Genomic DNA, 171,198 nt, shown 5'->3' on the forward strand with positions numbered 1-171,198 from the left:
CGACAAATCTCTACAAAATAAACAGAACAACATATCAGACAAAAGCCCCCAATGCTTAAAGCATGGGGGCTTTTTGCGTTTTGGAATTAGGCTGTCCTGAATGAACGTGCTGAAAACACAGCGAGCAAAGCTCCAAACCGCCAGAACCGAAGCACTCCCTTATCCCTGAATATACGCCTACCAGTTGGCCTCAGTGAAACCAAAGCAACGACTTCAAGGAATTGAAACGGATTGCCTACAAATGCTGTGATGAGACAAGCACTACCCTCCGTGTATCCCAAAGAGAAGGGGAGTGCCGCGAGAGGGGCGGCTTTGACCTCAATAGCGAATAAGTAGTGGCGCTCGCAGCTGTTGCTATAGATAGTGTTTTTGGACTGGATCGCAGTCGGAAGTGCGTTGCGTTCTTATGTGCGTTTGTTAGCGTTATTTGTACTGAGATTGTGCTGCTAAGTCGGTGAAGTGGTGAAATTGAGCATACCTTGACCTAAGGGACTTTGCACTGGTTGCGAAGAAAGTATGCATAGGAGTCACACAGGCTTTAATTGCTGTAAGGGGTGAGAGAAAAGATATCCCCTCGTGTCCCAATGAGCCTCAAAGATCTCTTTGAAATGAACAGGGGGATAGAGGGGGAGTAACTTGCTTTACTGAAACAACAGCGGTGCTGGGGGTTCATCTGGGGTGGATTTGTCGGCGGCGGTGTTGGTTAGGACCAGGACGGATACGGTGGTGCCGACGCGGAGGAGGATGTCTTTGGGGATGTCTGCGATTTTGACGCGGACCGGGATGCGTTGGGCGAGGCGTATCCACTCGAAGGTCGGGTTGATGTTAGGGAGCAGATCGGAGCCTGTGCTGCCATCGGATTGAGAAATGCCCCAGCCGATGCTTTCGACCTCTCCGTGAACCACCTGATCAGGATAGGCCATCAGGGTCATGATGACTTTATCGCCGATGTTGATCCTGCTGATTTTTGTTTCTGGAAAGTAGGCGTCGATCCAGAAGCTGGTAATATCTACGAGGGCAAGGGCTGGCTCATTTTCAACGGTTTGACTGCCCAGGCGTAGGTTAAGGTTGGTGACGTAGCCGGATACAGGTGCAGATACACGAGAGAAGCCAAGGTCTAACTCAGCCATGCGTAACGCTGCTTTTGCAGAGCGGAGTTGTGCGTTTTCATCGCCTGTTGCGCCAAGTGTTGCAATGACCTTGGCAAGGGAGGCTTGAGCTTCTACAAGAGCTGCTTCTGCTTGAGCGAGACCCGACTGAGCTTTTTCGGTGTCTGAGAGGGCGACGATATAGCTCTTTTCAATCTGATCATATGTGCGCTGCGTGACATAACCGTCTTTGAGCAGCTTGGCGTTCCGGTCCAGATTTCCCTTGATGTTTTTCAGGGTGGCGATGGAGGAGCGAAGTTCTGAACTGGCTTGCTCCACGTTCGAGCGATACTGGGCAACGTTTGCTTCTGAGGCTTCGCGTTCTTTTCCAAGCGCGTTGAGTTGATCGATCGTTTGATCAAGATCCGCTTTCTTCTCAGCAAAGGTTGCTTCAAATGTTCTTGGATCGATGCGGAAAAGCAGTTGCCCTGCTTGGACGCTTTGATTGTCTTTGATTGGAAGGTCTACGATTGGGCCGGAAACGCGGGTTGCGATTTGGATAACGTTCGCTCTGACCTGACCATCGCGTGTCCATGGATTTTGCAAGTAGGCATAATATTTATAAGCGAAGGCGAGAACTGCGACGCCAACGATCGTGCCCGTTATCATTGCTTTATGTATGGGTTTCAATGCTCTCATATCGGAATGACCCAACTTCCAATTACTGCGGTGTAGATGACGGCCAAAGCCAGGAAGACGCCGGGTGGATAGAGGAGGAATCTGGAAAGCCGGTATCTGTTTAACAAACGTGATGTGATCCAGCTGAGAAGCAAACCTAAGAAAGACGCGATCAGAAATGGGGGGAAGTAAACGGCCCCAATGGCCCATTCACCAGGATATCCATTCATTGACGCATACTCCTTTAGAAACGAACTTCTTTCAGATAAGGCCAATCGACTTTTTGAGATTGCTCTTCATAGTCTTCTAATGCCTGATAAACACTGCGAATACCTCCAAGAATGCGATAGATATTTAATCTTTCCCCTAACTCTCCATCATATTTACTCTGTTCTTGCTCTGCCTTTGAGATTTTATCTTCTATTTCCGGGAGTCTTGTTTCGCGTAGTTTTAAAGTCGCTTCTAACGTTTCACATGAGGGCTCTTCCACCAGTTTTGTGAAGTCAGTCATCAGCTGAGTGCTCCAGCCATGAATGTCATGCTTTAGCGTCTCATAAAGTTGGCTGTTTTCAGCAGTTTTGAACTCATCCATCAGGACTGACAGGCGAATGGAAAGTGCCTCAAGAACAACGGTGATCTTGATCAGTTCACTTTTCTCAATGTCTTGAGAGATCTCCGGTATCCAGCCTCGAATGATATGAGGGATGCTTTCGATCTCGTTTATGTAGTGTCGTCTGAGGTAGCGTTGCCAAGCGGAATCCTTTGTTGTGTGTTTGTTTTTCTGATCTGACAAAAGATAGCTTGCACCTTTAAAGAAGCGGCGTAGCAGGTTGAGATATTGAACCTCTGGGCGCAGGTTAAATGTGAATGTAGACACACACGCAAAAATTGCCACGACTATGATGAAAACGAGTAATTGATCGACTGCATAATTGAAGCTGTATGTCTGGGTGTTGCTTATGCCTGTTGTCATTACGAAATTCGCCAAGCCAAACATTCTTCCCAAAGTTGCCTCAGGTGAATGAAAGAAATAGGAGATGGAAAATACTGATATGAAAATGACAGCCCCAAGAGACCAGAAACTATGCAAATGCGGCATTATCAAAAGGTAGATGCAGGCTGCGAATATGTTTGATGAAACGCCAATCTTCAACAACCTGAGAGGCCTGATATACGGGTCGGTTGATAGGGAGATGCTATACACGCCTACTAAGATCAAAAGTACGGGGCCAGTTGGAAGATTTGGGGAATAGATATAGGCGATATAAGCGATCCAAAGACACAGGAAGGCGCGAAAAGCCCCCTTCAAAGCGCCGATATTTATGATGTGCTTTTTAGGCGTAGGCGCGACTTTAAAGGTGGTGTCAGTACGTTGGCGCAAGCCAAATATGACGGCGTTTATCTCATATAGCTGATATGTAATATGTTCGATGTTTGTGAGTTGATTGACGTAAAGTGACAGGGCTGCTTTTTCGAGTTGCTTGAGACCTGCAGTATTGGTTTTATTGATATGAAGTTCGCGTTGTGGGCTGGTGTAGTCCGAATGCTCTCCCAAAGACATCTTGGTGATAGCCGTTAAGCGCTGCTCTACTTCATTGATGTATTGGGTGCGCCAAGGCAGGTGTTTTTCAAGCTCAATTGTTTGAACGTCACCTATGTTTTGCCGGCACGCTTCTATTGCCCGTTCGTAATCAACCCACAGTTTCGCGGCATCTTTCCATAAATCGTGAACTTCCCAGATTTCATAGTTTTCGAGTTGGGCAATATTGGAAAGCTCCTCGAATCTGGCCTGTAATGATGAGAAGTCGCCTTGTTGCTTCAGGTACTGTTGGGGAGCGCGTGAGAACCCGTTGTCCAATGTTTCTTGAAAAATCCCAAGGGCAGCGTGGCTCAGGTGGCTGGCTGTGCTGTAAAGCGCTTTCGCTGATGTCTTAGGCCAAAGGACAGCTGAGACCACACTGTAGGTGATCACGCCTAAAGCAGTCTCCTCAATCCGCAGCATTGCGGTATAGAAGGCAGGCTCATTGCTTGTTGATGAATCCACAACCACAATAATTGTTACGAAAGCTGCCACGTTCCAAAAATAGGCGTTTCGTGTTGTGCTCTTCATATAGGTGCAAACTAAAACAAAGCTGGATAAGACAACCATAAACATCCAGCGTTGTTGCGGATAAAGGGAGAGGATCAGGAGTGCTGCGACCGCCGCAATGAGTGTCCCGGCAATGCGCTGCGCGCCTTTGTTGAAGGATTGTCCTGATGTTTCCAGCGAGATAAATGCAACGGCCAGACCAGCCCAATACGGGCGGTCCCAATCCATGTAGAGCGCAATGGCGTAAGCGATCACCATTGCTAACCCAACCTTAATTGAATCCTTTGCTCTGTCGCTGAGAAACATATCCTCACTCGCTGACGTTTCCAGTCATGCCTGAAAAGCACTTCAGCCAAGATAGGTTGAAGACGTGTGAGATAGGTTTTAGTTTTTCTTTCAATTCGTTGCGTTGTTTTATCAAGACACGGACGGTGACTTGAACCTGATTTCGAAGATGTTTGCTTTTGGTGATTACGTTTCTTGTCAGAGCAGGTTTGGAAGATGGAGGTCTGTGATGGCTCTTATTGATCATAATGCGCAGGAACTGGAAGAGTGGCGGGGTGGGGTGGTGACGCGGATGAGGGTCTCTGCTGTGAATGGTGCGCATCAGCTTTGTATTTTTGATCAGTGGTGTGAGCCCGGAAGTGGGGCTCCGTTGCACCTGCATGCGGTGGAGGAGCTTTTGGAGGTGATTGACGGAACTGCGGAGATCACTTGCGGGGATGAGCGGTATGTTGCGACAAGTAATCAGAGTGTCCTGATCCCTGCCGGGCGTTTGCATGGGTTTTGTAATGTGGGTGAGGGAGCGCTGCATGTGCGGGCGACACTGGCTGCGCCAATCTTTGAGGCCAGTTATGAGAACAGCACGGAGGTATCTCGCCGTTGGGTGCCGGATGGATCGTTGTGATGGGGTTTTAGAGGCCGGTTCCGCTTTCTGGAGGCAAGTTCAATAGATTTAGCCGTATTCTTCCGTTAGTTTTCGCTGAGACCTTACATGGGCTGTAGGACGCTGGGAGGCTGTCGTCGGTTTGGCTTGTGAGGGAAAGCAAAAGAATACCTGAAAAGCGGGGGAACAGGATGTTTGCCAAAGAACACATTACCTATGAGCCAGTGGATTTGCCGGATCGTCTGGACCTGAGCGATGAGCAGATGCTTGAAGCTGTGAAAGGCTTTTATGACAAGATGAAGCGTCGCCATACGGTTCGGGATTTTTCTAATCGTCCTGTTGCCCGAGAGGTTATTGAAGAGTGCATTCGCACGGCTGGTACGGCTCCTTCTGGTGCGAACCATCAGCCCTGGCATTTTGTGGCGATCTCACAGCCTGAGTTTAAGAAGCGTATCCGGGATGGTGCGGAAGAAGAAGAGCGCCGGTTTTATGACGGCGGTGCGGGCGACGAGTGGATCAAAGCGCTTGAGCCGATTGGAACTAACGATGACAAGCCTCACCTGGAAGATGCGCCATGGCTGATTGTTGTGTTTGCACAGCGTTGGGGGCAGTTTGAAGACGGGACGCGCTACAAAAACTACTACGTGCCTGAAAGCACTGGCATTGCTTGTGGTTTTCTGCTGACGGCGCTGCACCATGCAGGACTGGTCTCGCTGACCCATACGCCGAACCCGATGAAGTTTTTGAATGGTATGCTGGATCGCCCTGACTCTGAAAAACCAATCATGATCATTGCAGTTGGTCACCCGGCTGAAGATGCCAAAGTGCCTGCCGTGGCAAAGCTGAAGAAGCCTTTGTCTGAAATCCTGACGGTGGCGGATTAGAGCTTTAAGTGCTTAAGCCGCAAGGAGTTCATCACCACGCAGAAGGAAGAGAGGCTCATGGCCAGCGCTGCGATCATGGGTGAAAGCAGCGCTCCGGTGAAGGGGTAGAGAATGCCTGCTGCGATGGGGACACCTGCGGAGTTGTAGACGAATGCCAGAAAGAGGTTTTGGCGTATGTTGCGCAATGACCCGATGGCGAGCTTGCGGGCACGCACAATGCCGGTGAGATCGCCGTTCAGCAGTGTGATGCCTGCGCTTTCGACAGCGACATCTGCGCCTGTTCCCATTGCCAGCCCTACATCGGCTGATGCGAGGGCAGGCGCGTCGTTGACGCCGTCGCCAGCCATGGCGACCATTGCTCCGGATGCGTGGAGTTGATCAACCAGTGTCTTCTTGTCTTCCGGTAGGGCTTCTGCTTTGAACTCATCAATACCGACAGAGTTGGCGACGGCTTTGGCTGTCAGGGCATTGTCTCCTGTTGCCATGACGACTTTGATGCCAGCCTCATGCAGTTGTTTGATGGCCTCCGTTGCGTTTTCCTTGATTGGATCGGAAATGGCGATCAAACCGATGATGCCTTGCTCATTTGACAGATAGATGCTGGTGTTGCCTGAAGCACTCAGGGTTTGGTGCTTTTGCTTCATGTCCTCAGAGACCTTGTCGGTGAGGTTGAAGATGACCGGATTGCCGATGGCGTAGAGTTGGCCCTCGACTTTCGCGCTAACGCCTTTTCCGGTGTGGGCCTCAAAATCCTCAGAGTTGGATAAGGACATCTTTTTGGCTGAGGCGGCATGGACGATTGCTTCTGCCAGCGGGTGCTCGGAGCCTTTTTCGATGGAGGCCGCGATGTGGAGGAGTTGGTCCTCGGTGTAACCCTCAGAGAAAGACTGGATTGAGGTGACGGTCGGTTTGCCTTCTGTGATGGTTCCTGTTTTGTCGACAATGAGCGTATCGACTTTGGACATGAGCTCCAGCGCAGTGGCATCTTTGATGAGCACGCCTGCCTGTGCACCCCGGCCACTGGCAGTCATGATGGACATGGGCGTGGCAAGGCCGAGGGCGCACGGGCAGGCGATGATGAGCACTGATACGGCGACGATGACGGCGTAAGACAGGGATGGTGCCGGGCCGACAACCAACCAGATGAAGAATGAGAGAATGGAGATGCTGACCACGGTGGGGACGAAGTAGGACGAGACTTTATCTGCCATGCCCTGAATGGGCGCGCGTGAGCGTTGGGCAGAGGAGACCATGGTGACGATTTTGGAGAGCATGGTATCCGCGCCGACGTTTGTTGCCTCAATGATCAGCGTTCCGTTTTTGTTGAGTGTTCCACCTGTGACCGTGTCTCCGACGTTTTTCTCAAGGGCGATGGGCTCACCGGTGATCATGCTTTCATCCAGATAGGATTGACCATCGACGACGCGAGAATCGACAGGGACTGCCTCTCCAGGGCGGACACGGAGCTTGTCGCCCGTCATGATGTTCTCGAGGGGGGCATCATATTCTGTGCCGTCTTCCAGCACGCGGCGGGCGGTTTTGGGAGCAAGGTCAAGCAGGGCGCGGATGGCATCACCTGTGCGCTCACGGGCTCGCATTTCCAGCACTTGCCCCATGAAGATCAGAGCAAGGATGACAGCTGAGGCTTCGTAATAGACCGGCGGATGGCCTGTGGCAGCGCGGATGCTTGGGGGGAACAGGCCGGGCAGGAAGGTTGCCACCAGAGAATAAAGGTAGGCGGCGCCAACGCCCAGGGTGATGAGTGTCCACATGTTGAGGTTCCATGTGGTGATAGACTTGAGGCCGCGTTTGAAGAGCGGGATGCCTGCCCACAGGACAACGGGTGTTGCGAGGACAAACTCTACGTAGATGGCTGTGGGTTCGCCGATCCATTCGCGGAATGGGAGGCCGATGAAGGGGCCCATGGTGATGGCGAGCAAGGGAATTGAGAGAATTGCACTGAGCCAGAAGCGTCTGGTGAAATCAACCAGTTCGTGGCTGGGTTCGTCATCGCTGGTGACTGTCATGGGCTCCAGTGCCATGCCGCAGATAGGGCATTCGCCGGGGCCTTTTTTGATTATCTCCGGGTGCATGGGGCAGGTGTAATCGACATCCTGTGCCTGAGTATCCTGCTGCTTTTTGCTGTTGCCAGAGGCGTAGAAGTAGGGATCAGCGTCGAATTTATTGAAGCATTTATCGGAGCAAAAGTGGTAGGTCTTTCCGGCAAAATCAGCTGAGCGGGTGTCGTCAGTGATTGTCACCGGCATGCCGCAGACTGGATCCTGCTCCGTGGGGGAGGTGGTATTGGGTTGTGGTGTGTTTGATGCCTCGTCCATTGGTCAAAAGGCTCCCTGATCCAGCGCGCACGCGTTTCACCAGCGCAGATCATATGCCTTTGCAGTGCCTTAAAGGATTAAAGCCCCGTGGGACTTAGCAGTATCACTAGGCTGAGCTTAATGGAAATGAGGGCATTTGGGTCAAGTTGCCAAGAGCGATTGTCTGGTGGCCATGGAGAGCGATCTGGCTCTCATTTGTTATGTGTCGCTTTGCGTTTGAGCCAGCTTCAGATGCGGCTCCATGATCATGGCGAACTTGCGGATGATCTTTTCGATGTAATCCGGGTTGCTGTGGAACTCCTGCTGGAAAATCATGCCGCGGATGAAAGAGCGCCAGATGAGGAGGGTCAGGGTTACGTCTTCAACGGCCTCTTTATCTAAACCCGGTGGCAGGAAGAACTGATTGAGCTGCTCATTCCAATCTTCCAGTTTGGGTGAGATGCGCAGGGACAAGGCCTTGTCCGTGCGGGTTGCCATGATGATTTCAGAGAAGGCGCGCCCCTCTGGTGTGTCGATGATGTTTTTCCAATAGGTTACGAGTGCGTCGGCGAGTGTTCCGTTACCAGAATGCGTTACCTGCGCGAAGGGGAAAGAGTTTGGGCTTTCCTGTTGGTAGTGGCGCAGAATTCTTGAGAGCAGGAAGTCGACCGTTCCAATCACCAGATCTTCCTTGGAGGGGAAGTGGTGCATCAGGGCACCGCGACTGACATCAACGCCTTCCAGCACGCGATTGATCGAGGTTTCTGCATAGCCGAGCCGGTCGAGGCAATCGATGGTCGACTTAATGAGGGCTTTGCGTGTGTTTTCACCGCGCTGCTTCTTCTTGTCCAACTTGCTTACCATGATCAACCTTAGCCTTAGGAAGGGGTTTTCTCTGAAACACTTGACGTATTGGGAACTAGTATATACCGTACGTTTGGTATGTAAAAGAGGTTTCCGTTAAAATGACCATGAAAACCACGGAAAATCAAGGCTCTAGTAAACGTAAGCAGCCAATTCGCATTGGGGGGGCTTGCGGCTTTTGGGGTGACTCTAGTGCGTCAACCGGGCAGTTGTTGCGCGCTGGAGGGCTCGATTACATTGTTTACGACTATCTGGCAGAGATCACTCTTTCCATCATGGCAAGGGCGCGTCAGAAGTCTCCTGATCTTGGATATGCGACGGATTTTGTTGAGCAGGTGCTTGGCTTGAACCTGAAGGCTATTGCCGCGTCCAAGACGAAAATTCTCAGCAATGCTGGTGGTGTTAATCCTGAGAGTTGTGCCTCCAAGATCCGTGAATTGATTGCTGCGCAGAAGCTGGATCTGAAGGTTGCGATTGTCACTGGTGATGATCTGTTGGCGGAGGCCGGGACGTATCAGGCTGCCGGTGTGACAGAGATGTTCTCTCATGAGGCCTTCCCGAAGTCAGAGAAGGTTGCCTCCATCAATGCTTACCTTGGCGCGCAGCCTGTTGTTGCGGCTCTGGACGCTGGTGCTGACATTGTAATTACAGGGCGGTGTGCTGACAGTGCGTTGACCCTTGCTGCATGTGCGCATGCTTTTGGCTGGGACTGGGCGGACTATGACCGCCTTTCAGCAGGTAGCCTCGTTGGACATCTGCTGGAGTGCGGGACGCAGGTTACTGGCGGCAACTTTACGGACTGGCGGGATGTGCTGGATGTGAAGAAGATCGGTTATCCGATTGCGACAGTTTATGAAGATGGCAGCTGTGATCTGAGTAAGCCAGATGGCAGTGGCGGGCTTGTGAGCGTTGGCACTGTTGCTGAGCAAATGATCTATGAGATTGGTGATCCGCAAGCTTATTTGCTGCCTGACGTGACCTGTGATTTTTCGCAGGTGACGGTTGAGGCGAAAGCAGCTGATTGTGTGCATGTTTCTGGTGCGAAAGGGCGTTCAGCGCCTGAGAGCCTGAAGGTTTCAGCAACCTGGGCGGATGGGTTCCGTATTGGGTTGATGATCCCATACGTGGGCTTTGATGCTGGTGAGAAGGCGCAGGCGTTTGCGGACCTTGCTCTTGGCCGTGCCGAGACAGTGATGAAAAAGCTTGGTGCGCCCGGCTATCAAGAGGTTTCCGTTGAGATCGTGGGGGCAGGATCTCAGGTTGGCGCAGCTTCTGTGAGCCGGGGCACCTATGAAGAAGTTGTCCTGAAAATTGCAGCGCGGCATGTGGACCAGCGTGCTGCCGGTTTGCTTTTGCGTGAGCTGACCGGATTGGGGCTGTCTGTTGCTCCGGGGATGACAACGTTTAACGGTGGTCGGCCTAAGCCGTCGCCTGTTGTGCGGTTGTTCTCATTCCTTGTTGAGCAGTCGGCGGTATCACCTCAGGTTTCTCTGGAAGGAGCGCCTGTTCCGTTTGAGCCTGTGATTGCGACAGGTGTGGCAGCGGCAGCTGAGAGTGCCGAGGTTCCGCAAGTAGCTGCGTCTGATGATGCGCTGATTGATGTTCCGCTGATCAAGCTGGCTTATGCGCGTAGTGGTGACAAGGGCGATAAAGCGAACATCGGCGTGATTGCGCGGAAAGCAGAGTGGTTGCCGTGGATTGCGGCTGCCCTGAGTGAAGAGGCTGTTGCGCGGACCTTTGCGCATTTCAATCCGGGCAAGGTGGCTCGTTTCTATCTGCCGGGCTGTCATGCGCTGAATTTCCTGATTGATGATGTGCTTGGCGGCGGCGGCATTGCCAGCCTGAGGCTGGATCCGCAAGCAAAGGCATACAGCCAGATCTTGCTGACCCGGAGTGTTCCGGTTCCGCAGTCCATTGCGCAGGAGGTGATGTGATGAGTGATGCTTCAACAACTTCTGCCGTTCTTGTGGCTCAAAAAGATGGTTGGATGACCATCACTTTGAACCAGCCCGAGAAGCGCAATCCGCTGACAGGTGAGGTGATTGCTGAAATCTCCAGGGTTCTGCGGGATGTGCAGGACGACCGCAGCGTGCGTGGCATCACGTTCACTGGTGCTGGCGGTGTGTTCTGTGCTGGCGGAGACCTGAAGTCCTTCCAGCAGATCATGGCTGGTGGTGATGAGGCCGAGGCGATTGCACAAAAGATCAGTCTGGAAGCTGCAGCGTTTTTTGGAATGATCGCCAATCAGCCGCAAGTGACCATTGCTTTGGTGGAGGGGGCCGCCATGGCAGGTGGTCTTGGTATGGCCAGTGCCTGTGACTTTGTGGTCGCAACGCAAGACGCCAAATTTGCATTTACTGAGACGCGGATTGGCTTGCCGCCTGCTCAGATTGCTCAGTACGTGACCAAACGTCTGGGCTACCAGAAAGCCAAGAAAATGCTCGTGTTGGGGAGCAAACTGACCGGTGTCGAGGCCTTTGACATCGGTCTGGTCGATGAAGCTGTTGCAGATCAGGCAGCGCTTGAGACAGCAGAAGCGGATTTAAAAAAGCAAGTTCTGGCTTGTGCTCCAGACGCTGTTGCAGCCACCAAGCGAGTGGTTGAGGAGACGCTTTTCCTTGAACAGGAAGAGTTGCGCCAGAGCGCGGCTGCTCATTTTGCAAGAGCTATCGTTGGGGAAGAGGGACAGGAAGGCGTGAAGTCGTTTTTACAAAAACGCAAACCTTCCTGGGCTCCTTAGATGACCCCTTAAATTCTGGGGTATGCGTTTACCCGATAACAGATGTTCGAATGCGGTGAAGGAAGAAGAAATGCAGGGTATGCTCATATTCGTATGAGCTGACTATAATGCCGAAGTCTATCGCGCAATAACGATAGTGTTGGAACCAGCGGGGAGGCTGAACCAACACATCAGAGGAGGGAACATGGGTACACAGTACGCACTGCCAATTGAAATGCTGCAAAAATGGGCCACAGATAAACCAAACTCGGTTTATCTGCGACAACCCGTGAACCGGCAGTTCATAGAATTCACCTGGAAGGAATGTTACGACACCGTCCGGCGTGTGGCTGCTGCGCTCCAGTCAATGGGTTTCCAACCGGGAGACCGGATTGGTATTCTCTCTAAGAACTGCGCTGAATGGTTTCTGGCTGACTTTGCAATTCAGGCCGCTGGTTATATCTCGACACCAATTTATTACACCGCCTCAGCGGACACGATCAGCTACATCATCAATCATGCAGATATCAAAGCGCTGTTTATGGGCAAGCTGGATGACTTTGCGCCGAGCCAGCAGGGTATTCCTGAGGGCGTGGTCAAAATCGCGCTTCCCTATAACACGATAGATTGTGAGCACAGCTGGACGGAGCTGGTCAAAACGAATGATCCGTTGCCAGAAGACAAGCTGGCCAAGCCAGAGCTGGATGAGCTGTTTTCCATTGTTTACACCTCTGGCTCCACCGGGAACCCGAAGGGGGTGGAAGTCACCTGGCGCAATATTGCCTATGGCGCATGGTCTCCAACCCAGTCTTTGGAACTGGGCCGTGAAGAACGCCTGATCTCCTATCTTCCGCTGGCGCACATCACCGAGCGTGCTCTTATTGAGCATGTGAGCCTTTATGCTGGTGTGGTCGTGAGCTTTGTGGAGTCTTTGGACACCTTTGCGGAGGATTTACGGGCAGCTGAAGTGACCATGTTCATTTCTGTTCCGCGTCTCTGGATGAAATTCCAGTCCAGTATCCTTGCCAAGGTCCCGCAAAAGAAGCTGGACAGGCTTTTGAGCATTCCTATCCTGAGCTGGTATGTGAAGCGGAAAATCCGCGGACAGCTTGGCCTGACCAATGCAAAGCTCATCGGGAGTGGTTCAGCACCAATCTCCAAGGCTGTTCTGGAATGGTACCAGAAGCTAGGCATCAACATTACTGAGGGATGGGGCATGACCGAGACTGCAGGTCTTGCGTCCTCTCACTTCCCATTCCGTGCGGATAAGGTTGGCACGATCGGTACGCCGCTTGCAGGGCTTGAGATCAAGATCACCGATGAAGGTGAGCTTCTCATTCGCGGGGACGCTGTGACCAAGGGATACTACAAGGATCCTGAGCTGACTGCTGAAACCATTGAAGATGGCTGGTTCCATACTGGTGACAAGGTTGAGCAGGATGCAGATGGGTTCTTGCGTATTACGGGCCGTGTGAAGGAAATCTTCAAATCCTCCAAGGGCAAGTACATTGCGCCGGTGCCGATTGAGGCCATGCTGTTTGACAACACGTATGTTGAGCAAGCCTGTGTGATGGGGTCCGATTTGGCGCAGCCTGCGGCGGTGGTGTTCCTCTCCAGCGAGATGACTCATGGTCTGTCGCGCGAAGAGGTGCGTACCAGCCTTGAAGAGACCTATCACAGCATTAACAGTGCCGTTGAAAGCCATTTGAAACTGAGCTCCATCATTGTCGCAAACGACATGTGGACCATTGAGAATGGTTATCTCACCCCGACCATGAAGATCAAAAGAACACGCCTTGAAGATCGCTATCAAGAGGTGGTGCAGGGTATGCCTGATCGCCCGGTGGTTTGGGAAGATGAATGCGGTGCTGCGGCTGGTGCGCCGGCCTGAAAGACTGACAATGGTTTGGGGTGACGCGGTCACCCCAAACCGGGAATTTTGAGGCGAGGGTCTCTGTTTGAATAAGCCGCGTAAGTGGCAGGGAGAATTTGGAATGAGCAATGAACCGTCCCGTTACGCATCAGTCCTGCGAGATGGGTTGTTTGATGGACAAACAATGATTGTGACTGGGGGAGGCAGTGGCATTGGTCGCTGTATCGCCCACGAACTTGCAGCGTTGGGCGCTCATACCGTTCTCCTTGGCCGCAAGCAGGCAAAGCTTGATGCGGTGGCTGATGAAATTTGTGAGGATGGCGGCGAGGTTTCAACTCACTCGCTGGACATTCGTAATGAAGAGGCTGTTGGCGAAACTGTTGCCAAGATTGTCGCGGAGCGTGGTGTGATCCATGGCCTCGTGAACAATGCGGGTGGGCAGTATCCAAGCCCTGCGGCCTCTATCAAGAAGAAGGGCTTTGACGCGGTTGTTGAGACCAACGTCACAGGCGGCTTTTTGATGGCGCGCGAAGTTTACAATCAGGGAATGCGTAAGAGCAAAGGCGGATCCATTGTCAATATCGTTGCGGATATGTGGCGCGGTATGCCGGGTATGGCGCACTCTGGTGTGGCACGGGCCGGTATGCAGAACCTGACCATGACGCTGGCTGTTGAATGGGCCGAGGCAGGTGTGCGGGTGAATGCGGTTGCCCCGGGCTGGATCGCGTCTTCCGGCTTTGACACTTACGACGAAAACTTCATCAAAACCATGTTTGCGCGGATGGCGGACAACAACCTCGCTCGTCGTCTGGGCACGGAAGCTGAGGTTGCCTCTCTGGTGAACTTCCTGCTTTCTCCGGGAGCTGCGTTCATGACTGGACAGTGTATTGGCGTGGATGGCGGGGCACCTCTCTGGACCAACCTGATGCCGGTTGGCGACAATGCAAATATGAAGGAATACCAAGGGTTTCATCGCTATGAGAAGCCTAGGGCCCTTAAAGCTTGGGAGAAAGACAAATGCCCAAGTTAACCTCCTCAGTCGATAGCGGCAGTGCTGCGTTTGCTCAGAACAAGGCCTTCATGGAAGCTCTCATTGAGGAGTTCCGTGGGTATGAGGCAAAGGTTCGGGAGAACTCCGAGAGCAAGCGCGGGAAGTTTGAAAAGCGTGGCCAGTTGTTGCCGCGGGATCGTGTGAGCCTGCTGCTGGATCGTGGATCTCCGTTTATGGAAATCTCCACGCTGGCTGGCCTGAAGATGCATGACGATGACGGCAAGAAGAATGTTGCTGGCGGCGGCTCGATTGCCGGTATCGGTTATGTTGCTGGAAAGCGCTGTCTTGTGGTGGCGACAGACTCTGCGATCAAAGGCGGCTCTATCTCGCCGATGGGCTTGAAGAAGACACTTCGTCTGCAGGAGATCGCAAAGAAACAGAAACTGCCGATTGTTGCGCTGACGGAAAGTGCTGGCGCGAACCTCATGTACCAGTCTGAGCTGTTTGTTGAGGGTGGTCGGGCGTTTGCCAATCAGGCGCGTATGTCTGCGACAGGCATTCCGCAGGTGACGGTGGTGCATGGGTCCTCGACGGCTGGCGGTGCGTATATGCCGGGACTGTCGGACTACACTGTTGTGGTGCGCGGCAAGTCGAAGATCTTTCTGGCCGGACCTCCGCTGCTGAAAGCGGCAACGGGTGAGATTGCGACAGATGAAGAGCTGGGTGGCGCGGAACTGCATTACAACACAGCTGGCACAGCGGAATACATGGCAGAGGATGATGCTCATGGCGTCGAGACTGCGCGTGAGATAGTCGATCATCTGCCTTGGGATACTCCGTTGGAAGCGGAGGGTGGCAAACAGCCGTTTTATGATGCCACGGATCTGCTGGGCATCGTGCCTGAGGATGCCAAGAAACCGTATGATGTGCGCGAGATTATTGCTCGCATCACGGACGGCTCTGACTTCCTTGATTTCAAGAAGGAATTTGGCGGAGCCACGGTTTGTGGTCATGCCCGCATTGACGGGCAGGCTGTTGGTATTCTTGGCAATAACGGCCCGATTGATCCGCAAGGTGCGGTGAAGGCTGCGCAATTTATTCAGCTGTGTTGCCAGAGCAATACGCCGCTGCTGTTCATGATGAATACCACTGGCTATCTGGTGGGCCGGGATGCGGAGACAGGCGGGATCGTCAAGCATGGGTCCAAGATGATCCAGGCGGTTGCCAATGCCACGGTTCCGAAGGTGACCATTGTGGTTGGTGGTGCCTGGGGTGCTGGCAACTACGGCATGTGTGGCCGTGGGTTTGATCCTGATTTCATCTTCTCATGGCCGTCCGCCAAAGTTGGCGTGATGGGGCCGGAGCAGGCAGCGACGGTGATGAAGATTATCACCGAAGAGAAGTTTGCGAAGATGGGACAAGAGATTCCAGATGGCATGACTGACCAGATGGCACAGAAGATCGTTGACCAGATGTCACCAGAGACTACAGCGCTGTTTGCGACGGCGCGGCTTTGGGATGATGGGATCATTGATCCAAGAGACACGCGCCGCGTTGTCTCATTGGCCCTATCTGTTTGTGCAGATGCCAGGAAACGTCAGCTTAATCCAACAGCATTCGGGGTCGCGCGCGGCTAGGCAGAGCAGCGCCATTCGGCTCTTTGAGTTCAGTTCAATATGAGGGTTTCACGATGGAATATACTGAAGAACATCGGAAAATGAAAAGTGCGGTGGTCAAGTTCGTCGAGGCCGAAATCAACCCGCATGTGCCGGAATGGGAAGAGGCAGGAATCTTTCCAGCTCATGAACTCTTCAAGAAAATGGGTGATCTCGGTTTTCTTGGTGTCAACAAGCCAGAAGAGTATGGCGGGATGGGCCTTGATTACTCCTATCAGGCCATGATCATTGAAGCGCTGGGCGCATGTGCCTGTGGTGGTGTGCCCATGGCAATTGGCGTGCAAACCGACATGGCGACCCCGGCGCTCTCCCGCTTTGGATCTGATGAGCTGCGCAAGGAGTTTCTGACCCCTGCGATTGCTGGTGACATGGTGGCTTGTGTTGGCGTTTCTGAAGCCCATGCCGGGTCTGATGTGGCGAACATCAAGAGTAACGCGGTGAAGGATGGTGATGATTACATCATCAACGGCTCCAAAATGTGGATCACCAACTCCACGCAGGCGGACTATATGTGCATGCTGGTGAACACCAGTGAGGGACATAAGCACCAGAACAAATCGCTGATTGTTGTGCCGATGGACAGTGCTGGCATCACCAAATCGGATCGCCTGAACAAGCTGGGTCAGCGCTCTTCTGATACGGCGCAGATCTTCTTTGATGACGTGCGTGTTCCTCAACGCAATCTGATTGGAACTGAGGGTGCTGGTTTCATGTACCAGATGCTGCAGTTCCAGGAGGAACGCCTGTGGTGTGCCTTATCGCTTGTTGATGGCATGGACCGCATCATTCAGCTGACGGAAGATTATTGCCGTGAGCGTTCAGCCTTCAACCAGAGCATTCTGGATTTTCAGGTGGTTCACTTCCGCCTTGGTGAATTGCGCACTGAAGTGGAGCTGTTGCGTGCGCTTTCTGAAAAGTGCGTTGAATCCATGGTGCGTGGTGAGAACGTGACGCGCCTTGCTTCCATGGCAAAGCTGAAGGCTGGCCGTTTGTCTCGTGAGCTTGCGGACTCCTGTCTGCAGTTCTGGGGTGGCATGGGTTACATGTGGGACAGCCCTGTGAGCCAGTTCCTGCGGGATAGTCGCCTGACGTCCATTGGTGGCGGTGCAGATGAAGTGATGCTTTCCATCATCTCCAAGCTGGATGGCACTTTGCCAAACCCAAAGAAGAACCGTGCAATGCAGAAGGAAGCGGCTGAATAAGCTGCTTTCTCATGCCTGACTATCTTGGCACTGTGAAGGGAATTTTCGATGTTTGATAGCGTCCTGGTCGCCAATCGGGGGGAGATTGCTCGCCGAGTGTTCCGCACTGCGCGGCAAAAGGGCTATCGGAGTATTGCTGTTTATTCCGAGGCTGATGCAACGGCTCCTCATGTTGAAGACGCTGATATTGCAACGTGTATTGGCGGGGCAACACCAGCAGACTCCTACCTGAATATTGAAGCTATATTGGAAGCGGCCCGTAAAACCGGCGCACAGGCTGTGCATCCGGGATATGGGTTCCTGGCAGAAAACGCAGAGTTTGCGCGCGCTTGTGCTGACGCTGGATTGTTCTTCATTGGTCCGCCTGCGGAAGCGATTGAGTTGATGGGCTCCAAGCGGCTTTCCAAACTGCGGATGATTGAGGCGGGTGTGCCGTGTGTGCCGGGATATTCTGGTGCGGATCAGTCTACGGAGACATTGGCTGCGGAAGCAGCGCGTATTGGTGTGCCGTTGATGATCAAGGCGTCTGCTGGTGGCGGCGGGCGCGGTTTGCGTTTGGTTGAAGACCTGAGTGGGCTTGAAGACAAGCTGGCGGCTGCGGCTTCAGAAGCTGAGAATGCTTTTGGCAATGGCGAGCTTATTCTTGAGAAGGCGGTGATCAATCCGCGTCATGTCGAGATTCAGGTGTTTGCTGATAATCATGGCAATGTGGTGCATCTGGGTGAGCGGGATTGTTCTGTGCAGCGTCGCCACCAGAAGGTGATTGAGGAAGCGCCGGGGCCGTCGGTTACGCCGGAAATCCGTGCGGCGATGGGGCAGGCTGCTGTTGATGCGGCGCGGGCCATTGGCTATCGCGGGGCAGGAACCGTTGAGTTTTTGCTGGCTGAAGATGGCAGTTTCTACTTTATGGAGATGAACACACGCCTGCAGGTGGAGCATCCGGTGACGGAGGAAATTACCGGGCAGGATCTGGTTGCGTGGCAACTGGATGTTGCTGCTGGAAAGCCTTTGCCGCTGAGTCAGGAGGATGTTTCCTTCAGTGGTCACGCCATGGAACTACGGCTTTATGCAGAGGATGCGGATGCTGGCTTTCTGCCACAGACGGGTACTGTGCTGGCCTGGAATGACAATGAGCTTTCCATTCGGGTTGATAGTGCCATTGAGCAAGGCAGCGAGATCTCATCCTACTACGACCCGATGATTGCCAAGCTGATTGCGCATGGCAGTGACCGGGATGAAGCACGGCGTAAGCTGCTGCGCGGGCTGGATGAATTGGTTTTGCAAGGTCTGGTTCACAATGGCTCCTTCCTGAAGAGTGTGTTGCTGGATGAGGTGTTTGCAGCTGGCAAAGCAACGACGGCGTTCCTCAATGATCGTGAACTTGGCTCTGTTGCAGCTGATGCAACGCGAGAGCTTATGCGGGATCTCGCCGTGTGTTTGTTTGCTCGCAGCAAAGGTCAAAGCCGCTGGACGACAGCGACACCTCTGCCCGTAATGATCAAGCTGGATGGTGAGCAAGTCTCTGCGCGGGAAGACCTGCGGGTTCTAACGAGTGAAGATCGCGGCAGCATTGTTTTTGAGGTGGACGGCGTTCGCCGCACTGCCTTTGTGAGTGAAGCGCCTGAAGGGGAGCTTTGGATCTCGCTGGAAGGGCAGACGCAGTTCTTCGAAGAGCAGAGTTTCAGTTCCAAGAAAGAAGACAATTCGGCTGCTTCCAGCTCAATTATTGCGCCGATGCCGGGTGCTGTTGTTGCTTTGAAGACAGAACAGGGTGCGCAAGTCTCTAAAGGAGATGTGTTGCTGGTTCTGGAAGCGATGAAGATGCAGCACGAGCTGACGGCACCGCGTGATGGTGTTGTTGCTGAACTTGGGACGCAGGAAGGCGCGCAAGTGAACAGTCGTGACGTGCTGGTTCGTCTGGAAGAAGAGACCGCCTGAGATCTTCTGCCAGTGATTTTGTGCCAATGATTTTGTGAATGACCCGCAGGTTTTGCGGAGGAGAATATGATGAGTTTGAGTCTTCCTGACTTCGGATTGAAGCGCAAGTCCACCATGTTCAACGAGGAGCATGAGGCTTTTCGTGATGTGCTTTCCCGTTTCATTGCCAAGGAGATCACTCCTTACGTCGCCCAGTGGGATGAAGCCAACGAGTTTCCTCGTGAGCTTTACAAAAAGGCGGCGGATGTTGGGCTGCTCGGCATCATGTTTCCTGAGGAGTATGGCGGGACGGGTATCGATTATCCGTTGTCTTATCTCTCCGCTGTTGAGCTTGGACGTGCAGGGAGCGGAGGCATCAATGCGGGCTTGATGAGCCACACCATTGGCACGCCTCCAATTGCGCACCTTGGGTCTGATGAGTTGAAGGCACGGGTGATCCCGTCAGTTTTGGCAGGCGAGAAGATTTCGGCGCTTGCGATCACCGAGCCGGGCGGTGGATCAGATGTGCAGAACCTGAAGACGGTTGCCCGCCGTGAGAATGGTCATTACGTCCTGAATGGTGAGAAGACCTTCATCACCTCCGGTATGCGTGCGGACTACTATACGGTTGCTGTGCGGACGGGTGATACGGGCATGGGCGGTATTTCGCTGATGCTGGTTGAAAAGGGTATGGAGGGTTTTACTCAGACGCCGTTGCACAAGATGGGATGGTGGGCCTCTGACACCGCTACGCTGCATTTTGACAATGTGAAGGTGCCTGTCGAAAACCTGATTGGCGGAGAGAATGCCGGGTTCATGGGCATCATGATGAACTTCAACAATGAGCGCCTGTTCCTTGCTTCTGCCTGTTATGGGCACATGCTGGGTGTTTTTGAAGAGGCGCTTGACTGGGCGAAGCAGCGCGAGACGTTCGGCAAGCCGCTCATTTATCGTCAGGTTATTCGGCACAAATTTGTTGATATGGCGATGAAGATGCAGGCAGTTCGGGCTGTGCTGGAAGAGCTGGCGCAGCGGTTGCAGCTGGGAGAAAGCCCGATCACCGAGATCTGCATGGCGAAGAACCTTGCAACAAGCACACTGGAATATGTGGCCAATGAGTGTCTGCAGATCCTTGGTGGTGCAGGTTACATGCGCGGAACCAAGGTTGAGCGCATTTACCGTGAGACCAAGGTGATGACGATTGGTGGCGGTTCTTCAGAGATCATGAAGGATCTGGCCAGTCGGCAAATGGGTATCTAAGTGTTTTGTTTTGAATGAAAAAGCCCCGCTTTTGAGCGGGGCTTTTGTGTTTTATACGGTCTCTTTAGAGACTGACTGTGCCATCTCGTTTGGCGTTGCGCCGGAGATGCCCAGCTCTCCAAGGAGACTGTCGACCAATGGGGCCTGAGAGCGGTATCTCAGAGCTGAGTTGACCAGCTGATCGGAGAGACCGGCAGACCCTTCTGCTGGTGTTCCGTTGGCTGCTGGTGCTGCACCACCCAGACCATCGACCTGAAGGATCTTGATCTCGTCGATGTTTTCCATTGGCTTCACGCTGGCGCTGATGACTTGTGGCAGAGCTTCGATCAAAGCCAGTTTGACCTGCATGTTGATCTGTTCTGGTGACAGGAGGTTGGATGCCTCGTTGAGGATACGCTGACCTTCTGCTTCCACTGCAAGGCGGAGTTTGTCAGCTTCTGCACGGGTCGTGACGGCGTCGGCTTCCGCGTTTGCCGCAATACGGATCTGATCCGCATCACCGCCTGCTTTCAGACGAACAGCTTCTGCATGGTCTTCCGCAGCTTGCTTTTCTGCTTCCGCACCAACTGTGACGGAGATTGCGGAGCGTTCTGCATCCTGAGCTGCCTGAACCAGATCGACCTGTTTCTGACGTTCGGCGACTTCGATCTCACGGGCGGTGATAACCTGTTCTTCAGCTTTGATAGCAACTGCACGGGCTTCGTTTGCAGCTGCATCAGCATTGGAAAGCGCCTTGGATTTTTCTGAAACTGCTATAGAACGATCTTGCTCGATTAGTTCAAGGACCTTCTCTTTTTCGATGCGCGTTTCTTCGAGTGCGCGGTCCTTGAGAATTTCCTGCTCTTTGACCTGGCGCTCGGATGCGATTGCTGACTGGCGGATTTCCAGCTTTGACGTGATATCTGCCTGCTCTGCATCACGGCGACGCTCTGCCTGTTCCGTGGCAATCAATGCTTGCTGCTTGGCTTTGCGAATTTCCAGATCGCGCTGCTGTTCCAGTGAAGCGTATTCTTCCTCACGGGCGATTTCGAGCTTTTGTTGCTCAGCTTCGAGGTTTTTGCGGCGGATCAGGACTTCTGTATCCTGCTCAATGTCGTTGCGCTTTCTGCGACGCTCTTCAATCTCTTGCGTGAGCTTGGTCAGACCTTCTGCATCAAACGCGTTGTTCGGATTGAAGTATTCCATGCGAGTCTGGTCAAGACCGGTCAGGGAGACTGATTCCAGCTCAAGGCCGTTTTTCAGCAGATCTTCGGAGACGGCTGCCTGTACCTTCTGCACAAAGGAGACGCGTTGCTCGTGCAGTTCTTCCATTGCCATTTCAGCAGCCACGGCGCGCAGAGCATCAACGAACTTACCTTCAATGAGGTGCTTCAGGTCTTCCGGACGCATGGTACGAGTGCCGAGGGTTTGTGCGGCATTGGCAATGGATTCGATGGTTGGCTGAGCACGCAGGTAGAACTCGGCCACCACGTCGACGCGCATGCGGTCTCGGGTGATAAGGGCTGCTTCATCGGCTCTGCGCACTTCAAGGCGCAAGGTGTTCATATTCACCTGAATGATGTCATGAAGGACTGGCAAGACGATTGCGCCGCCGTTCATGATGACTTTCTGACCGCCAAAACCAGTCCGTACAAACGCAACTTCTTTTGAAGAGCGGGTGTAGAGGCGGGAGAAGACAATGCCGATTGCGAGAAGGGCAATAAGGACAACGGCTGCCAGGACGAGCATCTCAGTCAGTCCAGTGGCTGACTCCAAGGCGGAGTTCTGATTTTCTGTAAACATATTGGGCCTCAAATTGAGAGATTAATCTGCAAGCGTGTCTGGGCGAGGTGATAAATTTTTGTGTGGGTTCGCAATTGCTGTGAAAAGGGAGCCTTTTAAGCCGACAAGCAAGACTTCGTCTCCCTGCATTAATGTGATGTTTGGCTGGTCTGGAATGACCTGCACGTAATGTCGTGTGCCAAAATTATCCGTAACGCGGGCTTCTGCCTGCAAAGCCATGGTCGCATTGCCAAGTGTCAGGACTGCAACTTCGCCCACCAAATTGTTTCGTGAGCGTGCGTCTGTCTCTTCCTTGGGCATGATGCGGCCAATGGCATGGCCAGTTGTGGCGGTGAACCAGAAGCTGACAATCACTGTCGGGATGAGCGCCATCCAGAAGGGGATTGATGAGCCTATGACAGATGCAGCGGTGTACTGTATCAGCACACCTATGATGCCGAAGCTGGTAAGCAGGATGATCAGCAAGACGATGAACGGGACCTTGCCCACGGCCAGCCATGCCAGGAACCCGTCGACGGGGCCAAGGCCAACCGCGTCTACCGAGACGTCTGCATCCATATCGACATCAGCATCGATATCCAGATCGGGCAATACATCATCGACCAGACCGGAAAGAGATAGCCCGAACACCATGCCGACAACTTCGAGCAGCGCCAGAGCGAGCATGACGAAGATGGCGAGCGTGAAGAGATAGGTCTCGCTTGAAAAAAGTAGTTGTGCCAATTCATCCCCCAATGAACACTATGATTGCCGGTTGCTGTTATTCCAGTTCAGCTTCCAGCGCAGCAAGGCGCTCTTCTACGCGGTGGTCGCGGGTCATCTGATCCAGCTTTGCGAGTTTTGCATCGTCGGCCATACTTCCTGAGTTTGCGATACCCGGTACTCCTGTAGCCGCTTTCATTGCGCGATCAAATGCAGAGTTGGCATTGTCAACGGCTGTATTGAGCTTGTGATCGCTGCTTCCATCTGCGGTTGCGCTTTGTGATGTTGCCGCATTTTTCTGCGCAATGTAAGCGTCCAGTTGGTCTGACATTTCGCGCTTACGACCCTGAAGAGCGAGGATGGAGTTGTTGAGCTCCTGTTCTTCATCACCAGCATCGGCAATTGTTTTTTCCAGGACCGGGATTTGCGCTTCCAGATCCATCTGGCGGGCAACTGCCGCGCGGGCCAGATCCTTCTCGCCAGCGCGTAATGCAATGGCGGTTTTCTCTGAGAGTTCTTCGTGAGACTTGTTGGTTTCGGCGAGCCGCTGGCTTGCTACGTGCTTTTTGACGGCTGCTTTGCCGAGAGCATCGCGGACGTCTTCAACAGCGCCGTCGAGTTCACGAATAGCCTGTTTCATTACTATGTCAGGTGCAGTGCTTTCGACGGCATCAACAATGGAGTTGGCAGTTCCGGAAACCAGACGACCTACGCGAGATAAAAGAGATTCAGACATTGAGTCCTCCAGTATTACTTCGAGTTTAAACGGTTGCGCAAAAGTTCAGTGGAGCTGCGCATATCATCGACAAGCTCTTTGAAGAGTTCTGGGTTTTGCAGGCGTGGATTACGTCTCAATCCGGCCTGAAGCACCAACTCAATGAGCTCAAAAAAATCTTCTGTAACTGCAGCTTCTGCGTCCTTCAGATCGGTTTCGCCAGCTTTGCCAGCCAATTCCCCGAGAAGGAGCGGAAGACGATCAGTCAACAAACGTAGCACGTCAGACTGGCGATCGCTTTGGTCGAGCATATCGCTTGCTGGCTTTACCAGTTTCCGCGCTGCAAATGTGTGCGTGCCATCGCCCAATGATGCGAAGCTGTTTTCCGGTGCGGCAATGAGTGCCCGGATTTTATCACTTGGCGTTTTGGCCTCCGGAAAGTTCAACCGGGCCAAGCGCTCCGATTCCTCTTGCGTTAATCGTACGCTTAACGAAATGGATCTTGATGGCATGTAGCACCTTTGCATTACAAATGTAGTTCTAATGTAATTGCAATTTCTGATTGTTCAAGAGGGTAAGCTAAAGTTTTTTGGATTTGCAGAAAATGACACTGACCAAAATGCGAGTGTTTAGTTGGTTTTTTGGTGAATGAACTCTGAGGTCTCACAGCAGCTGTCTGGATTGGTCTTCTTCAGGAAGGATGATGTTGGATAAGGTGAGAATTCATAATGGCGAACTCGCGTGAGGATAGATGTGATTGCGGCCCGGCAAGTGAACATGGGACAGGCGAGTTTGGTGATGCTGTTTGGGATGAGCCGGAACGCCTGCATGTGCGCAAGAGTTTGATCCCGGAGGGGGATAACACTGCCTTTGAGCGGATCATGGGTGTTTCTGACATCTTCCCCATCAACTACCTCAGCCGTGGGGTCGCGGCTGCACGGTCTATCTGCAAGGTTCAGTTGTATCGGAGTGGACGTATTCCGGCAGGGGCAGGGTCTGGCTTTATGGTTGGGCCGAACCTGCTTCTGACCAATAACCATGTGATCCGGTCGCGCCAGTCCGCAGCGCAGGCCTCGGCTATCTTTCAATATGAAATGGATGAGGATTTTTCGCTTGGACGGTCTGCCGAGTTCTCGATTACGGATGAGATCTTCTTCACCAGTGCGAGTGACAATCTGGATTTTAGTTTTGTCTCAGTCGAAGAGGGGAATAAAGAGGCCAGATCCCTCTCAGACTTCGGTTCTTTGAAATTGCTGCCTCAATCTGGCAAGGCGGTGAAAGGTGAAGCTGTTTCAATCATTCATCACCCCAATGGCGGGCTGAAGAGCCTTTCGCTTCGCAACAGTCAAATCCTGAGCGTCCATGATCACTTCATAACTTACTCAAGTGATACGTTGCCGGGTTCTTCTGGTGCGCCGGTGCTGAATGACCAATGGTTGCCAGTGGCTTTGCATCACCGCAGTATTTCTCATCCATCCAACCGAAACCGTTGGATTGCGAACCGCGGTATCCGGATCAGTGCAATTCTCACCAACCTGAAGCTGCATGCGTCAAAGCGCAACACCGACGCAATGAGGATTACTGAGCGTCTTGGTTTGTAATTGATTAACAATATCAGTTCACTAACCAAAGTGTTATGTTGATATACGTAGTTCAAAGTGACTAATGGGCATAACGTATATATCAATCCTCTTTTTTCAGAATGCTGCTAGATAAGCGTCCATAAATAGAAGAATAAATCTACATGATAGATCGATGCAAAGCTCCGGCGTTATAAGCAAAACAATTTTAGGACTTCTGGGAAGCGTACTCTTTGGTGGCGCGGCTGTTGCACAAGTGTGCCCAACCGCAGACACGATGAAAACCGGAATGGTCCTCATAAACAGCAGTATTCCCGCACGTTTGTTTGTTCGACTTGAAGAGGACGGACAGGTTACAGAGCTGCATTTGAATGAGCGATATGTGGTAGTGCGTGACCAGATACATGTTCATGAGAAGGGCTTGTTCCTTTCCTATGAACGAGGGGCTCACACCAATCGGACTTACGTGCCAGATATACCGTTTGCTGAGTTCTTTCCGCTGGAAGTTGGTAAGGTCTGGACGGCATCCATTGATGTGTTTGAGAACGAAGACCTTGTACGCAGAGACGTGCCCTACACGTTTTCCGTTGGTGAGCCTGACCGCTTGCAGGTTGGCAGTTGCGCCTATGATGTGCTTGATGTGACGCTTGAAACAGTCAGTGCAGAGGGCGAGGATATTGTTACCAAATATGCCTACAGCCCTGAGCTTGGAACCATCCTTAGAGGGGAAGGCAAGCATCTTTGGACATCCGAAAACGATGTGATGCAGTTTGATGAGCTGCGCGTTGTCCGCAACAAGCTGGTGCAATAAGCAAAAGGGGAGACGTGAGCCTCCCCCTGAAGAAGTTTAAGCTAGGACTTCGCGGCTGATCAGTTCCTTCATGATTTCTGAGGTACCGCCGTAGATGCGCTGGACGCGGGCGTCTACGAAGGCGCGGGAAACGCCGTATTCTCTCATGTAACCGTAGCCGCCGTGGAGCTGGAGGCAGTCATCTACAACGCGGCCCTGCATTTCTGTTGTGCCGAGTTTAGCCATGCTGACGGTTGTGTTGTCGAGCTTGCCTTCCAGGAACAGGCGGCAGCATTCGTCAACGAACGCGCGGTGGGTGCGGACGTCGGTTGCCATTTCTGCCATTTTGAAGCGGGTGTTCTGAAGGGTAGCAACCGGGCGACCGAAGGCCTGACGTTCTTTGACGTAATCAGCCGTCATTGCCAGTACGCCTTCGGCACCTGCAACAGCGCCAACAGCGAGGGTAAGTCGTTCGCGTGGGAGCTCATTCATCATGATGTGGAAGCCAGCATCCATTCTGCCGAGGCAAGCGCTGGCCGGGACGCGAAGGTCCTCAAAGAAGAGCTCGGATGTGTCTGAGGAATGCAGGCCGATCTTGTCGAGGTTCTGACCGCGTTTGAAGCCCGGGTTGTCTGCATCAACGAGGAATAGGCTGGTTCCCTTGGAGCCGGAGACATCCAGATTGGTGCGGGCAACAACGATCACAACATCTGCATGCTGGCCGTTGGTGATGAAGATTTTACTGCCGTTGATGATGTAATCGTCGCCGTCTTTGCGTGCGATTGTGCGGATGCCCTGAAGGTCAGAACCTGCTGCAGGTTCAGTCATTGCAATGGCGCCGACGCACTCGCCTGTCACCATCTTTGGCAGGTACATTTGCTTCTGCTCTTCACTGCCGTGATTGAGGATATAAGGGGCAACAATATCGGAATGCACGCTGAGAGAAACGCCCAGACCAGAACAGTTGGCGCGGGTGAATTCTTCAATGATGACCATGGAAAAGAGGAAGTTGGTGCCGAACCCGCTATATGCTTCCGGGGTGTCTACAGAGAGCAGGCCTTGTTCGCCCATCTTGTTCCAGATGTCGCGTGGGAAGATATCTGTCTTCTCCCATTCGTCGTAGTGCGGGAGAATCTCTGCTTCGATGAACCGCTTTACATTATCGCGAAAAAGCTCAAGTTCACCTTTCAGGTCTTCGTCAATCATATCCATTCCTTTGTATTTCAAGCAGAAACGACGCTCTCCCAAATTCATCTCCCAACAGCGATTTAGGGTCGTTTCTTTACGTATACGGCAAGCCTAAGGGAGGCGATCAATCTGCGCAACTGGCGATGAGTATTAGGCGATTGGCATAATTGCTGTTGGTTGTGACTTGACTCTCCAAAATTGACATTTATATATTAGTGAAAACTAAATTAGAAAACATACATTTTGACCATGGTATCGCGCATGCCCTGGTCAGTTTCTCCATCAACCGAACTTTCCTCTGCAGGGGAAAGAACGAGTATAAAACATGACTGAGTTTACCCCATATGCCTCGTTAGCCGGAGGCGTTTTAATCGGCTTGTCTACGGTCATCCTGTTGCTCGCCAATGGGCGGATTGCGGGGATTAGCGGCATTTACAGCCGCTTGTTTGAGTCCGGTTCGCTTGCCAATGGCAAGTCGGCCTGGGTGCATGGTGAGAAGGGCTGGCAACTGTCGTTTGTTGTTGGGATCGTTCTGGCGCCTCTGCTGCTGATGGCAGGGGGATTTGAGATTGAGCAAGTGTTTACAGGAGACTTGACGCTGATCGCGATTGCGGGGGCTCTTGTTGGCTTTGGCTCAGTGTTTGGAAGCGGATGCACGAGTGGGCATGGTGTTTGTGGCTTGTCGCGCCTGTCTGTTCGGTCACTGGCCGCGACGATCACCTTTATGTCGGTCGGCATTGCTGTTGTGTTTATCTTTCGCCACATGGTGGGGGGATAACATGCAACGGATCATCGCTGGTTTTTTAGCTGGCCTGACCTTTGGGGCGGGGCTGGTTGTTGCGGGAATGAGCAATCCTTTGAAGGTGCAAAACTTCCTTGATGTGTTTGGAAATTGGGACCCTAGTCTCGCCTTTGTGATGGGCGGTGCCATTCTGGTAGCGGCTCCGTTCTTCCGTCTGGCGCGCTTTCTACCGCGTCCGTTTATGGCGGATGATTTTCGGATTCCGACGTTTCAGCAGATCGATAAACGGTTGATTTTTGGGTCAGCTACATTTGGTGCGGGATGGGGATTAATCGGTTTGTGTCCGGGGCCTGCACTGGTTTCAGTTTCATTGCTGTCGCCTCAGGCGATTGTGTTTGTTTTATGCATGACGGCGGGGATGCTGTTCGCGAGACTGGTTGCCAGCCTTTCAATGCGAAGAGCACTGAAAGAGGCCTGATACGTCATGCGTTTCTTAGATAAATCATAGATTTAGGAGCGAGAAGGTTATGAGCAGCTATCCAGTGCAGATGGATCAGAAAGTGGAGATCAAGGATTTCTTTGACCCGGTATCGAACACCATCACCTATGTGGTCACAGACCCGGAAACAAAGGCATGTGCAGTCATAGACAGCGTGATGGATATCGACTACCCGGCTGGGCGCATCAGCTTTGAGCATGCCGATGAAATCATTGCGTACATCCGCGAAAATGATCTGAAGCTGGAATGGCTGCTCGAAACCCATGTGCATGCTGAGCACCTGTCTGCTGCACCGTATATTCAGCAGAAGTTGGGCGGCAAGATTGGTATTGGTGAGCAGGTGACAGTTGTTCAGGGTGTGTTTGGTAAAGTGTTCAATGCAGGCACCGAGTTTGCACGCGATGGCAGCCAGTTCGACAAGCTGTTTCAGGACGGGGATACCTACCAGATCGGGAATCTGAAAGCCTTTGCGATGCATACGCCGGGGCATACGCCAGCGTGCATGGTGCATGTGATTGGTGATGCAGCGTTTGTGGGGGACACCCTGTTTATGCCAGACAGTGGTACGGCCCGTGCTGACTTCCCGGGTGGGGATGCGTCCGTGCTGTATGCGTCTATCCATAAGGTGTTGAGTTTGCCTGACGAAATGCGTTTGTTCATGTGCCATGACTATGGTGCGAATGGGCGTGAGATCTTGTTTGAAACAACCGTTGCTGCTGAGAAAGCGGAGAACATTCACGTAGGTAATAGTACTAGTCGTGAAAAGTTCGTCGAAATGCGCAAAGCTCGGGATACAACGCTTGATGTGCCTAACCTGATTGTGCCGAGCATTCAGGTGAATATGAGAGCCGGTCGTTTGCCTGAGGCAGAAAACGAAACCGGTCAAACCTATTTGAAAGTGCCAGTCAATGTTCTCTAATCTACTTCAGAAAATTTCAGGTGGCGGTGGTGGCCAGCTGCGTGCGCGTCAACTCACCGAGGATTACTGGGTTGCCGGGCAGCTCTATCCTGAGGACATGGAGAAGGCACGTGAGCAGGGTTTCCGGTCTATCGTCTGTAACCGTCCGGATGATGAAGCTCCGAACCAGCCGACTTATCTGGAGGTTTCTGGGGCAGCTGAAGAGCAGGGTCTGGAGCACATTTACATTCCGATTGGACCGGGGACAGATTTTGCCGAGGCTGGTCAGGAATTGATTGATTTTCTGGCGGAAGCACCTAGGCCTGTTTTGGCGTATTGCCGGAGTGGGAACCGGTCTACCATGCTGTGGCGCTCTATCAATATGTAAGCGTTGCCAAGCAGTTAGATTTTATGATGCCAGTGAGGGAGACCTTGCTGGCATTTTTTGTTTGTGGGTGGGTTTTAGGTTGCCGAGAGGGGATAAGCTTTAAACGTTGAGGGCGATGACGCCCAGTGCGATGAGCGTGATGATGGTAGCTGTGATGCGCACGCCGAGGTAGTTTCGCGATGTGATTTCCAGGTTCTGCAAATAGAAATCAACAAACAGCATGCCTGAGAACAGGATGATAAGTCCCAGAATGAAGATGATCGGAGCGGTAAACAGGAACAGGCACCAGCCGGACAGTGCGACAAAGTTGCTCCATAACAGCAGCCATGCACGCCTTGGGTGAGGAGCGATGAAGAACATACCCCATTGGCTTCCCGCCATGAAGGAGAGGATGACAAGGGCGTACAAACTGACTGCGATGACAGTTGCGCCAACCAATGGGAGAAACGAGTAACCCACTGATAAACCTATGGCTCCGGCGATAAACGGAATGGTTCCGGCCAGAGCAAGACACGCGTAGAGCAGGGGCAGTTCTCGGTTCATCAGGTTTCAGTCCAGCTCATTTCTACTCCTGATAAAGGCTAGCGGCTAAGGCTGAAGGTAGTCCTGATACGAAGTTGCTCTTTTGAATGAACTGCTCAATACCTAAAGGCAGTTTGCGATAAAACTGCTTTAGGCCTTGTTTTTGCGTATCTTAATCCGAAAACCGGTTCCCACTTTTCGGAGATACGCAGGAGGGGCATAACCAGCGAAGGTGCCCGACATGCAACAAGAGATACTCACCACAGCCCGAATGATTGCAGAGGAGGTTGGTGCTTATGCTCTTGAGGTCTTTCATGACCGTGACAAGCTGCAGATTGGCAGCAAAGGCTTGTTGGATTACGTGAGTGAAGCGGACTGTGAAGTTGAGCGGCGCATCAAGCAGGCGTTAAGCGAAGCCTTCCCGGAACATGGCTTTAAGGGGGAAGAAACGGGTGGTGAGCTGCAACCGCCGTGCTGGGTGATTGACCCGATTGATGGCACGACCAACTACCTTTACGGGCGGCCAGACTTTTGTATTTCCATGGCTTTTGTTGATGAGCAGGGACCAGCGATTGCCGTTGTCCATGCGCCTTTTCACCGCCGGACGATTTATGCGGCGCGGGGGATAGGGGCGTTTGAGGATGGCAAGAGATTGCGGCCCAGACAGGCCTGTGACCATGAGCTGGTGGTGAACCTGTGCTTTAATTACAAGCAGGAGAATAACCTCGATTTCCTCAACAAGGTCAACCAGCTGGTGTCAGAGCAGCATCAGATACGGATTTGCGGTTCTGCGGCGTGGGCATTGTGTCAGGCGGCGATGGGGCAGGTGGATGGCGCCTACAATGGCTGCGTGAACAGCTGGGATGTGCTGGGCGGCCAACTCATTTGCGCTGAGGCGGGTCTTGAAGTTGCGCCTTACGTTTATGAACAGGGCAGCGTCTACGCCTATCCGAAGGGCTCTGTGCTTTCAGATATTCTGGTTCCCTACCTTTAGACGAGGGCCTCTGGAGCGGGGATATCTGCTTTGCGTTGTTTTGTGCGTTCGTTTGCGTTGAATGCGTTTTTTCTGCGTTGCTCGGGGCTGATGGTCCCACGGTAGACGGGCAACCCGTTTTGCTGGCTGCCCGAAAAGTTATTCCCCTCAATGCCCGGTGCGCTAAGTTGGTTTTAGCGCTGCTTTTCTTCGGTGTTCCTTTTGCATCATGTATAGGGCGGAGAAGATGATGACCGCTGCACCGATGAGGGTGAAGGTGTCTGGCAGCTCGGAGAAGAGGACAAGTCCGAGCAGGGCGGCGTAGATCAGTGAGATGTATTCTACACTTCCAACCACGCTGGCTTCTCCCAGTCTGAGGGCTTTGATGCCGACCCATTGGCCCAGAGTGGCGATGAGGGCCATGGCGGTGAGGAGCAATAGACCGAACAGGTCTGGCGTCTTCCAAAGCCAGAACATGGGTACGCCTGCCATGAGGCCAACGAAGACAGCCTGATATCCGAGCAGCGTTGCGGTGCTCTCAGTTTGAGAGAGCTTGCGGACGCAGACTACAGCAACAGCTGCTCCAAGGGCTCCTGCCAGTGGGATGAGCGTGTAGAGGCTGGCAAAGCCGTCAAAGGCGGGGCGGATGACGATCAATACGCCGACGAAGCCAAGGATGATGCCGGTGACGCGTGTTCTTGTTGTTGTCTCACCTAAAAACAGAGAGGCGAGGATGGCAACAAAGAAGACCTTGGCAAAGGCAAGTGTAGTTGCTGTTGTGAGCGGGAGGAGCGCAACCGCCCAAATGCCTGTTGAGAGCGCGATGAAAGCGCCTGTCAGACGCAATGCATGAGGAAGCGGATGCCTGGTTTTGAAACCATGGGGGAAGGTTTTGATGAGCACGGGCAAGGCAGAGGCAAAGACAAAGCATTGCCGGAAGAAAAGGATCTGCAGCACGTGATATTCTGTTGTTGCGATTTTGGCCAAGGCGGAGGTGAGCGTGAACAACGCCGTAGCCAAAAGGGCCCAGAGGACCCCTTTGAGATTGTTTGACATGAGGGAATAACCGAGATATTTTGAATGGTAACTTGGTACCATGTTACCAGATTCGTTTGTGGTGTAAACCACCCGATGCGCGAGAGGCACACATGACACGACGTAAGATTGAACGGGTGCAGACCGGAGTGCGGCTTGAAAAACGAGTGCTGAAGGTGCTCAAAGCCGTGGCGGCTCATCATGAGATGGGGCTGGGGGATCTGGTTGAAGGCATCGTGCTGCACAGCTTTGAAGGCAAGGCACCTTTTGGTCCGGAGACGCTGGCCTTTATCGCAAATATGCGCGAGGCCTATGGGCTGGATCTGACTGCAGAAGACAGCCACAAGCTGATTGAGGCGGAGGAGTAGAGCGCTTTGTTTTGGGGAGGTCGCGGTACTCGGGAGGTACCTCGATGCGACCTGCGCCGAATGGAATGCAGCATGCTCCCAGATTGGCCGGGAGCATGCGTTTCATCGTGGTTACTTGTTCAGGAACGGGCGTAGCTTGCCGGCCAGCTCTTCTGGATTGTTGAAGTGCGGGAAGTGGGCCGCTTCTTCAATGCGTTCTAGCTTTGCCTGCGGGATTGCATCCTCATAGATCTCTGAGACTGCGAGTGGCTGGAAGTCTTTATCGCCATGGATGATCAAGGTATCAGCGGTGATGTTGCCCATATGTGAGCTCCAGTCATGGCGTCTGCCAAGGCCGAAGAACTGGGCGCGGGTGTACCAGCTGCCGAAGAGATCCTGTGAGATTGGTGGGGCGCCTTTGATGGTGTCGCCCGTGGCTTTGATGAAGTACGGCAGGAAGTCTGCATCCAGCTGTTGCAGGCTGGCTTCATCTTCTTTGAAGACCTGACCAAGGTCCAGATAGCGGCGCTGCCATTTATCGTAGGCTTTGTGGTCCCGCTCTGGCAGGCGCTCACGAACATTCTCAAACAGGCCTTTGTTGCCAGATGGGAAGACGAGCAGATCTGCCGGGTTCAGCAACACGAGCTTATCGACATTTTCCGGGAACTCAGCGGCATAGAGGGAGGCCAGCAAGGCGCCGTAGGAGTGGCCCATGAGGATGAGCTTGTCATCGCCCAGCAGTTTACGGATGCGTTCAATATCCGCCAGTTGCTGAGAGATGCCGAGGGTGCTTTCCAGCAGTTGGATCTTTGTCCATGTGCTGTCTTCTGCGGGGAAGCGGTCGAAGGGGCGTGTGGAACGGCCTACACCGCGCTGGTCGTAGTAGTTGACGCGGTACTCGTCTGCGAGCAGGTCAAAACCCGGTGCGCTTGCCATTGTTGGAATGCCGGGGCCGCCATGAATGAAGAGGATGTTGCGGCCTTCTCCGGTTGAGAAGTGTTTCAGCTTCACATCTGGTGCGACTTCCCAGAAGTCGTCGGAGATGCCGACGGGGGTCAGGTCAGTGCGCTGGGCAACGGTGCCCGGCTTGAACATGGGTTGTTGCATCATCCACCAGACAACAGCGCCGCCGATAGCAAACAGCAAGCCAACCAGAACAACGAGTAACAGAAGCATCTTTTTGCCGCTTACCCTCATAAAATCACTCCTTCATTGCAGCGGAGCCCAATGAATCATATGTGCAGCCATCCGGTCTATAGCGAAGAGAACGTGCACGCTCAAATTTGTAGTATCAGGACTGTACTCAATTGAATTTGCACGTGCTTCGCAATTCTTGCGGAATTTGGCTCATGAATGGGTTTTGTAGCTTTTGTTCCGAAATCAGACTTTGTCTGACATATTCATGCGTCAATCGCGTTTGGAATGACCTGAAATTACATTTTCTTGCGCTTGCCTACGAAAAATCTCGTATTTCTCTTGCGATCTCTGGTTGAAGCGTGTTTTCTAATTCGCGTGAATGTTTCTTGTTCACTTCATTACACCAGTCGAGCGTCCTTTTTGATTTTCCGGTGACTGCTCAGACTTCTCATAGTGTTTGGGGCAGACGATTTTATGGCGCTTCTACGCCGTAGAGTATCCTGTCTCTCGTATATTTCCCGGGGGGGCTATGACGCTTCTATCTTCCATTACTAAATTGGCGACAGCTGCAGCTATTGTTGGCGGCGCGGCGCTGTTTTCTGGTCAGGCTTTGGCGCAGGACCTTAAGTTCTTTACCATTGGTACAGGCGGTACAGCTTACACTTACTACCCGGTTGGCGGCATGATCGCCAATGCGATCTCCAATCCTCCGGGCTCTCGTGCGTGTGATGCTGGTGGGTCTTGCGGTGTGCCGGGTTTGATTGCTTCTGCTGTTTCTTCCCGTGGTTCCGTTGATAATGTGAATGCGATCAACTCCGGCTTGCGTAATTCTGGTTTCGCGCAGTCTGATGTTGCTTACTGGGCGTTTTCCGGTACCGGCACCATGGAAGGCAAAGAGCCGATGAAGGATCTGCGTTCCATCGCAGCGTTGTTCCCAGAGCATATTCATTTGATTGCAAAAGCTGACAGCGGCATCAACTCTGTTGCTGACCTGAAAGGCAAGCGCGTGTCTTTGGATGAGCCGGGTTCTGGCACATACACGGATGCGAACCTGATCCTTGCAGCTTATGGCCTTTCCACCTCTGACATCACTGCTGAAGCGCTGAAGGGTTCTGCTGCGGCGGAAGCACTGCGTAACGGCAAGGTTGATGCGTTCTTTGTGGTTGCTGGTTTCCCAACCGGTGCAGTGGTTGAGCTGGCGTCTGCTGAAGACATCAAGATCGTTCCGATCACTGGTCCGGAAGCTGAAAGTCTGGTTGAGAAGTACGGCTTCTTTGCAAGCTCCGACATTCCATCTGGTGCCTACCAGGGTGTTGATGCAACAACCACTTTGACTGTTGGTGCGCAGTGGATCACCAGCGCGAAAGAAGATGACGAGCTGATCTACAACATCACCAAAGCGATGTGGAACGACAAGACCCGCAAGCTGCTGGATGTTGGCCATTCCAAAGGCAAAACCATCACGTTGGAAAGCGCGACGGACGGTCTTGGTGTGCCGCTGCATCCGGGTGCTGAGCGTTTCTACAAAGAAGCTGGCCTGATCAAGTAAGGCCTCGCCATCTTTGATGATTTTGCGGTGCCCGGTAGATATCTGCCGGGCGCTGCTGTTTTTAATCTAAACGAAACGCAGGGCTGATGTCTCAGGATACGACAGATCAATCCCTTGAGGATCTGGAACGGAAATACGATCCAGACCTTACCTTCCGAGCGGCTGGTCCGGTGCTTGCTGTTGTTATAACAGCGGCACTTGTTGCCATGTCGCTTTATCATTATTACGCGTCCGGCTTCGGGCTTATTCGAGAGCTTGTCCATCGCGGCATTCACCTTTCGTTTGTGCTGGGGCTGGTGTTTGTTCTTTTCAGTTTCATCAAGAGCACGAGCAGCCAACCTGCGCCTTCCACATGGTGGCGCCCGAGTGGTGTGCATCTGTGGGATATCGTGCTGGCAGTGATGGCTGTGGCTGCGGCAATGTATTTGCCATTGTTGCCAGCTGAGGCGGTTGCCTCCCGTGTTGGGGCTCCTGCGCCGATTGATGTGTTTATGGGCACCGTGCTGCTGGTGCTGGTGCTGGAAGCTGCGCGGCGATCCGTTGGGCCAACGCTGCCGCTGATTGCGCTGATCTTTGTTGGCTATGCTGTGTTTGGCATGTACGCACCGGGCGCTCTGCGGCACCCGGGCGCGAGTTGGACGGGGCTGATCAATCACCTATATATGACGAACCAGGGCATTTACGGCATCGCCATTGGTGTGGTTGCCAAGTATGTGTTCCTGTTTGTTTTGTTTGGGGTTTTAGCCACGCGCATTGGCCTTGGGCAGTTGTTTATTGATCTGGCCTCTGTGATTGCCGGACGCTATGCAGGCGGGCCTGCGAAGGTTGCGATCTTCTCCTCTGCCATGCTGGGCACGATTTCCGGCAGTTCCATTGCCAACACGGTGACGACAGGCTCGCTCACCATTCCAGCGATGAAAAAGGTTGGTTATCCGCCACACTTTGCGGGGGCTGTTGAAGCGACGGCATCAACGGGCGGGCAGATTACGCCGCCGATTATGGGGGCTGCTGCCTTCATCATGGTGGAGTTTTTAGAGATCCCGTACCGTGAGGTGCTGCTTGCGGCGATGTTCCCGGCAATGCTGCATTACTTCGGCATCTTTGTGATGGTGCATCTGGAAGCCAAACGCCTTGGTTTGCGCGGCCTTACCAAGGATGAGCTGCCGAAAGCGTTGGTGGTGATGAAGCAGCACTGGCTCTCCGTCATCCCGCTGGGCATTCTGGTTTACCTGATCATCTCCGGTAAAACGCCCGACTTTGCAGCGGTTTGGGGGATTACTGCTTGTGTGGTTGTTGGGATTTTAAACCCGCATAACCGGATGGGTCTCAAAGACCTGATTGAGTCCCTGGCGACAGGGGCCAAGTACTCGCTGGCTGTTGGGGCTGCTGCTGCAGCTGTTGGCATCATTGTTGGCGTGGTGACGCTGACGGGAACGGGCTTCCGGCTTTCGTTTGTGGTGACACAGGCTGCTTCTGATCTGGGCGGGTTTATTGCGTCCGGTATGCTTGCAGAGTATGTGACGCAGAATGGGCTGACGCTGTTCTTCACCCTGTTGTTTACGGCAGTTGCCTGCATCATCATGGGCGCGGGTATTCCGACAACGGCGACCTACATCATTCTGGTTTCCATTGCTGCACCTGCGCTTGCCTTGCTGGGCGTTCAGCCGCTGGTGGCGCACTTCTTCGTGTTCTACTACGGCGTACTTGCAGACATTACGCCGCCTGTGGCGCTGGCTGCTTATGCCGGGGCTGGGATTGCTGGTGCGAACCCGTTCAAGACCGGCAACACGGCGTTCCGTCTTGGTATCGCAAAGGCGCTGGTGCCGTTTGTGTTCGTTTACTCTCCTGCACTGCTGTTGGTGACGCCGGAGTTCACCTGGTACGACCTGAGCGTAACTCTGGCGGGTGCCATGTGTGGCATTGGTCTGCTGGGTGTGGCGTTCTCTGGCTACATGCTGGCGGGGCTGAATAAGCTGGAGCGGTATTGGACGGCCTTTGCGGCGATGTTCTTCGTTGCGCCGGGCTTGCAAACCATGGCAATCGGTGGAGTGTTGATGCTGCCTGTTGTGGTGCGGCAGGTGATGGCACGTAAGAACCAACAGCTGATGACGCAAGACGCTTAGCGGCGATGTTTTATGAGTGAGATAGCCCCGCCGGATGAGAATGTTCGGCGGGGTTTTTATTGGAGAAGGTTTGATTGATTGTGACTGACACTAAGAGTTTGCTTGGCATGAAGCTTCCGGCGCTGAAACTGCGGACAACCAATGCTGAGATGATTGATTTGTCAGCGTTACAGGGCCGCACTGTTGTCTATGCCTATCCTAGAACAAGCCCTCCAAATGAAGGGCCAATTGAAGGGTGGGATCTCATTCCCGGAGCTCGTGGATGTACGCCTCAATCCTGTGCATTCCGGGATCACTTTGGTGAGTTAAAAGCGGTTGGGGCGCAAGCGGTGTTTGGGCTTTCTACTCAGTCGACAGCGTTTCAGGCTGAAGCTGCTGAGCGTTTGCATCTGCCGTTTGCTTTGCTTTCTGATGAGGAACTGGAACTGACGAAGGCGATGGAGCTGCCGACTTTTGAGGCTGGTGGCATGGTTCTGCTGAAAAGGCTCACCATGATCATCAAAGATGGTGCGATGGAACACGTTATGTATCCGGTGAGTGATCCGGCGCAGAATGCTGAGGATGTGATTGCGTATTTGAAGCAGTCGTAGTGAATGTGACAAGCCCCCGCCGGATGCACCAATCCGGCGGGGGTGTTGATTAGGCTGCTTCGGTTGCTTTCTCCGGGTAGGCTTCTTTGATGCGGTCTGCGTAGGCGACGAGGTTGGGGAACTGCTCGGTGGTTTCCTTCCAGCCGGAGAAGGGCAGGTTGGAGAGGGTGCAGAGGATTTGGGCGCCGATGGCGGCATCAGCAAAGCAGGGGCGATCGCCGAGCAGAAATGGTTTGTCACCGAGTTGGGTGGAGATGGCTTGCAAGTCTGCACGGCCCAATGCGAGGCGCTCTTCCCATGTGTGCTGGCCGTAGCCGTGATTGTTGACTTTGGTGATGACGCTTTTGCGAGACTCGTTTGCAAGGGAGCTGCGCATTTCCGGTGGCAGGATACCGAAGAACTGATCTTCGATGACAGCAAAGTTCTCATCTGGCAGCCAGCGGGTACAGACGGTCACGAAGTACAGAGAATGCTCTGCCATTCGCATGAAGGCGTGGGCCACAGCCAGTTCTGCCTCAGAATAACCACCTGAAAAATCAGCGTTATAGTTGATCACCAAATGCCGTCTGATGAACTCGGAATCGGCGATGAGCTCTTCTTGGTCCTTCATCACCGGGAGCTTGCCTTTGGGGGCGGTTTGCAATGCTGCTGGGCCTTCCAGAACGTCATAGGACAGGCCCGCCATGGCGAGCAGGATGTCTACTTTCAGGCAAAACGGGCTTGCGCTGACACCATCGAGTTTTGCGCTGAATTTGTGGTTTGTGAGCATTTGCTTTCTCCGCTTGTGTTTGGTGGGGGATTGGTAGCAAAGTGCTCCTGACAGCATTGTGTCAGGAGTGTTTCGCATTCCAAACTTATTTGGAGGAGTTCATGCGCAGGGCAGATCGGTTGCTGCAGGTCGTTCAGTTGTTGCGACGTCATCGTGGGCCGGTGACCGGTGATGCGATGGCGGAGGAACTGGAAATCTCTGTTCGCACGCTTTACCGCGACATTGTCAGCCTGCAATCGACTGGTGTGCCGATCCGCGGGGAGGCGGGGGTCGGTTATGTGCTGGATGAGGGGTATGATCTGCCGCCGTTGATGTTCAACAGTGATGAGCTGGAAGCGGTGATGATGGGCCTGCGCCATGTGCAAGTGCGTGGGGATGAGCAGCTTATCCGCACAGCCAGCGATGTGATTGCCAAGATTGCGGCAGTGCTGTCTCCCGAAGCGCGCGATGAGTTCATTGAAGCCCCGCTTTATGCGCCGGATTTCGGGGTGGAGCCTATTCCCACAGCACGGATTGAGCTGAAGGATGTGCGGCAGGCTATTCGCGGGCAGAACAAGTTGCGGCTGACTTATGAGGACGCGCAGGGGGAGATGAGTGAGCGCCTGATATGGCCGCTGAGTCTGACTTTCTTTGCACACTCACGCATGATCGTGGCGTGGTGCGAACTGCGCAAGGACTTTCGCGCCTTCCGGACAGATCGTGTGACCCACATGGAGGTGCTGGAAGACCGCTACCGCGAAAACCGCGTCACCCTGCGAGATCGCTGGTGGAAGATGGAACTGGCCCGGCGGGAGAGAGAGGCGGCGGAGAAGGCTGCGAAAGACGGCTTGCCTGTTGCAACGAGTTAGTGTGAGCCCTATCAATACTATATGTATTTTTTCATTCTCACTCTACTCGTCGTATCCTTGATTTCAGCCGGAATTTCAGAGGGAATTTTTCTTCGGTTCAAAGCTGATGACTACTTTGAAAATAGGCAATCCGCACACATCTTTCATTTTCTAGTTGCAATGCTAGCTGGATTTGTTGCGATGTATTATGCGTTATGGGATTACCATCAGGCTGCTGCTGATGAGCCACGAGCTTTCCAATACCTAGGGTACATCGCCAGTCTACCTACCGGCATTTTGGCGTATGCCGTTTGCAACCTGTTCTACGAGTTCCTCCGGTATGTGAGAGGAGCGTGAGTACGTGCTGAGATATGCACCTTCAGCTTGTGTTTGGCTGTCATATAAGTGAGAATGATTGCGTTTTGAAAATGCTTTTTTGAGCGCGTGCGAGACTCGCTTTGCATTTTGTAATTTGGGACAGCTTTCTGGTACTCGCTGCTGCCTATATCTGTACGGTGTTGGCTGAGTTTCTTGTTATTGGGCGCAATGCTGAAGGGTATTTCCGCTCGAACAAACTCGCGCGGGTGCTGCTGTTTATAGGGGCTATGGCTGTATCGATAGCAACGACGCTTTGGGTGCTACTCAGCTATGGTTTTGCTGACACAGTTATGTACAGAGCGAATGGATACATGGCACTTGTTGCAGGTGTTTCCAGCTCGTTTCTCTCGTATCTGGCGCTCTATCTGATCTATAAGTTTGTCGAAGATATCTTCAATTGAGTAGCGACTTATCAGAGGTGTTCAGCACTCATTGCTTCCTTGATTTTTCTGAGTATCGCCAGCTGCTCGTTGTGGGGCGGACAGGGTCTATCCTGAAAGGTGAGGTCCTCATTGAGGATGTAGCGGCGGGAGGTGATGTCGGTTTTCTCATACATCGGGATCAGATGAGCGTGGGCGTGGGGGATATCTCCGCCGGTGAAGAGGAATGCTACTCTTTCTACTCCAGTGATTTGCTTGAGTACTTTGGCAAGGTGTTGGCCGAGTTGCATAATTCTGGTCGCAAGTTCGAGGGGTAGATCATCAAAGTAGTCGTAATGCTCCAGTGGGATGATCTGAGTATGACCGGGGCGGATTGGGCCATTGTCGAGAAAGGCCATGATCTTGTCATCGCGATAGACCTCGAAAACGCGATAGTGCTTCTGGGCTATTTTGCAAAAAGAGCAATCCGTTTGTTCGGTCATCTCTACTCCGCTGCCACTGCAGTACCATGTGAGACAGTATCTCCCGGAAACTGGATCACGGTGTCGTTCTGGTTCAAGCCAGAGCGGACTTCGGCCATGTCCTGGTTGAAGGCGCCGATGGTCAGGAGTTGGAGTTGGGCTTTGCCGTTGACGATTTTGAAGGTGGCCCAGTCGTTGCCTTCGCGGAAGAGGGCGGTCATGGGAATGTGCAGGACGTTTTGGCCGTGCCATGTCTCAATGGCGGCGCGCAGGTGGAAGCCGTGGCCGAGTTCCAGTGCCGGGGTTTCCAGATCCAGAATTGCGTTGACGCGCTGTTCCTCGATGCCAAGGGCTGAGACCTTGGTGAAGCCAGCCGGGTCAATGCGGCGGACGGTTGCCCTCAGGGTGTTGCCGCCCCAGTCGACCAGCGTTGCTTTTGCCCCTTCAGCGATTTTCACGGCTTCGGTAGAGAGCAGGTCCACGACCACCTCGATATCAGCGGGATCGCCTAGTTCCATCAGCAGGGCACCAGACTGGATGGTTTGCTCGCTTTCAACGGCCAGATTGAGGACCAGGCCGTTGATCGGGGAGATCATGCGTACGGCCAGTTCTTCTGAACGTTCAGGATCCTGAGCGATGTGCGGCTCAATCAGACGGGCTTTGGCGCTTGCAAGGTCGCTGTTTCGCTGGGCAATCTGAGCTTCTGCGCTTTGGACTTTGGCGGCTTTCAGGGTGACGTCGATTTCCACGCGCTCCAATTGAGCGTCAGAGATGGTTTTGGAGCGGTTGAGGCGTTGGGCGCGGATGAGTTCTGACTTGGCGAGTTTGTGTTCTGCCTTGGCGGAGGCGAGCTCAGCTTCTGCCAATGAGATGGCAGCTTTGGCGGTTTCAACGCCTGCCAATGCCTCTGCTTTGGTGCGGGCGTTCATGAACGGAGTGGTGAGTGGGTTGATGGTGGCCACTGTGGTTTCGCCGCGAGACACCTTGTCGCCGACTTCCAACAGGGAACGGTCGACCCGTCCGGCGATTGGGGCGGAGATTTTGTAGATCTCTTTGACGCGGGTTTTGCCGTCTTCCTCCACGGTGACAATCAGGTCGCCGCGGGTGATCCTGGCTGTTTCAACGGAGATTGGCTTTTCCTGCAAGGCCCAACCAATGAGGAGAAGAACGAGCAGGGCGACAGCAATATATGCGCCTCGTTTGACGTATTTACCGTTCATTCCTATTCCCTCGTTTTTAAGGTTTTGATGAGATCAAGTTTGCCCACACGGCGGCGCACGATGAGCGCACAGGCCAGGGCGGCAGTGAGAATGACAAAGCTGGCGATGGCGTAGGTGCTTGGCAGCACCACAAGTGGCACGCGGAAGAGATCACTGGCGAGGCCCTGTATCATGCCTGCTGCCATGCCATAGCCGATGAGCCAGCCCATGGGCTGTGCCAGCAGAACAATCATGGCCATTTCCACCAGAATGACGTGAAACACTTCCTGCTTGGAAAAGCCGATGACGCGCAGGCTGGCGAGCTCGCGGCCCCGCTCTGACAGCTGAATGCGGGCGGCGTTGTAGACGACACCGAAGGCGACAATGACGGCGATGGTGATGTAGGCAACCAGCATGGAGGTGAAGCTCTGTTCCATGAGCTCGCGGAACTTTTCTCGAGAAAGCATCTGCATGGCTATCCCGCCAAGGCCCGGTGTTTCTTTGACAGCATTGTAGAGATCATCAAGCCGTGTGCGGTCGATGTTGATGGCAAGATCAGAAATGCGCGGGCCTGTGGGCACAAGGGCGTTCAGCGCGTCTATGTGCATGGAGGCGGAGATGCCCATGTAGCTGGTGACGGTGCCTGAGACCCGAACCTGCCGCAGGATCGAGTTGTGCTTGGTCAGCTCCACGGTGAGCATCTCGCCCGGCTTTACACCCAGCTGGTTGGCGAGGTGAGTTGGCAGCATGAGACCGGTGCGGGGCATTTCAATAGCGCGCTCATCAAGGTCCAGAATGCGGGAGAGGTTGGCGTTGGTTGGGCGGCCTGTGATGGCGACGCGCTTTTCTTTGGGACCAAAGCGCAGGATGACGGGTTCTTGTCTGTAGGCTTCTGCGGTGAGAACGCCGGGCAGGCGCAGGATGTCATCGAGCACGCTGGGGGCTTTGTCATCTGCCAGTGTCAGGCGGGCATCTGCGGTTTCTGCTTTGTTGAAGGCCACATTGATCATGTGGTCCATGGAGTTGGTCAGGAACAGCGCGGAGACGAGCAGGGCCAGCGCGAAAGAGACGCCAAGGCTGGTGAGCAGGCTGCGGACCGGATTGTGCATGAGATGGCGCAGGCCCATGGTGCTGAGCTGGGACAGGATGCGCACACGCCTGGACTTGAGCGAGAGGAAACTGCGGAAACGTGGTGGCGCAGGTGGACGCATGGCGACTGCGGGTGGCAGGCGGGCGGCCTTCATGATGGAAGATAGCGCACCGCCCAAAGCAGCAAACAACGAGATGGCGGCGGCGATGAAGTAGAGGTCCGGGCTTTCATCGAACACGAGGAATGGGAACGAGAAGTACTGCGCATACATTTGGGTCATCAACTTACCCATGTAGTTGCCAGCAATGGAGCCGATTCCAACGCCCAGAAGCGCAATGAAAGAGACGAGTTTGGCGTAGTGACCTGCGACGGACCATGACGAGTAACCGCAGGCTTTCAGTAGGCCGATCTGCTCCCGCTCCAGAGCGATCAGGCGAGACAGGATCATGTTGACGAGGAAAGCGGAGACCAGCAGGAATATGGGGGGTAGCACTTTCGCCATGGCGGAAAGCTGGGTGAGCTCCGCATCCAGAAAGGCGTGGGATTGCTGGTCTTTGCGTTTATACGCGCCGGTGCCACCGTATGGCTTGAGCAGGCGGTCGAGTTGTTCCAGTACGCAAGGTGTACAGGCGCCTCTGAGTAGCCGCAGCGAAATATCGTTGGCCGCGTTCTTCATGTCGAACAGGCCTTCCATGGCGGATTGAGCCATGAAGAAGACGGCGAAGCGGCGGTCGTCGGGGACCAGATCTCCGGGACCGAGAGCGTAGATGAACTCGGGGGAGAGGATGATACCCGTGATTTCGAGGTTGAGCTTCTTGCCGTTCAAGATTGCGCTGAAAGTGTCGCCGGGGTTGAGGCCATGTGCTTTGGCGAAGCGGGAATCTAGAGCGACTTGGTTGGTGCGGGAGCCTTCCGGTAAGCGGCCTGCGCGTAAGTAGAGGCGGTTGACGGCAGGCTTTCTGCCTGAGGGCAAGGAAAGCGCAATGCCAGCGGCGGGTTTAGCCATCTGCGGAATGTCGAGGATAGCGGAGCGGACAATGCGCATTTCGACTGCTGCGACGCCATCAATGGCTGCAATGCGTTCCTTCAGGTGATCGGGTGCGCGAACGGCCTGTGCGAAGATGTGGCCGAAGCGGTACTGGTCGTAATAGGTTTTCTGCGTTTCGCTGAGAGAGCGGTAAGCGCCTTGGGCGAGGATCAGCGTCATCACTCCGCAGGCCATGACCAAAGCAATCGCGAGCACTTGCGCCCACAGGCGTTTCAAGTCGCGGATGACTTTTCGGTCAAGGACGGGTAGAGCTACCATGCAACCTCCGAAGGTTGCTTGGGTGTTTCATTCTCGTGGGTGCTTTCGATAGCGCCGTCTTTGAAGATGTAAACACGGTTTGCCATCTGCTGGATTGCCGTGTTGTGCGTGATGATTGCTGTGGTGGTTCCCAGTTCCAGGTTGATGCGCTGCAAGGCTTCCAGCACAAGTGTGCCGGTTTGGGTGTCGAGCGCGCCGGTGGGTTCGTCGCAGAGCAGGACTTCTGGTCGCTTGGCGATGGCGCGGGCGATGGCGACACGCTGCTGCTCTCCGCCGGACATTTCTGCCGGGAAGTGGGAGGAGCGTTTGCCGAGGCCGACCAGTTCCAAGGCCTCCTGTGGGTCCATCGGGTTCTTGGCGATCTCTGTTGTCAGAGCCACGTTCTCCCACGCGTTGAGGCTGGGAATGAGGTTGTAGAACTGGAAGACGAAGCCGACGTAATCGCGCCGATAGCGAGTTAGATTGCTTTCGCTGAAGTCTGTGAGGTTTTTTCCCATAAACGAAACACTGCCGAAGGTGGCGTTGTCGAGCCCGCCGAGAATGTTAAGGAAAGTGGATTTGCCGGATCCGGATGGTCCGAGCAACACAACCATCTCGCCTTCAAAGAGTGTCATGGAAACACCCCGAAGTGCATGCACCTCAACCTCGTTTGTGGTGTAAGTCTTGGTTACATTATCGGCGATGAATACTGGCGCTGGCATAGGGGCCCCAACCTGAATGTGCAGCCACACTCCAATATAGCCTCAGTTTCAAGTTGTATGGCAATGATCCCACGCAAGGAATTGAGTAAATTCCCTAGGTCAGGTGCTGCTGCGTGGCGGAGCGCCTACAGATTTGCGGAAAATAAGTTCCGGGTGCCACAGGCATTGCAGCTCTTTGATGTCCGTGCCTTTGAGGTAGTTCATCGCCATGATCGCGATCTCCCGGCCTGCGTCGCGCAGTGGTGAGCGGGTGACGGTCAGTGGCGGGTTCATGTCAGATGCTTGTGCGAGAGGCACGTTGTCATCGTGGGCGACGATGGAGACTTCCGAACCGATCTTGATGCCGAGTTCGTTACAGGCTCTGTACGCGCCTTTTGCCATGACCACACTTGAGCAGAGCAGGGCAGTCGGGCGGTTTTCGAGCTGCAAGATTCCCATGGCGAAGGCGTAGCCGTTTTCCTCTGACATAGCGCCTGCACGCATATAATCCGGGTTTGGCGTGACGCCTCGTTCCTTCAACGCATCCTGCCAGCCGTTGAGCCGGTCAATGGCGTAGACACGATTTGGATGGCCGTTGAGGATCGCGATCTTGTCGTGGCCCATTTCCAGCAGCATCTTTGTGGGCTCGTGGAAGACGCCGTAGTTGTCAATGTCGATGTACGAGTAGCTGTCACAGGTGGCAGTGCGGCCATGGACGATGAATGGCATGTTGAGGTCTTGCAGAAGACGGATGCGTTCTTCACTCAGATCCACGTTGGACAGGATCACCAGATCAACAGTGCCTTTTTCCGCAAAGCGGCGGTAGACGTCCTCTTCTTCACTCTGCGAGGAGGAGATCATGATGTCGTAGTCAAGCTCGGATGCCTTCTCTGAAAGACCTGTCAGAAACTCGATGAAATGCGGGTCGAGAAACATGTTCATGTCAGTGGGGAAGGCGATGCCGATCACGCAGGAGCGTCCGGTTGCCAGACGGCGTGCGTTGACATTGGGACGATAGCCATAGGTCTTTGCTGCCTCCGAAACCCGGTTTCGGGTGGCGAGAGACACGTCAGAATACCCGTTCAGAGCTCTGCTGACTGTGGTTTGTGAAAGACCGAGATGATTGGCTAAACTCTTAAGATTCATAATAATTCAATGGCTCAAACTTGCTGTGCGCCTTGTTTATAGCCCCTTTTTCTCCCGCATGCTTGGATGAAATCTAGCCCAGAAGTCTGCCTAAAATCCAGTAGGACCTTTATCTTTTCCAAAGCGCTTTGGAAACGGTAACGGAGACAGTGGAAAACTGGTATTTTTCAGAGGTGCAGAAAAATACCACATATGATGGGCTCTAAACTTAGGAGAATTCAGCTATTTTGTGGGTGTTGCGTTGCAAAATATGACGTCAGATGGACAGCCTCACAAAAGTTCCTACGGATTTTTACTATTGACTTAGACCGGTGACTAAACTTTGCTTGTCTCAAAGCGCTTTGGGAATCTTTTGAAAGATGACCAGTGTTTGGGGAGCCCTTCGCTCTGGAGGGGTAATTAATGGCCGGACAACGATTGGGAATTCGTTGAACCAAGGGCCATGGACGAAACAGGGAGGCGTCCCATTATGGGTATCCGTCGTACATTATTAGGTTCTGCTGTTGCTGTTGCTGGTATGGCTGGCGTTGCGGGTTATGCAATGGCTGCTGAAGTTACGGTTGTTTGTGGTAGCGTTGGTCAGGGCGCTAAGCTCTGTAAAGGTGCTGCAACCGAGTGGGCTAAAGAAACTGGCAACACCGTTAAGTTTTTCGCTGCACCTGCATCATCTACCGAGCAGCTGGCGCTGTACCAGCAGATCCTGAGCTCTGGTTCTTCTGATATTGATGTTTTCCAGATTGACGTTATCTGGCCGGGTATTCTGGGAAGCCACCTTGCTGATCTGAAGCCATATTCCAATGGTGCAGAAGACATGCACTTCCAGCCAATCGTTGCGAACAACACCTACAAGGGCAAGCTGGTTGCTATGCCTTGGTACACTGACGCTGGCCTGCTGTTCTACCGCAAAGATCTGCTCGAAAAGCATGGTGAAAAGGCTCCTGAAACCTGGGGCGATCTGACCGCGAGTGCGAAGAAGATCCAGGATGCTGAACGCGCAGCTGGCAACAATAAAATGTGGGGCTTTGTTTATCAGGCGAAGGCTTATGAAGGTCTGACTTGTGACGCTCTTGAGTGGGTCGACAGCTTTGGTGGTGGCGATGTTGTGAATGCTGATGGCGATATCACCATCAACAACGAAAAAGCTGCAAAAGCTCTGTCTCTCGCAGCAAGCTGGACCGGTACAATTGCACCTTCTGGTGTTCTTTCCTATCAGGAAGAAGATGCACGTGGTGTGTTCCAGTCCGGTAATGCAGTGTTCATGCGGAACTGGCCTTATGCATGGTCTCTCGGTCAGGCTGACGATTCTCCGATCAAAGGCAAAATCGGTGTGATGGCTCTGCCTAAGGGTGGTGAAGACGGAAAGCAGACCGGTACTCTTGGTGGCTGGCAGCTTGCTGTTTCCAAATACTCCAAAGACCCTGAAGCCGCTGCAAGCCTTGTAATGCACCTGACCAGCAAAAAGAGCCAGAAACAGCGCGCTATTGAAGGGTCTTACAACCCAACCATTGCTGAGCTGTACTCTGATGCGGATGTTCTTGCAGCAAGCCCGTTCATGGGTCAGTTGAAAGACACCTTCACCAATGCTGTGGCACGTCCATCCCGTGCAACTGGCTCTAACTACAACAAAGTTTCCAATGCATTTTACAATGCAGTGCATGACGTGCTTTCCGGTAAAACCGAAGCAGAGGCATCCCTTGCGAAGCTTGAAAAGAACCTGAAACGCATCAAGCGTAAAGGCTGGTAAGTCTCCTCCCTAGACTTGCGATCTGTGTTGCGGCCTCCCGATGGCCGCAACACTGAACCGAGCTCCTGGGTGGTTCCTTGGAGTTTCCCTGAAATAAAGAAACCAAGGATCAGAGGATGACCCTTGCTCTTCAGCAGGATGGTACAGCCACTCGTAAGGCAAAACGCTCCAATCTGAGCTCTGCCAGATTGCGCGCCGCGTGGCTTTTTCTCGCCCCCATGATGATTGCTTTGGCCGCTGTTGCAGGCTGGCCGTTGCTTCGCACCATCTGGTTGGGTTTTACCGACGCAAACCTCACAGATCTCAGCCAATCTCAATTCATCGGCTTTGAGAACTATCTCTCGTATTATGACGGAGAGGCTTATGGCGTTCTCGTTGATGCCGAGTGGTGGAATGCGGTTTGGAACACTCTCTGGTTTTCTGTCATCTCTGTTGGTTTTGAAACTCTGTTCGGGCTTCTCATTGCATTGATCCTGAATGCGGAGTTCAAAGGACGCGGCCTTGTGCGTGCTGCGGTTCTGATCCCCTGGGCGATCCCGACTATTGTTTCCGCCAAGATGTGGGGCTGGATGCTTCACGATCAGTTTGGTGTGATTAACGAAATTCTGCTGGGTGTCGGCATTCTGTCTGAGCCGATTGCCTGGACGGCTGATCCTTCCACCGCGATGTGGGCTGTGATCATGGTGGATGTCTGGAAAACAACACCGTTCATGGCGCTGCTGACCCTTGCTGCCCTTCAGATGCTTCCGGGTGATATCTATGAGGCTGCCCGCGTGGATGGCATCAACCCGATCCGTGTGTTCTTCAAGGTGACGTTGCCGCTGATCCGCCCGGCAATCATTGTTGCAGTGATTTTCCGTAGTCTTGATGCACTGCGTGTGTTCGATCTGATTTACGTGCTGACGTCCAGCTCTACGTCGACTATGTCCATGTCAGTCTATGCAAGGCAGCAGCTGGTGGATTTCCAGGAAGTTGGCTATGGCTCTGCAGCTGCGACGCTGCTGTTCATTGTGATTGCCTTGTTGACGACCATTACTGTGTTGGCTGGCGGATTGAAATCCGGTGAAGGAGAACAGTCATGAACAGACAGATGAAGTCTATTCTGTTTTACACACTGGTTGTTGTGGTCGTGATTTTCTCGGTCTTCCCGTTCTATTACGCGATTGTCACGAGTTTCCGGAGCGGGCAGGAGCTGTTCAATCCGTCCGTATTCCCAACATCCTTCACGATGGGGAACTATTTCTCCATCTTCAAAGAACAGCCGTTTGGCCTCAATATTCTGAACTCGGTGATTGTTGCGACGTCTGTTGTGGTTCTGTCGCTGATTATTGCAGTGACGGCGTCTTATGCGCTGGCTCGTATCCACTTCCGAGGCCGTGGTCTGTTGTTGATGACGATCCTGTCAGTCTCCATGTTCCCGCAGGTGGCGATCCTCTCCGGCATGTATGAGTTGATCCGCTCCATGGGCCTTTACAACTCTCTGCCGGGTCTGATTATCCCGAACACAGTGCTGACTCTGCCATTCACTGTTTGGGTGCTGACGACCTTCATGAAGGAACTGCCGAAGGAGCTTGAAGAGGCTGCTGTCGTTGACGGAGCTTCTCCGCTGACCATTGTGCGCCGGATCTTCCTGCCGTTGATGTGGCCAGCGATGGTGACCACTGGTCTGCTTGCCTTCATCGGTGCGTGGAACGAGTTCCTGTTCGCGCTCACCTTTACTCTATCCAACGAAGTTCGCACCGTGCCAGTGGCGATTGCCCTGATGTCCGGTGCAACTGAATACGAGCTGCCATGGGGCAATATCATGGCTGCTTCTGTGCTAGTGACCGTCCCGATCGTGGTCCTAGTGCTGGTGTTTCAACGAAAAATCGTCGCTGGTCTTACAGCTGGTGCGGTTAAAGGATAACTGGAATGAACCTCTCTACCCCAATAAACGAAAATACAAGCCATCGTGTTCTGGCGAACGATCCGGATTGGTGGCGGGGCGCAGTCATTTATCAAATCTATCCGCGGTCTTTCGCGGATAGCAATGGCGATGGCATTGGTGACCTTCCAGGTATTACAGAGAAGCTGGACTACATCTCCGATCTTGGTGCTGATGCGATCTGGATCTCGCCTTTCATGAAGTCGCCGATGGATGACTTTGGATACGACGTTTCTGATTATGAAGACGTTGATCCAATGTTCGGCTCTCTGGATGATTTCAAAGAGCTGGTGGCTAAAGCGCATGGTAAGGGCATTCGTGTTCTGATCGATCTGGTGATTTCACACACCTCTGAGCAACATGAGTGGTTTAAGGAAAGCCGGAGCAATAAGACCAACAGCAAGTCTGACTGGTATGTCTGGGCAGGCCCTAAAGCTGATGGTTCTCCGCCAAACAACTGGCTTTCCATCTTTGGTGGTTCTGCCTGGCAGTGGGACAGCCGCCGTTGTCAGTACTACCTGCATAACTTCCTGCGTTCTCAGCCGGATCTGAATTTCCATTGCGAGGAAGTGCAGCAGGCAGTGCTTGATGCAGGCCGGTTCTGGCTGGAGCTGGGTGTTGATGGTTTCCGTCTGGATACCGTGAACTTTTACGTTCACGACAAGCAGCTGCGTGACAACCCGCCATATCCCGATCCTGATAGTCTTGCGGATGTGACTGGTGTGAACCCTTATGCATTCCAGGACCATAAGTTCGACAAGTCGCAGCCAGAAAACCTGCCATTCCTTGAGCGCTTACGGGCTGTGATGAACGAGTATCCGAACACCACCACAGTTGGTGAAATCGGTGCGGGACATGAAGCCAGTGAGATTATGAAGCAGTACACCTCTGGTGAGGGGCGCCTGCACATGGCGTACAGCTTTGATCTGCTTTCCAATACGCCAACTGCAAAGTATGTGCGTGAGCGGGTGACCAACCTGCAGAACATTGTGACTGAGGGCTGGCCGAGCTGGGCGATGTCCAACCACGATGTGAAGCGTATGGGATCACGGCTTCCTGCTGATGTTGATCCTCAGGTGGCAACACCTGCTTTGATGGCGCTAAGCGCCTCCTTGCGTGGTAGCCCATGTATCTATCAGGGTGAGGAACTGGGCTTTAAAGAAGCTGATGTGGCTCTGGAAGACCTGCAGGATCCTTATGGCATTGAGTTCTGGCCTGAGTACAAAGGTCGTGATGGGTGCCGTACGCCGATTGCTTGGACTAAGGACGGTGGCTTCACCACTGGCAAGCCTTGGTTGCCGATGGCGCAAGACCATCTGGATCACAGTGCGGAAGTTCAGGCTGGAGATGAGGCTTCTCCACTTCGCCGGACAGCGAAATACCTGCAATGGCGTAAAGACCAGAAGGTTCTGCAAAAAGGGTCTTTGGACTTTGCTGATCTGGGAGAAGATGTTCTGGCGTTTGTGCGTGAGCATGAAGGTGAACAAGTGCTTTGCGTCTTCAACCTGACAAATGATGATATGCGTGTTGCTCTGGGAGCGTACAGCTCTGCTGCGTTGCTGGAGGGGCATGGATTTAGTGCGGAAATGGACGGCGAGGCACTCAACCTGCCTGCATGGCAAGTGGCTTACTTGCAAATCTCAAAGAACTAAGCTGAGGGCAACACCATGGCAGATGTAACACTCAAGGGTATCGTCAAGGACTTCGGGTCAACCCGCATCATCCACGGCGTTGACTTGCAGATCAAAGATCGCGAGTTGATCGTGTTTGTTGGGCCATCCGGCTGCGGTAAATCGACTTTATTGCGCCTGATTGCAGGGCTTGAAGATATCACTGACGGTGACATGTTCATTGATGGAGATCTGGTGAACCAGCGCTCTCCTAAGGAACGCAAGATAGCCATGGTGTTTCAGAGCTATGCTCTTTATCCGCATATGAATGTTTATGAGAATATGGCGTTTGGTCTTGAGCTCTCCAAGCATTCAAAAGAGGATATCAAAGAGAAGGTGATGGAGGCGGCTCGTATTCTCGAGCTGACTCCGTTGCTGGAACGCAAGCCGAAGCAACTTTCTGGTGGTCAGCGGCAGCGTGTGGCGATTGGCCGTGCGATTGTTCGTAATCCTAAGGTCTTCCTGTTTGATGAGCCGCTTTCCAACCTTGATGCGGCGCTGCGTGTGCAGATGCGTATTGAGATTGCCAAGCTGCATCAGGACATGGACGCCACTATGGTGTACGTGACCCATGATCAGGTGGAGGCAATGACGCTTGCAGACCGGATTGTGGTGCTGAACGCTGGCCGGATTGAGCAGGTTGGTAGCCCGCTTGAGCTGTACCATCGTCCACGCAACAAGTTTGTGGCTGGCTTCATCGGATCGCCGAAGATGAACTTCATTGAGGCGCAGGTGACAGGAGTTGCTGAAGACGGTGTTGAGCTGTCGGTTATCGGCTCTGATCCTGTGAAGGTTGTCGTTGATCCGACTGGCCTTGCTGTTGGCGATAAGGTTGAGTTTGGTATTCGTCCCGAGCACATGGGCAGCGGAACGGAAGGCGAGCTTTCCGGGAAGGTCGAAGTTATTGAGGAACTTGGTGAGAGCCACTTCCTGCATGTGCGCTTGACCGACGGTTCTTTAATCACCGTTCAGGGCAGGGGTGATGCTACTGCGAAGGCTGGTGAGAGCTGCAAAGTGAAGCTGGATTGCAGCCATGGGCATGTGTTTGGCGGTGACGGATTCGCGTTTTCAAAATTGGGGACGTTAGGTCAACATGAAAAGACTGCAACTCTTGAGGGTGCGTGATAAATAAAATTGCTCACAGGCTCACTCCAATTTGGCATAGAGTTCCAACGCTGCACCTTGTGTGCAGCGTTTACTTTTTCTGAGACGCCTCTTCATTTCTTAAAACGATTAAATAGCTGATTTTTTTAGACTGAATCAGGCTTGATCATACCAATTGACTAGTCCGTTAGGGGAGGTTTGATTACTGGCAGAAACCGCAAGGTTAGCCGTCCAGAATCAAGCAAGGATTGAGCTGGCGCATGGTATTCTTTGGCTGAGCTCAACCAAGGGTACTTGTTCCCATTCTTAAAAAGTGAAAGAATTTAATCAGTGATTGCACTTAGATGCGGTTACAATTCTTTCGCCTTCGCGCGACTAACGATGTGAAGGCATTTTATAAGTAGGGGAGCATTTTATAATGCAATTTAAGCGTAGTCTTCTCTCGCTGGCGCTTGCTGCAAGCGTGGCGATGCCAATTTCCGGCGCTATCATCTCTGAGGCTGGTGCTGCAACACCACCTAACATGCTCATTGTTGCTGGCCGTATTGACGATATCATTTCGCTCGATCCGCAGGAAATGTTTGAGTTCTCTGGTACGGACATGGCGAACAACATGTATGACCGTCTGGTACAGCTGAACCCAACTGACCTGTCCAAAGGTTATGAGCCAGGTCTGGCAACGAGCTGGGAAATCTCAGAGGACGGCAAGACCTTTACCTTTAAAATGCGTGAGGGCGTCAAGTTCCACACCGGCAACCCTGTTACTGCAAAGGATGCTGAATATAGCCTTCGCCGTGCAGTTGCGATGAAGAAAACACCGTCTTTCATTCTTACGCAGTTTGGCTTCACTCCTGAAAACATGAGTGAGACAATCAAAGCCGTTGATGAGAACACTTTCCAGATTACGACAGATAAGAAGTACGCTCCTTCTTTCGTGTTGAACTGCTTCACTTCTGCAATTGCTTCTATCGTTGATAGTGAACTGGTTAAGTCCAATGAAGTTGATGGCGACTGGGGTAATGGCTGGCTGAAAACAAATTCTGCTGGTTCTGGCGCGTTTAAGCTGCAGAGCTGGAAGCCAAATGAGTCTTATTCTCTGACTGCTGTTCCAGGTTACTGGCGTGGTGAAGTTGCGATGAAGCGCGTTATCGTGCGTCACGTGATGGAATCTGCTTCTCAGCGTCTGATGCTGGAAAAAGGCGACGTTGATGTTGCTCGTCACCTGTCTCCAGAAGATATTGCTGCGATCTCCACCAACGAAGATCTGAAGGTTGAAGACACGCTCCGTGGTCGTCTGATGTACATCTCCTTCAACCAGAAGGATAAGGCGCTGTCCCATCCTAAAGTTGCGGAAGCTTTGAAGTATCTCGTTGACTACAAAGGCATGACCGGTTCTTTCCTGAAGGGGCAGTACACCATCCAGCAGGCGTTCCTTCCGCAGACCTATATGGGCGAACTGAAGGACACTCCATTCTCACTGAACGTTGAAAAAGCTAAAGAGCTGCTCGATCAGGCAGGTTATGCCGATGGTTTCGATGTTGAGTTCATCGTTCGTAATGCGACTGAGCGCGTTGAAATTGCTCAGAGCTTGCAGAACACCTTCGGTCAGGCTGGCATTCGCGCCTCTATCACACAGGGAACTGGCAAGCAGATCCTTGGTCGTTACCGCGCTCGTGACTTCCAGATCTACGTAGGTGCATGGGGTCCGGATTACCCAGATCCACACACAAATGCTGATACCTTCGCAAACAACCCGGATAACTCCGATGAAGGTAAGCATGTTGGTAAACTGGCATGGCGTAACGCTTACCCAGCAACAGAGCTGACCAAGCTGACCGATCTGGCTGTACAGGAAAGTGACCGCGAAAAGCGTGCCCGCATGTACGTGCAAGCTCAGAAGACCTTCCAGAAAGAAGCTCCATTCTCAGTTATGTTCCAGCAGATTGAACAGAACTCCATGGCTGCAAACGTAACCGGCTTCAATCCGGGTGGCGCTATTACTGGCGTATTCTTCTGGCCTGTAAAAAAATAAGATTGGCTAATTACAAATGAGCATCGCTGACTCTACAGCGACTGTGGCGCGGCGAGGGTTTACCTCGCCGCTCTACAAGATTTTAAAAGGTTTAATCGCTGGCCTTTTCTCCATTGCCATCACTATGGTGGGGCTTCTTTTCGTCACCTTCATTATTGCGCGTGTTATGCCAGTCGACCCGGTCCTCGCGGTTGTTGGTGAGCGTGCCTCTCAGGAAATTTACGAAGCTGCGTACAAGGCCATGGGTCTTGATCAGCCGCTTTACGTGCAGTTTATGCTGTTCTTGAAACAGGTGGCGATGGGCGACTTCGGGATGTCGACGCTGACAGCGCGGCCCGTTGTTGAGGACATTGCCCGCGTTTTCCCGGCTACATTGGAGCTTGCAACTCTTGCGACGATCGCTGGCGTTGGCATTGGCGTGCCGATGGGGGTTTTGGCTGCAGTGAATGAAGGCCGTTGGCCGGACCAGCTGATCCGCCTTGTTGGCCTGTTTGGCTACTCCATGCCGATCTTCTGGTTTGGCTTGATGGGCCTCTTGATTTTCTACGGTATTCTTGGCTGGGTTAGTGGCCCAGGTCGTATCGATATCTATTACGAAGATATTGTTCCTGTTGTTTCAGGCATGATCCTCATCGATAGCCTGATTGCAGGAGAGATCGAGATCTTCTGGAATGCGGTGAGCCACATCATTCTGCCTGCAAGTATTCTTGGCTATTATTCTATTGCTTACATTTCCCGTATGACCCGCTCGTTCATGCTGGAACAGTTCTCTCAGGAGTACATCACCACCGCGCGCGTGAAGGGGGTTTCTGAGACTGCTGTGATCTGGCGGCACGCGCTGCCAAATGTGATGATCCCGCTTATTACGGTGATCGCGCTTTCCTATGCGAACCTGCTGGAAGGGTCTGTGCTAACTGAGATCATCTTCTCGTGGCCGGGTCTGGGCAACTACATCACCAATGCTCTGCTCTCTGCCGATATGAATGCGGTACTGGGTGGAACAGTCGTGGTTGGTGCTATCTTTGTTGGCCTCAATCTCTTCTCTGACTTTATGTACAAAGTGGTTGATCCGAGGGCACGATGACAACAGCACCTGTAAAATCCAACGTGCCTGACAGAGCTGGCTTGAAAGCATGGCTCTCCTCTGATGCACCTACATCCCGCGGACATGCACGTGCTGTGCAGTTTTATATGGGGTGGATGAAACTCTATGAAAATAAGCTCGCGTTTCTTGGGTTCCTGATTATTCTGAGCCTGGTTCTGATGGCGATTTTTGCGCCACTGCTGGCAACAACAGAGCCAAATGCACAAGACCTTGCCAAACGTTTGACCGCGCCGGGGGTGGATGGTCACCTGCTTGGAACTGATGAGCTTGGCCGCGATATCTGGAGCCGCCTCGTTTATGGTTCCCGCATTACGCTTCTGATTGTAGGCATTGTAGCGTTCACAGCACCAGTGTTCGGCTTGCTGATTGGAACTGTTGCGGGTTATCTGGGCGGTTGGGTCGATCAGGCACTTATGCGTCTGGTTGATATCTTCCTGGCGTTTCCCAAGCTTATTTTGGCGCTTGCCTTCGTTGCTGCGCTTGGGGCGGGTATCGAGAGTGCGATTATCGCGATCAGTCTGACGGCATGGCCTCCGTATGCGCGTATTGCTCGTGCTGAAACTCTGACCATTCGCAATGCGGATTACATCAGCGCTGTGCGTTTGCAGGGGGCTGGTGTCATGCATATCATTATTGGACATGTATGGCCGTTGTGTCTGTCCTCCATCATCGTTCGTGTGACGCTTGATATGGCGGGGATTATTCTGACAGCTGCCGGCCTTGGTTTCCTTGGTCTTGGTGCTCAGCCTCCAGAGCCTGAGTGGGGCGCAATGATCTCTGCTGGTCGCAAGTTTATTCTGGATCATTGGTGGGTTGCTGCCATGCCGGGTATGGCGATCTTTATCGTGTCTTTGGGCTTCAACCTGCTGGGTGATGGTCTGCGCGATATTCTTGATCCGAAAAAGAGCCAGAGCTAGGGGAGAGAACCATGAGTGATACGCTTTTAAGCGTTGAGGACCTTTGGGTTCGTTTCCCGACACGCAGCGGTACCGTTGATGCAGTTCGTGGCATCTCCTTCTCTGTCGGGCGTGAGCGCGTTGGCATTGTGGGCGAAAGTGGCTCCGGCAAATCTATGACTGGACGGAGTATTTTGCGCCTGATCCGGTCTCCGGGTCAGATGGAAGCCAAGTCGATTAAGTTCAATGGTGAGAATCTGCTGGACTATTCGGAACGGCAGATGCGGAAAATCCGTGGGCACCAGATCTCCATGGTGATGCAGGATCCGAAGTTCTCGCTGAACCCTGTTCACACGGTTGGCAAGCAGATTTGTGAGGCTCTTCGCCTGCATACCAAGTCCTCTCGCCGTGAGGCTCGTCAGGGTGCTCTGGAGATGTTGGAGGCGGTTCAGATCCGCAATCCTGAGCGTGTGTTCAATTCTTATCCGCATGAGCTTTCAGGCGGTATGGGGCAGCGTGTGATGATCGCGATGATGCTGATCACTGATCCAAAGCTGCTGATTGCTGATGAGCCGACCTCTGCACTGGATGTGACTGTGCAGATGAAGGTGCTGGCGATCATGGACAAGTTGGTGCAAGAACGCGGAATGGGGCTGATCTTCATCAGTCACGATCTGAATCTTGTCTCGTCCTTCTGTGACCGAATTATCATTATGTACGCAGGACGTATTGTAGAGACCTGTAAGGCCAGTGAGCTGCACAATGCGACGCATCCTTACACACGTGGGTTGCTGAATGCGCTGCCTCGCATTGAGGAGCCCAAGGGGCGCCTTGAAGCACTGCAACGTCAGGACAGCTGGAAGCAGGAGGTCAGTGTCGATGCCCGGGTCTGATAGTGCCGTGATGGAACGTAAGCCATGGGTTGCGGAAGCAACAAAAGACGCCCGCCTCGAGATCAAAGACCTCAACGTCTATTTCGGTGAGGGACCGGATCGCTTTCAGGCTGTCAAAAACGTGAGCGTCAAGGTTCAGCAAGGCGGCAGTTTTGGTATTGTCGGTGAATCTGGCTCAGGTAAGTCAACTGTACTGCGCGCTGTGTGTGGGCTGGTTGAGAGCTGGGATGGTGAGATCGATATTGACGGCGCCCCTGTTTCGCATAAGCGTGACAAGGTTTTTGCCCGCAAGATTCAGATGGTTTTTCAGGACCCTTACGCGTCCTTGCATCCACGCCATACCGTTGATCGAGTTTTGTCAGAACCTCTGAAATTACATGGGTTTGATGATATTGATGGTCGTGTGCTTCGGGCTCTGGATGACGTGGGGCTTGGAGCAGATTTCCGCTTTCGGTATCCGCATCAGCTTTCCGGTGGTCAGCGACAGCGTGTGGCTGTTGCACGCGCGTTGATGTTGGAGCCGGAGATTCTATTGTTGGATGAGCCAACTTCAGCGTTGGATGTGTCTGTACAGGCTGAAATTCTGAACCTGTTTGCTGATCTGCGGAAGGAGCATAACCTTACCTATGTGATGGTGACGCACGATCTGGCGGTGGTTGCACATATGTGTGATGAGATTGCCGTGATGCAGCATGGTGAAGTTGTTGAGGTGATGGATGTGGAAGCGATGCGCAGCTCCACACCGGAGACAGCTTACACGCAGGAGCTTCTCAAGGCCTCTATGGGGTATGATGCGGAGTTCTTCGGCGACAGCTGATCTGTGAAGCATTTGATGACTACTGAAAGCCCCGCCCTTGTGGTGGGGCTTTTGTTGTTTAGGACAGTGCAGCTCCTCTTTCTCAAAGAGAGTGTCTTTGCCGAAAGGCAACGACACTTTATGAATTTCTGATAGATCTCTGATTCTCTTTGCGTCTTTTTTTTGCTCCTGCACCGGGCGGCTTTCATCCCTTCCTGACGCAAATTTCCTTTCAAAAAACCGTTAAAAACTAACTCGTTGGTGGAGAAAAACGTAGCGCCTATATGATAGTTGGAACTCATGTGCAGAAAATGGCTTACACCAATGAGTTCACTGTGAATTTCTTAATGTTTTCTGTTATAACCAACCGGCTTAATCCTACGAGTACATAAGCTGAAACACTCGCAGATTGGCTTGGGTGTTTTCTAATTGATCTACGGTGTCTTCTTTGAGAAGTCTTGACGAAAATCTTATTTCCCATATTCCTCCGTTCCGAAAGCTGGAACGCGTTGATATCAGAGAGATTTTGGACGCAGCGACGCCAAAGCGTTTCAGCGCGGGGCAAGCTATTTTCGAAGAGCATGAGCCAGCGGAAAGGTTTTTCCTGCTGCTGGACGGTCATGTGCGCGTTATTCGCACCACGGCTTCCGGAGATCAGGTGATTGCACGTCACATCGTTAGTGGCGAGCTTATGGGTATTGCGTCCGCAATTGGCAGGACGACTTATCCAGCCAGTGCTGTGGCGATTGATGACTGCCTTGTGCTGTTCTGGCCGACAAGCCTCTGGAAGACGTTTGTCGAAAAGTACGATGGATTTGCGACGGAAACCTACAAAACCGTCGGAGAACGTATCTCTGAAGCGAACAACCACATTCTGGAACTGGCAACACAGCAGGTTGAGCAGCGTGTTGCACGTGCTTTGCTGAGGCTTGCAATCCAAAGCAGCCGCACCACCGATGAGGGAATGGAAATTGATTTTCCTCTCACACGTCAGAATATCTCTGAGATGACCGGTACAACTTTGTACACTGTCAGCCGTTTGCTAAGCGCTTGGGAAAAACAGGGAATTGTGAACAGCGGGCGCAAAAAGGTCACCGTGACGGAGATGAATAAGCTGAAGACTCTGGCTGATTTAGACCCAATGGCTGACTCCTGAATGCTGCTGAGCGTTTGACTGAGTGTTACTAGGCATAAATACCAGTATTCTCGATTTTATATCCTATTGTTTTTAAACGTGTTTTTCTCGTATATCCGGTAATTGCCGAATAGGTTGTTCTAGCACAAACTTCCCCAGTGGCGTCAATTTTATCATCTTCGGGACCGTAACCACGATAGGATTCCGTAGATGTCAGAATTCCTTACAAAATCGCGGGCACGAAATATTTTTTATGGGGGATCGTTGTTCTTCATAGGCATATTTGCCGTGCTCTCAATCGACAGCCACCTTTACGTCGTGAATGAATCGACGTCGAAGGCAGAGCTTACTGACGAAGTGATACTTGGTAAGCACGTTTGGGAAAAGAACGCTTGTATCAACTGCCATACGTTGCACGGGGAAGGCGCTTACTTCGCTCCTGAAGTCGGCAATGTGATGACACGTTGGGGCGTGCTGGATGATCCGGATGATGCAGCTGAGACTCTGGGCTCCTGGATGGAAGCTCAACCGAGCCGCATCGAAGGCCGTCGCCAGATGCCTTTCTTCGATCTGACCAAAGAAGAAGTCCGCGGCCTCTCTGAATTCTTGCGTTGGGCTGACAAGACCAACACGCAAGGCTGGCCACCGAACGACGCTGGTTAAGGGGTGGTATTATGAAATACAGTTCTCAAAAAGTCGCGTATGCTTACTTCGTAGCTGCGCTTGGCCTATTCGCAATCCAGGTTCTGGGCGGCTTGCTCGCTGGCTGGATTTATGTTGCACCTAACTTCCTTTCGGAGTTGCTGCCGTTCAACATCGTTCGCATGTTGCACACCAACGCACTGATCGTCTGGCTTCTGCTCGGCTTCTTTGGTGCGGCTTACTTCATCATCCCGGAAGAGAGCGAACGTGAGATCCACTCCGTTAAGCTCGCTTACATTCAGCTGATCATTCTTGTGGTTGGTACACTGGGTGCTGTCGTCAGTTACATCATGGGCATCCATGAAGGCCGTGAATTCCTCGAGCAGCCGCTCTGGGTTAAAGTCGGCATTCTTGTTGCTGCGTTGATCTTCCTCTTCAACATCTCAATGACTGTGTTGAAAGGTCGTAAGACTGCGATCACAAACATTCTGGTGATTGGCCTTTGGGCTCTTTCCCTGCTGTGGCTGTTTGCATTCTACAACCCAGACAACCTGAGCCTTGATAAAATGTACTGGTGGTACGTTGTTCACCTTTGGGTAGAAGGTACCTGGGAACTTGTGATGGCTTCCATCCTTGGCTTCCTGATGCTGAAACTCACCGGTGTTGACCGTGAAGTGATCGAGAAGTGGCTCTACATCATCGTAGCAACTGCTCTTTTCTCCGGTATTCTTGGTACAGGACACCACTATTATTGGATCGGCTTGCCCGGCTACTGGCAGTGGATTGGTTCCGTCTTCTCTACTTTAGAAGTCATACCATTCTTCCTGATGATGACCTTCTCCTTCGTCATGGTCTGGAAAGGTCGTAAGAACCATCCAAACAAAGCAGCTCTGCTGTGGTCACTTGGTTCCGCAACTGTCGCGTTCTTCGGCGCTGGCGTATGGGGCTTCCTGCATACTCTGCACGGTGTGAACTTCTACTCACATGGTACACAGATCACTGCAGCGCACGGTCACCTTGCCTTCTTCGGCGCATACGTTGCTCTGAACCTTGCGATCTTCACTTACGCAATGCCATTGCTTAAGGGTCGTAACCCATACAACCAGGTTCTCAACATGGGCAGCTTCTGGCTCATGACTGGTGGTATGTCCTTTATGACCTTCGTACTGACATTTGCCGGAACCATCCAGACACACATGCAGCGTGTTGTTGGTGAAGACTTCATGTCCGTACAGGACCAGCTGACAGTGTTCTACATCATGCGCTTCGGTGCTGGTGCGGCTGTTGTGATTGGTGCTCTGCTGTTCATCTACTCCCTGCTCGTACCGCGCAAGGAATTGTTCACAGCGAACTCTGGTTCCAAACCAACGACCGGTAGTACTCCTGAAGCCCAAGCAGTTCTGGAAGGTGGTCGTTAATGACTGTACAGAACCACGTTTTTGATGTGCCCTATTATCAGCCTATCGCCGATGAATGTGCATTATTTGAAACGGCTTTTAACAAAGGTCTGCCCCTTCTTTTGAAGGGGCCGACGGGCTGCGGTAAAACCCGCTTTGTGGAACACATGGCCACAAAGCTGGGTCGCCCGATCTACACCGTGGCTTGCCACGATGATCTTTCCGCAGCAGACCTGATTGGTCGTTACCTGCTTAAAGGTGGTGTGACTGAGTGGGTTGATGGCCCGCTGACCCGCGCTGTTCGCGAAGGTGCGATCTGCTATCTTGATGAAGTGATTGAAGCACGGAAAGACGTTGCGGTTGTTTTGCACCCGTTGACCGATAACCGTCGTCGTCTCATCATTGAGAGAACTGGCGAAGAGCTGCAAGCTCCACCGAACTTTATGCTCGTTGCCAGCTACAACCCCGGCTATCAGAACGTTTTGAAGCAGATGAAGCCTTCCACACGGCAGCGCTTCCTCTCCACGACCTTCGATTTTCCTGATGCGGAAACCGAGATACAGGTCGTTGCTAAAGAAAGCGGACTGGATGTTGAGCGTTCCAAATCCTTGGTTCGTCTTGCCGGCCATATCCGTGGTCTTTCCAGCCTGGATCTGGAAGAGGGTGTTTCCACTCGCTTGCTGATTTATGCTGCATCCCTGATTGCTGGTGGTATGCCAGTCGAGAAAGCACTGCAATACTCTGTTGTTGAGCCACTGAGTGATGAGCCTGATGTTCAGGTTGCGCTTCGTGATTTGATCGCAGTTGTTTACGGGTGAGTCTGATGAAAGAGCAAATACTGGAGTTTTTAGAGCCTGAAGAAGCCGTAGGTAATCTGTGGCATGATTATGCTTCAAGCCTGGGTGCTCCAGTGCACCATGAGGATGTGGAGGTCGAGCTGGCTAAGCTTCGCACCTCCGTGCAAGTGGTGTTTCGCGGGTTAGGTGGTGAAGCTAAAGTCGAGATCAGTCAAGCTCCGGCGACGGCTTCAACCTATCGCATGCCCGTAAAGCGTAAGCTCGGCAATGCTGCAGAAATAATCTTTCTGCCAGAGTTCGACGGCGAGCGTTTGAGACTTCCTCCGATTCTTGGCGTTTTTCCAGAGGTCGAAATGAACCGGGCCCATTACATCTGGCTTGCTGCATTTGCAGCGAACTGCGATGTGCAGGCAAAACCAGAGGATCCGTTGCAGGCGGATGTTCAGGCATTGGCTTTGGCCAAACAGGCGATCGAACGTGTTTGGGACAAGTGCGTTGGTCTCCATGATTTCTTCCTCCAGTCCTGCGAGTTTCTTCTGCAAACCCGTAAGCGTCCAAGCCTTCCTGAATGGGAAGCTGCAGTTGAAGCCATTGTTTTGGAGTTGCTTGGCGGGCCGCGGGCTGTCACCAGCACAAGTGCAACAATTCGCAAGGCGATGGAATGTGTTGATGAGCGCTGGAAGCTGACAGCTCCGCACGCATATTGCACCTTTGCGCCTGTGCCGATCTGGGTTTCCAGCGAGTTGGTCAACGGTGAACGTGGTGAAGAACGCTCAGATGAGCAAGCGCCGCCAACTCCGCAAGGATCAAGTGCAACAACGAAACGCAAAGCTAAACGTGAAAAGCGGGAGCAGGCGGATCGTAAAGACAGTTTTATTCTACACCGGTTTGAGGCGATCCTCTCCTGGGTAGAAAGCATGAACCTCAATCGCAGTACCGATGACGACGAAGAGGAAAATGCGCAGAAAGCTGCTGATGACCAAGATTACATCAGCCTTTCGAAAAATCAGAGGAAAGCAGCGACACGGTTGCGACTGCATCTGGATTTGTCTCCAGAAGATGCAGACCACGAACGCCTTTCCGACAAGTTCACATATCCTGAGTGGGATCACCGTCAACGTAAGTTTTTGGAAGATCATTGCCGAGTTCTGGAGAAGGATGCCGAGCCTGATTATGAGAGCGTGCTGCTGACGGATCCTTACCATAAGCGCCGTATTCGACAGGTGAAGCGCCAGTTTGAAGCATTGCGTCCAAAGCGGATCATGCAGATGCGTCAGGCTGAAGGCAGCGAGCTGGATCTGGATGCTTTGGTGACGGCTCAGGTTGATCTAAAGGCTTCAGGTTACGCATCCGATCGGATTTTCCAGGATTCACGTGCGGTTGAGCGCGATCTATCCGTTGCGATGTTGCTCGATACATCCCGTTCTACTGAGAGTGCGGTTGGCGATTCCAATGTTATCGAGATTGCTGGGGCCGCGCTTGCTGCTTTGTCCGGCGGAGTTGATGCGAGTGGCGATCATCTGGGGGTCTGGGGCTTTTCTTCATTGAAACGCGACCGGGTTTTCATGAACAAAGCCAAAGACTTCAATGAGCCGATGACGGATGAGGTGATTGCCAAGATTGGCGGACTCAAGCCGTGTTACTACACCCGTTTGGGAGCGGCGATCCGGCATACCACTGCGCAGCTTGCCTTGCAGCAAACACAGCGGAAGCTTTTGATTGTACTAACAGATGGAAAGCCGAACGATCTTGATCACTATGAAGGCATTCATGGAATTGAAGACAGCCACATGGCTGTTCGTGAAGCCCGCAAACTGGGCATGGCCGTTCATGGTGTGATTGTTGACGAGGATGGGCAGGATTGGTTTGCCCGTATCTTTGGCAAAGGTGGTTATACGCTCTTCCCAAATCCGGAACGTCTGACACGTGCGCTACCGGATATCTATAGAAGCCTGACAAGGGAGTATTAGATTATGAAGCTTTTCTATATGGTTATGGGCTTTATGGCAGGTCTGCTGCCTTTGTCCGCGATGGCTGCAATTTCCGGATACCAGCGTCCTGTGCCTCAGCCGCAAAGTGCGACTGCTGAGCTGTGGTTTGGTCTCGCAACTGTTATGCTGGTTGTCTCACTTTATGTCGTACATCGGGTTGTAAAAGGCAGATGAGTGAAGAAGACCTCAGCAATCGCATCAGTGTAAGAAGGTTGGCGCTCTACCTCTACCCACTGGGTATTGGAGCGGTCGGTATCAACCTGTTCTTTTTATCGCTGATTTTCTCATGGGTTGGATGGCCGGTGATGTCACCTTATCTTGCGATGGCTGGCGGTGTTGTTTTGGGCTATCCGTTTGCGTATCCCTTTGCAAAACATATCCGTTACCTCATGGATAAATCGGATGGTTTGCTGGACTAACCATCTGTTTTGCGAGCATCGGAAGTCGAGCGCGATCTACAAAGATCGCGCTTTTTTTGTGCGCTGTGGCCATCTGATTGTTCTGATTGATAGTTTTATCAATTCAGAAGCAAAAATTAATGTGCCAGCATAGCGTTATTCCACTGGAGTTGTGCTGCGTTCCATCTGATTTGGTGTTTCCTGACAGGAGAGGCAACAGTTGAAATTCGCTTCTGCCCAGAAAGTATTTGTGTGTGTTGTAAGCTGTTGTTGGATGCTGCTGGCGTGCCATTGCTTTCCTACAAACTTTTTGAGAATAGCAAAAGCGGAGACAGGGCATTGGCCCTTAGGTTGGGAAAAATGGGACAAAGCAACAGGTGACTGGGGAGGGGTCAGGACAAATCTAAAGCAGGAAGGAGTTGAATTCTTTTCGAATTTAGTAAGTGATTTCCTGGCTAATCCTGTTGGAGGACTTTCTCAGGGAAGAGCATACTCAGGCGCTTTCATCAGCAGCATTGAATTAAATCTGGAAAGGATCGTAGGCTGGAAAGGAGCTAAATTTGGATTTGGATTTTCGCAAGGACTAGGCCAAGATCTCTCGGCAGAAACAATTGGAAATAAGTTTGATGTTAACCAAGCGTTTATAGGTAAAATCTTTGGCCTTTCGCAGTTGAAATTCTCACAAACTCTTTGGGATGAGGCCGTGGACATCGAATTCGGTCGATTAACTGTCGGAAAGTCTTTTGCTGGCACCGAAGCCTTTCACTACTACGTAAACAATGGAGCAAATGGGACACCGTCGCAGATTGGTGTGAATATTCATTCCTTTACGACTGATCCCTTCAACCAATGGGGACTCTACGGCAGGTACTTAATGTCGCCTTTCCTTTATGTATCGGGAGGCCTCTACAATGCATCGGCGGATGCGTTAATTAATGCAGATCGTGGTTTTAACTTCAGATTCAATCCTGAAGATGGGATTCTTTATATCGGCCAAGGCGGACTATTTGTTGGTAAAGATAAGATAGGCTGGGGGTTGCCCGGTCGTTATCATCTTGGTGGGTACTACGATAGCAGTGATTACACACTTCTAGCTGATCCAGCTTTGAAAAAGGCTGGAAATTGGGGACTTTACGCAATCGCGGATCAAATGGTTTATCGAGAAAGCGGTGACCAAGGACTGATGGTTTGGGGAGTTGTTACGTTTGCACCTGAACAGCGCGTAAATACGTTTCCCTGGGGGGGGAACGCAGGGCTTTATTACCGAGGATTATTTCCTGACCGGGATGAGGACGTTACTGCTTTGGGTGTGATTTGGGGACTGTTTAGTGAAGATCTTGCGGGCCAATCATATGAAATGGTTGTGGAAGTAAATCATAGATTCCAACTAGCGCCGTGGGCTTATTGGACTGCAGATTTGCAATACGTTATCAATCCCGATGGACGGCGAAAGATTTCTAACGCCGTCGTAGCAGGTTTTGAATTATCGATCGATTTCTGAGCAAATCACCCACGATTTTGACCGGAGTTGAGAGTGCAAATCACTTGCAAAAACCATCCATGCACGACAAAGAAAAAGTACGTGGAAATCCACTGTAATCTTTGCGTTTTTGTGTGCGCTCACTCGTTTTGCAAAGTGCTCTGGCCTTCAGAAAAGCAGTACAAAATTTCAGCTTTAAAATAGTTGGTTTCAGGTCCGAATTTTGAGGTGCTCTGATGAACGCACTGACTTTACTTCAGAAATCACTAAATTAGTTTAGTTTGAAGTAATTTGAAATATGGACAAAAGCTAAATTATCACGGAAATGTGAGATGTAAACTCAAGTTAAATTTAAATCTTGATTTATTCGTGCCAGTATATATGAAGCATTCAATTTGATTGCAATCAAAATATAAAAGTAATCTCGTTGATATATTTTTCTCAGTTCAGTTAAGAAGTTGATTCTATCATGCAAACGCAGATGGGAAGGCGGCATTTTCTTGGTATGTCCAAGTATGCGGAGGATAAGCCGTGTCCACCTTACAGTATTAGTGAAGTTGAATTTTCCGATGTATGCACCGGTTGCGGTGATTGTGTTTCGGCGTGTCCTGAAAAGATCCTTCGAATTTCTGAGCGGAGTAGATTGGCTGTTGTCGATTTTGGGGTGGGGCCCTGCACCTTCTGCGAAGCGTGCGTCGACGTTTGCAAAGAGGGAGCTCTGGTCAAGACCGAAGCTGCAGCCTGGGCAATAAAAGCAACGATCGGCTCCAACTGCCTTTCTTATCAAAAGATCGCGTGCCGGGCCTGCGTGGACTTTTGTGAGATGAGGGCAATCCGATTTCACCTTGGCCTAGGCGGCCAGCAAATTCCTGATTTGGACGGTGAAGCCTGTACCGGGTGCGGTGCCTGCCTTGTTGCCTGTTCCAATGGATCCATCGAAATGCGCGAAATTAAACTCCAAGAGGAGGTTCTATGAACATTTGCGGCGTTCTCGTTAGTTGCTTAGCGGGAAAAACCCAAGAGGTTTCTGAAGCATTGTCCGCCCTGCCGGGCGTGGAAGTTCATATCACCAAAGAGGATACGAGCCAGCTTGTTGTGACTGCAGAGGATACGGAAGAGTCCTTCGCTGATCAGCAGGTGCTGGAAATTCACCGGACGCCGGGCGTCGTATCCGCTGGTCTTACCTATCATCAATTCGAACCAAACACCGACCCTGACTTGAAGGCGGCCTAACGGGAGGCAAAACATGTCAATCACGGCATCTCGCAGAGATATTATAAAGTCAGCAGCGGTTGCAGCAACTGCTTCTGCGGCTGGCATCGCTTTACCAAAGTCCGCCGAGGCTCAGGGAAAAGCCTCCGATATACGCTGGGACAAGGCTGTTTGCCGCTTTTGCGGAACAGGTTGCTCTCTCCTTGTGGGTGTTAAAGACGACCGTGTTGTCGCCACCCAAGGTGATCCTGATGCACCAGTGAACCGCGGATTGAACTGTATCAAAGGCTATTTCCTTTCCAAGATCATGTACGGCAAGGATCGCCTGACAACGCCGCTGCTCCGCAAGACCGCTGGTGTCTATGACAAACATGGTGAGTTTGAGCCTGTCTCCTGGGATGAAGCTTTCACTATCATGTCCGAAAAGTTTAAGGACGCATTGAAGGAAAAAGGCCCAACTGCAGTTGGTATGTTTGGCTCTGGTCAGTGGACTATCTGGGAAGGTTACGCTGCTTCCAAGTTTATGAAGGCAGGTCTGCGCTCCAATAATATTGACCCTAATGCTCGTCATTGCATGGCGTCGGCTGTGGCTGGTTTTATTCGGACCTTCGGTATTGATGAGCCAATGGGTTGCTATGATGACATGGAGCTTGCCGATGCATTCGTGCTTTGGGGCTCGAATATGGCTGAGATGCACCCAATCCTTTGGTCTCGTATCACAGATACGCGTCTGACCAAACCGGGTTGTGAAGTTCATGTGCTCTCTACTTTTGAGCATCGTTGTTTTGAACTTGCTGACAACGGCATGGTGTTTACGCCACAGAGCGATCTGGTGATCCTCAACTTCATCGCCAACTACATCATCGAAAATGATGCGGTGAACTGGGACTTCGTCAATAAGCACGTCAACATCACCAAAACTGCGACAGATATCGGTTATGGTTTGCGCCCGAATGATCCGCGCGAGCAGGCAGCTGAAAATGCAGGCTCCGGTAAGATCTCCAAGATTGACTTTGAGGAGTATAAGCAGCTCGTTTCCAAGTATACACTTGAGTATGCAGAAGAAATGTCTGGTGTTCCTGCTGATAAGCTTCTGAAGCTGGCGAAGGTCTTTGCTGATCCTAACCGGAAGGTGATGTCTCTCTGGACAATGGGCTTTAACCAGCACTCACGCGGCAGTTGGGTGAACAGCCTTTGCTACAACATTCATCTCCTGACCGGTAAGATCTCTGAGCCTGGCAATGGTCCATTCTCCCTTACTGGTCAACCATCTGCGTGTGGTACTGCCCGTGAGGTTGGAACGTTTGCGCACCGTCTGCCTGCAGATATGGTGGTCAAAAATCCTAAGCACCGTGAAATCTGTGAGACTGCCTGGAAAATTCCTGAAGGAACAATACCTGCCAAGCCTGGCTACCATGCAGTTCTGCATCATCGCATGCTTAAAGATGGCAAGCTGAATGCCTATTGGGTTCAGTGTACGAACAACCTGCAAGCAGCTCCTAATATGAATGAGGAAGGCTGGCCGGGGTATCGTAATCCTGAGAACTTCATTGTCGTTTCTGATCCATATCCAACGGTCACTGCAATGGCTGCGGACCTTATTCTGCCAACAGCCATGTGGGTGGAAAAAGAAGGGGCCTATGGTAACGCAGAGCGTCGGACCCAGTTCTGGCGTCAACAAGTGAAAGCTCCGGGTGAAGCCATGTCAGACGTCTGGCAGGTTATGGAGTTCTCCAAGTACTTCAAGACAGAAGAAGTCTGGCCTGAAGAACTGCTTGCCAAAATGCCGGAGTTGCGCGGCAAGACACTCTTTGAAGTGCTTTATGCCAACGGTGTTGTCGATAAGTTCCCGGTCTCTGAAGTCAAAGAAGGCTTCAATAACCATGAGTCCGAAGACTTCGGCTTCTATGTTCAAAAAGGACTGTTTGAAGAATACGCCGGATTTGGGCGTGGCCATGCGCACGACTTGGCTGACTTTGATGTCTACCACAAAGCACGCGGTCTCCGCTGGCCAGTGGTTGATGGCAAGGAAACACTTTATCGCTTCCGCGAAGGTTACGATCCTTACGTTAAAAAAGGCGAGGGCGTTAAATTCTATGGTAAGCCTGATGGCAAGGCGAATATCATTTTCGCACCTTATGAGCCGCCAGCAGAAGTGCCAGACAACGAATATGACCTCTGGCTCTGCACCGGACGTGTGCTGGAACACTGGCATACAGGCTCCATGACGCAGCGCGTCCCAGAGCTTCATCGGGCATTCCCGTCTGCTGTTCTATTTATGCATCCGCAAGATGCACGGGAGCGTGGTCTTCGCAGAGGGCAGGAAGTCACTATCTCCACTCGCCGTGGTGAAGTGCTGACACGCCTGGAAACCAGAGGCCGGAACAAGGTTCCAAAAGGCTTGGTTTACATGCCTTTCTTCGATGCAAACCAGTTGACCAACAAGCTTACGCTCGATGCCACTTGTCCGATTTCGAAAGAAACCGACTACAAAAAGTGCGCTTGTAAGGTGGAAAGCGCTTAGAGCAACCCTCTGAGCAGCAATGGATAAGAACCATGTCTGATCTCAAAAAGACAGGCCTCAGCAGTGCAAAGCGTCGCCAGTTTCTTGGCGACGCGGCCCGCACAGCGTGTGGCTGCGCTGTTGCTGCGACGTTTCTGACGGTCTATCAGGCGCAGGCTAAGGCTTTTCCCGCCGACGCCATCAGACCGCCCGGAGCTCTTCCTGAAGATGAGTTTTTGAGTGCCTGTGTGCGGTGCGGACTATGCGTTCGCGATTGCCCATATGACACGCTGAAACTTGCTGAGCTTGGTGAAACTGGCCCGGCAACAGGAACGCCATACTTTACAGCCCGCGATGTGCCTTGTGAAATGTGTGAGGATATTCCTTGTGTTGCCGCCTGTCCGACAGGAGCTCTGGATCATTCTCTCACCGACATTGATGATGCTGATATGGGTGTGGCTGTTCTGATCGACCAGGAGAACTGCCTTAACTTCCTCGGTTTGCGTTGTGAGGTTTGTTATCGGGTTTGCCCGCTGATTGATGAAGCGATCACGCTCGAAATGACACCAAACACGCGGACCGGTAGTCACGCAGTCTTTTCGCCAACAGTCTATGCAGACGTCTGCACAGGCTGTGGCAAATGTGAGAAGTCGTGTGTTCTGCCGGAATCTGCGATCAAGGTTCTTCCTCGCCGCATTGCCAGAGCTGAGAGTGCTGAGCACTACCGGCTTGGTTGGGAGGAAAAAGCCAAGGCAGGAAATGCGTTGGTACCCGGTGTGATTGATCTACCTGATCGTGTGCCGGATGCTGGTGGATTTGAGCCCGTATTCCAGCCAGGGAAGGGGCGGCCATGACCACTCATGCATTAGACACTCATGTGCCAAAAGAAACGAGGAAAAGCTGGGTGCTGCGCAACAGGTTTCTGTTGCTGAGACGGAGCTCGCAATTGCTCATTCTGGCTCTCTTCCTTGCAGGGCCGTGGGCAGGCCTCTGGATTGTCAAAGGAACTCTGACCTCCAGTATGACGCTGGATATTCTTCCGCTGACAGATCCCTTCCTGTTGTTGCAGACGATGGTGACAGGACATTGGCCTGAACTGACAGGTCTGATTGGTGTCGCCATTGTGGTTGGCTTTTACGCCGTGTTTGGCGGTCGGCTGTATTGCTCATGGGTTTGTCCCATGAACGTGGTGACTGACAGCGCCAACTGGCTACACCGCAAGCTTGATCTGAAAAAAGGATGGCAACCGAAAAAACACACTCGACATTGGGTGCTGGCCATGACGCTGCTGGTTGCTGCCGGATCTGGTTCTCTTGCTTATGAGCTGGTTAATCCTGTGACCTTGCTGCACCGCGGATTGGTGTTTGGCATGGGGTTTGCCTGGGCTGTGGTGTTGATGGTGTTTTTATTCGACACCTTTGTCTCCCGGCATGGTTGGTGTGGGCATCTTTGTCCTATGGGGGCTGTTTATGGGCTGCTCAACACCAAAAGCTTGCTGCGGGTTTCTGCGAAGAACCGGGATGCTTGTGATGACTGTATGGACTGCTTCGAAGTTTGCCCCGAGATCCACGTAATCTCTCCGGCTTTGCGAGGCAAAGGGGATGATACCCCGCTGATTGTAAATCGAGACTGTACGTCTTGTGGTCGCTGTATCGACGTATGCGATCTGGATGTTTTCAGTTTCATCCATCGTTTCGATACTCAACTTATTCAACCTACTTCAATCGAACCGGGCCCCCGCGATCCGGTCACGACCAAAGCTATGGGAGGTCACAAATGAAAACGGGAGTGCCTTGGAAGGCTATCACCATTATGGCGGTTTTGCACCTTACCGGCTTTGCTGCCTTGAGCGCACATGCAGAGGGGGTAAAGTCATTGCGGGGTGTACAGGTTGATGAACCTGTCTTCGTCGAGCCGATTGCTCGCCCGCAAAACACTCGGGTGAACCGTGAGTTCCGTCAGCAACCACCATTGGTGCCACACAAGACTGAGGCTTATCAGGTTGACCTGAAAATCAACCAGTGTCTGACGTGCCATGACTGGGCCAATGCAGGGGAGAAAAAAGCACCAACCTTGTCCATGACACATTATGCAGACCGTGAAGGACGTCAGCTGGACCGGGTTGCAGGTACACGCTGGTTCTGTACGCAATGCCATGTTCCTCAAGTCGATGCTGATCCGCTGGTGGAGAATGAATTTACTCCGTCAAGCGAACGCTAGATGGCACTTCTGACTGGAGGAATTTAATATGAGCAATCAAGGCGCAATTCCCAGTAAAGATCAGGGACCTGGCTTGTTCAAACGGATCTGGCGGTTTTTGAGACATCCTGCAACGACAATTTCTGCAGGCGCTCTGTTGCTGATTGGCGTTGTTGTCGGTGTGGTTTTTTGGGGTAGTTTCAACTGGTCCATGGAGATGACGAATACCGAAGAATTCTGCATCGGCTGTCATGAGATGGAAGCAAATGTTTATGCGGAGTATACTGAGACGGCCCACTATGCGAATGCATCTGGCGTGCGGGCAACATGCCCGGACTGTCATGTGCCAAAAGAGTGGGTGCATAAGGTGGTTCGCAAAGTACAAGCTTCCAGAGAGCTATATCACAAGGCTCTGGGCTCCATTGATAGTCCGGAGAAGTTTGAGGAGAAGCGTCTTCAACTGGCGACTAATGTTTGGACTGCTATGAAGAAGACCGATAGTCGCGAGTGCCGCAACTGTCATGAGTTCAACTCTATGGACTTCGTTCTTCAGGAAGGTCGTGCCTCTGCCGCTCACTCTGATGCATTCAAGGAAGGCAAGACCTGTATTGATTGCCACCAAGGCATCGCCCACAGCCTGCCAGCCAACGCGCTGGAAGCTTACAAAGAGAACGTCTCTGCTGTTTATGACTAAGCATCGCTTAGGCTAGTTGCATAGGGCGCTAGAGTAGTAACCCACCTTTGAGAGTTCTCGAAGGTGGGTTTTTCTTTGCTCCTACCAAAGTAAGTGAGTCGAATCAGCCGTTGACGAAACTGCTGATTGTCATCTGCCAGAAGCTCTTGTCTGTGTGATTGCTTGATCCAAATCAAATGAAGTAAGGAGAAGCAACCTGAGATGTGTTTAAAATGACACAAATATGAGTATTATATTCATGTATTTTACTTGAGTGGCTATTTTTACATTGATAAATATCTCAATCCTTTAATATGAGTAATTAACTCATATTAAAGGTTGTAGGGATGTCCAAGGGTTTTGTCTCCGGCTTGATGACCGGAATCTGCTATCTCGCACTGCAGTCAGGTGCATATTCTCAGGAGCAAACAGAGCCACAAGAGCTCGGGCCAATTGTCGTCACAGCTTCGCGTAGTGAGCAAAGCCTGGATGAAGTAACCCGCTCCGTTGTTGTGGTGGAGAGCGAGCAGATTGAGCGGGCTGTTGCAGATAGTGTAACTGAAGTTCTGCGTGATGTTCCTGGCATCAAGATTGTTGATAGCAACGTTGCAGGTATGAAGCGGATCAGCATTCGTGGTGAAGAATCTTCGCGAAATGTTGTGCTCGTAGATGGGCAAGAGATCTCTGATCATACTTCTTATGGTGCTGTATTTCTGATTTCCCCGTCTGATATCGAACGCATAGAAGTGGTGAAGGGCCCGGGCTCGGTCCTGCATGGCTCGAAAGCTATTGGCGGCGTTGTAAATATTATCACTAAGAAGGGTGCCGATCGTGCCGTGCAGGTTGAGATCGGAACGACCTTCGATTCCTCTACTAATGGTATTACGGGGTTCAGCTCAGCTGCTGGGACTATTGATCAGTGGGACTATCGGTTTTCTGCTAGCAAATCCAAACATGGTGATCGCGAAACAGCAGATGGCACGCTGGAAGGTAGTGCTTTTGAAAACCAGAGTGTAACGGCCTATGTTGGCTACACTGGCGACCAACATAAATTTAGTATCAAGGCTGAACGATTTGAGCAGGAAAGTGAGGTTTACACCGATCCTGCTGATATCGGGTTTGTGATGCGTCAGTTTGATATGGACTTGCCAAAGCGCGACCGTTCCAAAGTTGGCCTATTCTATGACTTTACCGATGTAAATGAGAGCATTGCTAAAATCCATTTGGATGGATACGTCCAGCAGATTGATCGTGTGGCTCTTGTAGACTATGAGCTGGCTCCTCCTGGAGCGCCAGTTTTGAAGCGTGAGAATAAGACTGAGAGCGAACTGCTTACATTCGGCCTGAATGGGCAAGCTGATCTGACCTTGTTTGACAACATGTTGACCTCAATCGGCTTTCAGGCTGTCCAGGATCAGTTGGATAAGGATAGTTTCAGCACTGGCACGACCACTATCAGCGTTCCTGGACCTGTCTTCCCGGTCAATATTACAGAGCGAGATGAGGCCAAACTTACGACTTTGTCTGCGTTCCTTCAGAATGAGTGGGATCTGAATGATGATCTTACGCTAACTGCTGGTGGCCGTTATTACTTCGTTGCGAGTGAGAATAAAGGCACTGCAGGTGATCAGGATGAGAGCGATCAGGCATTTGTGGGTGCTTTGGGTCTAAACTATACGGGCTTTGAGAATTTTGCGCTAAGAGCGCATGTGTCTCAGGGATATGTATATCCGACACTCCTCCAAAGCACGTTGGGCTCAGTATTCTCTCCTGCTGGAAAAATCTATGGTAACGCTGACCTTGATCCAGAGACGTCAATGACCGCAGAGATTGGTGCGCGTTTCGACAGCGGGAATTTGATTGTTGATGCGAGCGCGTTTTATACCGATGCGAAGGACTACATCACATCGGTTGATTGTGATGCAGCAGTTCATGGTTCAAAGTGCACTGCAAACTCAGATATTTACGTGAATATTGATGCGGCTAAGACTTGGGGTCTTGAACTTGCTGCTTCCTATCAGTTTGCTGAGTTGGCGGTCACACCATATGCCAATATCACTTTGATGCGGCGCCAATTTAGTTCCGGAGCAACCAACACCTTTGATACCGACACGCCGTTGGTATCTGGCCGTCTAGGCGTGATGAAGTCCTGGGCCTTTGATAACGGAGTTGAAGCCTATGCGGATCTTTACAGTCGCTTCTCCAGCGAGCATCGGCAGAAGGATGGCAGTGGTATCGATGAAGCGGACGGTTTTGCCACGCTTAACCTGGCAGGTGGCTTTTCCTACGATTTCGATGAAAAGCGCAGGTTAAAAGTGCATGCAGCTGTCGAGAACATCTTTGACCAAGACTATAACCCGTCAGTCGAAGAACTTACTGCACCGGGCCGGGCGTTTAAAATTTCTGCGAGTGTCGGCTTCTAGTTTTTAAAGCCCTGCCGTAATTGCGATGGGGCTGTTTTAAAGGAAATCATCACATGAAAACCGTGCTTCTCATGTTTTTGCTGAGTTCAGCGGGGCCAAATGGTGAGGTGGGTGCTTCCTACGTTGAGAAAGATAGTGTTGAGGAATGTCAGCAAGGCATTGTCGCGTTGAAGGAAATTTTGGCGGAGCCGCGCTTTAAGATCCATTATGCTGGTTGCCATCAAAGCTCGGCTCAGATCTCTGAGTTTGAACATCCGGGTGCTGATGATGAAGGCGATAAGCCGGAGCTTTTCGTTTATCTCAACAGGATTGAGAAAGGTCAGTTGCTTGTTTCTAAGGCTGGTAGCCTTGCCAGTTGTGAGGCGAGTATAAACAAAAGCGAGAGCTGGTGTGCTGTGAGCACGCAGAAGTTGTTGCGGCAATAGCCAGACCTATGCTTTGCTCCTCCCATGGGAAATCTAATGTTGCTTTGGGGGGAGAGCGAATGACATCTCGAAAAAAGACTGTCTGGATTATTGGGGCAACTTCAGGGATTGGTGAGGAGCTCTGCAAGCTTTACGCAGATGATGGTTGGCAGGTTGTTGCGAGTGGCCGTCGGGTTGATCGACTTGAAGCACTGAAAGAAACATACACATCAGTGACGAGTTTACCGCTTGATGTAACGGATAATGAGCAGATAGCTCAAGCCGCCCACGATTTTGATGAAAATGCCAGCCTGCCTGATTTGACGCTTTATTGCGCCGGTGTTTTTCACATTGGTGGACTTTCTACATTGACCGAGGAAGTCTGCGTCAGTGCGATGGATACAAACTATTTTGGTGCTGTGCGGACCATACATAACTTGTTCCCATTGCTGAAAGAACGCGGCTCCGGGCACGTTGCCATCATTTCCTCGCTTAGTGGGTATGGAGGGCTGCCTTACGCTGCAAGTTATGGCCCTACAAAAGCTGCGCTCATCAATCTTTGTGAGGCGTTGAAACCGAGTTTTGATCGGGTGAACCTCTCTCTTTCAGTCATCAATCCCGGGTTTGTGAAGACCGCGATGACTGAAAGTAGCAAGTTGCCTATGCCCTTTATCGTGAGTGCAGAAGGGGCTGCCAAACGGATCAAGAAAGGCCTTGACCGTAAGAGCTTTGAGATTGCGTTTCCTTTCCCGCTTGTTACGGCTTTGAAACTGCTACGATTTGTCCCTTATTGGGCATATTTCCGACTGGTTGGCCTTACAGCCGGGAAGCACAGTTCTTCATAGAGATAAGATTAGGAAGGTTGGAGATGGGTTGATCTCTGACCTTCCTCAGTTTCTGTTGTATGTGTCATTGCTTGCTGCAGCTCGGGTAGAAATGCCCAGATCTCACGATTGAGTTTCACAAGCTTCTCGATTGCATTTCCCATTTGAGTGATGCGCGCGTCGTCGACTGCCTTGATTTCCCCGAGCTGGATCTGTCCATTCTTGCGTTGAATGCGCATGGAATGGGTGTGGGTGATTTCGCCTTGCTGGTTCTGTTTGAAAGTTGCGTGGCTAAATTCATTTCTTAGCCGGGTACTTTCGTTGAAGATGCGAAGAATGCGGCGCAGCTTCTTTTTGAGAGCAACATTTTTTAGCTTTGCGTCTGCCAGGCGTTCTATCAGTTCCAGCCTTGCCCTCGTTGTGTTGAGAGTGCCGAAGACAAGAGTTGCGGTGAGTTCGTCGGTCTGCATGAGATGCTGCAGGATGTAGATGAACGTGCTCTCATTGTTGGACCAGCTGTAATTGATGTTTCCAATCAAAGCGAACAGGAGGTTTCGCCGCCCAGCCTTGTTGGGGGCAATTCTGTCTAGTTCGTCAAAGTCAGGTGAATGAGAGGTTTGATCGTGCATAAAGCGCGCCTGTCTGAGAATACTCGTTTTGCAGCCTATAATTACGTTTCTAACGCAAGGGTAGCAAAGCTAAGGCGTTATTTATAGAGCGTGACGGACAGGTTTTGCTTGGCGACTCTTTGATTGAATGTCTGGGGAGTGTTGGTGAAGTAAATGAGGCTTAGTTTCGATGATTTCTGAGATTTAAAGGAGCATAAGCCACAGTGACTGAAGATATTCCTGAATTACCTGTGAAGAAATTTATGCGATCAGGAATGTGGGTTACTGGGCGGATTGTGCCTTTAAATTAGAGTATGGCGTTCTTTTATTAGTCGGCAAAGTTTGGTTATAAACCTATAACTTTTACACTCAAACAGTGTTTTAGCTACCTTGAGAATTCACTGCATATTACATAGGTCACCGAAAACCTATTTCTTGATCAGGTTGCTATGTGATTTAGATGACACTGTCATTATTGAGACCAATAAACACTTCCCTGTTAGAAGTGCTTAGTTATTTTTTAGTAATATTTAAAACACTAATTTGCGAATACTAACGTTAACTCACTATTAATATCCTAGATTGTCATAGTAATTATTGTCATAGTAATTATTGTCTAGTTCAATTGAATGTATTGTTGATTATTACCAGATATTACTCTTGGTTTGTCTGTTTTTTAGGCCGTGGTATAGCTTCCGCCGCTTCCAAGAGGAATATTCTTTCTTATTTACTGGAGGTTTTGTTTGGAGGAATGGAGTCTATTCGTTTTAGCAAGAGCATTTAGTTAGTAATTTAGCCAGAATTCCAGAACCAGCGCATATTTTATCGGTTACTTCGTTTTCTGAAGCCGACGTGTTGTTTAGCGTACAGATTTTACATTTGTGCGATCTGGAATCTTGCGTCCAAATTCGGGGTTATCCGAGTTTACAAGCCATTTGCTTGTTCTGACCTTTGGTCAAAAAAGCTAAATCGAAATGACAGCCTTCAAATCATGGAATGAAACACTTTTTCAATCCTCAGGAGAACCTGTGGCAACCAGCTGACGCAAATGATCGGCTTCTTGCAGGGCAGTTCTCCGAATATTTGGAGACGATATGTCTGGTTACAATCCATTTACTGATGGCACTGATACGCGTATCCGCGCAGAGCAGGATAACACGCTCGATGATAAGGATGTCGTTGAGCACAATGGTGATAGTAGCGCTGAAGTGCTTAATGACGGTTCGTTAGACCAAGAGGTCTTAGTGAACCGTGATGATCTGATTGATACAATCGCACAGGCTGGCGATGGCATTCAGGATATTAACGCTGCACTACAGATTGGCGACGACCTGACCATTGATGCGAGTTCTTCCGCTTCAGCGAATGGCCAGGGTGTTGCGCTTGCCTTTGATCAGGGTATCGCGACCGGTGCGAACCTGCAGAGCAACGATGTCTCCGGCAGTGTAACTGGTGGAAACTTTGATGCGTCGACCGTTGGTGGTGACGGCTCTGGTGTCAATGCGCATCAAGCAGGGGCGGCAGCAGCAGATAACGACACGGATACACTGGTTCGTGCAAACCAATCCAACTACGCGAATGACCTTGATACACTCAATAATGTTACCGTCACGAATGATGGTGATGCTGAGCAACGTGTAAAAGTTAAAGGTGGTGATGCTGATTCTGGTAATGGCATCATTGGTGCTGGACCAACTGATATTGCTGGCTCAAATGTTGGCGTTGGTGATGATGAAAGCATCACTGGTTCGACTGCTGCGCAAGCAGATGCTTCTGGTCTTGCGCGTAGCTTCAACCAGACACTGCAGACTGGTAGCAACGAGCAGGGCAACAATGTCGATCTATCGATCACAGGTTCAGATGTAGATGTTTCTGGTGCTGGCGGTTCTGGTGCAGAAGCTGTTGTCGGTGGAACGGATTACACATCTGGTAACTCAGATACCAACACTCGTGGGCGTGTTACTCAGTCAAATGAACTGAATGATGGCGTTGGTGGTGGCTTCGGTGGCGGCAACATTGATGGTGCCATTGCAAACCCAGAAGTTGCCAATCTTGATGATTCTCTTCAGGTTGTTAAAGCCAAAGCAGGTAATGCATCCAGTGATGATGGCATCAATTCAATTGACCATATCGGATCTTCTGCATCTGTTGGTGGTGACGGAAGCGTAAGCGGCAGTGCTATCGCATCTGCTTCAGCAAGTGCTGTTGGTGTTGGTTTCCAACAAGACATTTCTGCAGGTAGCAATGCCCAGGGCAACTCTGCCAGTCTTGACATCACAGGTATTGGTGTCGGCCAGGCAACCTCTGGTGAAGATGACGCGACTGCTGGTATTCAGGTTAGTGCCGACTGGGATTCATCTATTAATGAATCTGAAACAGGCACAAATGCTCGGTTTAACCAGTCTAACGAAGCTTACGATGCCGATGCAGTTCTAGAGCCAAGCCTTCATAATGAGGGGCATTCTACTCAGAAGATTGAAGCCTACGGTCACGATGCGACCGCTGGTGACGGTATTGACATGAATGGTGGCCGCCTAGGTGCGGAACATGTAGTCGATGATGGTTCCATTACTGGTTCGACGCTTACCAAGTCTGAAGCTTTGGGTGTTGCTGCAAGCTTTGAACAGAAAGTCAGCACTGGTGGCAACTCACAAAGTAATGCCTCTGAGTTAGGTGTAACTGGAGCAAATCAGGTTACTGCTTCTGCTGGTGAGGACGGTGCTACTGCGTCACTAAATGCTGACAACCCATCAGTTTATGGCGATCACAGAACTGGGACACGCACTGAAAGCAATCAGTCTAATGCGCTTGGCGATAAAGACGAGATTGATGACGCGAATGTTTGGAATGAGCACGACAGCTCACAAAGTGCAGATGTAACTGGCGGCATCTCGAATGCTGGTAACGGTATTGCTTTTGACGCCGGTACTTCTGCTGCGGTGCATAGTAACTTTGACATGAGCGGATCTGCTGCGGCTTCTGCAAATGCTCAAGGTGTCACTCAGTCCTTTACACAATCATTGACCACAGGTGGAAACGCACAAGGTAACTCAGCTGAAGTCTCTGTGACTGGCGCAGAAATGACGGCCTCGATTGCTGGTGAAGACAATGCTGGTGCTGCTGCAGGCCCTGTTTCGCTTTTGGCTGGCAGAGGTGACACCAACACAAATACCCGATCCTTCCAGTCTCAAGAAAATGAGATGTACGAAGGCGACACCCTATCTAGCCCTGATGTCATCAACACTGGTGGGGCAGATGTGGTGCAGACTGTCACAGCTGATGGTGGCAGTGCGACCGCAGGTAACGGTATTGAAGCTCTTGGTGGTAATCTAGGGCCTGATACAGTTGGTGATGATAGTTCCATCTCCGGCAGTGCTTCTGCAAGTGCGAATGGTGTAGGCGCAGCGATCAACTTTGGGCAGACGCTCAAAACTGGTGGCAATGCTCAATCAAACTCTGTCGATGTCGATATTACTGGTGGTAACAAAGCTGTTGCAGCAGCTGGTGAGAGTGGAGCTACTGCTGGGTCTGAGCCGATTGCACCTGTCGATCATGACACCACAACAACTTCGTGGAGTGATCAGAGCAACCAGCTTGGTGATGTTGATCAGATTGGCCTTGCAGACGTTACTAACTGGGGGCATAGCACTCAGACTGTTGATGTTGATGGTGGAACAGCCACAAGTGGTGCTGGCATCAGTGTTGCTGATAGGGATGGAGATGTTGGAGCTGCGAGTGTTGGAGATGATTCTTTGATCACTGGTGTTACGCAGGCAACTGCAGATGCATCAGCCTCAGCGTCGACTATGAACCAGAAACTGTTTTCTGGTGGTTACGCTCAGAGCAATGACCTTGATCTGAGCGTAACCGGTGGAAGCAGTAATGTTCAATCTGCTGGCGAAGACTCTAACGTAGCGTTCGCATCTGTGGCCGGTACTGGTCCAGCTAACAACGGCGGAGTAGATTCAACCGACTCCCTCCTCGGAGGGTATCAGAGCAATACCATTTATGATGGTGACAGTATTTCTGATGCGGATGTAGCGAACTACTCTGATGTTGAGCAGGATGTTACCGCAACAGGTGGTACTGCGAGTGCTGGTGTTGGTTCCGGTGGCATTGATGGCACCGATGTGAAGAGTGCACTGAACGTTGGTGACAATGCATCTCTCACAGGTAAAGCCTTGTCGTCTGCTGATGCTGTCGCGGAAGCCTCAGCATTCAACCAGGTAATATCTACCGGTGGTAATGCGCAGGTAAACTCAGCAGATGTCGAGATTGTTGGAGACAACAAGAATGTCATCTCCGTTGGTGATGACAGTGAGGGTGGGGCTTCGAACTCAATTCGATCCGGTACCGTTGCTGGCAATGCTGACAGCCTTGCCTTGTTCTCACAAAACAACACTGCTGGTGACAACGACCAGATTGATGAAGCCGATGTCGAAAACTTCGATGAGCTAACTCAGACTGTTACGGCAACTGGTGGTGATGCTGACTCTGGTGACGGTATTACTGATCCAGTGAGTTCGTTCGTTGCTAATGGTTCTATTGGTGATGACTACACCGTAACTGCGGAAGCTGTTGCTTCTGCGGATGCTACGGCGAAGACATCTGCCTTTAACCAGAGCCTGTACTCAGGTGGTAACAAGCAGGTCAACTCGACTGAGCTGGATGTTACAGGTCAGAACGACACGCTTCTCTTTACAGGGGAAGATGACGGTCTGGGTGCATTGGACATCACGCCTTCTGGTAGCCCAGATGTTGGTGGTGGCTTCTTTGGTAATCTGGATGCGAATGGCACTGACACCATCTTCGGTGCTGAGCAAGCAAATGCATTGTATGATCAAGATACGATCACCAATGTTGAAGTTCATAACCATGGAACGCTTGATCAGAGTATCGTTGCTGATGGTGGTCAGGCGATGTCTGCGGATGGCATCCACGATGCTGAAAGTCTCTTCGACTTCGGTACTGGTGACGATTACAGCGTGACGGCTTCTACGGCTGCGACTGCTGATGCTCTGGGTGTGGCGAATGCCTTTAACCAGACTATCGTCATGGGTGCGAACGTTCAAGCCAATGCTGTTGATGTCAACGTCGTGGGCGGTTCCTCAACCGTGAACGTGGTTGGCGAAGACGACCTTGCATAATCCAAACTAAAACAACCTGCGCGGAGTGATCTGCGCAGGTTGTTTTATATATCCATATGAGATTGTTAGGATATTTTATGCTGTCGCAGGCTATAAATGAATTGAGCTGGCACTTTATCGGCTATATGAAGATTTTTGATAGTATCGCTACAGCTGAACAGAGCTTTGATGAAGCACGGTTTGCCCAAGACACTATTGTGATTACACCGGTGGAAGTGGTTTATTCTCGCGGAGGTACCACAGACCTTCCCTATGAAAAGTTCTACAGTCTTCCGTCGCTTTTGCCAGAAATTAATGCGCTGTCACAAACCCGTCTCCCTTATTCGGTTGAGACGCTTGTAAATGCTTCTGAGTTTGTTCCGCCTTCTGAAGTTGTACTGTTTGAAGACGGTACGGGCCCAGAGCTGCCGCAAGGTGGAGATGGCGGTCAATCACTTGACTACACGTATACCATCACCTTCACTTATCGCGATATTTATGCGCCGGACATTGAAATAAACCTCGCTCAGGAAAACGCCCTGACGGATGATGATTTGCTTTTGTCCAAGAGTGAGTTTGGGGATGATATTCCTGAGTGGAACTCAGATGAGGTGCTGGATCAACTGTTTGATGTTGCGAGTGACATTGAGCTGGATACGCTTGACCAGATTTTTGATGATGGTGATGCGCAAAGTGCGGCTGATGCCATTGGCGAGATGCTGGTTCAAAGAGTGGAAAATGATGCTCCCAATCCCTCTTTTACAAGTGGCGAAAATATTGGTGAGCTGCCTAAGGATGAGCAGGCCGAAGATGATACCTCTGAGGATGAACAGAACGATAGCAGCTATGTGACGACTCGAGACAATGAAGCGGTCAACGTTGCCTCAATTGTGGATCTGAGCGAGTTGAGATGTTCGACTGTTGTGATGGGGGATTACTACGCCACAAACTCGATCATTCAGAGCAACCTATATTATGGTCCAACAGATCAGCCCGCGGACACTGTAGTCGGTCAGGGACTCGATGAAACGATCGTCTTCAATGATGCCAATGTGACGTCCGAAGGCGAGTACATCATCTCCTCTGCAGTTACTTACGACAACCCTGACTACTCCATGAGCGTTGATGTTGTCAGCTGCAATTTTTATGATCTGAATATTGTTAATCAGAAGAATTTTCTTTCTGATGATGACTGCGTTTCATATCAGTTGAACAATAGTGGGTATTATGTCCAGACCGGTGACAACACCCAGGTCAACGCGGCGCAGTTGATTGATAATATTCAGAATTACGATGTGATTGTTGTTCTTGGAAACTACTATGACGTCAACTACATCAGTCAGAAAAATATCCTCCTGGATGCCGATTATGTTGATGCGACTGGTGCATCTATCAATGAGACCGGACGGCATAATGTGCTGACCAATGAAGGTACGAACAAGAACATTGGTGGCGGGTCGCTGATGAAACCGATGACCTCTGAGGTAACCGGTTTGGTGGATGCGATGGGTGGTCGGGCAGGAGACTACGAGTATACCGCCTCTTCAGCGACAGGTGGGTTGCCGATCTTACCAAGCACTGATCTGAAAGTTCTCTACATCACTGGCGATTATTACCAGATCAACGCGATCGAGCAGATTAATGTTCTTTCGGATGCGGACTATGTGAAGATCCATGAAGAAGAAGAAAGTGATGGTGTTCTCACGCAGGTTATTAATGCTGAGGTCGTTGAAGATGATCAAGATGGTTACCTGGACACTTCAAGCAACAAAACGAGCAACAAAGCAACCATCATCGATTATGATAGTCAGTCGGGCTTTCAATATTTGGATGGCGAATACTCAGAGGAAGACATTGTCATAAAAGTCAATATCGTAGTCTCTGAAGAAGATGATCTCGAAACAGCATTGAATGGAAATATAGATCTGGTTTCGGAAGTTGTTGCATTTACTGGCAATGACGGTGGTAGCGAAACCGGAACGTCGCCCGCGTTTGTTCCTTATGCGGGTGAGAGTGACATGGTCTCCGATATACTTGTTTGATTTTAATAGGTTTTTATAGAGAGAATATATGTTTAAAGCTCGAACGACAAAGAACAATAGCCGGCAACGTGGGGGGCAAGCGAGCAAAACATTGCAGGTGGATGGTGTTCAACAAGAGCCTGTACATGGAGAAAAACTCGCCAGCCAAAAGGGCAATTTCGCCTCCAGGAAGAATGGAGGGCCCTATGAAGATATCGATTTTCGCAAGTTGATGCAGAATGGATTGGCGCGTGTCAAGGTAAACCTGCTTTATGTTGGTTTCTTCTCGTTTTGCGCCAGTCTTCTTATCCTTTCTGTTCCAATTTACTTATTCCAGATTTCCGACCGCGTTTTGACGAGCCGGAGTGTTGATACTTTGGTGATGCTGACAGCCATCGTTATTGGGCTTGTGCTTGCACATGTGCTGCTGGATATGTTCCGGCGCTTTATGCTGATGCGGGTTGCTGTAGATGTTGAAACACGCCTTGGTGGGCCTGTTTTGAGTGCAGCGGCGCGAGCCTCTCACAACGGTAGTAGTCAGGAATTTCAGGCTCTTTCCGACCTTCAGCAGTTGCGAAGTTTTCTGACTGGTTCGGTTCTTCTGACCATCATGGATGCACCGGTTGCTCCCATTTATCTGTTCGTTGTTTATCTGGTTCATCCGCATTTGGGGATGATTGTGACGACGACTATTTTATTGCTCCTTGTGCTTGCAAGGATCAATCAGAAGTTGACAGCCGTTCCATTTGGTAAGGCCAATGCGTTTTCTTCGCGTGCCAATCTGCAAGCCGAAGCAATGGCACGGAATGCGTAGGTCATGAATGCGATGGGGATGATCCCGGAAGGCGTGATTATTTGGGGTAAAGAGACTGCAGAGTCTTTGAAAGCTCAGATTATGGACAAGATCGAAACGTCTTGATTTCGGCGATCTCAAAATTCATTCGCCTGTCAACGCAAATCACGATGCTGGGTTGGGGGGCGTGGCTTGCGCTCTCAAATGAAATTACCGGAGGGATGATTATTGCGGCTTCTATTATTGGTGGCCGTGCGTTGGCTCCAGTTGAAGGCATTATTGATGGTTGGAAGAGTTATGTGGGCGCTAAAAGTGCATATGGGCGTATTCAGAAGCTGCTCCATACTTCGCCCCTCAATGTACATAGGTTGCGCCTGCCGAATCCTGCGGGGCGGCTGAGCGTCGAGCGCTTGCTTTTTGTTCCACCGCCCAACAAGCGCGTGATCTTGAATGGCATTTCATTCCAGCTTTCTCCCGGTGAATCTTTGGCGGTGGTTGGAGCTTCGGGATCAGGCAAGAGCGCGCTTGGGAGGATGTTGGTTGGTTCCCTTATTCCAACGGCCGGTAATGTGCGCCTTGATATGATGGATCTGCGGAACTGGGATAGCCGGCAACTTGGTGAAAACATTGGGTATCTGCCACAGGATATGCAGCTTTTCCCTGGTACGATCAAAGAAAACATTGCTCGTATGAACCGTGAAGCCAAAGATGAAGATGTCTTCAAAGCTGCTCAGATGTCGGACATTCATGAGATGGTTTCGCAGTTTTCGCAGGGCTATGAGACGCAGGTTGCTATGGATGGTGCACCGCTTTCTGGTGGGCAGCGACAGCGTATCGGATTGGCACGCGCGTTTTACAATAATCCGCGTTTGTTGGTGCTAGATGAGCCGAACTCTAACTTGGATACAATCGGGGAGCAGGCACTCGCTCAAGCTCTTGAACGTGCCAAGCAAGATGGCATGACTGTTATTGCTATTACTCAAAGGCCTGCTTTGCTTCGTTGTGTCGATAAGATCATGATGCTGAAAGATGGGACGGTTGCTGCCTTTGGCAGCCGCGATGAAGTGATGCCATTGATAACTGGTAAGCGGCCCGGCATTTCTCAGCATCAAAATGCACCGGGGCATAATCTGCCAGCAGCACAACCAGCTGAATAGTCTAAGCTTTTTTATTTGGTGATTTTTATGTCTACTAGAGCTCTTATACTTGATGGAAGTTGGTATGAGGATGTGCCCCGCACAACTCGTGCGCCTATGTTGGCTAGTTTTATCGTTATTGCCTTTACATTTGCCGGATTTGGGTATTGGGCTTCCAGTGCCCCCATGGCAGGGGCTGTAGTCGCCTCAGGCTCTTTTGTTGCCACTGGGCAAAACAAGATCGTGCAGCATTTCGAAGGTGGGATCATCAAGGAAATCCTTGTGAAAGAAGGGGATGTGGTTGCTGCTGGTGCTGTACTAATGAAACTTGATGAGACAGCGGCCAAAGCTAACCTTGAACGTTTATTGATCCGGCAGGCACGCCTTCAAGCTATTCAGGCGCGTTTGACGCAAGAGGCCAAAGGCCAGAAGTCATTGGTGCTGCCGAAGGAGCTCTTAAGCACTGCACAGGAGCCCAAGATCAAGAGTATTATTCTGAACCAGTCGCTGACCTTCAAAGCCAGAACTCGAAAACTTCGGAGTGAAATTGATATTTTTACGCAAGGTATTGATGCGCTTAAGGAGAGGATACAAGGTGGCCAATCGCAGCTTGTGCGGTGAAAGAGCAAATGGAGCTTTTTCAGGAAGAGCTGGATTCCAAACAGAAAATCCTTGGAAAAGGCCTCATTCGGAAATCTGACGTACTTCGAATTCAACGCTCACTTGCAAATCTCAAAGGTGAGGAAGGTCGTATCCTTGCTGAGATTGGAGATGCAACCGAACGTATCGCCAGAGCAAAGGCACAAATCGTGAGGGCGGAGAATGAAGCCTCGCAAACCGCTGTCGGGGAGCTCCAAGTTGTTAATGCTGACCTGGATGATGTGAGTGAGCAAATACGTGCAGCGCAAGATGTTTTGCAACGCGTTGAGATCGTGGCGCCTGTGCGTGGGATTGTGGTTCGGATGCGTTATCACACGGCAGGTGGTGTGGTTGAGAGTGGTAAGGATCTAACGGAAATCCTACCTCTTCAGGATGAGCTTATTATTGAAGCATCAATCCAGACCACTGAGATTGACAACGTGAAAGAAGGGCAGAAGGCAATGGTTCGCCTGACGGCTTTGAACCAGCGTATTACACCTATGTTGGATGCCAAGGTTGTTTATGTTTCAGCGGATGCGTTGCGAAGCGAGGATCCGATGAGCGTTTCTGCTGATGTATATAAGGCGCGTGTGAAGTTGGATCGTGAGAAAATTCCTGCATATCTAAACTTCAAAGCAACTCCAGGTATGCCTGCGGAGGTGTACATCACAACGAGAGACAGAACCTTCTTCGATTATCTCATGGAGCCTGTTCGTGACAGCATGTCGAGGGCCTTCAGGGAGCCTTGATACCAGCCGTTCTTAATGGCTTGTTGCGTTAAGATGGTTCAATGATATGGGCTTTGTGCAGTGCTATACTTCTTGGTAGAAAGTTCAATACTGAACTGTCTCGACTAAGAATGGTTCAAAGGAGAATAGTGGGGCGATACCTGCTTTCTTCATGAGACTCACTTTTGTTACTGCACTCTTATTTGTTTAATTGTCAGATGCACTAGCTTAATGTGAGTGTATATAGATCTATATTCACAATTGTTTAGTGCAATTTGAAGAAAATTTTTTATTGTGTTCTCAATGTTTCAGTAACTAATTGAGAAGCCCTTTGATTTATCTTCGAAATCCCCGCAAACTGCCGCTTACGTTAGCTTTATTTTGTTGATGAAGGAAACTAAAGCGTCTGTGCACTGGCAGTGGACGACTGATGTATGTCGATAGGTATATAGAACCACAAGTTTGATACTAGGCATTTAATGATAACTATTTGGCATTTCTTAACACTGTCTCCTTAAGCGAAGATAACCATGGGGTGAATTTGTTCAACTGCTGCGGGTGTTTGTTGCCTTCGGCAGTTAGGCTCGTGGTGGTAGCTGCATGACAACAATCGTTATTGTCGATGACAGGGCAATTAATAGAAGCATTTTTGAAAAGCTTGCTCTCGCTGTAGATGCATCTGTCAAAGTACACTGTTTTGCTTCGCCGGTTGATGCTCTCGAATATATGGAGAGCAGCGTCCCCGACTTGATTATTACCGACTACAGCATGCCGGAAATGGATGGTGCAGATCTAACGCAAAAGGTGCGTGCGCTTGAGCATTGCAGCGATGTGCCGATTGTTGTCATCACCGTCTTTACGGATCGCTCATTTAGAATTCGTGCGCTGGAGGCGGGCGCAACTGATTTCCTGCAAAGTCCGGTTGACCACAATGAGTTCGTTAGTCGAGCCAGAAACCTACTTGCTCTGCGAGAAGAGCAAAATGCGGTTAAACGTCATGCTCGCTTTCTTGAACAGGAACTGGTCAACGTAGAGCAGCAGAGCAAGGAAGCTCTCCGAGATTCTCGTGAACAGCTGGCGCAGGTGATCGATAGTGTTCCGGCTATGATTACGACCAGCACACGAGATGGGCTATGTGCGTTCTCGAATGCGGCTTGGGCGCGCTTTTTGGACTCGACCACGGCAGATCTTGTTGGTGAAGATACCTACGGCAAGTTTGATAAGTTTACCCGTGAGAGAAATCGTCGTTTGGACCGTAAGGTTTTCATTACGGGCAGAGCCTTGCCGCCCTATGAAATTGAACAGCGAAACCATGCTGGTGATATTTTTCACTTCATCGTTACAAAAAGCCCTCTGCTGGACGTTGATGGGAACACAACGCATGTTGTGACGACCGCGACCAATATCTCTGATCGCAAACGTGCAGAAGCGCATTTGCTTCATATTGCGCACCATGATGCGTTGACGGGTTTGCCAAACAGAACCATGCTTGGTGAGCGCATTGATGAAGAGATTTTCCAGTGCCGAAACAGCGGTCGTAGCTTTGCGCTGCATTTCATCGATCTGGATCGCTTTAAATCTATCAATGATGCCTTGGGTCATCGTACTGGTGATCGCCTCCTGGAGGTGCTCGCAGAGCGTTTATTGCGCTGTGTAGATGGTTCAGACCTGGTTGCGCGATTGGGTGGTGATGAGTTTGCTATTCTTCAAACGGATTTGAAGAGCTCAGAAGAGGCTTTGAGTTTTGCCCAACATTTGGTGAGCGTGGTTGAAGAGCCGTTCCATATCAGTGGGCGGGAACTTCAGACGAGTGCCAGCGTTGGGATTACCAAATACCCGGAGGATGGCCTTAACAGCGAAGAGTTGCTGCGCTGTGCTGATATGGCCATGTACCAATCCAAGGCTGATGGCGGAAATACGTTCCATCTGTTTTCGACGAAGATGGATCACCATGTCAAAGAAACAGTCGCGTTGGAAGCTGAGCTGCGAAACGCGATTGAACATAACCAGCTGGAACTGTTTTATCAGCCTCAGATTGATTTGCGGACCCAAGAGATTGTTGGCGCTGAAGCTCTACTGAGATGGAACCGACCAGATTATGGTGTGGTTGCTCCCAACGTCTTTTTGGGAACAGCTGAAGAGGTTGGGCTTATTCTGCCAATCGGCGAGTGGGTGATTTTTGCTGCTTGTCAGCAGGCAAAGAAGTGGCTCGACTTAGGGGTGGCAACGCCTCGGATTGCCGTGAACATTTCACCAACACAATTCCGTAAGCAGAACGTGCCACAGCTTTTGAAAGATGCTTTGGTTTCCTGCAGTTTGCCGCCTGATAAACTTGAGATTGAGATCACAGAGAACATCGTTTTGCATGGCTCAGAAGCAACCGTCCGCGACTTGCGCGAAATCCGCGAGATGGGAATTGCGATTTCGATTGATGACTTTGGGACGGGTTATTCCTCCCTCGCATATCTGAGCAGATACTCCGTTGATTGCCTGAAAATTGATCGGTGCTTCACGCGCGATATGATGACGGATCCGAACAACACGGTCATCATTAAGGCTATTGTTGGTTTGGGTAAGAGCCTCGATCTCTCCATCATTGCAGAAGGTGTCGAGACCCGGGAACAGGCTGAATATCTCACAGATGCCGGCTGTGAAATGGCGCAGGGTTATCTGTTTGGCAAGCCTGTACCTGCTGAGGACTTTTTACGTCTCCTGGAAGAGCAAGCGGCGAACTTGCAAGGAAACGGGCAGCAAAGAGCGTTGGCTGGGGCGGAGTTTGAACTATGAACGACAACAGAAAAACGAAGCTGCAGCTGCTCCCGCTGAGCGGATTAAAGGATCTATATAAGCGTATTATTCAGTTGGGTGGCGGTGAAGGCGAGATGTCTCTGAACCGTTTTATGTTCACCTTGCTGATCACGCCTTACCTCGCTTCCAATATCACTTTTGGTTCCCATGAGAATTTCCAGACAAATGTCATCATGACCACGTTTGGGCTTGGCTCCCTGGCACTGCTCGCTCATTTGCTTTACTCGCAGAACATCAGTTCGCTTCGTCGCGTTCTCGCGATTTTTCTAGATGTAGGGGCGGTCTCTGCCGGCCTGTATGTGGGAGGGGAATACCTTTCAATCCTGTTCCCTATCTATCTTTGGGTGATTTTCGGAAACGGTTTCCGGTTTGGGTTGGATTATCTGGCGTTGGCGACAATTGCCTCTGTGAGTGGGTTCGCTGTGGTGTTGACGACCCCATACTGGCAAGGTGAATTCATTCTCGGTCTGGGTTTGCTTGGGTGTCTTGTTGTTGTGCCGCTCTATGCAAGCAAGCTCATCAGATCGATGACCGCAGCACAGCATGCTGCTGAAACCGCTAATAGAGCGAAGACCCAGTTCCTCACCGCTGTCAGCCATGAGTTGCGGACACCATTGAATGCGATCATTGGCATGGGTGATCTGATCCAGGATACGCAGTTGGATGCTGAGCAGCGGGATATGGCGAAGACCATCAAGTATTCCGGTAGCTCGCTCCTTTCCATGATCAACGGCATTCTTGATTTTAGCCGGATTGAAAGTGGTCGAATGATCGTCAGTCGGACGGTCTTTGATATGAACTCGATCCTGCGTGAGGTGACACAGATTGTGCAAGGCCAAGCGCGCGGTAAAGGGTTGATTATTTCGCGCTACGTGGACAGCAACTTACCTCCGCTCCTCGTGGGCGATGCACGTCATATCCGCGAAGTTTTGCTGAATATTGCCGGCAATGCTGTCAAGTTTACCGAAGAAGGCTCCGTTTCCATTCGCGCAGTTTGCAAGGAAGCAGATGGTGGCGAAATTCGATTGCAGCTGGAAGTTAAAGATACCGGTATTGGCATTTCTGAAGATGCTCAGTCGCGCATTTTTGACCGTTTCACGCAGGCTGATGACAGCATCGTGGATCGATTTGGCGGGACAGGTCTTGGTCTTTCCATTGTGCGCGAAGTTGTCCGTGCGATGGGCGGTGAGGTGTTTGTCACCAGCCAGCCGGGGCAGGGCAGCACCTTTATCATTGAGCTGAAGGTTGGCCGTGCTGTTAGTGATGAGACAATTCGGCTTGAAGTGGAAGATGGGGCTGTTGCTATTGTCTCCAAACGCAAGGATCTGCGGGATGTTTGCGCTGCTTCTTTGCAGGATTGTGGCATCGAGCATGAGTGTTTTGAGACAGTTGGCAGTGCCTTCAGTGCTTTGCGTCAGCAAACATCCAGTGATGGCAGCAAGATTGTTCTCTTCGTTGGGGAAGATGTTCTGGCAGCGACGTCGGATAGCCTGCACTATGCGCTCAAATCGACTGGTCACCATCACAACGTCAATCTGATTCCAGTTTACTCAGCTGCATCGGAAAAAGAGTGCGAGGACGTTTTCCAGCCAAGTATTGTTTCTTCGATCAAAGTTCCGGTTTCCACGCAAGCGGTTGCCTGGGCTCTAAGGGCCGCAGGTGCGGAAGATGCGAAATCTGGCATGGAGCTTAAGGAAGAACTGCAGGCTTATTTCAGTCGCTATATTGGGCTGAACATTCTTGTTGCTGAAGACAACAAGACCAACCAGCGTGTTATTGAAAAAATTCTGCAAAAGGGCGGTCATACCTGCAAGCTCGTCAGCAATGGCGAACTGGCCTTAGATGAGTTGGAAGATAACTCTTACGATCTGGCGATCATGGATATTAATATGCCGGTGCTGAACGGTATTGAAACTATCAAGTTGCATCGTATTACGGAACTTGGACAGGATCGCCTTCCGATCATAGCGCTCACAGCAGATGCAAGTCGCGCGGCTGCGCGAAATGCGCAGGAAGCTGGGGCTGATGCATGTGCGACCAAACCTATCGAGCCGCAAAAGCTTCTGACATTGGCTGATGATGTGATTGCAGAAAGTGGTGTTTACGAAAATATCACACGCAAGAAAATTGCTAATAGTCAGGTAACGTCAATTTCCGAGCATCCTCGGTTTTCCTCTGAAGTTTCCTCTGGGATCGATTATGCAAGCCTGTCGCAACTGAGAACACTTGGCGGTCTGGATTTCGTTATTGCTGTGATTGAAGATTATCTGAAAGACACCACACAGCTGCATCGCGATATTAAAGCTGCATTTGATGCTCGGGATGCAGAGCTATTTCGGGCAAGTGCGCATGCGCTTCGTTCTGCTTCAGTCAACCTTGGGGCGACGGAAGTTGCGAAACTGAGTGATGACATGGAGAACTTGCCTGCGCCGCAAATGCCGATCCTGGGTGAAGACATGCTTCGTAAGCTGTCAGGCAAGGTAAAGCGTGATCATGAAAACCTGACCAGGTATCTACAGCAGCTCAAGCAGGAAGGAAGTAATCCTATCAACCGCTTGAGCACACTGGATTTTTCTTAGAGCCAGTACAACTCTAGAAAGCTTGTTTACGTACAGATGGAGCACCGAGACGATCCTGAGCTTTTGTCAGGCGCTCCATTTTTTTCAAGTCCTGGTCGGACAAAGACAGAGCGGCGTCGACCCAAATCTCGACGACGTCAATCAGTTCTTCATAAGCAACGGGCTGAACGGTACGGCCTGCGCGGTAAATGGCAGAGTGAGCGGTGTGTTTGCGTGCGTTCTTGGTGATGTACTGCTGAACCGCAAACGGTGCTTCACCTTCTTCAACAACTTCATGAACAATTCCCATTTCATGAAGTTCTTCAGCTGAGTAGAGGCGTCCACTCATAAGCATTTTTTCTGCAACACGGCCATCGACCATGCGTGACAGGAAGCTGTAAGCTCCCATGCCAGGGAACAAGTTGAACAGAACCTCCGGCAGGCCGAATTTGGCTTGGCGTTCTGCGATGATCACATCGCAAGAGAGGGCAGTTTCGAATCCACCACCTAATGCATCACCCTGGATCATGCCGATCGTGACGATTGGCAGGTTTGAAGAGATAGCGTTGCGGTAAACAACGTCAATGCAATCAACGGCATACTGGTGAAGCTTCTCACGGTCTTTTTCGCGGATAAGTTGGATGAACAGGTTAAGATCACCGCCGAGATTGTAAACGCCTGGAATACGAGAGGCGACGACCTTGAAGTTGATCGGGCACGGATCTGCTGGCTGATAAGTCTCAAAAAGACGCTTCATCACGGCCTGTGACTGTGCGAGTTCACTCAGCAACTCAGGTGTAAAGCAAGGACGCCCTTCGCTTTTCATATAAAGCCAGAGAGCTTTTGTTGTTTCGTCGAATTCCAGATCAACCCAATTCAACTGAACAGACGCAAATTGCTGTGCAATTGAAACAGCGGCGACATCCACAACTGGATGCGTGCCAGACTTTAAGGATGGCTTTGTTGTTCCAATTAAGGAAGGAAAGTTGGATCTATGCCCCGTTAGATCAGACATCACAGCCCCTACAAAATTTGCCTATGCGTTACAGTGGTTTTGGCACACCCCAGATCAGTCTATTTTTTGCTTTCGACTGTATTATGTGCAATCAAACATGGTAAATAATATATTAATACCAATATGTATGTCGAGTAAAAAAGTTTTTGCACTGTGTGACTGAAGTAGTTACCCGGCGTCATTGTGACTAAAATTTTAGCTTTATTGTTAACCATGAATATTAACTGTTGGACTCTTAAAGCTTATAGATATGATTACTTAAGAGTTGGAGTGTGGATTCCCAATAGGTAATATGAAACTAAGCTGAAGCTTGTAGTAAACAATTCAGTTATAAGTGGAAATGGATCACGCCTATACAAGCAAAAATAATCATCAGTTTTAGATCTCTCAAATTGTTACTTAAATCAAAGTATAATATTTGAAATATTAGCAATTCATACATTGCGAAAACTAGCCAAAGTGTTCTTGTTGCTTGTTTTGTGGACTGAGCAGACAATGTTCTCTGATTGAGATAGCGTATTTATCGCATGTTCTTGGTGCATAAGATCATCTTATGGACCTTGTGAGAAATCTGAGATCTACATAAAATATAATAAATACAATATCTTATGTGATGTGCAGGGCGCCTTGCGGGATTGTTGTCGTTGAGCACTGCTATCACGATTTGCGGTTGCAATTATCAGGCTTAACTAATTTTTCTAAGATGTTCTGCCTAAAAAACAGCATTTATATGCTTGATGAATTTTTACCGTCATAAGTGTCGAATTTTTTGTACAAAGCGTGGAAAACTGCTGAATTACGCTGATTTTGAGGTGTTAAACAGCAAATCAGTCGTTCGGAATTACTCAAAATATGACCACTCTTGAGCACCAATACTGTGATGGTTGAGGCTTCTCCTGCCAACTTTGTTATGTCTATGAAGTGGGGCTTGCGACAGTTTGCGTTCATCGGTCAGAAACGGTGAGTGCTTTTGTAAAAGTTGCGTTGAAATGTGAAAAACGCGCTCTCTTTGATCCATTCGCGCGTCTTGCTTCATGGTCACTTTGAGCAACGTATTCGCAGCAGCATGGACATGGTTGAACTGTGGCACCAATGCTTCGTGCTGAGTGAGATGGAGGCTCTTGTCCCGAATGCTTAACTGAGCTTGTGAAAGGAGACGGGATTGTGAGAAGGGGGGAGGTTGCAGGGTGAGTTTCTCAAGGTATTTGGAGTTGAGAAGAGTGAGAGCATAACTGCGGCTCTGTATGACGCCGCAAGACAACGTGTCTCAGGGGGAGGCTTGACCTATTTGTTGGGTATGGCTTCGTTGTTCTTTGCGTTCTACCTTTTGAGGAGTTTGATGGGCTGCCTTTAGGAGAGAACTGCGGATGCGTTTGCGCCTGGTGCTTGGGGATCAGTTGAGTTTGTCTCTTTCCAGCCTGCGCGATGCAAAGCCGGGTGAAGATGTCATTGTGATGGCGGAGGTGCGCGAGGAAGCGACTTATGTTCGTCATCACAAGAAGAAGATTGCGTTTCTGTTTTCGGCAATGCGTCATTTTGCTGAAGAACTGAGGTCTCGGGGGCATCGGGTTGTCTATGTAAATTACGATTGTGCTGAGAATACTGGTCGTTTGTTTGGGGAAGTCCTTCGGTTAATCAAGGACGGCACTGTTTCTGAAGTCATTGTGACAAAGCCCGGTGAATATCGCCTGCTGGATGAGATGGAGAGCTGGCAGGAGCGACTAGGTATGCCGGTTGAGCTGCGTGAGGATGACCGCTTTCTCTGTTCTGCTGAAGGTTTTCAAGAGTGGACATCCGGGCGCAAGAGCTTACGGTTGGAGTACTTTTATCGAGAGATGCGACGTGATCAAGCCATCTTGATGGAGAGTGACAAACCGCTGGGTGGACAGTGGAATTATGACCATGACAATCGCAAGAAGGCACCAAAGGAGTTGGATGTGCCAGCTCCTTTTTCTGTTGAGCCAGACTGGGTTACAGAGGAGGTGCTGGCACTTGTTGCGGACCAATTTCCCGAACACTTTGGTGATTTACAGCCGTTTTCTCTTGCAGTTACGCGTGAGGATGCACTTAAGGCATTGGACCAGTTTGTTGCTGAGCGTCTTGGCAAGTTTGGGGACTATCAAGATGCGATGGTTCAGGGCGAACCCTGGATGTTTCACAGTCACATCAGCTTCTATCTCAACTGCGGCTTGCTGCTTCCTCTCGAATGTGTTCGGGCAGCGGAACGAGCGTATTTTGATGGAACAGCTCCACTGAACTCTGTTGAGGGCTTTATCCGGCAGATTGTGGGCTGGCGGGAGTTCATTCGGGGGATCTATTGGCTCTCGATGCCTGACTATGCAGGACTGAATTATTTTGAGGCCTCTCGAAATCTGCCTGAGTTCTACTGGACTGGAGAGACACAGATGAATTGTCTGCACCAGTGTATTGTTGAGACAAAAGCAAATGCCTATGCGCATCACATTCAGCGGTTGATGGTGATCGGGAACTTCTCGTTGCTTGCCGGGCTTGCTCCCAAACAAGTGAGTGAATGGTATCTCACAGTTTATGCAGATGCTTATGAGTGGGTGGAGTTGCCCAATGTGAATGGAATGATCCTGTTTGCGGATGGTGGGCTGTTCGCTTCAAAGCCATACGCAGCCAGTGGTGCTTACATCAACAGAATGTCGAACTACTGCGAGCACTGCTCTTATTCCCATGCAACGAAGACGGGTGAGAAAGCCTGTCCCTTCAACTACCTTTATTGGAATTTTCTGGATCAGAATGAAGAGAAACTCCGAGGCAATCCCAGAGTCTCGATGATCTACCGCAGCTGGGACAAGATGAGTGACAGCAAGAAGAACGAGATCAGAAGTGATAGCCGCCGTTTTCTTGCGCTGTTGGATGGGACGCAAGCGTGATCTGAAAGTTACCTCGCTGCGTAAGAGCAAATAGAGAGGGCGTTATGGCAGAACATGAGAAGCTGGTTTGGATTATTGGAGCGAGTTCCGGCATTGGAGCAAGCCTTGCCCAGTTGTATGCGCGTTCTGGATGGCAGGTTGCTGTCAGTGCGCGAAATGAGCAGAAGCTTCAGGCTGTTGCTCAGGATGCCAGCAGTGTTGACGTGATGCCGCTTGATGTGACCGATGCAGTGCAAGTCTCTGAGGCTTTGGAGCGTTTTCAGCAGACCAGCAAACTGCCTGACCTTACGGTGTATTGCTCAGGCGTGTACTTTCCGGGTGGCATAGATGTGCTGAGTGAAGAGCATTCTGTGGCTTCCATGGATACGAATTACTTTGGTGCTGTACGTGTGATTGCGGGGCTCTTTCCGTTGCTGAAACAGCAAGGTGCAGGGCACATCGCGATCGTCAGTTCATTAAGCGGGTATTGCGGTCTTCCCAACGCTGCTTGTTATGGGCCAACCAAAGCGGCGCTGATCAACCTTTGTGAAAGTTTGAAACCTGACTTTGACAAGGCTGGGATTGACCTGTCGCTTGTGAATCCGGGCTTCGTAAAGACCCCTATGACTGACAAGAACACCTTTGAGATGCCATTTCTTTTGGAACCAGAGCAGGCTGCCAAGGATATCTATAATGGGCTAGAGAAGCGCAAGTTTGAGATTTACTTCCCGTTCCGTCTTGCTGCTATCATGAAGATCCTGCGCTTGTTGCCATACGCTCTCTACTTTCCGGTTACGAGAAGGATGAGTAAACGATGACTGAGAGAGCTGATCTGGAGGCTGCTGCAAAGCTGTATGCGCTTTTCTTTGAAGAGGTTACGCCGGACCGTATCGAAGACGTTCATGAATTCATCAGTGATGATGTGCACTTCATTGATCCGTTTAATGATGTGAAAGGGCGTGCTAACTTCGAAAAGGTCTTTCACAAGATGTATGAGGATGTTCAGGAGCCACGGTTCAAGATACTCGATTTGGCCTGGTCTGGTGATCTGTGTTTCATGCGTTGGGATTTTACCTGCAAGCAAAAACTGCTTGGCAACTGGGGCGTGCGGGGGGTGACTGAGGTGCACTTTGACAAGAATGCCAAAGTTTGTGCGCACTATGATTATTGGGATGCTTCACGCCATTTCTATCGCAAGCTGCCGGTTATTGGTGCGATGATCAGGTGGATTGCTTCGCGTGCTGCGATCTAAAAGATTGGTTGGGCCTGTCTGGCCCAACTTCACCTTCGTCAAATTGGTTTTTTGATCTGAAACAGGCCAACATTGATGGTTCCCTCAGCAAAGCCAGCCTCACAATATGCCAGATAGTAATGCCACATCCGCTTGAAGCGGTTGTCGTAGCCCAGCTTGGCAATTTCTGGCCAGCTCTGGAAGAACGACTTTCTCCAGCGTATGAGTGTCTGCTCGTAGTCTGCACCAAAGAACTCACGTGTCACGAGCTGCAGTTTTTGTTGCTCAATCTGCCTTGCAAGTTCCTTCGCTGAGGGGAGCAAACCTCCCGGGAAGATGTAGCGCTGAATGAAATCAACGTTCTTGCGGTAACTATGGAACTTTTCGTCAGAGATGAGAATTGCCTGAATGACAGCAGTGCCACCGGGTTTCAGGCGAGACTTGAGCTTTTCAAAATAACCGGCCCAGTTCTCTTCACCCACCGCTTCGATCATCTCGATTGAGACAATGGCGTCGTACTGGCCTTGCGTTTCGCGATAGTCGCGCAGTTCGAAGGATGCACTTCCGTCAGTTTCTTGGGATTGAAGGCGGGATTGGGCAAATCTGAGCTGCTCCTGCGAGAGTGTGATGCCGTGCACATCACGTCCGGCAGTGCAGGCATGTTCAGCAAAGCCACCCCAACCGCAGCCAATCTCCAGAATTTGTTGGTCTGGTTGTGTATCGGTCATCTGCAAGACACGATCGTACTTTCTACGCTGGGCGTCTTCGAGTGTTTCGTGCTGTTTTAGCTTGTAGGCAGATGAGTAGGTCATCGTCTCATCGAGCCAGTGGCTGTAAAAGTCATTTCCAAGATCGTAGTGGAACGCGATGTTGCGCTTGCTACCGTTTAATGTGTTTGCATTTGCCAAATGGCGCAGGCGGGCGAAAGCGCGTGAGAGGATGCCGCGCTTGGTGACAGATTGCATGATGTGTTTGTTGGCCACCAGCAAATCGAACAGAGACCTCAGGTCGCTACATTGCCAGTCTTCTTCCAGATACCCTTCGGCCAATGCGAGAGAGTTACCGGAAAGAAGACGCCATAAAAGGCGAGTGCTTAAAATCTTGACGGTTACGACCGGACCTTTCCCAGACGGGTTGCCATAGGAAAGCATTTGATCATTGGGAAGAATGACCCATAAATGACCTTCGGAGAGACGGCGGAGCATACGGTCCAGCAATGTCTTCCAAAGTTTTGAAGAGAGGTTAAGCTCTGTCATTTTTGTGCCGGTCAACGGACTGAGGGAGGAGTGATCTCTGAGTGTCATGGGTGTCTCCCTGAGTTTATTTTGGTCTTTTTGAGTGCTGGAGTTTGCTTGTGCATACTCGTTACGATGGATGCTGGCGGTGATGGTCGCTTGTGAAAGCGAGCGCCTTTGATCCAGAGTTTGAGGGCTTCGAAATGAATGAGCCCCAGGATTTTTGCCGAATTCTGGAAGTACCGAAGGCCGATCTTGAGGAGGCGCGTTGTTGTCGCCGCCTTTTGTCTTCCCTGAAAACTGGCGGTTAATACAGGTGCGCTGCCCTGTGTCAGCCGAATGATGAGTGAAACATGGTCTGTTGGTGGACGTGCAACAAAATGATAATGACCGGAGACTTCCAGAAACGGTGAAACATGGAAGTTCTTTGGGCAGGAGTGGCGGTAGGCCTGTTGAATGCCTTTATGCTCAGATGGCGTTATTTCAACGGCATAATGGTGCATGTCGCCAAAGGTGTTTCGAACCTGATAGAGAATGGCTTCCAATTTGTTTTTCGAATAGCAGTAGAACACACTGATTGGATTGAAGGCTCTTCCTAAAAATCTAGGGTAGGCGAGGAGCCGTATCTGTTCGGGAATGGCGGTTATGTGCGCTTGTTTCAACACATCCTCTACATAACCGCGCAGGGATGAATGACCTTCTTCCATGTGGTCTGATGGATGGAAGCTGAATAGGTTGAACCGGTCAACGGACAGTAAGCGCGATATCTGGTTCACGTCTTGCAATCGGTCAATGTCGATTGAAAAGGAAACGGCTTTATAGCTGAGCTTGTGTTTGATCTGATCATGACGGCAGTGCACCACATCGCCCAGGTAGATCCTGAGCGGTGCATTTGTGGTTTCCTGCTGTCGTCCTGTCAGGATCATTCCGCAGCCTCCTGATAACTTCCGTAGGGCCAGTCTTCGGGCAGGCCAATGCGTCCGTTGGGATTATCGCATGTCCATGGGCGTTGGACGTTACCGAGCGCCTCAGCGACGGCCAAGCCAGACTGCAACCCATCCTCATGGAAGCCATAGCCCAGGTAAGCGCCGCAGAACCAAGTGCGCCGTTCGCCCTGAATTTGCCAAAGTTGCCTTTGAGCGGACAGTGCAGTTTGATCGAAAACCGGATGGGAGTATTGGAAGGTGCGTAGCACGGAGCCTTCAGCTGGTTGATGGCTCGGGTTGAGGGTGACAAATACATCCTCAGAGGTGTTCAGTCTTTGAAGGGCATTCATCCAGTACGTCACGCACAGAGCGTTGTTTCCCATCTGGTTGCCGATGAAGTTCCATGCGGACCACGTTGCTTTGCGCTTCGGCATAAGAGAAATGTCGCGATGCAGGATGGCGATGTTTCGCTGATACCGGATTGATCCGAGGATCTGGCGTTCTGCGCGAGAGGCATTGCCTTCCGCATTGAGCAGGGCAAGTGCTTGATCTGAGTGACACGCAAACACGACATGATCGTAGGAGGATGCGTGACCGCTTCTTGAGTAAACCGTGATCGATCCGGGTTTGCGCTGGATATCTGAAATGCCGGCATTCAAAATGACTTTGCCGGAAATCTCTGAGGCCAGTTTCTGAACATAGTTGCAAGACCCGCCAGAAACTGTGCGCCATTGTGGTCTGTCTCGTACTTGTAAAAGGCCATGATTGTTGCAAAAGCCGATGAACGTGCGGAATGGAAACTGCAACAATTGCTGTGGAGGCATAGACCAAATGGCAGCACCCATGGGAAGCAGATGCTCATTGATGAAGTTGGCTGAATAGTTGTTTTGAGTGAGATAACTGCCCAGTGTTGTTGACAGGAATTTTGGATCTTCGGCGTCCTGAGGTGCATCCTTATAAAAGCGAAGCGTTTCCGATACCATGCGCAGGAAGCTGGGGCGGAAGAGGTTGGATTTTTGGGCGAACAGGCCTTTTAAACCTGAGCCAGAATATTCGCGGGTGCCTTGTTCGAGCGAAACTGCGAAGGACATTTCGGTTGGGTCTGTCTGGATATCCAGATGATTGAAGAGTGCAGTCAGATTGGGATAGGTTCTTTCGTTATAGACGATGAAACCGGTATCTACAGTGACGTCTTTATCAGCGACTTTTACCTGCTGCGTGTTGGCATGACCGCCGAGACGATCATCTTTCTCGTAGACATCTACATCGTGATTTTTAGAGAGAAGCCAGGCTGCGGAAAGACCGGAAATACCACTCCCAATAACTGCAATTTTCATAGCTCACATCCAATCCAAAGTTTCTCTTTTTAGGAGCGTTGATTGGAAATGGATCACCTTAGGCAGGAAAAAGTGATCCAATTGACAAACTGTTTGGTAAAAAGGCTATATGAGACAATTTGGCGGTTTGCAGAGCGATGATTACGATGCAGCTTCAAAACAATGATGGTGAGAGCGAGAACAGCCTGACTTCCGCAGATTTAAGCGCATTGCTTTTATCTCTCGGTCAAGAGCGTTCGCGGGAGATCTTCCGACAGCTCTTCGAGTTTTTCGCTCCGCGTCTTAAGACTTACTTTCTGAAAGGTGGAGCAACCTCGGAGCTTTCGGAGGAGCTGGTTCAGGAAACTTTTGTCATCGTTTGGCGAAAGGCAGAGATGTTTGACAGTCGTAAGGCTTCCGCATCGACCTGGATTTACACGATTGCCCGTAACCTTCGGATTGATCGTTTTCGTAAAGAGCGGCGGTATCTTTACAAAGATGATCAGTTTTTTGCCAATGAGTTGGTTGGAGAAGAGACCCAGATTGATGACCATCACCAATCACAGCTCAGCGAACGGGTGAAGAAAGCTCTTCCCCTTTTGCCGGCGGAGCAATCGGCCATTATCAAATTGGCGTTTTATGAAGACGCCAGCCACTCAAAAATTGCTCAGTACTTGGAATTGCCGCTGGGAACTGTCAAATCTCGGATGAGGCTGGCTCTGGCGCGTTTACGGAAACTTTTGGAAGGGGTGGACCTATGATCAACCATCACCTCAGCGATGAAATTGTATGGGCCTATGCGACTGGCTCTTTGCCGGCAGGGCATGCGTTGCTTGTCTCCTGTCATCTGGAGCTTTGCCAAGGGTGTAAGGCCCGCGTAGCTGAAGCGGAAGCTCTTGCAGGTGCTATGCTTCAAACGGGCGAGCAACAAAAACCTTCTGACGACATGTTCGATCTTCTGATGGCCCGAGTTGAAAATGAACCAACACTTTCGATGGGTGCCTATCTGGCTGAACCCAAGCCTGAGAAAGGCGTGCCATCGGCGCTGTGGGATGTGCTGGGGCATGGATACAGCGGCATCAAATGGAAGATGGTTGGTCCGGGGATCCGACAGTTCATTTTGCCGATTAAGTCGAGCGAAGGTGAAAGTGCACGTTTGTTGAAACTGTCTCCGGGGTTTGTCACGCCTGAGCATTCGCACCACGGATCAGAAATGACACTGGTGCTGCAAGGGTCGTTCAGTGATGAGACCGGACGCTATAAGATCGGCGATGTCCAGGAAGCAGACGAGCATGTGCATCATCAGCCAATTGCAGATACAGAAGAAGACTGCATCTGCCTTGCTGTGACCGACGCTCCACTCGACTTCAAAGGCTTCTTTCCCAAGCTTTTGCAGCCACTCTTCGGGATCTGATCTGATGTTGTGGCTGTAGCTGCTTGGAAGACAGTTGATGATTTACGTTAGTTGAAGATGACAACATATGATTGATCGCAAGTTATTTGAAAACAAAAAAGACACCTTGCGGTGCCTTGTCGTCTCAATCTTCGTTTGAAGAGAGATGATAGCGAGGGAGGGACTTGCCCCCCGACACGCGGATTATGATTCCTATGGAAAGTACCTTTCTCAAGAGCTCTGTTGTGACCTTCGGAATGAATAGTCGGAGTGGTCATTGTTGGCCGGAAAAAGGAGAAAATTTGAGATTTGGAAAGACGGAGACAGAGCTCAAAGACCACAAATGTATCTGGAAAAACTGAGATTAGATAGAAGTTTGCAATTCAGATATGGCTGGATAGGAAGAACAAATGAAATATGTATCTTCACAAGATGACGAAGTGGACAGGTCAAGAATAACCCGTATTTTGTGCTTCATGTTTCCGCTTTATCCAAGCTGTTTGTCATGTGTGTTGAGCTGAACGTGAAGATTATTTCAGTTTCGGCAACATACTAAAAGTGTGGGATACATAAGCAGCATCCCACACGATTTTTAAAGATGAATTTGGTGTTGCTTAGAATTTCGCTGCAAATGAAGCTCGTACACCATGGTCTCGCACATCTTCTGCAAATCGGCCATCATAATTGACACTCAAGATTGCGTTTCCTGTCAACTGCAGTTGAAGCCCTGCATCAACGATGGCTGTGTCGCGACCGAAGGATGCGCCTGTTATTGTGAAGCTTTCGCCTCCAAGTTTATTAGTTGAGGTAGCAACATTGTCACCGTAGACATGCTGCCATGCTGCGGAGCCTGTAAAGGAGCCTCTCATGGAAGCAACAGCAAACGTTCTCTCAATTCTCAAGCCAAGGTTGCTGATTGCAGTGTTGGTTGAAGATGAGTCGACAGTGAGTGCTGCATCGCCACCTTTTTCTTCAAAACCCTCAGTATGCTGTTTGATGTAGGCCAGACCTGCAATTGGTGTGAGGTTTACCAGACTAGTCTCAACACGGTAACCAGCTTCGGTGAACAGCTGGAAGGTATTGCTATTGTAATCCGCTGTCAGGTCCTCAGAGAAGGTAGCTGTACGGTCGATGTCAATCTGGTTCAACGAATAGGAAATGCCGGACTTAAGCAATGTTGCGCCGAAGTTTGCAACGCCATATGCACCCAGATGGTAGGAACCGATTGATGCAGAAGACTGGTGCTCGTCAACATCGATAGAACTGTTACCGTATCCAGCGGTAAAGCCAGCACTCAATGTTTCATTTATTGGAGCGTCAATACCCATCAGGAAACCACCGACGCGACGGTCAACAGATGCTGTGTTTTTATCTCCGTCCCAGTTGCCCCAAGCACCGTAAGCTTCGCCCCAGACTTGCGGAGCACCTTGGATGGTACGGGCCAGTGCTGCTTCGCGAACAAAGCGACTGTCTTCGATTAATACACCGTTTACAGAGGCATGTATCTCACCAGAGAGGGCGTCCAGAGCAGTTGATACATCGCGCGTATCCGTCAGGTTCATGAAACCAGTAAAAACACTGCCAGATGTGAGAGTTTTTAGTGCGCCTGCAGTGGCTTTCTGGTTCTCAGTCTCTACCAAGCTTGCGATTGCATTGGCGTTACGGGTGAGTGTCAAGAATGCATTGTTTGCGTCATAACTTAACGCAGAATCCAAGAACAGGAAGCTATCGGAGATATTGCTGAACTCTCCTGTCAAGCCACCATCAGCAGTAATGATCGTATAAGTCGTTGCTGGATTGTAAGAGAAGCCGTTGTCTGCCCCATTTTCTGGAGTGACATTTACGGAGGCTCCATCAATAATATCAACGGTGCCTGAGCCAAGTGTATTTGAAGCAATTGTCAGATCGCTATCACCATCTCTATGTACTTCCACGTTGTAGGCACTGTCTGCATTAAAGACCAAGTCACTCACTGTGAGTGTGCCGATAGAGTTACCTGGAGCGAGCGTACCACCGCTATTTACCGTAACAGAGTCAGCCGTACCTACGCCGCCGAGTGTGCCTCTATCTCCAACAACGATGTCACCAGCTTTTTTATTAACGGAAAGAGTGCCACCACCGCTAACGGTAATCTCCCCGATGTTGCTGTAATCACCAGCAAGATTCGTATTACCAGAGATAAAGGCAAGATCGATATTACCTGTTAATGAGGTGCCGAACTCATAGGCTTCATCGGTGTGATTGAAGACCAATAAACCTTCGCCAGCACCAAAATTGATTTCAGCGGCTTCCAAGTAGCCAGCAGCAGCGGCTTCCGCGTCTGCGGCTGCGCCAATATTAAGGGTACCAAAGGAGCCTTGTTGAACAGCTAAGCGAACAGTTGCTTCACCGTCGCCTACTGAAAGAACGCCGTTGTCGCTAATTGTGACTGAGCCTGTTCCAGCCCACCCAATCTCCAAGCCATCATGAACGTCCAAGCGTGAGCCTTCACCTGTTATTTGAATATCGCCGTTGGATTCTTGGTTATAGCCAACATACATGTCCTCGCTCGCTACTGAGCCGCTATCTGAGATAACCAAGGAGCCTTCGCCATTGGAGCCTACGTCAATAAAGCCAGTATTGGACCACGAGGAGCCCTTGCCAGTGATGATAACAGAACCTGTACCTACGGTGGAGTTATTGTCATAATCCCCTCCGATTAGGCCCTCATAAGTCGAAAAGGCCGCCCCATTTTCAACGGTGAGTGAACCAGAGCCATTCAGACCTACATATAGGTTTTCTGACACATCTAACTTAGAGCTCGCGCCGGAAATTGCAGCACTTCCAGTTGATGTCGCATGTTCACCTATTATAAGCTGCTGCGTCTCTACATAGCCGCCATCTTCAACGATTAATGAGCCATTGCCTTCGCGCCCCACCCATATTCCTTCAGGCAAGCCAGCCAGGTCGTCATTACGCTGTAACAGATCGGATTCAGCTACAATCCATTGAGACCCTGCGCCAGAGACTGATACCCTGCCATCAGCGCCTTCCATTTCACCAATCCGAGCGTGATAGCCAAAGACCGATGCACCGTCAGATATCTTTAGCTCACCTTGGCCTGCTTCACCGCCAACGGCCAGAAAGGTTGAATCTAGTTGAGAGCCTTCTCTGGTGACGGAGACGGTGCCAGTGGAGCCATCATACTGACCGATAATCAGTTGAGGAGTGTTAACGTGACCGCCATTTTCAATGGATAGCGAGCCTTCCCCTTTCCTTCCAACATAAAGAAGCTTAAATAGGTCATATTGTGCGGCTTCTTCCTCAGACAGAAGTCCCACTGGATCTCCGATGACCCAAATAGAGTCGTCAGAGACGACGGCGGAACCAACCGACTTTTCCGCTGCGCCAATGATGCCTGTATAGCTATATGCCAGAGCACCATTGGAGATGGTCAGCGTTCCAGTCCCACCTTCAGCTCCAACTGCAATACCACCTGACATGAGTTGTGATGTGACACCATCGGCATCGTTGGTTCCATCAATAACTACAGATCCGGAACTGCCAGCCTGATCACCAATCAATGTTAGAAATGACAGGACTGATCCACCTTCTGAGATTGTTAAGGTGTTACCATTGGAAGAACTTACGATAATGAGGTCTGATGAGAGTGGGTTTTCTAATGTGCCACCAGTTGAGCCACTAACGGTTTGATCGGTGTCTATTAGTTCTTCAGCATGTGCTACCGGAACAGAGGCGGCCGAAAGACTGAGCAAGGCGCTCACAAGTGCAGTTTTAGAAAGGAGGGAGAGATGCAGATTTTTGCTCTTTCCCAATTTGGTGAATTGCTGGAAATACATACTAAGAATCCAAAAAATGATAACAATCTTTGGTTGTTTTAGTTAATGGTATTTTAGCAATCAAGAGAAAAGTATTTATAAAAATATATATTTAGAAGACTGCCTCATTGCTCGTGTTTCTCTGCGGGTCGTCTGTCAAAAGTGGAAACACCGTCAGCTCTATATTACTTATACAGTCGGCTTTTTTGTTTCTACGGCTAGCCGTATGCCGAATTGTGCTTTCTTAGAGTAGTAACCGCGGAAATGCTAATCAGGCTACCTTGGATTTTGTATTTGCATTTGGGAAAATGGTGGTAGCGAGGGAGGGACTTGAACCCCCGACACGCGGATTATGATTCCGCTGCTCTAACCAACTGAGCTACCCCGCCATCCGGTGCGCTATGTTGCGGTGTTGACCGCCGCGCTGTGAAGGGGTGTATAAGGCCCAAGAGGGGTGGCGTCAAGCGTTCTTGGGTAAGTTTTGTGGAAATATGATCTCTTGTGAAAAACTCCATGAAAACCTAGGGTTAATGCCAATTTCGTAGAGCAATAACTGCCAGTTGCAGTTGTCAGGAACAAGAAAATCTCATTTTTTGCCAAGTTGGAAATTTCGGAGTGGCTTTTCTGGGATTTGTGGAGTGATGTCGTATTGGGGCTGCGCAAGGCATAAGCTGGACAGATCAAAATAAAACGCCCCGGTGACGATCAGGTCAGGCGGGGCGTTTTGAATAATTCGGTCAGTTTGGCAATGCTTTAGCCTGCAGGAAAGCCTGCTGCTTCCCAGCCTTTTCCGAGCAGTGCTTTGAGGGCTGCTTCTGCGCCTTCTTGCTTCTCAGCGCGCTGGATCCAACCGCCGCCGAGAACGCGTGCTTCCTGGCCGTCTTTGTCGAAGAAAACGCAAGCCTGTCCTGGGGCCACGCCGAATTCGCCTGCTACCAGCTCGACAAAAATGTTTTCGCCGCTCTTGCGCAGAATGGCTTCTGTTGGTGGGCGGGTAGAACGGACCTTTGCATAAACTGTGATGCCGTCTTCCGGCAGATCATCCAGTGTACCTGAGCCAATCCAGTTTACTTCGCGCAGCAGCAGGTTGTGGGTTGCTAACGCTTCTTGCGGACCAACAATCACGCGTCGTCCATCTGCGTCCAGATGAACAACATAGAGAGGGTCACCAGTTGCAACTCCGATACCGCGGCGTTGACCGATGGTGTAATGGATGATGCCGTTGTGTCGGCCAAGAATGCGGCCATCCACATGCACGATATCACCAGGTTCTGCTGCGTGCGGGCGAAGCTTGGCAATAACGTCTGTGTAGCGGCCTTCTGGCACAAAGCAGATGTCCTGACTGTCATGCTTGTCAGCAATTGCCAGTCCAAACTCATGCGCAAGTTCGCGAACTTCTGGTTTGGTCATGCCACCTAATGGGAAGCGCAGAAAATCGAGCTGTTCCTGTGTTGTTGCGAACAGGAAGTAGCTTTGATCACGGTCCAGATCGACAGGACGGAACATGGCAAGCTGATTGCCTTCCACGCCTGTACGGACATAGTGACCTGTGACCAGCACATCAGCGCCCAAGTCCTTGGCAGTTTCCAGAAGGTCTTTGAACTTGACGGTCTGGTTACATGTTACGCATGGAATCGGCGTTTCGCCATTGATATAGCTGTCCGCGAAGCGTTCGATGACCTGCTCTTTAAAGCGGGATTCATAATCCAGAACGTAATGCGGAATGTCGAGTTTTTCTGCAACACGGCGGGCATCGTGGATGTCTTGCCCGGCGCAGCAAGCGCCCTTGCGTTGGATTGCTTCGCCATGATCGTAGAGCTGTAGAGTGACGCCGACCACATCATAGCCTTCGCGTTTCATCATTCCGGCAACAACCGATGAATCAACGCCGCCTGACATGGCAACAACCACCCGTGTGTCTTCTGGGCGGCCGGGCAGGCCAAGACTGTTTAGCATTCCAATTACCTCATCCTGTAGGCGCGTTTAAGTGAGAGCCGTATCTATAACATCACGAGCAGATTTCAATCCTGGGAGACATTGAAGTCTGAAGCGCAGATTAGTTTCTTTTGCTTGCTTAGTGCTTGCTGCGCTCTGGCGATGGCTAAACGCGGGCTCTCTTTTAAACGCTTCGCATGCGTACGCTTCGAGCGTGCTAGTTGGCGGGAATATACCTAAAACTCGACGGAAGGCCAATCTTTTTGATTGATGTTTTTACTTGCTGGGCATTTGTTGCCGAGGCGGGGGCAATAAGTGATCTTGTGGCCTGTTCTTTGAAATGTTGAGTTGAGTTTATCTATTTGAAAATGCTTATATATTTTTGATTTTGTGGCTGGCCCGCTAATTGCATATCTGCGCGCAAGATGTCTTGACCATCGTTGCTGATGGCGTGTGCTGCGTAGTTTGAGGAATATATGTCGCAATCTGCTTTGCTGAGTTTAGCCGGTCCTGTTCAGCCGCAAACGCCTTTAGGCCCCGTTGTGGGGCAAGGTGGTAATGCGCTGCTTGGTGAGAGTGTGCTCGGCCAAAATGCCGATACTTTCTCCGGTCTTCTCGCCAAAGCTTCTGAGGGAGATGGTGCAGCGGCAACTGCGGTGGATCTCTTTTCTGGAGCTTTAACGACTGGCGGTGATCTCTCGGTTTTGAGCCCAAATCTCATCAAGGATGAAAATGGGGAGAGTGCGGTTGTTGGTTTGGCTGGTGAACTGCCGCTTTCCACTGTTTCTCAGTTGCCAGTGCCTGGTGTGGTTCCGGGATTGGGGGCAGTTGCGACAACTAATGATGAAGCGCTTCTTCTCAATGGCGGCGAAGGGAAAGCGAAAGCGCCTTTTGTTGCCTTGCCACAAAATGTCCAGGAGGCAGGCAGTCAGCCAGCCTTAGCGGAGAAAGCAGGCGAAGCGAAAGTTACTCAGCCGGTCGCTAATGTTCAAAACGCTTCTCTTATTGTGGGGGAGGGCGAGGCCATCTCTTCCAAGACAGTAGAGAGTGCTGTTGAAAATCTTGGTGCTTTACAGCAGGCCGAGCGTGGTGGGCAGATCTTGCCGCAGGCGGATGAAGGACAGGTAACGGCTCAGGTTGGAGCTGTTGCTCAAGAGACAGACGTCGCTGGAACTGTGCAGGAATCTAAAGGAAACGCTCGCAATGCTTCAGATACGCAGCAGCGTGTGACGTCCGATCAGCAGGGTGCTGTTGTTAAGCAAGGTGGTTCAACTGAGCCTCAGTTAAATGCACTGGAACTCCCGAATTCAGGTCAAGTGGCTAAGGTTTCTCCTGAGCTGATTGCACGTTCTTCAGGCGTATCTGAGAAGTCCCAGAGTTCTGCTGCTTCACCGCAAGTTCAGCCAGCGAGCAATGGGGCTAAGGTAGAGCAAGTCGCCAATGCAGTTGGTAATCGTGTTATCACGGCTTCAGAGAGCGGAAGCGTTGAAACAACCGTTGACTCAGTCAGTGCTCCTGTCGAAAAGACCACTGCAGCGGCTCGTGTTGCGGTTGAGGCAGATGTCCGGTCATCTCAATCTGTCGCTAGTCGTCAGGTTAGTGAGCTGGCAACAGCGTCAGAGGTGAAGAGCCTCAAGGTTCAATCCGAGCCCGTGCAGGCACAACCTGCTGAGGGTAAGGGAGTTGTTCAGTCTACTCGCGGGGATGTTCTTGTTGCTGTCGTTGAGGGTGAGGCAGACGCTTCCTTAGAAAAGCCGGTGCTTGTTCGACAAACTGATCGTGCAGGTTCAAGCTTTGTAGGAAACCAGCAACGAACAGCGCAACCTGCTTCTGTTGACGGTGATGGTGACATCATTTTCCCTAATGTGACTTCTAAGCCTGATGCTTCTTCAGAAAAGAATAGCCAAGTTTCGCAGGTGCAGAAGGTTGTTGAAGTTGCCTCGGCTCAATCTAATGAAGCAGGCGTCCGTTCTGCGGAACAGGTGAGCCGGACTGCTGCTGTGACCACAGCTGCGGCACCGATGGTTGGGAAAGACAAAGCCGCTGGTGGAGTTGTGCAAGCAACATCTAGCTCTGAAGCCGTCGCCGCGGTTGGTGATGCTCCAGAGACCGATGACCTTACCAAATCTGCTGATAAGAAAAGTACAGTGCCCTCTGTCAGTATTCAGGTGAAGGTGCCACAGGCAAATGAGCCGGTTGCTTCAACAACGGCAATCGATTGGGGGCTTGCTGCTGGTCCGTTGAATGGATCTGAAGCGGAGTTTGATTGGGAAAGTTCTGAAGCAATCTCAAGCACTGCTGCACGTTCTGACTCTGCATTCCGTTCAATGGGCTCTCTGCCAACCTCTACGCTGAGGAATGTTGCGAATGCTGTGTGGCCTGAGATTGCCCGCCAGGCAAGTGGCGGCGTTGATCGTTTTGAAATCCGGCTTGACCCAAAAGAGTTGGGTGGGGTCGACGTTTCTCTGGAATTTAGTAAGGATGGCCGCGTACGGGCGCATCTGATTGTTGAGAGACCTGAAACTCTTGAACTTTTGCAGCGAGATCAACGCGGGTTGGAGAAGGCTCTTCAGGAAGCTGGGATCGAAAGCGATAAGAGCTCTCTTCAGTTCTCACTTGGAGGGCGTGGCTCGCAGACTTCGGATCAGCAAGAGAACCGACAGGCAAATGTTGGGCAGCTGGATCGAGCGTCAGAAGGCGCTGAGTTGCCAGAAGAAAACTATCTCGCACAGAATAATTTAAATAGTGCTGCCCGCGCTGGCGGACTGGATATCTCGGTTTGATGCCGCGCACGAGGAAATAGATAATGACTACAATTAATGCTCTGACACCGAATGCGGACACCTCTGGCGCAAGTACCCAGAACAGCATCAATGCAAACTTTGATCTGTTTATCTCGTTGCTGACCACGCAGGTGCAAAATCAGGATCCGTTGGAGCCTCTTGATTCGGCTGAATATACGAATCAGCTGGTTCAATACACGATGGTTGAGCAACAGGTTGCAACTACTGAGAAATTAGAGGAGCAGCTGACTCAGCTCAAAACGCAAAGTGCGAGTCAGTTTGTAAACTATATCGGTAACGAAGTGACTGCTCAGAGCGCAACTGCGCAGCTCAAAGATGACAAAGCATCTTGGAACCTTGATGCCGTTTCTGCAGGTAAGGCGACTATTTCTGTCAAGAATAGTGAAGGTTCAGAAATCTTCTATAAAGAGATTGATCTGGATAAAGGTGAAACCACTTTTGAGTGGGATGGTATCTCCACAAGCGGCGCAAAAGCTGAGGATGGCGCTTATACTATTGATATTATTACCAAGGATGCCAACGGAGATCCTTTCGCAGTTCAGACTGAAGTGAAGGGGAAAGTGGACGCCGTCGACTTCAGTACTGGCGACATTATTTTGCACATGGGTGATCTCAAAGTTCCCGTGGGTGAGGTTACTGGAGTTAAGGGAATTCTGTAGTAGTTAATATCCACTGAGATCCCTGGTTATGAATCTTACCAAAACATTGATGGGGGCTTAGCCAAATTTTAAGTGCCTTGTTCTATTCTCGTCCTCAGCTTGGTCATGGTTTGTGTGAGAGTAGAATGACCGAACATATACGTTCACGAGTAAAATACGTCATCGGCCCCGATGGGAGCCCTCTGACGATAGCGGATCTTCCTCCTACCTCTACAAAGAGATGGGTTATCAGAAGAAAAGCTGAAGTGGTTGCGGCTGTGCGCGGAGGCTTGTTGTCTCTGGATGAAGCATGTAACCGGTATACTTTGACGGTTGAAGAATTTCTGTCTTGGCAGAATTCGATTGACCGACACGGTTTAGCCGGCTTGCGAGCTACACGCGTTCAGGACTATCGTGACCAGTAGGCTTCAGGCAAAAGGGTGTCATACCCAAACAGGTTTGAGGTTCTGAAAAGGCCGGCTGTCTCAGCCGGCCTTTTTGTATGTGGAAGCCACATTTTGTACAATTTTATAGATTAACCATGATGTCTTAACTGCTTCGGCAAAATCTGCCGAACAGGCCGCACAAGATTCATTCGACTCTTCAAAAGCCTAGTCAAAGGCCTTTCCTGCGATATTCCACAATGCTTCTTTGTGGGTAGATTTCCCGTTTACCGATTATTAGGGTTTTATTAACCTTTTGTTAACTCTAAGGCGGGCAATTTTTACCTATCAGCAAATCAGGGGCAATTCACGCCGATTTCCAAGGTGTTGAGAGTATTGCTGGTACTTTTTGAATGAGCGATTTGAACGTACGGGGCGGCAACTGTGAGTGGAATCCTTGACTTCTTGAAAGGACTTGGGCCCGCGCGACTGGCAGCGATGGGGGCGATGGCTGTCACGTTGATCGGCCTGTTCGGTTTCATCATTGTTCGTGCGACAGCACCGCAGATGGTACCTCTCTTCACGGACCTTACTCTTGAAGATGCTGCTGCGATTGTTAGTCAGGTTGAATCTCAAGGTGTTTCTTATGAGTTGGGTGTCAACGGACGTAGTGTTCTTGTCTCTCAGGAGAACGTTCATCGCCTGCGTATGACAATGGCGGAAGCTGGCCTGCCATCTGGTGGTGGTGTTGGTTATGAAATCTTCGACAAGACAGATACGCTTGGTGCAACCAGTTTTGTGCAGAACCTGAACCGCCTCAGAGCTCTTGAAGGGGAACTTTCCAGAACCATTCGCAGCATTGGCCGGATTTCTTCTGCGCGTGTTCATCTGGTAATCCCTGAAAAGCAGTTGTTCCAGCGTGATCGGGAACCGCCGACAGCTTCGATTGCAATTAAGGTGCAGGGTTCTTTGTCTGGTGGGCAGATCCGTGCCATTCAGCATCTTGTTGCAACAGCAGTTGAAGGACTGGAACCTTCCTATGTCTCTATCGTTGATGAGCGCGGCACTTTGCTTGCCAGCGGAACCGGCGATAAAGAGGGGCTTGCTGGTGGTTCCTCGCTGGATGAACGACGTTCGACAATGGAGGCTCGCCTGCGGCAACAGGTTGAAGAGATCCTCAATAACGTCGTTGGAACCGGTCGTGCTCGTGTCCGGGTTGCTGCAGATATCAACTATAACCGCAAAACCGAGACACAGGAGCTGTATGATCCTGATGGGCAGGTGTTGCGTTCTTCTCAGAGTAAAGAAGAGAACGCATCTTCCACCAATGGTGAGGAGACGGTTTCTGTCGGCAACCAGCTGCCGAATGCAGATGCAGCTGGCAGTGCAACCGGGTCCAAGGATGCATCGAATGTTTCAGAGGAAATCCTGAACTACGAGATCTCTAAGAGTACAGTGACGGAGATCTATGAAGCTGGTGGTCTGGAGCGGTTATCTGTAGCGGTTCTGGTTGATGGCACCTATACAACCAGTGAGGATGGAACGCAGACCTATCAGCCGCGTAGTAAAGATGAGTTGGAGCAAATTGCTACTCTGGTTCGAACTGCAGTTGGCTTTAACAAACATCGCGGTGACAATGTTGAAGTGGTCAACATGCGCTTTGTCGAGGCTCCTCTTCAGGACTTTGGTGATAGCGAAGGTGGGCTGTTCGACTTTACACGTGCTGACGTCATGAAATTTGCTGAGCTGGGTGTTCTGTTTGTGATCACCATCTTGCTGTTGATCTTCGCAGTCTCTCCGCTGATGAAGCGTATTCTTGCTAAAGAAGAAGAGAGAGCGGCGGCGGCAGAAGGCGGTGTTCAGATGCTGCCAGATGGCACATTGGTCGCTGAGGGCCCTGCGCAAATTGGTGGTGTTGTTGGTGAAATGGAGGAGGTTCCTTCTGAAATGCCAACAGCAGAATGGATTGAAGATGCCAAAATGCAGGCAGCTCTCCATCAAAGCTCAATTCAGCAAATAAGTGAGTTGATTGAAGATTCTCCGAGCGAAGCGGTCAATATCGTTCGCGGTTGGTTGAACGAGGCAGCGTAGGATGAGTGAGGAGATACAGCCGCAGGAATCGACAGCACAAGCCTTATCAGTCTCATCCGGAATAGCTGAACGAGAGCTTGGAGGAGCAGAGCGCGCAGCCGTTCTGCTCTTGGCGCTTGGGCAGGAGTATGGGAAGGCCATTTGGGCTGGGTTGGATGAAATTGAAGTGCGTCAGGTTTCCAGCGCAATGGCGAGCCTGGGTCCTGTTACACCGACCATGCTTGAAGAGCTGTTTGTTGACTTCCTGAAGCGGCTTTCCACCCGTGGTGCGTTGAACGGCAACGTAGACGTTACAGAGCGCCTGCTGAACTCTTTCCTGCCAACTGATCGTGTTGCGATCATTATGGAGGAAATTCGAGGTCCTGCAGGTCGGAACATGTGGGAGAAGCTTTCCAACGTTCCTGAAAACGTTCTGGCAAACTATTTGAAGAATGAGTATCCGCAGACCATTGCAGTGGTTCTTTCCAAAATCCAAAGTGATCATGCGGCTCGCGTTCTTGCGCTGCTGAATGAAGAGCTGGCGCTGGATGTGGTGAACCGTATGCTGCGCATGGAGTCTATTCAGAAGGATATTCTGGAGAAGGTTGAGCAGACATTGCGGGTCGAGTTCATGTCGAACCTGTCTCAGACCAGCCGTCGTGATAGCCACGAGATGATGGCCGACATCTTCAATAATTTCGACAGGCAGACCGAAGGCCGCTTTTTGGCAGCACTGGAAGAAGATAGCCGCGAGTCTGCAGAGCGTATCCGCAATTTGATGTTCACCTTCGAGGACTTGTTGAAACTAGATTCCGCTGCCTGTCAGACCTTGCTTCGCAATGTTGAGAAGGATCAGCTGGCCATGGCTCTCAAAGGAGCTTCTGAAACTGCTGTTGTGTTCTTTACGGCCAACATGTCATCGCGTGCAGCAAAGATGCTTCAGGAGGACATGGAAGGTATGGGACCAGTTCGATTGCACGATGTAGATGAGGCGCAAAGCTCACTTGTACTGAAGGCGAAAGATTTGGCAGCCACTGGTGAAATCAGCATTAACAAGAAGAAAGGAGAGGAAGAGTTTGTCTACTAATCGTTCCTTTTCTTCGCGATCACTGGAGGCTCGCTGATGGTTACTGTGATGCCTCAAGGTGCTGTGCGGCGACGCTTTTTGTTTGATACTAAATCGATCGATGAGGCTGAGGCCGCAGCAACAGTCGAAGACGTCCCTCCGCTGGAGCCTACTATTACAGTTGCTGAGCACAAGCAGCTTTTAAAAGCTGCTGAAGAGGCCGCGTTTGTTCGTGGTGAGATGCAGGCCCGGCAGGCTATTGCCGAGCAGCAGAAGCTGAGTGCGCAGGAAGAGCTGGTGGTGTTGCGGGAGCGACTTGAAGTTGCTCTGGGTGATCTTGAAAGCCAGATCCGCGCTCAAGAGCAGAACCTGGTTTCCATGTGTTTTCTGATTGCGCGCCGTCTTTGCAGTCACCTTATTGCGCGTGAGCCGCTTGCTGAAGTTGTGGCATTGCTTGCTGAATGTCTGGCTCCTTTGCGCAAGATCCCTCAGATTTTGATTGAGGTGCCGACAGAAGATACGCATGCGCTGGAAGACATGGTTGACGGTCTGGTTTTGAACAGCAGCTTTGAAGGCAAGGTGCATGTTGTGAAGTCAGAGAGCATGTCGCGCGGTGATTGCCGGATTGAATGGCCGGATGGTGGAATTATTCGTGATCGTCGCAAGACGGTTGAGCATATTGAACAAGTCATAAAATCTCATTTCGACGCCCGTGAGCGAGCCAGTCGAGCAGCGTGATTTTAGTTTTTGCCTATTACCGTGCTGGCTATGGCGGGTGCGGTATCTGAAAGGTTGATTATGAGCAGTGATGAACAGGGAATGGTGCTGGACCAACACCAGAGTACCCAGCGCGCTGGTGGCCTGGATGAAGAAGGTGCAGGCGGCATTAAGGCAGCTGAGGATTTGGAAGCTGTCTTTGATGTTCCGGTCCAACTGGCTGCTGTGCTCGGGCATACAAAGATGAAGGTTTCCGACCTTTTGCATTTGGATACCGGGATGGTTATGGAACTCGACCGGAAGGTGGGCGAGGCAATCGACGTTTACGTGAATAACAGGCTGATCGCGCGCGGAGAAGTTGTGCTCGTGGAAGATAAGCTTGGTGTCACCATGACTGAAATCATCAAGGCGGATAAGTGATTGTCATGAGGCGTACTGGAAAGGAACTGACATGCGGCTCTTGATCGTTGGGACCCTTGGCGGTCAGCTGACGACCGCAACCAAGATCGCGATGGAGCGGGGGGCATCTGTTACCCATGCGCCTGGCGTTCCTGAGGCCATGAAAGTCTTGCGCTCTGGTCAGGGTGCGGATCTTCTGATGGTTGATGTCAATGAAGATATCGGTCAGCTGGTAGAACTGACAGAACGCGAGCGTATCCATGTGCCACTCGTTGCGTGCGGGTTGGGAACGGATGCGCGCGCGGCTGTGTCTGCCATTCGGGCTGGAGCAAAGGAATACATTCCGCTGCCTCCAGATCCGGAGCTGATTGCTGCTGTGCTGGCGGCTGTTACGGAAGAGCGCGAAGATCTGATCTATCGCGACGCGGCAATGGCAAGTGTGATCAAGCTGGCGGAGCAGGTGGCTCCTTCTGATGCATCGGTTTTGATTACGGGAGAGTCCGGGTCTGGTAAGGAAGTGATTTCTCGCTTCCTGCACAGCAAGTCCAGTCGTGCTGATAAGGCCTTTATCTCCATCAACTGTGCTGCCATTCCTGAGCATCTTCTTGAATCCGAGCTTTTTGGTCATGAAAAGGGTGCCTTTACCGGTGCTGTTGCGCGCCGTGTTGGTAAGTTTGAGGAAGCCAATGGCGGCACCTTGATGCTTGACGAAATTTCTGAAATGGATGTTCGTCTGCAAGCCAAGTTGTTGCGCGCTATTCAGGAGCGGGTGATTGACCGTGTTGGCGGTAGCCGTCCAGTTCCCGTTGATATTCGCATCATCGCGACATCCAACCGCGATTTGGCTGAGGAAGTGCGTAATGGCGGCTTCCGTGAAGATTTGCTGTACCGCTTGAACGTGGTGAACCTGAAGCTGCCAGCGCTGCGAGAGCGGCCAGCAGATATTCTGGAGCTGGCAAGCCACTTCATCGAAATTTATGCCAAGGCGAATGGTACCAAGGCACTGCCAGTTTCTCAGGAAGGCCGTCAACTTCTGTTGGCTAACCAATGGAAAGGAAATGTACGCGAGCTGGAAAATACCATGCACCGCGCTGTTCTTCTTTCCTCTGGTAGCGAGATTGATGCAGACGCTATTCGCATGCCGGATGGGTCCCCAATCGCCATGGGGGTTGGTCAGCAAACGGCTGCGCGGGCAGTCCATGCAGCTGAAGCTGTCTCGCGCGATATGGTCGGGCGTACCGTTGCTGATGTGGAGCGTGATCTCATTTTGGATACGCTGGATCATTGTTTGGGGAACCGTACCCACGCTGCAAAGATCCTTGGTATTTCGATCCGCACGCTTCGCAACAAGTTGAACCTTTACACCAAAGAGGGTGTTGAAGTTCCGGGTCCAGGCGAAGCACGCGCGGGCACTGCAGACGCATAAGAACGGATAGGGCGCGGCGATGTCTGAAGAGACAAATACAAAAGCGGCTCAAGGAGGAAGCGACAGCGTTCCTTCTGCTGCTCGCGTGCCCGGATTAGGTGCTGCTGGTGGTTCAGCCTTTTTCCAAGACCTTTGGGGCGCCATAAAACAAGGCGACCTTGGGCTTGCTGCAGGTGTGATGGTCATCCTTGTGATGCTCATTGTTCCGATGCCTGCGATGCTTCTGGATATGTTCCTTGCGATTTCGATCATCTTTTCCGTGATGATTCTGATGGTGGGGCTATTCATTCAGAAACCGCTGGAATTTTCCGCATTCCCGACTGTGTTGTTGATTGCGACCATGTTGCGATTGTCGTTGAATATGGCCTCAACGCGACTGATTTTGGCGCACGGACATGAAGGGTCTGATGCTGCAGGCAATGTGATTGCGGCCTTTGGTAGCTTTGTGATGGGCGGTAATTTCGTGATCGGGATTATCGTCTTTGCAATCCTTGTGATTGTGAACTTCATCGTTATTACAAAAGGTTCTGGCCGTATCGCAGAAGTTTCTGCCCGCTTTACGCTGGATGCTATGCCCGGTAAGCAGATGGCGATTGATGCGGATTTGGGTGCTGGCCTAATTGATGAAGAGACTGCACGGACCCGTCGTAAAGAGCTGGAATCTGAATCCACCTTCTTCGGCTCCATGGATGGTGCCTCTAAGTTTGTGCGTGGTGATGCCGTTGCCGGTCTGATGATCACGTTCATCAACGTGATTGGCGGTATCGTTATCGGTGTGATGCAGCAGAACCTGACGTTCGCTCAAGCTGCCGAAAACTATACGCTGCTGACGATTGGTGATGGTCTGGTCTCTCAGATCCCGGCACTGATCGTTTCCACTGCTGCTGGTATTCTTGTTTCCAAAGCGGGTGTTGAGGGTGCTGCTGATAAGGCGCTTGTCCGACAGTTTACCGGCTATCCTAAAGCGCTTGGCATGTCTGCGTTTGTGATGGTTGTGCTGTCGTTTTTACCGGGTATGCCGATGTTGCCGTTCCTGGCATTGGCGGGTGCTGCTGGTTATCTGGCGCGCCAAGCAAGTAAGAAGCATGCTATCGAAAAAGCGGTGGAAGTCGCTGCAAAAGTAGAAGCTGAAGTGCCTGAGGAGCCGCAGGAAGCGCCAATTTCCGACAGCCTGAAAATGGATGTGCTGCGGATTGAGCTTGGTTATGCACTGCTGCCAATCATTAATGGGCGTAATAAGCAGGAAACGGATCAGGTTACCGAGCAGATCAAAGCGCTGCGTCGTCAGATTGCCTCTGATATGGGCGTGATCATGCCGTCTGTGCGCATCCTTGATAACATTCAGCTTGGCGCGAATGATTACATGATCAAGGTGAAGGAAGTGGACGCAGGTGGTGGGTCCCTGTTCCCGAACCAGTTTATGGTGATGGATCCTGCTGGTGGGCAGGTTCGCCTGCCGGGGACACATACCACTGAGCCGACCTTTGGTTTGCCTGCGACCTGGGTGGAAGCGCAGTATCGCGAAGAAGCCAATCTGCTTGGGTATACGGTGGTTGATCCTGCAACGGTTATTTCTACGCACCTGACGGAGACCATCAAGTCTCACATCTCTGAGCTGCTCACATACGCAGATGTTCAGGTTCTGTTGAAAAAGCTGGATGAAGAGCAATCCAAGCTGGTGGAAGATATCGTTCCGACCCAGATTTCCATCTCTGGTATTCAGCGTGTGCTGCAGGCTCTGCTGGAAGAGCGCATTTCCATTCGTGATCTGGGAACAATTCTGGAAGGGATTGCGGAGGCGATTGGTTCAACGCGGAACCCGAATGCCATTGCGGAGCATGTTCGTACTCGTCTGGCACGCCAAATCTGCTCTGCCAATCAGGCGCCCGGTGGTTATCTGCCTTTGATCAGCCTGAGCCCTGTATGGGAGTCTGCATTTCTTGAAAGCATCATTGGGGATGGAGATGATCGGCAGTTAGCTATGGCACCTTCCAAGCTGCAGGAGTTCGTTGGTTTGGTTCGTGATGCTTATGATGCGGCGGCCAATCAGGGGGAAGTCCCTGTGCTGTTATGCTCAGCTCAATCACGTCCATTCGTGCGGTCTATTGTTGAGCGGTTTAGAGCGCATACGTTTGTTATGAGCCAGAACGAAGTTCACCCGCGTGCACGCCTGAAAACAGTGGCAAGCATATAGGATCTCAAGTGTTTCGTGAGATTGGGACACTTGCGGCCTTTCTTGCTTCCAGTTACCCAGAGTGAATTGTTTCTTCCGAATTTGAGAGAGCGAGATGGCGCATATTCAACTGGATCTTGATGGATACACAGACTTGCCAGAAGGCAAAGTCGCGACTGTGGTGACGTATCTGGAGATGTTGGAGAAGCCCGCTCTCAAGCCGATTGAGCGGCCTGACCTTACACTGGAACGGGCCGGCGAGATCGACATTACCGAGTATAGAGCCCTCTTTAAACGTGTGGGTGAGCCGTGGCTTTGGTTTGGTCGTTTGGTGATGAATGACGCTGAACTGGAGGCGACACTGAGCAAGCCGACCAATGAGTTTTACTGGGCTATGAAGAACGGTGAGCCTGTGGGAATGCTTGAGTTGAATGTTGCCAAGGAAGATGAAGTCACACTGAGCTATTTCGGGCTAGTGCCAGAAGCTGTTGGTGGTGGTGCTGGCCGCTGGCTGATGAACCACGCGATCAACAAGGCTTTCTCTCGTCCTGAGGTAAAGCGCTTCTGGTTACACACATGCACAGGGGATAGCCCACAGGCGCTGCAATTTTATCTGCGTAGTGGCTTTAAGCCCTTCAAGCGGTCCATTGAGGTTGCTGATGATCCGCGTCTGAATGAGATTCTTGATCGATCCTGCGCTCCTCACATTCCTTTTTTGCCATAGGGCAGAGCAGGTTGAAGGCTAGGAGTATCCGGTAAGCCTGACACACTTGCGCTCGCGCGTACTGCTTGTCTTTTACAACCCTAAATTGTGCAGCGGAAACCCCTCAGGGTCGGTGTTGGAAAAGTGGCCCAAAACGGGACAGTTAATGAGGTTTCATTAGAGTTTTATCTAGGATGTGTTAGTTTCCTTTTACCATGTACCTTGGATTAATCGTGGACGATGTGTGAGGGCTGCACGCAAATCGATTGGTTGTACGTAGGTTGGGGGCGGTTGAAACGGGGTGAGTTCAACCGAATATTCGGGAGCTGCCATGTCAGAGCTACATGACAACGTTGTGCCTCATGAGAAGGTGCGGTCGCTGAGAGATAGTATTCGCAAAGTGCGTGTTGCGGAGATGGAACGGACAGACGTTGTTGTGAGCCTTCAGGAGAGCGAGAAAGCACGCCTTGAATTGCTCAGCGAAGAGCTGATTGATGTGTTCAAGGAAGTTCCTGAAGACGACGACCAGTTTGCCTTCCAGATCGTTCCCGGTACCCAGCCACGCCTATGGATCGACATGACCAGTCATGTGTTGATGGGTCGTGACCGCCATTCCTATCGCTTTGTCAAGGAGACCCGTCTGGGGCGGATGGTTTTGCTTGAGACTGCCGATATTGATGATATGGCGGACTGCATCACCGAATACATTGCAGAGCGAATTATCGAGAAGGAACGTGCGCTGGAAGCAGACTGGATGCTCAATCGCATTCGCCAGCAGGATGTTCCAACTGGTAAGAGGCTGGATCAGCTTAAACAGGAAAATGCAGGCAGAGCTGTTGCGGTCAAACGCAATAAGGCGCGTGACTTCTTTATTCTGATCTGCGGGCTTTTGCTGGGAACTGTTATCGGGGCGGCGGGTCTTGTGGCGCTGGCTTTATATGCGAACCCTTTTGCGGGCTAAGCGCTGTCTTTGTGAGAGGCATCAGTATGCCTCTCTGTCTTTTAATCTGAAAACGAGCCCCACGTCTTAGGTACAGGCTTTACGCTGCTTGCCTTAAGCTGGGTATGGACAGGTCGTGCTGTGCGATGTGATGCACGCCTTCTTCTGCCGTTGTGAAACCGCGTTCTTCCATGATGCATGACCAGCCATCGCCATCTTTTTCAATGGTGAAGAGGTTGTAGCGAGCAGGTGGCTTATGGCCACTCAGACCATTTGATGCGGATGGAACGCAAATCACCGGCACCGGACCTTCTGGTCCGTTGATTTCCATGCGGGTTGCCCTGTGGGTATGGCCATGGAGAACCAACTCTGCGCCATGTTCTGCAATGACATTGCGGAAGCGGCTGGAGCCTACCAGACGCTTGTACCAGGCTGTCGCGTTGCGTACAGGCGGGTGATGCAGCATGACAACGCGGAAATCACCGCGCTCTTTTGCGCGTCGCAAATGGTCTGCCAGCTCGCGCAGCTGATTGCTGCTGATGTGGCCTGTGGCCATGAAAGGGCCAGTTGCTTTGGCAGTAGAGAGGCCAATAATCGTGACGTTGCCTCGTCTGCGCGCAAACGGGAAGTGGGGATCAGTTCCCAGAGGCGGTGTCAGTCCCAAACCCGGGTCGCTTTGCATATACGGACGCCAAGCGCCATAGGCTTGCTTTAAAGCGCCTGGGACATAGGCATCATGATTGCCTGGTGTCAGGGATAAAGTCTCGGGAGAGCCAACAGTTGCGAGCCAGTCTTTGGCTCCAGCAACTTCTTTGGGCAGTGCAATGTTGACCAGGTCTCCGCAAAGCGCGATATGATCCGGCTGCTGCGCGTGAATATCGCGTATCAGTGCATCAAGATAAGAGTTGGTCATTGCATGGGCGCGGTTGCGCCGCCAATTTATGTAGCCAAGAATACGCTTCGAGACCAACTGGACTGGCTGAACGTCCGGCAATGGACCCAGATGTGGGTCAGATATGTGTACAAGCTTAAACATAGCCTGCGCATCATCGCTGCATTGCGCCTGAGGTCAAGGAGTTTTCCTTAATTCTGGGAATTACCCTCAAGCGCCTTTAACAGATCGGCAACGCTGACTTCCAATTTGCCTTAAAGGCAAGAAGACGGACGCAAAACAGCATTGTCGTGGGTGTTTGCAGAGTTGACTGCAGGTGCCCAATGGAAGCGCTTTGTACGACGGAAACGAGCGAGAACTTTAGTAAGCATGACGTGTTACTCCTGCGATCTGGGAAACGCGGATTGGGTGTCTATTATAAGTAGGTGATGGGGCCGCCCTGATTAATTTTTGGGCGTATGCTTATTCTTTGATCTCTTTCTACGCCTATCCTGTGGGTTGTGTAGTGTTAGTTTTGCAAGGGTGGTATGCACTTTTTGCATGAATGATATTTCAGAATATAGTGCTGTTATATCAATGTTTTATATTGATTGTGAGGCCAGACGTGGCAAGCTTAAAGACGCGAATTATCAATATACTGGTGCAATCCGGGGCTCTTTTGAGTCGTGGAATGACGATGGGCGCGCGCGTTGCGGCATTTGATGCTGAAAACCGAGTCCTTCTCGTGCGTCATCAATATCTGCCGGGCTGGTACTTTCCTGGTGGCGGTGTTGATTCCGGGGAGACGATGGCGGAGGCCGCTCGCAGGGAGCTGGCAGAAGAAACGGGGTATGGATGCGGACCATATGTGGCATTGCTTTCCATGCATCTTAACCGTGGTGGAACAGGCCGGGACCATGTAGGCCTCTTTAAGGTGAGCTTGACTGAGCAAGATCAGAACTGGAAAAGACCGGCTCTGGAAATCTCAGATCTACAACTATTTGCGTTGGATGCTTTGCCTGATGATGTGAGCCCGGCGACGCTGCGTCGTCTGCAGGAAATTGCGGGTGAAGCTGAGCCTGATCCCTATTGGTAGTTGTTTTTCAAGGGCCTACGTGCCGGTGGCCTACAACTAACGAATACGCATCTGCACTTAGTTTTGTGCTTTACGACAGAAAATTTGCGTGTTAGTTAGTCAGGTGAAATTATATTTCGTGTGCTCTGGCATGCGATAGACCGAGAAACTGGGGTGTGAGCCTTATGGCTATTTGCTGGGAACAGCGACGACGAATGAACGCGCGGGACTTGCTCTCGCGTGGTGCATCGTGCCGTCCTTCTCTCAGTGTGCTCCCAACATCGGTCTAACTGCCCGAGCCACACGGATCGACGGTCTTCCTCCTTCGATTTGTGGTATGTGACATGATAGTTTCAAAATGGCTGGTGCGGCAGGAAACCCCAGCAGATTTCTCCGAAATTGAGCAGATGCAAGCAGAGGCGTTTGGCCCTGCACGGTTTGAACGGACTGCGTTCAAAATCCGTGAAGGCGTTCAACAAGCTTCTCAGTTATGTTTTGTTGGAGAACTCAACGGCGAGATTGCCGGGTCTGTGAAACTCACTCCCATCATGATTGGCAATAGCCAGAGTATGTTGCTGGGGCCATTGACCGTAAAGGCCGCCTATAAAGGGCAGGGGCTGGGTCGTCTTTTGCTGACGACAGTTACGGCTGAGGCGAAAGCGCAGGGCGTTCAATCCATCCTGCTGGTTGGTGATCATCCATATTATGGGCCTCACGGTTACGAGCAGGTTCCGCATGGACAGATCACTTTGCCGGGACCTGTTGATCCGGACCGGTTGCTTGTTTTGAAGTTACAAGGTGGGCAGATGCCGACTGGCACTGTGGTTGGTGGCTACGTGAAGCCTGCGTTGGTTGCCACAAAGCAGAGTGACAGCCAACTGGTGGACGTGATGCAGGGCTCGCTGGCAATGGCGACTTGAAAAACTGAGCAGGAGAACTAATTCATCCTGTAGATCCCTTTTCCATCTAAGATGTTTTTCTATCGTCCTTCGCGGTACCAAGTGAAGGACAACAGCCCTAACAGCAAGGCAAGGCCGAGGAAGCCGATGAGAAGTGGATAGCGGTCTATGCCATTCAAGATGCTGGCATCTGTTCGTTTGATGCCGATCCAGCCGTTTCCATGATATTGAGCGGATGAACGCTGTGCGATGACATTGGGCAGGGACAAGGATGCGCCGTCGTCACCGCCGATCCGCAAAGCTGTACCACCTGTCTGTTCTGTGATGCCAGAGAGTTTGTCTGCCGTTGAAACCACTTCCAGAAACTCTCTCGGATTTGGCGGGCCGACATTAATCAGTGCTGTATGTGCGCCATCGGTTGCTGAATAAAGGCCGAGTTCTTCCACTTTGACGGAAGCGGTCCAATGTCCTGATGTGTCTTTTATCAGCTCCAGCTGCTCTGTTTTGCCAGAGGGAGTTGTGAGGGTGACCGGATCAACCAGATTTGCAAGGGTTTGCCGTTCTGTAAGCAGATTGGAACCGCGCAAAGACAAGCGCAGGGCTTCTTCTTCAAGATCCGGTTCTTTCATGAGCCAATGCGCTAGCCTGCGCAGAAGCGGGACGTGTGGGCCGCCACCCTCATATCCTCTTGCCCAGAGCCAGACATGGTCGGAGAGCAAGGCGGCAACGCGGCCTTTGCCGACGCGGCTGAGGACGAGCAGAGGCTTGTCGCCCAGCGCAGTCATGATGGGCTGACCTTCTTGCACATTTGCGCCGACGAGGCGGAACCATTTGCTCCACTGCGGTGGGCTTTCGCCTGCACCTGGCAAGTCGCGTGTTACGGGATGGCGCAGGCCGAGCTCTGAGACATTGGCAAAGAAGGGTTCTTCAAAGATCTCACCAGTTGGAGATGCTGGAAGCACGCGGCCCAGCGGTGTTCGGAATATGCTGTTGGCTTCTGCATAATCAGGACCACCTGCAATGAGGACCGCGCCGCCGTCACTGACGTATCGTGCGATGTTGTCGAAGTAGAGCAGGGGCAGGACGCCGCGGCGTTCATAGCGGTCGAAGATGATGAGGTCGAATTCGTCGATTTTGACGGAGAACAGCTCACGGGTTGGAAAAGCGATCAGAGACAGCTGGTTGATTGGGGTTCCGTCCTGCTTTTCCGGTGGGCGCAGAATAGTGAAGTGGACGAGATCCACGGACGCATCTGATTTGAGTAAGTTACGCCATGTGCGCTCGCCTGCATGAGGAGAGCCGGAAACCAGTAGGACGCGGAGATTTTCGCGGACGCCATCAATGGTGACGAGTGCGCGGTTGTTCAGGGGGGTCAGCTCGCCATCGAGTGCTTCCACCTCAAACTCGTAGATATTCTGACCGCCGTGTTCGATCTCAACAGCGATCTCAGCTGGATAGCCTGAAGCGATAAACTGTTTGGACAGGATATCGCCATTGCGGCGCACTATGATTTCAGCGCGATTGCCGAACGGCTGCGGGATTCCTTCCTCAATCAACTCCAGCTGGACAACCTGTATTGAGCTGACCAGACCAAAGCGTGGGGCTTTGGCGACTTTAAGGCGGCGGTCAAACTCGCCTTCTCGGCCTGTGATGAGTGCATGGACCGGAGCGGAGTAGCCGAGTTTTTCAGCTGTGACTGGCACATCGTGTATCTGACCATCGGTGATCACGATGGCTCCAGCTATTCTTTCTGGTGGGACGTCTGCCAGCTCATTGGAGATTGCGGTGAAGGCGCGGGTGCCATCGCCGCTTTCCATGGAGGTATCATTGAGGGACACTTGGCGTAAATCAATGCCATCGAGGGCTTTAAGTTGATTGACGATACCCTCTCGTGCAGCCTCGGTCAGCTCTGCACGGTTCTCCAGCTGTTGGCTTTGACTGTTGTCGGAGACGACGACAACGGTACTTGGCAGGTACTCCCGATCCTCTCGTAAGACTGCTGGGTTGAGCAGGGCCAGAACCAGCAGAGCCAAGGCGGTGGAACGGATCAGAGCACCGCGCATGCCGACGAAGAGAAGGTAGGCACAGACCAGAGCTATGATCACTCCAAGCGCGATTATTGCCGGAAGGGGCAAAAGCGGGTCGATGGAAAGAGACCATGTCATGTGTGTAATTATGCTCCGCGTCTTGTTTACTGGCTTACTATTGGCCGATACGTTCCAGCAGGGCAGGGATGTGAACCTGATCTGCCTTGTAGTTGCCTGTCATGGTGTACATGAGGATGTTGATGCCTACACGCGCCGCCATCTCACGCTGATTTCCGTCTGCGGGAATGGTTGGATAGAGGTAGTTCCCTTCCGTATCGATGGCCCATGCTGCGGCGAAGTCATTGCCACTGATCATGATGGGCGAAACGCCATCGCCTGCACGCACGGGGCGGCTGCCGTCAGAGGTTGTTGCGCTGGCCTGTACCCACATGGGGCTTTGATTGTAGCGGCCCGGGAAGTTATCCAGAATGTAGAAGGTTTTGGTTAGCACATGGTCCTGCGGAACAGGTTCGAGACTAGGGATGTCCAATCCGCGTAACAGCTGCTGAAGCTTTAGCTTGTTTGGCGAGTTTGAGCCGGTTCCAAATGCATCTCTGGTATCGAACAGGATGGTTCCGCCATTACGCATGTAAGCGCTGATCCGCGACATGGCTTCTGGGCTTGGCATTTGCATGCCCGCATCAATGGGCCAATAGATGATTGGGAAGAAGGCCAGCTCGTGGTTTTGCAGGTCCAGACCAATTGGAGCTTCAGGTTCTAATGCAGTTCTGTCTGTGAGCAATCTGGTGAGCCCGAACAACCCGGAGCGGCTGATTTCGTCCACCTCTGGCACGCCTGTTAGCACATAGGCAAGACGTGTATCTAATGAGGCGTCAAGGGCGAACTGTTCTGCGTTGTCTTGTGCCCGTGGTTTATCCGCGCCTGTCAAGCTCAGGCTGGAGGCGATGAGCAGGAGAATGGCAGCGTGCGTGAACTGGCGGCGGCGCAGTTTGCCAGAGAGCCAGAGAAGCGCGAGCGTGTCCAGCAAGGCAAGCAGGATTGTGATGGAGAAGAACCAGCCACGAAGGTCCAGCGGTTTTTCTGAGGGGTAGTCGAGTATCTTTGCCATGGACAGAGGCTTCAGATCGAGTGGGATCAGGTTGTCCTCATCTTCCATGAGGTTGAGTGCGCGGGCTGCATCGTCGGTGCCGTAGAGACCCGGGGGGGTGTTGCGGCCCGGATGGGTGGTTGCAAAATCACGCTCCAGAATAGGTTTATGATTGGCAGAGGGCGGTGTGAGCTTGCCATAGCCATCCAGCATTTTGAGCAGAGGTAGGGCAGATGCAGATGTTGTTCCCTCTTCGTCATCCGGATTGAAAACTGCGGTTGATGATATACTTGTGATGGCCCGCAGCATATCCACAAACCCACCAGAAAGAGGCAGGTTGGACCACTTGGTATCAGGGGTGACATGGAACAGGACAATGGTTCCGTTGCCATGTTTCTTGGCCGTGACGAGAGGTGTTCCGTCTTCCAGAGAAGCCCATGTTCTGTCAGGTAGATCAGCTGTTGGTTCTGCGAGCACCTGACGGTTTACGGTGACGTCCTTAGGAAGAACGATAGAACGGAACGGGCTATTCTCTGAAAACGACTTGAGTGCCTGTGGCTCCTTCCAGGAGAGAGAGCCGCCCAATTTACGGTCGCCTAGACGGAGAGCAACAGGGATGAGCGAGTCTTGTTTTTCCGGGAGTTGCGGACCTGCGAAGCGTATCAGTGTGCCGCCTTTGGAGACCCAGCTGGCAATGTCAGCTTCTGTGGTCTTGGGCAGAGTGCCGACTTCAGCGAGGACGAGAACGGAGATGCCTTTGTCAAAGTAGTCGGAGATGGCTGTGGTGATGTCTGTGCTTTTTGCTGGTGGAAGGTCTGCGAAAGGGGCAAGTGCACGTTCCAGATAGTAAAGCGGTGAAAGCAGAGGCTGAGAGCGGTCGGCAAAACCGCCAGCGAACAGGCCGACTTTTCGGCGGCGCCATTGTTCATCCACGAGCACCGTGCTGCCAGCGTTGGACTTGCCAAGAATTGCGAGTTTAGTGATGTCATTGCGCAGTTCTGACGGCAGCTCCAATGAAATTTCGGCGGCGCTTTGGCCTGCTTTCATCTCGATGGTTTGTTCTGCAATAGTGCGTTGCTTGCGATCGAAGGCGCGGACTGTCAATGTTTCTGCCAGTGGTGCTGGGTGGCGGAGGACTGTGGTTGTCATGGCGCCAGCGCTGTTTTGCAACTGTTTGAGTGCGTAGACCGGGGTGTCAGAGCGGTAGATAAGGAAAGAACTTTCGCGCACGTCTGAGGCTCTGGCAATGCTGGCTAATCCCTTTGCAAAGCTTGTGGTGGATGGTTCCTCAAGCGGTGATGAAAACCAAAGGATTGCACCGGGCGCGTTTTGCTCTGCTTGCTTTTGCAGGGCAGGAATGAGTTCTGACCGGGCAGCTTGCCAGCCTTGAGGTGTCAGTGCACGAAGCTGGTCGGCAACTTCCTGCGCACTGGAAAGACGCATGGGTTGGGCAGGACCATCTGCTGTTGTCACCAGCATGACGGTTCTGTTGTTCTGCGCTGCGCCGTCTACCATGAGTTCCGCCATACGGATTTGGCGGTCCCAATCTGCTGAGGCATCCCATCCATTGTCGACGATGATCCAGAGTGGGCCTGTTTTTGGCTCTGCGATATCCAGAGGTTTCCAGACGGGGCCAGCCATAGCGATGATCAGGACCGCAGCCAGCATAAGGCGCAGCAGGATCAGCCACCATGGGGTGTGTTGCGGGGTTTCCTCTTTGTTGCGAAGAGAAAGCAGGAGGCGCAGAGGCGGAAACTTAACGTGGGCAGGTTGAGGTGGCGTGGTGCGGAGTAGCCACCACAGAACGGGAAGAGCTGCGAGTGCGGTGAGTACCCACGGTGCTGCAAACCCAATTGGGAGAAGAGAGCTGATCATCGCAGGTCTCCCCTCATTTTGTGTTGTGGTGCGTCTGCCAGACGGGAATGAAGTAACATTACCGGCTCGACCGCAGGGCGGTCTGTGTGGTGTAACGTATAGCTCCAGCCGAATTTACGGGCGAGTGAGTTGATCTGGTCTTTATGTGCAGCGAGGCGGTGCAGGTATTCTTGTTGCCAAGTTTGCGCGCGGCCTGCCTTAAGCTGCTCTCCATTCTCTGGGTCTTCGAACTGGGTAGGGCCAGTGAAGGGAAAGGTTTCTTCAATCGGGTCCAGCAGTTGAATGAGATGACCTTTGGCACCAGTGCTGGCGATGTTGGCCATCCACGCTTCCAGCTTTTCTGGTGGGTCGAGCAGGTCTGAGAAGAGTACAATCTCAGAAAAACGGCGGATTCCTTCAGGGTTGGGTAGCGTTGCCTCAGGGTTCTCGTGCACCAGAGTTTCTGCGATGGTCTGCATTGAATTTCTACTGGCCAGTGGCCTTGTCAGGCCAGCCAGACCGACACGTTCGCCAGCTTCATTCAAGGCATAAGTCAGAGCCAGCATGAGCAGCAAAGCGCGGTCACGTTTGGAGGCGGTGGCTTGTCTGCTTTGGAAGCGCATGGAAGCGGAGAGGTCTGCCCAAACCCAAATGGTTTGGGCGGCTTCCCACTCGCGCTCACGTACATACAGATTGTCGTCGCGAGCGGAGCGGCGCCAGTCAACTTGCTGGGCTGCCTCACCAGAGAGGAAAGGGCGGAACTGCCAGAAGGTTTCGCCGGGACCTGCTCGGCGGCGACCATGCCAGCCAGAGGTGACATTGGCTGCAATGCGTCTTGCCTCAACCAGCAGCTCTGGCAAGGTATCAGCAATGGATTGCGCTTCGCCCGTTAAGCCGAAGATGTTTTCCTGTCTGTCTTGAGGAGCGGTCCTCGAAGATAACATATGCGATCCTGTCGGCTTGTTGTTAGGCGATGCGTTCTTTTATGTCTTTGAGCAGTTGCGGAATGGTTTTTCCGTCGGCTCTGGCGGCAAAGGTGAGAGCCATGCGGTGTTGCAGTACAGGTTCGGCCAGAGACATGACATCGTCAACGCTTGGAGACAGGCGTCCGTCTGCCAAAGCACGGGCACGAACGGTCAACATGAGTGCCTGACTGGCGCGCGGTCCTGGACCCCAGGCGATGTATTGGGCGAGATCGTCAAAGCCATCTGCTTCGCCGGGGCGGGCTGCTCTGACCAGTTTCAGGATAGCGTCCATGACGGTTTCGCCCACGGGAATGTGGCGTACCAGTTGTTGCATCTCCCGCAGCTCTTCAAGTTGCAGGACCTGTTTGGATTTGGCTTCTGTCGCCCCTGTGGTTTCCAGCAGAATACGGCGCTCTGCATCTATGTCCGGATAATGGACATCAATCTGCATGAGGAAGCGGTCGAGCTGTGCTTCCGGAAGTGGGTAAGTGCCTTCCTGTTCAAGCGGGTTCTGAGTGGCCAGTACGTGGAAGGGGGCAGGCAGGTCGTGATGATGGCCTGCGATTGTGACGTGGTATTCCTGCATGGATTGCAGGAGAGCGGACTGGGTTCGCGGGCTGGCGCGGTTGATCTCGTCTGCCATTAGTAGCTGGGCGAAGACCGGGCCGGGAATGAAGCGGAAGGAACGCTTGCCGTCCGGGGCTTCCTCCATCACTTCTGAACCCAGAATATCAGAGGGCATCAGGTCTGGTGTGAACTGGATACGGCTGGAATCGAGGCCGAGCACTGTTCCCAGAGTTTCCACCAGTTTGGTTTTTGCAAGACCGGGAACGCCGACCAGCAGGCCGTGCCCGCCAGAGAGAATCGTCACCAATGTGCGTTCGACAACGCTTTCCTGACCAAATATGGAACGGGCGATTTCCTCTTTTGCCTGTCGGATTTTCTCACAAGCCGCCTCTGTGCGTGTGACTATATCCTCTGGTTTGGGGGGCATGCCTGTCATATTGGTGTTCATCGCTGCTCTCTTTTCGTCGCGCGTTGCAACCCTGCCTAGCTCACCTTTGCATCATACTCGGTTTTAAAAAAGGCGATCCCTAGCAAATTTATAGGCCTGTACTTTTCAGCAATAGGCTGACTATGCAGGCAGAAGTGCAATGCAAGGCGCGAAAGCCAGTTTCAAAATGTTTTGATATGATCGGGGTCAGAGCATCCCTGGGTTATAATTTGGTTTGCTCTACCCTAACGGCATTTCTGTGAACAGATAGTGAGTCTGAGGGCTGAGATTCCGTTTGCCCCTGAGAATTGAGAGCATTGCGCAGGTAATAGAGCCCACCAATGACGTCTCTTATTTTGCTGCGTCGATGCTTATCGCAAAGGTATAACTTGGCGCGGGCTTTGAGGGAGGGTAGCGTTAGAGCTTGCGTGACACCATATTACCCCAATAGTGGCGTGTTCCGATGTATTGGTAGAATGACCGTGGTGAGCGAACTTAAAGAAAAGAGCATTCCGGAAATCAAGGAGATGCCGAAAGGTCTTCAGGCTTTGATTTCGCGTGCGGGAAAATCCAAAAGCCTGCCTCCTATCCATCTTTGGAACCCGGAGTTCTGCGGTGATCTGGATATGCAGATCAAGCGGGATGGGTCCTGGTATTACATGGGCACGCCTATTCAGCGTGAGGCTCTGGTGCACCTGTTCGCGACTGTTTTAAAACAGGAAGACGACGGGAAGTATTATCTTGTCACGCCCGTTGAGAAGATTGGCCTGACTGTTGAGGATGCACCGTTTGTGGCCGTGGAGATGGACATTCACCAGCAGGACGGAGAGCAGGTGATTACGATCCGGACCAATTGCGGTGACGTTGTTGAAGCTGGGCCTGATAACCCGATCCGGTTTGTGCAGCAGGAAGAAGATGGCGGGCTGAAGCCTTACATCCTTGTGCGTGACCGATTGGAAGCATTGTTTGCGCGGACACTGGTTCATGAGCTCGCGCCGCATTTGCAAGAGCGTGAAGGCGAGGGTGGACGGGTTGTTGGCATTGAAAGCCATGGTGCATTCTTCGTGGTGGATACGGTCCAGAACCTTGGATTTTAGGAAGAGACATTAGGACGGCGTATTATCTTGTCTGAGTTTACAGCAGAGAATTTCAGATCTCGGGTGATGGACCGGTTGGCCGGTCAAGCCCATGAGCCTGCAGGAGATCACATCCTCAACCCGGATATTCCTGATTATGGTGAGGATCTGGAGCAGGTACGGGATGCTGCTGTTCTGATCGGTATTGTTGACCGGGGGACAGAGGCGTCCATTCTTTTAACCCAGCGTACCGCGCACCTGCGTTCTCATGCAGGGCAGATTGCGTTTCCTGGTGGCAAAATTGATGAGGATGATGACGGGCCTGTGGGTGCAGCCTTGCGAGAGGCGCATGAAGAAGTTGGCCTGGACTCTGACTTAGTAGAGATTTTAGGTGATCTTGGCGATTACTACACGGGCTCCGGGTATCGGGTCGTGCCGGTTCTTGCGACGGTCAAACCGCCGTTGATCCTCTCTCCCAATCCGGCAGAGGTGGATGAAGTATTTGAAGTGCCTTTGTCTTTTCTGATGAACCCTGAGAACCACCAGAAAAAAAGCGGAGAATTCAGAGGCAAAACGCGCTACTATTATGCCATGCCGTTTGAGCAGCGTTACATATGGGGTGTCACCGCTGGCATCCTGCGCGTGCTTTACAATAGGGTTTATGCCTGATGATACGAATGCTCCTGACACATGGGTTGTTGTTCTTTGTTCCTTTTATCGCCTACGCGGTGTGGGTGATGGTTGTGCGCAAGGCAAAGAAAGACAAGCGATTTCGCGATGGCCCGATGTTGTGGTTGAGCATCAGCGGAATAGCTCTTGTCATCGCCAGCCTGATGCTGCTTGCAGAAACAAGCCGCGCACCTCTTGGCTCGCAATACAGACCAGCGCAAGTGGTGGATGGTGAGTTTGTTCCAGGTGGATACGAGACTCCTCAAAAATGACCAAATTACAACAGAGCGGCTGGCTGGACAGTGCTGCTGTTCAGCGGGCTTTTGACGTTCTGGAACAAGACGGTGATGTTGCGCGTGCAGTTGGTGGAACTGTGCGCAATTCTCTACTTGGTGAAGTGGTGGATGATGTTGATATTGCCTGCACTGCCTTGCCGGATGTGGTGCTTGCCAGAGCGGAAGCTGCTGGTGTCAAAGTCATCCCAACTGGTGTTGACCATGGAACGGTGACGCTGGTTATTGATCGCCAACCGATTGAAGTGACCTGTCTGCGCGAAGATATTGAAACGCACGGACGCCATGCGACGGTTAAGTTTGGGCGTGACTGGACGAAAGACGCGCAGCGTCGCGATTTCACAATGAATGCGCTCTATGTGGATCGTCATGGTGAACTGTTTGATCCGCTGGGTGGCCTGGATGACTGCCTCAACCGGCATCTGCGGTTCATTGGAGATGCGCGTGCGCGTATTCGTGAAGATTATCTGCGCATCCTACGGTTCTTCCGGTTCTTTGCGACTTACGGGCAAGGGGAGATCAACGCGGATGGGTATGCTGCCTGTGTTGAGCTGAAAGATGGCCTTTCTCACCTTTCCAAGGAGCGTATCACCAAGGAAGTTCTGAGAACGCTGTCTGCACCGCGTGCTCTCGATTCTTTGCTGCTGATGGAGCAGGGCGGAATCTTGCAGCTCATTTTGGGTGGAGAGGCTGCGAGCTCTCGTTTGGCGCGCCTTTTGGACCTTGAGGATTTGCCTGAGGCAGCTCTCCAGCCAGTGTTACGGCTTGGTGGTGTTGCGGGGCCGCAGGTTGCTGAGCGCCTGCGTCTTTCTAATGCGCAGAAGAAGCAGATTGAGGTTGCTGCTGATATTGCTGAGGCTTTGCGTTTACACGGGCAGAGCAAACAGCAGATGAAAGCGTTGTTGGTTGCTCACGGTACAGATGCTGTTGTTGATGGTGTTTTGACTGCCTGGATGAGCGACATCGTGCAGAGTGAGGCGGAGCTGAGAGAGCTGTTGGCCTTTGCGCAGAACTGGGAGATCCCGAGCTTTCCGCTGACAGGCAAGATGATGCTTGCTGGGGGGATTCCAGCCGGACCTGATATGGGCAAGGCGATGCGGCTGGCACAGCAGATCTGGGCTGATGCGGATTATCAGCAATCTGCTGAGAGTTTGCTGAAGCAGGTGAAAGTGCTGCTAGCTGATGAGGTGAAGTGATCATGAGTGTCAAGCTGCGTGGTCATCACTTGCTATGCGTGCTTACATTTATTGGACACGGCTATTCTCCTGCGTTTTCCAAGAACTATGAGGCTGTGGTGAAGCGCTTGAATGCGGGAGAGGCTGCCTTACTGGTTGAGGGGCCGGATGAGATTTGTGCGGTTCTGATCAGTGAAGAAGAGCAACCGCATTGCTTTAATTGCAGTGTGGTGGAGCGTGATAAAGCGGCTGTGACGTTGATCTCTCGTCTGCTTGGGACTGAGTTGCGTGTTGGTGATGAGCTTGTGCTGAGTTCGCATTTGGTCACCAAAATGCGGAAGGCATATGCTGAGGGTGTTTTTAAGACAGCCTGCCAAAACTGCGAGTGGGTGGAGTTTTGTGATGAAATCTCCTCATCTGGCTTTCAAAAAGTCCATCTTCGCAATCCAATGAAACTCTGAAGTCGTTTACCTTTGTTTTGAGGGACTTAAGCTGCTTCTGAAATTTTCATTGGTGCGTATTCTTGTCCGAAAACCGGCTTCCACTTTTCGGGAATGCAGTTTGGTCTTCAAATTTTAACAGAATGCCCCCATATGGAGGGCAATATGAGTTTACGGGCAGGTTTAGGGGTTACATGCTTGCATTGAATAAGTTTCCAAAGTTTCTCACCTTATTGGTGTTCTCGATCGGTCTGATCTTTGTGACAGCTGACTTTGCTGAAGCAAAGCGCGGGTTTAGCTTCGGTAGCCGTGGTTCACGTAGCTATTCAGCTCCAAAAGCGACCAAGACTGCACCAAAGGCGGCTCCGGTTCAGCGGACCATGACACCTAACAACGGCACCAACACAGGTGCGCAGCAGCAAAATGCAGCTGCAGCCTCCAAGGCAGCTGCAGGCCAGCGCCGTGGTTTGTTTGGCGGTGGTTTCCTCGGCTCCATGCTGGGCGGTCTGGCACTTGGTGGATTGCTAGGCATGCTGTTCGGTTCCGGGTTCGGCGGTATGGCCGGGTTCTTCGGCCTGATCATGCAGGTGCTGCTGATCGGCGGTGGTATCATGTTGTTAATGCGGTTCTTGCGGGGACGCCAACAGCCACAGGCCGCTGGTGCTGCCCATGGATACCAGCAGGAGCCACAGCAGAACCAGTCGTTCAGCTTTAATGATGCGGGTGCGCAGGATGCGCCGCGTCGTTCAGGATCTTCTGGCATTCCGAACACCGGTTTTGGTGGTGGTCAGGCGCCTCAGTTTGAGGAAAAGCCTGTCTTTTCTACCGAAGCGGATGATGAAATCGGCCTGACTGCGGATGACTTTGATGCCTTTGAAGCGCTGCTGACAACCGTCTGGACTGCTTATGGCTCTGAGGATTACGGTAAGATCCGTGAAATCGCGACGCCTGAAATCATGGGTTACTTTGCTGAGGAACTTGGCAAGGCTGCGTCCAACGGTCTTGTCAATGAAGTGCGCGGCATCAAGCTGCTTCAGGGTGACCTGAGTGAAGCATGGCGTGAAGGCGACAAGGACTATGCGTCTGTCGCAATGCGCTATGAGGCCATTGATGTGATGCGTGAGCGGGCCAACAACAAAGTGGTTGAAGGCAATCCGGATGTACCGGAAGAGCGGACAGAGATCTGGTCGTTTGCTCGTGATGCCGGTGAGAGCTGGAAGCTCTCAGCTATTCAACAAGCTGATTAATCAGAGCAGATAATAGAAATTGGAAAGGGGCCTCATGGGCCCCTTTCTCTTTAATGGTTCGATGGGTCTTGTGCTGCTAAAGCAATTCGCGTTTTAGCTGAAACGCTTGATCTGCTTTAGCTTTTGCTTTTGTGTATCTACCTCCGAAAACCGATAGGCACTTTTAGGAGATACGCTTTAGGTTGCGACAGAAAGCTTTACATTGATGTTGTTGCGGGTTGCGTTGGAATATGGGCAGACCTCATGCGCTGCAGCGACGAGTTCTTCTGCCTTAGCTTTGTCCATGCCCGGTACGGTAACAGCCAGAGCAATTTCCAGACCGAAACCACCTTCGGAGCGTGGGCCAATGCCAACGGTTGATTCCACGTTTACGTCTGCAGGCAGAGCGATGTCAGACTGCTGAGATGCTACAAACTTCATAGCTCCGATGAAACATGCGGCGTATCCAGCAGCGAAGAGCTGTTCCGGATTGTTGCCTTCACCACCTGCGCCACCCAGTTCTTTGGGGGTTGCAAGTGTCAGTTCCAGAGCACCGTCCTTTGTTTTTGCAGTGCCGTCCCGGCCACCGGTAGCAACTGCGCTTGTTTCATAAAGAACGTTAACTGGCATTTGGTATTCCTCGTTGTTGTTATGTATCGTGCACGATTAAATCCTATGCGATATAGTTAAGAAGAAATGTGGGGTGCTGTCAATCAAAACGTGAATTAATCGTGTGCGATTTAGTTTGACGGCTTTTATATTGATGGGTAGAACGGGGAAAGAGGATGTTACTCAGGACTGGAATACGGTGATGGCCGAGAAGAAATCTGAAGAATTTCAAGGCTTTGGTTTAGATCAGCATTTGTGCTTTGCCATCTATAAGGCCAACCACGCCTTCAATCGGTTTTATAAACCGGTGATGATGAAGCTTGGGGTCACGTATCCGCAGTACATCACTTTGCTTGCTCTATTGGAAAAAGACCATCAGCGCGTCTCCGAGTTGGGGGAGCGCCTGTTCCTTGAGTCGAACACTCTGACACCGTTGCTTAAGCGCCTTGAAGAAATGGGCTTTCTTGCTCGTGCGCGCTCCAAAGAAGATGAGCGGCAGGTTATTGTTAGCCTGACGAAAGAAGGGCGTGATTTGAGTGATGGCGTGATTGACGTACAGCACTGCGCCTTTTCCAATCTGGATGTGCCGGTAGAAACCATTGGCCAGCTGGTTGAGCAGCTTAATGACATTCAGGAGATGTTGACGGAAGCCAAAGAGAAGGTTTCCAGCTAAAGATCAGCTGTCGGGCAGCATCGCTTTTTCAAAGGGATCGCGGCCATGCTGATCATATAAGCAGCACAGGTCCTGCACTTCTTCCTTTAACAGGACAAACTGAGAAAAGCCGACGAGCTCTCCGTCAATATGTATTGGGGAGACGGTGACGAGTATGGTGGTGGTTCCGTATGGATTGGCCACATAACGCACCGGGTCTTTGCGGCCATCTTTGAACAGCTGCAGCATGGCATCGAACCTCGGGTTGGTGATGGCGCGGCGGTGGTTTTCTTTTACATTGTGCCCGATGTGGCGGGGCTGGCGATCCAGATTTTCTGAAGCCCATTTGTTGTAGTAGAGCAGCTTGCCGTCTTTATCGATGATGGTGACACCGATGCCTGCTTCCTCCAGCAAACGGTCAGCCCAGCCCGACAGTCTCCATGCTTCCAGTATGCGTTGTTCTGTGACTTCCGGCAGTTCGCTCTTGTTGTCAGTCATGTTTGCTTACTCGCTGTTCGCCCAAACCTTAGCGAAGGCGAGTAAGCAATTGCTTTCAGAAATACTCGGGTTTTCTAAAGCTATGAGAATGCGGCGGCTGTTTTGAACTTGCGCTGGCGTGCCCAGAGAATGCCCAGTGAACCGGCTGTCATGATGACGCCTGCCAGGATGGCGATTGGATCTAGGAGTGTCTGAGGCAGATAGCCAGCTTTGTCGGCGATGAGCTCAAACAGCAATGACGTGAACGGCAGGGCGGCGATTGTGGCAACGTAGTTCTGACTGCCAACCAAATTAATCGCCTGCATGGACAGGAACATGGACACACCGCGCAGGGTTATGCCGACACAAATGGCCGCGAGCCACATGGTAGGGCTCCAGACCTGTGTCAGGTCGATGAGCGGCAGGTTGCTGGTCCAGTCTGTTGCTTGCTGTGTTGCAGCAGGGCCATCGGTGATGAGCGAGAGGGCGGCGAGGGCGATGAGCATGATCAGGGCGCTAGCAACCAGCATAACGCCGCTGAGCGAGGCGCGCTCCTTCAGGTCATCTCCCTGATTTTGAGGGTGGGATTCTGCGATAATAACGGAGGCAACCACTGCAAATTCTGAGAAGATCATCAGATAGACGGCGGGGTTGGAGTAGGTGCCTTCCAGCGAGGAGATCAGTAGAACAACGCCAAGAATAATGATCAGATGACCGGGCAGTTCCAGAGCGGTGGGGAGCCGGAAAAACAAGAGAGCAAAGGCGAGCGCTGAAAACGGAACGGAGACAAGGCCGAAAAAGCCTGCGTTCGCCGCACTTATGTACAGCAGTGAGGCTGTGAAACAGGCAGCAGAGAGGACGCGGGCAACCCCGTAGGCCCAGGTGTAAGGGCTCTTGAGCGCATCCATTGTTGCGCCCAGCTTTCGGCTGATGGCGATGAGGAACAGGCCGCCAAACATCAGCTGAATGATAGTGAAGATCCATGGATCAAGATTGTAAGTAAGCAGCAAGCCTTTGCTTATGACAATCAGAAACGCCCAGCTTACCATGGTGGCAAGGCAGACAATCAAGCCCTTGGGGGTCAAACTTAGTACTCCTCTCCGACGAATTCGCCGGTGATTTTCAGGCCATCAATTCCGGTCTGGCCGTTTTCTTTATAAATGCGCCTTGGGTATGCCCCTGCATGATTGGCAATATGATCTGCAAGTTGTTCAGAATGTGTGACGAGCCAGATCTGGCTGCGCTCTGAGGCTTTGGCAATGACTTTGGCGAGTGGTTCCAGCAAGTCAGGGTGCAGGCTGGCTTCGGGTTCGTTGAGGGCAATGAAGGAGGGCAGGCGGTAGGACAACATAGCGCCAAGCAGCGCGAGATATTGCAATGTGCCGTCCGACAGTTCCTGAGAAGGGAACGGGCGGCGGATTTCCGGTGTCTGTAATGCGAAGCGGCAATCCTGCCCATTGGCTTCGATGATCAGCTTGCTGTTGGGGAAGGCATCATCGACCGCTTCCTGGAGATAGAAGGTGTCCTTGCGGATTTCCTTCAGTGTTGCGAAAACTGCAGCGAGATCGTTGCCATCTGATGAGAGCGTTGGGGTAGTGACATTGGGGCTTGGACGACGTAACAGGCTGTCCCGGTCACTGCGGAAGGTGTGGTAGAAACGCCAGTCTGCAATTGCGCGGCGGACCAGATCTAACTCCGGAAACTGGCTGCCATCGCGAATGCTGGCGAGGGCCGTCTCGGAAGGCAAAAGCTCGTTGTCGTAGGTTACTTTGCTGCCGTTGCTGGCGCGCAGAAAGGCACTTGGGCCTTTGCGGTTCATCAGCACGACAGACTTGGAGCCTGTCAGAAGGTTTAGTTCTTCTTCTCTCACCATGGTCTCGTAGGGCAGGGCGGGATCAGAGATCGGGTTGGGCAGGCCCAGTTGGATGCGGTAGGAAAGATCCCCCAGATCGGCACGCAGGATGATGCGCTTCTTCTCGTGGGTTTTCAGGTCTCCTGCCCACATGACGCTGTCCACGCCGCCTTCCTCTGAAACAGCGCGGGTGATACGGCCCAGTGCGGCTTGCTGCAGAAGTTCAAGCGACTTGTAGAGGTTCGTTTTACCGACGCCATTGTTGCCGACAAACACGTTGACGGCACCAACTCGCATGAACAGCTTGTGTACGGACCGGTAATTCTCAATACCGATCGCCGAAAGAGGGGGCATAGACATCTGGTGAAACTTTTTTGATATATCTTCGGTAGGTATGGTTGAGAATAAGCAGGTTGGCTCACGAATGTAAATTGAACCGCGGCATTCATGCACCGGAAATTCACGTTTTGTTCGCCTGTGGTTGATGAAGCCCTGTGCTTCATGGCAGGGTTGTCCAAACTGCTTTATGGTTTCGTTGTCGTGTGTTCTCGCCTGAGAGGGATCGTTCCTTTTTCGGGACTGCGCTTGAGAGGTTAGTGTCTATGTCTGATCAAAATTCTGATGGTATGCGGCAGGAATCCGATAGTTTTGGTGTGCTGGATGTTCCCATTGGCAAATATTGGGGTGCGCAAACCGCACGGTCTCTGATCAACTTTCCCATTGGCCGGGAGCATCTGCCGCCTGCGCTGATTCATGCATTGGGTGCGGTGAAGCTGGCTGCTGCCAGGGTGAATATGGAAGAGGGGCGTTTGTCAGAAGATCTGGGCAAGGCCATTTGCCAGGCAGCGACCGAAGTGATTTCCGGCAAGCTGGATGCGCATTTCCCGCTGGTAATCTGGCAGACGGGGTCTGGCACACAGTCCAACATGAACACCAACGAGGTGATTGCTAACCGTGCCATTGAGTTGCTTGGCGGACAGATCGGCACCAAGTCTCCTGTGCACCCCAACGATCACGTGAATATGGGGCAGTCCTCTAACGACACCTTCCCGACGGCCATGCACATTGCGGCAGCTTGTGAGATCAACAAGGTGCTGCTGCCGGCCCTGACACATCTACACGACACCATGGAAGCCAAGGTGGCGGCCTTTGCAGATATAGTGAAAATTGGCCGGACGCACACGCAGGATGCGACGCCTTTGACATTGGGGCAGGAGTTTTCTGGCTATGTGGCGCAGCTGGAGTATTCCAAAGAGCGTATTGAGCAGAGCCTTGTGGGGCTTTATCGGCTGGCGCAAGGTGGTACAGCGGTTGGAACCGGGCTTAATTCAACGCCAGAGTTTGCCAGTGCGTTTGCTACTCATGTGAGTGAGGTGACAGGCCTGCCATTTGTGACGGCGGTCAATAAATTTGAGGCATTGGCCACGCATGATGCAGCTGTGTTTGCACATGGTGCGCTGAACACGCTGGCTTGTTCGCTGATGAAGATTGCCAATGACATTCGATTCCTTGCTTCTGGTCCGCGTTCCGGTCTTGGTGAGATCAGCCTGCCAGCCAACGAGCCGGGCTCTTCCATTATGCCGGGTAAAGTGAACCCGACCCAGTGTGAAGCGGTGACCATGGTCTGCGCTCAGGTGATGGGCAATCAGACAGCGGTGAGTGTGGGTGGATCGACAGGGCACTTTGAGCTGAACGTGTTCAAACCTGTAATTGCCAACAGCCTGTTGCAGTCCATTGAGCTTCTGGCCGATTGCATGGTGAGCTTTGCGGACCGCTGTGTTGTTGGCATTGAGCCAAACATTGAGCGTATTGAAGAGTTGCTGGAACGGTCCTTGATGCTGGTGACAGCACTTGCGCCCACCATTGGCTATGACAAAGCAACCGAGATTGCCAAGTCTGCCCATAAGAACGGGACCACACTGAAGGAAGAAGCTCTTCGTCTTGGTTATGTGTCTGCGGAAGAGTTTGACCGTGTTGTCCGGCCAGAAAAAATGGTCAGACCGGGGTAGGGCGGTTGCCACTCATCATGATATTCAGAGTGTGTTTCAGGCAGGCTTTTTGGTCTGCCTCCTCTAACTGCTGAGCCCCAATGAGCGTTGAATAGAGGATCTGGCTGTTGATCTTTGCATGCCTTTGGGTTTGGGGGATTTGAGAAAACAATTGCTCGACGTACTCCAGACGCCGCTGATCAATTTTGCTCATATAGGCGCCGGCGAGATCATCAAACTGGGCCCAGTTGCGGATCGCGGCGGAAACGCCGGTTGCGCCATACTCCAATGAGACCTCACTTGCTGCAATCTCGATCAGATCATAGAGGCGCTGTTTAGGAGCGGGGCTGCCTGCATCGACCTGCGCGATGATTTGTTGTGTGGCTAATTGCTCCCAATGGTCCAGCATTGCTCTTTTTAAAGCAGCAACATCCTTGAAGTGCCAATAGAACGAGCCCTTGCTCACCTTCAGTGTTCTGGCAAGCGCTTCGGCCTTCAGGCTCTGAGGTCCATTCGCGGCTAGCGAGCGGAAGCCGCCTTTGATCCAGTCCAGCGCTGTGAGTTTGGTTTTCTCTGTCATTCTTTTCACCATACGCTGCCGTATTGACAGGGTCCAGCATTAAGCTACCATACGCTACCGTATGGAATCAAAGGTGAGGCAATTCCTATGAATAAGTGGCTTTTGGCTTCTGGTATCCTGTCGTTGCTATTGATGCTGGTACATGTGTTTCTGGGTGGGCCAGAGATCCTCGATCCTGTACTGGGCAGTGATCTTCATTCTGTGGTGATCGCGGTGCTGTCGGTGGTCTGGCATGGAATCACTGTGGTGATGCTGGTGAACGGCGTGTTGTTGTTGGCAGCTGCCTTTAGAGAGGAACTGGCCGCTGGTGGTGATTGGGCAATATAGCGGGTTCACGCTACTGTTCATCTACTACGGCATCACCCAGTTGGGTAACCTGATGGATATGCCACAGTGGATTTCCTTCGCGATTATAGCCGGCTGTGTGGCGATGGGATTGCGGAAGGCCGGGCGTGCAAATGCATTGCGGAGTTCTGTAGCCTGAGTGGTTGATATGGGTGACGCCCAAAACTGCTGCGTGTTGACATTTCGCGGTTGGCGCTTTTATTGTCATCATCGGTCGGCAGTTCCCAAGGCGTCGCTGCCCCGTAAGGGGAGCTAAACCTGCCATTCACTTCGACAGCAATCGACATTCTTGTCCGATGCCGCTTCGCAAGCCAGCGACCACGAAAATGTAATGCGGCTCGAGAGGATTTTTCAATGTCGAGAGTCCCAGTCCCTCTTCGTTCGCCTGATATCTCCAAGTTTGCGCGTAGTGTTGCCCGCCAGATGAAATCTCGCGGTGATACTCCCTCGCATGTGGAGTTGATGAACATGCTCGCCAAAGCGGCGGGTTTCCAGAACTTCCAGCATCTAAGAGCTTCGCATTCTGCTGGTCGTCGCCTCGATACAGAGCCGGTTGTCGAGACGGTAGACCATCGGCTTGTTGAGCGCGCCCTCAATCAGTTTGATGATTTGGGGCGATTGGTGAGCTGGCCGTCACGGCGGCAGGTTCAGGTGCTTTGTCTTTGGCAGCTGTGGTCCCTTATTCCGGCTGGTGCATCGCTTCGGGAGAAAGAGATCAACATGCTGCTCAAGGAAGGACACTGTTTTGCTGACCCTGCTTTGTTAAGGCGTGAGCTGTTTAGTCTCGGGCTTTTGCATCGTAATCGGGATTGTTCTGATTACAGACGGCAGGAGCAACAACCACCGCTGGAAGCGCGTGATCTGATCAAGCGTTTGAAGGGGAGAAGTTTGGAAAGTGAGACTGGCAGTTCTGCCATGTCGTTCATTGTCAGGCCGAGCGCTTAGACTTCATTTACCTCAGCAGCTTCGTGATCTGATGGTTGATCGCCGCGGTAGAGACCGCGATTGGACTGCACTAGCTTTGTGATGCGATCAGCCATTAAACGGACCTCAGGCAGATTACGGCGTTCCTCGTGGAGTATGATCCATTGCTCACCACTGAGTTCTGCTATTGGTGGTCCGTAGCGATTGAGTAGAGGATTGGTATCGCCAACAAAACAGGGAAGCACTGCGATACCAGCGCCAGCCTCCACAAGGTCAATCAAGTTATGTGGTGCACTCACAAAAGTGGTGATGTGCTCCAGATGATTTGCAAGAACCCAGCGTATTGAACTGGTTTGGGCAAATTCCGGTGAGACACTGAGCCATGGCATGTCAGTAACTTGAGTTTTATCTGCATGCACGTAGGGGGCGAAACTGGTTGTTGTCAGTCGTTTTGATACCAATCCGGCTTCATGAGCCTGGGTACTTCTAAGTCCAATATCAATCTCACGTTTCTTGATAGAAAGACGTGCTTCGCTGCTTACAAACAGAAGATCAAAGTTATCTTCTGCCCTTTGTAGGTCTTTGATATGGCGCTGTAGAAACTTCATGGTCCAGCTTCCGGCGGACAAACGCACTTGTGGGCGACGTGTCGTGGATTGCAGCCATTGTTCAAACCCAGCAAAAGCAGTCTGAAATGGATCCAGCTGGTCACGCATGCGTTTACCGTCCGGTGTTAGCGTGTACCCCGCAGGCAAGCGGTCAAACAACTTCAGGCCCACTTCCTCTTCCAGTTGCAGGATCTTTCTGCCCAATGTTGCCGAGCTGCTGTTGAGTTGCTGAGCCGCATCTCTCAGCGTGCCGCAGTCAGCCAGCACCAAAAAAGCGTGAAGGTTGTCGAGCATTCCAGATTTCATTTTTGAAAACCGTATTTAGAAATCAGTGACTGGTGCGTTTAAGAAGGTTTGCGGACAGTAAGGCATCTTCTTGAAATTGAGAAAACACCATGCTTTTTATGTCATTAAGCGTCAATATTGAGCCCGATAAAAACAAACTGCGCCAAGAGCAAGAGTATTATGAAACACATGCCGAATCCGTCTCATACGGCGTTTGGTGTGCTGTGTTTGCGGTGGCCGTGTTGTTGCTGGGTTTTTTCTAGTTAGTCAGAGCAGGAGTGCTTTGAGGCCAGTAGAGCACCAAGCCAAAACTGGATTGGTGCTCATTATGTCAATGTTTGGTCTGGCTTATGGCCACTTTACCACGGGTGGCATGGAGGACAGGATGGAGGAGACGTTTCCGCCTGTCTTGAGGCCGAAGATTGTGCCGCGGTCGTAAAGGAGGTTGAACTCTACGTAACGGCCACGACGGACCAGCTGTTCTTCACGTTGTTCGAGCGTCCATGGGGTCAGGAAGTTTTTGCGGATCAGCTTTGGATAGATGTCGAGGAAGGCGTTGCCGACGGATTTGGTGAGGGCAAGGTCTGCATTCCAGTCGCCGGTGTTGTGGCGGTCGTAGAAAATGCCACCGATGCCGCGTGCTTCGTTGCGGTGAGGCAGATAGAAGTACTCGTCGCACCACTTCTTGAAGTGCTCGTAATCAGCCCCCGGATGGTCTGTGCAGGCTGCTTTCATGGCCTCATGAAATTCGACAGTGTCCGGATCTTCCTGCGTGCGACGTGCGCTGAGCACAGGTGTCAGGTCTGCTCCGCCACCAAACCACTGCTTGGTGGTGACGACCATGCGGGTGTTCATATGCACTGCTGGTACATTTGGATTGTGCATATGGGCGATCAGGGAGATGCCGGAAGCCCAGAAACGCGGGTCTTCGCTGGCTCCGGGGATCTGATCGCGGAACTCTGGCGAGAACTCACCGTGTACGCTGGAGACGTGTACGCCAACCTTCTCGAACACACGTCCATGCATCAGGGACATGACACCGCCGCCGCCGTGGCCGCCGCTGTGGTCTGTACGTTCCCATGGGGTCCGCTCGAAACGTCCAGCTGGCTGGTCAGAGAGAGGGCCGTCCAGTTCCCCGACTTCTACTTCCAGCTGCTCAAAGGCATTGCAAATGTTGTCACGCAGCTGGCTGAACCACGTGGATGCCTCTTGTTTTTTGTCTTCCAGATCTGCTGGAAGCGTGTTTTGTGTCTCGCTCATAGTCCCTCCTTGAGCGCAAAGCGTTCTTTGCTGTTCTATGTAAGGGAGCGCAACTGAGAAGTACAGGTGAGGCGGAGCGGTGCGTGGAGCTATTTGGATCTGTCGAGGATGACCGGATACTTTTCAGGCTGGACGTAGTTGCCGTCACATTCGGGCTTGGCACGGAACTCCATCAGTTGGGGGTAGCCGTCGGAGGTGAACTTGTGGACCTCGTAGGTGCCACAATCTCCAAGACCGCGGCTTTCCGTGAAGCTGGTCAGATCTCCGGTCTTGATGTCCCAGACACCGTTGAAGACCACGTCAGGGTTGTCGTTGCCTCCGTGTTTTGGGCGTTCAAAGGTCAGCAGCTTGGCGTTGTTGGGCTGGCGGGAATCTATACGGATGTAGAGGTGGGCCATGTTGTAAAGGTTGTTGGCGCACATGAACTCCAGCACCTTTACGTCCTTGCTGAACTGCAAGACGTGGTTGCCGGTTAAGTCGTAGGCGTCTTTCCAATCACAGGGGTAGGCTGCATCCAGCATGTTTATGTAGCGGTTCAGGATTGATGGATCGTGCTGTGTGACGGGTTTGACAGGTTCGGCGTGTAACGAGCTTGCCAGTAGAGTTTCGAAGAGAACGGTTGCTGCAAAGCAGGCTGTGAATGTTCGGGGCAAGGTTTGGAACACGGCGATCTTCCTCTTTGGACAACCCCAAAGCAGTTCGCATTTAAGTTGAAACATATGAACTGCTTTAGTCTTTGTTTTTGCGTATCTTTATCCGAAAACCGATTTCCACTTTTCGGAGATACGCTGTAGTCTTCTTGCTGTGTCCCTGAAGATGCCTTGCCAGCCTTACTCTTGCGCTAAAACTCTTGGTTTCATCGTGCTTACCAAGAAGCTTCGGGCTTTAATGGACTTGCTGGCCGCTTTTATCTTGGCGGGTAGATCAACGGGTAATCCGTTGGCTCACGGAATTTGCCGTCACACTGCCGCTTGGCGCGATACTCCACGAGTTCCAGATACCCTTTGGGTGTGAAGCGGTGGATTTCAAAAGAGCCGCAGTCAGAGAGGCCGCGATCCACTGTGAAGCTGGTGAGAGCGCTGCGATTGTGATCCCAAAAGCTGTTGAACAGAATGTACCGGCTGGTGACTGGCTGGTCCTCAGGACGATCGAGGGAGACGAGCTTTGCAGACTGGTTTGAGTTTTTGGTGCGACGGATATAGAGGTTCGCCAGATTGTGCATGCCAACGGTGCAGGAGAACTCGAGCACCTCGACGCCGTTGCCGACGTCGTAAAGGTTATACCCGCTTCGTGTGTGTGCATCATGCCAATCACAGGGGTATATCTCGTCCAGCAGGTGGAGATATCGATTCAGGACGGCCTCGTCATGCAGGTTGGCATGGAGGACGGGTTCGACCGGTGCTCCTGCGAAAGTGGGCTGTGGAACTGACAGCAAAAGTGCAAAGCAAAACAGATGAGCGAATCTTCTCGAAAGACTCTCAAACATCGCAATAAAAACCTAAATCGCGCAAAGCAACGCATTCAATAACGCAACTAGTTTAGATTGTGTTTTATTCAAAAACAATCTGTTTGACGAAGTGCTTCACCCAGGACCATGCCAGTGGAAACAGCCATGTTGAGAGATCGCATGCCGTTCTTCATTGGAATCAGCAGCCTTGCATCTGCAACTTGATGGATATCTTCCGGCACGCCCGAGCTTTCGCGGCCCATCAGGATCAGGTCATCTTTCTTGAAAGCGAACTGCGTATAGGGGCGTGATCCTTTGGTGGTCATGAGGATAAGTCGGCGTTTTTCGGCTATCTGCCATTCACGAAAACTCTCCCAATCCATATGGCGTTGGAGTTTGGCGCGTTCGATGTAATCCATGCCAGCCCGTTTAAGTGCATGATCAGACAGGGGGAAGCCTGCCGGTTCGATCAGGTGTACCGTCACATCCATGCAAGCGGCCAGCCGTAATAGGGTCCCGGTGTTCTGCGGAATGTCTGGCTGGTAAAGGGCAATATCTGGCATGTTGTCGGGTGCTCGCGTTGTTTCCTGAAAGAATGGCTTATGGAAGCATCTCTTGGGCATCTAGAGGAACCCGGGGAAAATCTCCAGAAAAATCATAGAGTTTGTTGATAGGTGGGGCGTTCCGGTAGGTGAAACCTAATGGAAATCAAGAGGTTCTATCTGATTTCGTGATATATGTTGCGAAAAAGATACACCACATCCTAAAGTGGTTTTCCGTATTTTTTGGGGCTAGGCATGTCTCCGCCTTTATGAGTATAAGCATCTCGCACCGGCCGAGAGCCCTCATCTTACTTGACGAGACTCTCCGAGTTGCTGATCGCCCGATCAGCTATTTTTTAACGTTGGAACTAGGGAGACATACATGATTACTGAATTTGTGCTCGTGAACGTAAATGTTCTCCCAGCGACTGGCGCATGCGCTATGCATCCCGCCAAAAACGCAGGTTACGCCGTTTCCGCTTAGAAGGCGGATTTCCAACACTTTCTAGCTCGTATTTTCTTAATGCAGCCCTCTTCACGGACGTATTACGTCTGCGGTTGCATGCATATGTTGTCGGAGTATCTCCAATGATTACGTCATTTATCTGGGCGCAGATCGCGTCCCGTGACGATTCTGCATCTCAAATTCCGGTCGATGGTGGCCGGTATGTGCGCTCGGCTGGTTCTGAAAAAGGAACGTTTTCTCAAAGCCTTGGGCACGCGTTCTGGTTCTTGATGATTAGTGCTGGAATCGCATTTTTTACAATTATTCCAACGCTCTATGCAGAGTTGGCTACGGTAGAAATTGTAAGAGCAAACGGAATCAACGAGGCTGGCTCTCTGTTTCAGGGACGTTTGATTGATACCCTGGTTGGAGCTTTTGCTGTTGGGGTTGGAATTGCCAGTGTTATCTGGACTTTTTCCGGCTCTCCGAAAGATAACCGGGATCCTTACGATCGAGATGAGCGGCTGCAGTAAGCAGCCGTCATCCTCTTACCATGTTGACGTGGTAGAGCACCTCGCAAACCAAATATCTTAATTGGGATTTGTCATGTTCTCTTATTTTGAGAAGCTTATTGACCCATTCAAAATGGAAGAGATCGAGACTCCTCCAAGTAAGTTTTGGGGGTTTATCTGGTATTATACCAAGCCTGTTTCAATACTACTTGTTGTGATCGCCTTTTTCGCTGCATCTATTGCTGTAATTGAAGTGGTCATCTTTACGTTTATGGGTGATTTGGTGAACTGGTTAGGCACCGAAGACCCGGAAACGTTCTTTGCCGACAACTGGGGCCATCTGATCTGGATGGGTGTTGTTCTTCTTGTGATTTCACCGATCATGTCAGCAGTGTGGGAAATGTTCTTCCATCAGGGATTGGTTGGTAACTATCCAATGCTGATCAGGTGGAAGGGGCACCGACAATTACTTCGGCAGAGTTTGACTTTCTTTCATAATGACTTTGCAGGTCGCATTGCTAACAAGCTGATGCAGACCTCTCTTGCTGTACGAGAAGTTATTACGCGTATTGTCGATATCTTTGTCTATGTGATTGTTTATTTCCTGGCTGCGCTTGTTGTGCTTGCGAGCGCGGATTGGCGTCTTGCCCTGCCGATGATCGGTTGGCTGCTCTCCTACTTCCTCGTCATGTACGTCTTTGTTCCCAAGCTTAAGCGTATTTCGAAGAAGCAAGCGGATGCCCGGTCTGTGATGACTGGTCATATCGTTGATGCTTATACGAATATCTCGACCGTAAAGCTGTTTTCACATGCATCGCGCGAAGAAGATTATGCCAAAGGTTCCATGAGCACTTTCATGGATACCGTGCATAAGCAGATGCGGAATGTGACCAAGCTGAACATCTGCCTGACGCTGATCAACAATCTGCTCTTGTTGTCTCTTGGCGCTCTGTCCATCTGGCTTTGGCAGAGGGCTTTGGTGACGACTGGTGATATCGCGATTGCAATTGGTCTGGCCTTGCGTTTGCAGGGCATGTCTCAGTGGATCCTTTGGGAAGTTGCTGGTCTGTTTGAGAATATCGGTACTGTTCAGGACGGACTGGGCATGCTGTCCCGGCATACTGAGGTCACTGATAAGCAAGATGCGAAAGCGCTTGTTGTTTCTGATGCGGAAATTCGCTTTGATGATGTGAAGTTCCACTATGGCAAGGGCAGTGGCGTTCTGGAGAACCTGTCGCTCAACATTAAACCGGGTGAGAAAATCGGGATTGTTGGACGCTCGGGTGCAGGTAAGTCGACCCTGATGAACTTGCTGCTGCGCTTCCATGATCTGGAAGGCGGACACATTGCCATTGATGGTCAGGATATTCGCGGCGTGACGCAGGAGAGCCTGCGCCAGAATGTTGGTGTGGTTTCTCAGGATACTTCTTTGCTGCATCGGACGATTTTGGAGAACATCACCTATGGCAAAGACGGGGCAACTCTGGAAGAGGCGACCGAAGCGGCGAGACGGGCTCATGCCCTGGAGTTTATTGACGGCCTGAAAGATCCAGAAGGACGGACTGGCTTTGATACTCTGGTGGGTGAGCGCGGTGTAAAACTCTCTGGCGGGCAGCGTCAGCGCGTCGCTATCGCACGTGTCTTGCTGAAGGATGCTCCGATCCTTGTTTTGGACGAAGCAACGTCTGCTTTGGACTCAGAAGTAGAGGCTGCGATCCAGGAAAGCCTGTTTGAATTGATGGAAGGTAAGACGGTTATTGCAATTGCCCACCGACTTTCCACAATTGCGGCAATGGATCGCCTCATTGTCATGGATCAAGGCAAAATTGTCGAGATGGGTACCCATGAGGAACTTCTGAAATCCGAAGGTATCTATGGAAACCTCTGGAACCACCAATCTGGCGGTTTCCTTGCGCAAGTTGCCGCCGAATAAGGATTCCTGACAGGGAATCAAGCGGTTTAAACTAAAAGTGGTTCGGGGCGAGTTTGCGTCCTAGGGTCCCCGAACCACTCGACTTTTGACTCATATTTGCGTGTCAAAATCTCAATTGATCCCGTTTTTTTCCTCTTATGCCCAAGTTGTCTGCGACAATAAGTCCGCAAATTTTTAACCAGTCTAGACAAGTGCGGCCATTGGTGGCAGATAGCATCCGTCAATATAAGTGCGTATTTAGCGCATTTTCACCTATGTCTTCTTTGCGGTGTATAGACAGTGACCGGTTTTGACTGGTTGCGGGCCTGTCCTCACAGAAGAAATCGTAGGTGTTCTCTTTCAATTTTGTTTCGAGAGGACGCGACCTTGGAACACACGGACACGGCTGAACCGTCACGCCGCGATTTTCTTTACATCGCGACCGGTGCCGTGGGCGCGGTCGGTGCGGGAGCTCTGGCTTGGCCCTTTATCCATCAGATGAACCCCGATGCATCTGCACTGGCTTTGGCTTCTATCGAAGTTGATGTTTCTGCGGTTGAAGTCGGGCAATCGATTACTGTGGTTTGGCGTGGTAAGCCGGTCTTTATCCGTCAACGTACGGAAAAAGAGATCGCTGAAGCGACCGAAGTGCCTATTGCTGATCTGCCAGACCAGTTTGCACGTAATGCTAACCTAGAAGAGGGTGCGGATGCATCTGATGCCAACCGCGCATCGACAGGCAAGGAAGCCTGGCTGGTTATGGTTGGTGTTTGTACGCACCTGGGCTGTGTCCCTCTTGGTGAGTCTGGTGATTTTGGCGGCTGGTTCTGCCCATGCCACGGTTCTCACTACGACACTGCTGGTCGTATTCGTAAAGGCCCGGCTCCAGAAAACATGCTCGTGCCGCCTTACAAGTTTTCCGGCGACGACGTTGTTGTAATCGGCTGACGAGGCCCTTTCAGGAGGCAGCTATGGCTGGTCATTCTACTTATGAACCGCAAAACGCTGGCGCCAAATGGCTTGAGCGTCGTTTGCCGGTACTCTCCCTTGTACATGGGAGTTTTGTTGCGTTTCCAACCCCGAAGAACCTGAACTACTGGTGGACCTTCGGCGGTATCGCATTTTTCGTGCTCGTTGTTCAGCTCATTACCGGTATCGTACTGGTAATGCACTACACGCCGAATGATGCGCTCGCATTTGCATCCGTTGAGCACATCATGCGCGATGTGAACTACGGATGGTTGATGCGTTATCTGCACTCAAACGGCGCATCCATGTTCTTCTTTGCGGTGTACATCCATATCTTCCGTGGAATGTACTATGGTTCTTACAAAGAACCGCGCGAAATTGCCTGGATCCTGGGTGTGTTGCTGTTCTTCCTCATGGTGCTTACCGCATTCATGGGCTACGTGCTTCCTTGGGGCCAGATGTCTCTTTGGGGTGCAACAGTTATTACGAGCCTGTTCTCTGCAGTTCCAGTTGTTGGTGAAGCAATCACCACATGGCTCTGGGGTGGTTTCGCAGTTGGTAACCCAACACTGAACCGCTTCTTCTCACTGCACTATCTGCTGCCGTTCGTGATCCTGGGCGTTGTAATGCTTCACATCTGGGCGTTCCACGTTGCTGGTAACAACAACCCAGTTGGTGTTGATCCCAAGTCCGATAAAGACACAGTTCCATTCCATCCGTATTATACGTTGAAGGATCTGTTCGCGATCGTTGTCTTTATGATCCTGTTCTCCTGGTTCGTGTTCTACCTGCCAAACTATCTGGGTCATGCTGATAACTACATTCCAGCAAACCCAATGGTGACACCAGCGCACATCGTTCCAGAATGGTTCCTTCTGCCATTTTACGCGATCCTGCGTGCGATCACTTTCGATATTGGTCCAATTCCTTCCAAACTCGGTGGCGTGATTGCCATGGGTGGTGCGATTGCGATCTTGTTCGTGTTGCCTTGGCTTGACACTTCCAAAGTTCGTTCAGCGAATTACCGTCCTGTTTACCGGTTCTTCTTCTGGCTGTTCTTCTTCACCACAATCATGTTGGGGTGGCTTGGATCTAAGCCTGCTGAGCAGCCGTACATTGCATGGATCCAGTTCTTTACGGTCCTCTACTTCGCGCACTTCCTGATCGTTCTTCCAGTTCTCGGACTGATCGAAACGCCTCGGAAAGTTCCTGACTCAATCAATGATGCAGTGCTGGGTAAGTCCAGTGATGCGGCTTAAGGGCAGGGGATTTTAAAGATGAAAAATCTAATGTTCAAAAGCGCTCGTGCTCTGGCTGTTGTTGCAGGTCTTGCTGTAGCTGGTCCGGCTCTTGCTGCTGGCGATGGACCTCACGTTGAAAAGCAACCTTGGTCTTTTGCTGGTCCTTTCGGCCAGTTTGACAAAGCGCAGCTGCAGCGCGGCTTCCAGGTTTACCAGGAAGTTTGTTCTGCCTGTCACGGTCTGAGCTACGTCGCATTCCGTAACCTTGCTGAGGAAGGTGGACCAGGTTTCTCTGTTGATGAAGTGAAGGCTCTCGCAGCTGAATACTCCATCGAAGATGGCCCGGATAATGAAGGTGAGATGTTTGAGCGTGACGGCAAGCCGTTCGACAAATTTCCATCGCCATTCCCGAACGAGCAAGCTGCACGTGCTTCTAACAATGGTGCATTGCCACCGGATCTTTCTTTGATCGCAAAAGCGCGCGCTGCTACTCGTGGTTTCCCTTGGTTTGTTCTTGATGTTGCTACGCAGTACCAGGAAAATGGCCCGGATTACCTGTACGGACTGCTAACTGGCTACCATGAGGCACCTGAGGGTGTTGAGGTTCCAGAAGGTCAGTACTACAACCCTGGCTTCATCGCTGGACACACGCTTGCAATGGCGCCTCCGCTTTCTGATGAGCTGGTTGAGTACTCCGACGGTTCTCCAATGACTGTTGATCAGTATGCTCGTGACGTTTCTGCATTCCTGATGTGGACTGCTGAGCCTCATCTGGAATCACGCAAGCGTATCGGCTTTGGTGTGATGGCATTCCTGATCCTGTTCGCATCGCTGCTGTACTTTACAAAGCGTAAGATCTGGAGAGATGTTGACCACTAAGGTCACATTTATAAATTCAAAAAAGGGCTATCCTAATCGGGTAGCCCTTTTTTTTGGGGTTGCGGGCTGGATTTGATGTACCGCCAACTTCCCATCAGTGAATCAGGTAAGGTTGCACTGAAACTGGCAAAGCGGAGAGAGCGATATGCAGGCGGTTCTGGGCATTATCGGAGGTTCTGGCCTCTACAATATCCCTGGTTTTGAAAATGCCCGATGGGAACGGATCAAAAGCCCGTGGGGTGAGCCAAGTGACGATGTTTGTATTGGTGAGATTGGTGGCCTGAAAGTTGTTTTTCTGCCTCGTCATGGCCGCGGACATGTGCACTCTCCAACTGAGATCAACTATCGCGCAAATATTGACGTGCTTAAGCGGGCTGGTGTCACAGATCTGATTTCCGTCAGCGCCTGCGGGTCCTTGAAAGAGGAATATGCACCGGGAACTTTCGTTCTTGTTGATCAGTTCATTGATCGTACTTTTGCGCGCGAAAAGAGCTTCTTTGGAACAGGCTGCGTGGCGCATGTCTCTGTTGCTGACCCAATTTCGCCATTGCTGGTGGATGTTGTTGAAAGTGCCTGTCAAGAAGAGGGCCTTACGTATAGCCGTGGCGGTACTTATCTGGCTATGGAAGGGCCTCAGTTTTCTTCCAAGGCAGAAAGCCATCTCTACCGCTCCTGGGGCTGTGACGTTATTGGCATGACGAACATGCCAGAAGGCAAGCTGGCCCGGGAAGCGGAAATCAGTTATTCAACTGTGGCGATGGTAACGGATTACGATAGTTGGCATGCCGACCACGGAAACGTAGATATCAACGCGATCATCAAGGTTCTACACGAGAACGTGGAAAGTGCTCAGAAGCTTGTTCTAGCTGTTGCCCGGAAACTGCCGAGAGAGCACCAGCAGTGCCCAGTTGGTTCCAATACGGCACTTGATTTTGCGATTATGACTGCTGAGGACAAAAGAGACCCGGCACTGCTTGCAAAGCTTGATGCCGTTGCAGGGCGCGTGCTTCGCAAATAATCAAGCACAGATCGTTTATGGGCTCTTATTGAAGGGCTTCTGACAAAAAACTATGCAATTCAAACGCGGAAATGACCATGACTGACATAACTAACAGTATCTCAGAGGAGCTGATTGCGTCCATTCGGACCATTCCAGACTATCCAAAGGAAGGTATTCTGTTTCGCGATATCACAACACTGCTGAGTGATCCTCGCGCCTTCCGCCGTGCGGTTGATGCACTGGTACAGCCTTGGGCTGGCTCCAAGATTGAGCAGGTTGCTGGTATCGAGGCGCGTGGCTTTATTCTTGGTGGTGCTGTGGCTCACCAGCTCTCCGCCGGTTTCTTGCCAGTGCGTAAGAAGGGTAAGCTGCCGTTTAAGACCATTGAGCAGGAATATGAGCTGGAGTATGGTACCGATACCATTGAGATCCACTGTGATGCTGTAAAGCCCGGTGAGAAGGTTATTCTGGTTGATGATCTGATTGCGACTGGTGGGACCGCAGAAGCTGCTGTGAAGCTTCTGAGAAGCGCTGGAGCCGACATCGTGGCTGCGTGCTTCATTGTCGATTTGCCAGAACTGCAAGGACGTGCAAAACTGGAAGCACTCGATATTCCTGTCAGGACATTGGTGGAGTTTCCCGGTCATTGAATGACGCCTTTGTAGAGAATGGTCCGCAGTTTTCTGCGGCCTTCAACCACGATTTTGAATTGCTTTTGAAATGGCGCCGGGATGTGCGCCATTTTAAGCAGGATATTATTGATCGCGAAACCGTTGATGAGCTTTTGCGATTAACTGATCTTTCCCCGAGCGTCGGCAACAGTCAGCCTTGGCGCTTTATAGAGATGAGTCAGCCTGCGAACAGAGAGGCTGTTTATCTCAATTTCCAACAGGCAAATTCTGAAGCTCTTAAGGGCTATAAAGGGGAGCGGGCGGAGAGCTATACCAAGCTCAAGCTGCAAGGCTTGACCGATGCTCCGCTGCAATTTGCTGTATTTTGTGATCTTGATCCAACACAGGGAGGCGGGCTCGGACGGCAGACTATGCCAGAGACGCTGGCTTATTCTTGTGTTAGCGCAATTAATTGCCTCTGGCTAGCTGCTAGAGCAAAAGGCATTGGCGTCGGTTGGGTCTCTATTCTCAACCCTGATAGTATCGGGCAGTTGTTTGGTGTTCCTGAAAACTGGAAATTTGTTGCCTATCTTTGCATAGGTTATCCCTGTGAGAACAACGAAGTCCCCGAACTGCAGCGCACTGGCTGGCAGGCACGTACTGCCACTGAATTGCGAATGTTAAAAGATATTGATCTAGTCAGGCCAGAAGCCAAATAGGAGTCTTCTTCGTGTCAATCCAAGTAAGAGCAATTGAACCAGAAGATCGAGAGCAGGTTGTTGAGCTGCTCGTCAACCGGTGGACCAGTCCTGAGCAATTGCTTGATGGTGAAATGGTGGACGCCTCACGGCTGCCTGGGTATCTCGCTCTGGATGAAGGGCGTCTTGTGGGGATGATTACGCTGATCAAGCGGGAGCAGGAGTGGGAGATCCTCACGCTGGATTCGCTGCAGCGATGGGGCGGTGTTGGTACGCTTCTGCTGGATGCTTCCGTTGATGCTGCGCGGCAGGAAGGCCTTGGCCGGATTATGGTGCGGACCTCTAACGACAATCTGGATGCATTTCGGTTTTATCAAAGACGCGGCTTCCGCTTAGAAAAAGTGGTGCAGGGTGTCATTGATGAGGAACGTAAGTTAAAGCCAGAAATACCAGTCACAGGCTTGCACGGCATACTGCTGCGTGACGAGGTGATTTTTGGCCGCGACATCACCGGCAATCGATCTTAGCTTTACATTCAAGCAGTCTTTGATTAATTTTATGAAAGATTAAATAAAATTGTATATGAGGGTTGTGTTGTGATCGTCCGCATAATCGAATTGGTGCGACGCTATAGAACGATACGGCTCTCCTTACTGGCCACTGTACTGGATTGCTCTGTCGATGAGATCCTGTATGCCGTTGATGGCTTGGAAAACAACAGTATCATGCGTGTGCGAGGCAGCTCCCTGGTTTCGAATGAGGCCATTGCAGAGAGTGATATCAGCGTGCGCATGCATTCTCGGTTTGCCGAGAAGAATGCCATTGGCAAACTTGCTGCCAGCCTGATTAAGGATGGTGAGCGTTTGCTGATTGAGGCGGGTAGTACGCTTTCCCTTTTTGCCAATCATCTGAAAGAGAAGAAAAATCTCTCCATCACGACGACGAGTCCGCTGATTGCGGAAAGCCTTGTCCGGCACAGTCGTACGTGTAACGTTGAGTTGATTGGCGGCAGGTTGGAAGTGCATACCACTGCGCTTCATGGTGAGGAGACGCAGGCGCGTATTCGTGACCTGAAGGTGGATTGGACCATCTTGAGCCCAACGAGCATGTGTATCCAAAAAGGGGCCTGCTACTTCCACAAGGTTGATGCTGAAACCAGCTTACTTATGCAGCGTAGTGCGAAGAAGACCATGATGTTGAGTGACAGTTCCAAGTTGGGCGTTCCCAGCCGCTATACCGCGCAAACAATGCAAGGTGTTGACGTCTTTATTACTGATAATAATGGGGAATTGGGCTTTGCTGAAGTCGATCATCATTTTAGAAAAGCGCGCGTTTTTCATGCGATTTCCGAGGACGCTGACAGCGAAGATTTCATTCTTCTGAATAGTTGATAAATTTTAAACCCTTTTGATGAAAATTGTGTCTGTTTACTGCCGGAATAGTATCTTGGATCTAGGCCAATTTAGATGATTAATGACTTAATGGTGGACGTTCTTGCCAATCTGGTTAAGCGCCACAGGCGTATTTCATTGACTGCTGCGGCAGATATTTTAGGAATGGATTTTGAAGAGCTCTCCAGTCTGGCGAAGGTGCTGTCGGATCGTGAGGAATTTGAACTCTTCGACAATTCTATTTGCTTCCTCATGCCACGAGACCAAGATGCATATCGGGTAAGGCTTCGCAGTCATTACATCGAGAAATATGCGATTGGCCGGCTGGCAACTTCATTCTTTAAGACTGGTGACCATGTGGTTGTTGAGTCCGGAAGCACAATGACAATCCTGGCGCAGCATCTTGCTCAGGTGCCGCAGATAAAGGTTTCGACCAATTCGTATGCGGTCGCCTCAATGATGATTGGGGCTGAGACGGCTGCAGACATCCATGTGATTGGCGGCAATCTCTATACCGACGGGCAGGGGGCTTTGGGGCCAATCGCTCTGGGTACCGTTGAGAGCCTTGAGGCGGACTGGGGGATTATTTGTCCTGTCGGTTTGTCCACTGAGGGGGATCTCATGTACTACGTGGAAGAGGAAGCCAAGTTTGCGCGGGCCGTCATGGCGTCTTGCAAGCGGACTATGGTGCTGTGTAACTCCAGCAAGATTGGAGTTCCGAGCCGGTTCGTTGCCAACTCATGCGCTCAGGCAGATATGCTGATTGTGGATAGCGGCGTTGAGCCAAGTATTCTTGACAAGCTGATTGCGCAGGGCGTGCAAGAAGTCCACGTAGCTGATGTAGAGGCAGAAGCTTCAAGTGAGATCGTTTTGTTGGATATTTGATTTTGATCTCATTGATTTTTCAATAAAAAAGGCGCTCGATTGAGCGCCTTTTGTTTTATAGCGATTGTGCCAAAGACTTATGTGTTGAACTTGAAGAGCAGCACATCGCCATCTTGAACGATGTATTCCTTGCCTTCGTCGCGTGCTTTACCTGCTTCTTTAGCTGGGTTTTCGCCGCCAAGCTCAACGTAGTCGTTGTAAGCGATGGTTTGCGCGCGAATGAAGCCGCGTTCAAAGTCCGTATGGATGACGCCAGCAGCCTGAGGGGCTTTGGTGCCTCTTGAAACGGTCCAGGCGCGTGTTTCTTTCGGGCCAGCTGTGAAGTAGGTGATCAGGTGTAGTAGGTCGTAGCCTGCGCGGATCAAACGGTCTAGGCCTGGCTCTTCCAAGCCCATGTCAGCCATGTATTCACGCTGCTCTTCGTCTTCCAGCTGTGCAATTTCAGCTTCAATTGCGGCTGAGATGACAACGGAGGCTGCGCCTTGCTCTTCTGCCATAGCCTGAACCTTAGCGGACAGGCTGTTGCCTTTGTCTGCTGATTCTTCTTCCACGTTACACACGTAGAGAACTGGCTTGGATGTCAGCAGGTTCAGCATTTCGAGCTGTTTCACGTCTTCCGGGTCGGTGAGGCCAAGTGCGCGCACTGGCTTACCATCCTGAAGAATTGCCAAGGCCTGTTCCATGATCGGAAGAGCCATCTTGGCGTCTTTATCGCCAGACTTCGCTTTTTTGGCGAGCGGCGCAATACGCTTTTCGAGGCTTTCCATATCAGAAACCATCAGTTCGGTTTCGACTGTTTCTGCATCAGCGATTGGATCGATCTTGCCATCGACGTGCGTGATGTCGTCATCTTCAAAGCAGCGCAGAACGTGTGCGATCGCGTCTACTTCGCGGATGTTAGCCAGGAACTGGTTGCCCAGGCCTTCACCTTTGGATGCGCCGCGTACGAGGCCTGCAATGTCTACGAAAGTCAGACGGGTCGGGATGATCTCTTTGGAGCCAGCGATCGCTGCGATCTTGGATTGGCGTGGATCTGGCACAGCAACATCACCAGTGTTCGGCTCAATGGTGCAGAACGGATAGTTTGCTGCCTGCGCCGCTGCTGTCTTCGTCAGAGCGTTGAAGAGGGTAGACTTACCAACGTTAGGCAAGCCGACGATGCCGCACTGAAAACCCATTTATTCTTGTCCTTTCGATCCAAACAGCTGCTCAAGCGCTGACGCGAGCGGCCCTTTTTTGTTAGCTTCTTTGTCCTGATAGTCCGTTGCTTTTGGTGCTGGCTTTTTTTCTGGTTCCGGCTTGGCGGGGTCCTGCTTCTTTTTAACAGCAGCCTCGCGCGAGCTGTCCTTTTTGTAAGGTTTACCAGAGCCTTCCGGGCGTGTTGCCAGTGTCACCTTGTTGGCGAACTGGTTGTCGTGATGTTGTGCAAGCAAAGGAGTGTTGTCTGCAACTGCCTCCAGAAGAGGTTCCAACCACTCCTGATCCGCTTTTGCAAAGTCACCCAGGACCCATTGATGTACGCGGTCTTTATGGCCGGGATGGCCAATACCAAGGCGCACACGGCGATAGGCATCCGTGATGTGTGCTGTGATGGAGCGCAGGCCATTGTGACCTCCGTGACCGCCGCCATTCTTCATGCGGAACTTCGCAGGAGGCAGGTCCAGCTCGTCATAGAGCACGACAACATCTTGTGGGGTGAGCTTGTAGAAACGGAGTGCTTCACCTACGGAACGACCGGATTCGTTCATGTAGGTCATTGGCTTCATCAGCAGGACTTTTTCACCTGCTAAAGTGCCTTCAGAAACCTGAGCCTGAAAGCGAGCCCGCCACGGGCTGAATGAGCTATGGCGGCGATGAATTTCATCTGCCGCCATGAACCCGATATTGTGACGATTACTCTCGTATTTAGGGCCTGGATTACCGAGGCCGACTAACAGCTTCATAGGTATTGTCCCAAGCCCTAGTTAGAGAATTACTCTTCGCCTTCACCTTCTTCAGAAGCGTCGTCGTCTTCTTTCAGACCTGCTGGTGCAACAATCGTGGAGATTGTGAAGTCGCGGTCTGTAATGGTCGGAGCACAACCAGCTGGGAGCTTAACAGCAGAGATATGCTGAGAAGAACCGAGGTCAGCTTCATCAAGATCGATTTCGAGAGCTTCTGGGATAGCGTTCGCTGGAACAGTCATTTCAACGGTGTGACGTACAACGTTGATAACACCACCGCGTTTCAGACCTGGGGAAGTTTCTTCGTTGAGGAACTTCACTGGGATTTCAACGGTCAGAGTAGCGTTTGCAGAAACACGCAGGAAGTCAACGTGCATCAGAGTGTCTTTTACTGGATGCAGCTGGAAGTCTTTTGCAATTACAGAAGTTTTTTCGCCGTTCAGGTCGATTGTACCGACGTGAGACAGGAAACCGCCCTTATGCAGGGTCATGGTTGCTTCTTTAATTGGCAGGCTGATAGACACTGCTTCTTTTTTGTCGCCGTAGATTACTGCTGGTACAAGACCTTCACGACGAGCTGCACGAGCGGCCCCCTTGCCGGCCCGTTCACGCACCTGTGCTTTCAGCTCATAGCTGTTTGCCATGGTGGAATCTCCTAGTTTGATTATAAAAGTAAGGCCGCGGGAGCGACAGATTTCTGCGCTCAACTACGGCCAACTCCGCACGCCTCCTCCAAGGGTGTCGACGTACGCGGCTCGTATACCCGATACTCCCAGAAAGAGCAAGGGCAACTGCCGAGCCTACAATAAGAAAAACCGAGGCGTGCCCCGGTTTCTCAAAGCTTGTGATTAGAGCTCGTCGCGTTCATTTGCATTCACGCATCGTACTCTAACACCTTTGTTGGAGCGAATTCTTGTCGTTTGATTGAAACCAATCAAACGGAACGCGCTCTAAAGCGAATTAGGAATCGAACAAGCTGGAAACAGAGCGTTCCTGCGATGTGCGGTTGATCGCTTCACCCATGAGTGGGGCGATAGAAATAGTGCGGATGTTTGGAGCAGCCTGAACAGCAGCCGTTGGCTCGATGGAATCAGTGATTACCAGTTCTTTGAGCTTGGATGCTGAAACGCGTGCCACTGCGCCACCTGAAAGGACACCATGTGTGATGTAGGCCGTGACAGACTTAGCACCAGCAGCAAGAAGTGCATCTGCTGCGTTGCAAAGGGTTCCGCCAGAATCGACGATGTCATCCACGAGGATACAATCGTAGCCGCTCACATCACCGATGATGTTCATGACTTCGGATTCACCAGGCTTGTCGCGGCGCTTATCAACGATGGACAGAGGAGCTTCAATGCGCTTTGCTAGTGCACGCGCACGAACCACACCGCCTACATCCGGAGAAACAACCATGACGTTGGTTGTGTCATAGTGCTCTTTGATGTCACGGGTCATCACCGGCGCGCCGTAAAGGTTGTCGGTCGGGATGTCGAAGAAGCCCTGAATCTGCGCAGCATGCAGATCGAGTGTGAGCACTCTGTCTGCACCAGCATTGGTGATCAGGTTGGAAACAAGTTTCGCAGAGATTGGCGTACGAGGCGCTGACTTACGGTCCTGACGGGCGTAGCCAAAGTATGGAACCACTGCGGTAATGCGACGTGCTGAAGAACGGCGGAGTGCATCAATGATGATCAACAGTTCCATGAGGTGGTCATTTGCCGGATAGCTTGTAGGCTGAATGACAAAGACGTCCTCACCGCGCACGTTCTCCTGGATTTCAACGTAGATTTCTTGGTCTGCAAAGCGGCGAACCTGGCACTTCGACAATGGTACATCAAGATACTTTGAAATTTGCTCGGCCAGCGCGCGATTGGAGTTACCCGCGACGATTTTCATAACCCGCAAGTCCTTCTTGGGCTTTGATCTCACCGTGTGACAGTTGTCGGTGGTGAGGTGGAAATTTGCGTCCCTTGGTGGAACCCGATTTCTTCTGGTAAGGCGTCCTGACAGGTCGCCTTGCGCGCCTTTTAGCAACCTCGTCTTAAGCCGACAATAGCCAGAACGCACAGCAGCTCAGCTTTTTTGCAAAAGCTGAGCTGCGTAATCGTGTATCTATTTGATTTTATTAGGTCACTTGCTGTGTAACCATGCTTCTAAAGAAGCAATTGTTCTGGTCGCAATTCTTTGCAGCGCATCGCTTGAAATAGATGCCCATGGGTCGCCAGAGTTGCCGCCAGTCTGCTCCTGGCCATCGATCCGGTGAACACGGTTGCCATTTGCGTCAATAATATCAAATACATAGAAGATGGTGGTGGTGTACTGGTCACCCGCTGCGGTCAAGAATCCTTTGACTCGGTACGTTGCTGGTGCACCAACGCGTCTGACGAGGTTGAGATTCGCTGCTGCTGCGCGATTCCCCAATTGCTCAGAGAGATCGTCAGCAATATTGCCAGGCAGCCCGGTCAGCTGCTCAAATGCAAAAGTTGCTTTTGCCGGAGAGACAGTCGGAGGAGCTGACTTGGTTTCAATCATGTCCCCGATGCTGGAAGGGGGAAGAGGGTTTGCCGCACAGCCTGCAAGAATTGCCATAGCGGCAATGATTAATACCCGAGGTAAAAGTACGAGCTTCAGCATGTCAGTCCTTAAAGTCCACTCAGAGAATCAGCGTGGGGTGCCCCCAATAGATTCGTAAAGGTTAATTATGGCAGTCTTTACCCTGCCTTCACAGGGAGGTCGAGAGAAAGCTGTGATAAGCTTTCAGGTCCATCTGCGTGTGTGATGTAAGTTTGGCCTAAAGTCATGGCGGTTTCGCTGTCTGAATCCATGATGATCATGTGCATAAACAACACCATGTTTTCCTGAATTTCATGTGCATTTTCTTTGAAAGCCATATAGGGCGGTTCCATCCAGCTTGGTGTGAAGCGGGCACCAAGTGAATATCCGCAGGCATTCAGGCGGTGTGGCATCAGGCCGCGATCATCCAGAATGTTGGCGTGTGCAGCAAACAGATCACCAAACGTGTTGCCCACCTGCATGGCTTGTTCAACAGCCAGAAGGGCATCTTTTGCGGCGCGGTGGAGTTCCAGATGGCGTGGCGTCGGCTCACCCAGAATGACTGTGCGGATGGAGGCTGCGTGATAGTGGCGGTAGACCCCTGCCCATTCGATGGTGAGCTGATCGTTTTCTGAGAGCTTTCTGCGGCCAGATTTGTAGCGGCAGAGCAGGGCGTCAGGGCCTGAGCCGATTACAAATTCGTTGGCGGGGTAGTCGCCGCCGCCTTCAAACACTGCGCTTTGCATCTTAGCCAGAATGCGGCCTTCGTCGGCTCCGGGTTTGATTTCCTCCATACCGGCAAGGAAAGCGGCATCGGCAAGCTTGCCGGCTGTGCGCACATATTCGAGCTCTGTTGGAGATTTAACCAGACGGAGCTCTTTTATGATGTCGGAGGCGTCCTCTACGTCTGCGAAGGAATGGAGAGATTCGTCCAGTAACCGGCCATTGGCAGCGGTGAGGCCGTGGGTGTCATATTCCACGCCGATGTGGGTGCCGAGCAGATCGAGATCAAACAGTAGCTCTTTGACCTGACCAACCGGAGACTTGCCAGCCACATCCATCCAGAGGCGAATGTCTTTGAGGTTGGAGGTGTTGCGGGCTTGTCGCAGATCAGCAGAGCGGGTGAGTAGGATGGGTTCTTCACCGGGGCGATAGATCAAGCACTGGAAGAAGCAGTAGCCGAAGGTGTCAAAACCTGTCAGCCAATACATGCTCTCCTGTGCGAAGATCAGCAGGCAATCGAGATGACGCTCTTTGAGTTTGGCGTCCAGAGCAGCACGGCGCTCAGCAAATTCTTCCGGTGCAAAGTGCAGGGCCATGGTCTTCTCCCAATCCATAGTTCGCAAAGCAATCTGAAACAGAACTTACTCTTGCTCGCCCGTCAGCACAATCAGGCGGTCAACATGATAGTTGATATCTGGCGTCCGTAATCTGGTTCTTTGTTATGGGTGGTTCTTCGGTAGGAGAAGAACCTGTCCTCATCTGCATAGGTGCATAGTTTGAGATCGATGACGTCTTTGAGGCCGAGTTTGTCCAGTTGAGCTTTGATGAAAGCCGGCAGATCAAACATGCTGTGCAGTGGCTTTTCTGAGGGAACGAAGAAGCGTTGGTTGTCCTGAGACTGTTCGAGGAAGCACACCACAAACTCCGGACCAACCTCATAAGCCTGCTGTGAGATCATCGGGCCCATCACCGCTGTGATGTTTGATGGGTTTGCACCCAGCTGCTGCATGGCTTGAACGGTGTTGGGCAGGATGCCATCGACAGCGCCTTTCCAGCCTGAGTGGGCTGCGCCGATAACTCCGTTGTCCGGGTCAGCGAACAGGATCGGGCCGCAGTCTGCGGTCAGGATGCCAATGGCGAGGCCGGGGGTGTTGGTGACAAGAGCGTCTGCGCGCTTGTCATCTTCCTCAGCAAAGGGCGCGGATACGCTCAGCACCTTAGCCGAGTGGATCTGGTAGGGCGTAACCATCCGTTCAGGTGTTGTGCCGAGTTGATCGGCAACGCGGCGGCGGTTTTCCAGTACATCTTCACGGACATCGCTGGAACCCAAGCCGACGTTGAGGCCTTTGTAGATGCCGGAGGAAACACCTCCTTTGCGGGTGAAGAAGCCATGTGAAAGGCATTGCATTGCTTCAAGCTCTGGCACTTTAATCATTGGCTTCTCCCTGTTTCGATGCGTTCAATTCTGGAAAGGTATTGGTTTTTCTGAGGTGTTGGTGATGCTAAGGACTTTGAAGAGCGTACCCATCTGGTCATCGGCTGCGAGGCGCTCCACGTCCTTGCGGATCTGGTCCTGATCCAGTGTGGACTTGCCAGTCCCAAGTTGTCCTGCGCGCTCCAGCAGCCCAAGACCGAGGAGAAACTCGCCCTGACCGATTGGGCCGTGCACGTTTGCCCCTTCTGCAGTGGCTGCGCTGGCGAGTGCCTGAAAGTTGACGTGGGCGGTTAAGTCCGCTTCGCCGCAATGTTCCAGCGTGGAGACGTATTCGTGCTTTTTGAGGGCCTGAAACGTGTCGCCTGTAGCCGTCTTTGCATAGCCGTAGTCAATGAGCAGAGCAGCACCGCCGTCTGCCTTGAGGCGCTGACCGATTTGTGAGGCAATTGCGGTGGAGGCTGGAGACAGTTCCAGCGTATCGCCCAGTTTTGCCTGTAAACCGGCTTTGGCGACGTCTGCCGGAGACAGAGTGCCTGAGCCGATGCCAAATGTCAGATTGCCGTCGTCATCCAGCCCAACACAGCGCTCACGCCAGCCTTGCTCGGTGAGCTGGTACTGGTGGATCGGGAGAGCATCGAAAAGTTCATTGGCAACGAGCAGGGTTGGGCCATCCGGGATGGTCTCCAGCGTGTCGTGCCACTTGATTGTGTAGGCTTTGAGCAGTTTGCGCTGTGCTTTGCGTAAGGATGGGCTGGTTTCAACCAGGTGAATCTGAATGTTGGCGAGCATCTGCGGGCGTAACGAGATAACGCGCAGGATATCTTTCATTAAAGTGCCGCGACCCGGGCCCATTTCGACCAGATTCACCGGGCCTTTCAAATCCTGCGACAGCCATTGATGCATAAGCCAGGCGCCGATCAGCTCGCCAAACAGCTGTGAGATTTCTGGTGCCGTGGTGAAATCACCTTTCGTCCCGAATGGCTGCTGGCGCATGTAGTAGCCATGCTCGGGATCAGAAAGGCATATGCCCATATATTCAGCGAGGGTCATTGGACCATGGTCCGCGATGCGCTTTTTGATTTTTTCCTGAAGTGGCGTGGACGCAGAGCTGGTCATTTTGCTTCTTTGATTTCCGTGTTTCTTTTGAGAGCCCAAATTACGACTGCTATGCCGATCAAAACCATTGGCAGGCTCAGCAGCATCCCCATAGTGAAGAAGCCTGCGAGGTAGCCGATGTGGGCATCCGGTACGCGGTAGAATTCTACGAAGGTGCGTGCCAGACCATAACCGATGGCGAAGCTGCCTGCGAGAACGCCCGGTTTTTGCAGCAGTTTGAAGCGATGGGACAACAGGCGCAGCACGAAGAACAGAAGTGCTCCTTCCAGCGCTGCTTCATAAAGCTGGCTTGGGTGTCTTGGTTCTGGCCCGCCGGTTGGGAAGACAACGGCCCATGCCACATCTGTCGGGCGGCCCCATAGCTCTGAGTTGATGAAGTTGGCGATACGCCCGAAAAAGAGACCGATTGGAGCGGCGATGGCGGCCAGATCAAACATGGTCCAACCAGACAGGCCACGTGCTCTGGAATAGATGATCAACACGACAATCATGCCCAGCAGACCACCGTGGAAGGCCATGCCTCCCTCCCATACAGCCAGAATGTCTGCTGGATTGGCGAGGTAGTAGGGCAGATTGTAAAACAGGACGTAGCCGAGGCGCCCACCCAGAACAATGCCGAGCGTTGCCCACATGACGAAGTCGTCGATGTCTGTTGCTGTTGGATGAGCTGTCTTGTTCCAGAGTGGCGAGTTGCGGACGGTTACGATCATGTAGCGCCATGCAAGAAGAATTCCGGCGATATATGCCAGTGCATACCAACGGATGGCCAGTGGTCCGAATTCAATCAGAACCGGATCAATCATCGGGAAAGGTATTGCTAAGAGCGGCATATGAAACCCTTCTGTTATTAAAGTGCCCTGCGCTCAGAGACCTTCACGCACTTTACTCTAATTCGGTTTGTTTGAGCGCATTGCAAGTGTTTGATCGGAGGTTATCGAACCTCATGCGCTTCAGTTCAGCGAGCATTCCGACAAGTGAAGGATTTGGTCAAGTGGTTTGTGGCAGGTGTTCAACACAAGCTTTCGACATCTTACTGACAGGTTCTTTAGGGTTCTGGGTGCAAATCAGCTCTCAGCGCTTGAAACTGACGGGCCGGACCAATACTTGTTTGTGAGAGAGAAATTTAAAGAGGACGCCATGAGCCAGTCTCCAAATCGTATGTTTGACGAGTTTGCAAAGCTGATGACCGATGCCGCTGGTGTTGCGCAAGGTGCCAAGCGGGAAGTAGAAACCGCATTCCGAGCGCAGGCCGAGCGTTTCATGTCGGATATGGATCTGGTTTCGCGTGATGAGTTTGACACAGTCAAAGACATGGCGATCAAAGCGCTTGATGAAGTTGAAAAGCTTGAAGAGCGCCTTGCAGCAGTAGAAAAGCGCCTTGCCGATCTAGATGAAAAAGCTGCGCCAGAAGACAAAGCGTAGGTTTGGCTGAAAATTACATGTGAATATGCTGTGGGCGGCTTTGAGTCGTCCACAATTTTCGCAATGATCTGTCTATTCCCCCTATAGGGGAAAGGCCAAATCTATCGGTATATTGGCAAAAAAGGGATTCGATGTCCTGCATCAACAGTTCCGGTCTGGAACTTCCTTTGTAGTGCATGCTTCTATCCAAGAGCACGTAAGTGTCTGGTCCATGATCACTCAACCCGCATCCGTCTGGAGTGGGTAGATAAACCATTCCTCAAACGGAAAGAGGACCGGAAATGAGCCTTATTGAGTTCGGCACGGAACGCCCCCTGAATCCGGTTGATACCATTGAAAACCTTGCAACCGGTAATGACTGGTGCTTTGAACGACTTGGTGATGATGAAATTTCCATTTCGGTTACAGGGACTTGGTGTGATTACCACGTAACCTTTTCATGGATGGAAGAGTTGGAAGCACTGCATATGGCAAGTGCGTTCGACCTCAAGGTTCCTGCTCCCAGAAAAGATGAGATTGTTCGTCTGCTTGCGCTTATTAATGAGCAGCAATGGATGGGGCATTTTGATATCTGGGGTCGTGAAGGTGTTGTTATTTTCCGTCAGTCGCTTTTGCTGGCTGGTGGTGCAGAAGCCAATTCATCTCAGATAGAAGTCCTTTTCTCTAATTCTCTTGATTCATGTGAGCGGTATTATCAATCGTTCCAGTTTGTCGTGTGGGCTGGCAAGACAGCACAGGAAGCGATGGAAACTGTGATGTTTGAAACTGCCGGTGATGCATGAAACTAACGAATGAACGCCCGCTTGTTCTGATTGGAGCAGGCAAAATGGGTGGTGCCATGCTTGCTGGCTGGATGAAGCAGAGTATGGCACCTGAGCATGTTGTGGTTGTTGACCCCAACCCACCTTCAGACACACTTGAAACCATCACTGCAAACAGCATCACCTGGCACAAGAGCGTGCCAGAAGGTGTTGTGGCGGGTGTGCTGTTGATGGCTATCAAGCCGCAAATGATGGAAGAGGTGCTACCAACACTTACTGATGTTGCCGATGAGAGCAGCATCATCCTTTCTGTTGCAGCGGGCACAACGATCAAGCGCTTTAAAGATACGTTCGGAGCAGCCCAGCCTGTTGTGCGTGTGATACCAAATACGCCTTCTCAGGTGGGGCGGGGTGTGACTGCAGGTTATGCTTCAGTTGAAGTTCAGGATGAGCAAAAGGCTCTGATGAGCTCTCTGCTTGAAACAATTGGTGCGTTTTATTGGGTGGATGTTGAGGAACAGATTGATCTGGCAACAGCTGTCAGCGGTTCTGGACCTGCCTATGTGTTCCATCTGGTTGAAGCCATGAGTGAGGCTGGTCAACGATTGGGGCTAAATGCTGAGCTTGCAGAGGCTTTAGCCCGCGGAACAGTCGCAGGTTCTGGTGAGCTGCTCCGCCAATCTCCCGAGAATGCTGATGTTTTGCGCAGGAATGTGACCTCTCCCGGTGGGACGACGGCTGCTGCGCTTTCCGTATTGATGGGAGACGATGCTTTGACAAACCTGATGAGTGAGGCTGTTGCAAAGGCAGCTCATCGCGCCACAGAACTTGCTGACTAAAGCAGCGCCTGTTTGTGCTGGTTCTGCTGCACTGCTTTAGGTTTTGCTGTCGCGTCTCTTTAGCCTAAAACCGTTTTCCATTTTTTGGAGATACGTTTTCAGCAGGTTCCAAAATTGCTTGATATTGAAGTAAAGCCTCGGTTACTAGACTGAGGCTTTTTCTTTGTATCTGTGCTGCTCCTGTGTGTATGATTAGGTGTTGATGCGTAGTTAGAGCAGGTCGCGTTCATTTACATTCACGCTCCGCACTCTAACTTCTTTAATGGAGCGATTTCTACGTGTTTGATTGGCGCCAATCAAACGGAACGCGCTCTGGAGTGTTGGCCATACAGGAGCGTGCCATGCCCACCGAAAAGACCCATCAGAAAGTCATCGCAAGTTTTATTGAGTTGCTGGAAACACACCGGATTGAAGAGATCACTTATACAGCGATCGCAGATAATGCTGGTGTGAAGATTGAGGTGGTGCGGGCGTGTTGCAATGGAAAGCTGGATCTGCTGGCAGCCTTTATGCAGGACATTGATCAGAAAGTTTTGAAAGAGCGTGATCCTGACCTTATGGATGAAACACGGCGTGATCGGCTGTTTGACGTCCTCATGTGCCGGCTTGATATTATGGAGCCGCATAGAGAGGCGATCCGTAACCTACGGAAGACAGTGGTGAAGGACCCGGCTTTGGCCATGCATATGCACAAGCTGGTGACACGCTCGATGAAGTGGATGCTGGTTGCAGCTGGCATTGAAGAATTTGGTTTGCGTAGTGTCGGCATGTCCAATGCTTTGGCTTTGGGTTTTGAGCGGTTGGTGCGTGTTTGGCTTGAGGATGATGCGCCAGGGCACCCGAAAGTTATGGTTGCCGTTGACGATATGCTGGCGAACGGTGAAAAATGGGTGGGCCGCGCTTGCCGCGTTGAGAAAGTGGCAGCTCCCTTTATTGAAGGGCTGGGACGTTTGTGCCAGAGACCTTCGCGCCCAGCAGGTAAAAGCACACCTCCACCTGAAACTGCAAATGGTGGGGCTGAAGCCAGTCCCTAAAGCCGTTTGTCGTTAGGTTGAAACACGCGAACTGCTTTAGCCTTTGTTTTTGTGTATCTTTATTCGAAAATCGGTTTCCACTTTTCCGATAAAGATACGTTGTAATTTGAGTTATTGAGAAGAACATGGACCAAAAAGAAGATACGAAAACCATCAGTATTGATGATTTTTTGAATGTGGATGTGCGTGTTGGCACTGTTGTTGAAGCAGTTGATTTTCCCGAAGCCCGCAAGCCCGCGTACAAACTGAAGATTGATTTTGGTGATGATATTGGTGTGAAGAGAACGTCTGCTCAGATCACTGCTCACTATACGCCTGAGGCACTTGTTGGCCGCCAGGTGATTGCTGTTGTGAACTTCCCACCACGCCAAATCGGGCCATTTATGTCTGAAGTTTTGACACTTGGGTTAGCGGATGAGAATGGAGATATCGTTCTGCTCCATCCCGACAGCAAGGTGCCTAACGGTGGCCGGATGCATTAGAATACGCTCTAGGTTTGTCGGTACTTTATGGCGTGAGGGGAAAAACTTATCCCCCTCCAGACCTCCTCCCATATTCTGAACCTATGCCTACGTAACGGGCTACTGGCGGAGCGACCGTCAGTTTGTCGTAGGTTGGGCGGGG

152 protein-coding genes, 1 tRNA gene and 1 pseudogene are annotated in these 171,198 nt (G+C 51.5%); 103 read left to right on the forward strand and 51 right to left on the reverse strand.

The window, feature by feature from the left end; genetic code table 11:
- Nucleotides 1–641 precede the first annotated feature (641 nt).
- From PsWM33_RS10385 to PsWM33_RS10390, 3 genes are read right to left on the reverse strand one after another with little or no spacing between them, the layout of a single operon-like run.
- Nucleotides 642–1,787 (reverse strand): HlyD family secretion protein, encoded by a 1,146-nt coding sequence (locus tag PsWM33_RS10385; RefSeq protein WP_063300157.1) that lies wholly within the window; start codon nucleotides 1,785–1,787, stop codon nucleotides 642–644.
- Entirely contained in the window at nucleotides 1,784–1,996 is a 213-nt protein-coding gene (locus PsWM33_RS26765) for a DUF1656 domain-containing protein (protein WP_082596670.1), read from the reverse strand. The genes PsWM33_RS10385 and PsWM33_RS26765 overlap by 4 nt, the downstream gene beginning before the upstream one ends.
- Before the next feature lie 14 nt (nucleotides 1,997–2,010).
- The gene (locus PsWM33_RS10390) at nucleotides 2,011–4,161 is read right to left on the reverse strand and encodes an FUSC family protein (RefSeq protein WP_063300158.1); all 2,151 of its coding nucleotides are present in this window, start codon (nucleotides 4,159–4,161) and stop codon (nucleotides 2,011–2,013) included.
- A 208-nt stretch (nucleotides 4,162–4,369) separates the two neighbouring features.
- On the opposite strand from PsWM33_RS10390, the gene PsWM33_RS10395 reads away from it, so the two are divergent.
- Nucleotides 4,370–4,762: a cupin domain-containing protein gene (locus PsWM33_RS10395; protein WP_063300159.1), complete on the forward strand. Its 393-nt coding sequence runs from the start codon at nucleotides 4,370–4,372 to the stop codon at nucleotides 4,760–4,762.
- Nucleotides 4,763–4,932: 170 nt separating this feature from the next.
- Nucleotides 4,933–5,625 carry a nitroreductase family protein gene (locus PsWM33_RS10400; protein ID WP_057461220.1) on the forward strand — a complete coding sequence of 231 codons (693 nt, stop codon included), beginning with the start codon at nucleotides 4,933–4,935 and terminating at the stop codon, nucleotides 5,623–5,625.
- Here the strand turns inward: PsWM33_RS10400 and PsWM33_RS10405 are convergent.
- Complete coding sequence (locus PsWM33_RS10405) at nucleotides 5,622–7,961, reverse strand: heavy metal translocating P-type ATPase (protein WP_063300160.1); 2,340 nt, start codon at nucleotides 7,959–7,961, stop codon at nucleotides 5,622–5,624. The genes PsWM33_RS10400 and PsWM33_RS10405 overlap by 4 nt on opposite strands.
- 198 nt (nucleotides 7,962–8,159) lie before the next feature.
- On the reverse strand, nucleotides 8,160–8,804 hold the full coding sequence (locus PsWM33_RS10410) for a TetR/AcrR family transcriptional regulator (RefSeq protein ID WP_063300161.1): 645 nt from the start codon (nucleotides 8,802–8,804) through the stop codon (nucleotides 8,160–8,162).
- 101 nt (nucleotides 8,805–8,905) lie between these two features.
- Here PsWM33_RS10410 and PsWM33_RS10415 point away from each other — a divergent pair, with 101 nt between their 5' ends.
- The 8 genes from PsWM33_RS10415 (at nucleotide 8,906) to PsWM33_RS10450 (ending at nucleotide 20,442) form a co-directional block, all read left to right on the forward strand.
- On the forward strand, nucleotides 8,906–10,738 hold the full coding sequence (locus PsWM33_RS10415) for an acyclic terpene utilization AtuA family protein (protein ID WP_063300162.1): 1,833 nt from the start codon (nucleotides 8,906–8,908) through the stop codon (nucleotides 10,736–10,738).
- Nucleotides 10,738–11,544 carry an enoyl-CoA hydratase/isomerase family protein gene (locus PsWM33_RS10420; RefSeq protein WP_063300163.1) on the forward strand — a complete coding sequence of 269 codons (807 nt, stop codon included), beginning with the start codon at nucleotides 10,738–10,740 and terminating at the stop codon, nucleotides 11,542–11,544. Before PsWM33_RS10415 ends, PsWM33_RS10420 begins: the two co-directional genes overlap by 1 nt.
- Before the next feature lie 184 nt (nucleotides 11,545–11,728).
- Entirely contained in the window at nucleotides 11,729–13,414 is a 1,686-nt protein-coding gene (locus PsWM33_RS10425; protein ID WP_063290133.1) for an AMP-binding protein, read from the forward strand.
- 103 nt (nucleotides 13,415–13,517) lie between these two features.
- The gene (locus PsWM33_RS10430; protein WP_063298419.1) at nucleotides 13,518–14,426 is read left to right on the forward strand and encodes an SDR family oxidoreductase; all 909 of its coding nucleotides are present in this window, start codon (nucleotides 13,518–13,520) and stop codon (nucleotides 14,424–14,426) included.
- A complete protein-coding gene (locus PsWM33_RS10435) occupies nucleotides 14,414–16,024 on the forward strand; it encodes an acyl-CoA carboxylase subunit beta (RefSeq protein ID WP_063300164.1) in 1,611 nt (536 codons plus the stop codon). The genes PsWM33_RS10430 and PsWM33_RS10435 overlap by 13 nt, the downstream gene beginning before the upstream one ends.
- A gap of 53 nt (nucleotides 16,025–16,077) precedes the next feature.
- Nucleotides 16,078–17,265, forward strand: a complete 1,188-nt coding sequence (locus tag PsWM33_RS10440; RefSeq protein WP_063300165.1) for an acyl-CoA dehydrogenase family protein — start codon at nucleotides 16,078–16,080, stop codon at nucleotides 17,263–17,265.
- Nucleotides 17,266–17,313: 48 nt separating this feature from the next.
- On the forward strand, nucleotides 17,314–19,203 hold the full coding sequence (locus PsWM33_RS10445) for an acetyl/propionyl/methylcrotonyl-CoA carboxylase subunit alpha (RefSeq protein ID WP_063300166.1): 1,890 nt from the start codon (nucleotides 17,314–17,316) through the stop codon (nucleotides 19,201–19,203).
- A gap of 66 nt (nucleotides 19,204–19,269) precedes the next feature.
- On the forward strand, nucleotides 19,270–20,442 hold the full coding sequence (locus PsWM33_RS10450) for an acyl-CoA dehydrogenase family protein (protein ID WP_082826963.1): 1,173 nt from the start codon (nucleotides 19,270–19,272) through the stop codon (nucleotides 20,440–20,442).
- 51 nt (nucleotides 20,443–20,493) lie between these two features.
- Here the strand turns inward: PsWM33_RS10450 and PsWM33_RS10455 are convergent, their stop codons facing one another.
- The 4 genes from PsWM33_RS10455 to PsWM33_RS10470 are packed head-to-tail and all read right to left on the reverse strand — an operon-like array spanning nucleotide 20,494 to nucleotide 24,096.
- Complete coding sequence (locus PsWM33_RS10455) at nucleotides 20,494–22,224, reverse strand: flotillin family protein (protein ID WP_082826964.1); 1,731 nt, start codon at nucleotides 22,222–22,224, stop codon at nucleotides 20,494–20,496.
- A gap of 21 nt (nucleotides 22,225–22,245) precedes the next feature.
- Nucleotides 22,246–22,947, reverse strand: coding sequence for an OB-fold-containig protein (locus PsWM33_RS10460; protein WP_063290129.1), 702 nt, complete (start codon nucleotides 22,945–22,947; stop codon nucleotides 22,246–22,248).
- Nucleotides 22,948–22,984: 37 nt separating this feature from the next.
- Nucleotides 22,985–23,662, reverse strand: coding sequence for a PspA/IM30 family protein (locus tag PsWM33_RS10465; protein ID WP_063300167.1), 678 nt, complete (start codon nucleotides 23,660–23,662; stop codon nucleotides 22,985–22,987).
- Between the two features lie 14 nt (nucleotides 23,663–23,676).
- Nucleotides 23,677–24,096 carry a hypothetical protein gene (locus PsWM33_RS10470; RefSeq protein WP_208860197.1) on the reverse strand — a complete coding sequence of 140 codons (420 nt, stop codon included), beginning with the start codon at nucleotides 24,094–24,096 and terminating at the stop codon, nucleotides 23,677–23,679.
- Nucleotides 24,097–24,369: 273 nt separating this feature from the next.
- Here PsWM33_RS10470 and PsWM33_RS10475 point away from each other — a divergent pair, with 273 nt between their 5' ends.
- Both PsWM33_RS10475 and PsWM33_RS10480 read left to right on the forward strand, forming a co-directional pair.
- A complete protein-coding gene (locus PsWM33_RS10475; protein WP_063300168.1) occupies nucleotides 24,370–25,242 on the forward strand; it encodes a trypsin-like serine peptidase in 873 nt (290 codons plus the stop codon).
- Between the two features lie 154 nt (nucleotides 25,243–25,396).
- Complete coding sequence (locus PsWM33_RS10480; RefSeq protein ID WP_063300169.1) at nucleotides 25,397–26,032, forward strand: hypothetical protein; 636 nt, start codon at nucleotides 25,397–25,399, stop codon at nucleotides 26,030–26,032.
- Between the two features lie 36 nt (nucleotides 26,033–26,068).
- Here the strand turns inward: PsWM33_RS10480 and PsWM33_RS10485 are convergent, their stop codons facing one another.
- Nucleotides 26,069–27,217 carry an acyl-CoA dehydrogenase family protein gene (locus PsWM33_RS10485; RefSeq protein WP_063300252.1) on the reverse strand — a complete coding sequence of 383 codons (1,149 nt, stop codon included), beginning with the start codon at nucleotides 27,215–27,217 and terminating at the stop codon, nucleotides 26,069–26,071.
- Between the two features lie 307 nt (nucleotides 27,218–27,524).
- Here PsWM33_RS10485 and PsWM33_RS10490 point away from each other — a divergent pair, with 307 nt between their 5' ends.
- From PsWM33_RS10490 to PsWM33_RS10505, 4 genes are read left to right on the forward strand one after another with little or no spacing between them, the layout of a single operon-like run.
- Entirely contained in the window at nucleotides 27,525–27,977 is a 453-nt protein-coding gene (locus tag PsWM33_RS10490; RefSeq protein ID WP_063300170.1) for a YeeE/YedE family protein, read from the forward strand.
- A gap of 1 nt (nucleotide 27,978) precedes the next feature.
- A complete protein-coding gene (locus PsWM33_RS10495) occupies nucleotides 27,979–28,419 on the forward strand; it encodes a DUF6691 family protein (protein WP_063300171.1) in 441 nt (146 codons plus the stop codon).
- Between the two features lie 49 nt (nucleotides 28,420–28,468).
- The gene (locus PsWM33_RS10500; RefSeq protein ID WP_082826965.1) at nucleotides 28,469–29,359 is read left to right on the forward strand and encodes an MBL fold metallo-hydrolase; all 891 of its coding nucleotides are present in this window, start codon (nucleotides 28,469–28,471) and stop codon (nucleotides 29,357–29,359) included.
- Nucleotides 29,349–29,726, forward strand: coding sequence for a TIGR01244 family sulfur transferase (locus PsWM33_RS10505; RefSeq protein ID WP_063300172.1), 378 nt, complete (start codon nucleotides 29,349–29,351; stop codon nucleotides 29,724–29,726). Before PsWM33_RS10500 ends, PsWM33_RS10505 begins: the two co-directional genes overlap by 11 nt.
- A 99-nt stretch (nucleotides 29,727–29,825) precedes the next feature.
- Here PsWM33_RS10505 and PsWM33_RS10510 read toward each other — a convergent pair whose 3' ends face one another.
- Nucleotides 29,826–30,269, reverse strand: a complete 444-nt coding sequence (locus PsWM33_RS10510) for a DUF3429 domain-containing protein (protein WP_082826966.1) — start codon at nucleotides 30,267–30,269, stop codon at nucleotides 29,826–29,828.
- A gap of 220 nt (nucleotides 30,270–30,489) precedes the next feature.
- Between PsWM33_RS10510 and PsWM33_RS10515 the strand changes: the two genes are divergently transcribed.
- Complete coding sequence (locus tag PsWM33_RS10515; protein WP_063300173.1) at nucleotides 30,490–31,242, forward strand: inositol monophosphatase family protein; 753 nt, start codon at nucleotides 30,490–30,492, stop codon at nucleotides 31,240–31,242.
- Between the two features lie 162 nt (nucleotides 31,243–31,404).
- Here PsWM33_RS10515 and PsWM33_RS10520 read toward each other — a convergent pair whose 3' ends face one another.
- Complete coding sequence (locus PsWM33_RS10520; RefSeq protein ID WP_063300174.1) at nucleotides 31,405–32,277, reverse strand: DMT family transporter; 873 nt, start codon at nucleotides 32,275–32,277, stop codon at nucleotides 31,405–31,407.
- A 92-nt stretch (nucleotides 32,278–32,369) separates the two neighbouring features.
- Here PsWM33_RS10520 and PsWM33_RS10525 point away from each other — a divergent pair, with 92 nt between their 5' ends.
- Nucleotides 32,370–32,624: a hypothetical protein gene (locus tag PsWM33_RS10525; RefSeq protein ID WP_063298407.1), complete on the forward strand. Its 255-nt coding sequence runs from the start codon at nucleotides 32,370–32,372 to the stop codon at nucleotides 32,622–32,624.
- 111 nt (nucleotides 32,625–32,735) lie between these two features.
- On the opposite strand, the gene PsWM33_RS10530 is transcribed toward PsWM33_RS10525, so the two are convergent.
- A complete protein-coding gene (locus PsWM33_RS10530; RefSeq protein WP_063300175.1) occupies nucleotides 32,736–33,800 on the reverse strand; it encodes an alpha/beta fold hydrolase in 1,065 nt (354 codons plus the stop codon).
- A gap of 469 nt (nucleotides 33,801–34,269) precedes the next feature.
- Between PsWM33_RS10530 and PsWM33_RS10535 the strand changes: the two genes are divergently transcribed.
- From PsWM33_RS10535 to PsWM33_RS10545, 3 genes are all read left to right on the forward strand, one after another.
- Nucleotides 34,270–35,289, forward strand: coding sequence for a TAXI family TRAP transporter solute-binding subunit (locus tag PsWM33_RS10535; RefSeq protein WP_063298405.1), 1,020 nt, complete (start codon nucleotides 34,270–34,272; stop codon nucleotides 35,287–35,289).
- An 86-nt stretch (nucleotides 35,290–35,375) separates the two neighbouring features.
- Nucleotides 35,376–37,412: a TRAP transporter permease gene (locus PsWM33_RS10540; RefSeq protein WP_063300176.1), complete on the forward strand. Its 2,037-nt coding sequence runs from the start codon at nucleotides 35,376–35,378 to the stop codon at nucleotides 37,410–37,412.
- Between the two features lie 74 nt (nucleotides 37,413–37,486).
- Nucleotides 37,487–38,002 (forward strand): peroxiredoxin, encoded by a 516-nt coding sequence (locus PsWM33_RS10545; protein WP_063300177.1) that lies wholly within the window; start codon nucleotides 37,487–37,489, stop codon nucleotides 38,000–38,002.
- A 49-nt stretch (nucleotides 38,003–38,051) separates the two neighbouring features.
- On the opposite strand, the gene PsWM33_RS10550 is transcribed toward PsWM33_RS10545, so the two are convergent.
- On the reverse strand, nucleotides 38,052–38,771 hold the full coding sequence (locus PsWM33_RS10550; RefSeq protein WP_063300178.1) for a glutathione S-transferase family protein: 720 nt from the start codon (nucleotides 38,769–38,771) through the stop codon (nucleotides 38,052–38,054).
- 101 nt (nucleotides 38,772–38,872) lie between these two features.
- On the opposite strand from PsWM33_RS10550, the gene PsWM33_RS10555 reads away from it, so the two are divergent.
- Together PsWM33_RS10555 and PsWM33_RS10565 are read left to right on the forward strand one after the other, a co-directional pair.
- Entirely contained in the window at nucleotides 38,873–39,619 is a 747-nt protein-coding gene (locus tag PsWM33_RS10555) for a helix-turn-helix transcriptional regulator (RefSeq protein ID WP_193778388.1), read from the forward strand.
- A 437-nt stretch (nucleotides 39,620–40,056) separates the two neighbouring features.
- A complete protein-coding gene (locus PsWM33_RS10565; RefSeq protein ID WP_057461245.1) occupies nucleotides 40,057–40,377 on the forward strand; it encodes a hypothetical protein in 321 nt (106 codons plus the stop codon).
- Between the two features lie 11 nt (nucleotides 40,378–40,388).
- On the opposite strand, the gene PsWM33_RS10570 is transcribed toward PsWM33_RS10565, so the two are convergent.
- The 5 genes from PsWM33_RS10570 to PsWM33_RS10590 form a co-directional block, all read right to left on the reverse strand.
- Nucleotides 40,389–40,838, reverse strand: coding sequence for an HIT family protein (locus PsWM33_RS10570; protein ID WP_057461246.1), 450 nt, complete (start codon nucleotides 40,836–40,838; stop codon nucleotides 40,389–40,391).
- A 2-nt stretch (nucleotides 40,839–40,840) separates the two neighbouring features.
- Nucleotides 40,841–42,037 carry an efflux RND transporter periplasmic adaptor subunit gene (locus PsWM33_RS10575; RefSeq protein WP_063300181.1) on the reverse strand — a complete coding sequence of 399 codons (1,197 nt, stop codon included), beginning with the start codon at nucleotides 42,035–42,037 and terminating at the stop codon, nucleotides 40,841–40,843.
- A 2-nt stretch (nucleotides 42,038–42,039) separates the two neighbouring features.
- Nucleotides 42,040–44,412: an ABC transporter permease gene (locus PsWM33_RS10580; RefSeq protein WP_063300182.1), complete on the reverse strand. Its 2,373-nt coding sequence runs from the start codon at nucleotides 44,410–44,412 to the stop codon at nucleotides 42,040–42,042.
- Entirely contained in the window at nucleotides 44,406–45,113 is a 708-nt protein-coding gene (locus PsWM33_RS10585; protein ID WP_063298398.1) for an ABC transporter ATP-binding protein, read from the reverse strand. Before PsWM33_RS10585 ends, PsWM33_RS10580 begins: the two co-directional genes overlap by 7 nt.
- 99 nt (nucleotides 45,114–45,212) lie before the next feature.
- Nucleotides 45,213–46,238, reverse strand: a complete 1,026-nt coding sequence (locus tag PsWM33_RS10590) for a substrate-binding domain-containing protein (protein WP_063300183.1) — start codon at nucleotides 46,236–46,238, stop codon at nucleotides 45,213–45,215.
- Nucleotides 46,239–46,707: 469 nt separating this feature from the next.
- Between PsWM33_RS10590 and PsWM33_RS10595 the strand changes: the two genes are divergently transcribed.
- The 28 genes from PsWM33_RS10595 (at nucleotide 46,708) to PsWM33_RS10730 (ending at nucleotide 76,501) form a co-directional block, all read left to right on the forward strand.
- Nucleotides 46,708–47,982, forward strand: coding sequence for an ABC transporter substrate-binding protein (locus PsWM33_RS10595; RefSeq protein WP_063298396.1), 1,275 nt, complete (start codon nucleotides 46,708–46,710; stop codon nucleotides 47,980–47,982).
- Nucleotides 47,983–48,098: 116 nt separating this feature from the next.
- A complete protein-coding gene (locus tag PsWM33_RS10600) occupies nucleotides 48,099–49,064 on the forward strand; it encodes a carbohydrate ABC transporter permease (protein ID WP_063298395.1) in 966 nt (321 codons plus the stop codon).
- Complete coding sequence (locus PsWM33_RS10605; RefSeq protein WP_057461253.1) at nucleotides 49,061–49,888, forward strand: carbohydrate ABC transporter permease; 828 nt, start codon at nucleotides 49,061–49,063, stop codon at nucleotides 49,886–49,888. Before PsWM33_RS10600 ends, PsWM33_RS10605 begins: the two co-directional genes overlap by 4 nt.
- A 5-nt stretch (nucleotides 49,889–49,893) precedes the next feature.
- On the forward strand, nucleotides 49,894–51,558 hold the full coding sequence (locus PsWM33_RS10610; RefSeq protein WP_063300184.1) for an alpha-glucosidase family protein: 1,665 nt from the start codon (nucleotides 49,894–49,896) through the stop codon (nucleotides 51,556–51,558).
- Between the two features lie 15 nt (nucleotides 51,559–51,573).
- Nucleotides 51,574–52,701: an ABC transporter ATP-binding protein gene (locus PsWM33_RS10615; protein WP_063300185.1), complete on the forward strand. Its 1,128-nt coding sequence runs from the start codon at nucleotides 51,574–51,576 to the stop codon at nucleotides 52,699–52,701.
- 397 nt (nucleotides 52,702–53,098) lie between these two features.
- Entirely contained in the window at nucleotides 53,099–54,712 is a 1,614-nt protein-coding gene (locus PsWM33_RS10620; RefSeq protein WP_063300186.1) for an ABC transporter substrate-binding protein, read from the forward strand.
- 16 nt (nucleotides 54,713–54,728) lie between these two features.
- On the forward strand, nucleotides 54,729–55,796 hold the full coding sequence (locus PsWM33_RS10625; protein WP_063290108.1) for an ABC transporter permease: 1,068 nt from the start codon (nucleotides 54,729–54,731) through the stop codon (nucleotides 55,794–55,796).
- Entirely contained in the window at nucleotides 55,793–56,734 is a 942-nt protein-coding gene (locus PsWM33_RS10630) for an ABC transporter permease (RefSeq protein WP_057461258.1), read from the forward strand. The genes PsWM33_RS10625 and PsWM33_RS10630 overlap by 4 nt, the downstream gene beginning before the upstream one ends.
- A gap of 11 nt (nucleotides 56,735–56,745) precedes the next feature.
- Complete coding sequence (locus tag PsWM33_RS10635) at nucleotides 56,746–57,606, forward strand: ABC transporter ATP-binding protein (protein WP_063290107.1); 861 nt, start codon at nucleotides 56,746–56,748, stop codon at nucleotides 57,604–57,606.
- Nucleotides 57,593–58,423 carry an ABC transporter ATP-binding protein gene (locus PsWM33_RS10640; RefSeq protein WP_063298390.1) on the forward strand — a complete coding sequence of 277 codons (831 nt, stop codon included), beginning with the start codon at nucleotides 57,593–57,595 and terminating at the stop codon, nucleotides 58,421–58,423. Before PsWM33_RS10635 ends, PsWM33_RS10640 begins: the two co-directional genes overlap by 14 nt.
- A 418-nt stretch (nucleotides 58,424–58,841) precedes the next feature.
- Nucleotides 58,842–59,558 carry a Crp/Fnr family transcriptional regulator gene (locus PsWM33_RS10645; RefSeq protein ID WP_063300187.1) on the forward strand — a complete coding sequence of 239 codons (717 nt, stop codon included), beginning with the start codon at nucleotides 58,842–58,844 and terminating at the stop codon, nucleotides 59,556–59,558.
- Between the two features lie 189 nt (nucleotides 59,559–59,747).
- Complete coding sequence (locus PsWM33_RS10650) at nucleotides 59,748–60,200, forward strand: c-type cytochrome (RefSeq protein WP_063300188.1); 453 nt, start codon at nucleotides 59,748–59,750, stop codon at nucleotides 60,198–60,200.
- 11 nt (nucleotides 60,201–60,211) lie between these two features.
- Nucleotides 60,212–61,597 carry a cbb3-type cytochrome c oxidase subunit I gene (locus PsWM33_RS10655; RefSeq protein WP_057461264.1) on the forward strand — a complete coding sequence of 462 codons (1,386 nt, stop codon included), beginning with the start codon at nucleotides 60,212–60,214 and terminating at the stop codon, nucleotides 61,595–61,597.
- Nucleotides 61,597–62,394 carry a CbbQ/NirQ/NorQ/GpvN family protein gene (locus tag PsWM33_RS10660; protein WP_063300189.1) on the forward strand — a complete coding sequence of 266 codons (798 nt, stop codon included), beginning with the start codon at nucleotides 61,597–61,599 and terminating at the stop codon, nucleotides 62,392–62,394. Before PsWM33_RS10655 ends, PsWM33_RS10660 begins: the two co-directional genes overlap by 1 nt.
- Before the next feature lie 5 nt (nucleotides 62,395–62,399).
- Nucleotides 62,400–64,343, forward strand: coding sequence for a nitric oxide reductase activation protein NorD (locus tag PsWM33_RS10665; RefSeq protein ID WP_193778390.1), 1,944 nt, complete (start codon nucleotides 62,400–62,402; stop codon nucleotides 64,341–64,343).
- A gap of 3 nt (nucleotides 64,344–64,346) precedes the next feature.
- On the forward strand, nucleotides 64,347–64,538 hold the full coding sequence (locus PsWM33_RS10670) for a hypothetical protein (protein ID WP_063300191.1): 192 nt from the start codon (nucleotides 64,347–64,349) through the stop codon (nucleotides 64,536–64,538).
- Nucleotides 64,535–64,783 (forward strand): hypothetical protein, encoded by a 249-nt coding sequence (locus PsWM33_RS10675; protein ID WP_057461267.1) that lies wholly within the window; start codon nucleotides 64,535–64,537, stop codon nucleotides 64,781–64,783. The genes PsWM33_RS10670 and PsWM33_RS10675 overlap by 4 nt, the downstream gene beginning before the upstream one ends.
- A gap of 199 nt (nucleotides 64,784–64,982) precedes the next feature.
- Nucleotides 64,983–66,263, forward strand: a complete 1,281-nt coding sequence (locus PsWM33_RS10680) for a carbohydrate porin (protein WP_208994510.1) — start codon at nucleotides 64,983–64,985, stop codon at nucleotides 66,261–66,263.
- A gap of 484 nt (nucleotides 66,264–66,747) precedes the next feature.
- The gene (gene napF, locus PsWM33_RS28855) at nucleotides 66,748–67,218 is read left to right on the forward strand and encodes a ferredoxin-type protein NapF (RefSeq protein ID WP_446737447.1); all 471 of its coding nucleotides are present in this window, start codon (nucleotides 66,748–66,750) and stop codon (nucleotides 67,216–67,218) included.
- The gene (locus PsWM33_RS10690; RefSeq protein WP_063290102.1) at nucleotides 67,215–67,475 is read left to right on the forward strand and encodes a chaperone NapD; all 261 of its coding nucleotides are present in this window, start codon (nucleotides 67,215–67,217) and stop codon (nucleotides 67,473–67,475) included. Before napF ends, PsWM33_RS10690 begins: the two co-directional genes overlap by 4 nt.
- 13 nt (nucleotides 67,476–67,488) lie before the next feature.
- Nucleotides 67,489–69,978, forward strand: coding sequence for a nitrate reductase catalytic subunit NapA (gene napA, locus PsWM33_RS10695; RefSeq protein WP_063300193.1), 2,490 nt, complete (start codon nucleotides 67,489–67,491; stop codon nucleotides 69,976–69,978).
- 32 nt (nucleotides 69,979–70,010) lie between these two features.
- Nucleotides 70,011–70,811: a ferredoxin-type protein NapG gene (gene napG / locus PsWM33_RS10700; protein WP_063300194.1), complete on the forward strand. Its 801-nt coding sequence runs from the start codon at nucleotides 70,011–70,013 to the stop codon at nucleotides 70,809–70,811.
- On the forward strand, nucleotides 70,808–71,737 hold the full coding sequence (napH, locus tag PsWM33_RS10705; RefSeq protein ID WP_063300195.1) for a quinol dehydrogenase ferredoxin subunit NapH: 930 nt from the start codon (nucleotides 70,808–70,810) through the stop codon (nucleotides 71,735–71,737). Before napG ends, napH begins: the two co-directional genes overlap by 4 nt.
- Nucleotides 71,734–72,177, forward strand: coding sequence for a nitrate reductase cytochrome c-type subunit (locus tag PsWM33_RS10710; RefSeq protein WP_208994511.1), 444 nt, complete (start codon nucleotides 71,734–71,736; stop codon nucleotides 72,175–72,177). The genes napH and PsWM33_RS10710 overlap by 4 nt, the downstream gene beginning before the upstream one ends.
- Before the next feature lie 28 nt (nucleotides 72,178–72,205).
- Nucleotides 72,206–72,850, forward strand: a complete 645-nt coding sequence (locus tag PsWM33_RS10715; protein WP_063300196.1) for a NapC/NirT family cytochrome c — start codon at nucleotides 72,206–72,208, stop codon at nucleotides 72,848–72,850.
- Nucleotides 72,851–73,176: 326 nt separating this feature from the next.
- Nucleotides 73,177–75,252, forward strand: coding sequence for a TonB-dependent receptor plug domain-containing protein (locus PsWM33_RS10720; RefSeq protein ID WP_063300197.1), 2,076 nt, complete (start codon nucleotides 73,177–73,179; stop codon nucleotides 75,250–75,252).
- 53 nt (nucleotides 75,253–75,305) lie between these two features.
- Nucleotides 75,306–75,677: a hypothetical protein gene (locus PsWM33_RS10725; RefSeq protein WP_063294046.1), complete on the forward strand. Its 372-nt coding sequence runs from the start codon at nucleotides 75,306–75,308 to the stop codon at nucleotides 75,675–75,677.
- A gap of 59 nt (nucleotides 75,678–75,736) precedes the next feature.
- Nucleotides 75,737–76,501: an SDR family NAD(P)-dependent oxidoreductase gene (locus PsWM33_RS10730; RefSeq protein ID WP_063300198.1), complete on the forward strand. Its 765-nt coding sequence runs from the start codon at nucleotides 75,737–75,739 to the stop codon at nucleotides 76,499–76,501.
- Nucleotides 76,502–76,509: 8 nt separating this feature from the next.
- Here the strand turns inward: PsWM33_RS10730 and PsWM33_RS10735 are convergent, their stop codons facing one another.
- Nucleotides 76,510–77,109 (reverse strand): hypothetical protein, encoded by a 600-nt coding sequence (locus tag PsWM33_RS10735; protein ID WP_063294044.1) that lies wholly within the window; start codon nucleotides 77,107–77,109, stop codon nucleotides 76,510–76,512.
- 1,073 nt (nucleotides 77,110–78,182) lie between these two features.
- Between PsWM33_RS10735 and PsWM33_RS10740 the strand changes: the two genes are divergently transcribed.
- The 7 genes and pseudogenes from PsWM33_RS10740 to PsWM33_RS10765 all read left to right on the forward strand — a co-directional run bounded on the left by PsWM33_RS10740 (nucleotide 78,183) and on the right by PsWM33_RS10765 (nucleotide 92,918).
- A complete protein-coding gene (locus tag PsWM33_RS10740; RefSeq protein WP_063300199.1) occupies nucleotides 78,183–82,235 on the forward strand; it encodes a beta strand repeat-containing protein in 4,053 nt (1,350 codons plus the stop codon).
- A gap of 77 nt (nucleotides 82,236–82,312) precedes the next feature.
- Nucleotides 82,313–84,256, forward strand: coding sequence for a hypothetical protein (locus tag PsWM33_RS10745; protein ID WP_063300200.1), 1,944 nt, complete (start codon nucleotides 82,313–82,315; stop codon nucleotides 84,254–84,256).
- Between the two features lie 91 nt (nucleotides 84,257–84,347).
- A pseudogene (locus PsWM33_RS10750) lies at nucleotides 84,348–86,185 on the forward strand (type I secretion system permease/ATPase).
- 27 nt (nucleotides 86,186–86,212) lie between these two features.
- Nucleotides 86,213–86,785: a biotin/lipoyl-binding protein gene (locus tag PsWM33_RS28770; RefSeq protein ID WP_342585907.1), complete on the forward strand. Its 573-nt coding sequence runs from the start codon at nucleotides 86,213–86,215 to the stop codon at nucleotides 86,783–86,785.
- An 8-nt stretch (nucleotides 86,786–86,793) separates the two neighbouring features.
- Nucleotides 86,794–87,552 (forward strand): HlyD family type I secretion periplasmic adaptor subunit, encoded by a 759-nt coding sequence (locus PsWM33_RS28775; protein WP_342585908.1) that lies wholly within the window; start codon nucleotides 86,794–86,796, stop codon nucleotides 87,550–87,552.
- A 579-nt stretch (nucleotides 87,553–88,131) separates the two neighbouring features.
- On the forward strand, nucleotides 88,132–90,318 hold the full coding sequence (locus tag PsWM33_RS10760) for a GGDEF/EAL domain-containing response regulator (protein ID WP_063298369.1): 2,187 nt from the start codon (nucleotides 88,132–88,134) through the stop codon (nucleotides 90,316–90,318).
- Complete coding sequence (locus PsWM33_RS10765; RefSeq protein WP_063300201.1) at nucleotides 90,315–92,918, forward strand: hybrid sensor histidine kinase/response regulator; 2,604 nt, start codon at nucleotides 90,315–90,317, stop codon at nucleotides 92,916–92,918. The genes PsWM33_RS10760 and PsWM33_RS10765 overlap by 4 nt, the downstream gene beginning before the upstream one ends.
- Before the next feature lie 13 nt (nucleotides 92,919–92,931).
- Here the strand turns inward: PsWM33_RS10765 and PsWM33_RS10770 are convergent, their stop codons facing one another.
- Nucleotides 92,932–93,912 carry a crotonase/enoyl-CoA hydratase family protein gene (locus PsWM33_RS10770; RefSeq protein WP_063300202.1) on the reverse strand — a complete coding sequence of 327 codons (981 nt, stop codon included), beginning with the start codon at nucleotides 93,910–93,912 and terminating at the stop codon, nucleotides 92,932–92,934.
- A gap of 1,367 nt (nucleotides 93,913–95,279) precedes the next feature.
- Between PsWM33_RS10770 and PsWM33_RS10775 the strand changes: the two genes are divergently transcribed.
- The 3 genes from PsWM33_RS10775 to PsWM33_RS10785 are packed head-to-tail and all read left to right on the forward strand — an operon-like array spanning nucleotide 95,280 to nucleotide 98,043.
- Nucleotides 95,280–96,812 carry a cryptochrome/photolyase family protein gene (locus PsWM33_RS10775; protein ID WP_063300203.1) on the forward strand — a complete coding sequence of 511 codons (1,533 nt, stop codon included), beginning with the start codon at nucleotides 95,280–95,282 and terminating at the stop codon, nucleotides 96,810–96,812.
- A 44-nt stretch (nucleotides 96,813–96,856) separates the two neighbouring features.
- A complete protein-coding gene (locus PsWM33_RS10780) occupies nucleotides 96,857–97,609 on the forward strand; it encodes an SDR family NAD(P)-dependent oxidoreductase (RefSeq protein ID WP_063300204.1) in 753 nt (250 codons plus the stop codon).
- Entirely contained in the window at nucleotides 97,606–98,043 is a 438-nt protein-coding gene (locus tag PsWM33_RS10785) for a nuclear transport factor 2 family protein (protein ID WP_063290089.1), read from the forward strand. The genes PsWM33_RS10780 and PsWM33_RS10785 overlap by 4 nt, the downstream gene beginning before the upstream one ends.
- A gap of 38 nt (nucleotides 98,044–98,081) precedes the next feature.
- On the opposite strand, the gene PsWM33_RS10790 is transcribed toward PsWM33_RS10785, so the two are convergent.
- From PsWM33_RS10790 to PsWM33_RS10800, 3 genes are read right to left on the reverse strand one after another with little or no spacing between them, the layout of a single operon-like run.
- Nucleotides 98,082–99,326: an SAM-dependent methyltransferase gene (locus PsWM33_RS10790; protein ID WP_063300205.1), complete on the reverse strand. Its 1,245-nt coding sequence runs from the start codon at nucleotides 99,324–99,326 to the stop codon at nucleotides 98,082–98,084.
- Nucleotides 99,323–100,183 (reverse strand): DUF1365 domain-containing protein, encoded by an 861-nt coding sequence (locus PsWM33_RS10795; RefSeq protein ID WP_063300206.1) that lies wholly within the window; start codon nucleotides 100,181–100,183, stop codon nucleotides 99,323–99,325. Before PsWM33_RS10795 ends, PsWM33_RS10790 begins: the two co-directional genes overlap by 4 nt.
- Entirely contained in the window at nucleotides 100,180–101,520 is a 1,341-nt protein-coding gene (locus PsWM33_RS10800) for an NAD(P)/FAD-dependent oxidoreductase (protein WP_063300207.1), read from the reverse strand. Before PsWM33_RS10800 ends, PsWM33_RS10795 begins: the two co-directional genes overlap by 4 nt.
- A 146-nt stretch (nucleotides 101,521–101,666) precedes the next feature.
- On the opposite strand from PsWM33_RS10800, the gene PsWM33_RS10805 reads away from it, so the two are divergent.
- Both PsWM33_RS10805 and PsWM33_RS10810 read left to right on the forward strand, forming a co-directional pair.
- Entirely contained in the window at nucleotides 101,667–102,260 is a 594-nt protein-coding gene (locus PsWM33_RS10805; protein WP_063298360.1) for a sigma-70 family RNA polymerase sigma factor, read from the forward strand.
- On the forward strand, nucleotides 102,257–102,913 hold the full coding sequence (locus PsWM33_RS10810; RefSeq protein ID WP_063298359.1) for a ChrR family anti-sigma-E factor: 657 nt from the start codon (nucleotides 102,257–102,259) through the stop codon (nucleotides 102,911–102,913). The genes PsWM33_RS10805 and PsWM33_RS10810 overlap by 4 nt, the downstream gene beginning before the upstream one ends.
- A gap of 593 nt (nucleotides 102,914–103,506) precedes the next feature.
- On the opposite strand, the gene PsWM33_RS10815 is transcribed toward PsWM33_RS10810, so the two are convergent.
- The 3 genes from PsWM33_RS10815 to mnmA form a co-directional block, all read right to left on the reverse strand.
- Complete coding sequence (locus PsWM33_RS10815; RefSeq protein WP_193778391.1) at nucleotides 103,507–106,647, reverse strand: autotransporter domain-containing protein; 3,141 nt, start codon at nucleotides 106,645–106,647, stop codon at nucleotides 103,507–103,509.
- Nucleotides 106,648–107,022: 375 nt separating this feature from the next.
- Nucleotides 107,023–107,099: transfer RNA gene (locus PsWM33_RS10820), tRNA-Met, on the reverse strand.
- Nucleotides 107,100–107,463: 364 nt separating this feature from the next.
- A complete protein-coding gene (mnmA, locus tag PsWM33_RS10825) occupies nucleotides 107,464–108,666 on the reverse strand; it encodes a tRNA 2-thiouridine(34) synthase MnmA (RefSeq protein WP_063298357.1) in 1,203 nt (400 codons plus the stop codon).
- A 455-nt stretch (nucleotides 108,667–109,121) separates the two neighbouring features.
- Here mnmA and PsWM33_RS10830 point away from each other — a divergent pair, with 455 nt between their 5' ends.
- The 11 genes from PsWM33_RS10830 (at nucleotide 109,122) to PsWM33_RS10880 (ending at nucleotide 121,985) form a co-directional block, all read left to right on the forward strand.
- Nucleotides 109,122–111,428: a flagellar hook-length control protein FliK gene (locus tag PsWM33_RS10830; protein ID WP_063300209.1), complete on the forward strand. Its 2,307-nt coding sequence runs from the start codon at nucleotides 109,122–109,124 to the stop codon at nucleotides 111,426–111,428.
- Nucleotides 111,429–111,451: 23 nt separating this feature from the next.
- On the forward strand, nucleotides 111,452–112,108 hold the full coding sequence (locus tag PsWM33_RS10835) for a flagellar hook assembly protein FlgD (RefSeq protein WP_063300210.1): 657 nt from the start codon (nucleotides 111,452–111,454) through the stop codon (nucleotides 112,106–112,108).
- 125 nt (nucleotides 112,109–112,233) lie between these two features.
- Nucleotides 112,234–112,512, forward strand: a complete 279-nt coding sequence (gene sciP, locus PsWM33_RS10840) for a CtrA inhibitor SciP (RefSeq protein WP_063300211.1) — start codon at nucleotides 112,234–112,236, stop codon at nucleotides 112,510–112,512.
- A gap of 402 nt (nucleotides 112,513–112,914) precedes the next feature.
- A complete protein-coding gene (gene fliF, locus PsWM33_RS10845) occupies nucleotides 112,915–114,561 on the forward strand; it encodes a flagellar basal-body MS-ring/collar protein FliF (protein WP_082826968.1) in 1,647 nt (548 codons plus the stop codon).
- Nucleotide 114,562: 1 nt separating this feature from the next.
- Nucleotides 114,563–115,627 (forward strand): flagellar motor switch protein FliG, encoded by a 1,065-nt coding sequence (locus tag PsWM33_RS10850; protein ID WP_057463631.1) that lies wholly within the window; start codon nucleotides 114,563–114,565, stop codon nucleotides 115,625–115,627.
- 36 nt (nucleotides 115,628–115,663) lie between these two features.
- A complete protein-coding gene (locus PsWM33_RS10855) occupies nucleotides 115,664–116,344 on the forward strand; it encodes a FliH/SctL family protein (protein ID WP_063300213.1) in 681 nt (226 codons plus the stop codon).
- Nucleotides 116,345–116,404: 60 nt separating this feature from the next.
- On the forward strand, nucleotides 116,405–116,743 hold the full coding sequence (fliN, locus tag PsWM33_RS10860) for a flagellar motor switch protein FliN (RefSeq protein ID WP_153039854.1): 339 nt from the start codon (nucleotides 116,405–116,407) through the stop codon (nucleotides 116,741–116,743).
- 31 nt (nucleotides 116,744–116,774) lie between these two features.
- Nucleotides 116,775–118,148: a sigma-54-dependent transcriptional regulator FlbD gene (gene flbD, locus PsWM33_RS10865; RefSeq protein WP_063300214.1), complete on the forward strand. Its 1,374-nt coding sequence runs from the start codon at nucleotides 116,775–116,777 to the stop codon at nucleotides 118,146–118,148.
- A 19-nt stretch (nucleotides 118,149–118,167) separates the two neighbouring features.
- Complete coding sequence (flhA, locus tag PsWM33_RS10870) at nucleotides 118,168–120,342, forward strand: flagellar biosynthesis protein FlhA (RefSeq protein WP_063300215.1); 2,175 nt, start codon at nucleotides 118,168–118,170, stop codon at nucleotides 120,340–120,342.
- A gap of 94 nt (nucleotides 120,343–120,436) precedes the next feature.
- Nucleotides 120,437–121,045 carry a GNAT family N-acetyltransferase gene (locus PsWM33_RS10875; RefSeq protein ID WP_063298349.1) on the forward strand — a complete coding sequence of 203 codons (609 nt, stop codon included), beginning with the start codon at nucleotides 120,437–120,439 and terminating at the stop codon, nucleotides 121,043–121,045.
- Between the two features lie 310 nt (nucleotides 121,046–121,355).
- Entirely contained in the window at nucleotides 121,356–121,985 is a 630-nt protein-coding gene (locus PsWM33_RS10880; protein WP_063298348.1) for a hypothetical protein, read from the forward strand.
- A 79-nt stretch (nucleotides 121,986–122,064) separates the two neighbouring features.
- Here PsWM33_RS10880 and PsWM33_RS10885 read toward each other — a convergent pair whose 3' ends face one another.
- Complete coding sequence (locus PsWM33_RS10885; RefSeq protein ID WP_082826969.1) at nucleotides 122,065–123,000, reverse strand: metallophosphoesterase family protein; 936 nt, start codon at nucleotides 122,998–123,000, stop codon at nucleotides 122,065–122,067.
- 526 nt (nucleotides 123,001–123,526) lie between these two features.
- Here PsWM33_RS10885 and PsWM33_RS10890 point away from each other — a divergent pair.
- Nucleotides 123,527–123,931 carry an NUDIX domain-containing protein gene (locus PsWM33_RS10890; protein ID WP_063300216.1) on the forward strand — a complete coding sequence of 135 codons (405 nt, stop codon included), beginning with the start codon at nucleotides 123,527–123,529 and terminating at the stop codon, nucleotides 123,929–123,931.
- A gap of 323 nt (nucleotides 123,932–124,254) precedes the next feature.
- On the forward strand, nucleotides 124,255–124,830 hold the full coding sequence (locus PsWM33_RS10895; protein ID WP_063300217.1) for a GNAT family N-acetyltransferase: 576 nt from the start codon (nucleotides 124,255–124,257) through the stop codon (nucleotides 124,828–124,830).
- Nucleotides 124,831–124,889: 59 nt separating this feature from the next.
- Here PsWM33_RS10895 and PsWM33_RS10900 read toward each other — a convergent pair whose 3' ends face one another.
- Genes PsWM33_RS10900 through PsWM33_RS10915 form a run of 4 tightly spaced genes read right to left on the reverse strand, consistent with a single transcriptional unit; the run spans nucleotide 124,890 to nucleotide 131,778 of the window.
- Nucleotides 124,890–126,974, reverse strand: coding sequence for a hypothetical protein (locus PsWM33_RS10900; RefSeq protein WP_063300218.1), 2,085 nt, complete (start codon nucleotides 126,972–126,974; stop codon nucleotides 124,890–124,892).
- Between the two features lie 37 nt (nucleotides 126,975–127,011).
- A complete protein-coding gene (locus PsWM33_RS10905; RefSeq protein WP_208994512.1) occupies nucleotides 127,012–129,819 on the reverse strand; it encodes a DUF4159 domain-containing protein in 2,808 nt (935 codons plus the stop codon).
- Nucleotides 129,816–130,742 carry a DUF58 domain-containing protein gene (locus PsWM33_RS10910; RefSeq protein ID WP_063298344.1) on the reverse strand — a complete coding sequence of 309 codons (927 nt, stop codon included), beginning with the start codon at nucleotides 130,740–130,742 and terminating at the stop codon, nucleotides 129,816–129,818. Before PsWM33_RS10910 ends, PsWM33_RS10905 begins: the two co-directional genes overlap by 4 nt.
- 22 nt (nucleotides 130,743–130,764) lie before the next feature.
- Nucleotides 130,765–131,778 carry an AAA family ATPase gene (locus tag PsWM33_RS10915; RefSeq protein WP_063300219.1) on the reverse strand — a complete coding sequence of 338 codons (1,014 nt, stop codon included), beginning with the start codon at nucleotides 131,776–131,778 and terminating at the stop codon, nucleotides 130,765–130,767.
- A gap of 455 nt (nucleotides 131,779–132,233) precedes the next feature.
- On the opposite strand from PsWM33_RS10915, the gene PsWM33_RS10920 reads away from it, so the two are divergent.
- The 6 genes from PsWM33_RS10920 to PsWM33_RS10945 all read left to right on the forward strand — a co-directional run bounded on the left by PsWM33_RS10920 (nucleotide 132,234) and on the right by PsWM33_RS10945 (nucleotide 136,657).
- Nucleotides 132,234–132,854 carry a DUF1285 domain-containing protein gene (locus PsWM33_RS10920; RefSeq protein ID WP_063298342.1) on the forward strand — a complete coding sequence of 207 codons (621 nt, stop codon included), beginning with the start codon at nucleotides 132,234–132,236 and terminating at the stop codon, nucleotides 132,852–132,854.
- A 27-nt stretch (nucleotides 132,855–132,881) separates the two neighbouring features.
- A complete protein-coding gene (locus PsWM33_RS10925) occupies nucleotides 132,882–133,502 on the forward strand; it encodes a CoA pyrophosphatase (RefSeq protein ID WP_082596903.1) in 621 nt (206 codons plus the stop codon).
- Nucleotides 133,502–133,774 carry a DUF6111 family protein gene (locus PsWM33_RS10930; protein WP_208860182.1) on the forward strand — a complete coding sequence of 91 codons (273 nt, stop codon included), beginning with the start codon at nucleotides 133,502–133,504 and terminating at the stop codon, nucleotides 133,772–133,774. The genes PsWM33_RS10925 and PsWM33_RS10930 overlap by 1 nt, the downstream gene beginning before the upstream one ends.
- Nucleotides 133,771–134,991, forward strand: a complete 1,221-nt coding sequence (locus PsWM33_RS10935) for a CCA tRNA nucleotidyltransferase (protein ID WP_063300220.1) — start codon at nucleotides 133,771–133,773, stop codon at nucleotides 134,989–134,991. The genes PsWM33_RS10930 and PsWM33_RS10935 overlap by 4 nt, the downstream gene beginning before the upstream one ends.
- A 2-nt stretch (nucleotides 134,992–134,993) precedes the next feature.
- A complete protein-coding gene (locus PsWM33_RS10940) occupies nucleotides 134,994–135,431 on the forward strand; it encodes a DUF1284 domain-containing protein (protein WP_063300221.1) in 438 nt (145 codons plus the stop codon).
- Nucleotides 135,432–135,604: 173 nt separating this feature from the next.
- Nucleotides 135,605–136,657 carry a TIM44-like domain-containing protein gene (locus PsWM33_RS10945; RefSeq protein WP_063300222.1) on the forward strand — a complete coding sequence of 351 codons (1,053 nt, stop codon included), beginning with the start codon at nucleotides 135,605–135,607 and terminating at the stop codon, nucleotides 136,655–136,657.
- A gap of 177 nt (nucleotides 136,658–136,834) precedes the next feature.
- Here PsWM33_RS10945 and PsWM33_RS10950 read toward each other — a convergent pair whose 3' ends face one another.
- Nucleotides 136,835–137,266 (reverse strand): organic hydroperoxide resistance protein, encoded by a 432-nt coding sequence (locus tag PsWM33_RS10950; RefSeq protein ID WP_063300223.1) that lies wholly within the window; start codon nucleotides 137,264–137,266, stop codon nucleotides 136,835–136,837.
- A gap of 181 nt (nucleotides 137,267–137,447) precedes the next feature.
- Here PsWM33_RS10950 and PsWM33_RS10955 point away from each other — a divergent pair, with 181 nt between their 5' ends.
- Nucleotides 137,448–137,918, forward strand: a complete 471-nt coding sequence (locus PsWM33_RS10955; protein ID WP_208994513.1) for a MarR family winged helix-turn-helix transcriptional regulator — start codon at nucleotides 137,448–137,450, stop codon at nucleotides 137,916–137,918.
- A gap of 3 nt (nucleotides 137,919–137,921) precedes the next feature.
- Here PsWM33_RS10955 and PsWM33_RS10960 read toward each other — a convergent pair whose 3' ends face one another.
- From PsWM33_RS10960 to PsWM33_RS10970, 3 genes are all read right to left on the reverse strand, one after another.
- Nucleotides 137,922–138,395, reverse strand: coding sequence for a PAS domain-containing protein (locus PsWM33_RS10960; protein WP_063300225.1), 474 nt, complete (start codon nucleotides 138,393–138,395; stop codon nucleotides 137,922–137,924).
- Nucleotides 138,396–138,475: 80 nt separating this feature from the next.
- Nucleotides 138,476–139,459 carry an EamA family transporter gene (locus tag PsWM33_RS10965; RefSeq protein WP_063300226.1) on the reverse strand — a complete coding sequence of 328 codons (984 nt, stop codon included), beginning with the start codon at nucleotides 139,457–139,459 and terminating at the stop codon, nucleotides 138,476–138,478.
- Between the two features lie 2 nt (nucleotides 139,460–139,461).
- On the reverse strand, nucleotides 139,462–140,586 hold the full coding sequence (locus PsWM33_RS10970) for an AAA family ATPase (protein ID WP_057463613.1): 1,125 nt from the start codon (nucleotides 140,584–140,586) through the stop codon (nucleotides 139,462–139,464).
- 242 nt (nucleotides 140,587–140,828) lie between these two features.
- Between PsWM33_RS10970 and fumC the strand changes: the two genes are divergently transcribed.
- Nucleotides 140,829–142,235: a class II fumarate hydratase gene (gene fumC / locus PsWM33_RS10975; protein ID WP_057463612.1), complete on the forward strand. Its 1,407-nt coding sequence runs from the start codon at nucleotides 140,829–140,831 to the stop codon at nucleotides 142,233–142,235.
- On the opposite strand, the gene PsWM33_RS10980 is transcribed toward fumC, so the two are convergent.
- The gene (locus tag PsWM33_RS10980; RefSeq protein WP_063300227.1) at nucleotides 142,222–142,794 is read right to left on the reverse strand and encodes a TetR/AcrR family transcriptional regulator; all 573 of its coding nucleotides are present in this window, start codon (nucleotides 142,792–142,794) and stop codon (nucleotides 142,222–142,224) included. The genes fumC and PsWM33_RS10980 overlap by 14 nt on opposite strands.
- 87 nt (nucleotides 142,795–142,881) lie before the next feature.
- Here PsWM33_RS10980 and PsWM33_RS28005 point away from each other — a divergent pair, with 87 nt between their 5' ends.
- From PsWM33_RS28005 to PsWM33_RS10990, 3 genes are all read left to right on the forward strand, one after another.
- Nucleotides 142,882–143,121 carry a hypothetical protein gene (locus tag PsWM33_RS28005; protein WP_208994514.1) on the forward strand — a complete coding sequence of 80 codons (240 nt, stop codon included), beginning with the start codon at nucleotides 142,882–142,884 and terminating at the stop codon, nucleotides 143,119–143,121.
- The gene (locus PsWM33_RS28010; protein ID WP_208994515.1) at nucleotides 143,102–143,278 is read left to right on the forward strand and encodes a hypothetical protein; all 177 of its coding nucleotides are present in this window, start codon (nucleotides 143,102–143,104) and stop codon (nucleotides 143,276–143,278) included. The genes PsWM33_RS28005 and PsWM33_RS28010 overlap by 20 nt, the downstream gene beginning before the upstream one ends.
- Before the next feature lie 215 nt (nucleotides 143,279–143,493).
- A complete protein-coding gene (locus PsWM33_RS10990) occupies nucleotides 143,494–144,084 on the forward strand; it encodes a DUF2087 domain-containing protein (protein ID WP_208994516.1) in 591 nt (196 codons plus the stop codon).
- On the opposite strand, the gene PsWM33_RS10995 is transcribed toward PsWM33_RS10990, so the two are convergent.
- From PsWM33_RS10995 to PsWM33_RS11015, 5 genes are all read right to left on the reverse strand, one after another.
- A complete protein-coding gene (locus PsWM33_RS10995; protein WP_208994517.1) occupies nucleotides 144,081–144,965 on the reverse strand; it encodes a LysR family transcriptional regulator in 885 nt (294 codons plus the stop codon). The two genes, PsWM33_RS10990 and PsWM33_RS10995, sit on opposite strands and share 4 nt — an antisense overlap.
- 339 nt (nucleotides 144,966–145,304) lie before the next feature.
- A complete protein-coding gene (hemF, locus tag PsWM33_RS11000) occupies nucleotides 145,305–146,216 on the reverse strand; it encodes an oxygen-dependent coproporphyrinogen oxidase (protein WP_063300229.1) in 912 nt (303 codons plus the stop codon).
- 89 nt (nucleotides 146,217–146,305) lie between these two features.
- Nucleotides 146,306–146,935, reverse strand: coding sequence for a DUF1176 domain-containing protein (locus PsWM33_RS11005; protein WP_153039924.1), 630 nt, complete (start codon nucleotides 146,933–146,935; stop codon nucleotides 146,306–146,308).
- Nucleotides 146,936–147,123: 188 nt separating this feature from the next.
- Nucleotides 147,124–147,702 (reverse strand): DUF1176 domain-containing protein, encoded by a 579-nt coding sequence (locus PsWM33_RS11010; RefSeq protein WP_063300230.1) that lies wholly within the window; start codon nucleotides 147,700–147,702, stop codon nucleotides 147,124–147,126.
- 68 nt (nucleotides 147,703–147,770) lie between these two features.
- Nucleotides 147,771–148,226 (reverse strand): tRNA (cytidine(34)-2'-O)-methyltransferase, encoded by a 456-nt coding sequence (locus PsWM33_RS11015; RefSeq protein WP_063300231.1) that lies wholly within the window; start codon nucleotides 148,224–148,226, stop codon nucleotides 147,771–147,773.
- A 567-nt stretch (nucleotides 148,227–148,793) separates the two neighbouring features.
- Between PsWM33_RS11015 and PsWM33_RS11020 the strand changes: the two genes are divergently transcribed.
- The 11 genes from PsWM33_RS11020 to PsWM33_RS11070 all read left to right on the forward strand — a co-directional run bounded on the left by PsWM33_RS11020 (nucleotide 148,794) and on the right by PsWM33_RS11070 (nucleotide 158,748).
- Nucleotides 148,794–149,183 (forward strand): hypothetical protein, encoded by a 390-nt coding sequence (locus PsWM33_RS11020; protein ID WP_057463607.1) that lies wholly within the window; start codon nucleotides 148,794–148,796, stop codon nucleotides 149,181–149,183.
- Nucleotides 149,184–149,256: 73 nt separating this feature from the next.
- A complete protein-coding gene (locus PsWM33_RS11025; RefSeq protein WP_063300232.1) occupies nucleotides 149,257–151,095 on the forward strand; it encodes an ABC transporter ATP-binding protein in 1,839 nt (612 codons plus the stop codon).
- A 366-nt stretch (nucleotides 151,096–151,461) separates the two neighbouring features.
- A complete protein-coding gene (gene petA / locus PsWM33_RS11030; RefSeq protein WP_063298326.1) occupies nucleotides 151,462–152,022 on the forward strand; it encodes a ubiquinol-cytochrome c reductase iron-sulfur subunit in 561 nt (186 codons plus the stop codon).
- A gap of 23 nt (nucleotides 152,023–152,045) precedes the next feature.
- Nucleotides 152,046–153,302, forward strand: a complete 1,257-nt coding sequence (locus PsWM33_RS11035; RefSeq protein WP_063298325.1) for a cytochrome b — start codon at nucleotides 152,046–152,048, stop codon at nucleotides 153,300–153,302.
- Nucleotides 153,303–153,320: 18 nt separating this feature from the next.
- Nucleotides 153,321–154,163 (forward strand): cytochrome c1, encoded by an 843-nt coding sequence (locus tag PsWM33_RS11040; protein ID WP_063298324.1) that lies wholly within the window; start codon nucleotides 153,321–153,323, stop codon nucleotides 154,161–154,163.
- A 145-nt stretch (nucleotides 154,164–154,308) separates the two neighbouring features.
- Complete coding sequence (locus PsWM33_RS11045; protein ID WP_063300233.1) at nucleotides 154,309–155,181, forward strand: S-methyl-5'-thioadenosine phosphorylase; 873 nt, start codon at nucleotides 154,309–154,311, stop codon at nucleotides 155,179–155,181.
- 77 nt (nucleotides 155,182–155,258) lie between these two features.
- Nucleotides 155,259–155,813: an adenine phosphoribosyltransferase gene (locus PsWM33_RS11050; RefSeq protein ID WP_057463664.1), complete on the forward strand. Its 555-nt coding sequence runs from the start codon at nucleotides 155,259–155,261 to the stop codon at nucleotides 155,811–155,813.
- The gene (gene bluB / locus PsWM33_RS11055) at nucleotides 155,810–156,493 is read left to right on the forward strand and encodes a 5,6-dimethylbenzimidazole synthase (RefSeq protein WP_063298322.1); all 684 of its coding nucleotides are present in this window, start codon (nucleotides 155,810–155,812) and stop codon (nucleotides 156,491–156,493) included. Before PsWM33_RS11050 ends, bluB begins: the two co-directional genes overlap by 4 nt.
- A gap of 11 nt (nucleotides 156,494–156,504) precedes the next feature.
- Nucleotides 156,505–156,999, forward strand: coding sequence for a GNAT family N-acetyltransferase (locus PsWM33_RS11060; RefSeq protein WP_063298321.1), 495 nt, complete (start codon nucleotides 156,505–156,507; stop codon nucleotides 156,997–156,999).
- Nucleotides 157,000–157,068: 69 nt separating this feature from the next.
- The gene (locus PsWM33_RS11065) at nucleotides 157,069–157,863 is read left to right on the forward strand and encodes a DeoR/GlpR family DNA-binding transcription regulator (RefSeq protein WP_063298320.1); all 795 of its coding nucleotides are present in this window, start codon (nucleotides 157,069–157,071) and stop codon (nucleotides 157,861–157,863) included.
- 75 nt (nucleotides 157,864–157,938) lie between these two features.
- Complete coding sequence (locus PsWM33_RS11070; RefSeq protein WP_208994518.1) at nucleotides 157,939–158,748, forward strand: DeoR/GlpR family DNA-binding transcription regulator; 810 nt, start codon at nucleotides 157,939–157,941, stop codon at nucleotides 158,746–158,748.
- Nucleotides 158,749–158,825: 77 nt separating this feature from the next.
- On the opposite strand, the gene ychF is transcribed toward PsWM33_RS11070, so the two are convergent.
- From ychF to lgt, 9 genes are all read right to left on the reverse strand, one after another.
- Nucleotides 158,826–159,926 (reverse strand): redox-regulated ATPase YchF, encoded by a 1,101-nt coding sequence (ychF, locus tag PsWM33_RS11075; RefSeq protein WP_063290039.1) that lies wholly within the window; start codon nucleotides 159,924–159,926, stop codon nucleotides 158,826–158,828.
- Entirely contained in the window at nucleotides 159,927–160,691 is a 765-nt protein-coding gene (gene pth / locus PsWM33_RS11080; protein ID WP_063300234.1) for an aminoacyl-tRNA hydrolase, read from the reverse strand.
- A gap of 29 nt (nucleotides 160,692–160,720) precedes the next feature.
- Complete coding sequence (locus tag PsWM33_RS11085) at nucleotides 160,721–161,335, reverse strand: 50S ribosomal protein L25/general stress protein Ctc (RefSeq protein ID WP_063300235.1); 615 nt, start codon at nucleotides 161,333–161,335, stop codon at nucleotides 160,721–160,723.
- Nucleotides 161,336–161,651: 316 nt separating this feature from the next.
- A complete protein-coding gene (locus PsWM33_RS11090; RefSeq protein ID WP_057463594.1) occupies nucleotides 161,652–162,587 on the reverse strand; it encodes a ribose-phosphate pyrophosphokinase in 936 nt (311 codons plus the stop codon).
- A gap of 234 nt (nucleotides 162,588–162,821) precedes the next feature.
- Nucleotides 162,822–163,223 (reverse strand): hypothetical protein, encoded by a 402-nt coding sequence (locus tag PsWM33_RS11095; protein ID WP_208994519.1) that lies wholly within the window; start codon nucleotides 163,221–163,223, stop codon nucleotides 162,822–162,824.
- Nucleotides 163,224–163,402: 179 nt separating this feature from the next.
- The gene (locus PsWM33_RS11100; RefSeq protein ID WP_063300261.1) at nucleotides 163,403–164,563 is read right to left on the reverse strand and encodes a M24 family metallopeptidase; all 1,161 of its coding nucleotides are present in this window, start codon (nucleotides 164,561–164,563) and stop codon (nucleotides 163,403–163,405) included.
- Between the two features lie 71 nt (nucleotides 164,564–164,634).
- Nucleotides 164,635–165,402 carry a peptidoglycan editing factor PgeF gene (gene pgeF, locus PsWM33_RS11105; RefSeq protein WP_063300237.1) on the reverse strand — a complete coding sequence of 256 codons (768 nt, stop codon included), beginning with the start codon at nucleotides 165,400–165,402 and terminating at the stop codon, nucleotides 164,635–164,637.
- Between the two features lie 24 nt (nucleotides 165,403–165,426).
- Nucleotides 165,427–166,518: a class I SAM-dependent methyltransferase gene (locus PsWM33_RS11110; protein WP_063300238.1), complete on the reverse strand. Its 1,092-nt coding sequence runs from the start codon at nucleotides 166,516–166,518 to the stop codon at nucleotides 165,427–165,429.
- Nucleotides 166,515–167,348: a prolipoprotein diacylglyceryl transferase gene (gene lgt, locus PsWM33_RS11115; protein WP_063300239.1), complete on the reverse strand. Its 834-nt coding sequence runs from the start codon at nucleotides 167,346–167,348 to the stop codon at nucleotides 166,515–166,517. The genes PsWM33_RS11110 and lgt overlap by 4 nt, the downstream gene beginning before the upstream one ends.
- Nucleotides 167,349–167,655: 307 nt before the next feature.
- Here lgt and PsWM33_RS11120 point away from each other — a divergent pair, with 307 nt between their 5' ends.
- The 5 genes from PsWM33_RS11120 to PsWM33_RS11140 all read left to right on the forward strand — a co-directional run bounded on the left by PsWM33_RS11120 (nucleotide 167,656) and on the right by PsWM33_RS11140 (nucleotide 171,056).
- Nucleotides 167,656–167,940 (forward strand): accessory factor UbiK family protein, encoded by a 285-nt coding sequence (locus tag PsWM33_RS11120; RefSeq protein ID WP_057463662.1) that lies wholly within the window; start codon nucleotides 167,656–167,658, stop codon nucleotides 167,938–167,940.
- A 281-nt stretch (nucleotides 167,941–168,221) separates the two neighbouring features.
- Nucleotides 168,222–168,722 (forward strand): YbjN domain-containing protein, encoded by a 501-nt coding sequence (locus PsWM33_RS11125; RefSeq protein WP_063293981.1) that lies wholly within the window; start codon nucleotides 168,222–168,224, stop codon nucleotides 168,720–168,722.
- Nucleotides 168,719–169,540: a pyrroline-5-carboxylate reductase gene (proC, locus tag PsWM33_RS11130; RefSeq protein WP_063300240.1), complete on the forward strand. Its 822-nt coding sequence runs from the start codon at nucleotides 168,719–168,721 to the stop codon at nucleotides 169,538–169,540. Before PsWM33_RS11125 ends, proC begins: the two co-directional genes overlap by 4 nt.
- 341 nt (nucleotides 169,541–169,881) lie before the next feature.
- Nucleotides 169,882–170,574 (forward strand): hypothetical protein, encoded by a 693-nt coding sequence (locus PsWM33_RS11135; RefSeq protein ID WP_063300241.1) that lies wholly within the window; start codon nucleotides 169,882–169,884, stop codon nucleotides 170,572–170,574.
- Between the two features lie 125 nt (nucleotides 170,575–170,699).
- Nucleotides 170,700–171,056 (forward strand): tRNA-binding protein, encoded by a 357-nt coding sequence (locus tag PsWM33_RS11140; RefSeq protein WP_063300242.1) that lies wholly within the window; start codon nucleotides 170,700–170,702, stop codon nucleotides 171,054–171,056.
- Nucleotides 171,057–171,198: the final 142 nt, after the last annotated feature.

This window comes from Pseudovibrio sp. WM33 (assembly GCF_001623165.1).
Lineage (GTDB): Bacteria > Pseudomonadota > Alphaproteobacteria > Rhizobiales > Stappiaceae > Pseudovibrio.

Bases quoted from the DNA above. Each gene is read 5' to 3' on its own strand.
- PsWM33_RS10385 (WP_063300157.1), bottom strand. From the start codon at position 1,787: ATGAGAGCATTGAAACCCATACATAAAGCAATGATAACGGGCACGATC.
- PsWM33_RS26765 (WP_082596670.1), bottom strand. From the start codon at position 1,996: ATGAATGGATATCCTGGTGAATGGGCCATTGGGGCCGTTTACTTCCCC.
- PsWM33_RS10390 (WP_063300158.1), bottom strand. From the start codon at position 4,161: ATGTTTCTCAGCGACAGAGCAAAGGATTCAATTAAGGTTGGGTTAGCA.
- PsWM33_RS10395 (WP_063300159.1), top strand. From the start codon at position 4,370: ATGGCTCTTATTGATCATAATGCGCAGGAACTGGAAGAGTGGCGGGGT.
- PsWM33_RS10400 (WP_057461220.1), top strand. From the start codon at position 4,933: ATGTTTGCCAAAGAACACATTACCTATGAGCCAGTGGATTTGCCGGAT.
- PsWM33_RS10405 (WP_063300160.1), bottom strand. From the start codon at position 7,961: ATGGACGAGGCATCAAACACACCACAACCCAATACCACCTCCCCCACG.
- PsWM33_RS10410 (WP_063300161.1), bottom strand. From the start codon at position 8,804: ATGGTAAGCAAGTTGGACAAGAAGAAGCAGCGCGGTGAAAACACACGC.
- PsWM33_RS10415 (WP_063300162.1), top strand. From the start codon at position 8,906: ATGACCATGAAAACCACGGAAAATCAAGGCTCTAGTAAACGTAAGCAG.
- PsWM33_RS10420 (WP_063300163.1), top strand. From the start codon at position 10,738: ATGAGTGATGCTTCAACAACTTCTGCCGTTCTTGTGGCTCAAAAAGAT.
- PsWM33_RS10425 (WP_063290133.1), top strand. From the start codon at position 11,729: ATGGGTACACAGTACGCACTGCCAATTGAAATGCTGCAAAAATGGGCC.
- PsWM33_RS10430 (WP_063298419.1), top strand. From the start codon at position 13,518: ATGAGCAATGAACCGTCCCGTTACGCATCAGTCCTGCGAGATGGGTTG.
- PsWM33_RS10435 (WP_063300164.1), top strand. From the start codon at position 14,414: ATGCCCAAGTTAACCTCCTCAGTCGATAGCGGCAGTGCTGCGTTTGCT.
- PsWM33_RS10440 (WP_063300165.1), top strand. From the start codon at position 16,078: ATGGAATATACTGAAGAACATCGGAAAATGAAAAGTGCGGTGGTCAAG.
- PsWM33_RS10445 (WP_063300166.1), top strand. From the start codon at position 17,314: ATGTTTGATAGCGTCCTGGTCGCCAATCGGGGGGAGATTGCTCGCCGA.
- PsWM33_RS10450 (WP_082826963.1), top strand. From the start codon at position 19,270: ATGATGAGTTTGAGTCTTCCTGACTTCGGATTGAAGCGCAAGTCCACC.
- PsWM33_RS10455 (WP_082826964.1), bottom strand. From the start codon at position 22,224: ATGTTTACAGAAAATCAGAACTCCGCCTTGGAGTCAGCCACTGGACTG.
- PsWM33_RS10465 (WP_063300167.1), bottom strand. From the start codon at position 23,662: ATGTCTGAATCTCTTTTATCTCGCGTAGGTCGTCTGGTTTCCGGAACT.
- PsWM33_RS10475 (WP_063300168.1), top strand. From the start codon at position 24,370: ATGGCGAACTCGCGTGAGGATAGATGTGATTGCGGCCCGGCAAGTGAA.
- PsWM33_RS10480 (WP_063300169.1), top strand. From the start codon at position 25,397: ATGCAAAGCTCCGGCGTTATAAGCAAAACAATTTTAGGACTTCTGGGA.
- PsWM33_RS10485 (WP_063300252.1), bottom strand. From the start codon at position 27,217: ATGATTGACGAAGACCTGAAAGGTGAACTTGAGCTTTTTCGCGATAAT.
- PsWM33_RS10490 (WP_063300170.1), top strand. From the start codon at position 27,525: ATGACTGAGTTTACCCCATATGCCTCGTTAGCCGGAGGCGTTTTAATC.
- PsWM33_RS10495 (WP_063300171.1), top strand. From the start codon at position 27,979: ATGCAACGGATCATCGCTGGTTTTTTAGCTGGCCTGACCTTTGGGGCG.
- PsWM33_RS10500 (WP_082826965.1), top strand. From the start codon at position 28,469: ATGAGCAGCTATCCAGTGCAGATGGATCAGAAAGTGGAGATCAAGGAT.
- PsWM33_RS10505 (WP_063300172.1), top strand. From the start codon at position 29,349: ATGTTCTCTAATCTACTTCAGAAAATTTCAGGTGGCGGTGGTGGCCAG.
- PsWM33_RS10510 (WP_082826966.1), bottom strand. From the start codon at position 30,269: ATGAACCGAGAACTGCCCCTGCTCTACGCGTGTCTTGCTCTGGCCGGA.
- PsWM33_RS10515 (WP_063300173.1), top strand. From the start codon at position 30,490: ATGCAACAAGAGATACTCACCACAGCCCGAATGATTGCAGAGGAGGTT.
- PsWM33_RS10520 (WP_063300174.1), bottom strand. From the start codon at position 32,277: ATGTCAAACAATCTCAAAGGGGTCCTCTGGGCCCTTTTGGCTACGGCG.
- PsWM33_RS10525 (WP_063298407.1), top strand. From the start codon at position 32,370: ATGACACGACGTAAGATTGAACGGGTGCAGACCGGAGTGCGGCTTGAA.
- PsWM33_RS10530 (WP_063300175.1), bottom strand. From the start codon at position 33,800: ATGAGGGTAAGCGGCAAAAAGATGCTTCTGTTACTCGTTGTTCTGGTT.
- PsWM33_RS10535 (WP_063298405.1), top strand. From the start codon at position 34,270: ATGACGCTTCTATCTTCCATTACTAAATTGGCGACAGCTGCAGCTATT.
- PsWM33_RS10540 (WP_063300176.1), top strand. From the start codon at position 35,376: ATGTCTCAGGATACGACAGATCAATCCCTTGAGGATCTGGAACGGAAA.
- PsWM33_RS10550 (WP_063300178.1), bottom strand. From the start codon at position 38,771: ATGCTCACAAACCACAAATTCAGCGCAAAACTCGATGGTGTCAGCGCA.
- PsWM33_RS10555 (WP_193778388.1), top strand. From the start codon at position 38,873: ATGCGCAGGGCAGATCGGTTGCTGCAGGTCGTTCAGTTGTTGCGACGT.
- PsWM33_RS10570 (WP_057461246.1), bottom strand. From the start codon at position 40,838: ATGACCGAACAAACGGATTGCTCTTTTTGCAAAATAGCCCAGAAGCAC.
- PsWM33_RS10575 (WP_063300181.1), bottom strand. From the start codon at position 42,037: ATGAACGGTAAATACGTCAAACGAGGCGCATATATTGCTGTCGCCCTG.
- PsWM33_RS10580 (WP_063300182.1), bottom strand. From the start codon at position 44,412: ATGGTAGCTCTACCCGTCCTTGACCGAAAAGTCATCCGCGACTTGAAA.
- PsWM33_RS10585 (WP_063298398.1), bottom strand. From the start codon at position 45,113: ATGCCAGCGCCAGTATTCATCGCCGATAATGTAACCAAGACTTACACC.
- PsWM33_RS10590 (WP_063300183.1), bottom strand. From the start codon at position 46,238: ATGAATCTTAAGAGTTTAGCCAATCATCTCGGTCTTTCACAAACCACA.
- PsWM33_RS10595 (WP_063298396.1), top strand. From the start codon at position 46,708: ATGGGTATCCGTCGTACATTATTAGGTTCTGCTGTTGCTGTTGCTGGT.
- PsWM33_RS10600 (WP_063298395.1), top strand. From the start codon at position 48,099: ATGACCCTTGCTCTTCAGCAGGATGGTACAGCCACTCGTAAGGCAAAA.
- PsWM33_RS10605 (WP_057461253.1), top strand. From the start codon at position 49,061: ATGAACAGACAGATGAAGTCTATTCTGTTTTACACACTGGTTGTTGTG.
- PsWM33_RS10610 (WP_063300184.1), top strand. From the start codon at position 49,894: ATGAACCTCTCTACCCCAATAAACGAAAATACAAGCCATCGTGTTCTG.
- PsWM33_RS10615 (WP_063300185.1), top strand. From the start codon at position 51,574: ATGGCAGATGTAACACTCAAGGGTATCGTCAAGGACTTCGGGTCAACC.
- PsWM33_RS10620 (WP_063300186.1), top strand. From the start codon at position 53,099: ATGCAATTTAAGCGTAGTCTTCTCTCGCTGGCGCTTGCTGCAAGCGTG.
- PsWM33_RS10625 (WP_063290108.1), top strand. From the start codon at position 54,729: ATGAGCATCGCTGACTCTACAGCGACTGTGGCGCGGCGAGGGTTTACC.
- PsWM33_RS10630 (WP_057461258.1), top strand. From the start codon at position 55,793: ATGACAACAGCACCTGTAAAATCCAACGTGCCTGACAGAGCTGGCTTG.
- PsWM33_RS10635 (WP_063290107.1), top strand. From the start codon at position 56,746: ATGAGTGATACGCTTTTAAGCGTTGAGGACCTTTGGGTTCGTTTCCCG.
- PsWM33_RS10640 (WP_063298390.1), top strand. From the start codon at position 57,593: ATGCCCGGGTCTGATAGTGCCGTGATGGAACGTAAGCCATGGGTTGCG.
- PsWM33_RS10650 (WP_063300188.1), top strand. From the start codon at position 59,748: ATGTCAGAATTCCTTACAAAATCGCGGGCACGAAATATTTTTTATGGG.
- PsWM33_RS10655 (WP_057461264.1), top strand. From the start codon at position 60,212: ATGAAATACAGTTCTCAAAAAGTCGCGTATGCTTACTTCGTAGCTGCG.
- PsWM33_RS10660 (WP_063300189.1), top strand. From the start codon at position 61,597: ATGACTGTACAGAACCACGTTTTTGATGTGCCCTATTATCAGCCTATC.
- PsWM33_RS10665 (WP_193778390.1), top strand. From the start codon at position 62,400: ATGAAAGAGCAAATACTGGAGTTTTTAGAGCCTGAAGAAGCCGTAGGT.
- PsWM33_RS10670 (WP_063300191.1), top strand. From the start codon at position 64,347: ATGAAGCTTTTCTATATGGTTATGGGCTTTATGGCAGGTCTGCTGCCT.
- PsWM33_RS10675 (WP_057461267.1), top strand. From the start codon at position 64,535: ATGAGTGAAGAAGACCTCAGCAATCGCATCAGTGTAAGAAGGTTGGCG.
- napF (WP_446737447.1), top strand. From the start codon at position 66,748: ATGTCCAAGTATGCGGAGGATAAGCCGTGTCCACCTTACAGTATTAGT.
- PsWM33_RS10690 (WP_063290102.1), top strand. From the start codon at position 67,215: ATGAACATTTGCGGCGTTCTCGTTAGTTGCTTAGCGGGAAAAACCCAA.
- napA (WP_063300193.1), top strand. From the start codon at position 67,489: ATGTCAATCACGGCATCTCGCAGAGATATTATAAAGTCAGCAGCGGTT.
- napG (WP_063300194.1), top strand. From the start codon at position 70,011: ATGTCTGATCTCAAAAAGACAGGCCTCAGCAGTGCAAAGCGTCGCCAG.
- napH (WP_063300195.1), top strand. From the start codon at position 70,808: ATGACCACTCATGCATTAGACACTCATGTGCCAAAAGAAACGAGGAAA.
- PsWM33_RS10710 (WP_208994511.1), top strand. From the start codon at position 71,734: ATGAAAACGGGAGTGCCTTGGAAGGCTATCACCATTATGGCGGTTTTG.
- PsWM33_RS10715 (WP_063300196.1), top strand. From the start codon at position 72,206: ATGAGCAATCAAGGCGCAATTCCCAGTAAAGATCAGGGACCTGGCTTG.
- PsWM33_RS10720 (WP_063300197.1), top strand. From the start codon at position 73,177: ATGTCCAAGGGTTTTGTCTCCGGCTTGATGACCGGAATCTGCTATCTC.
- PsWM33_RS10725 (WP_063294046.1), top strand. From the start codon at position 75,306: ATGAAAACCGTGCTTCTCATGTTTTTGCTGAGTTCAGCGGGGCCAAAT.
- PsWM33_RS10730 (WP_063300198.1), top strand. From the start codon at position 75,737: ATGACATCTCGAAAAAAGACTGTCTGGATTATTGGGGCAACTTCAGGG.
- PsWM33_RS10735 (WP_063294044.1), bottom strand. From the start codon at position 77,109: ATGCACGATCAAACCTCTCATTCACCTGACTTTGACGAACTAGACAGA.
- PsWM33_RS10740 (WP_063300199.1), top strand. From the start codon at position 78,183: ATGTCTGGTTACAATCCATTTACTGATGGCACTGATACGCGTATCCGC.
- PsWM33_RS10745 (WP_063300200.1), top strand. From the start codon at position 82,313: ATGCTGTCGCAGGCTATAAATGAATTGAGCTGGCACTTTATCGGCTAT.
- PsWM33_RS28770 (WP_342585907.1), top strand. From the start codon at position 86,213: ATGTCTACTAGAGCTCTTATACTTGATGGAAGTTGGTATGAGGATGTG.
- PsWM33_RS28775 (WP_342585908.1), top strand. From the start codon at position 86,794: ATGGAGCTTTTTCAGGAAGAGCTGGATTCCAAACAGAAAATCCTTGGA.
- PsWM33_RS10760 (WP_063298369.1), top strand. From the start codon at position 88,132: ATGACAACAATCGTTATTGTCGATGACAGGGCAATTAATAGAAGCATT.
- PsWM33_RS10765 (WP_063300201.1), top strand. From the start codon at position 90,315: ATGAACGACAACAGAAAAACGAAGCTGCAGCTGCTCCCGCTGAGCGGA.
- PsWM33_RS10770 (WP_063300202.1), bottom strand. From the start codon at position 93,912: ATGTCTGATCTAACGGGGCATAGATCCAACTTTCCTTCCTTAATTGGA.
- PsWM33_RS10775 (WP_063300203.1), top strand. From the start codon at position 95,280: ATGCGTTTGCGCCTGGTGCTTGGGGATCAGTTGAGTTTGTCTCTTTCC.
- PsWM33_RS10780 (WP_063300204.1), top strand. From the start codon at position 96,857: ATGGCAGAACATGAGAAGCTGGTTTGGATTATTGGAGCGAGTTCCGGC.
- PsWM33_RS10785 (WP_063290089.1), top strand. From the start codon at position 97,606: ATGACTGAGAGAGCTGATCTGGAGGCTGCTGCAAAGCTGTATGCGCTT.
- PsWM33_RS10790 (WP_063300205.1), bottom strand. From the start codon at position 99,326: ATGACACTCAGAGATCACTCCTCCCTCAGTCCGTTGACCGGCACAAAA.
- PsWM33_RS10795 (WP_063300206.1), bottom strand. From the start codon at position 100,183: ATGATCCTGACAGGACGACAGCAGGAAACCACAAATGCACCGCTCAGG.
- PsWM33_RS10800 (WP_063300207.1), bottom strand. From the start codon at position 101,520: ATGAAAATTGCAGTTATTGGGAGTGGTATTTCCGGTCTTTCCGCAGCC.
- PsWM33_RS10805 (WP_063298360.1), top strand. From the start codon at position 101,667: ATGCAGCTTCAAAACAATGATGGTGAGAGCGAGAACAGCCTGACTTCC.
- PsWM33_RS10810 (WP_063298359.1), top strand. From the start codon at position 102,257: ATGATCAACCATCACCTCAGCGATGAAATTGTATGGGCCTATGCGACT.
- mnmA (WP_063298357.1), bottom strand. From the start codon at position 108,666: ATGCTAAACAGTCTTGGCCTGCCCGGCCGCCCAGAAGACACACGGGTG.
- PsWM33_RS10830 (WP_063300209.1), top strand. From the start codon at position 109,122: ATGTCGCAATCTGCTTTGCTGAGTTTAGCCGGTCCTGTTCAGCCGCAA.
- PsWM33_RS10835 (WP_063300210.1), top strand. From the start codon at position 111,452: ATGACTACAATTAATGCTCTGACACCGAATGCGGACACCTCTGGCGCA.
- sciP (WP_063300211.1), top strand. From the start codon at position 112,234: ATGACCGAACATATACGTTCACGAGTAAAATACGTCATCGGCCCCGAT.
- PsWM33_RS10850 (WP_057463631.1), top strand. From the start codon at position 114,563: ATGAGTGAGGAGATACAGCCGCAGGAATCGACAGCACAAGCCTTATCA.
- PsWM33_RS10855 (WP_063300213.1), top strand. From the start codon at position 115,664: ATGGTTACTGTGATGCCTCAAGGTGCTGTGCGGCGACGCTTTTTGTTT.
- fliN (WP_153039854.1), top strand. From the start codon at position 116,405: ATGAGCAGTGATGAACAGGGAATGGTGCTGGACCAACACCAGAGTACC.
- flbD (WP_063300214.1), top strand. From the start codon at position 116,775: ATGCGGCTCTTGATCGTTGGGACCCTTGGCGGTCAGCTGACGACCGCA.
- flhA (WP_063300215.1), top strand. From the start codon at position 118,168: ATGTCTGAAGAGACAAATACAAAAGCGGCTCAAGGAGGAAGCGACAGC.
- PsWM33_RS10875 (WP_063298349.1), top strand. From the start codon at position 120,437: ATGGCGCATATTCAACTGGATCTTGATGGATACACAGACTTGCCAGAA.
- PsWM33_RS10880 (WP_063298348.1), top strand. From the start codon at position 121,356: ATGTCAGAGCTACATGACAACGTTGTGCCTCATGAGAAGGTGCGGTCG.
- PsWM33_RS10885 (WP_082826969.1), bottom strand. From the start codon at position 123,000: ATGTTTAAGCTTGTACACATATCTGACCCACATCTGGGTCCATTGCCG.
- PsWM33_RS10890 (WP_063300216.1), top strand. From the start codon at position 123,527: ATGACGATGGGCGCGCGCGTTGCGGCATTTGATGCTGAAAACCGAGTC.
- PsWM33_RS10895 (WP_063300217.1), top strand. From the start codon at position 124,255: ATGATAGTTTCAAAATGGCTGGTGCGGCAGGAAACCCCAGCAGATTTC.
- PsWM33_RS10900 (WP_063300218.1), bottom strand. From the start codon at position 126,974: ATGACATGGTCTCTTTCCATCGACCCGCTTTTGCCCCTTCCGGCAATA.
- PsWM33_RS10905 (WP_208994512.1), bottom strand. From the start codon at position 129,819: ATGATCAGCTCTCTTCTCCCAATTGGGTTTGCAGCACCGTGGGTACTC.
- PsWM33_RS10910 (WP_063298344.1), bottom strand. From the start codon at position 130,742: ATGTTATCTTCGAGGACCGCTCCTCAAGACAGACAGGAAAACATCTTC.
- PsWM33_RS10915 (WP_063300219.1), bottom strand. From the start codon at position 131,778: ATGAACACCAATATGACAGGCATGCCCCCCAAACCAGAGGATATAGTC.
- PsWM33_RS10920 (WP_063298342.1), top strand. From the start codon at position 132,234: ATGACCGTGGTGAGCGAACTTAAAGAAAAGAGCATTCCGGAAATCAAG.
- PsWM33_RS10930 (WP_208860182.1), top strand. From the start codon at position 133,502: ATGATACGAATGCTCCTGACACATGGGTTGTTGTTCTTTGTTCCTTTT.
- PsWM33_RS10935 (WP_063300220.1), top strand. From the start codon at position 133,771: ATGACCAAATTACAACAGAGCGGCTGGCTGGACAGTGCTGCTGTTCAG.
- PsWM33_RS10940 (WP_063300221.1), top strand. From the start codon at position 134,994: ATGAGTGTCAAGCTGCGTGGTCATCACTTGCTATGCGTGCTTACATTT.
- PsWM33_RS10945 (WP_063300222.1), top strand. From the start codon at position 135,605: ATGCTTGCATTGAATAAGTTTCCAAAGTTTCTCACCTTATTGGTGTTC.
- PsWM33_RS10950 (WP_063300223.1), bottom strand. From the start codon at position 137,266: ATGCCAGTTAACGTTCTTTATGAAACAAGCGCAGTTGCTACCGGTGGC.
- PsWM33_RS10955 (WP_208994513.1), top strand. From the start codon at position 137,448: ATGGCCGAGAAGAAATCTGAAGAATTTCAAGGCTTTGGTTTAGATCAG.
- PsWM33_RS10960 (WP_063300225.1), bottom strand. From the start codon at position 138,395: ATGACTGACAACAAGAGCGAACTGCCGGAAGTCACAGAACAACGCATA.
- PsWM33_RS10970 (WP_057463613.1), bottom strand. From the start codon at position 140,586: ATGTCTATGCCCCCTCTTTCGGCGATCGGTATTGAGAATTACCGGTCC.
- fumC (WP_057463612.1), top strand. From the start codon at position 140,829: ATGTCTGATCAAAATTCTGATGGTATGCGGCAGGAATCCGATAGTTTT.
- PsWM33_RS10980 (WP_063300227.1), bottom strand. From the start codon at position 142,794: ATGACAGAGAAAACCAAACTCACAGCGCTGGACTGGATCAAAGGCGGC.
- PsWM33_RS28005 (WP_208994514.1), top strand. From the start codon at position 142,882: ATGAATAAGTGGCTTTTGGCTTCTGGTATCCTGTCGTTGCTATTGATG.
- PsWM33_RS10990 (WP_208994516.1), top strand. From the start codon at position 143,494: ATGTCGAGAGTCCCAGTCCCTCTTCGTTCGCCTGATATCTCCAAGTTT.
- PsWM33_RS10995 (WP_208994517.1), bottom strand. From the start codon at position 144,965: ATGCTCGACAACCTTCACGCTTTTTTGGTGCTGGCTGACTGCGGCACG.
- hemF (WP_063300229.1), bottom strand. From the start codon at position 146,216: ATGAGCGAGACACAAAACACGCTTCCAGCAGATCTGGAAGACAAAAAA.
- PsWM33_RS11005 (WP_153039924.1), bottom strand. From the start codon at position 146,935: ATGTTTCAACTTAAATGCGAACTGCTTTGGGGTTGTCCAAAGAGGAAG.
- PsWM33_RS11010 (WP_063300230.1), bottom strand. From the start codon at position 147,702: ATGTTTGAGAGTCTTTCGAGAAGATTCGCTCATCTGTTTTGCTTTGCA.
- PsWM33_RS11015 (WP_063300231.1), bottom strand. From the start codon at position 148,226: ATGCCAGATATTGCCCTTTACCAGCCAGACATTCCGCAGAACACCGGG.
- PsWM33_RS11020 (WP_057463607.1), top strand. From the start codon at position 148,794: ATGATTACGTCATTTATCTGGGCGCAGATCGCGTCCCGTGACGATTCT.
- PsWM33_RS11025 (WP_063300232.1), top strand. From the start codon at position 149,257: ATGTTCTCTTATTTTGAGAAGCTTATTGACCCATTCAAAATGGAAGAG.
- PsWM33_RS11035 (WP_063298325.1), top strand. From the start codon at position 152,046: ATGGCTGGTCATTCTACTTATGAACCGCAAAACGCTGGCGCCAAATGG.
- PsWM33_RS11040 (WP_063298324.1), top strand. From the start codon at position 153,321: ATGAAAAATCTAATGTTCAAAAGCGCTCGTGCTCTGGCTGTTGTTGCA.
- PsWM33_RS11045 (WP_063300233.1), top strand. From the start codon at position 154,309: ATGCAGGCGGTTCTGGGCATTATCGGAGGTTCTGGCCTCTACAATATC.
- PsWM33_RS11050 (WP_057463664.1), top strand. From the start codon at position 155,259: ATGACTGACATAACTAACAGTATCTCAGAGGAGCTGATTGCGTCCATT.
- PsWM33_RS11070 (WP_208994518.1), top strand. From the start codon at position 157,939: ATGATTAATGACTTAATGGTGGACGTTCTTGCCAATCTGGTTAAGCGC.
- ychF (WP_063290039.1), bottom strand. From the start codon at position 159,926: ATGGGTTTTCAGTGCGGCATCGTCGGCTTGCCTAACGTTGGTAAGTCT.
- pth (WP_063300234.1), bottom strand. From the start codon at position 160,691: ATGAAGCTGTTAGTCGGCCTCGGTAATCCAGGCCCTAAATACGAGAGT.
- PsWM33_RS11085 (WP_063300235.1), bottom strand. From the start codon at position 161,335: ATGGCAAACAGCTATGAGCTGAAAGCACAGGTGCGTGAACGGGCCGGC.
- PsWM33_RS11090 (WP_057463594.1), bottom strand. From the start codon at position 162,587: ATGAAAATCGTCGCGGGTAACTCCAATCGCGCGCTGGCCGAGCAAATT.
- PsWM33_RS11095 (WP_208994519.1), bottom strand. From the start codon at position 163,223: ATGATTGAAACCAAGTCAGCTCCTCCGACTGTCTCTCCGGCAAAAGCA.
- PsWM33_RS11100 (WP_063300261.1), bottom strand. From the start codon at position 164,563: ATGGCCCTGCACTTTGCACCGGAAGAATTTGCTGAGCGCCGTGCTGCT.
- pgeF (WP_063300237.1), bottom strand. From the start codon at position 165,402: ATGATTAAAGTGCCAGAGCTTGAAGCAATGCAATGCCTTTCACATGGC.
- PsWM33_RS11110 (WP_063300238.1), bottom strand. From the start codon at position 166,518: ATGACCAGCTCTGCGTCCACGCCACTTCAGGAAAAAATCAAAAAGCGC.
- lgt (WP_063300239.1), bottom strand. From the start codon at position 167,348: ATGCCGCTCTTAGCAATACCTTTCCCGATGATTGATCCGGTTCTGATT.
- PsWM33_RS11120 (WP_057463662.1), top strand. From the start codon at position 167,656: ATGAGCCAGTCTCCAAATCGTATGTTTGACGAGTTTGCAAAGCTGATG.
- PsWM33_RS11125 (WP_063293981.1), top strand. From the start codon at position 168,222: ATGAGCCTTATTGAGTTCGGCACGGAACGCCCCCTGAATCCGGTTGAT.
- proC (WP_063300240.1), top strand. From the start codon at position 168,719: ATGAAACTAACGAATGAACGCCCGCTTGTTCTGATTGGAGCAGGCAAA.
- PsWM33_RS11135 (WP_063300241.1), top strand. From the start codon at position 169,882: ATGCCCACCGAAAAGACCCATCAGAAAGTCATCGCAAGTTTTATTGAG.
- PsWM33_RS11140 (WP_063300242.1), top strand. From the start codon at position 170,700: ATGGACCAAAAAGAAGATACGAAAACCATCAGTATTGATGATTTTTTG.